The 221,533-nt window shown below is 69.5% G+C and carries 206 protein-coding genes, 3 tRNA genes and 1 riboswitch (1 of these 210 only partly in view); of the genes, 100 read left to right on the plus strand and 109 right to left on the minus strand.

All coding sequences use genetic code 11. From position 1 onward, the window contains the following. The 7 genes from ACFY3V_RS09845 to ACFY3V_RS09875 form a co-directional block, all read right to left on the minus strand. Positions 1–642, minus strand: partial view of a polysaccharide deacetylase family protein gene (locus ACFY3V_RS09845; RefSeq protein ID WP_362899767.1) — the 5' portion only. 162 nt of this gene lie to the left of the window's left edge; the window shows 642 of its 804 coding nt (coding positions 1–642); its start codon is at positions 640–642; its stop codon lies beyond the left edge, outside the window. Next, entirely contained in the window at positions 639–1,589 is a 951-nt protein-coding gene (locus ACFY3V_RS09850) for a glycosyltransferase family 2 protein (protein WP_389771860.1), read from the minus strand. Before ACFY3V_RS09850 ends, ACFY3V_RS09845 begins: the two co-directional genes overlap by 4 nt. Before the next feature lie 2 nt (positions 1,590–1,591). Beyond that, a complete protein-coding gene (locus ACFY3V_RS09855; protein WP_362899771.1) occupies positions 1,592–2,422 on the minus strand; it encodes a glycosyltransferase family 2 protein in 831 nt (276 codons plus the stop codon). A 157-nt stretch (positions 2,423–2,579) separates the two neighbouring features. Beyond that, a complete protein-coding gene (locus ACFY3V_RS09860; RefSeq protein ID WP_362899773.1) occupies positions 2,580–3,707 on the minus strand; it encodes a GNAT family N-acetyltransferase in 1,128 nt (375 codons plus the stop codon). Between the two features lie 522 nt (positions 3,708–4,229). Beyond that, positions 4,230–6,761 (minus strand): sigma factor-like helix-turn-helix DNA-binding protein, encoded by a 2,532-nt coding sequence (locus ACFY3V_RS09865; RefSeq protein ID WP_389771864.1) that lies wholly within the window; start codon positions 6,759–6,761, stop codon positions 4,230–4,232. Between the two features lie 201 nt (positions 6,762–6,962). Next, positions 6,963–8,747, minus strand: coding sequence for a substrate-binding and VWA domain-containing protein (locus ACFY3V_RS09870; protein ID WP_350945263.1), 1,785 nt, complete (start codon positions 8,745–8,747; stop codon positions 6,963–6,965). A gap of 199 nt (positions 8,748–8,946) precedes the next feature. After that, on the minus strand, positions 8,947–9,579 hold the full coding sequence (locus ACFY3V_RS09875; protein WP_389771867.1) for a hypothetical protein: 633 nt from the start codon (positions 9,577–9,579) through the stop codon (positions 8,947–8,949). A gap of 338 nt (positions 9,580–9,917) precedes the next feature. Here ACFY3V_RS09875 and ACFY3V_RS09880 point away from each other — a divergent pair, with 338 nt between their 5' ends. Both ACFY3V_RS09880 and ACFY3V_RS09885 read left to right on the plus strand, forming a co-directional pair. Beyond that, positions 9,918–10,691, plus strand: a complete 774-nt coding sequence (locus ACFY3V_RS09880) for a DUF4184 family protein (RefSeq protein ID WP_350945265.1) — start codon at positions 9,918–9,920, stop codon at positions 10,689–10,691. Then, complete coding sequence (locus ACFY3V_RS09885; protein ID WP_362899778.1) at positions 10,684–11,652, plus strand: RNA methyltransferase; 969 nt, start codon at positions 10,684–10,686, stop codon at positions 11,650–11,652. Before ACFY3V_RS09880 ends, ACFY3V_RS09885 begins: the two co-directional genes overlap by 8 nt. Here the strand turns inward: ACFY3V_RS09885 and ACFY3V_RS09890 are convergent. The 6 genes from ACFY3V_RS09890 to ACFY3V_RS09915 all read right to left on the minus strand — a co-directional run bounded on the left by ACFY3V_RS09890 (position 11,636) and on the right by ACFY3V_RS09915 (position 18,490). Continuing rightward, complete coding sequence (locus ACFY3V_RS09890; protein WP_350945267.1) at positions 11,636–12,040, minus strand: RidA family protein; 405 nt, start codon at positions 12,038–12,040, stop codon at positions 11,636–11,638. The genes ACFY3V_RS09885 and ACFY3V_RS09890 overlap by 17 nt on opposite strands. A gap of 209 nt (positions 12,041–12,249) precedes the next feature. After that, entirely contained in the window at positions 12,250–14,214 is a 1,965-nt protein-coding gene (gene atzF / locus ACFY3V_RS09895) for an allophanate hydrolase (protein ID WP_389771872.1), read from the minus strand. Positions 14,215–14,265: 51 nt separating this feature from the next. Next, positions 14,266–15,882 carry a hypothetical protein gene (locus tag ACFY3V_RS09900; RefSeq protein ID WP_350945269.1) on the minus strand — a complete coding sequence of 539 codons (1,617 nt, stop codon included), beginning with the start codon at positions 15,880–15,882 and terminating at the stop codon, positions 14,266–14,268. 3 nt (positions 15,883–15,885) lie between these two features. Continuing rightward, positions 15,886–16,566: an isochorismatase family cysteine hydrolase gene (locus ACFY3V_RS09905; RefSeq protein ID WP_362899785.1), complete on the minus strand. Its 681-nt coding sequence runs from the start codon at positions 16,564–16,566 to the stop codon at positions 15,886–15,888. 300 nt (positions 16,567–16,866) lie between these two features. Continuing rightward, the gene (locus tag ACFY3V_RS09910; protein ID WP_350945271.1) at positions 16,867–17,514 is read right to left on the minus strand and encodes a GntR family transcriptional regulator; all 648 of its coding nucleotides are present in this window, start codon (positions 17,512–17,514) and stop codon (positions 16,867–16,869) included. 127 nt (positions 17,515–17,641) lie between these two features. Next, complete coding sequence (locus ACFY3V_RS09915; protein WP_362899788.1) at positions 17,642–18,490, minus strand: D-alanyl-D-alanine carboxypeptidase family protein; 849 nt, start codon at positions 18,488–18,490, stop codon at positions 17,642–17,644. A 10-nt stretch (positions 18,491–18,500) separates the two neighbouring features. On the opposite strand from ACFY3V_RS09915, the gene ACFY3V_RS09920 reads away from it, so the two are divergent. Next, a complete protein-coding gene (locus ACFY3V_RS09920; RefSeq protein ID WP_389771878.1) occupies positions 18,501–18,626 on the plus strand; it encodes a hypothetical protein in 126 nt (41 codons plus the stop codon). Positions 18,627–18,698: 72 nt separating this feature from the next. Here the strand turns inward: ACFY3V_RS09920 and ACFY3V_RS09925 are convergent, their stop codons facing one another. Beyond that, entirely contained in the window at positions 18,699–19,244 is a 546-nt protein-coding gene (locus ACFY3V_RS09925) for a VTT domain-containing protein (RefSeq protein WP_350945273.1), read from the minus strand. Positions 19,245–19,433: 189 nt separating this feature from the next. Here ACFY3V_RS09925 and ACFY3V_RS09930 point away from each other — a divergent pair, with 189 nt between their 5' ends. After that, positions 19,434–19,991 (plus strand): hypothetical protein, encoded by a 558-nt coding sequence (locus ACFY3V_RS09930; protein WP_389771881.1) that lies wholly within the window; start codon positions 19,434–19,436, stop codon positions 19,989–19,991. Positions 19,992–20,078: 87 nt separating this feature from the next. On the opposite strand, the gene ACFY3V_RS09935 is transcribed toward ACFY3V_RS09930, so the two are convergent. The 3 genes from ACFY3V_RS09935 to ACFY3V_RS09945 are packed head-to-tail and all read right to left on the minus strand — an operon-like array spanning position 20,079 to position 25,477. Continuing rightward, complete coding sequence (locus ACFY3V_RS09935) at positions 20,079–23,462, minus strand: BTAD domain-containing putative transcriptional regulator (protein WP_362899794.1); 3,384 nt, start codon at positions 23,460–23,462, stop codon at positions 20,079–20,081. 41 nt (positions 23,463–23,503) lie between these two features. Beyond that, positions 23,504–24,565, minus strand: coding sequence for a lysylphosphatidylglycerol synthase transmembrane domain-containing protein (locus ACFY3V_RS09940; RefSeq protein ID WP_362899796.1), 1,062 nt, complete (start codon positions 24,563–24,565; stop codon positions 23,504–23,506). A gap of 54 nt (positions 24,566–24,619) precedes the next feature. Continuing rightward, positions 24,620–25,477 carry a PIG-L family deacetylase gene (locus ACFY3V_RS09945; protein WP_350945277.1) on the minus strand — a complete coding sequence of 286 codons (858 nt, stop codon included), beginning with the start codon at positions 25,475–25,477 and terminating at the stop codon, positions 24,620–24,622. A 35-nt stretch (positions 25,478–25,512) separates the two neighbouring features. Here ACFY3V_RS09945 and ACFY3V_RS09950 point away from each other — a divergent pair, with 35 nt between their 5' ends. Continuing rightward, complete coding sequence (locus tag ACFY3V_RS09950) at positions 25,513–26,700, plus strand: glycosyltransferase family 4 protein (protein ID WP_389771886.1); 1,188 nt, start codon at positions 25,513–25,515, stop codon at positions 26,698–26,700. A gap of 290 nt (positions 26,701–26,990) precedes the next feature. Here the strand turns inward: ACFY3V_RS09950 and ACFY3V_RS09955 are convergent, their stop codons facing one another. Further along, positions 26,991–27,386 (minus strand): hypothetical protein, encoded by a 396-nt coding sequence (locus ACFY3V_RS09955; RefSeq protein ID WP_389771889.1) that lies wholly within the window; start codon positions 27,384–27,386, stop codon positions 26,991–26,993. Positions 27,387–27,519: 133 nt separating this feature from the next. Between ACFY3V_RS09955 and ACFY3V_RS09960 the strand changes: the two genes are divergently transcribed. Then, positions 27,520–28,860 carry an APC family permease gene (locus ACFY3V_RS09960; RefSeq protein WP_362899806.1) on the plus strand — a complete coding sequence of 447 codons (1,341 nt, stop codon included), beginning with the start codon at positions 27,520–27,522 and terminating at the stop codon, positions 28,858–28,860. A 481-nt stretch (positions 28,861–29,341) separates the two neighbouring features. On the opposite strand, the gene ACFY3V_RS09965 is transcribed toward ACFY3V_RS09960, so the two are convergent. Further along, entirely contained in the window at positions 29,342–30,583 is a 1,242-nt protein-coding gene (locus tag ACFY3V_RS09965; protein WP_389771893.1) for a hypothetical protein, read from the minus strand. A gap of 98 nt (positions 30,584–30,681) precedes the next feature. Between ACFY3V_RS09965 and ACFY3V_RS09970 the strand changes: the two genes are divergently transcribed. Further along, on the plus strand, positions 30,682–31,056 hold the full coding sequence (locus ACFY3V_RS09970; protein WP_362899810.1) for an STAS domain-containing protein: 375 nt from the start codon (positions 30,682–30,684) through the stop codon (positions 31,054–31,056). Between the two features lie 88 nt (positions 31,057–31,144). Next, positions 31,145–31,510 (plus strand): STAS domain-containing protein, encoded by a 366-nt coding sequence (locus ACFY3V_RS09975; protein ID WP_350945283.1) that lies wholly within the window; start codon positions 31,145–31,147, stop codon positions 31,508–31,510. 88 nt (positions 31,511–31,598) lie between these two features. Here ACFY3V_RS09975 and ACFY3V_RS09980 read toward each other — a convergent pair whose 3' ends face one another. Together ACFY3V_RS09980 and ACFY3V_RS09985 are read right to left on the minus strand one after the other, a co-directional pair. Then, complete coding sequence (locus ACFY3V_RS09980; protein WP_389771898.1) at positions 31,599–32,333, minus strand: glycosyltransferase family 2 protein; 735 nt, start codon at positions 32,331–32,333, stop codon at positions 31,599–31,601. A gap of 320 nt (positions 32,334–32,653) precedes the next feature. After that, positions 32,654–32,938 carry a hypothetical protein gene (locus ACFY3V_RS09985; protein WP_350945285.1) on the minus strand — a complete coding sequence of 95 codons (285 nt, stop codon included), beginning with the start codon at positions 32,936–32,938 and terminating at the stop codon, positions 32,654–32,656. Between the two features lie 230 nt (positions 32,939–33,168). Here ACFY3V_RS09985 and ACFY3V_RS09990 point away from each other — a divergent pair, with 230 nt between their 5' ends. From ACFY3V_RS09990 to ACFY3V_RS10010, 5 genes are all read left to right on the plus strand, one after another. Next, complete coding sequence (locus ACFY3V_RS09990; protein WP_350945286.1) at positions 33,169–34,617, plus strand: helix-turn-helix transcriptional regulator; 1,449 nt, start codon at positions 33,169–33,171, stop codon at positions 34,615–34,617. Continuing rightward, positions 34,617–35,522: an aminoglycoside phosphotransferase family protein gene (locus ACFY3V_RS09995; protein WP_350945287.1), complete on the plus strand. Its 906-nt coding sequence runs from the start codon at positions 34,617–34,619 to the stop codon at positions 35,520–35,522. Before ACFY3V_RS09990 ends, ACFY3V_RS09995 begins: the two co-directional genes overlap by 1 nt. Before the next feature lie 23 nt (positions 35,523–35,545). Beyond that, complete coding sequence (locus tag ACFY3V_RS10000) at positions 35,546–35,989, plus strand: SRPBCC family protein (RefSeq protein WP_350945288.1); 444 nt, start codon at positions 35,546–35,548, stop codon at positions 35,987–35,989. A 57-nt stretch (positions 35,990–36,046) separates the two neighbouring features. Continuing rightward, on the plus strand, positions 36,047–36,793 hold the full coding sequence (locus ACFY3V_RS10005; RefSeq protein ID WP_389771903.1) for an IclR family transcriptional regulator: 747 nt from the start codon (positions 36,047–36,049) through the stop codon (positions 36,791–36,793). A gap of 139 nt (positions 36,794–36,932) precedes the next feature. Beyond that, a complete protein-coding gene (locus ACFY3V_RS10010; RefSeq protein WP_389771906.1) occupies positions 36,933–38,096 on the plus strand; it encodes a 4-hydroxybenzoate 3-monooxygenase in 1,164 nt (387 codons plus the stop codon). Positions 38,097–38,289: 193 nt separating this feature from the next. On the opposite strand, the gene ACFY3V_RS10015 is transcribed toward ACFY3V_RS10010, so the two are convergent. Together ACFY3V_RS10015 and ACFY3V_RS10020 are read right to left on the minus strand one after the other, a co-directional pair. Then, entirely contained in the window at positions 38,290–38,931 is a 642-nt protein-coding gene (locus ACFY3V_RS10015) for a response regulator transcription factor (RefSeq protein ID WP_362899819.1), read from the minus strand. A 26-nt stretch (positions 38,932–38,957) separates the two neighbouring features. Continuing rightward, positions 38,958–40,124: a sensor histidine kinase gene (locus tag ACFY3V_RS10020; RefSeq protein WP_389771910.1), complete on the minus strand. Its 1,167-nt coding sequence runs from the start codon at positions 40,122–40,124 to the stop codon at positions 38,958–38,960. Between the two features lie 135 nt (positions 40,125–40,259). On the opposite strand from ACFY3V_RS10020, the gene ACFY3V_RS10025 reads away from it, so the two are divergent. The 3 genes from ACFY3V_RS10025 (at position 40,260) to ACFY3V_RS10035 (ending at position 43,331) form a co-directional block, all read left to right on the plus strand. After that, positions 40,260–40,934, plus strand: coding sequence for a hypothetical protein (locus ACFY3V_RS10025; protein ID WP_389771913.1), 675 nt, complete (start codon positions 40,260–40,262; stop codon positions 40,932–40,934). A gap of 228 nt (positions 40,935–41,162) precedes the next feature. Beyond that, a complete protein-coding gene (locus tag ACFY3V_RS10030) occupies positions 41,163–41,819 on the plus strand; it encodes a DUF998 domain-containing protein (RefSeq protein WP_350945291.1) in 657 nt (218 codons plus the stop codon). Between the two features lie 69 nt (positions 41,820–41,888). Next, positions 41,889–43,331, plus strand: a complete 1,443-nt coding sequence (locus ACFY3V_RS10035; RefSeq protein ID WP_362899825.1) for a WGR domain-containing protein — start codon at positions 41,889–41,891, stop codon at positions 43,329–43,331. Positions 43,332–43,577: 246 nt separating this feature from the next. Here the strand turns inward: ACFY3V_RS10035 and ACFY3V_RS10040 are convergent, their stop codons facing one another. From ACFY3V_RS10040 to iscB, 4 genes are all read right to left on the minus strand, one after another. Next, positions 43,578–44,900: an RICIN domain-containing protein gene (locus tag ACFY3V_RS10040; protein WP_362899827.1), complete on the minus strand. Its 1,323-nt coding sequence runs from the start codon at positions 44,898–44,900 to the stop codon at positions 43,578–43,580. Positions 44,901–44,945: 45 nt separating this feature from the next. Then, positions 44,946–46,349, minus strand: coding sequence for a ricin-type beta-trefoil lectin domain protein (locus ACFY3V_RS10045; RefSeq protein WP_389771917.1), 1,404 nt, complete (start codon positions 46,347–46,349; stop codon positions 44,946–44,948). Between the two features lie 914 nt (positions 46,350–47,263). After that, positions 47,264–49,654 (minus strand): Tex family protein, encoded by a 2,391-nt coding sequence (locus ACFY3V_RS10050; RefSeq protein WP_389771920.1) that lies wholly within the window; start codon positions 49,652–49,654, stop codon positions 47,264–47,266. Positions 49,655–49,741: 87 nt separating this feature from the next. Beyond that, positions 49,742–51,049, minus strand: a complete 1,308-nt coding sequence (iscB, locus tag ACFY3V_RS10055; RefSeq protein ID WP_389771923.1) for an RNA-guided endonuclease IscB — start codon at positions 51,047–51,049, stop codon at positions 49,742–49,744. 713 nt (positions 51,050–51,762) lie between these two features. Between iscB and rpmG the strand changes: the two genes are divergently transcribed. Further along, complete coding sequence (gene rpmG / locus ACFY3V_RS10060; RefSeq protein WP_350945296.1) at positions 51,763–51,927, plus strand: 50S ribosomal protein L33; 165 nt, start codon at positions 51,763–51,765, stop codon at positions 51,925–51,927. Between the two features lie 2 nt (positions 51,928–51,929). Beyond that, entirely contained in the window at positions 51,930–52,175 is a 246-nt protein-coding gene (locus ACFY3V_RS10065) for a type B 50S ribosomal protein L31 (RefSeq protein WP_350945297.1), read from the plus strand. Positions 52,176–52,322: 147 nt separating this feature from the next. On the opposite strand, the gene ACFY3V_RS10070 is transcribed toward ACFY3V_RS10065, so the two are convergent. The 3 genes from ACFY3V_RS10070 to ACFY3V_RS10080 all read right to left on the minus strand — a co-directional run bounded on the left by ACFY3V_RS10070 (position 52,323) and on the right by ACFY3V_RS10080 (position 55,034). Next, a complete protein-coding gene (locus ACFY3V_RS10070) occupies positions 52,323–52,883 on the minus strand; it encodes a cellulose binding domain-containing protein (RefSeq protein ID WP_389771928.1) in 561 nt (186 codons plus the stop codon). Positions 52,884–53,071: 188 nt separating this feature from the next. Beyond that, on the minus strand, positions 53,072–54,148 hold the full coding sequence (locus ACFY3V_RS10075) for a lytic polysaccharide monooxygenase (protein ID WP_389771931.1): 1,077 nt from the start codon (positions 54,146–54,148) through the stop codon (positions 53,072–53,074). A 406-nt stretch (positions 54,149–54,554) separates the two neighbouring features. Beyond that, the gene (locus ACFY3V_RS10080; protein ID WP_362899839.1) at positions 54,555–55,034 is read right to left on the minus strand and encodes a GNAT family N-acetyltransferase; all 480 of its coding nucleotides are present in this window, start codon (positions 55,032–55,034) and stop codon (positions 54,555–54,557) included. A 155-nt stretch (positions 55,035–55,189) separates the two neighbouring features. On the opposite strand from ACFY3V_RS10080, the gene ACFY3V_RS10085 reads away from it, so the two are divergent. Continuing rightward, positions 55,190–55,408 carry an EF-hand domain-containing protein gene (locus ACFY3V_RS10085; protein ID WP_362899841.1) on the plus strand — a complete coding sequence of 73 codons (219 nt, stop codon included), beginning with the start codon at positions 55,190–55,192 and terminating at the stop codon, positions 55,406–55,408. Between the two features lie 147 nt (positions 55,409–55,555). Here the strand turns inward: ACFY3V_RS10085 and ACFY3V_RS10090 are convergent, their stop codons facing one another. After that, a complete protein-coding gene (locus ACFY3V_RS10090; protein WP_350945302.1) occupies positions 55,556–55,903 on the minus strand; it encodes an STAS domain-containing protein in 348 nt (115 codons plus the stop codon). A gap of 364 nt (positions 55,904–56,267) precedes the next feature. On the opposite strand from ACFY3V_RS10090, the gene ACFY3V_RS10095 reads away from it, so the two are divergent. Together ACFY3V_RS10095 and ACFY3V_RS10100 are read left to right on the plus strand one after the other, a co-directional pair. Further along, positions 56,268–57,380, plus strand: a complete 1,113-nt coding sequence (locus tag ACFY3V_RS10095) for an acetate/propionate family kinase (RefSeq protein ID WP_362899845.1) — start codon at positions 56,268–56,270, stop codon at positions 57,378–57,380. 88 nt (positions 57,381–57,468) lie between these two features. Next, the gene (locus ACFY3V_RS10100) at positions 57,469–57,912 is read left to right on the plus strand and encodes a DUF6789 family protein (protein WP_362899847.1); all 444 of its coding nucleotides are present in this window, start codon (positions 57,469–57,471) and stop codon (positions 57,910–57,912) included. 131 nt (positions 57,913–58,043) lie between these two features. On the opposite strand, the gene ACFY3V_RS10105 is transcribed toward ACFY3V_RS10100, so the two are convergent. Then, on the minus strand, positions 58,044–58,439 hold the full coding sequence (locus ACFY3V_RS10105; RefSeq protein WP_350945304.1) for an isoamylase early set domain-containing protein: 396 nt from the start codon (positions 58,437–58,439) through the stop codon (positions 58,044–58,046). 289 nt (positions 58,440–58,728) lie between these two features. On the opposite strand from ACFY3V_RS10105, the gene ACFY3V_RS10110 reads away from it, so the two are divergent. After that, positions 58,729–59,355, plus strand: a complete 627-nt coding sequence (locus tag ACFY3V_RS10110; protein ID WP_389771938.1) for a uridine kinase — start codon at positions 58,729–58,731, stop codon at positions 59,353–59,355. Between the two features lie 60 nt (positions 59,356–59,415). Here the strand turns inward: ACFY3V_RS10110 and ACFY3V_RS10115 are convergent, their stop codons facing one another. Then, positions 59,416–59,712, minus strand: coding sequence for a hypothetical protein (locus tag ACFY3V_RS10115; RefSeq protein ID WP_362899851.1), 297 nt, complete (start codon positions 59,710–59,712; stop codon positions 59,416–59,418). Positions 59,713–59,821: 109 nt separating this feature from the next. After that, a complete protein-coding gene (locus ACFY3V_RS10120; RefSeq protein ID WP_350945307.1) occupies positions 59,822–60,070 on the minus strand; it encodes a hypothetical protein in 249 nt (82 codons plus the stop codon). Between the two features lie 134 nt (positions 60,071–60,204). Here ACFY3V_RS10120 and ACFY3V_RS10125 point away from each other — a divergent pair, with 134 nt between their 5' ends. Next, positions 60,205–60,918 carry a hypothetical protein gene (locus tag ACFY3V_RS10125; protein ID WP_389771942.1) on the plus strand — a complete coding sequence of 238 codons (714 nt, stop codon included), beginning with the start codon at positions 60,205–60,207 and terminating at the stop codon, positions 60,916–60,918. A gap of 103 nt (positions 60,919–61,021) precedes the next feature. Here the strand turns inward: ACFY3V_RS10125 and ACFY3V_RS10130 are convergent, their stop codons facing one another. Continuing rightward, on the minus strand, positions 61,022–61,498 hold the full coding sequence (locus tag ACFY3V_RS10130) for a PepSY domain-containing protein (RefSeq protein ID WP_389771945.1): 477 nt from the start codon (positions 61,496–61,498) through the stop codon (positions 61,022–61,024). Positions 61,499–61,776: 278 nt separating this feature from the next. Here ACFY3V_RS10130 and ACFY3V_RS10135 point away from each other — a divergent pair, with 278 nt between their 5' ends. From ACFY3V_RS10135 to ACFY3V_RS10160, 6 genes are all read left to right on the plus strand, one after another. Beyond that, on the plus strand, positions 61,777–62,463 hold the full coding sequence (locus tag ACFY3V_RS10135) for a DUF6907 domain-containing protein (RefSeq protein ID WP_362899857.1): 687 nt from the start codon (positions 61,777–61,779) through the stop codon (positions 62,461–62,463). 190 nt (positions 62,464–62,653) lie between these two features. Further along, on the plus strand, positions 62,654–63,568 hold the full coding sequence (locus ACFY3V_RS10140) for a helix-turn-helix transcriptional regulator (RefSeq protein ID WP_362899859.1): 915 nt from the start codon (positions 62,654–62,656) through the stop codon (positions 63,566–63,568). A gap of 145 nt (positions 63,569–63,713) precedes the next feature. Continuing rightward, a complete protein-coding gene (locus ACFY3V_RS10145; RefSeq protein WP_362899861.1) occupies positions 63,714–64,526 on the plus strand; it encodes an SAM-dependent methyltransferase in 813 nt (270 codons plus the stop codon). A 259-nt stretch (positions 64,527–64,785) separates the two neighbouring features. Beyond that, positions 64,786–65,253 (plus strand): hypothetical protein, encoded by a 468-nt coding sequence (locus ACFY3V_RS10150; RefSeq protein WP_362899863.1) that lies wholly within the window; start codon positions 64,786–64,788, stop codon positions 65,251–65,253. A gap of 134 nt (positions 65,254–65,387) precedes the next feature. Further along, positions 65,388–66,002: a TetR/AcrR family transcriptional regulator gene (locus tag ACFY3V_RS10155; RefSeq protein WP_362899865.1), complete on the plus strand. Its 615-nt coding sequence runs from the start codon at positions 65,388–65,390 to the stop codon at positions 66,000–66,002. A 107-nt stretch (positions 66,003–66,109) separates the two neighbouring features. Beyond that, complete coding sequence (locus ACFY3V_RS10160) at positions 66,110–66,334, plus strand: hypothetical protein (RefSeq protein ID WP_350945315.1); 225 nt, start codon at positions 66,110–66,112, stop codon at positions 66,332–66,334. Between the two features lie 107 nt (positions 66,335–66,441). Here ACFY3V_RS10160 and ACFY3V_RS10165 read toward each other — a convergent pair whose 3' ends face one another. The 4 genes from ACFY3V_RS10165 to ACFY3V_RS10180 all read right to left on the minus strand — a co-directional run bounded on the left by ACFY3V_RS10165 (position 66,442) and on the right by ACFY3V_RS10180 (position 71,020). After that, on the minus strand, positions 66,442–67,605 hold the full coding sequence (locus tag ACFY3V_RS10165) for a helix-turn-helix domain-containing protein (RefSeq protein WP_389771952.1): 1,164 nt from the start codon (positions 67,603–67,605) through the stop codon (positions 66,442–66,444). An 84-nt stretch (positions 67,606–67,689) separates the two neighbouring features. Continuing rightward, positions 67,690–68,139, minus strand: coding sequence for a DUF779 domain-containing protein (locus ACFY3V_RS10170; RefSeq protein ID WP_389771955.1), 450 nt, complete (start codon positions 68,137–68,139; stop codon positions 67,690–67,692). Next, complete coding sequence (gene adh, locus ACFY3V_RS10175) at positions 68,139–69,656, minus strand: aldehyde dehydrogenase (RefSeq protein WP_362899871.1); 1,518 nt, start codon at positions 69,654–69,656, stop codon at positions 68,139–68,141. The genes ACFY3V_RS10170 and adh overlap by 1 nt, the downstream gene beginning before the upstream one ends. Positions 69,657–69,754: 98 nt before the next feature. Continuing rightward, positions 69,755–71,020: a GAF domain-containing protein gene (locus tag ACFY3V_RS10180; protein ID WP_389771959.1), complete on the minus strand. Its 1,266-nt coding sequence runs from the start codon at positions 71,018–71,020 to the stop codon at positions 69,755–69,757. Between the two features lie 143 nt (positions 71,021–71,163). On the opposite strand from ACFY3V_RS10180, the gene ACFY3V_RS10185 reads away from it, so the two are divergent. Together ACFY3V_RS10185 and ACFY3V_RS10190 are read left to right on the plus strand one after the other, a co-directional pair. Continuing rightward, positions 71,164–71,385 carry a hypothetical protein gene (locus ACFY3V_RS10185; protein ID WP_350945322.1) on the plus strand — a complete coding sequence of 74 codons (222 nt, stop codon included), beginning with the start codon at positions 71,164–71,166 and terminating at the stop codon, positions 71,383–71,385. A 142-nt stretch (positions 71,386–71,527) separates the two neighbouring features. Beyond that, a complete protein-coding gene (locus tag ACFY3V_RS10190) occupies positions 71,528–73,765 on the plus strand; it encodes a family 2 encapsulin nanocompartment cargo protein terpene cyclase (protein WP_389771963.1) in 2,238 nt (745 codons plus the stop codon). Here ACFY3V_RS10190 and ACFY3V_RS10195 read toward each other — a convergent pair. The 4 genes from ACFY3V_RS10195 to ACFY3V_RS10210 all read right to left on the minus strand — a co-directional run bounded on the left by ACFY3V_RS10195 (position 73,736) and on the right by ACFY3V_RS10210 (position 77,700). Further along, entirely contained in the window at positions 73,736–75,007 is a 1,272-nt protein-coding gene (locus tag ACFY3V_RS10195; RefSeq protein ID WP_389771966.1) for a YihY/virulence factor BrkB family protein, read from the minus strand. The genes ACFY3V_RS10190 and ACFY3V_RS10195 overlap by 30 nt on opposite strands. A 225-nt stretch (positions 75,008–75,232) precedes the next feature. Then, positions 75,233–75,850: a TetR/AcrR family transcriptional regulator gene (locus ACFY3V_RS10200; RefSeq protein ID WP_362899880.1), complete on the minus strand. Its 618-nt coding sequence runs from the start codon at positions 75,848–75,850 to the stop codon at positions 75,233–75,235. Positions 75,851–75,865: 15 nt separating this feature from the next. Then, positions 75,866–76,576 carry an ABC transporter ATP-binding protein gene (locus tag ACFY3V_RS10205; RefSeq protein WP_389771969.1) on the minus strand — a complete coding sequence of 237 codons (711 nt, stop codon included), beginning with the start codon at positions 76,574–76,576 and terminating at the stop codon, positions 75,866–75,868. Beyond that, a complete protein-coding gene (locus ACFY3V_RS10210) occupies positions 76,573–77,700 on the minus strand; it encodes an FtsX-like permease family protein (protein WP_389771972.1) in 1,128 nt (375 codons plus the stop codon). The genes ACFY3V_RS10205 and ACFY3V_RS10210 overlap by 4 nt, the downstream gene beginning before the upstream one ends. 174 nt (positions 77,701–77,874) lie before the next feature. Between ACFY3V_RS10210 and ACFY3V_RS10215 the strand changes: the two genes are divergently transcribed. The 3 genes from ACFY3V_RS10215 (at position 77,875) to ACFY3V_RS10225 (ending at position 80,229) form a co-directional block, all read left to right on the plus strand. Beyond that, a complete protein-coding gene (locus ACFY3V_RS10215; RefSeq protein ID WP_389771975.1) occupies positions 77,875–78,339 on the plus strand; it encodes a hypothetical protein in 465 nt (154 codons plus the stop codon). Between the two features lie 114 nt (positions 78,340–78,453). Next, complete coding sequence (locus ACFY3V_RS10220; protein WP_389771978.1) at positions 78,454–78,585, plus strand: hypothetical protein; 132 nt, start codon at positions 78,454–78,456, stop codon at positions 78,583–78,585. 129 nt (positions 78,586–78,714) lie between these two features. Next, positions 78,715–80,229, plus strand: coding sequence for a family 43 glycosylhydrolase (locus tag ACFY3V_RS10225; protein WP_389771981.1), 1,515 nt, complete (start codon positions 78,715–78,717; stop codon positions 80,227–80,229). 231 nt (positions 80,230–80,460) lie between these two features. On the opposite strand, the gene ACFY3V_RS10230 is transcribed toward ACFY3V_RS10225, so the two are convergent. Together ACFY3V_RS10230 and ACFY3V_RS10235 are read right to left on the minus strand one after the other, a co-directional pair. After that, positions 80,461–80,772 (minus strand): hypothetical protein, encoded by a 312-nt coding sequence (locus ACFY3V_RS10230; RefSeq protein ID WP_350945327.1) that lies wholly within the window; start codon positions 80,770–80,772, stop codon positions 80,461–80,463. A gap of 261 nt (positions 80,773–81,033) precedes the next feature. Then, positions 81,034–82,104: a hypothetical protein gene (locus tag ACFY3V_RS10235; RefSeq protein ID WP_389771984.1), complete on the minus strand. Its 1,071-nt coding sequence runs from the start codon at positions 82,102–82,104 to the stop codon at positions 81,034–81,036. A gap of 243 nt (positions 82,105–82,347) precedes the next feature. Here ACFY3V_RS10235 and ACFY3V_RS10240 point away from each other — a divergent pair, with 243 nt between their 5' ends. Beyond that, the gene (locus tag ACFY3V_RS10240; protein WP_389771987.1) at positions 82,348–82,644 is read left to right on the plus strand and encodes a hypothetical protein; all 297 of its coding nucleotides are present in this window, start codon (positions 82,348–82,350) and stop codon (positions 82,642–82,644) included. Between the two features lie 131 nt (positions 82,645–82,775). On the opposite strand, the gene ACFY3V_RS10245 is transcribed toward ACFY3V_RS10240, so the two are convergent. Both ACFY3V_RS10245 and ACFY3V_RS10250 read right to left on the minus strand, forming a co-directional pair. Beyond that, positions 82,776–83,366 (minus strand): hypothetical protein, encoded by a 591-nt coding sequence (locus ACFY3V_RS10245; RefSeq protein WP_362899898.1) that lies wholly within the window; start codon positions 83,364–83,366, stop codon positions 82,776–82,778. An 805-nt stretch (positions 83,367–84,171) separates the two neighbouring features. Beyond that, positions 84,172–84,245, minus strand: a tRNA-Arg gene (locus tag ACFY3V_RS10250). A 293-nt stretch (positions 84,246–84,538) separates the two neighbouring features. Between ACFY3V_RS10250 and ACFY3V_RS10255 the strand changes: the two genes are divergently transcribed. The 5 genes from ACFY3V_RS10255 to ACFY3V_RS10275 all read left to right on the plus strand — a co-directional run bounded on the left by ACFY3V_RS10255 (position 84,539) and on the right by ACFY3V_RS10275 (position 88,719). Then, positions 84,539–84,757 (plus strand): hypothetical protein, encoded by a 219-nt coding sequence (locus ACFY3V_RS10255; protein WP_362899900.1) that lies wholly within the window; start codon positions 84,539–84,541, stop codon positions 84,755–84,757. A gap of 162 nt (positions 84,758–84,919) precedes the next feature. Then, a complete protein-coding gene (locus ACFY3V_RS10260) occupies positions 84,920–85,726 on the plus strand; it encodes a phosphotransferase (protein WP_389771990.1) in 807 nt (268 codons plus the stop codon). Positions 85,727–85,781: 55 nt separating this feature from the next. Further along, positions 85,782–86,729, plus strand: a complete 948-nt coding sequence (locus ACFY3V_RS10265; protein ID WP_389772193.1) for a cobalamin biosynthesis protein — start codon at positions 85,782–85,784, stop codon at positions 86,727–86,729. Next, on the plus strand, positions 86,726–88,249 hold the full coding sequence (locus ACFY3V_RS10270) for a cobyric acid synthase (RefSeq protein ID WP_389771993.1): 1,524 nt from the start codon (positions 86,726–86,728) through the stop codon (positions 88,247–88,249). The genes ACFY3V_RS10265 and ACFY3V_RS10270 overlap by 4 nt, the downstream gene beginning before the upstream one ends. A 254-nt stretch (positions 88,250–88,503) precedes the next feature. Beyond that, positions 88,504–88,719 carry an SHOCT domain-containing protein gene (locus ACFY3V_RS10275; RefSeq protein WP_350945335.1) on the plus strand — a complete coding sequence of 72 codons (216 nt, stop codon included), beginning with the start codon at positions 88,504–88,506 and terminating at the stop codon, positions 88,717–88,719. Positions 88,720–88,963: 244 nt separating this feature from the next. Here the strand turns inward: ACFY3V_RS10275 and ACFY3V_RS10280 are convergent, their stop codons facing one another. The 4 genes from ACFY3V_RS10280 to ACFY3V_RS10295 form a co-directional block, all read right to left on the minus strand. Then, positions 88,964–89,494 carry a hypothetical protein gene (locus ACFY3V_RS10280; RefSeq protein ID WP_389771996.1) on the minus strand — a complete coding sequence of 177 codons (531 nt, stop codon included), beginning with the start codon at positions 89,492–89,494 and terminating at the stop codon, positions 88,964–88,966. 100 nt (positions 89,495–89,594) lie between these two features. Next, complete coding sequence (locus tag ACFY3V_RS10285) at positions 89,595–89,846, minus strand: hypothetical protein (protein WP_389771999.1); 252 nt, start codon at positions 89,844–89,846, stop codon at positions 89,595–89,597. A gap of 41 nt (positions 89,847–89,887) precedes the next feature. After that, positions 89,888–90,922 carry a 1-acyl-sn-glycerol-3-phosphate acyltransferase gene (locus ACFY3V_RS10290; RefSeq protein WP_389772002.1) on the minus strand — a complete coding sequence of 345 codons (1,035 nt, stop codon included), beginning with the start codon at positions 90,920–90,922 and terminating at the stop codon, positions 89,888–89,890. Positions 90,923–91,111: 189 nt separating this feature from the next. After that, complete coding sequence (locus ACFY3V_RS10295) at positions 91,112–91,945, minus strand: patatin-like phospholipase family protein (protein WP_362899912.1); 834 nt, start codon at positions 91,943–91,945, stop codon at positions 91,112–91,114. Between the two features lie 176 nt (positions 91,946–92,121). Between ACFY3V_RS10295 and ACFY3V_RS10300 the strand changes: the two genes are divergently transcribed. Genes ACFY3V_RS10300 through ACFY3V_RS10310 form a run of 3 tightly spaced genes read left to right on the plus strand, consistent with a single transcriptional unit; the run spans position 92,122 to position 94,935 of the window. Further along, on the plus strand, positions 92,122–93,054 hold the full coding sequence (locus tag ACFY3V_RS10300) for an ABC transporter ATP-binding protein (RefSeq protein WP_389772005.1): 933 nt from the start codon (positions 92,122–92,124) through the stop codon (positions 93,052–93,054). Then, positions 93,023–93,826, plus strand: coding sequence for an ABC transporter permease (locus ACFY3V_RS10305; protein ID WP_389772008.1), 804 nt, complete (start codon positions 93,023–93,025; stop codon positions 93,824–93,826). The genes ACFY3V_RS10300 and ACFY3V_RS10305 overlap by 32 nt, the downstream gene beginning before the upstream one ends. Beyond that, on the plus strand, positions 93,826–94,935 hold the full coding sequence (locus ACFY3V_RS10310) for a helix-turn-helix domain-containing protein (RefSeq protein ID WP_362899918.1): 1,110 nt from the start codon (positions 93,826–93,828) through the stop codon (positions 94,933–94,935). The genes ACFY3V_RS10305 and ACFY3V_RS10310 overlap by 1 nt, the downstream gene beginning before the upstream one ends. Positions 94,936–94,951: 16 nt before the next feature. On the opposite strand, the gene ACFY3V_RS10315 is transcribed toward ACFY3V_RS10310, so the two are convergent. The 7 genes from ACFY3V_RS10315 to ACFY3V_RS10345 all read right to left on the minus strand — a co-directional run bounded on the left by ACFY3V_RS10315 (position 94,952) and on the right by ACFY3V_RS10345 (position 102,389). Next, on the minus strand, positions 94,952–95,914 hold the full coding sequence (locus tag ACFY3V_RS10315) for a quinone oxidoreductase family protein (protein WP_389772011.1): 963 nt from the start codon (positions 95,912–95,914) through the stop codon (positions 94,952–94,954). Positions 95,915–95,976: 62 nt separating this feature from the next. Beyond that, positions 95,977–97,725 (minus strand): serine/threonine-protein kinase, encoded by a 1,749-nt coding sequence (locus ACFY3V_RS10320; RefSeq protein ID WP_362899922.1) that lies wholly within the window; start codon positions 97,723–97,725, stop codon positions 95,977–95,979. 37 nt (positions 97,726–97,762) lie between these two features. Then, positions 97,763–98,425: an HAD family hydrolase gene (locus tag ACFY3V_RS10325; protein WP_389772015.1), complete on the minus strand. Its 663-nt coding sequence runs from the start codon at positions 98,423–98,425 to the stop codon at positions 97,763–97,765. Beyond that, complete coding sequence (locus ACFY3V_RS10330) at positions 98,415–99,560, minus strand: ABC transporter ATP-binding protein (RefSeq protein ID WP_362899926.1); 1,146 nt, start codon at positions 99,558–99,560, stop codon at positions 98,415–98,417. Before ACFY3V_RS10330 ends, ACFY3V_RS10325 begins: the two co-directional genes overlap by 11 nt. Beyond that, a complete protein-coding gene (locus ACFY3V_RS10335) occupies positions 99,557–100,411 on the minus strand; it encodes an ABC transporter permease subunit (protein ID WP_350945357.1) in 855 nt (284 codons plus the stop codon). The genes ACFY3V_RS10330 and ACFY3V_RS10335 overlap by 4 nt, the downstream gene beginning before the upstream one ends. Then, entirely contained in the window at positions 100,399–101,277 is an 879-nt protein-coding gene (locus ACFY3V_RS10340; RefSeq protein WP_389772020.1) for an ABC transporter permease, read from the minus strand. The genes ACFY3V_RS10335 and ACFY3V_RS10340 overlap by 13 nt, the downstream gene beginning before the upstream one ends. Then, entirely contained in the window at positions 101,274–102,389 is a 1,116-nt protein-coding gene (locus ACFY3V_RS10345; protein WP_389772023.1) for an ABC transporter substrate-binding protein, read from the minus strand. Before ACFY3V_RS10345 ends, ACFY3V_RS10340 begins: the two co-directional genes overlap by 4 nt. Positions 102,390–102,776: 387 nt before the next feature. Between ACFY3V_RS10345 and ACFY3V_RS10350 the strand changes: the two genes are divergently transcribed. Both ACFY3V_RS10350 and ACFY3V_RS10355 read left to right on the plus strand, forming a co-directional pair. Next, positions 102,777–103,532, plus strand: a complete 756-nt coding sequence (locus ACFY3V_RS10350) for a GntR family transcriptional regulator (protein ID WP_350945360.1) — start codon at positions 102,777–102,779, stop codon at positions 103,530–103,532. A 71-nt stretch (positions 103,533–103,603) separates the two neighbouring features. After that, positions 103,604–103,870 (plus strand): DUF6504 family protein, encoded by a 267-nt coding sequence (locus ACFY3V_RS10355; protein WP_350945361.1) that lies wholly within the window; start codon positions 103,604–103,606, stop codon positions 103,868–103,870. A gap of 51 nt (positions 103,871–103,921) precedes the next feature. Here the strand turns inward: ACFY3V_RS10355 and ACFY3V_RS10360 are convergent, their stop codons facing one another. Then, positions 103,922–104,749: a DUF4328 domain-containing protein gene (locus ACFY3V_RS10360; RefSeq protein WP_389772027.1), complete on the minus strand. Its 828-nt coding sequence runs from the start codon at positions 104,747–104,749 to the stop codon at positions 103,922–103,924. 84 nt (positions 104,750–104,833) lie between these two features. Beyond that, positions 104,834–105,484, minus strand: coding sequence for a response regulator transcription factor (locus ACFY3V_RS10365; protein WP_350945363.1), 651 nt, complete (start codon positions 105,482–105,484; stop codon positions 104,834–104,836). 359 nt (positions 105,485–105,843) lie between these two features. Between ACFY3V_RS10365 and ACFY3V_RS10370 the strand changes: the two genes are divergently transcribed. Then, positions 105,844–106,362, plus strand: a complete 519-nt coding sequence (locus ACFY3V_RS10370; RefSeq protein WP_362899934.1) for a sigma-70 family RNA polymerase sigma factor — start codon at positions 105,844–105,846, stop codon at positions 106,360–106,362. Continuing rightward, positions 106,359–107,534, plus strand: a complete 1,176-nt coding sequence (locus ACFY3V_RS10375; RefSeq protein ID WP_389772030.1) for a hypothetical protein — start codon at positions 106,359–106,361, stop codon at positions 107,532–107,534. The genes ACFY3V_RS10370 and ACFY3V_RS10375 overlap by 4 nt, the downstream gene beginning before the upstream one ends. 91 nt (positions 107,535–107,625) lie before the next feature. On the opposite strand, the gene ACFY3V_RS10380 is transcribed toward ACFY3V_RS10375, so the two are convergent. Next, positions 107,626–108,645: an LLM class F420-dependent oxidoreductase gene (locus ACFY3V_RS10380; RefSeq protein WP_389772033.1), complete on the minus strand. Its 1,020-nt coding sequence runs from the start codon at positions 108,643–108,645 to the stop codon at positions 107,626–107,628. 111 nt (positions 108,646–108,756) lie between these two features. On the opposite strand from ACFY3V_RS10380, the gene ACFY3V_RS10385 reads away from it, so the two are divergent. Beyond that, on the plus strand, positions 108,757–110,250 hold the full coding sequence (locus ACFY3V_RS10385) for a sulfatase (RefSeq protein ID WP_362899940.1): 1,494 nt from the start codon (positions 108,757–108,759) through the stop codon (positions 110,248–110,250). Here the strand turns inward: ACFY3V_RS10385 and ACFY3V_RS10390 are convergent. Then, on the minus strand, positions 110,179–110,934 hold the full coding sequence (locus tag ACFY3V_RS10390; RefSeq protein WP_350945368.1) for an FCD domain-containing protein: 756 nt from the start codon (positions 110,932–110,934) through the stop codon (positions 110,179–110,181). The genes ACFY3V_RS10385 and ACFY3V_RS10390 overlap by 72 nt on opposite strands. A 70-nt stretch (positions 110,935–111,004) precedes the next feature. Between ACFY3V_RS10390 and ACFY3V_RS10395 the strand changes: the two genes are divergently transcribed. The 9 genes from ACFY3V_RS10395 to ACFY3V_RS10435 all read left to right on the plus strand — a co-directional run bounded on the left by ACFY3V_RS10395 (position 111,005) and on the right by ACFY3V_RS10435 (position 123,926). Continuing rightward, positions 111,005–111,925 (plus strand): heterodisulfide reductase-related iron-sulfur binding cluster, encoded by a 921-nt coding sequence (locus ACFY3V_RS10395; protein WP_389772038.1) that lies wholly within the window; start codon positions 111,005–111,007, stop codon positions 111,923–111,925. Beyond that, positions 111,922–113,328 (plus strand): lactate utilization protein B, encoded by a 1,407-nt coding sequence (locus ACFY3V_RS10400; protein WP_362899946.1) that lies wholly within the window; start codon positions 111,922–111,924, stop codon positions 113,326–113,328. Before ACFY3V_RS10395 ends, ACFY3V_RS10400 begins: the two co-directional genes overlap by 4 nt. Further along, the gene (locus tag ACFY3V_RS10405) at positions 113,325–114,125 is read left to right on the plus strand and encodes a lactate utilization protein C (protein WP_389772042.1); all 801 of its coding nucleotides are present in this window, start codon (positions 113,325–113,327) and stop codon (positions 114,123–114,125) included. The genes ACFY3V_RS10400 and ACFY3V_RS10405 overlap by 4 nt, the downstream gene beginning before the upstream one ends. Before the next feature lie 232 nt (positions 114,126–114,357). Next, positions 114,358–114,900, plus strand: a complete 543-nt coding sequence (locus tag ACFY3V_RS10410; protein ID WP_362899950.1) for a GNAT family protein — start codon at positions 114,358–114,360, stop codon at positions 114,898–114,900. Between the two features lie 327 nt (positions 114,901–115,227). Then, entirely contained in the window at positions 115,228–116,055 is an 828-nt protein-coding gene (locus tag ACFY3V_RS10415) for a sirohydrochlorin chelatase (RefSeq protein ID WP_350945373.1), read from the plus strand. A 75-nt stretch (positions 116,056–116,130) separates the two neighbouring features. Continuing rightward, positions 116,131–117,213 carry a nicotinate-nucleotide--dimethylbenzimidazole phosphoribosyltransferase gene (gene cobT / locus ACFY3V_RS10420; protein ID WP_362899952.1) on the plus strand — a complete coding sequence of 361 codons (1,083 nt, stop codon included), beginning with the start codon at positions 116,131–116,133 and terminating at the stop codon, positions 117,211–117,213. A gap of 229 nt (positions 117,214–117,442) precedes the next feature. Beyond that, the gene (gene cobA / locus ACFY3V_RS10425) at positions 117,443–118,675 is read left to right on the plus strand and encodes a uroporphyrinogen-III C-methyltransferase (RefSeq protein WP_350945375.1); all 1,233 of its coding nucleotides are present in this window, start codon (positions 117,443–117,445) and stop codon (positions 118,673–118,675) included. A 1,145-nt stretch (positions 118,676–119,820) separates the two neighbouring features. Then, complete coding sequence (locus ACFY3V_RS10430) at positions 119,821–122,292, plus strand: dynamin family protein (RefSeq protein WP_389772049.1); 2,472 nt, start codon at positions 119,821–119,823, stop codon at positions 122,290–122,292. After that, positions 122,289–123,926 (plus strand): GTP-binding protein, encoded by a 1,638-nt coding sequence (locus ACFY3V_RS10435; RefSeq protein WP_362899957.1) that lies wholly within the window; start codon positions 122,289–122,291, stop codon positions 123,924–123,926. Before ACFY3V_RS10430 ends, ACFY3V_RS10435 begins: the two co-directional genes overlap by 4 nt. 26 nt (positions 123,927–123,952) lie before the next feature. Here ACFY3V_RS10435 and ACFY3V_RS10440 read toward each other — a convergent pair whose 3' ends face one another. Beyond that, positions 123,953–125,320 carry an acyltransferase gene (locus tag ACFY3V_RS10440; RefSeq protein WP_389772054.1) on the minus strand — a complete coding sequence of 456 codons (1,368 nt, stop codon included), beginning with the start codon at positions 125,318–125,320 and terminating at the stop codon, positions 123,953–123,955. Between the two features lie 292 nt (positions 125,321–125,612). Between ACFY3V_RS10440 and ssb the strand changes: the two genes are divergently transcribed. Then, the gene (gene ssb, locus ACFY3V_RS10445) at positions 125,613–126,494 is read left to right on the plus strand and encodes a single-stranded DNA-binding protein (protein WP_389772057.1); all 882 of its coding nucleotides are present in this window, start codon (positions 125,613–125,615) and stop codon (positions 126,492–126,494) included. A 127-nt stretch (positions 126,495–126,621) separates the two neighbouring features. On the opposite strand, the gene ACFY3V_RS10450 is transcribed toward ssb, so the two are convergent. Continuing rightward, a complete protein-coding gene (locus ACFY3V_RS10450; protein WP_362899963.1) occupies positions 126,622–127,194 on the minus strand; it encodes a hypothetical protein in 573 nt (190 codons plus the stop codon). A 150-nt stretch (positions 127,195–127,344) separates the two neighbouring features. Here ACFY3V_RS10450 and ACFY3V_RS10455 point away from each other — a divergent pair, with 150 nt between their 5' ends. Beyond that, a complete protein-coding gene (locus tag ACFY3V_RS10455) occupies positions 127,345–127,938 on the plus strand; it encodes a hypothetical protein (protein WP_362899965.1) in 594 nt (197 codons plus the stop codon). Between the two features lie 217 nt (positions 127,939–128,155). Here the strand turns inward: ACFY3V_RS10455 and ACFY3V_RS10460 are convergent, their stop codons facing one another. Continuing rightward, positions 128,156–128,683 (minus strand): ATP-binding protein, encoded by a 528-nt coding sequence (locus ACFY3V_RS10460; RefSeq protein WP_389772062.1) that lies wholly within the window; start codon positions 128,681–128,683, stop codon positions 128,156–128,158. 368 nt (positions 128,684–129,051) lie between these two features. On the opposite strand from ACFY3V_RS10460, the gene ACFY3V_RS10465 reads away from it, so the two are divergent. The 4 genes from ACFY3V_RS10465 to ACFY3V_RS10480 all read left to right on the plus strand — a co-directional run bounded on the left by ACFY3V_RS10465 (position 129,052) and on the right by ACFY3V_RS10480 (position 134,757). Continuing rightward, positions 129,052–130,347 carry a hypothetical protein gene (locus tag ACFY3V_RS10465; protein WP_389772065.1) on the plus strand — a complete coding sequence of 432 codons (1,296 nt, stop codon included), beginning with the start codon at positions 129,052–129,054 and terminating at the stop codon, positions 130,345–130,347. 706 nt (positions 130,348–131,053) lie between these two features. Continuing rightward, positions 131,054–132,310: a GGDEF domain-containing protein gene (locus tag ACFY3V_RS10470; protein WP_362899971.1), complete on the plus strand. Its 1,257-nt coding sequence runs from the start codon at positions 131,054–131,056 to the stop codon at positions 132,308–132,310. Between the two features lie 182 nt (positions 132,311–132,492). Further along, a complete protein-coding gene (gene ettA / locus ACFY3V_RS10475; protein ID WP_362899973.1) occupies positions 132,493–134,157 on the plus strand; it encodes an energy-dependent translational throttle protein EttA in 1,665 nt (554 codons plus the stop codon). A 159-nt stretch (positions 134,158–134,316) separates the two neighbouring features. Then, the gene (locus ACFY3V_RS10480; RefSeq protein WP_362899975.1) at positions 134,317–134,757 is read left to right on the plus strand and encodes a thioesterase family protein; all 441 of its coding nucleotides are present in this window, start codon (positions 134,317–134,319) and stop codon (positions 134,755–134,757) included. Positions 134,758–134,798: 41 nt separating this feature from the next. On the opposite strand, the gene ACFY3V_RS10485 is transcribed toward ACFY3V_RS10480, so the two are convergent. The 4 genes from ACFY3V_RS10485 to ACFY3V_RS10500 form a co-directional block, all read right to left on the minus strand. Next, positions 134,799–136,340 carry a glycoside hydrolase family 13 protein gene (locus ACFY3V_RS10485; RefSeq protein ID WP_362899977.1) on the minus strand — a complete coding sequence of 514 codons (1,542 nt, stop codon included), beginning with the start codon at positions 136,338–136,340 and terminating at the stop codon, positions 134,799–134,801. Between the two features lie 55 nt (positions 136,341–136,395). Continuing rightward, positions 136,396–136,794, minus strand: a complete 399-nt coding sequence (locus ACFY3V_RS10490; protein WP_350949457.1) for a globin — start codon at positions 136,792–136,794, stop codon at positions 136,396–136,398. 20 nt (positions 136,795–136,814) lie between these two features. Beyond that, on the minus strand, positions 136,815–137,882 hold the full coding sequence (locus ACFY3V_RS10495; RefSeq protein WP_362899979.1) for a mechanosensitive ion channel domain-containing protein: 1,068 nt from the start codon (positions 137,880–137,882) through the stop codon (positions 136,815–136,817). Between the two features lie 480 nt (positions 137,883–138,362). Then, entirely contained in the window at positions 138,363–138,647 is a 285-nt protein-coding gene (locus tag ACFY3V_RS10500) for a hypothetical protein (protein WP_362514799.1), read from the minus strand. A 342-nt stretch (positions 138,648–138,989) separates the two neighbouring features. On the opposite strand from ACFY3V_RS10500, the gene ACFY3V_RS10505 reads away from it, so the two are divergent. Beyond that, entirely contained in the window at positions 138,990–140,561 is a 1,572-nt protein-coding gene (locus ACFY3V_RS10505; RefSeq protein WP_389772073.1) for an XRE family transcriptional regulator, read from the plus strand. Continuing rightward, positions 140,558–141,052 carry a GNAT family N-acetyltransferase gene (locus ACFY3V_RS10510; RefSeq protein WP_350949460.1) on the plus strand — a complete coding sequence of 165 codons (495 nt, stop codon included), beginning with the start codon at positions 140,558–140,560 and terminating at the stop codon, positions 141,050–141,052. Before ACFY3V_RS10505 ends, ACFY3V_RS10510 begins: the two co-directional genes overlap by 4 nt. Before the next feature lie 289 nt (positions 141,053–141,341). On the opposite strand, the gene ACFY3V_RS10515 is transcribed toward ACFY3V_RS10510, so the two are convergent. Beyond that, on the minus strand, positions 141,342–141,845 hold the full coding sequence (locus ACFY3V_RS10515) for an NUDIX hydrolase (protein ID WP_389772077.1): 504 nt from the start codon (positions 141,843–141,845) through the stop codon (positions 141,342–141,344). Between the two features lie 294 nt (positions 141,846–142,139). Here ACFY3V_RS10515 and purU point away from each other — a divergent pair, with 294 nt between their 5' ends. Next, complete coding sequence (gene purU, locus ACFY3V_RS10520) at positions 142,140–142,994, plus strand: formyltetrahydrofolate deformylase (RefSeq protein ID WP_350949462.1); 855 nt, start codon at positions 142,140–142,142, stop codon at positions 142,992–142,994. 14 nt (positions 142,995–143,008) lie between these two features. Here the strand turns inward: purU and hypE are convergent, their stop codons facing one another. The 15 genes from hypE to ACFY3V_RS10595 all read right to left on the minus strand — a co-directional run bounded on the left by hypE (position 143,009) and on the right by ACFY3V_RS10595 (position 154,990). Beyond that, complete coding sequence (hypE, locus tag ACFY3V_RS10525; RefSeq protein ID WP_362899986.1) at positions 143,009–144,289, minus strand: hydrogenase expression/formation protein HypE; 1,281 nt, start codon at positions 144,287–144,289, stop codon at positions 143,009–143,011. Beyond that, positions 144,286–145,413 carry a hydrogenase formation protein HypD gene (hypD, locus tag ACFY3V_RS10530; RefSeq protein ID WP_362899988.1) on the minus strand — a complete coding sequence of 376 codons (1,128 nt, stop codon included), beginning with the start codon at positions 145,411–145,413 and terminating at the stop codon, positions 144,286–144,288. The genes hypE and hypD overlap by 4 nt, the downstream gene beginning before the upstream one ends. Positions 145,414–145,419: 6 nt before the next feature. Beyond that, complete coding sequence (locus ACFY3V_RS10535; protein WP_362899990.1) at positions 145,420–145,638, minus strand: HypC/HybG/HupF family hydrogenase formation chaperone; 219 nt, start codon at positions 145,636–145,638, stop codon at positions 145,420–145,422. A gap of 7 nt (positions 145,639–145,645) precedes the next feature. Next, positions 145,646–146,044 (minus strand): hydrogenase maturation nickel metallochaperone HypA, encoded by a 399-nt coding sequence (locus ACFY3V_RS10540; RefSeq protein ID WP_362899992.1) that lies wholly within the window; start codon positions 146,042–146,044, stop codon positions 145,646–145,648. Between the two features lie 139 nt (positions 146,045–146,183). Further along, positions 146,184–146,288, minus strand: a complete 105-nt coding sequence (locus ACFY3V_RS10545; protein WP_389772084.1) for a DUF6893 family small protein — start codon at positions 146,286–146,288, stop codon at positions 146,184–146,186. Continuing rightward, positions 146,282–146,785, minus strand: coding sequence for a hydrogenase maturation protease (locus ACFY3V_RS10550; protein WP_362899994.1), 504 nt, complete (start codon positions 146,783–146,785; stop codon positions 146,282–146,284). Before ACFY3V_RS10550 ends, ACFY3V_RS10545 begins: the two co-directional genes overlap by 7 nt. Then, on the minus strand, positions 146,782–148,221 hold the full coding sequence (locus ACFY3V_RS10555; protein WP_362899996.1) for a hypothetical protein: 1,440 nt from the start codon (positions 148,219–148,221) through the stop codon (positions 146,782–146,784). Before ACFY3V_RS10555 ends, ACFY3V_RS10550 begins: the two co-directional genes overlap by 4 nt. Beyond that, the gene (locus ACFY3V_RS10560; RefSeq protein WP_362899998.1) at positions 148,218–148,850 is read right to left on the minus strand and encodes a DUF6084 family protein; all 633 of its coding nucleotides are present in this window, start codon (positions 148,848–148,850) and stop codon (positions 148,218–148,220) included. The genes ACFY3V_RS10555 and ACFY3V_RS10560 overlap by 4 nt, the downstream gene beginning before the upstream one ends. Further along, positions 148,843–149,550, minus strand: a complete 708-nt coding sequence (locus tag ACFY3V_RS10565; protein WP_362900000.1) for a DUF5947 family protein — start codon at positions 149,548–149,550, stop codon at positions 148,843–148,845. Before ACFY3V_RS10565 ends, ACFY3V_RS10560 begins: the two co-directional genes overlap by 8 nt. Further along, a complete protein-coding gene (locus ACFY3V_RS10570) occupies positions 149,547–150,311 on the minus strand; it encodes a NifU family protein (RefSeq protein WP_362900002.1) in 765 nt (254 codons plus the stop codon). The genes ACFY3V_RS10565 and ACFY3V_RS10570 overlap by 4 nt, the downstream gene beginning before the upstream one ends. 39 nt (positions 150,312–150,350) lie before the next feature. Continuing rightward, positions 150,351–152,132 carry a nickel-dependent hydrogenase large subunit gene (locus ACFY3V_RS10575; protein ID WP_389772090.1) on the minus strand — a complete coding sequence of 594 codons (1,782 nt, stop codon included), beginning with the start codon at positions 152,130–152,132 and terminating at the stop codon, positions 150,351–150,353. A gap of 1 nt (position 152,133) precedes the next feature. Then, positions 152,134–153,210: a hydrogenase expression protein HypE gene (locus tag ACFY3V_RS10580; RefSeq protein WP_389772093.1), complete on the minus strand. Its 1,077-nt coding sequence runs from the start codon at positions 153,208–153,210 to the stop codon at positions 152,134–152,136. A 91-nt stretch (positions 153,211–153,301) separates the two neighbouring features. After that, a complete protein-coding gene (locus ACFY3V_RS10585; protein ID WP_389772096.1) occupies positions 153,302–154,036 on the minus strand; it encodes an SIS domain-containing protein in 735 nt (244 codons plus the stop codon). Next, the gene (locus ACFY3V_RS10590; RefSeq protein WP_362900010.1) at positions 154,023–154,316 is read right to left on the minus strand and encodes a HypC/HybG/HupF family hydrogenase formation chaperone; all 294 of its coding nucleotides are present in this window, start codon (positions 154,314–154,316) and stop codon (positions 154,023–154,025) included. The genes ACFY3V_RS10585 and ACFY3V_RS10590 overlap by 14 nt, the downstream gene beginning before the upstream one ends. Beyond that, positions 154,313–154,990 (minus strand): phosphoheptose isomerase, encoded by a 678-nt coding sequence (locus ACFY3V_RS10595; protein WP_362900012.1) that lies wholly within the window; start codon positions 154,988–154,990, stop codon positions 154,313–154,315. Before ACFY3V_RS10595 ends, ACFY3V_RS10590 begins: the two co-directional genes overlap by 4 nt. 325 nt (positions 154,991–155,315) lie before the next feature. Here ACFY3V_RS10595 and hypF point away from each other — a divergent pair, with 325 nt between their 5' ends. After that, the gene (gene hypF / locus ACFY3V_RS10600) at positions 155,316–157,739 is read left to right on the plus strand and encodes a carbamoyltransferase HypF (protein ID WP_389772100.1); all 2,424 of its coding nucleotides are present in this window, start codon (positions 155,316–155,318) and stop codon (positions 157,737–157,739) included. A gap of 136 nt (positions 157,740–157,875) precedes the next feature. Here hypF and ACFY3V_RS10605 read toward each other — a convergent pair whose 3' ends face one another. The 3 genes from ACFY3V_RS10605 to ACFY3V_RS10615 all read right to left on the minus strand — a co-directional run bounded on the left by ACFY3V_RS10605 (position 157,876) and on the right by ACFY3V_RS10615 (position 161,481). After that, positions 157,876–158,223, minus strand: coding sequence for a VOC family protein (locus tag ACFY3V_RS10605; RefSeq protein WP_362926412.1), 348 nt, complete (start codon positions 158,221–158,223; stop codon positions 157,876–157,878). Between the two features lie 114 nt (positions 158,224–158,337). Further along, positions 158,338–159,144, minus strand: a complete 807-nt coding sequence (locus ACFY3V_RS10610; RefSeq protein WP_389772104.1) for a helix-turn-helix domain-containing protein — start codon at positions 159,142–159,144, stop codon at positions 158,338–158,340. 264 nt (positions 159,145–159,408) lie between these two features. Continuing rightward, positions 159,409–161,481: a prolyl oligopeptidase family serine peptidase gene (locus tag ACFY3V_RS10615; RefSeq protein WP_362900020.1), complete on the minus strand. Its 2,073-nt coding sequence runs from the start codon at positions 161,479–161,481 to the stop codon at positions 159,409–159,411. 318 nt (positions 161,482–161,799) lie between these two features. On the opposite strand from ACFY3V_RS10615, the gene ACFY3V_RS10620 reads away from it, so the two are divergent. The 3 genes from ACFY3V_RS10620 to ACFY3V_RS10630 all read left to right on the plus strand — a co-directional run bounded on the left by ACFY3V_RS10620 (position 161,800) and on the right by ACFY3V_RS10630 (position 163,514). After that, entirely contained in the window at positions 161,800–162,309 is a 510-nt protein-coding gene (locus ACFY3V_RS10620) for an HNH endonuclease (RefSeq protein ID WP_362900022.1), read from the plus strand. Positions 162,310–162,429: 120 nt separating this feature from the next. Further along, positions 162,430–163,251: a GNAT family N-acetyltransferase gene (locus ACFY3V_RS10625; protein WP_389772108.1), complete on the plus strand. Its 822-nt coding sequence runs from the start codon at positions 162,430–162,432 to the stop codon at positions 163,249–163,251. 32 nt (positions 163,252–163,283) lie between these two features. After that, complete coding sequence (locus tag ACFY3V_RS10630) at positions 163,284–163,514, plus strand: zinc ribbon domain-containing protein (protein ID WP_350949482.1); 231 nt, start codon at positions 163,284–163,286, stop codon at positions 163,512–163,514. 144 nt (positions 163,515–163,658) lie between these two features. On the opposite strand, the gene ACFY3V_RS10635 is transcribed toward ACFY3V_RS10630, so the two are convergent. The 3 genes from ACFY3V_RS10635 to ACFY3V_RS10645 all read right to left on the minus strand — a co-directional run bounded on the left by ACFY3V_RS10635 (position 163,659) and on the right by ACFY3V_RS10645 (position 167,439). After that, positions 163,659–164,144 carry a WYL domain-containing protein gene (locus ACFY3V_RS10635; protein ID WP_350949483.1) on the minus strand — a complete coding sequence of 162 codons (486 nt, stop codon included), beginning with the start codon at positions 164,142–164,144 and terminating at the stop codon, positions 163,659–163,661. A gap of 81 nt (positions 164,145–164,225) precedes the next feature. Then, the gene (ilvD, locus tag ACFY3V_RS10640) at positions 164,226–166,064 is read right to left on the minus strand and encodes a dihydroxy-acid dehydratase (RefSeq protein ID WP_362900027.1); all 1,839 of its coding nucleotides are present in this window, start codon (positions 166,062–166,064) and stop codon (positions 164,226–164,228) included. A gap of 550 nt (positions 166,065–166,614) precedes the next feature. Beyond that, positions 166,615–167,439 (minus strand): nuclease-related domain-containing protein, encoded by an 825-nt coding sequence (locus ACFY3V_RS10645; RefSeq protein ID WP_362900029.1) that lies wholly within the window; start codon positions 167,437–167,439, stop codon positions 166,615–166,617. Positions 167,440–167,721: 282 nt separating this feature from the next. Here ACFY3V_RS10645 and ACFY3V_RS10650 point away from each other — a divergent pair, with 282 nt between their 5' ends. The 3 genes from ACFY3V_RS10650 to ACFY3V_RS10660 all read left to right on the plus strand — a co-directional run bounded on the left by ACFY3V_RS10650 (position 167,722) and on the right by ACFY3V_RS10660 (position 169,164). Beyond that, entirely contained in the window at positions 167,722–168,021 is a 300-nt protein-coding gene (locus ACFY3V_RS10650; RefSeq protein WP_350949486.1) for a hypothetical protein, read from the plus strand. Positions 168,022–168,082: 61 nt separating this feature from the next. After that, on the plus strand, positions 168,083–168,445 hold the full coding sequence (locus tag ACFY3V_RS10655) for a DUF5130 family protein (RefSeq protein ID WP_350949487.1): 363 nt from the start codon (positions 168,083–168,085) through the stop codon (positions 168,443–168,445). Between the two features lie 89 nt (positions 168,446–168,534). Then, the gene (locus ACFY3V_RS10660; protein WP_362900031.1) at positions 168,535–169,164 is read left to right on the plus strand and encodes a hypothetical protein; all 630 of its coding nucleotides are present in this window, start codon (positions 168,535–168,537) and stop codon (positions 169,162–169,164) included. Between the two features lie 18 nt (positions 169,165–169,182). Here ACFY3V_RS10660 and ACFY3V_RS10665 read toward each other — a convergent pair whose 3' ends face one another. Then, a complete protein-coding gene (locus tag ACFY3V_RS10665; protein WP_362900033.1) occupies positions 169,183–170,145 on the minus strand; it encodes a hypothetical protein in 963 nt (320 codons plus the stop codon). A 253-nt stretch (positions 170,146–170,398) separates the two neighbouring features. Next, positions 170,399–172,966 carry an aminopeptidase N gene (gene pepN, locus ACFY3V_RS10670; protein WP_350949490.1) on the minus strand — a complete coding sequence of 856 codons (2,568 nt, stop codon included), beginning with the start codon at positions 172,964–172,966 and terminating at the stop codon, positions 170,399–170,401. Between the two features lie 221 nt (positions 172,967–173,187). Between pepN and ACFY3V_RS10675 the strand changes: the two genes are divergently transcribed. Both ACFY3V_RS10675 and ACFY3V_RS10680 read left to right on the plus strand, forming a co-directional pair. Continuing rightward, positions 173,188–173,808 carry a disulfide bond formation protein DsbA gene (locus tag ACFY3V_RS10675; RefSeq protein ID WP_362900035.1) on the plus strand — a complete coding sequence of 207 codons (621 nt, stop codon included), beginning with the start codon at positions 173,188–173,190 and terminating at the stop codon, positions 173,806–173,808. A gap of 153 nt (positions 173,809–173,961) precedes the next feature. Continuing rightward, a complete protein-coding gene (locus tag ACFY3V_RS10680; RefSeq protein ID WP_362900037.1) occupies positions 173,962–175,371 on the plus strand; it encodes an aldehyde dehydrogenase family protein in 1,410 nt (469 codons plus the stop codon). Between the two features lie 72 nt (positions 175,372–175,443). Here the strand turns inward: ACFY3V_RS10680 and def are convergent, their stop codons facing one another. Then, positions 175,444–175,932: a peptide deformylase gene (def, locus tag ACFY3V_RS10685; RefSeq protein WP_362900039.1), complete on the minus strand. Its 489-nt coding sequence runs from the start codon at positions 175,930–175,932 to the stop codon at positions 175,444–175,446. A gap of 99 nt (positions 175,933–176,031) precedes the next feature. Here def and ACFY3V_RS10690 point away from each other — a divergent pair, with 99 nt between their 5' ends. Beyond that, positions 176,032–176,499 (plus strand): ribose-5-phosphate isomerase, encoded by a 468-nt coding sequence (locus tag ACFY3V_RS10690; protein WP_350949494.1) that lies wholly within the window; start codon positions 176,032–176,034, stop codon positions 176,497–176,499. 3 nt (positions 176,500–176,502) lie between these two features. On the opposite strand, the gene ACFY3V_RS10695 is transcribed toward ACFY3V_RS10690, so the two are convergent. Together ACFY3V_RS10695 and ACFY3V_RS10700 are read right to left on the minus strand one after the other, a co-directional pair. Next, complete coding sequence (locus ACFY3V_RS10695) at positions 176,503–176,703, minus strand: hypothetical protein (protein WP_350949495.1); 201 nt, start codon at positions 176,701–176,703, stop codon at positions 176,503–176,505. Positions 176,704–176,758: 55 nt separating this feature from the next. Then, positions 176,759–177,988: a GNAT family N-acetyltransferase gene (locus tag ACFY3V_RS10700; protein ID WP_389772120.1), complete on the minus strand. Its 1,230-nt coding sequence runs from the start codon at positions 177,986–177,988 to the stop codon at positions 176,759–176,761. A gap of 119 nt (positions 177,989–178,107) precedes the next feature. Between ACFY3V_RS10700 and ACFY3V_RS10705 the strand changes: the two genes are divergently transcribed. Then, positions 178,108–179,223: a PP2C family protein-serine/threonine phosphatase gene (locus ACFY3V_RS10705; protein WP_350949497.1), complete on the plus strand. Its 1,116-nt coding sequence runs from the start codon at positions 178,108–178,110 to the stop codon at positions 179,221–179,223. Between the two features lie 53 nt (positions 179,224–179,276). On the opposite strand, the gene ACFY3V_RS10710 is transcribed toward ACFY3V_RS10705, so the two are convergent. After that, positions 179,277–179,882 (minus strand): response regulator transcription factor, encoded by a 606-nt coding sequence (locus tag ACFY3V_RS10710; RefSeq protein WP_389772124.1) that lies wholly within the window; start codon positions 179,880–179,882, stop codon positions 179,277–179,279. Positions 179,883–180,096: 214 nt separating this feature from the next. On the opposite strand from ACFY3V_RS10710, the gene ACFY3V_RS10715 reads away from it, so the two are divergent. The 12 genes from ACFY3V_RS10715 (at position 180,097) to ACFY3V_RS10770 (ending at position 196,203) form a co-directional block, all read left to right on the plus strand. Next, positions 180,097–181,404 (plus strand): M50 family metallopeptidase, encoded by a 1,308-nt coding sequence (locus ACFY3V_RS10715; protein ID WP_389772127.1) that lies wholly within the window; start codon positions 180,097–180,099, stop codon positions 181,402–181,404. Positions 181,405–181,531: 127 nt separating this feature from the next. Further along, the gene (locus ACFY3V_RS10720; RefSeq protein WP_350949500.1) at positions 181,532–182,053 is read left to right on the plus strand and encodes a MarR family transcriptional regulator; all 522 of its coding nucleotides are present in this window, start codon (positions 181,532–181,534) and stop codon (positions 182,051–182,053) included. A 583-nt stretch (positions 182,054–182,636) separates the two neighbouring features. Continuing rightward, positions 182,637–183,755: an FAD-dependent oxidoreductase gene (locus tag ACFY3V_RS10725; protein WP_389772131.1), complete on the plus strand. Its 1,119-nt coding sequence runs from the start codon at positions 182,637–182,639 to the stop codon at positions 183,753–183,755. Positions 183,756–183,788: 33 nt separating this feature from the next. After that, positions 183,789–184,658 carry a L,D-transpeptidase family protein gene (locus ACFY3V_RS10730; RefSeq protein ID WP_389772134.1) on the plus strand — a complete coding sequence of 290 codons (870 nt, stop codon included), beginning with the start codon at positions 183,789–183,791 and terminating at the stop codon, positions 184,656–184,658. A gap of 451 nt (positions 184,659–185,109) precedes the next feature. Continuing rightward, positions 185,110–186,336 (plus strand): hypothetical protein, encoded by a 1,227-nt coding sequence (locus ACFY3V_RS10735; protein WP_362900052.1) that lies wholly within the window; start codon positions 185,110–185,112, stop codon positions 186,334–186,336. Next, entirely contained in the window at positions 186,333–187,694 is a 1,362-nt protein-coding gene (locus tag ACFY3V_RS10740) for an MFS transporter (RefSeq protein WP_362900054.1), read from the plus strand. The genes ACFY3V_RS10735 and ACFY3V_RS10740 overlap by 4 nt, the downstream gene beginning before the upstream one ends. A 69-nt stretch (positions 187,695–187,763) precedes the next feature. Further along, positions 187,764–188,468, plus strand: a complete 705-nt coding sequence (locus ACFY3V_RS10745; RefSeq protein WP_350949505.1) for an SRPBCC domain-containing protein — start codon at positions 187,764–187,766, stop codon at positions 188,466–188,468. 19 nt (positions 188,469–188,487) lie between these two features. Further along, entirely contained in the window at positions 188,488–189,060 is a 573-nt protein-coding gene (locus ACFY3V_RS10750; RefSeq protein ID WP_389772139.1) for a flavin reductase family protein, read from the plus strand. A gap of 129 nt (positions 189,061–189,189) precedes the next feature. After that, positions 189,190–190,227: an aldo/keto reductase family protein gene (locus tag ACFY3V_RS10755; protein WP_389772142.1), complete on the plus strand. Its 1,038-nt coding sequence runs from the start codon at positions 189,190–189,192 to the stop codon at positions 190,225–190,227. A 1,043-nt stretch (positions 190,228–191,270) separates the two neighbouring features. Continuing rightward, positions 191,271–191,984 carry an AfsR/SARP family transcriptional regulator gene (locus tag ACFY3V_RS10760; protein WP_362900060.1) on the plus strand — a complete coding sequence of 238 codons (714 nt, stop codon included), beginning with the start codon at positions 191,271–191,273 and terminating at the stop codon, positions 191,982–191,984. 209 nt (positions 191,985–192,193) lie between these two features. Next, positions 192,194–192,622, plus strand: coding sequence for a nuclear transport factor 2 family protein (locus ACFY3V_RS10765; RefSeq protein ID WP_362900062.1), 429 nt, complete (start codon positions 192,194–192,196; stop codon positions 192,620–192,622). 395 nt (positions 192,623–193,017) lie between these two features. Further along, entirely contained in the window at positions 193,018–196,203 is a 3,186-nt protein-coding gene (locus ACFY3V_RS10770) for a BTAD domain-containing putative transcriptional regulator (RefSeq protein ID WP_389772146.1), read from the plus strand. Between the two features lie 59 nt (positions 196,204–196,262). Here the strand turns inward: ACFY3V_RS10770 and ACFY3V_RS10775 are convergent, their stop codons facing one another. Beyond that, complete coding sequence (locus ACFY3V_RS10775) at positions 196,263–196,445, minus strand: hypothetical protein (RefSeq protein ID WP_389772149.1); 183 nt, start codon at positions 196,443–196,445, stop codon at positions 196,263–196,265. Positions 196,446–196,902: 457 nt separating this feature from the next. Beyond that, positions 196,903–197,421 carry a hypothetical protein gene (locus ACFY3V_RS10780; protein WP_362900066.1) on the minus strand — a complete coding sequence of 173 codons (519 nt, stop codon included), beginning with the start codon at positions 197,419–197,421 and terminating at the stop codon, positions 196,903–196,905. A 524-nt stretch (positions 197,422–197,945) separates the two neighbouring features. On the opposite strand from ACFY3V_RS10780, the gene ACFY3V_RS10785 reads away from it, so the two are divergent. Then, positions 197,946–198,203, plus strand: coding sequence for a hypothetical protein (locus ACFY3V_RS10785; RefSeq protein WP_389772153.1), 258 nt, complete (start codon positions 197,946–197,948; stop codon positions 198,201–198,203). A gap of 568 nt (positions 198,204–198,771) precedes the next feature. Here the strand turns inward: ACFY3V_RS10785 and ACFY3V_RS10790 are convergent. The 4 genes from ACFY3V_RS10790 to ACFY3V_RS10805 all read right to left on the minus strand — a co-directional run bounded on the left by ACFY3V_RS10790 (position 198,772) and on the right by ACFY3V_RS10805 (position 202,516). Beyond that, positions 198,772–199,746 (minus strand): hypothetical protein, encoded by a 975-nt coding sequence (locus ACFY3V_RS10790; protein ID WP_362900070.1) that lies wholly within the window; start codon positions 199,744–199,746, stop codon positions 198,772–198,774. A 3-nt stretch (positions 199,747–199,749) separates the two neighbouring features. After that, a riboswitch (cyclic di-AMP (ydaO/yuaA leader) is annotated at positions 199,750–199,886 on the minus strand. 72 nt (positions 199,887–199,958) lie between these two features. Further along, positions 199,959–201,038, minus strand: coding sequence for a galactose-1-phosphate uridylyltransferase (galT, locus tag ACFY3V_RS10795; RefSeq protein ID WP_389772157.1), 1,080 nt, complete (start codon positions 201,036–201,038; stop codon positions 199,959–199,961). Beyond that, a complete protein-coding gene (locus ACFY3V_RS10800) occupies positions 201,035–201,835 on the minus strand; it encodes a DeoR/GlpR family DNA-binding transcription regulator (RefSeq protein ID WP_362900074.1) in 801 nt (266 codons plus the stop codon). The genes galT and ACFY3V_RS10800 overlap by 4 nt, the downstream gene beginning before the upstream one ends. A gap of 84 nt (positions 201,836–201,919) precedes the next feature. Next, complete coding sequence (locus ACFY3V_RS10805; protein WP_362900076.1) at positions 201,920–202,516, minus strand: metal-dependent phosphohydrolase; 597 nt, start codon at positions 202,514–202,516, stop codon at positions 201,920–201,922. A gap of 198 nt (positions 202,517–202,714) precedes the next feature. Here ACFY3V_RS10805 and ACFY3V_RS10810 point away from each other — a divergent pair, with 198 nt between their 5' ends. Further along, positions 202,715–202,846 (plus strand): hypothetical protein, encoded by a 132-nt coding sequence (locus ACFY3V_RS10810; protein ID WP_350949513.1) that lies wholly within the window; start codon positions 202,715–202,717, stop codon positions 202,844–202,846. An 18-nt stretch (positions 202,847–202,864) separates the two neighbouring features. Here ACFY3V_RS10810 and ACFY3V_RS10815 read toward each other — a convergent pair whose 3' ends face one another. After that, complete coding sequence (locus tag ACFY3V_RS10815; protein ID WP_350949514.1) at positions 202,865–203,434, minus strand: TIGR03086 family metal-binding protein; 570 nt, start codon at positions 203,432–203,434, stop codon at positions 202,865–202,867. 211 nt (positions 203,435–203,645) lie between these two features. On the opposite strand from ACFY3V_RS10815, the gene ACFY3V_RS10820 reads away from it, so the two are divergent. Continuing rightward, positions 203,646–205,184, plus strand: coding sequence for a choice-of-anchor I family protein (locus tag ACFY3V_RS10820; protein WP_389772164.1), 1,539 nt, complete (start codon positions 203,646–203,648; stop codon positions 205,182–205,184). Positions 205,185–205,278: 94 nt separating this feature from the next. Here ACFY3V_RS10820 and ACFY3V_RS10825 read toward each other — a convergent pair whose 3' ends face one another. The 3 genes from ACFY3V_RS10825 to ACFY3V_RS10835 all read right to left on the minus strand — a co-directional run bounded on the left by ACFY3V_RS10825 (position 205,279) and on the right by ACFY3V_RS10835 (position 209,305). Next, on the minus strand, positions 205,279–206,952 hold the full coding sequence (locus ACFY3V_RS10825) for a SpoIIE family protein phosphatase (RefSeq protein WP_350949516.1): 1,674 nt from the start codon (positions 206,950–206,952) through the stop codon (positions 205,279–205,281). Positions 206,953–206,996: 44 nt separating this feature from the next. Further along, positions 206,997–208,583, minus strand: a complete 1,587-nt coding sequence (locus ACFY3V_RS10830) for a phytoene desaturase family protein (protein WP_389772167.1) — start codon at positions 208,581–208,583, stop codon at positions 206,997–206,999. A 104-nt stretch (positions 208,584–208,687) separates the two neighbouring features. Continuing rightward, positions 208,688–209,305: a TetR family transcriptional regulator gene (locus ACFY3V_RS10835; RefSeq protein WP_362514978.1), complete on the minus strand. Its 618-nt coding sequence runs from the start codon at positions 209,303–209,305 to the stop codon at positions 208,688–208,690. 86 nt (positions 209,306–209,391) lie between these two features. Between ACFY3V_RS10835 and ACFY3V_RS10840 the strand changes: the two genes are divergently transcribed. Further along, a complete protein-coding gene (locus ACFY3V_RS10840) occupies positions 209,392–210,681 on the plus strand; it encodes an FAD-dependent oxidoreductase (protein ID WP_389772170.1) in 1,290 nt (429 codons plus the stop codon). 525 nt (positions 210,682–211,206) lie between these two features. Here ACFY3V_RS10840 and ACFY3V_RS10845 read toward each other — a convergent pair. Continuing rightward, a tRNA-Gly gene (locus tag ACFY3V_RS10845) sits at positions 211,207–211,277 on the minus strand. 88 nt (positions 211,278–211,365) lie between these two features. On the opposite strand from ACFY3V_RS10845, the gene ACFY3V_RS10850 reads away from it, so the two are divergent. After that, positions 211,366–211,439 (plus strand) — tRNA-Pro (locus tag ACFY3V_RS10850). Positions 211,440–211,599: 160 nt separating this feature from the next. On the opposite strand, the gene ACFY3V_RS10855 is transcribed toward ACFY3V_RS10850, so the two are convergent. Then, entirely contained in the window at positions 211,600–212,109 is a 510-nt protein-coding gene (locus tag ACFY3V_RS10855; RefSeq protein ID WP_350949519.1) for an ATP-binding protein, read from the minus strand. Positions 212,110–212,352: 243 nt separating this feature from the next. Here ACFY3V_RS10855 and ACFY3V_RS10860 point away from each other — a divergent pair, with 243 nt between their 5' ends. The 6 genes from ACFY3V_RS10860 (at position 212,353) to ACFY3V_RS10885 (ending at position 220,970) form a co-directional block, all read left to right on the plus strand. Further along, complete coding sequence (locus ACFY3V_RS10860; protein ID WP_350949520.1) at positions 212,353–213,219, plus strand: helix-turn-helix transcriptional regulator; 867 nt, start codon at positions 212,353–212,355, stop codon at positions 213,217–213,219. 209 nt (positions 213,220–213,428) lie between these two features. Further along, positions 213,429–214,808, plus strand: a complete 1,380-nt coding sequence (gene tig, locus ACFY3V_RS10865) for a trigger factor (RefSeq protein ID WP_362900085.1) — start codon at positions 213,429–213,431, stop codon at positions 214,806–214,808. Between the two features lie 465 nt (positions 214,809–215,273). After that, positions 215,274–215,918 (plus strand): ClpP family protease, encoded by a 645-nt coding sequence (locus tag ACFY3V_RS10870; protein ID WP_386206743.1) that lies wholly within the window; start codon positions 215,274–215,276, stop codon positions 215,916–215,918. A gap of 11 nt (positions 215,919–215,929) precedes the next feature. Next, on the plus strand, positions 215,930–216,574 hold the full coding sequence (locus ACFY3V_RS10875; protein WP_350949522.1) for an ATP-dependent Clp protease proteolytic subunit: 645 nt from the start codon (positions 215,930–215,932) through the stop codon (positions 216,572–216,574). Positions 216,575–216,766: 192 nt separating this feature from the next. Next, a complete protein-coding gene (gene clpX / locus ACFY3V_RS10880; protein WP_350949523.1) occupies positions 216,767–218,047 on the plus strand; it encodes an ATP-dependent Clp protease ATP-binding subunit ClpX in 1,281 nt (426 codons plus the stop codon). A gap of 337 nt (positions 218,048–218,384) precedes the next feature. Continuing rightward, entirely contained in the window at positions 218,385–220,970 is a 2,586-nt protein-coding gene (locus tag ACFY3V_RS10885) for a valine--tRNA ligase (protein ID WP_389772178.1), read from the plus strand. The last annotated feature ends 563 nt before the right edge of the window (positions 220,971–221,533 follow it).

A 221,533-nucleotide genomic window follows, 5' to 3' on the forward strand; every position in this document is an offset into this window, starting at 1 on the left:
CGGCAGTGCGAGCACGTCGTGCCGGTCGGCGGCGATGGCGTTGTTCACCGCGCAGGCGGCCCAGTATCCGGCCTTCCTCACCTCGCGCCGCACCCGCACGTTGGAGTAGCCGTACGGGTAGGCCATCGTCGAGACCAGCGAGCCGATCTTGTCTTCAAGGAGGGCCTTGTTGCGCCGCAGCTCCTGGCGGAGCTCGTCTTCGGGCAGCTGGTCGAGCTGGGGGTGGCTGTGGCTGTGGCCGCCGATCTCGATGCCGCAGGAGGCGGCCTCGCGGGCCTGGCTCCACGAGAGCATCGTGTCCAGGGGCCTGCCCGCCGCGTCCTTGCCCGCGTCCCTCACCCACCCGCTGGTCAGGAAGACCGTCGCGGGGAAGTCGTAGCGTTCGAGCAGGGGCAGCGCCTCGCTGTGGAAGTCGGCGTACCCGTCGTCGAAGGTCACCACGACCGGACGCTCGGGGATGGAGCGGCCGTTGTTGTTGTGCAGCGAGGCGACCAGGTCGGCCACCGTGAGCGGCGTGAAGCCGTTCTCCTTCAAATAGGCGAGGTGCTCGGCGAAGGCCGAGGGACGCACCGCGAGCGGCTTCGTCTCGGCGTTGGGCCGGTCGGAGACCGAGTGGTACATCAGGATCGGTACGCGGATCATGCCGCACGCACCCGCTTCAGCTTCAGCCGAAGGGAACCGACGATGTAACCCCAGGTCGTCCAGGCCAGACCGACGACGATCGCCCCGGCCCTGCCGAGGCCGCCCAGGTCGCCTCGCAGCGCCTCACCGACTCCGCGCAGCGCGCCCATCGGCAGAGCCTTCAGCGCGTGGGCCCGCTCGCTCGACAATCCGTCGCCCGCGCCCACGCTCTGGGCGACCAGCGCCTTGGACAGCCCCTCGGCGAAACAGCGTGAACGGAAGTAGGCGAACGTCGAACGTACCGGCGGGACCTTGTGACCGATCACCGCCGCGGGCTCGAACAGCATTCCCGACCCCGGCATCCGCTGCGAGAGCCGGATGCAGAACTCGGTCTCCTCACAGCCCAGCGGGCGGGGCTTGCGCCCCTGCACGCTGCGCCCGATGCCGGTGTGGAACCCGCCGACACCGCCGATGACCTCCCTGCGGAAGGCCGCGTTACCACCCATGACGTTGCGGATCCGCGCCCGTTGCGTGGGCATGCCGAGATAGCTGCACCCCACGGTCCAGTCGAACTCGTGGGGATACCAGCCGGGCCGGTGCCCGATGCCCCACAGCGGCCTGGTCAGCCCGCCCACCCCCACGATGGTCGGGTCCTGGAAGCCCTCCTCCAGTGCTTCCAGCCAGCCAGGCTCCGCGACGGCGTCGTCGTCGAGATAGGCCACGATGTCGCCGGAGGCGGTCGCCGCACCGGTGTTCTTGCCACCGGAGAGCCCCTTCTCCTGAGCGTTCTCCACCACGATCGCGCCGGGATACTCCTTTTTGAGCCTCAGGTGGAGATCCGGGTTGTAGTCGACGACCAGGATGATCTCGTGTGGCGCGCGCGTCTGGTTCTGGACCGACTCGACGGCTGCTCGGATGTCCTCCCAGCGGTCCTCGGTGTAAACGCAGATGACGACACTGCTTCTCATGGTTACGCGGCACCCTGATCGGCGGCCGGAGCGGCGGCGGCCGGCTCGTGAACGGCGGGAGCCGGGTTGCTCCGCCACTCGCGGATGATGGTCTTCAGCACCCGGATGCCGTCGCGTACGGCGTGCAGGTTGCTCTCGCCGTGAATGCGGCAGCGCTCGTGGCTGGGCACCTCGTGGACCTTGAGCCCGGCCTTGGCGGCGCGGACGTTCATCAGGGTCTCGATCTCGAAGCCGTCGCAGTCGAGGTTGAGGACGTCCAGATGGCGGGCCCAGAAGGCGTTGTAGCCATAGCACAGGTCGGTGTAGCTGGTGCCGTACATCCTGTTGACCAGCGCGGTCAGCGACTTGTTGCCGAACTTGCGGATGAACGTCAGGTCGTCGCTGCCGCCGCCTGACGCGTAACGCGAACCCTTGACGAAGTCGGCCCCGGTGACCAGGGCGCCCACGAACTGGATGATCTCGCGGCCGTCGGTGGAGCCGTCGGCGTCGATCATCACGATGATGTCGCCGGTGCAGGCGGCGAAGCCGTCCGTCAGCGCGTTGCCCTTGCCCTTGCCCGTCTGGTGGACCACGCGCACGTTGGGACGCAGTCTCTTGGCCACGGCGACGGTGTCGTCCTTGGAGTTGCCGTCGACCAGGACGATCTCGTCGATCCACTGCGGGATCGTCGCGAAGACGTGCGGGAGGTTCTCGGCCTCGTTCATCGCCGGCACGACGACGCTGACGGTCGGGGAGATCGCCATGTTGGGGGTGATGGGAGTGAACCGCTCGATGGGAGGCACCGCCCTCAGCGGTGGCTTGTTGTTGTAGTGCTTGGTGATCTCGGGACTCATTGTGACGGATGTCCTTCCGGGCGGTCGGTCGTCAGGGGCGACTTGGGCGGACGGACCCGGGGCCATGGCCGATCGGGACGATCGGCGAAAACGGCGAATGCGATGAGGGATGCATACGAGGGTCCTGGCGAGTGGGGTGGTGATGAACGGGAGCGGTCTAACCCACTCCCCACGGTTCCTTGACAGCCGGAGTGCCTGATTGGTTCTGCGCGGGGGAGCGCATACGGCCGAAACCTTTCAGCACACGGTCAGCAAGCCTGTATAAATTCGGGCGATCCGTGACGATCGTTCGTGCCTTGTTGACCGGGGTGCGGCCGATCCAGTGGACGGCGGCGGCCGGGGAGGGACGCGACACGCGACCTTCCGCGACGAAGAGATCGCCGCTTTTCAACCAGCTCTTGTACTCGCGTCCGCCCTTGCCCATGTCGACCTGCAGCAGCCCGGAGTTCGCGGCGTGCTCGGCCATGTGCAGGTGGTGCATGATCCCGGGGGAGTAACGCGCGAACTCGGTGTCGTAGGCCGGGAACCAGCCCACCAGCGTCGTCGCCGTCCGAAGGCCGAAGTGACCGGCGACGGGCCTGTCTCCGGCGTAGACCATGGTCAGGACGCCCGCGAAACTCTCGGACCTCTCCGCGTGCATCTCGTCGAGCAACTGGACGATCCACGGCTGGGCGAAACGGTCGACCCGGCCCGTCCTGCGGTACTGGTCGGACTTCCAGTTGGTGAGCGTACGGAGCGTGCCCAGGTCGGTCGAGGCCCACTCGAAGCGGATCTCACCCTGCTCGCGGCCGAGCTTGCGCTCCTTGTAGCGGACCGTCTTGAGATTCTTCGGCGAGTTGGCCTTCACCCGCTCGATGTAGGTCTCGAAGCCCACGCTGAGGTCCATCACCGGAGCCGGCCGCACGTCCGACTCGTACGGCGCGAACGTCGGCTGGCCGGGGACGAGGTGGTCGAAGTCGAAGACGGAGAGCTTACAGGCGCGCAGGAGCGTCCGGACGTCCAGCTTGAGGCCGGAGACCGCGATCAGCCCGTGGCAGGTGGTGAGGAAGCCGCCGAGAGGCTTGCCGATCCCGAAGCTGTGGCGCTCGTAGGGGAAGAACCCCACGATCTTGCCGCCGTCCTGGATGATCGCGACACGAACGTAGTCACGCAGTCGCCCCATGGCCAGGGTGAACTCCACGGAGAGGAAGGGGTTGTCCAGCGACGGGTCCGCCACCTGCAACTCCCGCCATCGCGAGATCTCGGGCTCCCCGAGGTCTCCCGGGCGAACGATGACGATGTTCACCTTGACCTGGCCCCCTGTTCGGTCTGCAAACTCCCGCTCCCCCGATACAACACGCGTAGTACGTATATGAAGCCGCCGAGCACCGCGATGGTCGCGACTCCGGCGCGGGGCGACCATGCGTCAAAGGTAAGCATGGCAGCGGCCAAGAGAACGTTTACGACCAGGCTCGCCGCTGCACCCACTGATAGTGCCGCAAGTGGGTCACGATCACGCAACAGTCCTACCACTGCGGCGCCGGGAACGACCAACAGGAACAGGGGCGTAAGGATCAATCGTAACGGAGTGTCCAGGTCGGCCAAGGCGATCACGGCCCCCGCCACGCACGCGAGGGTGAGTGCCCATCTGAGCACCCTGCGGTTGACCGACATCTTCCGAGCTCCTGGTTGGTAATGAGGTGACTGATCGCGCTCTTCATGTGACCAATCACTCAACATGGACGTCAATGCCGACGCTCGGCACCAGTCCATGGTTTACCGGATCCCTGAGGGAAGTCTCGGTGTTAGGTAAAACGAGATGTGGGAATCAGCCCGTCGCCTCCTCCGAACCCGCCCCGGCGGAGGGGGTCGGAGTCGGCTCCGGGGCAGGGTCTTCAGGGGGTGCGGAGGCATCTGGGTCAGGGCTTTCCCACGAAATCGCGCATCCGGCGTTGCCCCCGGCGGACTTGAACGCGACCCGCCCGGCACCGCTCTCCGACGGGTCCTTGGCAGTGACCCAAATCACGCCGCTCGCGCCCGCCTTCAACTGCCCGCGGACGGGGTGCACGGCGAGCCCGCCGGAGGTGGTCGCCGACCACGAAACAGTGGCGCCGCGAGCCGCGAGCCGGATCTGCCCGGCACCCTCCCCGATGTCGCGCGGGCACGAGACGTTCAGCCGTCCGGTCACGGGCGGTGTGGTGGCGGTGCGGGTGGGGCGGGGCCGTCCCGCGGTGGTGGCGCGGCTCGGAGCCGGTCGCGCCGCGGTGGCGGTGGGAGCGGGGGTGGCGGGTGCCTCGCTCCTGCGGCTTCTCGTCGGCGTGGGCGTCGGCGCCGTCCCCGGGTCCTCCGACAGGGGGTCGGGCTCCGGCGCGGGCTCGGGCTCCAGCGTGATCAGCGCGGGTTCCGGTCCCGGCGCGGCCTGGGGGTCCCTCAATTCCCCGCCGGCCAGGTCGCCTCCGCCCACCACGACCACCGCCCCGGTGGCGGCCAGCACACACACGGCCGCCAGCAGCACCGGACCCCTGCGTCCGCGCCGCCTGCGCCGCTGCGCGGGGAGCGCCTCCGTGCCCCGCTTCCCGCCGCCGGGGAGTGCGGCACGCCGGACCTCGCCGTACTCCGCCGATGACGTACACCGGGCCTCCAGGTCTTCCCGCGACGCCGTACGCCGAGCCTCGGGAGTCCCCGCCGGTGGCGTGTGCCGAGCTTCGGGAGCCCTTACCGGTGGCGTGTGCCGGGCCTCGGCGCCACCGTTCGGCGGGGTGCGCCAGGACTCGTCGTCCACCGGCCACGACGCGTGCCACGCCTGCTCGTTCGCGGATGGTGCCCCCTCCCACGCCTGGTTCTCCGTGGGCGTCGCCTGCCATGCCTGATTGCCGGTGGATGGTGTCGTCTGCCAGGCCTGGTCGTTCGTGGGCGGTGTCGTACGCCACGCCTCGTCGTCCGCCGGAGGTGCCGGCCATGCCTCGGCGTTCTCGGTCGGTGTCGGCCACGCCTTGGCGCTCACGGGCGGTGCCGGCCAGACCTCGATGTTCACGGGTGGCGGTGTGTGCCGCGCCTCGCCGTCCGCCTGCCGTGAGGCCGGCCGCGCCTCCGTGTCCGTCGTGTTCGTCGTGTTCGTCCAGGGGGCCGCACGCCCTGGCTCGCCGGCCGAGGGCGACGGCAGAACGTATCGGGGTGCCGGTCCGCCCTCCGCGCGGTGCGGGCCGCCCTGGTTCTCCGGCCCTCGCCACGTCGTGCCCGACCCACCCTCGGGGGATCGCGTCCCGGCCGCTGTGTGTCCCCCTGTGTGTCCCGCTCGCTCCTCCTCGTACTCGTACCGTGCCTCTGCCCCGGTTGCCCCGGCCTGCGAAGCCCTCGCGCCCGTGGGGGGCGTTCCGGGGTCCGCGGGAGGTGCCGCGTGCCGGGCGCGGGTGCCCGTGGGCGGTGTGGCCGCGCTCTCGGAGGTTTTCTCGTCGCGTGCCCGCCTGCCGCCCGCGCTCCTCCGCCCGCCCCACCGGCGCCCTGCTGAACGTCGTTCGGCCGCCGTGGGGAAACCGGCCTTGTCGAAGCCGTTCTCGGCGGCGATGGCGGCGCGCTCCTCGCGCGACTCCGGGTTCACGCAGGTCTCGATCACCCGGCGGCGCAGGGAGAGCGGCGGGTAGGTCAGGGGGACGAGGTCCAGCAGCCGCCCGGCCGAGACGTGCCGGTCCCTGCGCTCGAGGCAGACCTCGCAGCGGCCGATGTGGGCCGACAGGCGCCTGCGCAGCATCGTGGTGAGGGGCCCCTCCCACGAGTCCACCATCGCCGACAGGTCGGGACAGTGCGCCCGGCCGACCTTGGCGAGCACCACGGCGCCGGCCGCGTTCTCCAGGTGGTCGCGGGCCCGGCCGAGCCTCGCGGTGACCTGGCGGGAGGTGAGCCCCAGCACCGCGCCGACCTCGCCGCTGCCGAGGTCGTGGCGGAGCGACAGTTCGAGCACCTCGCGTTCCTGAACGCTCAGCTCCGCCATCGCCTCATGGACCAGGACCGCGAGTTCCCGCTCGCCGGGATCGTCGTGGATGTCGGGCGGTGGCACCGCTCCCCGAGGTCCGCCGTGCCCGGCGTCCGCGCACCGGATCCGTACGAGCGCGTACAACCACGCGCGCAGGCGGCCGGGCTCGCGCAGGCGGTCCACGCTGCCCCGGGCCGTTACCAGGGCGTCGTGTACGGCGCCGGCGGCCGTCTCACGGTCGCCCAGCAGCGAGTGGGCGTAGTCGTTGAGCCGTTCCGCATAGGAGTCGTAGAGGCTCGCGGGTGCCACAGGGTCGGCTGTGTCGGCACGCCGCAGCGCTTCAACGAGTCGTTGGTCGTCGGTCCGGCCGACGGTCGGCCATCCGGGCACGGATATTCCTCCCCCGTGAGACGGGCTCGTTCACGGGTTTCACCACTCGCCCGTTCCAGCCCACACGCGTAGGACGTCACCTCCCCGCGACTGGTTGACCAAAGGGGTCAATATCATGCCGATACGGTATGACCTGGGAAAACTGCTACGGCTGGTGCCAATGTGACACCAGCCGTACGGGGTGAAAGTGATGCGGGAGGGTCAGCAGTTGGGAGCGCAGAGCCGGCGCTTCATGCCCTCCAGGAAGAACTTTCTGACCTCCAGGACGTCCTTGGCGATGTAGGCGTCACCGCCGGTCGCCTTGGCGAGGGCGTCCATCTGGCGCTTGCCCTTGGGGGCGTCGGGACCGAAGGCGATGATCAGGACGCTGACCGGCTTCTCGGGGTTGAACTGGTCCCTGAGCCGCTTCAGGATCTGCTGGTTGCTGATCCCGCCGTCCGGATCGTCGTTGCCGGCCCCGTCGGTGAGGATGAGCACCGTGTTGATCTTGTCGCTCTGGTACTCGTCGGTCATCTGCTTGTACGCGGCCGCGAGGGTGTCGTTGAGCCCGGTGTCACCGGTCGCCTTGGCCTGGGTCGTGATCAGCTTCTGGTTGATCACGTCCCTGCGCAGGGCGCCGTTCATGTCCTCGGTGAGCGGGCCGACCGGGACCGTCTCGCGGTAGTCGACGCCCTGGCCGTTGAGATGGGTGGAGAACTCCCACAGTCCCAGCTCGCTGTTGGCGGGGAAGAGCTTCATGCCCTCGACGGCGATCCTGCTGATCGCCTGCATCCGGGTCAGGCCCGTACCGGGAACAGGGAGTGCCATGGTGCCCGAGACGTCCAGCAGGGTGAGGAGCCTCGTGCCCAGTTTGATCCGGGACCAGGTCTGGGACATCCTCGCGACGGTCTTGGCGTCGGGCGGTTCGATCGCCTGCGGCGCCTTGGCCTGGAAGCCGTCGGAGCCGGAGATGGCCTTGCCGCCCTTGCCGTCCGGGGTGCGGAACCCCTGGTCCTGCAGTGCCTTCTTCGACGCCTCGCTGCCGAGCTCCTTCTGGAACGCCTCGGCGGCCTTGCGGACGACGGCGTCCTTGGCGGTGATCACCACCGGGTAGTCGAGGTTGATGGTCCCCTCGGCCGGATAGAGCGGCACGGCCGGGACATCGGGCTTCTTGGCCTTGTTGAACGCCCAGACTCCCTGCTCCGAGGAGATGCCGAGCGGGGCCTTGCTGCCCTGGACGCCCAGGCTGGACAGCAGCGCGTCCTGGTCGCGAACCGTCGACGTCGATCCCGACAGGCTCTTGAGCGCGCCGACCAGCTGCTCCTCGCCCGCGCCCGAGGCAGTGGCCACCCCGGCCGCCGCCAGGAGCGCGCCGAGCCCGGCGGAGTTGAGCGCGGGATCCAGCACGAGCACGCGCACCTTGCGGCCGGGACCGTCCACGTTGGCCACGTTGGCGGCGTTGATCATGCCGCCCCAGCTGGCCTCGCCGAAGCTCTTCTTCAGGTTCGGCACCACCGAGCCCGAGGCCACCATGACGATGGGGGACTGGGCGATGGACGCGCCCGCCTCGGGCACCTCCTCCACCCTCGTCCGCAGGTTCGTCACCCACAGCTTCGAGTCGGGGACCCACATGTCCATCGCGACGGCCTTGCCCCCGGTGAAGGAGGAGGCCACGGTCGCCGAGGTGCCCTTGGCCACCGTGACGGCGGCGCATCTGCCGTCGACCTGGTGGGCCGCCTTGTTGAAGCGCTGGGCGATCTGGGACAGGGCGGGCTGGATGTCAGGGGAGGCGGTGATCCGCAACGGGACTGCCTCGCCCGCGCACCCGCCGTCACGGTCGCGGTTGATGACCACGAACGCGGCGACGCCGAGCAGTACCGCGAGGGCGACGGATCCGGCGAGCGGGACCAGCACCTTGCCGCGTCCTCCACGCCTGCGTCTCGTCTGCTGTTCCCTGTACGGGGTGTAGCCGTCCTCGAGTTCATCTGTCCGGTGACGTCCGCCCACGATGTCCTCTTCGGTGTCGATGTCATGGAGCTAGCGGGTCACCCTATCGGGAGGTCGTCCGCAATATTCACGGAACTGTACTTGCAATGATTAGTGGGGCAAAAAACGCATTTCGGTGCGGTTGTTACTGTATGTGTTGATCATTGAACTCTGTGTCCGCGAAGAGCGGTCGACGACCGAGACAGCGAGGATCGCCTGGTCAGTGGCAGCAGGAGTGCCCGTGCCACGCCCTGAACCCCTCACGTACCGCCACCGCGGCGAGCAGGACCGCCATCGCGGGATCGACCCACCACCAGCCGGCGGAGTTCAGCGCGAGCCCGGCCAGGACCCCCGCCGCGAGGGTGGCGCACATGAGGTTCTGCGTCCCCTCTCCCGCGGTCGCCGCCGAGTGCAATCGGACCCCCAGTCGCCGCTTCGCCATCCCCAGGAACGGCATGCCGACCACGCTGACCGCCGTCACCGCGATCCCGAGCAGGGTCGGCACGGCCCGGTGCCCGGCGTCCAGGTCGTGCGCCACGTGCACCACCAGGTAGGGGGCGAGGATCCAGAAGCTGATCGCCACGGCCTTGCGGGCCCGTTCCTCGGCGTACGCGGAACCTGTCCTCGTCCCGGTGAACCGCCAGACCACGATCAGGCCGGCCGCCGCCTCCACCAGGGCCGACGTGCCCCAGCCGATGAGGGCGACCGAATGCGCCTCCAGACCCGCGGCGATGCCGAGCAGGCTCTCGGCGCCCAGCCAGACCAGGGTCACCAGGGAGAGGGTGCGAGCCCTGCGGGCGTCACGCAGCCACTCGGCGCTCGGCGGTGCCACCGGCACGATCTGATCGGTCACGACGGCCTCCGGTACCCGTTCGACGACGCTCGGTAATCTATGCGTCACATGGTGTCGGAGTGTGGAGAAGCGGCGAAGCTCCTCATGGTGACGGCGACATGCCTCCCCCGGTGGCGGACCACGTGCCTCCCCGTGACGAACCGCATGACGGAACCGCATGGCGAACCGCGCGAACGGTGTGGTGGATTGTGTGGCGGGACAGGCCGGTCGACCGGCCTGTCCCGCCGCAGGCGGGGCGTGGGAGGACGGCGGGTTTCGCGGGCCGGTGAAAGTCCGCGGTCCCGGCGCGGGCATGCCGCAAGATGGAGCTGTCCAGCAGATCGTCGGGAGGGAAATCCGTGCCGTTCACGCCCAGCCACGTCGCAGCCGTGCTGCCGCTGATCTCCTCGGAGCGGACGCGCAGGTTTCTCGACCCCTGGGCCCTCGCCCTGGGCGCGATGGTGCCCGATCTGCCGATCTTCTTCCCCTTCCTGCCCGACTACATGTTCTGGCACTCCTCCGAGGGCGTCCTCACGATCGACCTGTTCGCCGTCCTGGTGCTGCTCGCCGTCTTCCACCTGACGCTCCGCGACCCGCTGACCGCGCTCCTGCCCCCCTCCCTCGCCGGACGCGCCGCCGCGCTGACCCCGGGGATGTACGGGCTGCGGCGGCTGCCCGCCGTGGTCGCGGGAGGCATCGTGGGCGCCTTCACCCACAAGCTCTGGGACTCCTTCACCCACTCGTACAGTTCGGCCCTGTGGGGCTGGAGCTGGCTGGACGTCCGGGTGGCGGGAGTGATCTCCCTGTTCCGCCTGCTGCAGTACACCTCCACCGTGGTCGGCCTGGCGGTCGTCCTCTGGTGGGCCTGGCGCGGACTGAGCGCGATGGAGCCGCGGCCGGTGCCCGAACGGCTGCTCCTGCCCGCCGGTGAGCGGGCGGCCGTGCTCCTGGCCACCGCCGTCTCGATCCCGCTGGGCGCGGTCGCCTGGGCGCTTACCTTCCCCCCGGACACCAAGGCCGAGCTCGTGACGAGGCTGGGCGCGGGGGCGGTCGTCGGCTGCTCCGCGATGCTGCTCGTCTACGCGCTGATATGGCAGCTCAGGCGGGTCATGGCAGTATTCGAGGGTGCCTGAAGCCATCGACCCCCACCTGGCCGACTACGCCAACCTGCGCGACGTCGAGCTGCGCAAGAGCATGGAGGCCGAGCACGGCCTCTTCATCGCCGAGGGGGAGAAGGTGATCCGCCGCGCCGTCGCGGCGGGCTACCCCGTGCGTTCCGTACTCCTCACCTCCCGCTGGGCCGGCCCTCTCGCCGATCTCCTCGGCCCGCTCGGCGACCGGGTCCACGTCGTGGACGACGCCGTCATGGAGGAGGTCACCGGATTCCAGGTCCATCGCGGCGCCCTCGCCGCGATGGAACGCCTCCCGCTTCCCGAGGTGGAGGATCTCCTGTCCGGACGCGAGGCGCGAAGGGCTCCCGCCGGGCACACGGCGCGGTCGGACGGCGAGCCAGGATCGGACTCCCCGGCTCCGCGAGGGGCCTCCGCCGAGGACGCGGCGCACTCGGAGGGCGGACCAGGATCGGGTTTCCCGGCTCAGCGAGGGGTTTCCGCCGAGCCCGTGGCGCCCCGGCGCGTCCTGATCCTCGAAGACCTCGTCGACCACGGCAACGTCGGCGCGATCTTCCGCTGCGCCGCCGCCCTGGGCGTGGAGGCGGTGATCCTCTCGCCGCGCTGTGCCGACCCCCTCTACCGGCGCTCGGTGAAGGTCTCCATGGGCGCGGTCTTCGCGATCCCGTACGCGCGGATGACCGACTGGTACGCCGGTCTGGCCGAACTGCGCGAAGCGGGTTTCCAGACGCTCGCCCTCACCCCCGACCAGTCCGCCACCCCCATGGACAAGGTCGCCATGGCCGACCGGGTGGCACTGCTCCTCGGTTCGGAGGGGGACGGGCTCTCCTCCCGCTGGCTGCGCGAGGCCGACGAGGCGGTCTGCATCCCGATGAGCCCGGCCGCGATGGACATGGGCGTCGACTCCCTCAACGTGGTGGCCGCCGCCGCCATCGCCTGCCACGGACTCATGCGCGCCGGTTGAGCGGATCTCCTCGCCGCGCGTCCACCTCGATCTCGATCTTCATACGGGAGTCGGCGAGGCCGCACACGATCATCGTCGCGGCGGGGCGGACCTCGCCGAAGTGACGGCGCAGGGTCGGCCAGCAGGGCTCGAAGTCCTCGCGGTCGGGCAGCATGTATCGCACCCGTACGACGTCGGCGAACGAGCAGCCCGCCTTGGCCAGTGCCTCTCCGATGTTGCGCATGCACTGCTCCGCCTGCTCGACGACGTCGTCGGAGATCGTCATGGTCGCGTAGTCGTAGCCGGTCGTCCCGGACACGTGCACGCGGTCACCGTCGACCACCGCCCGCGCGTATCCGATCTGCTCCTCGAAGGTGGACCCGCTCAGGATCGCGAACCGTTCAGTCATGCGGAAAACCGTAACAATCTTCGCTGGTTCCCCTGATCGGCTCGCACATGGTCGTCCGAAACCCGCGATCACCGGGGCGCGAGCTCCGGACGACCGCGGAGTGACCGTCGCCGGATCGTCGGGACCGTGACAGGGGGCCGGTCTCTCAGGACCGTGGCCGGGCAGGGGGCCGGTCTCTCACGGCCGTGGCCGGGCAGGGAGCCGAATCGTCAGGATCGTGACCGGGAGAGGAGATAGCTCGGCCAGCTGCCGTGCCGGCTGATGTCGGGGGCCTTCTCGGTGGCGTACGGCTCGCAGAGGAAACCGTGCACCGCGCGGCCGTCGGCGAGTTCGATCGTGCCGAGGCCGAGGGGCGAAACGGTCTGCGTCAGGAGGATGCCGAGTGCCGAGGGGGGCAGTTCGTACAGTTCGACCTCCACCGCGACCCCGCCGGAGGTCGAGCGGACCAGCCCCGGCAGTGGCATCTCGCCGCCTTCCAGGGCGTAGAGGCGGTAGAGGGGGGCGGTGAGGGCAACTCCCAGACCGGTGGCGCCGAGGGAGAGGAGCCGGCCGTGCAACGGCTGGCCGGAGCGGTGCGCGCCGACCACGGCGAGCACCGTCCGCGCCTGGGCCTCGGCCCCGGCCCTGGCTGCGGCTTCGACCGCGGCCCCGACCCCGACTGCGGCCTCGGCCCCGGCCTTGGAGGCGTGAACCGTCGCCGGTCCCGCCTTCGGAGCGTGGACGGTGCTCGCCGAGGCCGAGGTGGCCGCCGATCCCGAGTCCGGGACGGGGAGCGCGGGACCGCCGGTCAGGGCGTGGAAGGTGGCACCGAGACCGGCGAGGAGTCCGTCGGAGCCCGCCGGTCCCAGGAAGGTGACGCCGTGCGGGCGGCCGGCGGTCGTCGTCCCCGCGGGTACGGAGATCCCGGCGAGGTCGAGGAGATTGGTGAAGGTCGTGTAGTGGCCGAGGATCGCGTTGCGCTCGATCGGGCTTTCGAGCATCTCCGCGACGGTGAAGGTCGTGGGTACGGTCGGGACGGCGAGCACGTCCATCGACGCCCATGCCTCCCGGGTCTTCGCGTCCAGCGCGCGCAGGCGGTAGAGCCCCTCGAAGGCGTCCACGGCACTGAGCGCGCCGCCGCCGGACAGCACCTTCAGGGTGACGGGGTGGATCTCGCCGGGGTTGCGGGTGACGAAGTCGCCGACCGCCGCGAGCCGTTCCGCGAGCCACGGCCCCTCGTACAACAGCCGCCCGGCGGCGAGGAAGGGGCCGAGGTCCACGGGGACGATCCGGTGGCCGAGGCCGCCGAGCCGGTCCACCGCCCGCGCGAAGGCCGTCTCGGCGGCGGTGTCGCCGAAGAACTCCGGTTCGTGCGGAACCCCGATCCGCAGGGGGGACGCGCGGGTCGGTACGGGGCCGGGGACGGGGAGCACGCGTGACCAGGGGTCGGCGGGTTCGAAGGCGGCGATGGCCGACAGGACGGCCAGGCCGTCGGCGGCCGAGCGGGCGAAGACGCTCGGGCAGTCCAGTGACGCGCACGCGGGCACCATGCCGAGCGTGCTGACGAGCCCCCGGCTCGGCTTGACCCCGACGGTGCCGGTGAGCGCGGCGGGTACCCGGCCGGAACCGGCCGTGTCGGTGCCGACGGCGAACGAGACCAGGTCCGCGGCCACCGCCACCGCGGAGCCCGAGCTGGACCCGCCGGAGATGAGACCGGGTACCAGCGGTGACTCGCACGCGCCGTACGGGCTGCGGGTGCCCGACAGACCGGTGGCGAACTGGTCCAGGTTGGTCTTGCCGACGAGGAGGGCGCCCGCCGCGAGCAGTCGTTCCACCAGCGGCGCACCGCGCTCGGGGACGTAGGAGTAGGCCGGGCAGGCCGCGGTGGTGGGCAGCCCGGCCACGTCCACGTTGTCCTTGACCGCGAAGGGGACCCCGTAGAGCGGTGGGCGGGTGCCGGGGTCCGGCCAGCGGCGGGCCAGCTCGGCCGCGTCGCCGAGCAGGTCCGCCGCCGGGCGCAGGGTGATCCACACGTGGTCGTCACCTCGCGCCGCGATCCGCGCGAGCACCTCCCCGGCGACGTCGGCGGGGAGGGCCGCACCGGAACGGTAGAGACCGGAGAGGCTCTCCAGGTCCAGCCGGACCGGGTTCAGGGGGAGGCGGGGCATGCTGTCCGGATCAGGCGGAGTGTGCATATGCCTTTCCTGTGTACGTGGTTCGCGGGACGGTGTTCGGCGGGACGGTGTTCAGGAGGTGGCGGGTGCCTCGGCGGAGACGGGCCTCGCGGGGGCCGGCTCGGGCTCGCCGGGCTCCTCGGTGGCCTCCGGCGTCTCGCCGGAAGGCTTGGGCTTGAGGAGGGTGAAGGCGAGCAGGATCAGTCCCGCGAAGAGGTAGCCCAGGGAGACCTGGCCGTTGGCGTTCCACTCGACCCGTTCGCCGTGGATGAGGCCGATGAAGGCCAGGGCCGCGCCGACGAAGGCGTACCCGGCGGCCCACAGGAACGACCGGTCGATGATGAAGGCCGTGATCGAGCCGAGCACCAGGCCGGCGAGCACGGCACCGCCGCCGAGCAGGACCGTTCCCTCGTAGACCGTCCCGCTCTGCGCGATCGTGTCGTACCCGACCTCCCGCGCGCTGGTGCCCGCCGCGGCGAGCGCGTTGTCCATGTAGCCCTGCGCCCAGGAGGCGATGTTGGGGATGATCGCGATCACCACGGCCACCGCGTGCGCCTTCGGCACCGACTGGAAGGCCTGGGCGCCGATGAGCAGGCCGATGTAGAGCAGGATCGGCACGATCGCGGGCGCCGGCAGCACCGCGCCGAGCAGCGCGAACATGCCGAGGAAGCAGAAGAGCGCGATGACGACGCCGCTCGCCATCGAGTAGCTCGTACGGCCGCCCGCGGACTTCCACCCCGGGTGGCCGATGTAGACGGCGGGCGGGAACGGCGAGCCCAGCATCGAGCCGACCACCGCGCCCGCGCCGTCGGCCAGGAGCACCGAGCGCAGGTTGTACGAGTCACCCGCGGCGGCGGCGCTCTCCACGTTGCTCATGCCCTCGGTGAAGTTGTAGATGCCCAGGGGGATGGCGGTGGCGAGCAGCGGCGAGACCTGGCCGAGTCCTTCGAGGAGGAGGTCGATGTGCAGCGACGGCAGGCTCACCGCGATGTTCCCGGCGGCGGCGCCCACGTCGGCGGGGTCCATGTAGCCGCCGATCCAGGCGATCGCGGTGCCGGCGAGGAGCGCGGCGAGCCCGACGGGGATGTTGCCCGGCAGCCTCAGGTCGGTGAAGAAGCCGACCATGATGATCACCAGCACCGGCAGCGCGATCCAGGCCGCCTCCCACATCTGCGCGGCGGGCCGCATCGAGATGAAGGCGATCGAGATGCCCGCCAGGGTGCCGAGCATCGCCGCCCTGGGGGTGAAGCGGCGGATGTACGGGCCCACGAAGGCGCCGATCACCACGATGACGCCGATGATGAAGCACCAGGCGAGCCCGGCCACCCAGGCCCGCAGCGGGTCCTTGGTGGCCAGGTAGGTCGGCAGCATGATCACGAAAACGACGATGAACATGTGCGGGACGCTGGGACCGTACGGCATCGCGCACACGTCGGTGCGGTTCTCCCGGCGGGCGAGCCGCCGGGCGAGGTAGGTGTAGTACACGTTGCCGATGAGGAGCTGGATGCCCATCGCGGGGAGGATGACGCCGAAGACGTCGGAGCCCGGCAGGTGGACGACCCCGAGGCAGAGGCCGCTCAGCACCAGCACGTTGACCATCACGTTGAAGCCGAGGCCGAAGAAGGCGTTGGTGTCCCCGCTGACCCACCAGGGGAGCTTGAGGTTGACGGGGTCGGTTGTCGTGGTCATCGGTCAGCTCCGTGTTTCGAGTGCCTTGAGATAGCCGCCGGAGGGGGCGACCCAGCCGAAGATGCCGCCCTGGGCGGCGATCATTTCGAGCCCGTACCGCTGGAACTCGGCGAAGTACGAGCCCACGCAGTCGGACAGGACCAGGCACTCGTAACCCCGGTCGTTCGCCTCGCGAACGGTGGTGTGCACGCACACCTCGGTCGTGACGCCGGTGACGATCAGACTGCGGATGTCCGCCGCCCGCAGGGTCCGGTCCAGGTCGGTGGAGTGGAAGGAGCCCTTGCCCGGCTTGTCGACGACGAGTTCGCCCTCGACGGGGGCGAGCTCGTCGATGATGTCGTGGCCGTACTCGCCGCGGATCAGGATCCGTCCCTTGGGACCCGGATCCCCGATGCGCAGCGAGGGGGTGCCGCGGTTGAGCTTGGCGGGCGGGCAGTCGGACAGGTCGGGCAGGTGCCCCTCACGGGTGTGGATGACGGTCATTCCCGCCGCGCGGGTGGCGGCCAGCACCTCCTGGAGCGGCGGGATGACCCGCCGCAGCATGGACACGTCGTTGCCCAGGGTCTCCCCGAAACCCCCGGGCTCGACGAAGTCCCGTTGCATGTCGATGAGCAGCAGCGCTGTATGTCGGGGATCGAACCCGTATGCGTACGGCTCGGCCTCGACGAGAAGCGGATCGGACACGTTGACTCCGTTCCTCGGATCCTCCTTTTGTCGATTGTCGACAGAATTATGTCGGCGGCTTTCCCGTCCGGTTACGCTTCTGTTAGCGGCCTGTACCAGAGCGTGATCGTGTCCGGTGCGCGCCTCTCCCGCGGTCGAGCGTCCGGCCGATGCGTGACAGCGCCCCCGCGCCCCCGCGGCTCTGCGCCCCCGCGCCCCCGCGGACGGCCGACAGCCGACGGGCGTGAGCGCGGCGGTCGGCCGGCACCCGCGCCCTACGTCGAGAGGAGCCGGACGGGACGGGTGGAACCCGATGCCGTTCTAGCCGATGTAGGTGCGCGCTCCGTGCCGGGAGAGGGCGTCGAGCGCGGTGACGGGATCGCCGGAGGCGATCGCCTCGAAGAGCCGCCTGTGCCGCTCCACCCCCTCGGCCGGAGAGCGCTGCTCGGCCTCCCTGCGCAGGTTCGCGGCCATGTAGAGCTGCAGTTTCAGGATGACGGGCTCGTACGCCATCAGCAGCTGGCGGTGGCCCGCGAGCGCGACCAGCGCGAGGTGGAAGCGCCGGTGCGCCTCGTTCTCGCTGAGCGGGTCGTCCAGGCGCACCGCCGCCGCCATCCCCTCAAGCGCCTCGGCGAGCGCGGTCATGTCGTGCGTGCCGGAGAGAGGCAGCGCGGTCTCGACCGCGTAGCGTTCGAGCACGTCGCGCAGCCCGAACAGCTCGTCCACGTCGTTCCCGGTCAGCTCGGTGACGCGGGCTCCCCGCCGGGGCAGGTGCTCCACCAGCCCCTGCTGCCCGAGCGACCGCAGTGCCTCGCGCAGCGGCGCCCGGCTGATGCCGAACCGCTGGGTGAGCTGCTCCTCGATCAGCCGCTCGCCCGGTGCGAGGGCACCGGAGAGGATCTCGTGACGGAGCCGTCGCATCGAAAGCTCGACCAGGCTGGGGTGTTTCAGCTCCCCATCGGGTTCCACCCGTCCAACTCCTCTCGACGTGTGGAACAAACTCTCTCAGAGAACGGCCGGAATCCCACCCACGGGATGGTGGCGTGGTCGGGTGTTCCGGTCGAGGGCCGGTCGGGAGCGGGCGCTCCAGCCGTCCTCACAGCTCGGGTGGAGTCTGCTCGCCCGCCCAGTCCAGGAGCCGTGCCGCGGTCTGGAAACGCCGGTCGCCGTTGGACTCGCCGAGGATGACGCCGATGAACCGGTGGCCCTCGCGGTCGGCGGCGAAGGACAGGCAGTATCCGGCGGCGCTGGTGTAGCCGGTCTTCAGGCCCGTCACCCCGGGTGTCTTGCCGAGCAGTTTGTTGGAGTTGGTCCAGGTATGCGCCCGGTGCACCTTGGACTTCGCCACGAGGTGGCGCCTGGTGGACGCGATGATCCGCAGCACCGGGTCGCGCAGCGCGAGGTCGGCCAGCTTCGCCTGGTCCAGGGCGGTGGAGTAACCGGGCCCCGGCTTCGGCAGGCCGTCGGGAGTGGCGTAACGGGTGTCGACGAGCCCCATGGAGCGGGCCGTGGCGTTCATCTTCGCCACGAACCTCGTGCTGCCGGGCCCGTAGACGCGGGCCAGGGCGTGTGAGGCGTCCGCCCCCGAGGGGAGCATGACCGCGTACAGCAGGTCCCGCACGGTGAGTCGCTCCCCGGCGCGCAGGGAGGCGTGAGTCGCGCCGTTCGCCGCCGCGTGCCGTACGTCCTCCGCCTGGACCGTGACGGTGTCGGCCAGCCGCGCCTCCCTGAGGACGACGTACGCCGTCATGATCTTGGTCAGGCTCGCCACCGGCATCCGCCTGCCCGCCTGCTTGCTCAGATGGATCGTTCCGGTGCTCGCGTCGTACAGGTACGCGGCCCGCCCCGGCACCGAGGGCACCGACGCGCGCCGGTCCCCTGCGGGCGCGAAAGCGGGTGTGGCGGTGAGGGCGGGCGTACGAAGTGTGGCGAGCGGGGCGGACACCGTGGATCCGGTGACAGAAACGCGCGCCGAAGCCCCGCCGGGCGGCGCGGAGGTCGAGATCCCCCAGGCCGGGGCAGACACCGAAGACGCGGTGCCCAGGATGAGCGCGGTGACCAGCGCGGCGCGGGCCGTGTGACCTGTTCCCCCGTGATGCATGCGAGCCATGCTGGCAGAGGCCACCGTCGATATACGGAAGTTGTCGGTTTGGCTATTGAAAAGTTGACATCTGTGGCGGGTGTTTCTCCAGTTCGCGGCGGGAGGCCCGGCGACGGCGCCACCGCACGAATCCGGCGACGAGCGCGACCGCCACCAGCGCGGCCAGGCCCGCGAGGAGCGGTGAGCGAGCGGCCAGCTCCAGCCACCCCCAGATCACCGAGTACAGGCCGAAGGAGGTCACCGGCACCCAGGTCAGGCAGCCCAGTGCGCTCGCCACGACGTACCAGGGGTAGGAGATCCGCAGCACCCCGGCCACCCAGGGCAGCGTGTGGCGCAGGCCGGGCACCCAGAAGCAGCCGTAGACGGCGAGCGCGCCCCACTTCCTGACGACGTTTTCGACCCGGGTGATGTTCTCCTGACCGATCTTGGCGCCCAGGCGCGAGGCGTAGAGCCTGGAGCCCAGGGCGTGGCCGATCCAGTAGTAGGCCTGGAACGCGCCGAACAGGGCCACGCCACCGATGATCACCCAGAGCCACAGGGGCATGCCCAGGAAGGACGCGGAGGTCGGGTCGGGGATGCCCGCCACAACAGGTCGCATTCCGAACATCACCGCCGCGGTCGTTCCAGCTGCCTTTACTTGATATTAGGGCAGGCTTACCTGAGCCGGCATGGCGGAGCCCTCCTTGGGCGCACCCGCCGGCCTGTGGGCGCACCGGCTGCAAGCGGACGTCAACTCCAAGGCAAGAACCGTGGCGTACACCTTGGGGTAACGAAAGAGGTGTCTGTCATGAGTCCGCGTAGCAGTGTGGCACCGGTGGTGGCGAGTGGAGTCGCGAGCGCACTCAAGCTGCTCGTCGCCACCCTCGCCTTCGCTGGAGCCTACCTGGGGGTGGAGGCCGCGTACGGCACTCCGGGCCAGGTGACGGCCGGTGCGCCGGCGCAGGCGCCGGTGCGGGCGGTGGAGCTGTCGTCGCGATCGATGCCCGCCACGGAGCGGGTCCCGGTCACCGTCGAGCGGGTCTCCGACACGGTCATGACGCCCGGTACGGTCACCGTCGGCGCGATCGACGCGCTCGGCCCCTGTGACCGGCCCTACCAGGCCAAAAGCCTCGTCGAGAACGACGACCCCCGGGCTGCCGTCTCCTACGGCTGGCGCCTGGAGCGCTGGAGCCCCGGCACCCGCCGCTGGCAGGCATACCTGGGCACCGGGTCCGGCTTCACCGGCGAGAGCCAGGTCGTCGAGTGGCAGCCCAGGGTCGTGAACAACCCCGGCTGGTACCGCGTCGTGCTGTCGGTCTCCGGCGAGGCCCCGCTGCGCAGCGAGAGGTTCCTCGTCAGCTGCTGATCCGACCCCGGCCTCCCGGCTGCCGATCCGTCCCGGGCCTCCCGTAGGAGAGCGGGTCTCGGTGAAGATCCCCGCCCTCGTGAGGCGTCAGCTGCCGAGTGAGCGCCGTGCCGCCTCCACCCACCGGTCCACACCGACCCGCTCGGCCACCGCGAGGGCGTTCTCGTAGTGCGGCTTCACCGCGTCGGCGAAGCCCAGCCGCAGTGCCAGGTCACCCAGCGTCAGGGCAACGGGCCAGAGCGCGACCACCCCGGTCCCCGCGCCCGCGATCCGGTCGGCGAACGGCTTCAGCGTGTCGTACGCCTCGATCATCCGCTCCCGGTCGTCCAGCAGCATGCCCGCGAGGGCCCGCCAGATCATCGCCAGCTCGTAGAGGAAGTCGGGGCGCACGGGCGTCTTCACCGCGATGACCGCCCTGGCGTCCCGATGGTGGCCGGCGGAGGCGAGAGCCACCGCGTAGGCGTCCAGGGTCCACTTGGCTCCGCGCTGGTGCGCCTCGGCGAGCGGCTCGACCATCTCGGCGGCCTGCCCGTTCACCAGGCGCAGGCAGAACGTGGTGATCAGCGGCAGGTCCTGGCGGCCCTCCAGCATCCCGGCCTTCGCGGTCAGCCGGGCGGCGTCGCGGTAGGCGCGCTCCGCCCCGGCGAAGTCACCGGCGATCATCAGGCGCTGCCCGGCGTACCAGGCGACCACGGAGGCGGGCGCGGACAGGCCGTACTGCCTGGCGAGCTTCTCGGCGGCGGCCACGTGCGCGTCGGCCTCGGCGAACGCGCCCGAGGCGGCGGCGCACTCCATCAGCACCAGGTGGGCGAGGGCCTGCACCGAGATCTGCCCGGTCGTCTTGCCGACCTCCAGCAGCTCCCTGCCGATGACCTCGCGCTCGCCCACCGGGGTGATGCCGTACGACTGGCGCAGCCGCCCGCTCAGCGCGGTCGCGAGCAGGGCGGGGTCACCGGAGCGGCGGGCCAGCTCCTCGGCCTCCAGCGAAGCCTGCTCGCCCCGGGGGGTCGCCGACCCCTCCAGCTCCAGGGCGAGGGTGGCGAGCAGGCTCGCCCGCAGCGACTGCTCGCCGGCGGGCAGCTCGACGAGCGCCTGCTCGGCGACGTCGACGATCTCCCAGGCCGTACGGGTGAAGTCGCGGGCCATGCCCTTGTGCGGCACCGCGAGCGAGGCGGCCACCCGGGCGGTGAGCTCCAGGTTGCCCAGGGGCAGCGCCGCGTCCATCGCCTCGCGCCGCCGCCTGCGGGCCGCGGCCATGTCGCCGCAGAGCGCGAGGGCCTTGATCAGCCGCAGGGTGAGCAGCAGTCGCTCCCTGGTGCTGTCGGGAGTGTGGGCGACGCCCGACCTGTCGAAGGCGGCGATGGCCTGCTCCCACAGGGTGGCCGCCTCGCGGTGGGCGAAGCGCCGCTCGGCCTGCTCGGCGGCGAGGCCCGCGTAGTGGACCGTCTTGCCGGCGGTCTCGCCGGTGCCCGCGGAGTGGTAGTGGTGGGCGAGCGCGGCCACGTCGCCGGGATTCCTGCGCTCGATCACCGAGGCGACCGCGGCGTGCAGCCGGGAGCGGCGCAGCCGGGAGGCGTCGGAGTACAGGGTGTCGCGGACCAGGTCGTGGTCGAAGCGGAGCCTGCCGGGACCGGGCTCGGTGACCAGGCCGGCGAGCAGCGCCGCCTCCACCGCGTCGACCACGGCGTCCTCGTCGCCCGAGACGTCGACGAGCACGTCCACGTCGACGTCTCGGCCGATCACCGCGGCCTGCAACAGGATCTGCTGGGCGATCGCGGGCAGCCGGGAGACGCGCCTGCGGAGCACGTCGCGGACGCCGGAGGGCACGCCGGAGATCACCTCGGCGGCCGTCGCGCGGTCGCTCACCGCCTCGGCGTCGAGCAGGCGCACCGTCTCGCGGACGAAGAAGGGGTTGCCGCCGGTGCGCTCGACGATGCTGCTGACCGCGTCCTCGTCGACCTCGCGCACGCACGTCGCCCTGACCAGCTCGGCCACCGCCTTGGTGTCGAGTCCGGTGAGGCCGACCCGCACCGGACCGAGCCTGGCCAGCGCGGCCAGCACGTCGGCCTGCTGGTCGCTGAGCTCGCTGTCCCGGCAGGTCACCACGAGCAGTACCCGGCTGGTGGCGAGCAGGCTCGGCAGCGCGCGGAGCAGCGCCAGCGTCTGGTCGTCGGCCCAGTGCAGGTCCTCCAGGGTGAGCAGGATCGGCGTCTCCTTGGCGACGGCGGCGAGATAGCCGCCCACCGCCCGGTGCAGCCGGAACCCGCCGGAGGCCTGGTCGTCGTCGGGCTCGGGGGCCGCGTCGTCGAGGAGCGGCGCCAGCAGCGAGGCGTACTCGCCGGGCCCGGCCGCGTTCACCAGGGTGCGCAGGATCTCCACCCAGGCCCAGCCGGGAGGCGTGGCGCTGCTGTCGGGGCAGGCGCCGGAGGAGATGCCCCACCCGTCGTCGGAGAGCCGCCTCATGAGCTGGCGGACCAGGGTGGTCTTGCCCGCGCCCGCGTCGCCGCTGATCACTGCGACGGTGAAGCGGCCGGTTCTCGCCGCGGCGGTGGTGAGCCTGCCCAGTTCGGCGTCGCGGCCGACGAACGGCTCGGGCTCCAGCGGGGGAAGCTCCACCTGGGCCACCGTCGGCCTGGGCGGCCAGGTCTCCGCGGCCACCTGCTGGCGCTGCCTGGACGGCGCCGAGGGGGCGAGCTGCAGGCCGGGGTCCTGGGACAGGATGTCGGACTCCAGCTTGCGCAGCGCCGGGCCGGGGTCGATGCCCAGCTCGTCGGAGAGGATCGTGCGCGCCCGGCGCAGCGCCGCCAGCGCGTCGCCCTGCCGTCCGCAGCGGTACAGGCCCAGGGCGAGCAGCCGCCAGCCCTCCTCGCGGAGCGGGTGCTCGGTGGTGAGCGCCTCCAGGTCGGGCACGGACTCGGCGGGCAGGCCCAATCGCAGGCCGCTGTCGGCGTGCCGCTCGCGGGCCACCAGGCGCAGCTCGGCGAGCCGGTTGACCTCGGCCTCGGCCCACGGCTGGTCGGCGAAGTCGGCGTAGGGGGTGCCCCGCCACATGCTCAGGGCCTTCTCCAGGCGAGCCCGCGCGGAGGCGGGGTCGTCGCCCTCCAGGTGCTCTCCCGCGGTGCGGACCAGCGTCTCGAAACGCAGCGCGTCGACCTGGTCGGGAGCGGCGCGCAGCGCGTAGCCCGAGGCCACGGTCACCAGCAGCCGGTTCGGCCCTCCACGCGGACGTCCCGGCTCCAGCACCCGGCGCAGCCGGGAGATGTAAACCTGGAGCCCCGACTGGGCGCCCTTGGCCGCATCGTCGTCCCACAGGTCGTACAGCAGTGAGTCGACGGGAACGACCTGCCCGCGCGCGACGAGCAGGCGCGCCAGGACCGCACGTTGACGGAGCCCGCCCAGGTCGAGCTCGTCTTCACCTGAATGCGCCTCGACCGGGCCGAGAACTCGGAACGCCACCATGTCAGCCGCCACGCTATGTGGGCCTTCCAATCGCATACAAGGTATTTCCCAATCTAGCGGCTGATCGACTCCTTTTCGGCGGCCGTCGCGGCGTTCTCACGCCTGCGCAGGAAGGTCCAGGCTCCCAGAGCCAGCCCGCCGAAGGGGATTTCGACAGTGTAGGTCCAGAACCCGAAAAGCAGGGCGGCGGCGGTGGCGGAGTCGAGGGGGGCGCCGAAGAAGACCAGTGCGCCGATGGTTCCGGCCTCCATGATCCCGGTACCGCTGGGAGTCACCAAGGCCGTGGTCAGGACCCTCGACAGGGCGAAGGCGGCGATCGACTGCGCCAGTCCGGGATAGGCGCCGGTCGCCTGCAGGCAGACGACGAGAATCAGCCACTGGAAACCCAGAAAGAAGATCATTCCCAGCGTGAGCCCGGCCCAGCGGTCCCTCACGATCTCGGAGGTGTCGGCCCGCAGCTTGGACAGCGCCTCGGAGGCGGAGTGCTCGCCGGGACGGATCCGGCGGGGGAGCAGACGGGTGAGGGCGTCGAGACCGCGACCCAGGACGTTCGCGGCGCGGTCCCAGTACAGGGCGGCGGTCACCACGGCGACCAGGCCCAGGATGGAGAGCGCACCCACCCAGCCCGCCCTCGTCACCGTGGGGCTGAGCGACTGCCCGCTGAACAGCAGGGCGACGATGCCCGCCGCGGGCAGCAGGAAGCGGAACAGGGTGTTCCAGATGCCGGTGGTCAGCGTGGAGACCACGACCGCCCGCGCGGGAAACCCCCAGCCCCTGGTCATCGCGAACGTCATCGCCACGCCGGCCGCGCCGCCGAAGGGGAGCAGGTTGCTCACCGCGCTGCCGCCCGCGTTCAGCGTGAGGGCCTGCAGGTGGGTCAGCCCGGGAAGGGAGGCGGTGAGCACGAACGTGTAGGCGAGGAGGCTGAGCAGCCAGACGACGGTCATCAGCGCGACCTCTCGCGGACCCAGCGCGGCGAACTGCGCGCCGATCTGCGCCCAGGAGACGTGCTTGCCCGTCAGGAGCGCCACGACCTGGGGCATGAAGAACACGAGCGTGGCGGCGAGTGCCAGCGACACGACCGACAGCCCGACCTGGAACAACCTGCTCTTCATGCGACACGACCGCTCTTCACCCGATATCCCCGACCCAGTCTGCCGCTACCGAACTCATCCTTTGGGAGGAACTTCGAAGGGGTGCCTCAGCCGGGAGCCCAGGGGGGCGTCCCTGCGGACATACCACTCGGTGCCGAAGACGAGGCGGTAAAGAGGCTGAGGGATCTTGAGCATCACCCCGAGGGTGCGGGTGTCGGCGCCGGTGGCCTGGGAGGCGTGGGCGGCCATGCTCGCCCGCTTCTGGCGGGCGAAACGCCGCACGGGGACCCGGTGGGTGATCACCTCACCGGGGGAGTACGCCCGCTCGAAGGCCCGGATGTCGAGCTGCGGATAGAACCTCCTCGCGAGCCGCAGCCCCCGCAGCAGGGGGTCGCGGTTGACGGTCGCCTCCAGCACGATCGGGGTCTTCGCGATCTCGGCCGCCCTGCCGCCGACCCGGTGCACCTGGACGTGGTCGGGGTGGCCGTAGCCGCCCGCGGGGTCGTAGGTCGTCAGTAGGTCGGCCTTCTCCTCGGTGAGGATGGCGGCGAGCCGCCGGGCGGCCTCCTCGGCGTCGGCGTCGATGAAGGCGTCGTCCGGCCGGTCGTCGGCGATCCCGCCGCCGGGGGCGAGCCCGGAGTCGCCGTAGCCGAGGTTCACCACCCGGGCGCAGCCGAGTGCCGCGGCCGACTTGTACAGCTCGGCCATGCGGGCGGCGCCCAGCGCCTCACCGGGTTCGAGGTCGGCCTGGCCTCGCTCACCCGAGGTCGCCACGACGAGGACCACCCGGTGGCCCTCGGCGGCGAGCATCGCCATGGTGCCCGCGGTCAGCAGGGCCTCGTCGTCGGGATGGGCATGAAAGAACACTGCTGTCTTGACGCTGCTGATCAGGCTCACTCCGTTCGCGCGACGCGGATGCGCCCTCAGGGGCACGCAGGCATGATCTCACGCGGGTCTACGCTGGCACGGTGAGGATCCTCCACATCAGTGACTGTTACCTGCCGCGCCTCGGCGGGATCGAGGTGCAGGTCGCCGATCTGATCCGGACGCAGCGGGAGGCGGGCCACGACGTCGAGGTGGCGACCGCCACCCCGGGGGAGAGCCTTCCCGGGGTGCACAGGATCGTCGCGAGACTCCCCTTCGACCTGCCGGTCCACCCGTTCGGTACCGGACACCTGCTCCGCCTGATCGGAGCGCGGCGGCCCGAGGTGGTGCACGTGCACACGGGGGCGGTCTCGCCGTTCGCCTGGATGGGCGTGCGGGCGGCGACCCGCGCGGGCCTGCCCGTGGTCGTCACCGTGCACAGCATGTGGGACCCGGTCACGCGGGCGCTCTACCGGGGGCTGCGGCTGCTGTTCGGGTGGCACCGCTGGGGGCTGGTGGGCACCGCGGTGAGCGAGGCCGCGGCCCTGCCGATCCGCGCGGTGGCCGGGCCCGGCGTGCCGGTGCACGTGGTCTCCAACGGCCTGGACGTCTCCGGCTGGCGCTCGGCGCACCTTCCCCCGGCTCCCCAGGCTTCCCCGCCCCTCTCGGCCCCTCCGGCTTCCCATGCCTCCCCCGCGGGAGACGTGCCGTCAGAGCGGGAAGGCGGCCCGGTACAGCCGGTGCACGTCGTCGCGGTGGGGCGGCTCGCGCCCCGCAAGCAGCCGGTCCGGTTGCTGCGGCTCCTGCGGGAGGCCCGCGCCCAGGTGCCCGCCGAGACGCCGATGCGGGCGACCGTCGTCGGGGACGGCCCGGCCCGGTCGCAGATGGAGCGCTATCTGAGGACGAACGGCATGACCGGCTGGGTCTCGCTCCCCGGCCGCTACAGCCGCGACCAGATCCGCGAGCTGCTCGCCTCGACGGACGTGTTCGTCGCCCCCGCGCCCCGTGAGTCCTTCGGGCTGGCGGCACTGGAGGCGAGAGCCGCGGGGGTGCCCGTGGTGGCGCGTGCGCAGAGCGGGGTGGCCGACTTCGTACGGCCGGGCAAGGAGGGACTCCTCGGGCGGACTTTCGACGATCTGGTCGCGTCGGTGGCGAGGCTGGTCCGCGACCGCGAGTTGCGCGAGTCGATCGCGGCGAACAACCGGGAGACCGAGCCCGTCCACAGTTCCTGGCCCGCGGTGCTCGAAGGCTTCGAACGCTGCTACGAGCAGGCGCGCGTCGGCCGGACCTGAGAGCCGGGCCCCGGATGAGAGGGCCGGTGGACGGGAGACCGAGGCGAGGGGCGGCGGACGGGAGACCGAGGCGGGGGCCGGTGTCCGGCGGGACGTCGTCGCGAGGCCGGGCGGCGGCCGGGTGGAAACGCGCAAGGCCCCTGCCGTGCGGTGGCAGGGGCCTTGCCGGAGATCGTCGGTACGGCCGCCGCGCCGCACTGCCCCCCGCAGGCGGAGCGGCGGCCGTACCCGGAGTGCCTCCTGCCGCCAGGAGGCACCGGTCCCTGGATCGTCCAAGAGGTCCAGGAGGTCTAGGCGCAGGCCTCGATGAGCTTGGTGTTCGCCTCCTGGGCCTTCGTCGCCAGCGACGTCGCGGCCGTCGCGGCCGCGGCCGGGTCGTTCGGGTCGATCTTGACCGCCTCGAACGAGGTGGCGAGGTCGGTGAGGGCGGTGGCCACCTCACCGTCGGCCGTGGCCGCGAGCGCCTTGAGGTCGGCGGCGAGCTTGGCGGTGGCGTCGTTGAACTTGGTGAGATCACCGGCGCTCGACGTGGCGGCGGTGGTGAAGTCCGCGAAGGGCTTCGACCACGCGGCCTCCGTGCAGACCGCGCTGTTTGAGGACGACCCGCCGCAGGCGGCGGTCATCGATATGAGAGCGACTCCCGCTGCGGCGACGGCGAGGTGGCGGGAGGAGAGGGCGCGGAACATTTCTGCCTTTCATTGCATTTCGTGACAGTTGGAACTGTAGGCAGGGTTCCTTGCGGATCACTTTCATGACACTTACAGGAGTGACTCCTGTGACCTGACGTGATTTTGCCCCCGCCGAGGGTAAGTGCGGGGCATGGCTGAGGCGATCGTCGATCCCGGTTCCGGTCAGCACTCGCTCAAGCGGGTCATCGGGCGCAGGGTCCTCCTTCTGTTCGTGGTGGGCGACATCCTCGGTGCCGGGATATACGCCCTGGTGGGGAAGGTCGCCGGCCACGTCGGCGGGGCGTTGTGGGTGCCCTTCCTGGTGGCCTTCGTGCTGGCGGCGCTGACGGCGACCGCCTACGCCGAACTTGTCGGCAAATATCCCCAGGCAGCCGGTGCCGCGCTTTATGCGAACAAAGCGTTCAACATTCCCTTTGTCACGTTCATTGTGGCGTTCGCGGTGTTGATGAGCGGCATCACCTCCGCGAGCGCCGCCGCGCGGGCCTTCGGCGGCGACTACCTCGGGGAGTTCGTCACGCTGCCGGTCGTCGTCGGCGCGTTCATCTTCCTCGGCCTGATCACGCTGGTGAACTTCGCCGGGATCTCCGAGTCCATCAAGGTCAACGTGGTGCTCACGATCATCGAGGCGTTCGGCCTGCTGGTGATCATCGCGATCGGGATCTTCGCCCTGCTGTCCGGCGACGGCGAACCGGCGCGGGCACTGGAGTTCCATCCGGTCAACGGCGCCTTCCTCGGGATCCTGGGCGGCACGGCTCTCGCCTTCTACGCGCTGCTCGGCTTCGAGGACTCGGTCAACCTCGCGGAGGAGGCCAAGGAGCCGCAGCGAGACTTTCCCCGCGCGCTCTTCGGCGGCCTGACCATCGCGGCGGTCATCTACCTGGGGGTCGCGTTCACGGCGACCATGCTGGTCGACACCAAGACGCTGATGGACTCGTCCGGTCCGTTGCTCGAGGTCGTCAAGGTCGCCGGGCTGGCGTTCCCGCCCAAGTTGTTCGCCCTCATCGCGCTGCTCGCGGTGGGCAACACCGCGCTGATCAACATGCTCATGGCCTCGCGCCTGGTCTACGGCATGGCGCGTGAGGGAATCGTGCCCAAGATCTTCGGGACGGTCCATTCGACGAGGTCCACCCCGTGGGTGGCGATCGTCTTCACCGTGGGCGTCGCGGCGGTGCTCGTCGCCACCGGCGACATGAGCGACCTGGCGGACACCACGGTGCTGCTGTTGCTGTGCGTCTTCGCGATAGTGAACGTGGCCGTGCTGATCCTCCGCAAGGACCGTGTCGATCACGATCACTTCCGGGCGCCGAGCTGGATGCCGGTTCTCGGGGCGGTGGTCTGTCTCGTCCTGACGTTGCCGATCACCGGCAGGGACGCGGACGTCTATCTCCGCGCGGGGGTCCTGCTCGCGATCGGTGCGGTCCTCTGGTTCGTCAACCGGTTGTTCCTGTCAGAAGGGCAGGGCCCGTCCTGAGGGGGTGCGGAGGTCCAGAGCGATGGGTTTCCGTGGCGGCCGGGGCTTTTGGAGGATAAGAACCTTTTTCATGTGATACTCCCTCTTTGTTGGAGTTTGAGAGAGACTACGTCAACTGACCGACTTTTTCACGGATTTTTTACCCAGCTCGTGTTGATCTGTACCGGCCGGACGGGGTGCGAGTGTGCCGGGCGGCGTGATCGCGCGGATGTCGGGGCCCGAGAGGGCGGGGGGCAGCGAAAGGGAGGTCTGACCTTCGGTGTCCCGGCTGCGGCGTCGAGGGCTCTGTCGTGGCGTTTGGGAGAAATAGTCCGCCATGTCCGCAGACTAGGAGGCCGATGTTTCCGGCAGGGACACCGTTTGTTCCAAGTCCGCGACCTTGGCGGCGATCTCCGGGGCGATGACGGTCCGGTGGCGGCGGCGATGCCGACGGTGCCGGCGGACTCGGGGAGTCTCAGGAGTCCCGGGAATCCCGGAGGTCTCAGCGGCGGAGCACGAAGGCCTTCTCGTCGTCGCCCACGCCGACCGAGCCCACCGCCCACAGCGTTTCGCTGCCCGGCACCCAGGTCAGGACGGCGCCGCCCACGTCGTCGGTCTCCTCGTACTGCTGGGTGGCGGCGTAGGTGCGAAACAGCGGGCCGTACTCGCGTGACCAGGCGGTGCCGTCGAAGTGGAGGATGAGCGCCTGTCCGGCGTGGTCGGCGTCGACGCCGCTGATCCACACGTCGGAGCCGGAGGCGGTGACCCCGTACAGGCCTCCCCGGGAGACCGGCACCTCGACCCGCGTCCAGCGGGTCCCGTCCCAGCGCATGACGAGCGGCTGCGCCCCCTCGGCACCTCGCGTCTCCGACCCGGTCTCCTGGCCGGTCGAGACCCGTCCGACCGCCCACACCTCCGACGGCGAGACCTGCCAGACCGCGCTGAGACGACCGCCTTGGACCGGCGGCGTCTCCAGGCTCTCCCATGATCCGGCGGTGCCGCGCCAGACCAGCGGGGTGCGGGTCTCGCTCGTTCCCACCGCCCAGACGTGCCCCTGCCCGGAGGTGATCGCCTCGAAGGTGCCCTGCGTGGTCAGCGCGTTGCGGAAACCGCCGTCCGCCCACTCGAGGACGACCGCGCCCGAGGGGCCGTTCGCGGCGAACCACGTGCCGCCGCCTGTCGCGACGTCGGCCAGCCGGTAGTCCTCGGCCACCCCGAAGGGCCGGTGCGGGCTCCACGCCTGCCCGTTCCAGTGCGCGGCGAACGCGCTCGGGCCGTTGCCCACCACCCAGACGTCGTCGGGCCCGGCCGCGCCGACCCCCTCCAGGTGGTGGACGTCGGCCTCGCCGCCCAGGGAGATCTCCCTCCAGCGGCTCCCGTTCCAGCGAAGGACGGCGGGCGTGCCCTCCCGGTCCTCCGCGCCGTCCTGGTATCCGACGGCCCAGGCGTCGCGGGGCCCGGTCGCCGCCACGTCGAGCAACGCCGTCGCGCCCGGCAGGTTCGCGCCGCCCACGGCCGTCCACTCGGCGGACGCGGCGACCGCCCCGGTCGCCGCCGGGGTCGCCTGACTCGCCGACGGGGTCTCCGGCGCCGGGTTCGGAGAACTGGGAGCAGGGGAGGCGGGGGCCGGCGAGGCGGTGCCGCCCGGTGCGACGGTGGGTTCGGGCGTCGCGGGGGCACCTCCGCACGCGGCGATCAGGAGCGTACCGACGACCATGACCGCCATCGGGCGCGCTTTCACCATGTCCCCATTGTTCCGCATGCCTTCGCGATCCGGTCGTGCTCCGCGTGATTAGACCCGCCTGGTCGGGGCACCGGGGACGTAGGCGGGAGAGGATGTCGATGGCGAAGGCTGAAGAGGGCGGCAGACTCCGTGTTCGAGCCGACGAACACCGTGATTTCATCGCCCTGCACGCGGTGGGGGCACTGGACTACGGGTCCTCGCCACTGCTGAAGGAACAGGCCGACGTCGCACTGGGAGCGACCGACCCCCCGCGCCTGGTGATCGATCTCACCGAGGTCACCTTCTGCGACTCCACCGGGTACGGCGTGCTCATGTACGCCCTCAACCGCGTTCGCCGGCTGGCGGGCTCACTCGTTCTCGTCGGCCCCTCCGCCGTGATGAGGCAGCGGCTGAGGCGTCTCGGGGTGGCCGACCTGTTCGACACCCGTCGTACGGTTGAAGAGGCGGTGGAAGCATTTGCCGAGGTGACATGAGTGGTCACGTTTCTCCGCACTAGAGCGATCCGCGCCGTATGAGACAGTTATGGTTGCTTGGGCAAAGGGTCGGTTCAGAAGGTTGGTCATGTTCGTGGGAGATGAGCCGGAGTCGGTTTTCACCGCCACATCCGGGCTGCACGGTACGACACTCGTCGTACGGGCGAGCGGAGAGCTTGATCACTACCACACGTCGGTGCTCCGCGAGGAGATGGGAAGGGCCTGGGGTTCCCTGCCCTCACCGAGGCTCATTCTCGACCTGTCCGCCCTGACCTTCTGCGACTCCTCCGGGATCGGCGAGCTGCTCCAGGTGCGTCACCAGGGCCTGAGCAGAGGGGTGCGGGTGATCCTCACCGGCGTTCAGGGCAACCTGGCCCGGCGTCTCAATCTCGCCGGCCTGACCCAGGTGTTCGAGGTGCTCCCCTCCGTGGCCGACGCGCTCGAGGTGGCCTGAGCCCTCGCGAACGGCCCCGGGGCGACGAGAAGACCGGCGCGGAGGAGCGCCGGAGGATCGGCCCGATCCCCGGCGGATCAGACGGCCGTCAGACGGCCTGGGTGGCGTGCTCCTGCCGCAGCCGGACACCGTCGACGCGTCCCTCGCGCTCGCGGAGGATGGTGCGGAGCACCCGCAGGCCGTCGCGGACGGCGTGCAGGTTGCTGGCGCCGTGAATGCGGCTGCGCTCGTGGCTGGGAACCTCGCGGATGACGAGACCGGCCTGGGCGGCGCGGATGTTCATGAGGGTCTCGATCTCGAAGCCGTCGCAGTCGAGGTCGAGCGCGTCGAGGTGGCGGGCCCAGAAGGCGTTGTAGCCGTAGCACAGGTCGGTGTAGCGGGTGCCGTACAGCAGGTTGGTCACCTTGGTCAGCATCGTGTTGCCGAGCGAGCGGATCGGGCTGATGTCGTCCGAGCCTCCGCCGGGGGCACAGCGAGACCCCTTGGCGAAGTCGGCTCCCTCGACCAGCGCGGTCACGAAGGAGTGGATCTCCCGGCCGTCGGTGGACCCGTCGGCGTCGATCATGACGATGATGTCACCGGTCGCGGCGGCGAACCCCTCGGTGAGAGCGTTGCCCTTGCCCTTGCCCGTCTGGCTGACGACGCGCAGCCCGGGCCGCAGGGTCCTGGCGACGGCGACGGTGTCATCGGTGGAGTTGCCGTCGACCAGGATCACCTCGTCGATCCAGGACGGCAGGGTCGCGAAGACGTGCGGGAGGTTCTCCGCCTCGTTCATGGCGGGGACGACCACGCTGACACTGAAAGGAAAAGGGGCGCTGTTCATGGCCACAGGGTTGAACACACCACCTGCAGAACACTTGAAAGCCTCTTGCAAGCCCTCACGTGACAGAGGATCGTGCCTTTTGACCTCCCCTTGGGGGTAGCGGGAGGGTCTCTTCGCCGACCGTTCCAAGGGGAGGCACGACCCGATGCGGATCGTGAGGGCTGTCAGAAGGGGAGCGTGCGACCCGAAGGGCTGCGCAGGTCGAGTGGCACCGGCTCACGGGGTGGACGCGGACGTTGTACGAGCAGGATCCTTTTCACGGTGCCGCTCCATTCTGGGCTTGATCACCGGGTGTTACCCACGCCAGGCCCAAGAATCACCTATCTCCGTATCACATGAAGAACACTGGCCACACGTTCCGCGGCCGTCGCGACGTCCTCCGCGTGGCCGATGCGCCCCGCCCAGGACAGCCAGAACCACCACTCGCCGTCCTCCTCGTGGGCGGCGAGCACGTCCTCGGTCCTGGCCGGGGCCATGGGGTTGATCACATGAAGTCGTGGATAAAGCCCTGCGGCCGACCTCAGGCGCACCTGAAAGGCGTGCGCCTCCAACTGGGTGGCCAACCGACGCAGGTGGTCGATACCTTCGCCGCGCTCTGTCATCATCCGGATCACTCCTGGCGGACACTGGTGACTTGCCTCTCTGCAGAGTGCGGTTTTGTGGCACTTGAGGCAATCGGTCCCTCCGCAACCCCCTCCGGGAACAGTGGAATAGACCGGAAAGTCATGGATGTTCCGTGGGGAAACCGCGAATAAACGGAATGCCGCGCACAGCTGCGTTTACGTTGAGGTGCGTGCTTGTTAATGTTGTGTAAACAGCAAGTGGGAGGGGCGCCGTGGCCCGAGGTGAGCATTCGCCGGCATGCGCGCGACGCTGGCGCGAGCAGGCGGCGTCCAGGCAGTGGACCCACTGGCAGACCGCGCAGGCCATTCACGGCTGCTGCGGGGTGAGCCTGCTCAAGGCACATCGGCTGGCCAGGGGCTGGTCGGCCAGGCAGTCCGTTCAGGAACTGGAGGAGCTCTGTGAGCGCCAGGACCTGGGCGAGGCGCGGGCCAGCATCGACCTGCTCAACGCCTGGGAGAACAACCGGGCACGGCCGCGCCCGCAGACCATCGATCTACTGGCTCGACTTTACCGTGCGAACGCCGTCAGGCTAGGCCTGGCCGGAGATTACTGCGAGGACGGCGGGGGCGCCAAGGTCGTGGTCGTCTCCGGTGGCGAGGGCCGCACGCCCTACCAGACGGAGGAGCGGGAACGGTCCGAAGACGACATCGAGCGGCGCGCGCTGTTCCACCACGCCCTGCTCGGCTCACGGTCGGTGATGACCGGCCGGCTGCTCGCCGAGGTCGAGCGGACCCGTCAGGACCTGGACCGTACGCTCGCCGTCTCCACCGTCTCCGAGGAGCAGCTCGACCGGCTCGACGAGCAGGTGCTGCGCTACCGGCGCGAATACATCAGCAGCGCGCCGGTGCCGATGCTCTACCGGCTGATGCTGGAGCTGTCGGACGTGCGGACGCTCTCGCTGGCCCGCCAGCCCGCGATGGCCCAGCGCCGCCTGCTCAACGCCACCGTGATGCTGGCGCTGCTCTCGGCCGACGCGCTGATGAAGCTCGGCGACACCCGCCAGGCCCACGCCTGGTACGGCACCGCGCGCAACGCCTCCGACGACATGGGCGACGTGCGGCTGCGCGCCCTCGTCCGGGCACAGCAGGCGATGCTCCCCTACTACTACGGCGACCTCGCCGAGACCGTGCGGCTCGCCCGCGAGGCCAGGATGCTCGCCGGCAGCGCCCCCAGCTCACCGGCGGCGCTCGGCGCGGCGGCGGAGGCGCGGGCGCTGGCACGGATGGGCGAGCACAAGGCCGCGAGGGTCGCGCTGGCCGAGGCGGAGCGCATCTTCGCCAAGATGCCTCCCGAGGGCCACGACCACCTGGCCTTCCGCTTCTCCGAGCGGCGGCTGCAGTTCTACCGGATCGGCACCCTGATCGAGCTCGGCGAGGACGTCGACTGGAACCCGGGACCCGCGGGGCCCTCGGTGCCGTACGCGATCGACCCGGTCCTCCTCCTGCTCGACCAGGCCGCGCACCTGGTCCGCGACGGCAAGGTCGAGGACGCCTGCCACCTGGCCGAGAAGGCCCTGCTCCAGGTTCCGCCGGAACACCGTACCTCCATCGTGCTCAACCGAGCGAAGGCGCTGCTGTCGGAGGTGCCGCAGACCAGAAACAGGGCGGCGGCGGTGCGACGTCTGAACGACCTGGTCACCGGCGCGGCGCCGGTCAGCTGATGAACTCGCTCGCCGAGGAGGCGTTCACCGTCTTGCGGGAGGTCTGCGAGAACCTCGGCATCGACCACAGGGACGCGGAGCTGCTGAGGGTGCGCAGCAACGCCGTCTTCAAGCTGCGCAGTGAGATCGTGGTCAGGATCGCCACCGCTCCCAACGCGCTGACCCGGCTGCCGCTCGTCCTCGCGGTGGCCCGCTGGCTCGCCGAGCAGGGGTTCCCCGCGGTGCGCCCGGCCGACGAGATCTCCGAGCAGCCGGTGGTGCACGAGGGCAGGGTCGTCACCTTCTGGCACTACGTCCCGGCGAGCGGGCGTCCCACCACCACGGAGCTGGGCGAGATCCTGCGCAGCCTGCACCTGCTGCCGGTGCCGCCGGTGGCGTTGCGGCGTTTCGTCGACCCGCTGTGCGAGGTGCGTCGCGCCGTGGACCGCTCCGAAGAGCTCACCGCCTGCCAGCGGGCGTGGCTGCGCGACCGCATCGCGGAGCTGACGGAGCGCTGGTCGGATCTCGGCATGGACGACTCGCCGGTGCTGCTGCACGGCGACGCGTGGATCGACAACCTGCTGCGCTGCACGGACGGGCACGTGGTGCTCTGCGACTGGGACGGCGTCGCGGTCGGGCCTCGCGAGTGGGACCTGGTCCACACCTACCACGGCCAGCGGCGCTTCGGCCTGACCGCCGCCGACGTGGACGCCTTCGCCGACGCGTACGGCAGCGACCTGCGCTCCTGGCCGGGATACTCCACCCTCATGGAGGTGAGGGACATCTACGCGGTGGGAATCCACATCCGCAACGCCGCCGCCGACCCCTTCTCCCGGCGCGAGCTTCCCCGAAGACTGAATTCCCTCACCCGAGGTGAGCAACATGCCCGGTGGTACATGGCCGAACCCGTTAGTGTCTCCCAGTAAAAATCTTCAAACGGGGGCACAAGATGCCAAAGGTCACACTGCGCAACACCTTCCACGTACAGAACACCGCGGCGGCGGTCCGTGCCCACCTGAGCCAGCCGCAGAGCTACGTAGGCCTCTCGCCGATGGTGGTCGCGGTCAAGGACGTCGAGCAGGGGGAGTCGGAGACCCGCTACACCTCGGTGGAGCGGTTCAGGTTCTTCGGTCTCGTCAAGTACGACAACATGATCAAGGTGACGCTGCGGAGCACGCCGCGGACCGTCGAGGGTGAGGTCGACAGTCCCGGAGGGGTGCGCCTGGACTACCGGTTCACCCTCAGCGAGAAGAACGGGGGCACCGAGGTCGAGGACATCCTCGTGGTGCACGCCTGGGCGAGGCCGATGCTGGGTTACGCCGCGAAGAAGGCCCGAGAGGTGCAGCTCGCCCGCGCCGGGATCCTCGCCGCCCGCCTCGCCTCCGCCTCCTAGGCTCGCCTTCACGATCACCGCCGTGGGGGCGGCGGGTGAGGATCTAGGGTGGGAGACGTGAGGGCGCCCACGGTCACCGGGAAGGTCATGGCCATCCTCGGCGCGTTCCTGCCGGGAGACGTGCGGCTGACACTCACCGAGATCTGCCGTCGCGCCGAGCTGCCTCCCGCCACCGGCCACCGGCTGGTCAAGGAGCTGGCGGAGGGCGGGTTCGTGGAACGGCTCCCCGACGGCTCCTACCGGATAGGGATGCTCCTGTGGCAGATCGGTGCCCAGGCCGCGGAGCCGAGGGAGCTGCGCGAGCTCGCCCTGCCGTACATGGCGGACCTCTACGCCGCCACCCGCGAGAACGTGCAGCTCGCGGTGCTCCGCGACGACCGGGCGCTGTACGTCGAGCGACTGCGCGGGCCCACCTCCGTGCCGGTCGTCTCGCGCGTGGCGGGGGAGTTGCCGCTGCACGCGACCGGAGTGGGAAAGGTGCTGCTCGCCTTCGCGGATCCGGAGACGGTGGAGCGGGTGCTCGCCGGAGGGCTCACCTCGCACGCGCCGAACACGGTGGTGGACCCGGCGCGGCTCCGCGGTGAGCTGGAGGAGGTCCGCAGGACCGGGATCGCCTGCACACAGGAGGAGATGTCGGTCGGCACCTGCTCGGTCGCGGTGCCGGTACGGGGCGCGGGCGGCCGGGTGGTGGCGGCGCTGTCGCTGGTGGCCTGGCGGCACACCGCCGATCCGCGACGGCTGGCACCGGTCGTGCTGACCGCGGCCGCCGCGCTCTCCCGCGACCTCGTCGCCGTGCTCCGCTGAGCGTCCGTCCTCGCCTCCCCGGTTCCCCCTCCTTCCGCCGAGTGCGGCGTTCCCCCCGCCGAGCGGAGCTTTTCTCGTCGCTTTCCGCTGAGCGGAAGGGGGCGGTATGCGCGGGCGGACGGTACGCGATGCTCGACGCATGCGAACTCAGGTCGGGATCGTCGGCGCGGGACCCGCCGGGCTGCTCCTCTCCCATCTGCTGCACCTGCGGGGCATCGACTCGGTGGTCCTGGAGGCGCGGAGCAGACAGTACGTCGAGCAGCGCGTGCGGGCCGGGGTGCTGGAGCAGGGCACGGTGGACGTGCTCAACGAGGCGGGGGTCGGCGACCGGATGCGCGCCGAAGGGCTGCCGCACCACGGCATCGAGCTGCGCTACGGCGGAGCCGGGCATCGCATCGCGTTCGAGAAGCTGGTCCCCGGCAGGGCCATCACCGTCTACGGGCAGCAGGAGGTCGTCAAGGACCTCATCGCCCGGCGGCTCGCCGACGGCGGGAAGATCTTCTTCGACGTCCCCGACGTCGCGCTGCACTCGCTGGAGAAGGACCCCTACCTCACCTTCGGGGGCGAGCGTCTCGACTGCGACGTCATCGCCGGGTGCGACGGCTTCCACGGGGTCTCGCGGACGTCGATCCCCGAGGGCGTCCTGTCGGTCTTCCGGCGTGACTACCCGTTCGCCTGGCTCGGCATCCTCGCGAGGGTCCCACCGTCGTCCGAGGAACTGATCTACTCCCGTAACGACCGGGGTTTCGCGCTGCACAGCATGCGCTCCGAGGAGATCAGCCGCTTCTACCTCCAGGTGCCGCCGGACGCCTCGCTCGACGACTGGCCGGACGAGCGGATCTGGGCCGAACTGCGGGCACGCCTGGAGACGGTACCCGGGTTCACGCTCGCCGAGGGGCCGATCATCTCCAGGGACCTGTCGGCGATGCGCTCGTTCGTCGCCGAGCCGATGCGCCACGGCAACCTCTACCTCGCCGGGGACGCCGCCCACATCGTGCCGCCCACCGGGGCGAAGGGGCTCAACCTGGCCGTCGCCGACGTCCGGCTGCTGACCAGGGCACTGGACGAGTTCTACACGAAGGGTTCCACCGGGCTGCTGGACACCTACTCCGCCGACTGTCTCAGGCGCGTCTGGCGTGCCCAGCACTTCTCCTGGTGGATGACGACGCTGCTGCACACCTTCGACGCCGACGACCCCTACGGGGGACGCCTGCAGACCTCCCACCTCGACTACGTCACCTCCTCGGAGGCCGCCGCGACCACGCTCGCGGAGAACTACGTCGGCCTGCCCTTCGACTCCTGAGCCCGTGTCCCCTCGCGAGCCCACGCCACGTCACACGGGCGGGCCGCTCCTCCGTGTCCCCGCCGGTGCGGCCCGTCGCGGCGCCGGAGGGGGAAGCGGTCCCGGCTGTTCGACGTCCGCCTCCGGGGTGACGGCGGGAGGGCGTTCTGCGCCCGCCGGACTCAGTACCTGCCGGACTCCGCGCCCGTCGGAATCAGCGCTCGCCGGGGCGGACGAGGCCGTGCTCGTAGGCGTACCTGACCGCCTCGACACGGTCGCGCAGGGCGAGTTTGGCGAGCAGACGGTTGACGTGGGTGCCGACCGTGGACTCGGCGACGAAGAGGGTCGCGGCGATCTCCGAGTTGTTCAGGCCGCGGCCGATCAGGGTGAGGACCTCCCGCTCCCGAGGGGTGACGGTCGGCGGGAGCGCGGGGGTGCCCACATAGCCCGCCATGACCCGGGCGGTGACGGCAGGGTCCAGGGTGCCCAGGCCACGCGCCGCCGTGCGGATCGCGGTGAACAACTGCTCGGGCGGCGAGGTCTTGAGCAGGAAGCCGCTCACCCCCGCGCGCAGGGCCCCGTCGAGGTTCTCGTCGGTGTCGTACGTCGTCAGGATGAGGACCTTGGGCGGGTCCTGGCCGGCCAGGAGCTCGCGGGCCGCGGCGATGCCGGACAGGCGGGGCATCGAGATGTCGAGCAGTACCAGGTCGGGGCCGAGGCGTCCGGCCGTCTCCACGGCCTCGCGCCCGTCGGCGGCCTCGCCGATCACCTGGATGTCCGGCTGGGTGCCGAGGATGAGCCGGAGCCCGCGGCGTATCACGGCCTGGTCGTCGGCGATTACCACGGTGATGGTCATTCGGCCTCCTGCCCGGATTCTCCCGCTCAACGGGCGAGTTCGTCCCCTGCGGTGGTCCGTACGGCCAGCGGGAACGAGGCGCTGACGCGGTAACCGCCGCCCTTCAGCGGCCCGGTGGCGAGCCGCCCGTGGAAGAGCGCGACCCGCTCCCGCATGCCGATCAGGCCGTGCCCGGCGCCCTGGAGTCCGATGTGGCCGTCTTTGGGGCCGTCGTCGACGACCTCCAGGTTGAGCGTACGCGGCAGGTGGGAGACGGTGACCGCGACGCGTGCCGGGCCCGCGTGCTTGAGCGTGTTGGTCAGCGCCTCCTGGATGATGCGGTAGGCCGACAGCTCCAGTCCCGCCGAGAGCGGCCGGGGCTCGCCCCGCACGGTCAGCCGCACCTCCAGCCCGGCGGCGCGCACCTGTTCCAGCAGATCCTCCAGCCGGGCCAGGCTGGGCTGCGGGGCGAGCCCGTCCTCGCCGGAGTCGGTGCGCAGCAGGCCGAGCATGCGGCGCAGCTCCTCGACCGCCTCGCGGCCGGCCTCCTCCACCACGGTGAGCGTCTCGCGTTCGACCAGCTGGTCGGGGCGGAGCATCAGCCTGGCCGCGGCGGCCTGCATGACCATCACGCTCACGCTGTGGGCGACCACGTCGTGCAACTCGCGGGCGATCCGGGTGCGCTCCTCGGCCACGGCCTCACGGGCGAGCAACTCGCCGTGCTCTCGCGCCTGGACCGCGACCTGCCGGTGCCGCCACACGGCGAAGCCCGTTCCGCCGGCGATGGAGGTCATCACCACGGCCACCGCCATGTCCCCGGGGCCGAAGGGGTGGTCGACGGCGAGCATCATCGACCCGACGAAGAGCCCGGTGACCACGAGCCCGAGCACGGTCCTGAGGTCTCGGAGGGGAACCTCGCTGACCAGGGTGAACAGCAGGATGAGCTGGGTGTAGAACTGCCAGGCGGCGGCGAGGTCGCCGAAGTACGCGAAGCTCACCGCGCTCGCCAGCGAGTAGACGGTCAGGACCGTGAACGGGGCACGGCGCCGTACGAGCACCAGGGCCGCCGCGGCCATCACCGCGACCAGCCACAGCGGGGACCGTTCGTGGTCGAAGGGCGACGCGCGCGCGCCGAGCTCCTCGGCGAGCCCGAACGCGGCCATCACCGCCGCGATCAGCCAGTCGACGGCGGTGGGCGGGAGACGACGGCTCATGAGGCGGCGGGAGGGAGGTGCGGCATGGCGTGAGGGTAAGGGGCGGGGAAGAAGGTTGACATCCGCCTTTGGGGTGATTGCGGGTCAAGGCAGGCATTGACGACGGTGAGCGGTGCGGTACGTAGTTTTCCGGCCATGTTCACACTCACCAATCCTGACGCGTTCCGTCGCGGGGTCGCGGGCGTCAGCCTCGTCCTCGCCCCACTCTGCCTGCTGCTGGGCATGATCGTCGATCCGCTGGAGTTCGGGGTCGAGGACACCCTCGGCTATGCGGAGAACCCCGGGGCCGCCGGGGTGAGCGCGACGCTCCTGCACTACGCCTGGGTGCTCTGGGTGCCCGGAGTGATCGGCATGGTCCACCTCGTCCGGCGCAGAGGGGTCGTCCTCGCCCACCTGGCCGGAGCGGCCGCCGTGATCGGTCTGATCAACTTCTCCTCGCTGATGATCTCCGACTTCTTCGACATCGTGCTCTACCAGCAGCTCCCCGAGGAGACGGCGACGAAGATCCTGCAGGACGCCGCACAGCCCGCGCTGATCTTCGCCTGGCAGATCCCGGGCATGCTCGGCTCCTTCCTCGGCCTGGTCCTGGTGGCCGTGGCGTACACCCGCGCGGGCCGGGCCGGGTGGTGGTTCCCGGCCGGTGTGTTCGCCGGGCTGGTGGTCTGGGTGATCGGCGCGCGGCTGTGGAATCCGCTGCTCGGCTACTCGGGCCCGCTTCTCCTGCTGGTCGTCTTCGGCGCGGTGGGCGTGGCGATGATCCGGATGAGCGACGAGGAGTGGAACCCGTCCCGCGCACCGGCCGTCGTGTGACCGCCTCCCGGCGACCGGCGCCCTCACGGGAGACGGGCCTCCCCCAAGGGGAACCCTGATGAGGACCGCCCTACCATTACGGGTTTTCGCGCAGGTCAGACGGGTGACACCGGGGCCGTCCAGGGAAGGTTGGCACTACCTGGCCCGGATGTCCCTACGGGATCGTTCAGGGATGTCGAGGGGTTCTCTCCGATGTTCCGTCATTCTCCTCGTCGCCATCGTTGAGGCATGGGAAGTCAGGCGTTCACGGGATCGGCGATGGTCTTCGGTGGTTACGCGGCGATCGGCGCCGGGGCCGCCGCGATGCTCGGGCTGCACGTGGTCACCGGCCTCGATCCGGTGCACACCGTGATCAGCGAGTACGCGTTCGAGGCGGACGGCTGGTTGCTGCCCCTGTCGCTCACGCTCTTCGCCGCCGCGGCGACGATCATCGGGGCGGTGCTGGCCCGGCGCGGGGAGGACCGTGCGGTGGCGCTGCTGGTCGGAGTCTGGGGCCTGTGCATGCTGCTGATCGGAGCCTTCCCCACCGACGAGCCCGGCGTGCCGCTCTCGATGTCGGGTGGCATCCACAGGTACGCGGCGTTCGTGGCCTTCCTCACCATGCCGATCGCGGGGCTGCTCCTCGCCAGGCGGTACGCGACCAGCCCGTACGCCCGCGCGGTCCGGTTGCTCAGCCTGGCCGCGATGGGGGTGCTGGTCCTGGTGGTCCTCCCGTACGCGGTGCGGGTGTTCGGCGTGGACCTGACCAACGACGACATCCCCGCGGGGGTGACCCAGCGGCTGGTGGTGGGCTTCGAGGTGGCGGTGCTGGCCATGCTGGGGATGGTGGCCGGTGCCCGGCGCGGCCGCGTCCGCCGTCCGCTCCCGGCGGCCGCCCGAGCCTGACCCTCGTTCCCGGTTTGTCGTACGGCTGCCCTACGCTCCCGGAAAGTCGATCGATCGAGAAGGTGGAGCATGGCCGCGCGGAGCACTTACCTGGAACTGTCCGAGGACGGCGGAAGCTCGCACAAGTTCTACGAGGTCGTGGTCGACGGGACCGAGGTGACGATCAGATACGGCCGCATCGGCGAGTCCGGCCAGTCCAAGGCGTCGGCGTTCGCCAATGAGGCGAAGGCGGAGGCGGCCGCCGCGAAGAAGATCAACGAGAAGGTCCGCAGAGGATACGCCCCCGCGGTCCGGGGGGTGCGCCAGCGCCGCGCGGTCACCCGGCGCAGCGTGGAGAGCACCCGCTCCACCGCCACCCAGGCGCCGGTGCTGTGGCGCTTCGCCAGCGGCGCGGCGGCGTTCGGCATCTTCGTCGACTCCGAGCGCTGCTGGGTCGGCAACCAGCGCGGCGACGTCTACACCGTCACCCACGGCGGCACCGTCACCGGCCGCTTCAAGCTGCCGGACGGGGTCAAGTGCATCGTCGGCGACGACTTCTGGATCTACGCGGGTGCCGACGACGGCAAGGTCTACGACCTCGGCGGCAAGGTTCCCAGGGTCGCGTACGAGATCGCCGAGGACGTCGACATCTACTGGCTGGACATCCACGACGGTGTGCTCGGCGTCTCCGACCGGGCAGGGCGGATCACCACCATCGACCACGAGGACGAGTTCCAGTGGGCACGCAAGGGCAGGGGCGACTCGGCCTGGATGGTCCGCTGCGACGACGAGGCCGTCTACCACGGCCACTCCACCGGGGTGGCCCGCTACGACGCCGCCGACGGAGCGCCGGTCTGGGAGACGCCCCTCACCGGCGCGGTGCTCTTCGGCTGGCAGGAGGCCGACTCGGTCTACGCGGGAACCTCGCGCTCCACCGTGCACCGCCTGCGCAAGTCCGACGGCGCCTCCCAGGCGGTCTACCGCTGCGACGCCACCGTCTTCTCCTGCGCCACCGCCCCCGGCGGCCGGTACGTCTTCGCCGGAGACAACCACTCCTCGATCTACTGCTTCGACCAGAGCGGCGAGCGCCTGTGGAAGCTGGCCACCGGCTGCGGTTCCGCCTTCTCCATGCAGTATCTCGACGACCGCCTCTACATCGTCACCACCGACGGCACCCTGGCCTGCATCGACGCGACCGAGGAGGCGATCAGGGCGGCCCAGGACGGCACCCTCCCCGAGGCGGTCGACGTCAAGGCGTCCGCCGGGCTGGCGGTGGTGGAGCCCACCGCCGTGCTGGAGACCGTGGTGTTCGACGCCGTTCCGGACACCGGCGACGGCGTGGTGCTCGAGTGCTTCCGCGAGGGCGAGCGGCTCCGGGTGCGGGTCGTCAGCGAGGGCTACGACGTGCGGCGGAACGTGCAGTTCCCCAAGGAGGTCAGAGAGGCAGGGGCCCGCTACCTCGTGGAGGGCGTCCGCTTCTCCGAGCGGGGTGGTTTCTACCGCGCGTACGGCGACATCAGGCGCCTGCTCTGATCTCCCGTCGGGCAGGCGTTCACCACGTCGACGAGATCTTGTCATGGTGCCGTGAGGCGCCGGGCCGCCCTGGCGTATCCGGGGAGCTTTTCCCACCCGGGAATGTCGGTACCGAGCATGCCTCCCGAGGCGTCTCAAGCGGATCGGGAGGACGGGGAGGACCTGTCGCGGGCGGCCGGTGACAGCGGGACAGGCCCGGCGCGGGCCGGAACCGAGGGGGACGGTTCCGGCCCGCGCCGGAGCGGGTCAGGACGGGACGTTCCACTTCTGGTTGGCGGTGCCGCCACAGGTCCAGATCTGCAGGCGGGTGCCGTTCGCGCTGGACTGGCCGGTGGCGTCCAGGCACTTGTTGGCGGCCGGGTTCACGAGATCCCGGGCCCCGCTGTAGGTCCACCGCTGTGCCGCGGTGCCGTTGCAGTCGTACAGCTGGATGGGCGTGCCGTCGGCGGTTCCGGCGGCGGTGACGTCCAGGCACTTGCCCAGGGCGCGCACGGTGCCGTCGGTGCCCATGGTCCACTGCTGTGCGCCGGTGCCGTTGCAGTCGTAGAGCTGGATGGGGGTGCCGTTCGCGGTGTTGGCCGCGGCGACGTCGACGCACTTGCCGCCGATGCCGGTGATCTGTCCCGTACGGCCACCGCCGGTGGGCGGGGCGTAGACGCGGACGTAGTCGATGGTGAGCTGCTGGGGGAAGGTGGTCGAGGCGTCGGGCGAGCCCGGCCAGTTCCCGCCGACGGCGAGGTTGAGGATCATGAAGAACGGGTGGTCGTAGACCCAGGGGTTGCCCCGCGTGTCGGCGGGGGTCTTCCTGGAGTACTGGACGCCGTCGACGTACCAGGTCACCGCGCCGGGCTCCCAGTCGACGGTGAAGGTGTGGAAGGCGTCGGCGAAGGCCTGGCCCGCGGGGAGGTTGTAGCTGCCGCTCAGCGGGTTGCCCCCCGAGTAGCCGGGGCCGTGGAGGCTGCCGAGCACCTGCCCGGGGACGCTGCCGACGTTCTCCATGATGTCGATCTCACCGTTGGCGGGCCACTGGGCCCCTCCGGTGCCCAGCATCCAGAACGCGGGCCACATGCCCTTGCCCCTGGGGAGCTTCATCCGCGCCTCGAAGCGGCCGTAGGCGCGCGTGAAGGTCGCGGCGGTGGTCAGCTTGCCCGAGGTGTACTCGCACGAGCCGTACCAGCAGCCGTGTCCCGCGGGGTTGCCCTTGCGCGCGGTGATGACCAGGTTGCCCGCGCCGTCGTGGGCGATGTTCTCGTTGCCGGACGTGTAGTACTGCCGCTCGTTGTTGCCCCAGCCTCCGCCGCCGACGTCCCGGCGCCATTTGGCGTTGTCGGGGCCGGTGCCGGAGGCCGCGTTGAACTCGTCCGACCATACGAGGGGGCCGGGGGCCGGGGCGGCGAGAGCCTGCCGGGTGGCGGTCTGGGCGGCGGTGGCCTGTGCCCCGGCCTGGGAGGGGACGAGTGTGGCGGAGCCGAGGGCGAGGAGTGTCGCGGCGAGGAGGCCGCCGATCCGCGCGAACCGCGTCCGCACGGGGCGAGGGCCGGTGGGGGGTGCCGGGCTGGTGACGATCATCGGCTGTTCCTTTCTAACCGGTGTCCGCTGGAGGGAGGTCACGGTCTAGAAGCCGGCCGTGATACGGGTGAACTCCCAGTTGGGCTGGGAGATGCCGCTGCACTCGGAGGAGGCGTTGCCACCGGGGCAGGGACGGTCGCGGTTGACCGCCCAGTAGGCGAAGCGGGTCAGGCCCTTGGATTTGGCCCAGTCGCGGATCTGGGTCCAGGCCTGGGTGGTGGTCAGCTCACCCTGGTCCGACAGGCCGTTCATGCCGGAGATGCCCATGCGGGCGTACGCCTGCGCGTCGGTCCAGCCGTTGGCGGCCTTGAGTGCGTTCTTCAGGCCCTCGGAGGAGCTGACGGTGGCGTTGTAGATGTTCGAGGCGCCGAAGTTGAACGGCATGATCGTGTAGTTGTCGATCGGCACGGCGAGCGCCTTGGCCTGGTTGATCAGGCGGATGCCGGCCGCGGTGGGACCGTTCACCCCGGTGCCGAAGGTGACGGCGATCTTGACGTTCGGGTTGTTCTGCTTGACGATCTTCAGGCCGTTGAGGATGCGGTCCTGGACGGTGTAGTTCTCGAACTCGTCGGTGTTCTCGATGTCGAAGTCGACGACCGCGGGGCCGACGGCGTTGATCACCTGCTGCACCGCTCCGGCGTAGGCGGCCGGGGTGGAGCAGTTCGGGCCGAGCTTGTTGCCCGACCATCCGCCGAAGGAGACCTGGACGCTGCCGCCCGCGGCCTTGATCTGGTTGATCGCGGCCTGGTCGGCGCCGCCGGTCAGCGGCCTCGCGCCGTCCCAGGCGGGGTTGCAGCCGCCGCTGGACAGGATGAACGCCATGGTGAAGGACTTCACCCCGGTGGTGCTCATGATCGTCGCCGGGCTCGGCGGGTTGCCCCAGCCCATGTAGAGGTATGGGGCTCCGGCCATCTTGCCGGCGGGCGGGGGCGTGGTGCCGCCGTCGCTCGGGGCGTTCCACTTCTGGTTGGCGGTGCCGCCGCAGGTCCAGATCTGCAGGCGGGTGCCGTTCGCGCTGGACTGGCCGGTGGCGTCCAGGCACTTGTTTGCGGCCGGGTTCACCAGGTCGTTCGCGGCGCTGTAGGCCCACTGCTGCGCCGCGGTGCCGTTGCAGTCGTACAGCTGGACGGGGGTGCCGTCGGCGGTTCCGGCGGCGGTGACGTCCAGGCACTTGCCCAGCGCGCGCACCGTGCCGTCGCCGTTGCGGGTCCACTGCTGTGCCGCGGTGCCGTTGCAGTCGTAGAGCTGGATGGGGGTGCCGTTCGCGGTGTTGGCCGCGGCGACGTCGACGCACTTGCCGCCGATGCCGGTGATCTGCCCGGTGGCGGCGGCGGCCGGGGACGCGGTGGTCACGCCGGCGAGGGCGAGAACGACGACGGTGAACATCCCGCCGAGAGTGGCCGGGAGCGACATGCGACGGCGCCGGGGAGGCGGCTGTCCTGTGTCCATGCGCGGATTTCCTTCCGTCTTGGGAGGCGACGTGCGGGTGACGTCACGCCCGGGCGGGGACGTGACGTGCGCGTGACGTCACGACCCGGACGAGCGGGGGGCATGCGGGCGGTGCCGGACGCGGAGAGCGTGCCTTTCGCGGGCGGCCGGACGGTGTCCCCGGAACGGATCGCCATGCGGCGGCACGCGCTGCTCGGCGCGTCCTGGGCCCTGCCGCGACGGATACGGCAGGGAGAACGGGAGCCCTCACGGGCGGGAGACGGTCGGTGTGCCTCCCGCTCATGAGGGGGTGTCGTCAGGGTGGTGGAGCGGGGCGCGGCCACCGCGCCCGCCGCCACACGGCGTCAGGAAAGCGAGTCATGGGAGTCCCTTCACGGCAGGCTTTCGCTTGCCCGGACCTTAGGACAGACTTCGTTCCTTGGTCAATACAAGCAGTAAAAAAAGCATCACAGCACCGGTCTCATGTTCGTGCGGACCGATGTGAGCTCCCGTAAAAAATGGAAAGTTTGTTTACGGTAGAAGCCCTGGGAGGAACGGTCCAGAGCTCGACGTTGTCAGGATGCGCTGTCAGGAAATCTCGGGTCGCTGCCGGAGGGGGTGCGAGAGACCCGATGCGGCGACGCTCTGGACGGGACAGGGCGGCGTGCGTACTCCTCCGGTGCGCTCACGGATACCCGGGGCCGCGCCCCCGCGGGGCAGCCGTCCGTGAGCCGGGCCCGTGCCGGTGAGAGGCCGCGGTCCGCGAACGGAGCCGGGGTGGTGAGGGGCAGCCGTCCGTGAGCCGGGCCCGTGCCGGTGAGAGGCCGCCGTCCGTGAACGGAGTCGCCGTCGCCGGTCGTCGGTCTCGCGCCGGGGACACGGCGTCGCGTGCCGGTCCCCGGCGATGTGCCCCGCGGGTGCGCGGGTGCGGACGTCTAGCGTTTGCCGCCTGAGCCGTCGAGTCCCGCGCGACGCAGGGCGTCGGCCATCGCGCCGCTCGGCGCGTTGCGCTGCCGGTCGCCGCGTCCCTGATCGCGTCCCTGTCCGCCGCCCTGTCCGCCGCGTCCCTGGCCGCCCCCGCGCCTGCCGCCGCCGTCACCCTGGCGCTGCCCGCCGCCACCCTGCTGGTCACGCTGGTCACGCTGGTCACGCGGTCCCCGGGGCCCCGCGGGCTTGACCTCGTCCTCCAGCCGGAGGGTGAGCGAGATGCGCTTGCGCGGGATGTCGACGTCGAGCACCTTCACCCGGACGATGTCGCCGGGCTTGACCACCTCGCGCGGGTCCTTGACGAAGCTGTGCGACAGCGCCGACACGTGGACCAGGCCGTCCTGGTGCACACCGACGTCGACGAACGCGCCGAAGGCGGCGACGTTGGTGACCACGCCCTCCAGCAGCATGCCGGGCTTGAGGTCGGAGAGCTTCTCCACGCCCTCCTTGAAGGTCGCGGTCTTGAAGGCCGGACGCGGGTCGCGACCCGGCTTCTCCAGTTCGGCGAGGATGTCGGTGACGGTCGGCAGGCCGAAGGTGTCGTCCACGAACTCCTGCGGACGCAGGGCACGCAGCGCCGTACCGTTGCCGATCAGGGACGCGAGGTCGCCACCGGTGCTCTTCAGGATGCGCCGCACCACCGGGTACGCCTCCGGGTGCACGCTGGAGGTGTCGAGCGGGTCGTCGCCGTCGCGGATGCGCAGGAAGCCCGCGCACTGCTCGAAGGCCTTCGGACCGAGCCTCGGCACCTCCTTCAACGCCTTGCGGGAACGGAAGGGGCCGTTGGCGTCGCGGTGCTGGACGATGTTCTCCGCGAGCCCGGAGCCGATGCCGGAGACCCGGGTGAGCAGCGGCGCGGAGGCGGTGTTGACGTCGACGCCGACCGCGTTCACACAGTCTTCCACCACGGCGTCGAGAGAGCGGGAGAGCTTGGTCTCGGCGAGGTCGTGCTGGTACTGGCCGACGCCGATCGACTTGGGGTCGATCTTCACCAGCTCGGCGAGGGGGTCCTGCAGCCGCCTGGCGATCGAGACGGCGCCGCGCAGCGACACGTCCATACCGGGCAGCTCCTGGGAGGCGAACGCGGAGGCGGAGTAGACCGAGGCCCCGGCCTCGGACACCACGACCTTGGTCAGGCCGGGGACCAGCTTGACCAGCTCGCCCGCGAGTTTGTCGGTCTCGCGCGAGGCGGTGCCGTTGCCGATCGAGACGAGCTCCACGCCGTGCTTCTTCGCCAGCGTGGCGAGGGTGGCCAGCGACTGGTCCCACTGGCGGCGCGGCTCGTGGGGGTAGACGGTGTCGGTGGCGAGCACCTTGCCCGTCGCGTCGACCACCGCGACCTTCACGCCGGTGCGCAGTCCGGGGTCCAGTCCCATGGTCGCGCGGCTCCCGGCGGGCGCGGCGAGCAGCAGGTCGCGCAGGTTCGCGGCGAACACGCGTACCGCCTCCTCCTCGGCGGCCTGCCACATGCGCGTCCGCAGGTCGATGCCGAGGTGGACGAGGATGCGGGTGCGCCAGGCCCAGCGGACCGTGTCGGCCAGCCACGCGTCGGCCGGCCTTCCCTGGTCGGAGATGCCGAAGCGGTGCGCGACGCGGCCCTCGTAGGTGCCGGTGGGCTCCTGCTCCGGCTCCAGGGTGAGGGTGAGGACCTCCTCCTTCTCGCCGCGGAACATCGCGAGGATCCGGTGCGAGGGCAGCTTGATGAACGGCTCGGCGAAGTCGAAGTAGTCGGAGAACTTGGCGCCCTCCTCCTCCTTGCCCTCGCGGACCGCCGCGACGAGGCGGCCCTTCGTCCACATCCGTTCGCGCAGCTCGCCGACGAGGTCGGCGTCCTCGCCGAACCGCTCGACCAGGATCGCGCGGGCACCGTCCAGCGCGGCGGCGGCGTCGGCCACCCCCTCGCCGACGAACGCCTCGGCCGCGGCCCGCGGATCGACCGACGGGTCCGCGAGCAGACCGTCGGCGAGCGGTTCGAGCCCCGCCTCCCTCGCGATCTGCGCCTTGGTCCGCCGCTTGGGCTTGTACGGGAGGTAGATGTCCTCCAGGCGGGCCTTGGAGTCGGCGAGGAGGATCTGCGCGCGCAGGGCGTCGTCGAGCTTGCCCTGGGCGTCGATCGACTCCAGGATCGCGGTGCGCCGCTCCTCCAGCTCCCGCAGGTAACGCAGCCTCTCCTCCAGCGTGCGCAGCTGCGTGTCGTCGAGCATCTCGGTGGCTTCCTTGCGGTAGCGGGCGATGAACGGCACGGTGGCCCCGCCGTCGAGCAGGTCCACCGCCGCACTCACCTGCCGCTCGCGCACACCCAGCTCTTCGGCGATCCGCTGATGAATAGACGTGGTCACCAAGTTCTCCCGAGGATGCCTCGGTCTTCGGGCCCGGGAGGAATCGGGAGCGGGAGGGCTACCAAGGCCCAAGCGTTCCCTGACCGGTCAGTCATCTCGATCAGCTTCTTTCTGTGTCGTGTAGCCGTAGCCGTCCGCGCGTTGAAGATGACGGACATGGCGGTGGTTGATCCCGGCGACGCGACCATACCGGGTGGTGATGTCGAACTTCCCGCAGGAGCGGACCAGGACCCGTCCGACGTGAACCCCGGCCTTCTTGCCTGTCGTGACGTTCGCGCGGACCAGGTCGCCGGTTTGGAAGCCGTGGTGCAGCTTGATCCGTGGCCGGACAAGACGGAGGAATCCGTATCGGTCTGACGTGGTGCGGGCGTAGGCGCCTCGACCGGTCGCCTTGACCACAAGGACCGTGGAAGGCCATGCGGTGACACTCTCCAGCTCACCGACGTGCAGCGCGTCGAGGGTGTGCGATTTCGGCGCGCCGGTGCGCGACCGGTTCCACTTCGTGCGACCGCCAGAGCCGGTGGACACCGGCAGCCCGGTCGCCTTCAGCGCCCGCCACAGCGCCCATCGGGTGGTGTTGACCGCCGCCGCGTCCCGCAACGGGACTTTCGTCTGCTTGAGGATCTTCGCGAGAAGAGCGGGTTTTCCCTTCAGAAACTCTTCGACCGGGGTGGCGTTCTTGGTCTGATTGCAGCCGATACAGGCCAGGGTGAGGTTGCTGATCCGGTCCGAGCCGCCCCGGGAACGCGGGTGGATGTGGTCGATGTTCACCGGCACGTCCTGCTTACCGCAGTACGCGCACCTGCGCCCCCACGTGGCGAGCAGATACTCACGAACCTCGTATCCGGCGAGGGTGCCCTGCTGGTATTCCACTCCTTCGAGCGGCCGTCCGGCCGACATGGCGTGGGTGTCGAACGCCGTCTTTTCCACATGGACGGCGGTGACGGGTGCCCAGCGGGTGAGCCGACTCACCCACGACATGGTGGTGTCGAGGCGGTGTCGTAGGGACGGTGCGAGCCACCCCTTGGGCCTGGTGCGGTTGGAGAACCGGGGAGCGCGGTAACGCAGGTTCCGGGAACGGCGGCCCCGGCGCGACGCAGCCCGCGAGGCGAGCCTGTCGCGGATCGCTCCGCCTCGGTGGTCGAGTTGGAGTGAGTACCTACCGGCCCGGCTCCCGTCGCGCTCGGTGAACACGGCGACGCCGGTGTGCTTGGAGCCGGGATCGACGCCGACCGCGACGCCGGGAACCGCGGACTCGTCTCGGAGGCGGTCCTTCAGCCGGATGACGAACGGGGTGTGGCGGTGAACCACCGCCCGGCCCGAACGCAGGAGTTTGCGCGCGTAGGCCGGACTCGTGGGCTGTAACGGGTGGCCGTGCTTGTCGAGGACGAACACGGCCGGGTGGGCTTGACTGCCCGCTCCCTTTCCGGCCGAAGCCGGGCCGGGGTGACGTCGAACGGGCCGGGTGCCGGCCCGTTCGATCTCCCCTCGCCCATGTTGAACACCAGGTATCGCCTCGCGGCGGTGTCCGTGAGCCGTTTCGTCCCGACCTTGCGGGGTGTCTGCTCCCACGGATTCCAGAGCAGCGAACTGAGGAAGCATTCGCTGGTGGGTCTGCTGTCTTGCGTTCAACGTAGCCATCAAAATGCACCTCCTTGAGCTGATGGCTGGGGCTGGTCAACGTGGGGCTATCGGTGCGCGATGTGGCACCTCAGGCCCCGGCCTTCAGACCGGGGTCGTTGACGATCTCTCTTCCTCTGTGATGGCAGTCCCAAGTTACCGCCTCACCTCCCTGGTGGCCCGGAGAGTCGGAGGCTCGACGGTGGCGGCCGTGTTTCCGCCAGGGGTTCCGGTCACCCGGTGCGTGAGCCGAGGGGTCTCCCCGCCGTCCTGGACGACCCGGGTCCTCGGTGTCGACATCGCCCCTGAGCGGCCGGGCCGTCCCCGTGCTGTCCACCCGTACCCTCCAGGTCGCCGCCTGGCCGGCGGTGTCCAGCGAGTGGATCTTCTCCCACGCTCGAACCCGGGTGAGCGCGGGGCGGGAATGCCCGGCTAATGAAAACCGTTATCATCGGCGTCGGGTAATCCGCCCTCCGAGAGGAGCAGACGTGGCCAAGAACGAGATGCGACCGGTGATCAGGCTGAGGTCCACGGCGGGCACCGGTTTCACCTACGTGACCCGCAAGAGCCGGCGTAACGACCCCGACCGGCTCACTCTCGTCAAGTACGACCCGATCGTCCGCCAGCACGTCCCGTTCCGAGAGGACAGATAGCCATGAAGAAGGGCATCCACCCCGACTACCGCCCGGTCGTCTTCCGCGATCCGAGCGCGGGTGTCGCCTTCCTGACCCGTTCGACCGTCAGCAGCCGCAAGACCGTCGAGTGGGAGGACGGCGCCGTTTACCCGCTGGTCGACGTCGACGTCTCCTCGGCGAGTCATCCCTTCTACACCGGGCGCGGCCGGGTCGTCGACACGGCGGGGCGCGTCGAGCGCTTCCAGCGGCGCTACGGCAGGAGCTGACCCCAGAACCGATTCCGGCCCCGGCCTCGGCCGGGGCCGTGCCGTTTTCCGGTGGCCGGGACTCGCGTCCCCGCCACGCCGGGACGCGCGGCACCGCTCATCGGGGCGCGGGCCACCGTGCACAGGCCGTGGACAGGCCGGGCCGCGTCAGCCGCAGGTGATCTCGGTGAAGGTCGGGGGTGTGGTGGCGGACCCCACGAAGCCGATGTCGGTGGCGGTCGCCCCCGGCGCCAGCGACGGCTTCTCGGTGGGGGCGTGCAGCATCGCGACGGGGCCACTCTGCATGTGGGTGCCGTTCCACGACTGGGTGAAGGTCGCCTCGCGCGGTTGCATCCACTGGATGTACCAGTCGCGTATCGGCTTGTCGGTGGTGTTGGTGATCGTCGCGGCGCCTCGGTAGCCGCCGGGCCACGACTCCACCAGGGTGACCGTCGCCTGACACCTCTTGGTGTCCGGGGCAGGGGTGTCCGTGTCCTCGTGGAGGGGCGCGGAGGACGATGATGCCGGCGGGTTGCCGTCATCGGACGGGGCCGCCGGGGGGTTCCCCTGGACGGACGGGGACACCTGGGTGACGTGCTGGGAGAGCGGGTGCGCCGCGGTGTGCCCGCTCTCCTGGGTCCGGCCGGCGCAGGCGCCCGCGACCAGGGCCACCGCCGCTCCGAGCGAGACGAGGCCCAGCAGTGGCGCGATCTTCGTGCTGAACGGCACGGGACTCCCTTCCGCCCTTTTCACGAGGGCGCGGCGGCCGTGGGGAGGGGCGGTGATCCGGTGCGGTTGTGGCGGCCCGGCGGTCTGCCGGTCCGCTCATCCGTCGGTCTGTCGGTCTGTGGGGACGAACGGGGTGAGGGGGAGACGGGTCGGTCCCCGCCGGTGGCACCGGCGGGGACCGCGTTACATCAGGGGCTGGAGCAGGTGACGCTCGGAGAGCCGCTGGTGCCCGATCCGGTGAACCCGAAGGTGGTCGAGGCGCCGGGGGCTATCGTGCGGTTCCAGTCGACGTTCTTGGCCGTGACGGTGGATCCGGACGTGGTGTGCGTGGCACTCCACAGACTGTTGATGGCGCTACCGCTGCCGAGTGTCCACGTCGTCGTCCAGCCGTTGATGGTGGCCGATCCCGAGTTGCGCACGGTCACCTCGCCCTGGTAACCGCCCGACCAGGAGCTGACGGTCTTGTAGGTGGCGGTGCACGCTCCGGTGCCGGGGTTCGGCGTCGGCGTCGGGTTCGGGGTCGGGCTCACGGTCGGGGTCGGGGTCGGGGTCGGGGTCGGGTCCGGGTTGTTGCCCGAACGGCCGACTCCGGTCACCTGGCCGTTGCCGCCGTCGAAGACGACGTCGGAGCAGTTGTAGAACGTCTCGGCGCTGTCGGAGCGCTTCCACACCGAGTAGATGATGTGGCGGCCCGACTTGCCGGAGGGGAGCCTGGCGTTCCAGTAGTAGTTGGCGTCGTTGGTCCCCGGGTTTCCGACGCTCTGCGGGTGGTCGGCCGTGTGGAAGGGTTCCGACTCCAGGTCATCCCAGGTCAGAGCCCGGTTGGGGTTCCAGCCGTCCTTGGTGATGTAGAGGTAGAACCAGCCGGGGTGGGCGGCCCACTTGTTGTACTTGAACTGGATGTTCGCGCCCGCGGTCAGGTGCGTCACCGGCCAGTTGGCACTCGGCAGGTCGTACCCGCTGTAGCCCGGGTTGCCGCCGCTGCACGCCTGGCCGTCGGGGATGAACCCGCGGGTTCGCCCGGCTCCGTCGGACCGCAGCAGGCTGAACCAGTTGTACAGCGAGTTCGCCCCGCTCTGGGCAACCGCCGCCGAACACGCCGAGTTGATCGGCACGATGTTCCCCTGCGGGGAGAGGCCGTCCTGCCAGCAGAAATACGTCCGGCTGCCGGGCACCATCATCGCGCCGTGCGCCGAGGCCGGCAGGGGAACGAGAACGACGGCGAGCAGCGCGGTCATGAAAGTGACCACACCGGCGACAGCCATACTTCGCCATTTACTCACAGAATTACCATCCCTTTCGAGGGGGTGACGAGGCATTGATCAATGGCGGTGAGGCGCTCACGCGAGACGGACTCTAGGTCGCAGGTTGCGGGGGTGTAAACGGAGTGCTTCTTTCACCGTGAGGTAGCGGCTTGTTGTACCAGTTCAGGGGGTTACGGGGTGATTTCACCCAATGAAAGGTTCACGGTTGGGGTGCCCTGTGGTGAGTCTTCGCGGGAAGGGTCGCACCAGGTGGAGAGCGAAGGACTTGCGGATCTTCGAGGTGTAGGAGAAAACGGTGGGGAAAAACGAAAGACCGGCCGGAGGATTTCCGGCCGGTCTTCGGTGAAGGGACGGGCCCTGGGCGAGATGCCTTTCCTCGCGGGGCCGCCGCGCCTTTCCTGCGGGGCTACCGCGTTCTTCCCGCCGCGACCTTCTCCAGTGCGGGCCCCGTGAGGCGGTACCTGTCCCACTCGTCGAGCGGTTCCGCGCCGATCGCCCGGTAGAAGTCGATGGCCGGAGTGTTCCAGTCGAGCACCGACCATTCGAAGCGGCCGTAGCCGCGCTCCACGCAGATGCCCGCCAGTTCGGCGAGCAGCCTCCTGCCGTGCCCGCCGCCCCGGTGGGCCGGATGGACGAAGAGGTCTTCGAGATAGATCCCGTGGGTGCCGAGCCAGGTGGAGTAGGAGACGAACCAGATCGCGAACCCCGCGATCCTCTCCCCGTCGACGGCGATGTGGCAGAACACGCTGGGGGAGGGGCAGAAGAGCGTCTCGTGGAGCATGTCGGGGGTGTTCTCGACCTTGTCCAGCGCCTTCTCGTACTCCGCGAGTCCACGGATCATGTCGATGATCGCCGGGACGTCGTCCGGCGTTGCGGGGCGAATCATGCTCGAAGTCTAGGGCGGGGCCGCGGTCGGGGACGAGTTAGAAAAGGATTTTCGGTGATAAAAGGTGTTATATAGGGTCGCATGGCTGTACGGGAGACGCCTCCCGTAAGTTGTCTGCTGATCGAAGTGCGGGTCGTTGAGAAAGGCGGGTCACCATGTCGACAGAACCCCACGGGGAGCGGCTGGCGGAGCTCAGGGAGGCGTTCGCGGCCATCGACATCGATGGCGACGGATTCATCACGGAGCGGGAGTTCGGTGAGCACTTTCCCGCCCTGCCCGCCGAGGCCATCGGATCGCTGAACCAGAACGGCGACTCCGATGGCGACGGCCGGCTCTCGTTCGAGGAGTTCGTCCGCCTGGTTTCCCGAGACTGACCGTTCCCCGTTCTTCGAGGGGGCCACCGGAACCGGTGGCCCCCTCGAAGAACGGGTGCCACCTCGCGCGATCTTCTCTCGGCGTTCTCCCTCGGTGACGTCGGGCGCCACCGCGGGTCTGACCGCGCTCACCGGAGACGGCGAGGGTCAGCGCGGGACCGGAACGTGACTGTCGGAGACCTCGCGCAGTGACTCCTCGACGGTGGAGTCGATGGGGAACGCCTCGCGCAGCCTGGTCAGATCGAGCAGGCGGCCGAGGAATCCGTGCACGCCGACGAGGCGCAGCCAGCCTTTCCGCTCGTAGGCGCGTCGCAGGCTCGTCAGCAGCACCCAGATGCCCGTGGAGTCGCAGAATCCCACCCCCGTCGTGTCGACGACGAGGCAGACGTGACCGCGCCTCATGTACTCCGCGATTTTCTCCTCGAGCAGCGGTGCCGAGGACTTGTCCAGGTCGCCGACCAAGGTCACCACGGAGAAGTGCGGGTGCGCGTCCATGCTTACGGAAAGTCGAGTCATATCGCCCCGCTGTCTACGGCGGTTGGAGACAGCGCCCTGTCGGGAGCCGTACGAAGGACGGGTGCCGTTACCCCCACCGTACGCCCGTCGCTCATGACAGTTCAACAAGTGATTGCGAACCGTCAGCGGTCAAGGAATACGGAGGTAGATCGCCGCGCTCCGGTTTCGTTCTCGGTGCGGGACCTCACAGGACCAGGCCGTCGCGGTGAGACGAGGGGCGGCGTCCTCACCCCGGATACCCGCGGATACCCCCGGGATACCCACGGATTCTCACGCACGGTGACGGACGGCGGGCCGCCGCGGGGCGCCGTTTGTCCCATCCGCCCCCGGGCACGTGAGGAAGATGGGAACCACTGATCCGGCGGTGCTCACCGTCAACGCGGGATCGTCGAGCCTGCAACTCCACCTCGTCCGGGACGGTCAGGTCCTGCGCACCGAGCACAGCGAGCAGAGTCTCGACCCCGGCACGGCCGAGCGGGCGATCACGGACTTCCTCGACGCCGCCCCCGGCACCGACCTCGCCGCTGTCGGCCACCGCCTCGTCCACGGAGGCGAGGCGGTTCGGAAGCCGACGGTCGTCGACGACGGCGTACTGCGAGCGGTGGGGGAGTACGCCGATCTCGCCCCGCTGCACGTACCGCCCGCGCTCGCGCTCGTCGAGGCCGCCCGGAACAGGCTGCCCGACATCCCGCACGTGCTCTGCCCCGACACCGCCTTCCACGCCGAACTTCCCGACAGCGCCGCCACCTACGCGCTGCCCGCGGAGTGGAGGAGCCGCTACGGCCTGCGCCGCTACGGCTTTCACGGCCTGTCGTACGCCTGGACGCTGGAAAGGGCCGCGGAGATGCTCGACCGGCCCGCGGGCACCCTCCAGGTCGTGCTGACCCACCTCGGCGGAGGCTCCTCGGTGTGCGCCGTCCGCGACGGCCGCAGCGTGGACACCTCGATGGGATTCACCCCGCTGGAGGGGGTCCCGATGAGCAAACGGTCCGGGAGCGTCGATCCCGGCATGCTGCTGTGGCTGCTGTCGGACTCCCGGCTCACGCTCGACGAACTGCGTGAAGGACTGGAACACCACTCGGGCCTGCTCGGCCTCTCCGACGGGAAGTCGGGAGACACCCGGGAACTGGTCGCCTCAGGGGATCCGGCCGCCGCGCTGGCCCTGGAGGTGTTCGCGCATCGGGTGAGCCGGGAGATCGCCGCCGCCGCGACGAGCCTGGACCGGCTCGACGCGCTCGTGTTCACCGGGGAGATCGGCTGGGACCAGCCGGAGGTCCGCGAGGCCGTCTGCGGAAGGCTCTCCCTGCTCGGCGTCGAGCCGCCCGCCCGCGGTGACCTCGACACCGACGGGACGGTCAGCGCGCCCGGCGCGTCCGTGCCCGTACTGGTGGTCAGGCCGAGAGAGGAACTGCAACTCGCCAGAGAGACCCTCGGCGCGCTCGGCGGGCATCCGTGAGGGGACCGGCCGCCGTTCGAGGATCTTCGTTTCGAGGAATCCCGCCGACGTTTCGAGGACTTTCACCGGAAAGGCAGGGGTAAGGATCGTGATTCGTGATCTCGTCAGGGGCGCGGGGAGCGGCGTTCTGGCCACGGCGGCGATGAGCGCCGTGATGCTCGCCGGGGAACGCGCGGGGCTCATGAGGGATCAGCCTCCCAAGAGGATCGTCCGCGGCCTCCTGCCTGGCCACAGGCACCGGCCCAAGTCGGGGGAGAGAGCACTGGGCGCGATCGCCCACTTCGGCTTCGGCGCCACGGGCGGGGCCGCGTTCGCCCTGCTCTGCGGGGGACGCCGTGCCCCGGTGACGCTCGGGGTGGCCTACGGGCTGGCCATCTGGTTCGTCAGCTACCAGGGCTGGGTGCCGAAACTGGAGGTCCTGCCGCCGATCGACGAGGATCAGCCGGGACGTCAGGCGGTGATGGCCGCGGGCCACGTGGTGTACGGCGCGATGCTCGCCCTCGCGGTGAACGGCCCCCGGCGCGAGACCTGACGGCCCGCACCCTCCGCGTCCCCGCCGGAAATGGGCCGGGACGGGGAAGGCACGAGCCGCAACGATGATCGCGGAGCCGGTGGAACGGTTCCGTCCGGGGGATCCCGCTCCTGCGAACGGTCACCGAGGTGCTAGGAGGAGGCCACCGAGGCCGTGACCGGCTGCCCGGCCGAGAGCGTCTGCCGTATCGGCTTGCCGACCGCGGTGCGCGCCGCGCCTGGGCTCTCAGGAGCCTCCTGGACGTCGGCGGGGTTGATCCGGCCGCCGTGCTCGTCGTGGTGGTCGGCGTCCGCGTCGTCGAACCACACGCCGCCCTCCGCGAGATAGCGGAAGCGGATGGGCTGGTGAGCGGGAACCATCAGGCTCACCTGATAGGTGCCGTCGTCCCTGCGCCGCATGGGATGGGCGTAGGGGTCCCAGCCGTTGAAGTCACCGACCAGCGAGACCCCTCCGCGGGTCGGGCTCTCCACTATGGTGAAAGTCAGCTTGACCTGGCCGTTCTTGGTCGGCTTACCGCGCTTGATCACTGAAGTCCTCCTGACATCGCTGTCTCCGTGCGTAACGTGCCGTGATCTCGGTTGCGGAAAGACGTGAAGATCACGCCAACTACCGGATCGCGCCGACGTGGACGTGACGCGATCTGGAGGCCGACGCCCGGTCACGGCCGAGCCGTCGATCCATATGGATCGTTACCGCCCGTAGCGGCCGGACAACCCGGACAGACCGATATTTGATCGGCATTACGTTCGACCTTGACCCGACCGGGATGGTTGACCGGTCCCGCCGGAGGCGGCGCGCGTCGGCCAGGATGGTGGGGTGGACATACGGCCTATCTCCCCTTCCTCGCTGGTGGAGGAACTCGCCGACCGGGTGGCCGCGGAGCCCCGCGACTCCTGGGTGCGCGTCGCGCTCGACGGGGCTCCCGCGACGCGGCCGGAGCAACTCGCCGACGCGCTGGTGGGCCCGCTCCGGCTGCGCGGCAGGGAGGTGCTCCGTGTCTCCACCGCCGACTTCCTGCGCCCGGCCTCGCTGCGTTTCGAGTACGGCCGGACCGACCCGGACTCCTTCTACGCCGACTGGTTCGACTACGGAGGGCTGGTCAGAGAGGTGTTGGGACCGCTCGACCCGGGCCGGTCGGGAAAGGTGCTGCCCACGCTGTGGGACAGCGCCGTCGACAGGGCCACCCGTGCGCCGTACGTCACGGTCCCCCCGGGCGGTGTGCTGCTGCTGGCCGGCCCCCTGCTGCTGGGCCGGGGGCTGCCGTTCGAGCTGACCGTGCACCTGAGGCTCTCGCCGGGCGCGCTCTCCCGGCGCACCCCGGAGGAGCTGCACTGGACGCTGCCCGCCTACGCGCGCTACGAGGAGGAGGTCGCCCCGGCGGAGCTCGCCGACGTGGTCGTCCGCGTCGACGACCCGAGACATCCGGCCCTGGTCACCCCGTGACGGGCGAAGGCGGGGCACGTCCCCCTGACGCGTCCCGCCTTCGATCCTCCGGTGACGGTGCTACACGCCCGCGCGGGAGGGCGTCCTGCGCTCGGAGTACGACTCGGCGACCGACCCCTGCTCCAGGGAGGGCCGCATCTCCTCGCGGGTCTCCTCCATGCGCAGCGCGATCCCCATCGCGAAGAAGGTCGGTGCCCACTCGCCGATGAAGATCCCCCAGTGGTCCGCTCGCTCGATCCCCGCCCTCTCCTGCGCGTTCGACGTGAACCACGCCGCGATCGACGCGCCGACCGAGGCGATTCCGGCGGCGTACATCATGTTGGACTTCACGCCCATCTTGTGAAGCATATTGATCATTTCATCCCCCTGATGATGGTTCGTCCTTATGGTTACCCAGCGAGATGGCGGATAACCGAATGTGGCGAACCGCAGGTGGGGCTGCTTCCAGCGGGTTAAGCCCGTCTCGCTACGTCGTGCCGCGCGTTTTCGAGGGGTCTCGCTCGTCGTCCTCGCCCAGGCGTTTGAGAAGGTCGTCGCGCCTGGCTTCGAGCTCGCCGACCAGGATCTCCTGCTCGTCGGCCTGATTGATCAACATTGCCCGTTCGACGGCGTCGGTGGGGCCGATCTCTCCCACCTGCCCACGCAGCTCCGCGACCTCGGCACGCAGTCTCTCCAGGTCCTCTTCGACCTGCCGCAGTTCTTCCTGAAGACTCATTCGCTGTCCATACCCCTGCTTTCGGCCTTGACTCCACGGCCTTGACCTCACGCTCCGGGCCATAGCGGCCCGGTGACCGGGAGACGCATCGCGCGGTGGCGGAACCTGATCGACTCGACCGGTGTATCTCCCGCATGAGAAGAATTCTTTTACTTCTGGCGCTCATCGTCCCCCTGCTGGCCCTGGGCGCCCCGGCGCGGGCGGGAGGCTGGGCACTCACCGTGATGGACCCGGTCCCGGTGACGAGCCCGGACACGACGTACACCCTCGGCTTCTGGCTGCTCCAGCACGGCACCCATCCGTACGAGGGTGACGACCTGGGTGAGGTCGCGCTGGAGTTCACCGACGGGAAGAAGACGCTCCGGTTCCCCGGCGTGGCGCTGAAGGAGCCCGCCCACTACGCCACCGCGGTCTCCCTGCCCAAGGGCACCTGGGAGGTGACCGCGATCCAGGGCTGGTTCCCGTCCTACCGGATCGGCACCCTGGCCGTGCCGGGACGGTTGGAGGTCGCCCCGGTTCCCCCGGACCTCAGGCCGGCGATCACCGGCCAGCAGCCGCCTGAGGAGGATCACTGGGGGGCGATTCGCCCGCCGAGGATTCCCCTCGGTGACGGCACTCCCGGCTTCCTCCCGTACAGGTCCGCCACTCCCACGCCCGTCGCCACCCCGGCGGCACCCGCCGGAGGCTCGCCAGGAGAGACGACCACCGTCGCGGTCGTGGAGCGGGGAACCTGGTGGCGGCGCGGGTACGCGGTGACGGCGCTCGCGGGGGTCGCGGGGGTCACGATCCTCGCCGCGCTCGTCCACCGGATGCGGCGGGGCCGGATCACCGGCGTTCCGCCTCGGTGACCCCCTCCCGTGTCCGGTGACCGCCGTCGCGTTCGGCCGGCATGGACAAGGAGCCCGTGACACGCGAGGTGTCACGGGCTCCTTGTCACTGTTCGTCTTTATGTCAGTCGTCGTCCTGGTCGTCATCGTCATCGTCATCGTCGATGTCGTTGGCGTCATCGGCGGCGTCGGCGGCCCGTTCCGCGGCGGTCTCGGTCTCCTGCTCGTGCTCCAGGATCGCGCCGGTGGTGGCGTCGACGTCGAACTCGTGCTCGACGTCACCCTCATGGAACTCGATCTCCCACTTGGTGGGAGTCTCGTCGCCGTCGAACTCGGTCTTGACGAGCTTGGCGCCGGGAACCTTGTCCTGGGCGATCTTGATGGCCGCGTCCCGGCCGACCTTGGCCTCCGCCTCTCCGGGCGCGGGGGTCGCGGGAGCGGTGCCGGTCCCCGGCGTCTCGTTGACCGGCGCGGGAGTCGTCGCCGTACCGCTGGGGGCCGGAGTGGGCGTCGCGGTTCCGGCGAAGGCTACTGCGCTACCTCCGGTGACGACGGCGAGGAGTCCGGCGGCGGCGATGGTGAGTTTCGTCGTGTTTCGCATGTCCCAAAGCTTGCCGGGGGCGTCGTTAGCGGCACGCTGCGGCAACCCTAAAGGCAGGTTAAGACCGTCGAGCGGTTCCGGGCCTCGGATTTCGCCCCCCGTCGGCCCTTTCCCGATGAACCGGCCATGCCGATGCTGCGTACCTGCCGGTGAAAGCGACCTCGAAATCGACGGCGCGAGCCGGGACCAGTCGCCTGGTCCGGCTCGGGTCCGGGCGCGATCCGCCGTCGTGCCCTCGCGTCGTCGATGACGCGGATCTCCACGCCGGAAGGACTGGGATGGACGACATCACGGCCTGGCGAGGAGTCCCTGCAGGGACTCCTCGCCTCCGCTCGGAGGCTTCGTGCCCCTCGTGGTGCGAGCGCGAGCATTCCACCACGTACGTCACCCACACGGCCGACATCGCCGAGCTGCGCAACCCCGACGGGTCCACGGTGACCGTCACGCTCTCCCAGCACGTCCAGCCGGGGTACGTGGGGGAGCGGGTCGTGCGTGTCTACACCTGCCTCGGTGCGGAGACCGGCATCGCCGACCTGTCACCGGACTCCGCGGAGGCCGTCGGACGTTCGATCGTCGCCTTCTCGCCCGACGGGTCCATGCGCGCGTACGGGCTCGCCCTGCAGCGGGCCGCCGCGCACCTGCTGCTTCCCGGGCTGGAGATGTCCCGCGACGGGCAGGGCGCGACGGGGCCGGTCAAGGTGTCCGCCCCCACCGCCGTGTCGCCCTCGCAGGAGAAGCTGTTCAGGATCGCGTACCTGTCCGGGTACCTCGACGTGACCAGGGCGCCGGCGCCGTTGAGCGGGGGAGTGGTCGAGCGCCGTCTCAGCCGGGTGCTGTCGCCGAGGGAGACGAGCGAGTTGTGCGACATCGTGCGCGGCATGCTGTCGCGCCGTACCGCCGCGAACCGGGGAACCCTCCGCGACGACGCGTACGAGGACTCGGGGGACCTCGCCGCGGGGCTGTAGGGCCGAGCGGCTTTACCGGCGATTCCCTAGGGGTGATGAATTCACCGACATTCGCCTACAAAGGTAGATTTGTAGCTATCTGCAGTCGCAGATGCAAGTGCAAACGCAAGTGCGTGTCCGGCGGAGCTGTGCGAAACACGCTGTATGTGTGAAACTGTGGCACCGTAGGAAGGCGCGACAGGGAGCCCGCATGGCCGGACAGACCGCGAAAGACAGCGGTGAGCAGGGTGGCGTTCTCGCGTACGCGGGTGGTGGCGGTCCCACGATCCTGCGGATTCTGCTCGGCGCCCAGCTGCGGAGGCTGCGCGTCGCCAAGGACATCACCCGCGAGCAGGCCGGTTACGCCATCCGTGCCTCCCACGCCAAGATCAGTCGGCTGGAGCTCGGGAGGGTCGGCTTCAAGGAACGCGACGTCGCGGACCTGCTGACGATGTACGGGGTGACCGACCCCGAGGAAAGGGCCCCGCTGCTCACGCTGGCCCGCCAGGCCAACGCCCCCGGCTGGTGGCACAAGTACGGAGATCTGCTGCCCAACTGGTTCGAGGTCTACGTCGGGCTCGAAGAGGCCGCCTCGATCGTCCGGACCTACGAGGTGCAGTTCGTCCCGGGCCTCCTGCAGAGTCCCGAATACGCGCGGGCCGTCATCATGCTCGTGCACGGCGCCGCCTCCACCGACGAGGTCGACCGCCGCGTCTCGCTGCGGATGGCCCGCCAGAAGCGCCTGACCAGGCCGGACGCCCCGACGCTCTGGGCCGTGATGGACGAGGCCGTGCTGCGGCGGCCCATCGGCGGCCCCCACGTGCTGCGCGCCCAGCTCGACCACCTGCTCGACGTGGTCGAACTGCCCAATGTCAGGCTGCAGATCATGCCGTTCGAGCGGGGCGGCCACGCCGCGGCCGGCGGTCCGTTCTCCATCCTGCGCTTCCCCGAGCGGGACCTGCCCGACGTGGTCTACATGGAGCAGCTCACCAGCGCCCTCTACGTGGACAAGCTCGAAGAGACCGACCACTACATGCAGGTCATGGACCGTCTGTGCATCCAGGCGTACTCCGTCTCCGAGAGCAAGCGGTTCCTGCGCGACCTCCGCGAGGAACTCTCGGTCTGATGCGGTTCGGCGTGGTTTCACGGGACCGGTGAGGTCCGCTGACCTGGGGAAACCGCATTCGGTCATCAGACGAAATGTCGGTTCATGATCTGAAGGCGTCGATCACTCGTCTACCATTCGAGAAAGAGATGGTGAAGGCGAGGACATGACTGAACACGAGCAGGCTCCGCCGGGAATCGACCCTACGGTCCCGAGTGTGGCTCGTATGTACGACTACTACCTGGGAGGCAAGGACAACTTCGCCTCCGACCGGATCGCCGCCGAGAAGATCGTTGAACTCGTCCCCAACGTCAAGGACGTGGCGCGCTCCAACCGCGCCTTCCTCGGGCGTACCGTGCGGCATCTCGCCGCCTCGGGAATCCGCCAGTTCATCGACATCGGCACGGGACTGCCGACCCAGGAGAACGTGCACCAGGTCGTCCTGCGCGAGGCGCCGGACTCCCAGGTCGTCTACGTCGACAACGACCCCATCGTGCTCGTCCACGCCCGCGCACTTCTCGCCGACAACACGCAGACCGTGGTGATCCCCGGTGACCTGCGGGAACCGGGGGCGATCCTCGACCATCCGGAGGTTCGCGAGCGCATCGACTTCGACCAGCCGGTCGCCGTCCTCATGGTGTCCATCCTGCACTTCGTCGCCGAGGACAAGGAGGTCGCCGACATCGCCGCCTCCTTCGGGAAGCGGCTGGTCTCCGGCAGCCACCTGGTGATCTCCCATGTCACTTCCGGCGACCTCACCGAGGAACAGGTCCGGCAGGGCCGCGGCGTCTACGGGACGACCACGGCGGGCGGCATCTTCCCCCGCACCCTCACCCAGATCCGCGGCCTGTTCGACGGGCTGGAGGTGCTCGAACCCGGCCTGGTGCCCGTCTACGACTGGAGGCCCGACGCCGGCGACGTCGTCATCCCGCCGGGAGCCGGCGCCGTCACCGTGGGAGCCGTCGGGCGGGTCCCGTAGAAGTCTCGTCTCCCGTCCGCGTTCCTCCCCGGAGCGCGGACGGGAACCTCGGAAGAGTGTGAAATCCCGGAGCGCGGAACCTTGGCGGGGCCGTGGGACACCCGGAGCGGGGGGCACGACGTCCTTTCCGGTCCCCGGGTCCCTCACGGGACCCTCGGTTCCGTTCGGGCGCCCTCGGCGCGAGACACGGTGACCGCGCTCCCGATCGGCGACGCCCGCGAACGGTGAACCCGCCGGGGCCGGTGAGCGTATCTGAAGGATGTTGACACATTCGCGCCGGACCGGTGTCGCCAGGAACCTCCGGGTGGTCGCCACGGTGATCCTCACCCTGTCCTTCTCCCTCGCCTGCAGCGCGGACCAGCCCGCGAGCGCCCCCGCCGCGGCCGGAAACGCCGTCCCCGCAGTCCCCGCGGGCCCGCCTCCGACCGTCGAGCAGCTCGCGAAGAAGGTCGACTGCAAGCCCAGGATCCAGGTCGACGCGGTCGACATCCGGACGGGAGCCTGCAAGACCTCCGTCGGTCAGTTCTTCATCAGCACCTTCGTCACCCAGTCCGGCAAGGACCAGTGGATGGACCAGGCGCCGGAGTACAACCCCCACCTCGTCGGAGAACTGTGGACCGTACTCGGCGCCAGGAAGGTCCTGGACGAGTTGCGCGTGACGCTCGGAGGAGAGCTGCACCTGACCGACCACCGGGTGACCCCGACCTCCACACCGCCCGCCGGGTGACATGTGCCCCCCTGCTCCGCACCGGGTGAGCGCCCGGTGCGGGCGGGGGCGCCGCTTGTCATAGCGGTGCTAGATGTGCGAGCGGCGTTATTAATAACAAGGGGCGACTTAATAGCGGTGCTAGCATCAGCGTGATGTCCACACAGGAGCGCCGTGAGCGCGAGCGGGCGCGGCGCCGTCGGCTGATCGTGACGGTCGCCCGCGAGCTGGCCGAGGCCGAGGGGTGGGAGGCGGTCACGACGCGCCGTCTCGCCGAACGCATCGAATACAGCCAGCCGGTCCTCTACAGCCACTTCGCGGGCAAGGACGCCATCGTGGCGGCCGTCGCGCTGGAGGGTTTCGCCGAGCTCACCGCGGAGCTGGGAAAGGCCCGACTGAGGGCGGAGGATCCGCGCGAGGCCCTCTCCGCCCTGATCCACGCCTACGCCGACTTCGCCCGGCTGAACCCGTCGCTGTACGACGCCATGCTCACCCTCGCCGTCGACCTGCCCTTCGGCCGTCCCGGCACGCCGGCCCCGCTCCAGGCCGCCTTCGCCGAATTCCGTGAGGCGATCGCAGCCTTCGCCGACGACCGCGACACCGGAGTCCTCGCCGAGATCGCCTGGGGGTCAGTGCACGGACTCGTCACCCTCACCCGCAGCGGACGTCTCCCGGCGGCCCACCACGAGCGGCGGCTGGCGATGCTGATCGACCAGCTCACCGCGCCCGCCGGCGGTGGCCGTCCCGCGCCCGCCGCCGGCGGTGGGTGATCCCGCGTAGGCGTTTCCAGCAGAATTATCGGCGGGGGCGAACTTTATCCCTGAATGAAATAGACGCGGCATTGCCTGCTGATTCGCCGGTCCGTAGCATCCGTCCCATGTCCATCACGCGTGAGTTCGCCTACGCATCATCCTCGCGTCCCGCCGACGGTGAATGTGTCTGGTATCGCTCAAAGGGCGATATTTACGACTTGATTCGCACGGGCAGCGACGGAGATTTCCGATACCACGCCTTCCACGCCCGCGACGGCCGCTATCTCCAGGCCTTCGCCTCCTGGCAGGACGGCCTGGAGTGGATCAGGGAGCGTGTCGAGGGCGAGTGAGCGGGTGGCGGGGCGACGCGGGGTGGTCACGGGGGGAGGCTCCGCGAAGCGGTCGCGACGAGCGTCACCGCACGGCGCGACCGGCGGCAGGTGCCGCGAAGGAGCGGTCAGGGCACCGGACGCAGCGCCGGGCGACGGTCGGGCAGGTCGAGCAGTTCGCGCACCCGTGAGACGGGCCAGGCCAGCTGGGCGGCGAGCAGTTCCGTGGTCAGGCCGGTCTGCGAGACGGCGAGCTCGAAGGCCCGGTGCAGCAGCACGGGCTGCTCGTCGGGGTGGCCGCCGATCGGCTCGGCGGCGAAGCCCGGCTGGTCGCGCAACGTCTTGAGCCGCCGGTGGGCGCGGCTCGCCGCGGAATCGGAGATCAGGCCGGCCTCGCGGCAGCGATGCAGCAGGGAGTCGACCGGCACGCCCCATGTGCGCTTGAGCTCGACCAGCCCGCGCAGGTCGAGGCGGTCCGGCAGCTCCGGCAGGATGCTGTCGCGCGGGGTGAGGAACTCGGCGGCGAAGACGTCGGCCTCCCGCTCCTGCCGGACGTCTCCCGAGGCCGTGTCGCCGTGCAGCACCAGGTGGCCGAGCTCGTGGGCGGCGGTGAACCGGTGGCGGTGAACGTCGTCGCACCGGTTGGCGGTCAGCACCACGATCGGGCGGGGCAGCCGGGAGGTGGAGAAGGCGTCCACCGTGATGGTGTCCTTGTCGTCCTCGTCGTCCTTGCCGGGTGGGAGGAAGACCACGACGATCCCGTGGGCCTCCATGTGCCGGACGAGGTGCGACAGCGGGCCGGCGCCCAGCCCCCAGAGCCTCCGCAGCGCGCGGGCGGCCCGGGCGGGGTCGCCGGGCGGCTCCACGCCGGAGTGGACCTCGCCGCCGGAGGGACCGGGAAGGACGACGGGGGGCAGCCCGACCTGACTCTCCAGCGCGTGGGCCAGCTCCCAGACCTGCTCGACGAAGGCCGCGGCCTTGGCCCGCTGGTACGCGCGGGCGGAGCGCGGGCTCCCGAAGTGCGCGATGGAGCCGTCCAGCCTGCCGTGCGGGCGGCCCAGCAGGAAGAACGCCGGCGGCACGCCGAGTGCGTCGGCCAGGCGGGGAACGAGGTCGGGCCGGGGGCGGCTCATGCCCGTCTCGTACTGTCCCACCGCCGCGGGGGTGACCCCGATCCGCTCGGCGAGGTCCTTCTTCGTCATCCCCGCCAGCTGCCTGGCCTGGGTGAGCCGCCCCTGGTCGAACGCGTCGGCGACGGCCTGCGGGCTCTGTGCGGAGTTCCGCCGGTCCATGGGCGACCTCCGCTCACGCTTCGCCCGGTGTCAGGCGATCACCGCCGACACTTCATTTCCGTGCATCGTACTCCCGCTGTGACCCTATTTGATGTTGTATGTCCCCGTATCACGGTCGGCGCCGCTCGGTGGGTGAGGCTCCGCCAGAATCCGCTCGGCCTCCTCGTCGGTGAACAGCCGGGAGCGGATGAGGAAGCGCACCCCCTCGGGGGCCTCCAGGGAGAATCCGCTGCCACGGCCGGGAACCACGTCCACCGTGAGATGGGTGTGCCGCCAGTAGGCGTACTGGGAGGCGCTGATCCAGAACGGGGTGTCCAGAGCCAGCACGCCCAGCAGCAGGTCCACGCCGCCGACCCGGAACTCGCCCCGGGGATAGCACATGGGCGAGCTGCCGTCGCAGCAACCGCCCGACTGGTGGAACATCAACGGGCCGTGTCGCCGGTGGAGCACGGTCAGCAGTTCCTCGGCCGCGGGGCTGAGCCGCACCCGCTCCACTCGGAGCGGATGCGGCTCACCGGTGGGGCCGGTCGGCATCAGAAGAAGCCCAGTCTCTTGGGCGAGTAGCTGACCAGCATGTTCTTCGTCTGCTGGTAGTGGTCCAGCATCGCCCTGTGGTTCTCGCGGCCGATGCCCGACTGCTTGTAACCGCCGAACGCGGCGTGCGCGGGATAGGCGTGGTAGCAGTTGGTCCACACCCGCCCGGCCTTGATCGCCCGGCCGAACCGGTAGGCGGCGTTCACGTCGCGGGTCCACACCCCGGCGCCCAGGCCGTACAGGGTGTCGTTGGCGATCTTCAGGGCCTCGTCCTCCGAGTCGAAGGTCGTCACCGACACGACCGGCCCGAAGATCTCCTCCTGGAAGACGCGCATGTCGTTACTGCCCTTGAAGACCGTCGGCTCGATGTAGTAGCCGCCGTCCAGACCGGGAACCGTGCGCGGGCCGCCGCCGGTGAGCAGCTCGGCCCCCTCCTTCAGCCCGATGTCGATGTAGGACAGGATCTTCTCGTACTGGTCGTTGCTCGCCTGCGCGCCGATCATGGTGGCCGGGTCCAGCGGGTCGCCGCCGACGATCGCCCTGGTACGGTCGAGCGCCCTGCTCATGAACTCGTCGTAGATGGACGCGTGGATCAGGGCCCGCGAGGGACAGGTGCACACCTCGCCCTGGTTCAGGGCGAACATCACGAAACCCTCGACGGCCTTGTCCAGGAAGTCGTCGTCGGAGGCCGTGACGTCGGGAAGGAAGATGTTCGGGCTCTTACCGCCGAGCTCCAGCGTCACCGGGATGATGTTCTCCGAGGCGTACTGCATGATCAGCCGCCCGGTCGTGGTCTCGCCGGTGAAGGCCACCTTCGCCACGCGCGGGCTGGAGGCGAGAGGCCGGCCCGCCTCCGCGCCGAACCCGTTGACGACGTTGATCACACCGGGCGGGAGCAGATCGGCGATGAGCTCCATCACCAGCAGGATGCTGGCGGGAGTCTGCTCGGCGGGCTTGAGGACGACGCAGTTGCCCGCGGCCAGGGCGGGGGCGAGCTTCCACACCGCCATCAGGATGGGGAAGTTCCACGGGATGATCTGGCCCACCACGCCCAGCGGCTCGTGGAAGTGGTAGGCGACGGTGTCCTCGTCCAGCTGGCTGATCCCGCCCTCCTGGGCGCGGATCACCCCGGCGAAGTAGCGGAAGTGGTCGACGGCGAGCGGCAGGTCCGCGGCGAGCGTCTCGCGCACCGGCTTGCCGTTCTCCCAGGTCTCGGCGACGGCGAGCCGCTCCAGGTTCTCCTCGATACGGTCGGCGATCCGGTTGAGGATGTTCGACCGTTCGGCGGGCGAGGTCCGGCCCCAGGAGTCGGCCGCGCGGTGGGCGGCGTCCAGCGCCAGGTCGACGTCGGCCGCGGTGGAGCGGGCCACGCTGGTGAAGGTCTTCCCGGTGACCGGGCTCGGGTTGTCGAAGTACTCCCCGTTCACCGGGGGCACCCACTCGCCGCCGATGAAGTTGTCGTACCGGGCGGCGTAGGTGACGATGCTTCCTTCGGAACCGGGTGGTGTGTAGACCATGACTCCGCCTTCCTTCACATGGCTGTAACAGAGCCAACGATGGAGGGCCGAGGTTGGTGAAAGGTTGGCGTCCGGCCGATGCCGGGGGAGGGGCGAGGTCAGTCGCTCCGCGCCGTGCGGTGGCGGGCGAGCGCCACGGCCCTGCGCGGGTCATCGGCCCCGAGGACCGCGAGGGTCCGCTCGTGTATCTCCAGGTCGTACGGGTGCAGCTCGCCGAAGCGGAACACCGGACCCGGACCGGGCCAGCGCAGCACCGCCTCACGCAGCGCGACCTCGATGTGCTCGCGCCAGGTCCTGACCCCCGGCGCGTCCGACCACGGCAGCAGAGGACCGCCGTAGAGCCGCGCCGCCGTCTCCACCCGCCCGGCGCCCAGCGCGGCGAGCACCTCGACGGCGTCGCAGTCCAGGGGCGCGGTCAGCTCGTAGCGCCGGGTGGCCAGCGCGCCGGAGAGCGCCCGCCGCAGGTGGGAGACCTCCGCCTTGAGGGTGGTCGCGGCGACGTGCCGCTCGCCGTACAGCTCGTCCATCAGCCGCTCGGGGGACATCCCGGGGCCCTGCGGTCCCGAGAGAGCGAGCAGGGTGAGGATCTCCAGCTGGCGAGGGGGCAGCTTCAGGGGAACGCCGTCACGGGTCAGCTCGGCGCCGCCGAGGGCGCGCAGCCGCAGGCCGCTCTTCTTGCCGGTACCTCCGGCGAAGAAGCCCTGAACGGAGGGTCCGCTCGCGGACGGAGGGCTCATCCGTTCGGCCAGCCGGCTCTCGATGGCGCCGACCAGGGTGTGCAACGCGGGCATGGCGAGGGGATGCGAGCGCTCCCAGGTGCTCGACAGGTCGAGCACGCCGAGAACCCGGCCGCCGGGGGACCGGATCGGGGCGCAGTAACAGACCCACCCGTGCAGGGCACGCACCAGGTGTTCGGCCGAGAACACCTGGGTCGGGCGGCCGGTGCGCAGCGCGAGGGAGAGGGCGTTGGTGCCCATGGCCTGTTCGTCCCAGCGACCTCCCGGGGCGAAGTTCACCGCCTCGGCCCGCCGTCGCATGACCCGGCCGCCGCAGGTCCACATGATGGTGCCCGTCTCGTCGGTGACCGCCGCGATGAAACCGCCGTCCTCGGCGATCCCGCGCAGCTCGTCGGCGACCGTGGCCAGGGGCTCGCGCAACGGCGAGGCTCTCCAGCGCTGCAGGGCTTCGCCCTCCTCGGGGGCGCTGTCCTGCTCGGGTCTCACCGTCGCGATGGACCGGCCCCAGGAGTCGACGATCTCCTTCCTGAGCCGCTCGCGGTCATGCGGACGCCCGCCCTGGACCCAGCGTGCCCACTCCAGCTCCAGGTTGGTGCGATGCCGGCGTAGCGCCTGGCTTCCTTCCATGCCTGCCTCAAACCCGTCGACGCCTACCGTGATGATGCCTCACCGTGCGCCGGGACGCACCCCTTCGGGACGCGCGTTCACATCTCGGGCGAGCGTAAAAGGACCTGCGAATTGTCGGTGGGGCAGGGAAGGATGGCTCCATCATGGTTATCACCCCCTCCCTTCCTTTCGCCGCCACGACCTCCCCGAGCGGGGACATCGTGGTCTTCTACGTCGGCGTCGAGCCCCGCATGACACCGGAGCAGGCGCTCGCGTTCGCCGACCGGCTCCGTGACCTCGCGACCGCCGTGTCGCGCCCGGGTCGCGAGGAGCACCGGTCGGCGGGCGCCGGATGTCCTGATCGTGCCATGGCCTATTCGGGGTAATCCCTTTCACTCTCCGTGGTCGTTGCGTAGCGTTCTGCCTGTCGTGGCTCCCGGGTGAGGGAGCCGCCTCGTCGACTCGTCATGCCCCCTGATGCCCAGGGCGCTCCCGGACGCGTCGATATCGGATACGGAAGGACAGAACATGCAACCCTTCGAGCTTCCTGACTTCTATCTGCCGTATCCGGCCAGGCTGAACCCCCACGTGGAGACCGCGCGAGAGCACACCAGGGCCTGGGCGTACGACATGGGCATCCTCGACCCCGACCTCGGCATCTGGGACGAGCGCAAGCTCGACGCCATGGACTACGGCCTGCTGTGCGCCTACACCCACCCCGACGCCCCCGCCGCCGAGCTCGACCTCATCACCGACTGGTACGTGTGGGTCTTCTTCTTCGACGACCACTTCCTGGAGACCTTCAAGCGCAGTGGCGACCTGACGGGGGCGAAGGAATACCTCGACAGGCTGGCGGCCTTCATGCCGGTGCATCCCACGGGGCCGCCTCCCGAGCCGGAGAACCCGGTGGAGCGCGGCCTGGCCGACCTGTGGGCCCGGACGATCCCGGCGATGTCCGCCGACTGGCGGGCACGCTTCGTCGAGAGCACGAAGAACCTGCTGGACGAGTCCCTGTGGGAGCTCGCCAACATCAACGCGGGACGCGTCGCCAACCCGATCGAATACATCGAGATGCGACGCAAGGTCGGCGGCGCCCCCTGGTCGGCGAACCTGGTCGAGCACGCCGCGGGCGCCGAGGTCCCGGCTGTCATCGCCGCGAGCAGGCCGATGCGCGTGCTGCGAGACACCTTCTCCGACGGGGTGCACCTGCGCAACGACCTCTTCTCCTACGAGCGGGAGGTCGGCGACGAGGGCGAGCTCAGCAACGGCGTCCTGGTCTTCGAGCGGTTCCTGGGCTACGACACCCAGCGGGCCGCCGACGCGGTCAACGACCTGATCACCTCCCGGCTGCACCAGTTCGAGAACACCGCGCTCACCGAGCTGCCCCCGCTCTTCGAGGAGCACGGCCTGGACCTGAAGTCCCGCCTCGACGTCCTCGCCTACGTCAAGGGACTCCAGGACTGGCAGTCGGGCGGCCACGAGTGGCACATGCGCTCCAGCCGCTACATGAACGGGGCCTCATCTGCCGACCCGGTGGCCCCGGCCCTCCTCGGCGGGCCCACGGGCCTGGGCGTCTCGGCGGCGCGCATCCGGCTGGCGCCCGGCATCACGGGCCCGGGGGGCCCGAGAAGCCACACCCACGTCCCGCTCAGGAAGGTGGGGCCGCTGCCGCTGCCCGAGATCTACATGCCGTACACGGCCCGGATGAATCCCAACCTCGACAGCGCCCGCCGCAACACGGTGGAATGGGCGCGCGAGATGGGGATGTTCGAGCAGCTGCCCGGCTTTCCCGGCCTGGCGATCTGGACCGAGCACAAGCTCGACACCTACGACTTCGCCATCTGCGCGGGAGCCATCAATCCGGACGCCCCTGGCCCCGAGCTGGACATCTCGACCTTCTGGCTCACCTGGGGAACCTACGCCGACGACTACTTCCCGGTCGTGTTCGGGTCCCGCCGCGACATGGCGGGCGCGAAGGCGTTCAACGAGCGGCTGTCGGCGTTCATGCCGCTCGACCTCTCCGCCACCCCGCCTCCGGTCAACCCGATCGAGCGCGGCCTCGCCGACCTGTGGTTCCGTACGGCGGCCTCCATGACGGAGAGCGCGCGCGCCAAGTTTCGCCGGGCCGTCCAGGACATGACGGAGAGTTGGCTGTGGGAGCTGGCCAACCACATCCAGAACCGGGTCCCCGACCCGGTCGACTACATCGAGATGCGCCGCAGGACCTTCGGCTCCGACCTCACGATGAGCCTGTCGCGCCTGGCCCACGGCCAGGCGGTGCCGCCCGAGATCTACCGCACCCGGACGATGCGCGGGCTGGACGACTCGGCCGCCGACTACGCCTGCCTGGTCAACGACCTCTGCTCATACCAGAAGGAGATCCAGTTCGAAGGCGAGCTGCACAACTGCGTGCTCGTCGTTCAGGACTTCCTGAACTGCGATCCGCAGAAGGCGGCCGACATCGTCAACGACCTGATGACGTCGAGAATGCGGCAGTTCGAGCACATCGTCGCCACCGAACTCCCCGCCCTCTTCGACGACTTCGACCTCGACGGTGAGGCGAGGAAGACCCTCGACGGATACGTGCGGGAGCTGCAGGACTGGATGGCGGGTGTGCTGCTGTGGCACATGAAGACCCGCCGCTACGACGGGGCCGAGCTGCACCACCCACCCGCGACGACACGTCCTCTCGTCCTCTCCGGGCTCGGCACCGCGGCCGCACGCGTCGGGTCCCCGCTACGGGCGGTGCCGGCCTCGCTCTCCTGACGCGACAGGGGGTTCGGGGCCGGAGCCTTCCCACTGTCTCACCGGAGGTGTCGGCGGGTGAGGGGCGGCCGTCTGGGCTCGACGGTCCTCAGGAAAATCTCGGCTGCCCCTCGCCGAGGAGCGCGCCCGTCGCGTTCTGAAGTCGTACCTGCGTGGCACGGGTCGTGGCCGCACCCACGCCTGCGCTTCCGTCTCCCGTTTTGTTCGCGGGTCCGTCTGTGCCTCCGGGGTCGTCTCCTCGTCGTCCGTCCGCGGCTTCTCCTCCGGGCCCGTCTGTGCCGATGGCCCCGTCCTGATCTCGGGGATCGCCGGTGCGGTGACGACCTCGGTGCGAGGCTCGCCGACGGGCCGCCGGGTGGCCAGGTCGAGGACCGTGCCGTGGCGGCTGGTCGCGGCGTGCGAGGCGGCGAACAGGATGAGCACGTTCACCAGCTTCAGGAAGAGCAACATGCCCACCGCACCCGCGACCACCTTGTACGCGGGATTCGCTGAACTGATGTTGAAATAGACCTGTCCGATCGTCTTCAGCAACTCCAGGCCGATGGTGATGACGAGGGCCGGTCCGACGACCCGCCGTGGCGACAGGCGCAGCCGAGGGGGCAGCGTCATCAACGCCGTCGAGAGCAGGAAGTTCACGCAGATGCCGAGCACGAAGGTGGTCGTGGACAGAGCCCAGCGCGCCGGTAGCGCCTCGACCCCGATCGTATGCTCGGCCAGCCAGATGAGCGCGCTCTGGGTGCCGAAGGAGAGGGTGAGCGAGATCGAGAGCAGCAGCCCGAGTGCGACCATCACGGCCAGGTCGAGCAGCCACCGCAGGAAGAAACCGCCCGGATACTGCTCCAGGCCCCAGACCGCCCGGATGGAGGAGCGCATCGAGTCGATCCAGAACACGCCGGTCAGCGGAAGGCCGAAGAAGGCGATCAGCCCCGCCGTGTCCCGCGCGTCGCGCAGTGCCTGCACGTCCAGTCGCGGGAACGTGTCGCTCAGGTAGTCCTCCACCTGACCGAGCGCGGCGGGGGTGTCCAGCACATGGCCCATGATCACGAAGGACAGCAGCGCGAGCGCGAAGGTGGCGTAGAACGCGTAGTAGGTCATTCCCGCGGACAGGCGGCCCGCGTCGGTGCGGTCGTAGTGGACGGCCGCCCGGACAAGATGGTCGAACCAACCGCACCGGTTCCGTACCGCGGTCCATGCTCCGACGAACCCGCTGGTCCACCGGCTCGCCCCGGAGGTGGCCTTCATGACTGGGCACCCTACCCTCAGGTGGGCGTTTCACCGCTGGTGAGTCGGGGCGACGTCGCGATTCCTGTGACAGCGGAACGTCTTCACCGAGGAGGAGCCGCGGCGACAGACGGAGAGGGGGCGCGAGCGCTTCGACGAGAAATGACCTTGTTAGCGGCCAACGCCGGCCGAGGTACGAAGGCGCCGGAGAACCCCTGGTCCCGCGCTCCTGCCCTGATCGGCAGGTCAGGTGTGGTCGCTCCTCTCCCGCGGACCGGCCGGTGCGGAGGAGGCGGTCAGGTAGGGGGCGAGGAGTTCCCGGGTCCGCGCGCGGATGTCGCGCTCGTCCGATCCGGACTCGATCATCTTGGAGGCCGCGTACACGACGGCGTTGATCAACTCGGCGGTCGTCTCCGGAGCGGGCGCGCCCATCTCGGCGAGCGCCCCGACGAGCGGGTCCAGCATCTGCCGGTGCATGACGCCGCTCTTCTCGTCCAGTTCCCTGCCGGGGGCGACGACGGTCAGGGCACGGGCGATGGCGTGCTCTCCCTCGGAGACCAGGCACAGGTTCGTGTCCACGTAGGCCAGGACCCGCTCGCCGGGGGTGGGGGCGACGCGCATCGCCTCGGTGACGCGCTCGGACCAGCGGGGGAAGACGTCCTGGATCAGGGCGTCGAGCAGGTCCTGCCGCGAACGGAAGTACTGGTAGACCGACGAGCGGGCGAGCCCGGCACGGGCCGCGACCTCGGCCAGGGCCGGGGCCTGCTCCGCCCCCTCGGCGAGGATGGCCCGGGTGGCGTCGAGGAGGGTCCGCAGCTGCGCGGCACGGTGCTCCGCGACCGTGGGAGCACTGATACGTGGCACGGACCCTCCTCGCTTTCAGCCGGACAGCCGCCCGTCGGTCATCTCCACGATCCGGTCGCAGTGCTCAAGCACGTCATGGTCGTGGGTGACCATCACGGTAGCAACCGCGGACTGCTTGGTCTCCTTGGCCAGCAGGGACACCACCTCGTGGCTGCGGGCCCGATCCAGCGCGGCCGTCGGCTCGTCGACCAGCAGCAGGGACGGGGTCGCCATCAGGGCACGGGCGATACCGATTCGCTGGCGCTCGCCACCGGAGAGCTGGTGGGGACGCCGGTTGGCCTTGTGCCCCATGCCGACCTCCTCCAGCAGCTGCCGGGGATCACGGTGGTTCTCGCCGCCCCCCGTCAGATGTGTCACCAGACGCAGCTGGTCGAGCGCGATCAGCGCGGGCAGCAGGTTGCCGCTCTGGAAGACGAACCCGATGTGGTCGCGGCGGTAGGCGGCCCGGTTCGCGGGGCTCATGGTGGCGATGTCGTGACCGTCGATGGTGACGGTTCCCTCGTCGGGGGTGGTCAGCGCCCCGGCGACGGCGAGCAGGCTCGACTTCCCCGCTCCTGAGGGGCCGACGACGGCGACGAACTCGCCCGGTTCGACGCTCAGGTCGACGGTGTCGAGCGCCGTGACGGTGCTGTCGCCGTCCCCGAGACGCAGGGTCACCCCGGCGAGGACGAGCCCGCTTCCGGTGTCGGCGGCAGGACGGTCCTTGGCGCTCTTCGTACGGGTCATCGTTGTCCTCCCAGGGCGGCCAGCGGGTCGACGGCGGCGATGCGGACAATGGCGGCGGCCGCGCCGAGCAGGCCGAGGACGACCAGCAGCACGCTCGCGAGGCCCACCGCGGGGGCTTCGAGAGTGAAGGGGATGCCGCCGCCGATGGCGCTGCCGAGGCCCACTCCGACCGCCACGCCGACGCCGGTGGAGGCCAGCAGGACGACGAAGGCCTGGAACAGGCCGTCGCGCAGCAGGTAGGGCTTGGAGGCCCCCATGGCCCGGAGCACGGCGAGCTCGTGCTTGCGCTGGATGGTCCACACGGTGAAGAACGCGCCGACAACGAGGGCCGAGATGGCGTACAGGAACACCTGGATGAGGCTGAGTGTCGAGGTCTCGGCGGTGTAGCCGGGCGAGGCGCCGAACGATTCGGTCAGGGTGACGCTGGTGGTGCCCGCGGCGCCGTCTCCGGCCGCGAGGTTCAGGGTGGCGCCGCTCTCGGCCCGGATGGCGACGGCCGTCGCCTCGGTCATCGCCTCGGGGCGTACCTCGTCGTCGGGGCCGGCACCGGTGTGCAGCCGCTGCCAGGTGGCCAGCGGCAGGTAGGCGACGTCGACGTGACCGAAGGTGTGCTGGTCGGCCGTCGCGCCGATCACGGTCAGCTTGGTGCCGATCCGGTCGACGGTCACGACGTCCCCGACGCGCAGGCCGTCGTCCAGCGCGCTGGCCGACACGACGATCCCGTCCGCCGCGCCCAGCCCGGTGCCCTCGGCGACCTCGGGGGCGAGGAACGAGTCGGGGTTCACCCCGAACAGGGCGAGGTCGATCGGCAGGTCACGGTCGCTGCGGGTGTTCACCAGGAGGTTGCCGAAGGGCTCGGCCTCGGCGACGCCCGGCTGGGTCCTCCAGGTGTCGACCTGCTTGACGTCGACCACGCTGCGAGAGAACGCCGCGTCCAGCTTGGTGCCCTCGCCGAACGCGAACGCGGTCACCGGGAGGCGCTTCAGTCCGGAGACACCGTCGTTCACCAGGCCGGACGAGAGGCCCGACAGCAGCACCATGAGCACGGCGATGAGCGCGACCACACCTCCCATCAGGATGAAACGGGAACGCGCGAACCGTAGTTCGCGCATGGCAAGAAACATTTTTCCTCTCCTTTCTCGGTGGTCATGCAGTTTCTCGACACAGTGTCGGCAACTATACCGACAGCGTGTCGGGAACATGTCGCGGGCAGTTGGAAGCGGTAGGGACGGCGCCGGGTCGGATCACCCCGAGGTGTGCGAAGCGGCTCGGCTGGTCGCGACGGTGCGGCAGCGCATATGTTTGGGGCGACCGTCGCCGACGAAAGCGCGGAGATCGTGGCAGAAGATGGCGTACCCCCTGTCCCCGGCACCGTGGCCACCGCCCGGATCGGTGCGGCTCTGGCCGTGGCGTCTGCGTTGAACTACCTCCTCTGGCTGGGCTGGGACCGGGAACGGGTTGTCGAGTCGGACGGGAGTCTCAGCGGCCCCTATGAGGCGTGGCAGGTGGTCGGCCTGGTGGCCGGCCTGGGAATCCTCGCCGTGCTGGCCGGCAGGCTCGGCCTCCCCAGGATCGGCACGCTCGGCGTCGCGGGTGTGATGTGGTTGTGCTGGTCGATCGACGCCGCGATGTCGGACGACGGCGGTCTGTGGGTCGTGGGCGCGGTGATGTTGCTGCCCGCCGTCCTGCTCGGTGTCGGTCTGGTCGCGTTCCTCGCGGCTTCCGGTAAAACCGCCGGTCGGAAGGCCCGGCCTGGGGAGTGACCCGCGCGCGGGACTCGCCGACCCCTCTCACCTGCGCGGTGGCGGTGGCCGGTTCTGTCGAGGGTGCGGGTCCGTCGGTGGTGCGGCCGCCGCGTCCTTGTCGTAGGAGCGTCCTTGCGGAACGCGCCCCTTGAGGTCGCGACGGCCGGCGTCTATGACGGCGACCACCGTCCCGCTGCCTCCGAACAACCGGTGTGCCTGCTCGATCCGCGGCGCGCCCAGGTGCCGGAGGCGGCGGGAAATTGACGCTCACTCTTGACGGCAGCAATGTTTGCGTTAACGCTTTGGGCGGAAACCTCCGCGAAATCCCCTCGTGACTTTCGCGGTTCGTCATCCATTTCTTGTTAGCGTTAACATTTGTTGGGAGATACGAGCATGCTGCGCATCACCCCCCGCGCGGCGGTCGAGACCGTGACGATCCGGCGAGCGGGCAGCCGAAAGCTCCTGTGCCGCTCGTCGCGGTCGGCGGTGACGGCCGTCATGGTCGTGCTGAGCCTGATCGCCACCCTGCTGACCGCCCCCGCCGCCCATGCCGCACCGGCCGTCCAGTACACCAACCCCCTGGTCGCGCAACGAGCCGATCCCCACATCTTCCGGCACACCGACGGCTACTACTACTTCACCGCCACCGTTCCCGAGTACGACCGCATCGTGCTGCGCCGGGCCACCACCCTGCAGGGTCTGTCCAGCGCGCCGGAGACGGTGATCTGGCGCAAGCACACGAGCGGTGAGATGGGAGCCCACATCTGGGCGCCGGAGATCCACTTCATCAACGGCAAGTGGTACGTCTACTTCGCCGCCGGCCGCGCCGACGACGTCTGGCGGATCCGGATGTACGTCCTGGAGAGCAGTGCCGCCAACCCCCTGACCGGAAGCTGGACCGAACGCGGCCGGATCGTCACCCCCTGGGACACCTTCGCGCTGGACGCCTCGACGTTCGTCGCGGGCGGCGTCCGGTATCTGACCTGGGCGCAGCAGGAACCCGGCATCGCCACCAACTCGAACCTGTACATCGCCCGGATGGGAACCAACCCGTGGACCATCACCGGGCCGACGACCCGGTTGACCGTACCGACCCTGGCCTGGGAGACGCGCGGATACAAGGTCGCCGAAGGGCCGTCGGTGATCCAGCGCAACGGCCGGATCTTCCTCACCTACTCCGCCAGCGCCACCGACGCCAACTACTGCCTCGGCATGCTGACCGCCTCGGCCTCGGCCGACCTGCTCAACGCCTCCTCCTGGACCAAGAGCCAGAATCCGGTGTTCGCCACCAACGCCGCGACCGGCCAGTACGGGCCGGGGCACAACTCCTTCACCGTCTCCGAGGACGGGCAGAGCGACATCCTCGTCTATCACGACCGCAACTACCGGGACATCTCCGGCGACCCGCTCAACGATCCCAACCGACGTACCAGGCTCCAGAAGGTGTACTGGAAGGCCGACGGCACCCCCGACTTCGGCATCCCGGTACCCGACGGGATCTCGCCGGTGCGGTTGAGGTCCTACGACCAGCCCGACCGTTTCGTCCGGCACTGGGAGTATCGGGCCCGGATCGACGCCAACGTCGCACCGCTGGCCGACTCCCAGTTCAGGATCGTCCCCGGGCTGAACGGTGGGACGACGGTGTCGCTGGAGTCCACCAACTTCCCCGGCTACTACCTGCGGCACCGTAACCACCAGGCGTGGGTGGAACGCAACGACGGCTCGGCGATCTTCCGCGCCGACGCCACCTTCACCCGCAGGACAGGCCTGGCCGACGGTTCGGCGGTGTCGCTGGAGTCCGTCAACTTCCCCGGCTACTACCTGCGCCATCGCGACCTCCAGATGTGGGTGGAGCGCGACGACGGCTCGGCGACCTTCCGCGCCGGTGCCACCTTCACCCTGGAGTGACCCGCACCGTCGTCAGCGTCTGATCACCTACCGGCCGACGGCCGGCATGGTCGCCTTCGAGCACAACCTGTTCCTCGTTGCGGTTCTCTTTCTGTGCCGGTGCGCTGAGAACCTTCACCCGGGTAGGCGGCGCCCATGGACGGCGAAGAGTTCCTGTCACACCTCATCGTGATAGGAGTTCTTCGCAGACGGCACCGCCGGCCACGCCCCGGCGGTGCCGCCATACCCGTGTCAGGAGAGTGGACGCACGTCCACGCCGTAGCTCAGGCGGTCGATCCACGTTGGTCCGCAGCTCGCCATGCTCCACTGACCGCTGTTGGTCGTCACCCATCCGCCGTCCCTGCGGCCGTTGCTGCACTGGACCCACGCGCGGAACTCGTAGGCGGGACCGATCGTCGCGCATCGGGCGGAAAACGAGTTCTGACCGAAGGTGTAGTCACAGCCGTCGGCCCCTGCCGACGCCGGGCTCAGCGCACTCGACCCGACGGTAACGGCTCCCACCGCGAGCACGGTCGCGGCGAGGACACGCAGGATTCTTCTCATACCCTCTCCTAAACACTGATGACAGCTGGCCGTTCAACGTTCCGTACAACCCGGTTCGCGCCTTACTCCGGGGACGTGCAACAGAGGGAGCTCTTAGGAAACTTTCCTAAATAAAAGATACGTCCAAGCCGGAGCGCGTCAACCCCGCGCGTACCGACAACCGCATCCGTCCAGTGAATGCCGGAAGAAGATCACGCCATTCCGTACATGTTCCGGATCTTGGTCTGCCAAGGACTGTGATTGAAAGACCGCATCGGCTGGTTACGCCCCTGCGCCCGGCAAGCTCGCAGGTCGATACTGCCGCCCCGGTGGAGTGCATTCCCCGATCCCGTGGTCGCGATGGCAACGGGGATCCCAGTGAGAACCGCAATGCAGCAGCGAAGCGGCCAGGTCGGGGTGGGCGGCAGCCCAGACGTCATCGAAGACGAACCACTGGCGGTAGCCGAAGTAGTCATCGATATGGATGGCCATCTGAGCCACGTGCTCGCTCTGCCGGATGATCGTACGGTGCGGATCGCGACCCCGGGCAGGCGCGAACCCCTGCAGCAGGCGTAGCCCGATCTCGTGTGCCTGCTGGTGAGCGCCATATGTTTCCGAGATGTCCTGCTCGAAGTCGGGCCAGCGATTGCAACGCTCCAGGGCCGGCCCGATCTCGTCCTCACCGGGTGCGACCAGGGCGCGCAGGACGGCCAGTTCCCCGGACCACTCATCGATCGGGGCGTCCGTCTCCCGCAGGGTCGCCGCGAGCCGGGGTAACCGGGTGCCGGGAAAGCACGCCGGCATGTTCCAGCCCATGCTGTCGAAGGTGCTGTAGAAGGTCAGCACGACCGCGTAGGTCGCCCCTTCACCTCCGGGTGGCGCGGGCGTTGCGGTCCAGGTCGTCACCGGAGAGGTGAAAGAGCGGTCGTCGGAGAAGCCGGGAGGGACGTCGGGGAGTTTCCATCCGTCGTGCAGCAGGTAGGCCCAGCGCTCCGGTTCGGCGGCCACGAGAGCGTCCTCGACGAAGAAATAGGCCAGCATGACCTCGTCGTCATCGGTGAGCACCCGCACGCTGTGCTCGTCGACCCGTAGCTCCTGCTCGACGTCGAGGTGTTCCTCCAGCAGGCGGTGCAGCTCCGCTGTGCTCCGGGGCGCGGGCAGCCCGGTCTCGAAGATGGTGGACAGGCCATAGACGCTCGCCCCGAGTTCGCGCGTGATCCACTCATAAGCGTCACCGCTTCCCGCCTCGTCCCAGACCCTACGGAACCAGTCGAGCACCGTCGCGTCGGGAAAATGCCGCACCAGCTTGCCGGAGGGGCCCTCGTAGACGCTGCGGTAGATGAAAAAGACCATGCCGCAGACCATCTCAGACGGTACTGACAGAACATGATCCGTCAGCTTGCCATGCTTGGTGGTCGTCCCGAATGAGACGCCACTTGGTGGCACCGGTTTTCCAGAGGGCCGAGTTCCGAGCGGCAGTGCCTTCTACCGGGGGGAAATTACGTCCATCGCACTCACGCAATGAAGATCACCATTCATGTATCCCGCACCGGTAGGCCGTTGGCACAATGGCTTGGAGATCGAGAAGGTGACGCCGTGGAGGACCACAAACGCGCTCTCATCAACCAAATGGCTGCGCGGATTGACCTGTACGACTCGGGCGAGATTTCCTTACCCAAGCTGGTCGAAGACCTCCGCGGCCTGTTCGAGGCCGCCGATCCGCGCGAGCTGAGCATCAGGGACTCGGTCGAGGAAACCTGGACCGAACTCGATGCCGAGAGCGAGCTCAGGACGGAGGCATGGGCACCTCCAGGCCTTGCCGATGACGCACACCTGCGCGAGATCCTCCAGCGGCTGCGCTCCTGGATCGAGTGGTGCGGCCTCGCCTTCTGATCCGTACAGTGATCCGCTCGAGAAACCTGCCCCGCATCTGCTTGGTGAGCCGTACGGCAACGCGTCAGGGCACTGGCGCGGCGACGGTGTCCTGATTACCCAACGTACGGACTAGAAGATCAGTCTGACGCCTACTCCACCCACCACCAACCGTCTCCAAGATCGTGTGTGGCGTTGCCGAGATCACCGCTCGCCGTCTGGACCGTCGTGCCTCGACCATCGGAACCCGGTACATGGGCGATGCCCCTGCCGGTCTCCGCCCGCCAATCCTCGAACACCGGCAGGTAGAGCACGTCGCCCTGTGGCCGTACCTGACCGTCTATCGACAGATACCTCATCCACCCGGGCACGGTGAGCGGCCGGTGGTGTTCGTGGTCGGCGGCGAGTTCAGCGAATGCGTCCCGGTGGGACCGGACCAGGTCCTCCGCATACAGGGCTTCCCAGTCAGCGGTTCTGACCACCGCTCCGGCACCGAGGGCAAGCAACAGCGCGGCGATACACCGGCCATAGTCCCTGAAGGACAGATAGGTCATCACCACCGTGATCGACCGACTGATCACCCACAACCAGGCCGCCGTGATTGCAAGCCCGGCGAACAGCTCGGACACCCTGAACACCGGAATCCAGAAGTACTCCAGCGCCACCAGCGCGAGCCACGCGAGTGACACCATCGTGAGCGCCGGCCGGCTCAAGGGCTTCTTCTCACTGGATGCAGTCGACACGGCGTGAAGTTTTCCGGAGCGACCAGCGGCCGAGCTACATCTGAACAGGTAATTTCACACCGTTTGCACGCTTCCCCCACATATCCTCAGTACTGCTGACTGATCCTTGAGCTCGGAGACAGATGGTCGACTCCCCAGGAGATCTGGGAACTGATCTTTCTCATCGACGACTGGGAAGCTCTGCGCGGCGCTCCGCCGACCGACGACGAGCTTCGAGAGCCGGCAGGAAAGATCGTCGATTTCGCGAGGACGGTGCTTGAGGCGGAGGCAGACCCGGGATCGTAGTAGGGGAAGCTGCCGTCAGGCTGGCGATCACCCTGGAGCCGAGTGCCCTCACCGCAGGCACAGCGGGTCTCAGGGGGGCTGCGTCCCGAGCGGAGACAGGGCCTCTGAACAGGGGGGCGGCTTTTTTCGCACCGCGACTGCTGAAGATCATCCCGCATATATCCCGCAACGGCTTTTCATCGACCTTGGGCGTGCCTGACACGCTCTCGCAGCCGGTGTAGGCGGCGGTCGTACTGACCGGCGTAGGACTTCTCGGCCTTAAGGAGATGCGGCCGGTGCCGATCCCGCCGGAACTGGTGGCCATCCTGCGTGACCACATCGACCGTCACGGCGTCGCCGCCGATGGCCGGCTCTTCCGGAACCGCCGGTCCCACCTGGGGAAACGGGGCCGGATCCATTCCGCGTATGTTCCGTGACCGGTGGCATACGGCTGCTTCCGGCTACCTGCGGCTGCCTGAGAGGCGCGGGCCGCGGACAAGCAAAAGACCAGGTCAGCGGCTAGATGACCTGGTCTTGGCAGCGCACCCTGCAGGATTCGAACCTGCGACCGTCGGATTAGAAGTCCGGTGCTCTATCCAGCTGAGCTAAGGGTGCTCCCGCTTAATTGTGCATGATCCGGGGAGTGCTCATGTATCGGTTTCCTGGCTGTGTCGTGAGGATCACCCCGTGAATCCTCCGGATCCTGTAGGGAGCGTCGCGGATGCCGGGTGTGGGCGAGCGGGGCCGGGAGGTCCAAGAGTGCGCCCAGGGGAGGCCCGAGGGCAGGTTTTGCCTGGTTATGCACCTGCTTTGGGGCGGATGCCCCCGCGTGTCGAAGTGATGATCCTCGCTCGGGATTCCACGATTCGCGCCCCTGCCCGGCCGGTCACCAATCTATGCTGGACAGCATGCCGTACCTCGAAGAGCGCGTCGACACCGTTGAGACCGACAGTACCGAGATCAAAAGTCGTCTCGGTGTGCTCGAACGATCCGTCGGCAACATTGAGAAGAACACCGCGGTCATGCGCGACGACATCGCCGAGTTGAAGGCCGGGCAGATCGAGATCCGTGACCTGCTCGCTCGCGTGGTGGCACGCCTCGAAGGCGTGCCAGGCCAGACCGCCTAGATCAGGCGCGAAGCGCGGTCGGCGACCGGGCAGGGGCGCGAACGGCCGACCGGCTCGGCGACGGTCGATCGGTGAGAACGGCTTCCGGCTGTCCCGGCGTGTGAAGATCGGTCTGTCCGAATCGTTCTCCTGAGGAGACGGGGCGGTCTAGGCTCGTATGCCATGTTCGTCGCGACGGCCCAAGAGGAGATTCCCCTTCTGGGCGGTGACGTCACCGACGGGGTGGTGCGGGTCGGGGACACCGTCCGGCGGCCCTGCAGGGCCTCCACGGCTTCGGTGCACGCACTCCTGCGTCATTTGGAGCGTTCTGGGTTCGAAGGGGCTCCCCGGGCGCTGGGGGTGGACGAGCGGGGCAGGGAGATCCTGAGCTATGTCGAGGGGGAGTCCGCGGTCAGGCCGTTGCCTTCGTTCGCACTCACCGAGGAGTCTCTGGCCGGGCTGGCGCGGCTGCTGCGCGCTTTTCACGACGCGGCCGAGGGGTTCGTCCCGCCGCGGGAGGCGGTCTGGGAGGCGGGGTCCAATGACGACGCGGCGCCGCGGCTGGTCGGGCACTGCGACGTCAACCTCGACAACGTGATCTTCCGTGACGGGCTTCCCGCCGCGCTGATCGACTTCGACATGGCCCGGCCGACGACCCGGCTGTTCGACGTGGTGACCACGCTGCGGCACTGGGCGCCGATCGCCGATCCCCTCGATCTGGAGCCGCTCCAGCGTCGTCTCGACGTCGGTCCCCGGCTGCGCCTGTTCTGTGACGCGTACGGCCTGGAGCCCCGTGATCGTCGTCGGCTGCTGGATCTCGCCCGGCTCCGCTTCGACCGCTCCTACCACGCGATGCGGGCCAAGGCCGAGGCGCAGGGGGGGAACGGCGGGTGGGCCCGGATGCGGGCCGGTGGGGCGGGGGAGCGCATCCGGCGGGCCTGTGTGTGGCTGGAGACCCACCAGGATGAACTCCATGAACACCTCGTTTAGCCGACTGATCGCCAAAGTGGGACCGAAGAGACCTGGAGTGGCCGAAGGGGTGGGGATGCTCGCCGGGGTCGCGATCGACGCCGTGCTCGCCGATCCCCGGCGCGGGCATCCGGTCGCGCTGTTCGGCACCGCCGCCGCCGGGGTGGAGGGGCGGGTGTACGGCGACAGCCGGGCGAGAGGTGTGCTCCATGTGGCCCTGTGTGTGGTCCCGGTGGCGCTGCTCGGTCACGTCGCGACCCGGCCGCGCAACCCGGTGGTGCGGGCCGGGCTGAGCGCGGCTGCGACGTGGGCGGTCGTCGGCGGTACGACGCTGGGCCGCGAGGGTGCGGCGATGGCCGGATTCCTGGAGGACGGCGATCTCGCGGGGGCGCGGGGGAGGCTGCCGCACCTGTGCGGGCGTGACCCGTCGGGGCTCGGGGAGTCCGGGCTCGCCAGGGCGACCGTCGAGTCGATCGCGGAGAACACCTCGGACGCGGTGGTGGCGCCGCTGTTCTGGGGTGCGGTGGCCGGAGTGCCCGGTCTGCTCGCGTACCGGGCGGTCAACACGCTGGATGCGATGGTGGGGCACCGGAACGCGCGCTACGAGCGCTTCGGGTGGGCCGCCGCTCGCCTCGACGACCTCGCCAACTTCGTGCCCGCCCGGATCACCGGGCTGCTCGCCGCGCTCGGCGCTCCGCTGGTGGGCGGTTCGGCGCGGCGGGCGGCGGCGGTGCTGCGCAGGGACGGCCACCGCCATCCCAGTCCCAACGCGGGCCGCTGCGAGGCCGCCTTCGCGGGGGCGCTGGACCTCACTCTGGGAGGGGTGAACGTGTACGGCACCAGGGTGGAGCACCGGCCGGAGATGGGCGAGGGGCCCGCGCCCTCGGTCGCGGACATCCGCAGGTCGGTACGGCTGGCGCGGGCGGTCGGCCTGGCGGCGGCGGGGCTCGCCGTCCTGGCCGCCGTTCGGGGCTCGTACGGGCGAGGTTCACGCGGGACGGGCTCGTATGGGAGGAAGGGGTGAAGGGGGCGTTGCTGGTCGCGGGGACGACCTCCGACGCGGGCAAGAGCGTCGTCACCGCCGGGATCTGCCGCTGGCTGGCCAGGCAGGGGGTGAGGGTCGCGCCGTACAAGGCGCAGAACATGTCGCTCAACTCCTTCGTCACCGCGGACGGCGCCGAGATCGGCAGGGCCCAGGCGATGCAGGCCGCCGCGTGCGGGCTGGAACCCAGCGCCGACATGAACCCGATCCTGCTCAAGCCGGGCAGCGATCGGCGCAGCCAGGTCGTGGTGATGGGCAGGCCGATGGCCGAGGTCGACGCGATGGAGTACTGGGACGTCAAGGAGCGGCTCCGCCAGGTCGCGGTCGACGCGCTCGAGCGGTTGCGGGGCGCGTACGACGTGGTGGTCTGCGAGGGGGCGGGCAGTCCGGCGGAGATCAACCTGCGCAGGGGCGACATCGCGAACATGGGCCTGGCCCGTGCCGCGAACCTGCCGGTCGTCGTGGTCGGCGACATCGACAGGGGTGGGGTCTTCGCCGCCATGTACGGGACGGTCGCGCTGCTGGAGCCCGCCGACCAGGCGCTGATCGCCGGGTTCGTGATCAACAAGTTCCGCGGGGCGCCCGAGCTCCTCGAACCGGGGCTGGACATGATCAGGGAGCTGACCGGCCGCGAGGTGTACGGGGTGCTGCCCTGGCTGGACGGCCTCTGGATGGACGTCGAGGACTCCCTCGCCCTGGACAACCGGCCCGCGTCCGGGACGCGTGCCCCGTACGGCCGGCAGACCCTGCGGGTGGCGGTGGTGCGGCTGCCGAGGATCTCCAACTTCACGGACGTGGACGCGCTGGCCTCCGAGCCAGGAGTGGTGGTCCGCTTCGTGACCTCCCCGGGCGAGTTGGAGGACACCGACCTGGTGGTGCTGCCGGGCTCTCGGGCCACGGTCTCCGACCTGGGGTGGCTCCGTGCCACCGGCCTGGCCGCCGCCCTGCCGGGGCGGGCGGTGCTGGGCATCTGCGGCGGTTACCAGATGCTCGCCAGGACCATCCGCGACGAGGTGGAGTCGGGGGCGGGGCTGGTCGAAGGGTTGGGGCTGCTGCCCGCGTCGGTGGAGTTCGCCGAGGACAAGACGCTGGGCCGTCCGGTCGGTGCCGCGTACGGCCACCCGGTCTCCGCGTACGAGATCCACCACGGCGTGGTGACGGCCGACGGCGGCGAGCCCTTCCTGGACGGCTGCCGTGCCGGTTCGGTGTGGGGTACCACCTGGCACGGCGCCCTGGAGAACGACGGTTTCCGCCGGGCCTTCCTCGCCGACGTGGCCGCCGTCTCCGGTCGCGACTTCACCCCGGCGCCGGACGTGTCGTTCGCCGTGCTGAGGGAGGAGAGGCTGGACGCGCTCGGTGACCTGATCGAGCGGAACGTCGACACCGGTGCCCTGCTCCGGTTGCTGGAGGGCGGGGCTCCCGCGGGGCTGCCGTCGCTGCCGCCCGGCGGGGTCTCGCGTGAGGCTCCGGATTTCTCGGCGGGCGCTTCCTCCGTCGGGTGAGGTACGCCGGAGGCGACCGGCGAAGCGATCGGAGCCGGGGGTTCCCTCCGTCGGGTGAGGTGCCGGTCCTTCCGTCGGCTGAGACCGGTGTCCGTTCCAGCGAGGCGACAGGTGATTTATCACCTGTACTGCCTCTTTTGAGGGGCGAAGACGAATAAATCAGTTCAGATGATGAAAAAGGGGAAGGTCTTCCGCCGGGTAAACTCGATGGATCCCCGGCGAATCCGATGGGGAGGTAGTAGGGGAGGCCGACGATGTTCCGCATCCTGGTGTTGCTCGTCGTCATCGCGGTGATCGTGGTGGTGATCCTCGGCGTGACCAGGAGGGTACGTGCCGCCGTGGCAGGCGGGGTGAAACGCGAGCCCGTCGCCGACAGTCCCCGCGAGATCCTCAAGCGCCGCTACGCGGCCGGTGAGATCGACGAGGACGAATACCTCCGCCGGATGTCGGGCCTCTCCCAGGACTGGTAGTTCCACCGGCGTCGCGCGTCGGGCTGCGGTCAGGTTGGTGCCGTTGGACCTCAAGATCCAGTCTCCAAGGTGTCCACATTCAATGGGGAGCGCCGAAGAGCTGCGGTGATGGAGCCGGCGACGAAGCGGAGGTGGGTGGCCCCATGTGGGATTGCCGCTTGGTGGCCTTGGGCTCCGGTGAGGGTACGGCGCAAGGTCGCAGAGTCTGCGGCCGGGATGGTCGCGATGTTGGCGGAAACAGGGGTCAGTGACCGGGAGCCGTCAGGCAACCGCCGTCGTTGATGTAGCCCCCTACCTCCACCTTCGACTCACGCTCGTCGTAGAAGCCGGTGAGGCATCCTCCCGACAATTCGATAGCGAACACCACAGCGGAGCGAGCCCCTCCTGCCCTGATGATGACGTTCGTCCCTGGTGGGGCGACCGCCCGTACCGCTTTCGCGACGTGGGCCTCGCCGTGCAGTGCCCGCTCGCGCAGGTCGGCGAATTTGCCCCGCAGGGCCTCGGCCACCGGCTCAGCCTTCGCAGCCACCTCCGGAGGAACCGCGCCGCGCTGGCGGTATGCCTCGTTGTCCGCGTGCTTTTGCTCCCAGGAGGGCATCGTGATGCAAGGGGCAGGCGTCAGCGACTCAGCGGCTTCCGGGCAAGGAAGTAAGGCTGACGGCGACGCCGACGGCCCGCCTCCCTGTGTCCGCGCCACACCACAGCCATTCAGGATGGTCAACAACAGCATGGCGACAAGGGCAATTAAGATCTTCATGCTCTTCATGCTCTTCATGCCTCAACGATCGGGCACGGCGAACCGGGGGCACAAGTCACGTCGGCGGCAGTGAGGTGATCGCGTGGTGTTCGCCGGCTCACAAGGATCAGGTGGCCCTTCAATCCGGGAGTCTCAGGGTTTCGGGCGTTTCCCAGACTGTCGGCTGCCGCTCGGGGTTGGTTTCCTGGTGCACGAACTGGCTGATCAGCTCGGTGAGGGCTTGCCGGTCCTGCTCGGGAAGGTTCTGTAGGAGGGCGATCGCCGGTTGAAGCACCTCCACCGTGGCCTCGGGTGTGATGGCGTCGTTGTCGCTGTGATCAAGTTTGATGACGATCTCTCTCAGGCCCTTAGGTGGTCGGACCGGCGTCACGAGCCGACGTGGTCGGACGCACATCGTGACGCCGGCGCGTGTCAGGTCGTGGGGGCGGGGGCCGGCTGGTTCTCGGTGATCCAGGCGTCGATCTCCTCCCAGTGCTCGAAGAGCCAGCGGATCTGCTCCTCGCGCTCGCGGGGCACGTCGGCGGCCTGGACCCGCCACCACTTGGCCTTGATCTGGGCGCTGAGCGGCAGACGGGTCCAGATGTCCCCGAAGGTGATCAGGTCGTCGAGGCCGGTGTGCGCGACGAAGATCACGTCCGCCTCGGGGCAGGCGTCGATGGCGGCGATCGCCCCGTTGGGGCGGGGGGCCATCAGGTGCTCCAGCCTGCGGGCCCGTGCGGCCTCCTCGGCCAGGCCCTTCTGCTCCAGCCTCAGGATGGCCCGCCAGCGGCGCTTCGGGGTGAAGTTGCCGCCCTCGGGGAAGATCACCAGGGCGTCGTCGGCGTCCATGCCGGCCGACAGGCGGCGGATCTCGGCGAGGATGCCGCTCTCCGCGGTCTTGCGGTGGACGAAGGCGTTGGGGAGACGGTTGATCACCACGTCCAGCGAGGGGACGAACTGCAGGGCCGCCTTCATCACGATCCTTGGGCGCCTGTGGTATCGGGCGAGAAGGTGGTGCACGAGCAGGAAGGAGTCGCCGGGGCCCGCGTGGCGGGACAGGACGATGACGGGGCGGGTGAGGCGCCGGGAGGTCTCCTCGGAGGTCGGCGGAGGCTCGTCGACCTCGACGCTCAGGCGGAAGATCCGCACCGCGGCCTCGTAGATCTTGGACAGGAACCACTGGATCAGCTCGTAGTGCTGCTCCTGGTACTCGTCACGGCTGAGCCGGCCGCCCAGGCCGTTCGTCACCCACAGCCACAGGCAGGCGCACAGTGCCATCGACTCCAGCGTCAGCCACGCCATCGCGAACCAGACCAGCCGGGTGCCGCGCCGCTGCGGGGGCGGCAGGCGCAGCGAGGCCGCGGTCACCACCAGCAGCCAGATCGGGAGCGTGAGCACCGCGAGGACGGTGAGCACGATGACGAGAGGTGCGAGGACCAGGCGGCGGATGATGCGAGGAGGCAGCACGAGCGGCTCCTGCCTGTGTGGATGTGCGGTGTGTAGGTCGTGCGGGTGCTGGGTGACTCACACCGGTGTGACTCAGGCCGGTGTGACTCGGATGGACGTTGATGCGGACATGTCTCTGTGAGGTACCCCGATGTATACGTACAACGCGATGTGGGGCATATCGATGCCGGGCTGGACGGGTGACGTGGCTCAGGAGGGCGACTGCCGGGCCAGGTAGTCGGCCGAGGCCCGATAGGCGCGATCGATGTATTTAGATATATGCGAAATATCCCGGTATCGCAGCTGGGAGAAGTCCATTCCCGGCCGGGACTCACCCCCCGAAGGCATCACGTGGACCTCGATGTCGTCCGGCAGGGTGGCCATCTCCTCGGTGAAGCGGTGCCGCCGGGCGATCTCGAAGGCGGTCATGCCGACCTCCCACGGGCGCCGGGGCACCGTCAGGGGACGCTCGATCCTGCCCACGTGCAGCACGTAGACCCGCCGGGCGCCGAGCGCGACGGCCCGGCCGACCGGGATGCTGTGCACCAGCCCGCCGTCGAGATAGTGACCCTCGCCGACGCGGACCGGCGGCAGCAGCCCCGGAACGGCGCAGGAGGCGAGGACCGCGTCGACGAGCGGCCCCTCGGTGAACCAGTGCGCGGCGGCGCGCTCGACGGAGGCGGCCACGCACTGGAACGACACGGGAAGATCCTCGATGCGGGAGACCGGGAGCGTCCTGGCCAGCAGGTCGCGCAGTGGCTCGGAGGAGTGCAGGTGGGTGCCGCTTTTGGCGAGGGTGGACAGCCGGGTCACCCAGGACCCGGCGAACGCCGTACGGACGATGTCGGAACTCCACAGCGTGTTCAGACGCTCGACCGCGTCACCGGGGGAGGCGGCGAACACGACGCCGTTCAGCGCGCCCACGGACGTGCCGACGATCAGGTCGGGCTTGATACCCGCCTCGTCGAGCGCGCGCAGCATGCCCACCTCGTGAGCGCCGAGAACGCCCCCGCCACCCAGTACGAAGGCAGTGTCCAGGCTCATGGGCTCACCATATCCCCGCCCCGGAGCGCCGGATTCCCGCCGAGGCCGCGCCGGTTCCGGATCCACGGGAAGAAGCCGAGGAACCGGGCGGTTCCGGATCCCCGCAAAGAAAAGGCGGCCAGTTGTCCGGGTCCTGACATGACCTCAGGCGCCGGCGAGAGGGCACGATCTGACGCATGACAAGTGTGGTGGAGACCGAAGGGCTCACCAAGTTCTACGGCGGACGCCGAGGACTTGAGGATCTCGACCTGGAGATCCGACCGGGGGAGGTGTTCGGGTATCTCGGCCCGAACGGAGCGGGAAAGACGACGACCATCAGGCTGCTCCTGGACGTCATCCGTCCCACCAGGGGCCGGATGACGGTCCTGGGCAGGGATCCCCGCGAGGCGGGTGTGCGGAGCCGGATCGGTTACCTGCCCGGCGAGCTGGCTCTGGAGGGCAGGGAGAAGGCGGGGGAGTTCCTCGCCTTCCTCGGCATGATGCGCGACGGCGTGCCCAAGGGGCGGATCGAGGAGCTGGCCGAGAGGCTGGAGGCCGACCTGTCGGTGCCGATGGGCAAACTCTCCAAGGGCAACAGGCAGAAGGTCGGGCTCATCCAGGCATTCATGCACGAGCCGGAGTTCCTGATCCTCGACGAGCCGACCAGCGGCCTGGATCCGCTGATGCAGCAGGAGTTCCTCGCGATGGTCCGCGAGGTCCGCGCCTCGGGCCGCACCGTGCTGATGTCCTCCCACGTGCTGGCCGAGGTCGAGGACGTCTCCGACCGGGTCGGTATCGTGCGCGGCGGCAGGCTGGTCGCGGTGGAGGACGTCTCCGCGCTCAGGGAGAAGGCGGTGCGCCGGGTGGAGTTCCACTTCGACGCCCCGGTGCCCCGGGAGGCGTTCGAGAACCTGCCCGGCGTACGGGACCTGCGGGTGGAGGGGGCCGGGGTGCGCTGCACCATCGACGGCCGCCCGGACGCGCTGATCAAGGCGGCGGCGAGGTTCACGGTGGTGCACATGGTCAGCGCCCAGCCCGACCTGGAGGAGATCTTCCTCACCTACTACAGCCGGCACGAAGAGGAAGAGGAGGCGCGCGATGCCCGCACTGGTGTCGAAGAGCCTGCGTGACTACCGCAGGCCGCTGCTCGGCTGGACCATCGGGATCAGCGCCTTCTTCGCGCTGTACCTGGCCTTCTACCCGAACATCCAGAGCAACCCCGACCTTTACGGGGAAGTGGCGCTGACCAAGTTCCCCGGGGCGATGCGCGACCTCATGGGCGGCCTGGAGGAGGGATTCACCAGCGGCTCCGGCTACCTGCAGACCCTGGTCTACCAGCTGTTCGGGCCGCTGCTGTTCATCATGTGCGCCGCCGTGATCGGCAACCGGGCGATCGCCCAGCCCGAGGAGTCGGGCACGCTGGAGCTCGTCCTCACCCTCCCGGTCGACCGCAGGCGACTGGTCCTGGAGCGCTTCGCCGCCCTCGCCCTCGCACTGTTCGGCGTGGCAGCGGCCACCTTCCTCGCCGTGCTCGGCCTGGCGGTCGCCGTCGACATGGGCGTACCCGCCGGCAGGATCCTCGCCGGTCACGTCGGCGTCTTTCTGCTCGCCCTCTTCTTCGGCACGCTGTGCCTGACGGTCGGCGCCGCGACGGGTCGCAGGAGGGTCGCCCTCGCGGTGGTCGGGGTGGTCGCCGTGGCCGGATACGTGGTCGAGACCATGGGCAAGGACGTGGCCGGTGTGTCCTGGCTGCGCTGGATCTCGCCGTTCCACTACTACCTCGACGGTCGGCCGATCCAGCTGGGGCTCCCGGTAGGGGACTATCTCGTGCTGGCCGGGGCGACCGTCGTGCTGCTCCTGATCGCGATGCCGGCCTTCGACAGGCGTGACGTGGGAGTCTGATGGACGAGCTGCTCGGCGGCCATCTCCGGATGTTGCGGGAGGCGGCCGCCACCGGCAGGCTGCCAGGGCGGGCCGAGCTCGACGACTGCCGCGCCGTCGGCGCGCTGGCCGCCGAGCGGGGCGTGTCCGTGCGGGCACTGGTCGAGGCCGCGCTGGCGACGGCCGAGTCGGTGACCCCCACCCCGCTCCCGGCCCTGCGGCGTACGGTCTCCGCCCTGATGGAGGGGTACGAGAACGCCCAGCGGGCGGCGTTGCGCCGGGAGGAGACGGCGCGCAGGAAGTTCGTCGACGACCTGCTCCAGGGCCGTGCCGACAGGCTCGCCGAACGGGCCGAGCACTTCGGGCTCCGCATGGCCGAGACGTACGTGGTCGCCGTCGCCCGCCCTGTCACCGGAGCCGCCGCGGCCGTCGCTTCGGGGGACGGCGGGTTCGAGGGGCACGGCGGGTTCGAGGGGCACGGAGGGGAAGAGGAGGTCCGCGGGCTCGCGGGCGAGGCGGAGGGGACGGCCAGGAGGATCGAGGAGGCGCTGGTCGCCCGGTTCGGCTCGCACAACGTGCTGGTCACGGTGCGCGACGGGATGCTCGTGTGCGTGGCGCCGGGCAGCCTCGACGTCGTGACCGGAGAGTTCACCCATCACGTGCGTCAGTTGTTGGCGCCCGGCTGGCGGGTCGGGCTCGGCAGGGCGCACCGGGGCCCAGGCGGGGTGGTCACCTCCTATCGGGAGGGTGTCAACGCCATCGGGTTCGGCGACAGGCTGGGATTGCGCGCCTCGGTGCTCAAAGCCGCCGACCTGTTGGTCTTCCCGGTGCTGCTGCGGGACCGTACGGCGATCGAGGACCTGGTGACGAGCGTCCTCAGCCCGCTGCTCGAGGCGCGGGGCGGCCCCGAGCCGCTGCTCGCCACGCTGGAGGCCGTCTTCGCCTCCCAGGGCAACCAGACCGCCGCCGCGCGCAGGCTCGACATCAGCACCCGGGCGGTGACCTACCGGCTGGAGCGGATCCGCCGCCTCACCGGGTTCTCGCCGGACGATCCCACCCAGCGTTTCACCCTGGAGACGGCGGTCCTGGGCGCCCGGCTCCTGGACTGGCCCGCCCAGCCGACGCACTGACCGGACCTCCGCGCCGTTACGGGATCAGGAGCAGCTTGCCGGTCGTCCGGCGGGCTTCGAGGTCCTCGTGGGCACGGGCGGCCTCGGCGAGCGGGTAGCGCTCGGAGACGTGCACCCGCAGTTGCCCGGAGGCGACCCAGCGGTAGAGGTCGGAGGCGCGCCAGGCGAGCTCGTCGCGGGTGGCGATGTAGGAGCCCAGCGTCGGACGGGTGAGGAAGAGGGAGCCGTTCTTGGCGAGGATCTGCGGGTCGAACGGCGGGACCGGGCCGCTGGCCTGGCCGTACAGCGCCATCATGCCGCGCGGTCGCAGCGAGGCGATGCTCTCGTCGAAGGTGGCCGCGCCCACGCCGTCGTAGACGACGTGCACGCCGGAGCCGGTCAGCTCGCGGACCGCGTCGGCGAAGCCCTTGTAGCGGAACACCTCGTCGGCGCCCGCCTGGCGGGCCAGGGTCTCCTTCTCGTCGGTGGAGACCGTGCCGATGACCCGGGCGCCGCGCAGCTTGGCGATCTGGGTGAGCAGCAGGCCCATTCCCCCGGCGGCGGCGTGCACCAGGACGTCGTCGCCCTCCTTCACCTCGTACGTGGAGTGCGTCAGGTAGTGGGCGGTGAGTCCCTGGAGGGTGACGGCCGCCGCGGCCTCGGCCGTCACCCCCTCGGGTACGGCGAGCACCTTGGTGGCGGGCACCACGTTCCTGGAGGCGTAGCTGCCCGGCACGTTCGCCCATGCCACGGTGTCGCCGACGGCGACGTCGCGCACGTCCTCGCCGACCGCGACGACGGTGCCCCCGCCCTCCTCGCCGGGAACGAAGGGCAGGGAGAGCGGGTAGCGGCCCATCCGGTGGTAGACGTCGATGAAGTTCACCCCGGAGGCGGCGACGTCAACCAGGACGTCACCGGGGTTCATCTCGGGGTCCGGGTGATCGTCGGTGTAGGTGAGAACCTCGGGTCCACCGGTGGCGGAGACGACTATGGCGCGCATCGTGCTGAACTCCTTCGGTCGGTCGGATGCCCCGTTCCCCGCAGGGTGCGGATCACTCGCCGTCAGGGCTGTGTGGTGGGGGCGGGGCCGTGCAGGGTGAAGTTGTCGAACGCGGTCCGCAGGACGGCGTCGCTGTTCTCGCCCACCCGGGCGATCACGCCGACGAGCCCGTTGGGCAGCGGGTTGGTGTCGAGGAACGACTGGGTCTGCTCGTCGTTGACCCACATGGTGAGCCGCACACCGCCCTCGACTCCGGCGCACTCCGCCGTGAGCCGGACGGCCTCGCCCTTGGGCAGGTCGATCTTGACGGGCTTGGTGAGCTCGCCCCCGGCGCTCTTGACGGTCTTGCGGATGCGGGCGTTGCCCGAGGTGTCGAGCAGAAACTCGTACCGCGTCGCCTTGTTGTCGTCCTCGCCCCGACAGAACAGCCCGTACTCGCCCATACCGACGGTGCCGGAGCGGATCGTGATGTCGGAGCCGAGCAGGATACGGCTCGGGGTGATCGGCATGGGACTGGCCGTGGGGTCGGGGGTGGCCGGGGGAGCGGAGACGAAGGGGATCGGGGCCTGCTCCCGCCTGATGGGGGAGTAACCGCTGACGTCGACGGCGTAGTAGCCGTTGGGGGAGTAGCCGTATGTGCCGGTCAACGGGCTGTAGGTGCCGCCGCTCCAGCCGGTGCCGCTCTGGGTGAAGTCGTCCTGGTAGAGCAGGGGGAGGTCCTCCGGAGGGCCGCCGGGAGCGAGGGCGAGGCGCAGCCCGATCCCCGCTGCCGCCACCAGCAGGGCCGCCACCGCCGCCCCGACGGCGAGGTTTCGCCGCCCGCCCGCGAGGCCGCGCGGGAAGGGACCGGTGCCGCCCTCCGGTGGCCCGGTGAGGGTGTGGCCGGGGCTGGAAGGCGTACCCGAGGGTCCACCGGGACCGGTTCCGCTCCAGGGGACGCCGTCAGGCGTCTCCCCGAGTTCCTGCCAGGAGGCCTGGACCGAGTGGGCGGCCTGTTCCGGCGCGGCGGAGCGGCCAACCAGGTGGTCGAGGAGCTGCTGCGAGGTGGGCCGGTTGTGCGGGTCCTTGGTCAGGGCGTAGGTGACGAGCTCGCGCAGCGCGGGCTCCATGCCCTCCAGGGAGGGTTCGGTGTTGAGCACCTGGTACAGCACGGCGGGCAGCGCCTCGCCGCCGAACGGCGCCCGCCCGCTCGCGGCGAAGGCCATCAGGCAGCCCCACGAGAACACGTCGCAGGCGGCGGAGACCGGCTCACCGCGCAGCACCTCGGGCGCCATGTATCGCGGGGTGCCGAGGATCTCGCCGGTCCCGGTCATCCCACCGAGGGTGTCCAGCGCGCGGGCGATACCGAAGTCGATCACGCGGGGGCCGACGGGGGAGAGCAGCACGTTGGAAGGCTTGAGGTCGCGGTGCACGACTCCGGCGCCGTGGATGGCGGTCAGCGCGGTCGCCACCCCGACGGCGAGCGCGTCGAGGCTGGAGCCGCGGAGCGGCCCGTCCGTGTCGACGGCCTCCTCAAGGCTGGGGCCGGCGACGTACTCGGTGACGACGTAGAGCTGGTCGCCGTCGAGCGCGGCCTCGACGACCGCGGCCGTGCAGAACCTGCGGACCCGCTGCGCAGCGTCGGCCTCCCTGCGGAAGCGCATCCGGAACCGTTCGTGCCGGCTGTACTCCGGATTGATGACCTTGATGGCGACCTGCTGCCCCTCAGGGGACTCGCCGAGATAGACCGTGCCCATCCCGCCCCTGCCCAGCCGACTGAGCACGCGGTATCGGCCTATCTGCAGGGGTTCGTCGGGACTGAGGTCGCTCACCTTTGTGCCTAACCGCCTACGCCGTCACATGGGTGTTTCAGCCTATCGATCTTCTGCCGCTCACCAGCAGACGCAACAGCGGCACGCCGACTTTTTCCAGGCCGTCCACGGTCAGCACGTCCTCGGGCGCCGGACCGCCGGAGACCGACACCACCCGGCACCCCGCCGCGCGGGCCGCGGCGAGCCCGGTCGGGCTGTCCTCCACGGCCACGCAGTCGGCGGGGTCGAGGCCCAGCACGGAGGCCGCCCGCAGGTACGGGTCGGGCAGCGGCTTGCCGCGAACGGTGTCCTCGGCGGCCACGACCAGGGCGAAGCGCTCCGCCCCGACGGTGCGCAGCACCATCTCCACGATGAGTCGCGGTGAGGCGCTGACCAGTGCCGCGGGTACGCCTTCCGCCCTCAGCTCGTCCAGCAGCCGGATCGCGCCGGGCAGCGGTGTCACCCCGCCGGAGATCCGTCCGGCGAAGGCCTCGGTGAGTCGCGCCCCGATCCGTTCCACGCCGGGCGGGGACGGTGCGCGCCGTGCGAGGTAGCCGGCCACGTCCTCGACCATGCGGCCCAGGACGTGGCCGGCATCGGCCTCCGTCAGCTCCAGGTCCAGCTCGGCGGCGACCGCCAGGCACGCCTGCCACCACATCCCCTCGGTGTCGACGAGCGTGCCGTCCATGTCGAACAGAACGGCCTTGAGCTCACCCGACACCCGCGACGTCCTCGGACTCGGACGCTCCGGATGCCCCGGACGCCCTCGACGACGCGGCGGGCGTCGCGGAGTCCGGGGAGCCCTCAGGGGTGAGGACGGGGGCGGGGGCGGTGCGCGCGGCGACGAGCACGGGCCGCTGCACGAGGGAGACGTCCACCCGTGTGCCCGGCGCCAGGCGTACCGCGTCGTGTCCCGGCACGTCGCTGAGGACCTCCAGCTCGCCCACCCGCACCCGCAGCCGGGCGGTGGAGCCGCGGAAGGACGACGCCACGACCGTGGCGTTCCCTTCCGGGGAGGGTGTGACCAGCACGGCCTCCGGGCGTACCAGCACGTCGACGTCGGGCGAGGACGGCACGGAGCCGTCCACCGGCATGAGTTTCCCCATCACGGTCACCTCCCGGCCGGACAGCCGGCCGGGGACGTGGTTCATCGCGCCGACGAACTCCGCCACGAACGGGGTGGCGGGCCGGTCGTAGACCTCGGCCGGTGGGCCGCACTGCTCCAGCCGTCCGGCACGCAGCACCGCGACCTTGTCGGCGACCGAGAGGGCCTCCTCCTGGTCGTGGGTGACGAAGATGGTGGTGATACCCAGTTCGAGCTGGAGGCGCCGGATCTCCTCGCGCAGCGAGACGCGGACCTTGGCGTCCAGCGCGGACAGCGGCTCGTCGAGCAGCAGTACGCGTGGTTCCAGCGCGAGTGCTCTGGCCAGGGCGACACGCTGTTGCTGGCCGCCCGACAGCTCGTGCGGGTAGCGCTGGGCGTGCGTCGGCAGGCCGACCAGCTCCAGCAGCTCGTCCGCCCGCGCGTGCCGTTTCGCGGTCGGCACCTTGCGCACCCGCAGCCCGAAGGCCACGTTGTCCCGCGCGTTGAGGTTGGGGAACAGGCTGTAGGACTGGAAGACCATGCCCGCGTCCCGCCGGTTGGCGGGCACCCGGGTGATGTCCTTGCCGTCCACGAGCACCGCTCCGGCGTCGGGGTGCTCGAAACCGGCGACGCAGCGCAGCGCGGTGGTCTTCCCGCAGCCGGAGGGGCCGAGCAGGGCCATCAGTTCGCCCTGTTCGACGATGAGGTCCAGGCCGTCCAGGGCCACCGTGCGGCCGAACGCGCGACGCAGCCCCCGGAACTCGACGGTCATCGGCGTTTCCTTCCCGCACCCGAGAGGGTGAGCAGCAGCAGCCAGATGAGGAGCAGGCTGATGATCGACAGGGCGACGGAGAGCTGTCCGTCGTTCCCGGAGATGGTGACGATCCAGACGGGGAACGTCTGGTAGCCGAGCAGGGCGGCGACGGTGTACTCGCCGAGCACCAGCGCGAGGGCGAGGAACGAGGCGCTCGCGATGGAGGAGCGGATGTTGGGGATGATCACGCGGAACAACACGTACGGCCACGAGGCGCCCAGGTTGCGTGCCGCCTCCACCAGCGTCCGCACGTCGATCGCGCGTAGCCCGGCGTCCAGCGACCGGTAGACGAACGGCAGCGTCAGCATCACGTACGCGAGCACGAGGACGAAGGGGAACCTCTCGTTCTGGATGGCGATGAGCGTCGCCCAGAACGGTGTGGCGGCCAGCGCCTCGACGCCGTCACGCAGCGCCGTGCTGATGCCGACCACGTAGGTGATCGGCGGTACGACCAGCGGGAGCGTGGAGAGCACCTCCAGCACGGGCCGCAGCCGGGGCGCGCCGAGCCGTACGGCGAGCATGGCGGGAAGGGTGAGCAGCAGCACCGCGACGATGGTCGCCGCGGCCAGTGCCAGGGAGAGCAGCAGGCTGGGAACGAAGCCGGGCGCCGACAGGATCCGCCCGTAGGCGGCGAGCGAGAAGCCCTGGCCCTCGGAGTAGACGGTGAACCAGAAGGACACTGCCATCGGCACGACGAAGTAGACCGCCGCGACGACCAGCACGATCCCGCGCCAGGCCCGCCGCGCTCCGGGGCGGGCGGTGGCGGCGGGACCCGGGGTGACGTCGGGCAGGGTCGCTACCGCAACCATCGGGAGCTCCTCTTCTGCAGCGGCAGGTAGACCGCCATCACCAGCAGCGCGACGACGATCATGTCGAGGCTCAGGGCAAGCGCGACGTTCTCGTACCCGATGAGGACGTCCCCGGTGAGTGCCTCGGCGATCTGCAGGGTGACCAGGGGGACCGTGCTGCCGACCATGGCGTAGGCGGTGGCGTAGGCGGCGAAGGCGCCGCCGAACAGCAGGACGACGCCGCCGAGCAGGGCCGGGGTGAGCACCGGGACGCCGACGTAGCGCCAGAACTGCCAGGTGGTGGCGCCGTTGTTCTGCGCCGCCTCCCGCCACTGCGGGCGCAGGCCGTCCAGCGCCGGGGTCACGACGAGCACCATCAGCGGCACCGAGAAGTACATGTAGACCAGGGTGAGGCCCCAGAAGTTGTACAGCACGCCGGGGCCGAGGCCCAGCGCGGTGGTGATCACCCCCGAGTTGCCCAGGGTGGCGATCCAGATGAAGGCGAGTGGCACGCCGCCGAAGTTGGCCAGCACCCCGGAGAAGGTGAGCACGGCCTCGCGCAGGGCGGTGAACCGGGAGGTGACGACGGCCTGGGCGAGGAACGTCCCGGCGACCGCGGCGGCGACCGCCACCACGGCCGACAGCTGAACGCTGCTGATCAGGGCGTTCAGGTAGGCGCCCTGCAGGCTTCTGGACAGGTTGGCGGTGCCGAGGGAGGAGACCTTGGTCACCGGGTCCTTGACGGTGAACGCGCCGACCAGCAGCGTGAGCGCCGGGATCCCGAAGGCCACCGCCGTCACGACGAGCAGCGGCAGGGCTCCCACCCAGTTCTTGGAGCGAGGACGGCCGCCGCGCGGGGCGGCGGCCGTGACGGCCGGGACCGTCATCCCGAGACCGCGGCGCCCCAGCCGTCGGCCAGGACCTCCTTGGCCTTGTTGACCTGGGCCTCCGTCGGGAAGGTGGGGTCACCCTCGACCGGCGGGAGGTTGGCCTCGGCCGTCGCGTCGACCGTGCCGTCGGCCTTCATCGCGGGCAGCAGCACCGGGCGGGCGAAGCCGCCGAGGTAGAGGTTCTGGCCCTCGGGGCTGTAGAGGAACTCCTGCCACAGGCGCGCGGCGGCCGGGTGCGGGGCGTCCTTGTTGATGGCCTGGGCGTAGAGCTGGAAGTACTTGCCGTCGTCGGGGATGACGGTCTTCCAGTCGATGCCCTTCTCGGCCATCTTGGGGGCGTAGGCGGCGTTGTTGTAGTCCCAGTCGATGCTGATCTGGGTCTCGCCCTTCTCGATGGTGGCCGGGGTGGTCTCCACCGGGTTGAAGTTCCCGGTCTCCTTCAGCTTCTTGAAGAAGTCGAGGCCGGGCTGGATGTCGTCGAAGGAGCCGCCGTTGGCGAGGGCCGCCGCGTACACGCCCGCGAACGCCGAGCCCGACTTGGTGGGGTTGCCGTTCAGCGCGACCTTGCCCTTGTACTCGGGCTTGAGCAGGTCGGCGTAGGTCTCCGGGCACTTGTCGATCTTCTTGGCGTCGCAGCCGATGGAGATGTAGCCGCCGTAGTCGTTGAACCAGAGGCCGCTCGGCTCCTTCTGGTTGTCGGGGATCTTGTCCCAGCTCTCGACCTTGTACGGCGCGAACAGGCCCTCGGCGGCGCCGCTGATCGCGAAGGACTGGCCGATGTCGAGCACGTCGGGGGCGCGGTCCTGGCCCTTGCGGGTCTTCACCGCGTTGATCTCGTCGGCGCTGGAGGCGTCGGGGGTCTCGCTCTCGATCTCGATGCCGTACTTCGCCGTGAAGGCCTCGATGATCTTTCCGTAGTTGGCCCAGTCGGGCGGGAGGGCGATGACGTGGAGCTTGCCCTCCTTCTTGGCGGCCTCGACGAGCTTGTCCAGCCCGCCGAAGTCGGCGGCGGAGGTGGCGGTTCTGGCGTCCACTCCGGCCGCGGAGCCGTCGGCGCCCGCCGTGGGGGCCGCTGTGGTGGGGGCGGCTCCGCACGCTGTGGCGCTCATCAGGAGGAAGGCGGCCAGGCCTGCAAAGCGAACTCGGGATGCGATCACTGTGTCTCCCAAGGGGGTGTCGCGCAATATTTCACGAAAGTAGACGAACTTGTACAAACAAGCTAGACCCCCTATGTCGTGAATCAGTTGCTGTTTGGTGAACGGGCGAAGTACAAGGGTGAAATGCGGAAACTAGGGCTATGTGCGGCGATAATGCTTGTTTAGGGTGGGGTTCATCCGGACATATGGTGCGCGCAGCGAGGGATTCCGTTGACGCCTGCCGGGCCGGACGCGAGTGGGCGGCTTGAGAGGCGAGGCGAGATTGCACGGTCACCGGGTGTGCGGGGGTGCGTGGGAGAGAGCCGTGGGGTTCGCGGGTACGCCGGAAGGGGGGCGGAGGTGACGGCCCGGTACATGGGCATCGCGGAGGAGTTGCGCGACGCGATCATGCGAGGCGAGCACCCCGTGGGTGCCCAGCTCCCCTCGGAGGCCGAGCTGGCCGCCCGCTTCGCGGCCTCGCGCGGCACGATCCGCCAGGCGGTCGCCGTACTCGCCACCGAGGGCCTGGTCGGGTCCCGCCAGGGCGCCAGACGCATCGTGCTCGGCCGTGAGCGCAGCCAGAGCTTCGCCGAGCTGCACAGCTTCGCCCAGTGGGCGCGGGCGATGGGCTACCGGGTGAGCGGGCGGATGCTGGAGCAGCGCCGCAGGGGCGCCGACGTCACCGAGGCCGCCAGGCTCGCCCTCCAGCCGGGCGATCCGGTGCTTTTCGTGCTGCGGCTGCGCTCCCTGGAGGGTGAGCCGGTGATGCTGGAACGCACGGTCTACGCCGGGTGGATCGCCCCGGCCGTCGAGCGCATCGAACCCGGCTGCGAGTCGGTCACCCAGGCCCTCTACGAGAGCGTCGGCCTCGTCTTCGCCTACGGCGAGCACCTCATCGACGCGGTCGCCGCGGGCGTCGAGGACTCCAGGCTGCTCGCCGTGCGCAGGGGCAGCCCGCTGCTGCGCCAGCGCCGGGTCACCACCACCCACGAGGGGCGGCCCGTCGAGTGGTCCGACGACCGCTACCGCGCGGGCAGCGTCACCTTCAGCATCCGCAACTCGGTGGACGCCAATCCGCTCGTGCGGCAGATGGGGGACTTGCGCCCGGCCCCGTGAGAACGTATGTTCGATACGCCAGACCCGTCTTCCCCCGGGTGCTCATCGGAAAGCCGTGGGAGAAGAGCGTCTTGAGCAGACTTTACGGCGACCCCGTCGAAGTGTGGATCCGCGACGGGCAGCCCGTCCAGTTCGTCTGGGGCGATCGCCTCCACGCCGTCGGCAGGGTTCTCGACCACTGGGTCGTCGCACGCGAGTGGTGGAAGACCTCCGCCGGTGATCCCGGCGAGCGCCGGTTCTGGCGGGTCGAGGCCGCCTCGGGAGGCCGGGCCGGCACCTACGAGCTCAGGTTCGACACCGCGGGCGAGGGCTGGCTGCTGATCAGGGCCTGGGAGTGACGCCCCGCCCCGGCACGCCTCCCGCGTGCCTTCCATCGGGCGGGGCGGTGCTCACTGCCCGGCGGGATGGACCTCCTGGGGCTGCTCCTGCCCGGAGACCTCCGGTGAGAGTGCCTCGGAAAGTGTGGGGTCCTTCGCGGGCGAGGTCGGGACCGATCTCACCGGGTTTCGCTTCACCCGGTCCTGCTGCACCGAGGTCGGTTTCACCGGGACCGTCTCCGTCGCCTTCGCCGGGAGGCGGCGCTCCGGCCTGGTCCGCCGCCGGTGCCCGGCGCCCGCGGCCTGGATCCCGGTGATCTGCCGCACGGTCGTCGCGCACAGCAGGGAGGCGGTCGCGACGGCGATCAGCTCGGTCAGGCCGAACCCGGTCAGGCTCGTGCCGCCCTGGGGCGCCCCCGGCCACAACCGTGCAAACACCAGCGCGGAGGCGACGAGCCAGCTCAGCCACCAGGCGGTGAGCAGCGCCTTCCAGCGCAGGCGGCGATCCAGCGGCGGCCGGGAGGCTCGCCACAGCCGGTCGACCAGCACGGGGGGCGCGGCCAGGTTGACCACCGGCACGAACCAGCTCACCAGCACCGGCGCCACCGCGGGCCGGTCGGCGCCCTGCCGGGCGCGGAGCAGCCAGTTCAGGTACGCGGCGACGGCGGCGATCGCGGATGCGGCGAAGAACATGATCAGAATGGCGAAGACGGTGACCGCGCCGAAGACCGCGTCGGCTCCGGGGGCGTGGGGGTCGCCGTTGAGCTCGGATATCTCCAGGACGAGGCGCCGGCCGCGGACCTGTTCGAACACCGCCAGGGCGGCGACCGCGACCACCAGTGCGGTGAGCGTGACATAGACGGCCGAGGCCGATTTTTGTAGAGATGGGATAGAGCGCATGTATATCTCCCCCCGCCATGCGCTGAGGACCTGCCCCTTTTCCTATCCCGTCAGCGCTCCCGCTAATCAGCGCGGATGCCCTGCTCAGCCGACGATGCCGGACTCCCACGCCCAGGCGGCGATCTCCACCCGATTCCTCGCGCCCAGCTTCGCCTGGATGCTCCCCAGGTGGGTCTTCACGGTCGACAGCGAGACGAACAACTCGGCGGCGACCTCCTGGTTGGTCCGCCCCCTGGCGACCAGTCGCACGACGTCCAGTTCGCGCTCGGTGAGGGGCTCGCTGGGCGGGCGTACGCCACCGGCCCGAGGGTGGGAGAGGTGTTCGAGCAGGCGCACGGTCACCGAGGGCGACACCAGCGCGTCCCCGGCCGCCGCGGCCCGGATCGCCTCGATGAGCAGCGTCGGCCCGCTGTCCTTGAGCAGGAAACCGGTCGCCCCCGCGCGCAGCGCGCCGTAGACGTACTCGTCGAGGTCGAAGGTGGTGACGATCACCACTCTCATCGGGTCCGCCACCCCCGGCCCCGCGAGGATGCGGGTGGCCTCCAGACCGTCCAGCTTGGGCATGCGGATGTCGAGCAGGCACACGTCCGGTCGTAACCGTCGTGCCAGCTCGACGGCCTCGGCCCCGTTGGCGGCCGTCGCCACGACCTCCATGTCCTGCTGGGCGTCCAGAATCATCTGGAACCCGGTCCGCACCAGTTCCTGGTCATCGGCGATGAGCACCCGAATCGTCACCTGTTGGATTGTGCCAGCCCACGGGCGGTTCCGGATCGGGCATCCGGCCGATGTGCCGGTAAGCGACGGCGAATCGCCCTTTCGGCCGATCCCGTCCGGGGGCGTGGAGACGATCGGTCGATCTGCCGCCGTCCTCCGCGCGGGAAAGTGCTCGCGTGAACGTTGTCCTTGAGGGAGCCGGGCTGGTCAAGCGCTTAGGAACGACCATGGCGCCGGACGGTGTCAGACCGGCGATCCACGCGGGCGAGGGCGTGGAGAAGGCAGGGGCGGGCCGAGGCGGGTGGGTGGGGAAACAGGGTGCCGGATAACTTTTCTCTTCCCGGCCGGTGATCGGGGGGCCGGGAAAGGCACTCCTTGGTGTGGATGATCCAGAAGCGCGATTCACCGCGCTGTACGACCAGCACTATCGCAGCGTGCTCGGCTACACGCTGCTGCGCGCGGAGCGGCAGGCGGCCGAGGACATCGCGAGCGAGACGTTCCTGATCGCCTGGCGGCAGCTGGAGGAGCTGCCGGAGCCGCCGCTGCCCTGGCTGCTCGGCGTCGCCCGGAACCTGCTGCGCGGGCAGCGGCGTTCCGGGCTGCGACGGCGGGCACTGGTGGAACGGCTGGCGGAGCTGTCCTCGGAGGGCGACGTGACCGAGCGGGTGGCCGAGCAGGTCGCCGAGCGCGAGGCGGCCCTCGCGGCGCTCGCCGGGCTGTCCGAGCTGGACGCCGAGGCGGTGATCCTGGCCAGCTGGTACGGGCTGGCTCCGGCCGACGCCGCCAAGCTCGCCGGCTGTTCCGCCCGGGCCTTCACCGTCCGCCTGTATCGCGCCCGCCGCCGCCTGTCCCAGGCACTCGACCTCACCCCGGCCACTACCCTGCAGGAGCAGCCTTGAACGACGTCGACGAACGTGTCCGCGCGTTGCGCCCGGACGCACTCACCGAGGACGCCCACCGGCGGCGCCGCGAGGCCGATCTCGCCCGCGCCTTCGCGACGGCCGTGTCCGAACCCGGTCGCGCGTCCGATCATGCGTCCGGTCGCGCTTCCGATTCCGTGTCCTCCCGCGTGCCCCTCGACGCCTCCCGCCCCCTGTCCCGTCTCCGCCTCACCCCCGGGATCGTGCTGACCGGCGCCCTCGTCGGGCTGGCCGCCGCCGTGACGGTGCCCGCCGTCATGACGGGGACGGTCGGGCTGCGGGGGCCGGGCGGGGGCCGGACCGCGGCGATCGCCTCCCCGGACCCGGCCTCGGGCACCTCCCCGGTACGGCACCCCGAGACCTCCGGCTCGCTCCCGGCCGCTACCCCCGGCACACCGGTGGTCACGCTCGACGCCCGGTCGTTCCTGCTGACGGGTGCGGAGACGGCGGCGCGCACGACCTCCCCGGAAGGCCGGTACTGGTTCGAGCGCACCAGGACCTTCGAACCCGTCGGGTCCGGCGCGACCGTCGCCCACACCGACGAGTCCTGGTATGACGGCCGGGCCGGGCGGGTCGTGTCCAACCAGGATGTGGACATCACTTTCGCCACCGATGCCGCGAAGGCGGCATGGAGGGCGAAGGGAGCCCCGGCACTGTGGCCCGGGCCGCGTACCGAGGACTTCTCCCGGCTCTCGCTGCGGTGGCGGGTCGGGAGCGAGACGCTGACCATGGACGAGGTGCGGGACCTGCCCGGTGACGCCGGAGAGCTGGAGCGGTGGCTCCGCTCGGCCCACCGGGACGGGCCGTTCCCGGACTTCGTCTTCGACGCCGCGCGGTACCTGCTCGCCTCACCCGCGAGCCCGGCCACGCGTGCCGCGACGTTGCGCGTTCTCGCGGCCCAGCCCGGAATCGTCCTGGAGAAGGACGTCCTCGACCCGCTCGGGCGCACCGGCTTCGCCGTCACCACGGCCGAAGGCCACCACACCCTGGTCGTCGACGAGTCGGGGTCGCGCCTGCTGGCCTTCGTCTACACGGGCCCGGACGAGAGCCCCCGTACCGGTGACCGTTCCGCGCACCTCCCCTTCCGCAAGGGCCTCAGGATCGCCTATGAGGAGTCCGGCTGGGTGGGGAAGGTCGGCGTCCGGAGGTGACGTCCGCCCCGCCGCGCGGCGAGACCGGCGGGCGGCGGGGCGGTCCTCGCGCGAGGAGGATGCGAGGAGGAGCGGCGCCGCCCGGGACGGTTCAGCCCAGGACGAGGTCCCTGACGGTCTTCAGGGAGGCCTCGTCGCGAGGGCCCATCACCAGGAGGTTGCTCACCGGGCTGTCACGCCACAGCTCAAGGCGTTCGCGGATGCGGCCCGCGGGGCCGACCAGGGAGATGCCGTCGGCCAGCTCGTCGGGGATCGCGTTGAACGCCTCGTCCCTGCGTCCGGCCAGGTAGAGGGCCTGAATCTCCTCGGCGGCCTCGGCGTAGCCCATCCTGCCGATGATGTCGGCATGGAAGTTGCGGCTCTTGGCCCCCATACCGCCGATGTAGAGGGTGAGCATCATCTTCACCCCGTCCAGCGCCGCTCGGACGTCGTCGGTGATGAGGGTCATGACCATGGCGGCGATGTCGAAGCCGGGGTCGGCGCCGGCGAGCGAGGGGCCGTACATCCGCTCGATCTTCTCGGGGAACACGAACAGCGGCAGCCAGCCGTCGGCGATCTCGGCGGCGAGCGCGACGTTCTTCGGCCCCTCCGCGCCCAGGTAGAGGGGGATCTCGGCGCGCAGCGGGTGCGTGATCAGCTTCAGCGGCTTGCCGAGGTTCGCGCCTCCCGGGTAGGGGAGGGGGTAGTGCTCGCCGTCGCTGGTCACCGGCTCCTCACGGCGCCACACCTTGCGCATGATCTCGACGTACTCGCGGGTGCGGGCGAGCGGCCTGGGGAACGGGTTCCCGTACCAGCCCTCGACGACCTGGGGCCCCGACGCGCCGATACCGAGCAGCAGCCGCCCGCCGGTGAGATGATCCAGGGTCATCGCGGTCATCGCGGTCGCCGCCGGGGTTCTGGCGGAGATCTGCACCACGGATGTGCCGAGTTTGATGCGGGATGTCCGCGCGCCGTACCAGGCCAGGGGAGTGAAGGCGTCGCTACCGTAGGCTTCCGCGGTCCAGACGGACTCATAGCCCAATCGCTCCGCGGTCTGGACGAGTTCGGTGGCGTCGTCGGCGTTCCGTTGCCAGTAGCCGAGGTTCAGGCCGAGCTTCAGGTCGGTGCTCACGGGGTTCTCCTCGCGACGCGGCGCCGGACGGATCCCGCAATTAGAACACGTTCTATATTGGTCGGTCGAGTGTGAGGTGTCGAGATTCTGTCTTCCGGGAAGCGTGCTTCTGTGCTCAACGCCGCTCGCAAACTCCTCTCCCTGGTGTCGCTCCTCGCCCTCGCCGCCATGGGAACGATCCCGGCCGTGGCGCACGCGCAGGGACGGCCCAACATCCTGTTCGTCCTCGTCGACGACCTGGAGGCGGGTGATCTACGGAGATTTCCCAACATCTGGAACCTCCTCGCGCAGGGCGGCACCGGCTTCGACAGGTTCTTCGTGCCGAACTCCTGGTGCTGCCCCTCCCGCGCGTCGATCATGCGCTGCCAGTACGTGCACAGCCACGGCGTGCTGACCAACACCGCCCCCGAAGGGGGGTTCACCAAGTACTACACATCCGGCCTGGAACGCTCCAACATCGGGACCTGGATGAAGTCGGCCGGATACCGCACCGGGCTGATGGGCAAATACCTCAACCACTATCCCGGCGGCGCCACCTCCGCCACCCACGTGCCTCCCGGCTGGGACGAGTGGGACGTGCCGGTGCGCAGGCTGTACGAGGAGTACGGCTACACGCTCAACGAGAACGGCATGCTGCGGAAATACGGCTTCGCGCCGCAGGACTACCTGACCGACGTGCTCAGCGCGAAGGCGAGGGCGTTCGTCTCCCAGCCGAGCCGGGATCCGTTCTTCCTGTATCTCGCCCCGGTCGCCCCGCACAACCCGGCCAACTACGCCCCCCGGCACGAGGCCGCCTTCTCCGGGGTGGTGGCTCCGCGCACCCCGTCCTTCGACCAGGCGGATGTCAGCGCCGAGCCACTCTGGCTCAGGTCGCTCCCGCCGTTCGACGCCGCGAGGGTCCGCAAGATCGACCGGCACTACCGGGACCGGCTCCGGGCGATGCTCGGCGTGGACGACATGGTCGGCGCCCTCGTCGAATCGCTCAGGGCCTCCGGCAAGCTCGACGAAACGTATATCTTTTTCTCCTCCGATAACGGGTTCCACCTGGGCCAGCACCGGCTCGCCCAGGGCAAGACCACACCCTTCGACGAGTCGATCAAGGTGCCGCTGCTGGTGAGGGGACCCGGCGTGCAGGCGGGCCGCGTCGTCGGCGACATGGCCGCGAGCATTGACCTCGCCCCGACGTTCGCGCAGCTCGCCGGGGTCACCCTCCCCGACTTCGCCGAGGGACGCTCCCTGCTGCCGCTCCTGCGGGGCGAGACGCCGCCCTCGTGGCGGCAGAACGTGCTGCTGGAGTTCTACCGCCCGACCAGCCCGGATTCGGCCCGCCAGACCCCGGTCCCCGCCTACCAGGGGATGCGGACCGCCCAGAGCACCTTCGTCCGCTACTCCACCGGCGAGTACCAGATCTACGACGTCGTCAGGGACCCCTACCAGCTCCACAACCTCGCCGCGGAGATCCCGCTCCCGGTGATCGCCGAGTTCAACCGGCAACTCGACGCCCTGGTCTCCTGCTCGGGCGCCTCCTGCCGCTCAGCCGACTCGGTCAGACCGCCCCTGCTGCCCTTCAAGCCCCTCGTCATTCTCAGCCCGTGGGGGACGTGAGATGCCGGGGTAGGCCCGTCGCAGGTGGTCCTCGACGGCGGAGGCGGCCTCCGCCGCGTCCCCGGCGGCGATGGCCCGGTGGATCCGGCGGTGGTCGGCCATGAGCCCCGCGGTGTCGCCCAGGCGCTCGACCGCCTCGACCGCGTAGCGGCGGAGCGAGTCGCGCAGGGAGAGCATCATCGCGGTGGTCAGCCTGTTGCCCGAGGCCTCGGCGATGGCGACGTGGAAGGCCGTGTCGTGCTCGACGAACTCCTCGGCCGTCGTGGTGGCGTCCATACGCTCCAGCGCGGCGGTCAGGGCGGACAGGTCGGCCCCGTGGACGGCGGCGTGCGAGACCGACCACTTCTCGATCATCAACCGGGCGTCGACGACCTCCTCCAGTGACAGGTTCGCCAGCCCGAGGTGCAGCCTGAGCAGGTCGCTCAGGGCCTCGGCGGGCCTGGAGATGAGGAGGGCCCCCGCATCGGGACCCCGCCCGACCTGCGAGGAGACCACTCCCAGCGTCTCCAGCACCCGCATCGCCTCACGTACCGACGACCGGCTCACCCGTAGCTGCTCGGCGAGTTGCCGCTCGCCGGGCAGGCGATCCCCGACCCTGAGGCCGTCGTCCGCGATACGACGCTCGATCTGGGCGATCACCTCCTCGAACGTCCGGGTGCGCCGGACCGGCTGCCAACCGCTCAAGAGGACCTCCTCTTGTGGAGAAATATGGTCAGACCATACTGTGGTCAGGCCATTGAAAGGAAGGAGCGCCGTGCGCGTCGCCCTCTTCGTCACCTGCGTGAACGACACGCTGTTTCCCGGCACCGGGCGGGCGGTCGTCACGCTGCTGCGCCGCCTCGGATGCGACGTCGACTTCCCCAGCGCCCAGACCTGCTGCGGCCAGATGCACGTCAACACGGGATATCCCGAGGAGGGCCGGCGGCTCGCGCGGCACTTCGTGGACGTCTTCGCCCCCTACGACGCGGTCGTCGCGCCGTCGGGATCGTGCGCCGCGATGGTCCGCGAGCAGTATCCCCGGCTCGCCCGCACCACCGTCGCCCCCGCCCAGGTCAGGACCGGGGGCCCCGGAGGGCTGATCACCGGGACCGTCGTGACCTCGGCGCCCCGGGCGGTTCCGCCGAGAGGCGCGGGTCCCGCTCCGGCGCCTCTCGCGGGCGAGTCGGAGTCGCCTGCTCCGCCGAAGGACCCGCGCCCCGGCCCGGCGCCCGGCGAGGGCGAGTCAGGGTCCTTCGCCGCCGAGGTGGCCGAGCTGGTGCCCAGGGTCTACGACCTCTCCGAGTTCCTCGTCGACGTCCTTGGCGTCACCGACGTGGGCGCCTACTTCCCGCACCGGGTGACCTACCACCCGACCTGCCACTCGATGCGGATCCTGCGTGTGGGAGACCGGCCCACCCGGCTGCTGGAGCAGGTCAGGGGGCTGGAGCTGGTCCCGCTCCCCGGTGCCGACGAGTGCTGCGGCTTCGGCGGCACCTTCGCGGTGAAGAACCCGGCGATCTCCGCGGCGATGTGCGCCGACAAGGTGCACAACGTCGCGACCACCGGCGCCGAGGTGCTGTGCGCCGCCGACAACTCCTGCCTGATGCACATCGGCGGCACCCTGAAACGCCAGCGCACCGGTGTGCGGATCATGCATCTCGCCGAGATCCTCGCCGCCACGGAGACCACCCGATGAGCGGCACTTTCCTGGGCATGCCCGCCTTCCCGGCGAACGCCGCGGTCGCCGTGCGGGACTCGCAGCTCAGATACAACCTCCGCAGGGCCACCCGCACGATCCGCGGCAAGCGGGCCTTCATGGTCGACGAGCTGCCCGACTGGGCCGAGCTCCGCCGGGCGGGCAAGGAGATCAAGGACCACACCCTGCGCAACCTGGAGCACTACCTGCTCCGCATGGAGGAGGCCGTCACCGCCGCGGGCGGTCACGTCCACTGGGCGGCCGACGCCGAGGAGGCGAACAGGATCGTCGCCGACCTGGTCAAGGCCACCGGCGAGACCACCGTGGTCAAGGTCAAGTCGATGGCCACCCAGGAGATCGGCCTCAACGAGGCACTCCAGGCGGAGGGCATCACCGCCTACGAGACCGACCTGGCCGAGCTGATCGTCCAGCTCGGTGACGACTGGCCCTCGCACATCCTGGTCCCGGCGATCCACCGCAACCGTTCGGAGATCCGCGAGATCTTCCAGGAGAAGATGGCCGACTGGGGCCGTGCGGCGCCCGAGGACCTGACCGACGAGCCCCGCGCCCTCGCCGAGGCCGCCAGGCTCCACCTGCGCGAACGTTTCCTGTCGACCAAGGTCGCCGTCTCCGGCGCCAACTTCATGATCGCCGAGACCGGCACGCTGGTGGTGCTGGAGTCCGAGGGCAACGGGCGGATGTGTCTCACCCTGCCCGAGACGCTGATCAGCGTGGTCGGCATCGAGAAACTGCTGCCGAGCTGGCGGGACCTGGAGGTCTTCCTCCAGCTGCTGCCCAGGAGCTCCACCGGCGAGCGGATGAACCCCTACACCTCCACCTGGACGGGCGCGACCGAGGGCCAGGAGTTCCACCTGGTGCTGCTCGACAACGGCCGCACGAACGTGCTCGCCGACGAGGTGGGCCGCCAGGCGTTGCGTTGCATCCGCTGCTCCGCCTGCCTCAACGTCTGCCCGGTCTACGAGCGCGCCGGAGGCCACGCGTACGGGTCGGTCTATCCGGGACCGATCGGCGCGATCCTCACCCCGCAGCTGCGCGGGACCGCCTCGGAGCTGGACGCGTCGCTGCCGTACGCCTCGACCCTCTGCGGCGCCTGCTTCGACGCCTGCCCGGTCGCGATCGACATCCCCGAGGTCCTGGTCCACCTGCGCGGCAAGGTCCGCCACGCGCGCGCCGAGCGCCTGGGCATGCGCGCCGCCGGGTGGGTGTTCGACCGCCCCACGCGGCTGGCGCGCGCCCAGCGGTTCGGCGGGCGCCTGCGCAGGTTCGTCCCCGGCCGCCTGCCGGGGCCGCTCTCCGGCTGGACCGACACCCGCGACATTCCCGACATCCCTGCCGAGTCCTTCCGCGACTGGTGGAACCGTACCGACGGAGGTGCCCGATGACCGCCGGAGCAGCGTCCCCCGCGCCCGGTCCCGGGCGGCCGTCCGGTGCCTCCTCGGGGGCGGGTGCCCTCTCCGGCAAGAGCGGTTCCTCGGCCACGGGTGGTCTTTCCGCTACGGGTGGCTCCTCGGCTACGGGTGGTTTCTCCGGTACGGGTGGCTCCTCGGGTTCGGGTGGTTTCTCCGGTACGGGGGCCAAGGAGCGGATTCTGGCGAGGATCCGCTCCGCCGTGGCCGGAGCGCCCGACGTCGAGATCACCCGCGCCTACCGCACGTCACCGGAGTCGGTGGCCCCGGAGGGCGTGGTGGAGTTGTTCGCCGAGCGTGTGGCCGACTACCGGGCCGTCGTGCACGTGGTGGACGAGGCGGAGGTCGCCGCGACGGTCGCGGCGGCGCTGGCCCGGCGGGGCGCCGACCGACTGGTCGTCCCCGAAGGGCTGCCGCCGGAGTGGGCGCCCGACGATCCGGTCACCGACGACCCTCCGCTGAGCGCGGTGGAACTGGACGGGGTGGACGGGGTCGTCACCGGATGCGCGGTCGCGATCGCGGTGACCGGCACCATCGTGCTGGACGCCGGACCCGGCCAGGGGCGGCGAGCACTCACCCTGGTCCCCGACTACCACCTGTGCGTGGTGCGGGCCGGGCAGATCGTGGCGGGGGTCCCCGAGGCCGTCGGCAGGCTCGACCCCACCAGGCCGCTGACCTGGATCAGCGGCCCCTCCGCGACCAGCGACATCGAGCTGAACCGGGTGGAGGGCGTGCACGGCCCACGCACGCTGGAGGTCGTCATCGTCCGCTGAGCCGTCGTACCCCCGGCCGGTTCGGCGGGGGCGATCCTCGCCGACGGGAGGTCGTCGTCCGCTGAGCCGTACCCCGAGCCGGCTCAGTCCGGATGATCGCCACCGGCTCGTCGTCCGTCGAGGCGTTCCCTTCGGATCCCGGTCCGGCCCGTCCGGGCCGGATCGGGATCTTGCGCGGGCGGGGTTCGCCGGGGTGAGGTTGGGACCACACATCTCCCGGCAAGGAGGGCGCGTGACCGCCTTCGTCCCCGATCCGCCGATCCTGACCGGCCGGCTCGTGATCCGGCCTTTTCGCCCGGGTGACGCCCCCCGCGTCCGCTCGGTGATCAGGGCGCGTGACAGGTTCCTGCCGCCAGGCGCCCCTGGGCACCCGTCGGGCATCTCCCAGTGGCTCTCCCACGGCGTGCACGAACTGCGTCGCTCCGGCCAGGGCGTGCACCTGGCGGCGGAGGCCGACGGTCTGATCGTGGGCGCGATCAGCCTCTTCAGGACTCTCTGGGGTGCGGGGACCACCGAGGTCGGGTACGGGGTGCATCCGCTGCACCGGGACCGGGGCTACGCCACCGAGGCCCTGCTCGGTGTGGCGCGCTGGGTGTTCGAGACCACGGAGATACGCAGGATCGAGCTTCGCGCCGGCCTGGACAACACGGCCTCCCTCCGGGTCGCGGAGAAGGCCGGTTTCGTCAGGGAGGGCGTACTTCGCGCCGCCGAGCTGGGGGAGGACGGTCCGCGCGACATCGTGGTGTTCGGAATGCTCAGAAGTGATCTGTCCTGATCCACGCGGGATTCTCGTGTCGCGGGTGGCGCGATGGACGTCATGCCTGGCCGGGAAGGGGGGAGGGGTGCGCGGGGTGTGGAACGACGGCGTGGCCGTGCTGGACGTCTCCCGCGAGCCGGACTAGCGTGCCAGGGCGTGTGATCCAGATGGCCCGGCGGGTGAGGGAGTGTCGCCACCACCGGTCCAATCCGCACCACCCGTCACACCCGTGTGAGAAAAGACGTATTTACCGATCCGTTACCTGTCCATGGAGTGGCTTTATCGGATATTGTCGCGAGTCGCCACTGCGTAACCCCAGGTCAAGGTCATTGGAGTCCCCGTTCCATGAAACCGCCGCTGCTGCTCATCGGGCAGGGCTCGCACGACGACAATGGATCTGCTGAATTCGGTAGGTTCGTCCATCGGCTGCGCTGCCGCCTGGATCAGAAGGCCGTGGACGTCTCCGGTGGCTACATCGCCAGGGCCAGGCCGCGCCTCAGCGACTCCGTCGCCTCGCTGGTCGCTCGCGGGCACCACCGGATGGTGGCCCAGCCGATGAGCCTGGCCGGAGACGTGTGGCTCGGCGCGGACATCCCCTCGGCGATGGCCCGCGAGCAGGAGAGGCACCCCATGCTGACCTGCGACTACGGCCGTCCCCTCGGCTCGGACCCGCGCATTCTCGCGCTGCTCGCCGAGCGTCTGGCCGACGCGGCCGCCGAGGTCGCCAGCCTCCGGCTCGTCCCGGCCGCCGCCGGGGTGTTCGACGACGAGCCCGAGCACATCGAGATCGGCGAGACCGCCGTGGTCCTGGTCGGCGACGGCTCCACCAGTCCCGAGACGAACGCCGACGTGCACCGGGTCTCCCGCCTCTTCTGGGAGACCCACGCCCACGAGTACATGACCGTGGAGACGGCCTTCGTCTCCCTCACCCCGCCCGGCGTGCCCGGCGGCATCGAGCGCTGCCGCCGCCTCGGCGCCAAGCGCGTGATCGTCGTCCCCTACCTGCTGTTCGCCGGTGGCCTGCTCGACCGCGTCTGGGCGCAGGCGATGGCCTACGCGGCAGGGCACCCGAATCTGGACGTTCGCTGCGCCGACGTCATCGGCGACTGCGAGGGCCTGGCCGACGTGGTCATCGAGCGCTACGAGGAGGCGCTCAGCGGCATCGCCTGGTGATCCGTCGATCCCCGACGGGTCGATATGACTTTTCAGTATTTTCCCGGAAATCCGGATTCAAGGGAGAATGATCACATGACCACCCTTGAGGAGACCATCGCGGCGATCCGTCCCGCGGACCCGGCGGCCGTCGCGGAGGCCCGCGCCCACCAGGACCGCCTGACCAAGCCCCGTGGCGCGCTGGGCGCCCTGGAGGACGTGGCGGTACGGCTGGCGGGAGCCGCGGCGGTGAGTCCTCCGCCCCTTCCCGCTCCCGCGGCTCTGGCGATCTTCGCGGCCGACCACGGCGTCCACGCCAGAGGCGTGAGCCCGTGGCCGAGGGAGGTCACCCTGCAGATGGTCGGCAACTTCCTCGCGGGCGGCGCCGTGGCCAACGCCTTCGCCGTCCAGGCCGGGGTCTCGGTGACGGTCGTCGACGTCGGCGTGGCGGCCGACCTCGACCCCGCGCCCGGTCTGACGATCAGCAAGGTCGCGTACGGCACCGCAGACCTGTCCGCCGGGCCCGCGATGACCCCCGAGCAGGCGGTCGCGGCACTGGAGGCCGGGATCGCGGTGGCCCGCGACCTCGTCGAGGGAGGCGCCCGCTGCCTGATCACCGGCGACATGGGCATCGCCAACACCACCGCTTCGGCAGCGCTGATCTGCGCGTTCACCGGGCACGACGCGGCCGTGGTGACCGGCAGGGGCACCGGTGTCGACGACGAGACCCTCGCGCGCAAGGTCGAGGTGGTCCGCGAGGCCCTGCGGGCGAACGGCCTGGAGCACGGACGGGACAGTGCCTCGGAGATGTCCGCGCTGCGGACGCTGGCCGCGGTCGGCGGCCTGGAGCACGCGGCGATCGCCGGATTCGTCCTCGCCGGGGCCGCCCTTCGCGTACCGGTCATCCTGGACGGTGTCATCGCCGGGGCGGCGGCGCTGGCGGCGGCGGCCCTCGCCCCCGACGTCGTCGACCACTGTGTGGCGGGGCACCGTTCGGCCGAGCCCGGACACGCCGTCGCGCTGGATCACCTCGGACTGCGGCCCCTGGTCGAGCTGGAACTCCGGCTCGGCGAGGGTACGGGTGGCCTGCTCGCCCACCCCATCGTCTGCGCAGCCGTCAGGGTGATGCACGAGGTCGCGACCTTCGACTCCGCCGGTGTGACGGACAAGGAAACCTGATCCAACCGTCACGGTCGCGGCTTGTCCGCAGATCAGCCGCGCGAATCCTCCTGCTTCGGTCGCGGGGAGGAAGCCAAGTACGGAAGGCTTGGAGGGACAGGTTGACAGCGGTCAGCCCAGTCTTGACAGCTGTTAACACGGGCGCAGTGAAGCGGGCGCCATTAGCCGGTAGGTTTACCTCCTAGCACGCCATGCTTCGCAATTCCTCGTGAATGGGAGATCGGTCGCCATGTCGCCCTACCTGCTTGGCTTGCGCCTTTCCGGGCGGCGAGTGCTCGTCGTGGGTGGAGGACGCGTCGCCCAGCGGCGGGTGCCGGCGCTGCTCGACGCGGGCGCCCTGGTCACCGTCGTCTCGACGAGCGTCACGCACGCCCTCGACGACCTCATCGCCACGGGTCGCGTGACCTGGGAGGCGAGGCGCTACCAGGTCGGCGACGTCGACGGGGCCTGGCTGGTGCAGGCCTGCACCAACGACCGCGCGGTGAACGCCGCGGTGGCCGCGGAGGCGGAGGCCAAGCGCATCTGGTGCGTACGCGCCGACGACAAGGACGCCTCGGCGGCCTGGACCCCGGCCAGCGGCAAGGTGGACGAGATCAGCGTGGCGATCACCGCCGGAGGCGACCCCCGCCGCGCCGCCGGGATCAGGGACGCCGTCGTCGGAGCCCTCAGGGACGGCACGGTCGACGCCAGGCGCAACCGTACCAAGCCGGTGGGCGTCGCCCTGGTCGGCGGAGGACCCGGCGACCCCGGCCTGATCACGGTCCGCGGGCGGCAGTTGCTGGCCCAGGCCGACGTGGTCGTCGCCGACCGCCTCGCCCCGCAGCCCCTGCTCGACGAGCTCTCGCCGGACGTCGAGCTGATCGACGCGGCCAAGATCCCCTATGGTCGTTACATGGCCCAGGAGCGGATCAACGAACTGCTGATCGAGCACGCCAAACAGGGCAAATTCGTGGTCAGGCTCAAGGGCGGCGACCCGTTCGTCTTCGGTCGCGGTGGCGAGGAGATGCTCGCCTGCGCCCGCGAGGGCATCCCGGTCATCGTGGTTCCCGGTATCACCAGTCCGATCGCGGTGCCCGCCGCGGCGAACGTCCCCGTGACCCATCGCGGAGTGAGCCAGGAATTTCACGTGATTTCCGTACATGTTCCGCCCGGCGATGAGAGATCCACCGTCGACTGGCCTAATCTGGCAAGATCCGGCGGAACACTGGTGCTTATGATGGCGGTCGAACGAATCGGCGCGATAACCGAAGCGCTGATTCGTGACGGCCGTTCGCCGGAAACTCCCGTAATGGTGGTACAGGACGGTACCCTTCCCACCCAACGCGCTCTTTACGCCACGCTGTCCACCGTGGCGGAGCGTGTGAGCGCGGCTGGGATTCGACCACCTGCGATCGTGATCGTCGGGGATGTCGTGAAGGTCGGCCAGGAGGTCGAGATGGTTCGAGCGGAGCGAGTACCGTGAAATCGGCGTCCAACAGGCCCCCCCAACCAGGTGGTGGCCGTGACCCTCGCCTCGCCGGCACCCCCCAGGAGCCGCCTGACGACACCTCGTCGGACGACAGGGAATCCCCCGGCGAGCAGACGGTGACCTTCGGCGCCATCCGTGCCGACGACGACGCGGCCTCCATCCGCGCCCGCACCCGGCCTCCGGGTGCCCAGCCACCGGGGACAGCCGTTCCCAGGGCGGCCGGCGGCCCCGCCGTGCCCCGGGGAAGGACACCGGGTCCCGCGACCCCGGCCGGAGGAGGCGGCGCCGCCGCGCCCTCGGGCAGGACGGCGGGTCCGGCGGGAGGCGGTCCCGCGACCTCCGCCGAGGCGAGCGACCCCGCGGCCCCACCCGCCTCCAAGGAGACGATGGAGGCATTCCACGCCGCGGCCGCCGCCGCACAGGCCAAGATCGAAGCCATCACCGCCTCCCGCGCCCGCGAAGCGGCCGCCAAGCCCGCCTCCCAGGGCACCCAGGGCAACCGCCCGACGAGTCCCTCCCGAGGCGGCCCCACCACGGCCCCCGGTCAGGGCGGAGGTCAGGGCGGCCCCGCTTCCCCCGGTGCCTCTCGCGGAGGCTATCCCTCCGCGCCCGCTGCGACTCCTGGTCAGGGGGTTCGTCCTTCCGCGGGTGCCCCCCGTGGAGGTGCTCCCGCCTTGCCCGGCGCGGCCCCTCGCCCCGGGACCCCCGCTCCCCGTGGCGTCCCCGCCTCGCCGGGTGCTCCTGCTTCTCCGGTTGCTCCTCGTGGGGGCACGCCCACGACTCCTCAGGGCACTCCCCGAGGGCAGGGCGCCCCCGGTGGCCCTCCGGGCGTCTCTCGCGGAGGCGCCGCAGCCGGTTCTCCCGGCGCCGCCTTCCGTCCAGGTGCTCCTGTCCCCTCGAGCGGTGCCGAAGCCGATCCCGGTGCGGCCTTCCGTCCGGGTGCTCCGGTGCCTCCGAGCGCACCTGCTGGTGGGGATGCCGCTCCCGGTGCGCTTTTCCGTCCCGGTGCATCCGTTCCTCCGAACGTCCCCCGCACCGGTGGCCCCGCCAGGCCCTCATCCGGTGCTCCCGCACCCCAGACCTCCGGTGCTCCCGCACCCCCGGCCGAACCCGGCGCGATCTTCCGTCCGGGTGCTCCGGTGCCTCCGTCCGCACCTGCTGGTGGGGATGCCGCTCCCGGTGCGCTTTTCCGTCCCGGTGCACCCGTTCCTCCGACGAACGTCCCTCGCACCGCCGACCCCGCCACCTCCCCGTCCGAAACCGGCGCAGAGGCTCCCGCCTCCCAGGAAGTCCCGGACCCCGCGCGGGAGACAGGGGTCTCCGCCTCCGGCGCCGCTGTTGAGGAAGCCCTCTCCCGGTCCGAGGGCGGCGCCCCCGGCAGCGACTCCGGCACCGGAGGCGCTCCGCCTCTTCGCGCGAGCAGGGCGGAGGAGAAGCAGGAACGATCCGACAAGGACGCGGAGCCGGACGAGGTCGTTCCCGGCACGACCTCGCAGGAACGTCGGAACGACTCCGAGGACGACGCGGAGAGTGACGGCGGCACACCGGGCACCACCGGCCTCGTCGAGGACGACAAGGCCGAGAGCGGCGAGGTTCGGCGCGACGCCACGGTCGCCACCGCCGACACCGGCATCGCCGACGAAACCGCGAGTGACGCCGAGCCCTCCGCCATCGCCGACGAGACGCCGGGCGAGAACGAGGACGGGAGCGACGACGCGGCCGGTGACGATGTCCGGGACGAGGCCGGAACCGTCGACGGCGGCGAGGAGATCAAGAACGAAGAGGTCCAGGGCGAGGAAACCCAGGGCGAGACCGACGAACTCCGAAGTGAGGACGGCGAACGTCGAGGCGAGGGTGAGGAAACCCGGGGCGAGGACGAAGAGCGCCGAGGCGAGGGCGAGGAGGCGGCGCCGGACGGGACGCGGGAGACCCCGCTTCCCGAGGCCGTCTCCGAGGCGCTGAGCAACGCGCTCACCGCCGTACGCGCCGGCGTCACCGATCTCACCTTCGGCCTGGACCTCCCCGGCGCGGAGGAGGCGAGGCGGGTCCAGGGCGAGATACTCGCCCAGCTCGACGACTACGTGATCCCGCGCGTCCACACGAGCACCGCGCCCGCGCTCGTCGTGGTGGCGGGTTCCACCGGCGCGGGCAAGTCCACGCTTCTCAACACCCTGGCCAAAGCCAAGATCAGCGCGACCGGAGTACGCCGCCCGACGACCGGCACGCCCATCCTGGCCTGCCACCCCGACGACCACGAGTGGTTCACCGAGAGCGACCTGCTCGGCAGCCTGCGGCGGCTCAGCGAGCCCGACCCCGAGGCCGCCTCGGGGAGCCTCGTGCTCGTCTCCACCGAGCACCTCCCCTCCGGTGTCGCCCTGCTCGACACCCCCGACATCGACTCGGTCGTCGAGGAGCACCACGAGATCGCCCACCGCATGCTCGACGCGGCCGACCTGTGGATCTTCGTCACCACCGCCGCCCGGTACGCCGACGCTCCGGCCTGGCGGCTGCTGCGCCTGGCCAAGGAGCGTGGAGCCCGCCTGGCCATCGTGCTCTCCCGGGTGCCGCCCAGGTCCCGAGAAGTGATCACCAAGCACTTCGTCAGGATGCTCACCGAGTACGGCCTCGGCGAGGTCGAGCGGTTCGTCATCAACGAGAGCAGGGTCACCGACGGGATGCTCCCCGACGCAGAGGTGAGCGAGCTGCGCCAGTGGCTCACGGATCTCTCGGTCGACGACCGGCGTCGCGCGCAGGCCGTACGGGCGACCCTGGACGGGGTGCTGAACAGCTTCCGCACCCGTGTCCCCGCCCTGGCCAAGCACCTGGAGATCCAGGTCGCCTTCCGGAGGGACCTTCGCGGCGACGTGGACGGCGCCTACGCCCGTGCGATGGCCGACGTCGACAAGAGCACCGAGGACGGTTCGCTGCTCCGGGGTGAGGTGCTCGCCCGCTGGCAGGACTTCGCCGGGTCCGGCGACCTCATGCGTACCCTCCACCTGCGCAGGCCGAGTCGCTTCGGCGGCAAGGCGAACCAGCAGGCGCCCGAGCGGATCAGCGCGCTGAAGTCCGCGCTGCGCGCGGGGCTGGAGTCGGTGGTCGTCTCTGCGGCGCAGCGGGCCGCGGAGGAGGCCGCGTCGCGCTGGCTGAACCGCCCCGGCGCGCAGGAGGCCCTGGCCGCGACCCCCGATCTCGGCCGCCCGTCCGACGACTTCGCGCGCAGGACCGGCCGGGCCGTCGCGGCCTGGCAGGAGCACATCATCGAGCTGATACGCACCGAGGGGGTGACCAAACGGGCGGTGGCGAGGGTGATCTCGTTCGACGACGAGTCCCTCTCGCTGATCCTGACCATCGGGCTGCTCGGTTACGGTTCCTCGGACGAGCGGAACGGCGCCGGGGCACTGCCGCAACGGCTGGTGCACGCGCTGCTCGGCGCGGAGTCGCTGCGCAACCTCGGCGTGAAGGCCCGGAGCGATCTCCGAGCCCGGATCGGCATGCTCTTCGACGACGAGATGGCGCGTTACGCCCAGGCTCTCGACGGTGCGGGCATACCTGACGAATCCGCCGCCACCCGCCTTTACCAGGCAACGTACAACCTTGAGGTCGCCCGATGAGTGTTGGCACCACCCAGTCAGGCCAGGGTCTCGGCAGCCGGCTCGCCGCGCTGGCTCGGATCGTGGAGCTGGGGCCGGGCAAGGTCGAGCCCAAGCTCCTCACCGAGTCGGGTCAGCTGCTGCTGCGCGCCGGTGACAGGCTGAAGCTCTCCTCCGAGCACACCGTGGTCGCGCTCGCGGGAGGTACGGGCAGCGGCAAGTCGACGCTCTTCAACTCGATCTCCGGCCTGGAACTGTCGCCGACGGGGGTGCGCCGCCCGACCACAGCCCGTACGCACGCCTGCGTCTGGGGCCTGGACGGGGCGGGTCCGCTGCTCGACTGGCTGCAGATCCAGTGGCGGCACCGCTTCGCGCGGGCCAGCGCCCTGGACAAGGACGAGGGCCAGCTTCACGGGCTGATCCTGCTCGACCTGCCCGACCACGACTCCATCCGGGCGCTGACCGACACCGAGGCGGACCGGCTCATCCAGATCGCCGACCTCGTCGTCTGGGTGCTCGACCCGCAGAAGTACGCCGACGCCTCCACGCACCGGCGCTACGTGACCGATCTGGCCGGGCACGAGGCCGTGACGATCTTCGTACTCAACCAGGCCGACAAGCTCGACCAGGAAGAACTCGCCGAGTGCGTCGAGGACCTGGACGGTCTGCTCCGCCGCGAGGGGGTCGAGAACCCCGTGATCGTCACCACCTCGGCGATCATGGGCAGGGGCGTCGACGAGCTCAAGGCCGTCCTCGCCGAGACCGTCTCCAAGCGCAGGGCCGCGACCCAGCGGCTGGAGGCCGATCTCGACCGGCTGACGCTCCGTCTCGCGAAGGTCATGCCCGCCGACGGTGCCTCCCCGCCCTCCTCCATCGACGACGCCCGCAGAATCGGTCTCACCGACGCCCTCTGCGACGCCGTCGGCGTCCCCGCGGTCGGCGAGGCGATGGAGAACGTGTACGCGGCGCGGTCCGGTGAGTGGGTCGGCTGGCCCTACACCCGCTGGGCCGCCAAGCTCCGTCCCGACCCGCTGAAAAGCCTGCGCCTGGGCAAACTGCGAGACGAGATCCGCGGCCTGAGCGGCGGCTCGGTCAGCGCGCAGCCCGCCGAGGTGGACACCGCCGTCCAGGCGCTCACCGACGGCCTGACCTCGGGCATGCACGAGGCGTGGCAGAACGGGATCAGGGACGCCGCGCGCTCCCGCTCCGCGCAGCTGCCCGAGGTGCTCTCCGAGGAGCTGTCGGAGGTCGCGCCGAGACTGGACAGGGTTCCCGGCTGGTGGCGGTTGCTGCTGGCCTGGCAGTACTTCCTGGTCCTGCTCTTCGTCGCGGGCCTGGCCTGGGTCGGTACGGCCCTCGCCTACGGCGTCTTCGGGCTGGGAACCCTGCCGGATGGGCTGGAGGTGTTCGCCGACGCGGCCTCACTGCCATGGGTCGGGTTGATGATCTTGTCCGTGCTGGGGCTCGGGGCGCTCACCGCGACGGCGAGCCGCAACTTCGTCGTGCTCGGCGCGGGCAACGAGCGTGACACGCTGGAGCGCGAGATGCGCCGCAGGGTCGCCGGGATCGCCGAGAACATGGTGATCGAGCCGGTGGAGCGGGAGCTGACCCGTTACAACGAGTTCAACTCGGCGATGCGGAGCCTGCGGGACTGATTTCTCCCTCGATGCCCTGGTCTCGATCACTCCCGCATGGGGTGCGAATATCTCCAACGGACGAACCCCAGGACGGCGACGCCACCGAAGTAGGCGATCAACACTCCCGCGGGCATTCCCATCGGCTCCTGCTCTTCCCCCGGGCCGACCAGAGCGATGGACAGAAGCGCGGCGACCACGGCACCGACCCCGACGATCGTGAGTGCCGTTGGCCACCCGCCCTTCACCGTGTTCCCGGACGAGGCCCATCGCCCCGCGCGCCGCTCGAAACCCCCGAACAGTACGACAAAGAACGTGAGAACCAGAGCCAGGCAGGCGAGCCAGGGAACGCGCAGGAGCAACCAGAATGCCGACCCGGGCGCGGCGTCGGGCATCACCCCCGTTCCGTAGAGCGCGAGGACACCGACGACGGCGGCGGTCATGTGCCAGAGGAAGAGCGTCATGATCACCGAGTTGATCGCCACGACGACGGTCCACGGTCTCAATCGCCGCAGCCACCGGTTTCCCGGGCCACGTGCGCACAGGGCGACTCCCGTCTGCGTGACGGCCAGCGCCAGGAGGGCGAGCGTAGGGGGAGAGGTGTTCTGTACGCCCTCCCCTCCGAATCCCACCATGCTGACCGGATAGGGGCCGACCACCGTGAGAAGCACGAGGGCGATGAACCCGGCCGCCGCCATCGACAGAGCCACGCTCTGCCGACCCGGCAGGCGCCCGTCCTGCCAGGCGAAGCCGAGCTGATGCACGGCCAGCCAGGCGAACAGGAAGTTCGCCTGGCCCCCATGGGGAACGTCCAGCACCAGACCTGCCAGGTCGCCCGCACCGACGAGTGCCGCCAGGATGATCGGCACGACCAGGCCCACACGCCGATGCACGGCGTGCATCGGCGGGGTGAGGGCCGTCACGGCGATGTAGATGACCAGGAACCACAACGGGATCGAGGCCAGCCAGACCGCCATACCGATCAGAGCGGGCTCGACACCCAGACCCCTGGCCGTCAGAGCCACCACCGCCAGTCCGCCCAGCAGTATCGTCGTCGGGCCCAGAAGCCGAGCCGTCCGACCCAGCATCCAGCTCACGGCGTTGCCGCCCCGCTTGAGGTGGGAGGTGAGGGACGCGGCGTTCGCGAAGCCGCCGACCAGGAAGAACAGGGGCATCACCTGGAACAGCCACGTCAGCGGATGGGTCCACGGGACGACCTGGAGGATGCTGCCACCTTGGAACTTCCCGCCGTCGTGGGTCACATAGATCGCCAGCCAGTGTCCGATCACAACCGCGGTGATCGCGACGGCGCGCAGCAGGTCGACGTAGCGCTCCCGATGCGGCGGTGTCCGCTCGGCCATCAGTCGCACCTGCCGCCCCATCCTCTGGACGACCAGGAAGGGGCGCGCTGCCATGTCACCGATGTTTGGCACGACGGAAGCATTCCTCCATCCACGCATATCAAGCGATTTTTCTTCTCCGCCCTTGCCGTCTGATCGGCTCCCGCAGATTTACGGCGGAGTGGAACCGATGGGAAACGCGGGACCGACGCACGCTGCTCGGGGTCGGTAAGACCGGGTCGTCCACAGCTTTCTCGCGCGTCCCGGGTTTTCCCCAGAGCGTGATTCGGTAACCCGTGCGGGGGGCGGGCGAGGCGATCGTGTCCTTCATGCCGCCGGCGCTCGGCCGGCTCTCATGGGAGGCACGATGAACGACATCTACGTCACGCTGACCGGTAACGTCGCGGCCCCGCCGCGCCAGCACACCTTCCCCGACGGCTCCCGGGTGACCTCACTCAAGATCGCCTCAACGAGCCGCTACTTCGATCGGGAGAACCAGCAGTGGCGCAACGGCGAGACGACCTACTTCGGCGTCCGCTGCTTCCGCGGGCTCGCCGACAACGTCGCCCAGTCGGTCCAGATGGGCCAGCCGGTCGTGGTTCAGGGGCGGCTGCGGATCCGCGAGTTCGCCCATGAGGGAGAGCGCCGGTTCATGCCCGAGGTGGAGGCCAACTCGCTCGGTCATGACCTGCGCTGGGGCCTCGGGAGCTTCACCAAGCCGCAGCGCGGCGGTCCGCTCCCCGCTCTCGGCAGCGCGGAGCGGATCGAGCTTGACCGCGAGACCTCCGACTGGGCCATGAGCGGCGGCGCCCCGGTCGCGGCCGGGGCTTTCGGCGCCCCGTCTCCGCTGAAGACCGGCTCCGACACCGAGCCCTCCGCGCCGCACGAGGTGGAGATCACGCCGGACGGTGAGGCGACCCACGACGCGATCTCCGCAGGCTCCACCGCTCACCCGGAGCAGGCCACCACTCATGTCTGGGAGGCCGTCGAGGTCCCGCCGCGTCCGGCCGACCCCGGGCTCACCGGACAGGGCCACGGTCCCGCCAGGGAGGAAGCGGCGGAGGGACAGGCCGTGGCCGGAAGGGCGAAGGCGGCGAGAAGCACGACGACGAAGCGGCGAGGCACGACGGGGACGCGAGGCCCGAACGCCGGCGAGGCACCCGTCGGGAGCGGACCGGGCGCGCTGAAGACCCACCCGGATACGAGCGACGAGACGCCCTGGCCGACCCGGGCACCCATCGCGGCCTGAGCCGCTTCAGGCGGGGAGGTCTGGACCGCGGACCTCCCCGCCGACCGGGAGCTCAAAGCCGGAGTGCGGGGTGGTGGGCGATGGTCGCGGTCCGCGCTTCTTCAGTGACGCGAGAGGGCAGGTTCGCTCAGCGTGGCCAGGCGTCGCGGGGTACGCGGTAAAGGACGCGTGAGGTCGCGAACCAGTCCCGGTCGAGGAATCTGCCGGTGATCCGCCCCGCCAGGATGAGGTAATACTCCACCTGCTCCCGGAACCCGGCATCATCCGGATCCAGGTCCAGCGCGTAACCCTGGAACGCCTCCTCGCCCACCCTGCCCACATACTCTCCGTCGTGGTAGTAGACCATCCCTTCGTCGGCAAGTTCATACAGGCCGGCCATGTGCCAATGGGCGAGGATGCCCCTTCCTCCGGTGCTCGCTTCTTCGGACAGCGTGAAACCCCTGTTCATGGTGACCGAGACAGACCAGCCCGGGGAATGCGTCCCGATCCAGACCAGAGTCTCCTGCTCGTCATTCTCAATCAGGTCGAACGCGGTATCGAGATCGCAGAGAACCCCAGAGCCCGAATCCGCCCGGAAACGCTCCGCGGCTTCATCGATCTCATCCGTGTCGATCCAGGCCACATCGAAGCGGCTGTTCAGGAGATGCTCCTCCAGGAGATCCCACTGATTCTCCGCGGGCATCGCTCGTAACAGGTTCAACGGACAGCTCCTTGCGAGGTTCGAGCAAGTCCGTGAGTGGAGGCGAATCGCTCTCTGCCTGGGCGTGACCCGATATTCCAGCTACGCGAAGAACGCCATTAACATCCACTGAACTTGGTCAGGATCTTCTTCAGGGTAAGCGGAGGGGACATGCGTGTCGGTGACAGTGCCCAGGTCCACCAGGCGTGCGGGTTGCTCGCGCAGGTGCAGGCCATTCAGCGGTTCAACGCCGAAGCCGGACTGTGCTTCGCTCGCATCGGCCTCACCGGCGAGCGCGCGTCGCTGGTCGTGGAACACCCCGACTATCCGCCGCTGCACTTGAAAGTGGACTACGACATCTCCCGGCCGGCGCTGCGCGCGCTCCTGACCGCGCGGGGTCGGCCGGTCCGTCCCGAACCAGCTGACTATGACCACACTGTGGCGACACCCCACCCGCACGGTCCCGGCCTGATCCGGCACGGGTACGTTCTCTATGAACTCTGCGACACCGGCGCGTGGACCGACTACTACGAGGGTCGCTCCTGGCAGGGCGAGCTGGCCGACATCGTCTATGAACCCGTCGGCACCGATCTGTTCGTACGCCTTGATGGTGTGGCCTGGCGAGTGACGGTGAAACTCTCCATCCGGGAGCTAGGCGACCTGATCGGTGCCGCCTACAGCGTGGTCGATCGCATCAGCAGCGCGGTGGAGACGCCTTCGGCGGCGCAGCGTGAGCAGATGCGCCACGGCGAGGTGCTCGTATAAGGGATGTTTCCTTCACGGAGAACTGCGCACCGATCTAGGTTCCCGTCCTGCGGGGAAGCTCAGAGAGGCCGGCGTCACGGACGGGGGTGGGATCGGGTCCGTGGACGCCGGCCTCTGGGTACGGCCCACGCCCGGTACGGGGGAGTGGTGGGCGTGGGCCGGCTCCGGGGTCAGGGGGATCGGGGGACGATCCTGGCTGCCCGGAGGTTGGGGGAGGTCAAGGGTGGTGTCGTTGGGGGGTGAGGTCGAGCCGGTATCGCTCGGTCGGTAGGTCGAACCAGACGACGGTGCCGAGTTGGCCGGTGCCGCACAGGCGGGTCCATTGGGTGCCGCAGTGGCCGTGGGTGAGTTCGGTGACGATGCGCAGGCCCCGGCCGCCGAGTTCGAGGTCGTCGAGGTGTTCGGGGACGGCCGGTGGGCGGCGTAGGAGGTGGTTGATGAGGGTGGTGCCTGCTCCGGCGTCGACGACCTCTGCGCGGACGGGCAGGTTGTGGTCGTGCAGGAGGCGTAGTTCGTAGGGGGCGGGGGCGTAGCGGGTGGCGTTGGTGACGAGTTCGGAGACGACGATCTCCAGGTCGTCGAGCACGTCGGGGTCCGGGAGCTGTTTGGTCAGCTGGTCGCGGAACAGCTCCCGGGCGCGGCGGGCGGCGTTGCCGGGGGGTAGGCACCAGGCGGTCATCCGGAAGCGGTTGGGGAGTCTGCCGTGCCCGTCGGGGTCCGGGACGGGCACGTGCTCGATGAGCATCGTCGCTCCTATCGGGTGGGAAATGGAGACGTTTCACCGGCGGACGGAAACCGGTTTTGGGAAAGTCGCCCATCGCGGGACGGGCACTGCTTATTAGGGCTTTCGTGAAATTCTTGCCCTGATTATCCGTTGTAATGAGACGACTGCGGAGCGTAGTGTTGTGAGAGCGGAACGAACCAGATGGGCTCCAGAAAACCTGCTCGCACCCCTCTCGAACAGGCAGATCTCGTCGTCCGGGGTTGTCCCCTCTTCAGGAAAGCCTCTCGTGGCCTGTCCGGGTGGATTAATCAGATTTACAGTCGGAGAAAGGGGAGTGGCGAATGTCCGGACCAGTCTCTATGCAGCCCGGAGAGGTCTTCGTTCATCCGTTGAGTTATGTCCGCGCCGAGCGCGGCTGGACCTACCAGGACCTGGTGACCGTCATCGCCCGACGTGTCGGGAACATGGCGCGAAGGAGGGAGAAGGCGTGGCGCTGGGAGCACTGGGGGGTCGTGCCCGACCGGGATACCCAACTCGCTCTCGCCGCCGAGCTCGGCGTCTCCCCGGAGACCGTCCACGCCCGGCCCTGGCCCGGCTGGCTACCGGTCGGCGATCCCATTCGAGTCGACTTCTCCTGGGACCAGACGGGCAGTCGGCTCGCTCTCAACCACGCATTGGAGAAGGCGATGATGGACCGGCGAGGTTTCGTACGGCTGACCGGGATGAGCCTGACCGCGTTCGCGACCGACTGGCTCAACGTCGAACCGGCCCGGCTCACCTCAGTGCTGGGTGGGGGCCAGATCGGTGAGGAGTTCGTGGAGCAGATCGAGGCGAGCCTGCCTCGCCTGCATACGCTGCAGGGCAGCCACGGTGGGCAGTACGTCCGCAAGCTGCTCGACGCCGAGCTCGGCATGGTCACCGGGGTGCTGGAGAAGTCCTCCTACAGCGAGGGCATCGCTCGGCGTCTTCACACACTGGCCGCGGAACTCGGGCAACTGGCGGGTTTCGCCTCCTTCGACACGGGACTGCATTCCGCGGCTCAGCGATACTGGGTCGCCGCCGTCCATTCCGCGCACGCGGCCGGTGACCGTGCCGTGGGGGCGGACATCCTCAAGTCGATGGCTCTGCAATGCAAGGACGTGGGGGACTTTCCCGGTTCCTTGACTCTCGCTCGTGCCGCTTACGAGGGGGCCGGAGAGGTCACGCCACGCACCGCCAGCGTGCTGGCCATGCGCTTGGCGTGGGCTCACGCGAGTGTCGGTGACAAGGCTGAGGCTCATCGCTTTCTGGGCATCGCCGACACCCAGTTCGGGCGCGGCCCCCGGCCGGACGACCCCCGATGGGTCCGATGGTTCGATGAGGGGGAATTCCACAACCATGTCGCCACCTGCCAGATCGACCTGGGCGACCTGCGACGCGCGGACCTCTACCTGGAGAAGGCCAGGAACGGGTACGCCCCGACCCGGCGCCGAGACTATGCCACCTATCTGATCAGGTGTGCTCGCGTCCAGAACGACCTCGGCAACGCCGACCAGGCCGCCGACCTGCTCCATCAGGCGGTTCCGTTGATCGAGCAGGCCCCCTCCAAGCGCAACGTCGGCAAGCTGCTCGCCGTTCGCGATCGCCTGCCCGACGACACCCGCAGGAGCGACCTCGACCAGCGGCTGTCCCCCCTGACAGGGTGACCGTTCCCGAACCTCGACGCGCCGCCGTCGTCACCGGAGCCGACCTCCGCGGCCCTGACTGAGTCATCGCCGCGGAACCGGCCGAACGTGGCCTTGGAGATGACTTTCTCGGCGGCTCTTCGATGTTGAGGGGAAGTGCCCTCGTGGCATCTTCCCCCTACCCGGTTCGTTTTCGATCCTGCGACCTGTGGGTTCGGGCGTCGGATGACGGCGCCGGACGTCGACCGGCCGTAATCGGGCAACGAGGTCCTGAAGGGCGGGGGAAGCGCTGGAGGATTCGATGAGGGGAGAGGGGATCAAGTGAGCAGGGTGTCTGGTGGGGGGTAGCAGGCTCACATGGGTACGGAGAGGGAGCCTGGGTGCGGGCGAGTTGAGGGGGCACCGGCCGGGCGCGGTCGGGGTCTCGCCGTGACTGCGCGGTGACGCCGAGATAACCGGCCGATGGTCTTGCCCGTGTCAGATGCCGAGACACCTGTTAGGTCCAGGTCACGCCCCGCAGCATGGCTTGCTCCTTTCCCACCACGGCCCGCTCGCGAGCGAGCGGTTTCCAAGTCGTGAGCCGGCCGGTGGGCTGACTCACTCCGCCAAAGGTAGCGGTTGCCATCGCGCGTCGCACACTCCGCAACTATTGTGTTACACATCGTTAGTCGGAGAGGGGGACGACATGGTGGCTCCCAGTCACTCACCGGTCAAACCACGCGACGGCATGACACCTTTGGTCGATCGATGGCCCCTGCTGGGGCAGCGTCGTCCGCTGGTCGGCTACCTGTGCGGGATAGTAGCGCTGGATCTCGTCGCGATCGTGTTCTTCTCGATTTCCGGTGTTTTCCGCTGGTCCGACGTGCTGACGTTCACGGCGTTGATGATGTGCGGAGCCGTGTGCATCGAGGCGACCCGGAGACTCGGCATGCCCGCGGGCGTCTACCGCGATCTGCTGTCCGCCTGGTGGTTACCCGCAGCCCTGCTCCTCCCGCCGATCTACGCGCTTCTGGCGCCCATCCCGCTCCAGTTCCTGCTGCAGAAGCGGGTGCGCGCGACGGTGGTCTACCGGCGGGTCGTGAGCTCGGCGGCGATCGGACTGGCCGGATGCGCGGCCTCGCTGCTCTTCCACGCCGTGGTCGGCGACCTGGGGGCGCTGACCAGGGGGGAAGGATGGCCGATCCTCGTTGCCATCGGCTGCGCGATCTTATTCACAGTGATCAACACCGCGCTGATCGCCATCGCCGCGCACACCGCCGACCCCGAGAGCCGCTGGCGGGAGGTCCTGTGGAACCGGGAGAACCTGCTCCTCGACTTCGTCGAGCTCTGTCTCGGCGTCCTCGTCTCCATCACCTGCGGGCTCAACCTGGCCCTGCTGGTCCTGGCGCTGCCCCCGGTCGTGCTGCTCCAGCGCAGCCTGCTCCACGCCCAGCTCCAGGCGGCGGCCCGCACCGATCTCAAGACCGGCCTGCTGAACGCCGCGGCCTGGCAGCGGGAGGCCGACACCGAGATCGTCAGGGCGCGGCGCACTGGGGAGACGCTCGCGTTGCTGATCGTCGACATCGACCACTTCAAGAAGGTGAACGACACCTACGGTCACCTGATCGGCGATCAGGTCCTCGTCGGGGTGGCCGACACCATCCGCAGCCAGCTGCGTGACTACGACGTGGTGGGCCGGTTCGGCGGTGAGGAGTTCGTCGTCCTGCTGCCCAGGGCCGACGTGACCGAGGCGCGCAGGGTGGCGGAGCGGCTGCGCTCACGGGTGGGGCGGATGGCCGTCCCGGCCGACGACAACATGATCACTGTGACCATCTCGGTCGGTGTCGCGATCATGAGTGTGCACGGGGACGACCTGATCGAGCTGCTCGCGGCGGCCGACCTCGCTCTTTACCGGGCCAAGGAGCTCGGCCGCGACCAGATCTGCCTGTCGGCCACCATCGTGCCCCCGGCCCGCAGGCCCGGATCCGAGGCCGCTCCCGGCTGAACTTCTCGGGCCCCATCCGGAGCCGCTCCCGGCTGAACCGGTCTTCGTCCGGGCCGCCCTCGGTTGAACGAGCCTTCCTCCGGGGCCGTCCTCGCCGAATCGGTCTTCGTTCAGGGCGGAACCCTCGACGGCCCTATCCAGGGCCGCCCATAGCTGAACTCCCCAGGCCCTAAACTAAGGGCATGCCGGAGTACATCTACACGCTGCAGCGCGTGCGCAAGGCGCACGGTGACAAGGTCGTCCTCGACGACGTGACGCTGTCGTTCCTGCCGGGCGCCAAGATCGGTGTCCTGGGCCCCAACGGCACCGGGAAGTCGACGCTGCTGAAGATGATGGCGGGCCTGGAGCAGCCGTCCAACGGCGACGCCCGGCTCATGCCCGGCTTCACCGTCGGCATGCTTCAGCAGGAGCCCCCCCTCAACGAATCCAAGACCGTCCTCGGCAACGTCGAAGAGGGTGTCGCCGAGACCAAGGCGATGCTCGACCGCTTCAACGAGATCGCCGAGCTGATGGCCACCGACTACAGCGACGATCTGCTCAACGAGATGGGCAAGCTTCAGGACGCCCTCGACCACCGCAACGGCTGGGATCTCGACAGCCAGTTGGAGCAGGCGATGGACGCCCTGCGCTGTCCTCCGCCGGACGCCGAGGTCACCCAGCTCTCTGGTGGAGAGCGCCGCAGGGTCGCCCTGTGCAAGCTGCTTCTGGAGCAGCCCGACCTGCTGCTGCTCGACGAGCCCACCAACCACCTCGACGCCGAGAGTGTCCAGTGGCTCGAATCCCACCTGGAGAAATACCCGGGCACCGTCTTGGCCGTCACCCACGACCGCTACTTCCTGGACAACGTGGCCACCTGGATCCTGGAGCTCGACCGGGGCCGCTGCCACCCCTACGAGGGCAACTACTCCACCTACCTGGAGGCGAAGGCGGCGCGGCTCAAGCTTGAGGGCCAAAAAGACGCCAAGCGCAAGAAGCGCCTGGAGGAGGAGCTGGAGTGGGTCCGCTCCAACGCCAGGGCCCGCCAGACCAAGAGCCGGGCGCGTCTGCAGCGCTACGAGGAGATGGCCGCCGAGGCCGACAAGCACCGCAAGCTCGACTTCGAGGAGATCCAGATCCCGCCGGGCCCGCGCCTGGGGACCACGGTCATCCGGGCCGAGAAGCTCACCAAGGGCTTCGAGGAGCGGGTCCTGATGGAGAGCCTCTCCTTCGACCTCCCGCGTAACGGCATCGTCGGTGTGATCGGCCCGAACGGTGTGGGAAAGACCACCCTGTTCCGGATGATCACCGGCAGCGAGACGCCCGACAGCGGCGAGATCGTGATCGGCGACACGGTCAAGATCTCCTACGCCGACCAGAGCAGGGGCGGGATCGACCCCGCCAAGAACGTCTGGGAGGTCGTCTCCGACGGGCTCGACTACATCAAGGTCGGCCAGGTCGAGATGCCGTCCCGCGCCTACATCGCCGCGTTCGGGTTCAAGGGCCCTGACCAGCAGAAGAAGTCGGGCATCCTGTCCGGCGGAGAGCGCAACCGGCTCAACCTGGCGCTCACCCTCAAGCAGGGCGGCAACGTGCTGCTGCTCGACGAGCCCACCAACGACCTCGACACCGAGACGCTCTCCAGCCTGGAGAACGCGTTGCTGGAATTCCCCGGTTGCGCGGTCATCACCTCGCACGACCGGTGGTTCCTCGACCGCATCGCGACCCACATCCTCGCCTGGGAAGAGGGTTCGAACTGGTTCTGGTTCGAGGGCAACTTCGCCGACTACGAGAAGAACAAGATCGAGCGCCTGGGTGCCGACGCGGCCAGGCCGCACCGGGTCACCTACCGCAAGCTCACCCGCGACTGATCCCCTTCCCCGGAGGCCGGTCTGCAGACCGGCCGGTCTCCGGGAAGGGGTGTCGCACCTGGCGCGGGCCCGCCCGCGACGGATGCGGTGTCGCCGTGCCGACGGGCTTCCGACGTACCGCCGTAAGCCGGTGCGTCGGGGCCCGCTACGGTTTTGGGTGTGTTTGGACAGAGCATCGTGGACGGCGTCGGCCGTGGCCACCGGCATGTGTTCCCCAGGGCCGTGAGGTTCGCCGACATCGACTCGCTGGGACACGTCAACAACGTACGGTTTCTCGACTACCTGGAGGACGCGCGGCTCGCGCTGTTCCATGTCGATCCCCGGCGTGAGGGCCGCGAGCCCTTCAATGGGCTCGTGATCGCCAGACACGAGGTCGACTATGTGCGGCCCCTTACCTTCCGCCCCGATCCGGTCCGGGTGGAGTCATGGGTGACGGAGATCCGGCCGGTGCGGTTCACCCTCGTGTACGAGATCCTCGACGACGAGGAGATCTTCGTCAGGGCCCGCTCGGTGATCGTGGCCTACGACGTGGAGAAGGCCTCCCCCCGACGGCTGAACCAGGACGAGCTCGCCTACCTGGACAGGTTCGTCACGGGCTGAGGGCGCCTGCCACCGGGCGTCCGCCGGTGGCAGGCGGTCTGTCAGGCCTCAGGAGTGTGCAGCCAGGCCGCGGTGTCCGGCAGGAGAAGGTGACCTTCCACCGGGGCGCTGCCGATCAGGACACGGTCGTGCGGAGGCAGTTGCACCGGCTCGGAACCGCAGTTGATGACGCAGGTGAGCGGACCCCGGCTGAAGATGAGGGCGTCCTCGGGGGAGTCCAGCCAGGTGATCTCGTCCGGCAGCGTGCCGCGCAGCTCGCGGCGGGCGCGCAGGGCCTCCTGATAGAAGTGGAGCGTCGAGCCCGGGTCGTTCGACTGGCGCTCGGCGGAGAGTGCGGCCCACTCGACCGGCTGTGGCAGCCAGGGCCGTGTTCCGTCTGGGGAGAAGCCGTAGGGCTCGGCCGCACCGGACCAGGGGATGGGGACTCGGCAGCCGTCGCGGCCGGCCAGCTCGCCCTTGGAGCGGGCGAAGATCGGGTCCTGGCGGGCCTCCGGGGGAAGATCCTTCACCTCGGGGAGGCCGAGTTCCTCCCCCTGGTAGAGATATGCCGATCCCGGCAGGGCGAGCATCGCGAGCAGGGCCGCGCGGGCACGGGCGAGGCCCGTCGTGGAGTTGGTGAGGCCGTCGCCGTACCGGGTCACGTGGCGGATCACGTCGTGGTTCGAAAGGACCCAGGTGGGGGCGGTCACCGCGGCGAGCGTGTCATCGATGATCTTCTTGAACGCCGGTCCTGACCAGGGCGCTTCCAGCCAGGCGAAGTTGAAGCTCTGGTGCAGCTCGTCGGGGCGGACGTACAGGGCGAGATCCTCGGCGGAGTCGGTCCAGACCTCGCCGATCGCCATCCGCTCGCCCTCGTAGGAGTCGAGGACCTTGCGCCAGTCGCGGTAGACCTCGTGCACCTCGGGCCGCCCCCAGATCGGCGACTCGGCCTTGAACGCCTGGTCCTCCGGCGGGGTGTCCGGCAGCCCTTCGGCCTTGTAGAGGCCCATCGCGACGTCGATCCTGAATCCGTCCACCCCGCGGTCGAGCCAGAACCGCAGCACGTCGAGGAACTCGGAGTGGACCTCGGGATTGCGCCAGTTGAAGTCAGGCTGTTCGGGGGCGAAGAGGTGGAGATACCACTGTCCGTCGGGAGACTTGCTCCAGGCGGGGCCGCTGAAGGTCGACTGCCAGTTGTTGGGAGGGGACTCCCCGCCGTCCTGGAAGATGTAGCGGTCGCGCCCCTCGCCTCGCAGGGCGGCCTGGAACCACTCGTGGGCGGAGGAGCTGTGGTTCGGGACGATGTCGACGATCACCCGCAGCCCGAGCCGGTGCGCCTCGGAGACGAGTTCGTCGAAGTCGGAGAGCGTGCCGAAGAGCGGGTCGACGTCGCGGTAGTCGGCCACGTCGTAACCGCCGTCGGCCATCGGGGAGCGGTAGAAGGGGGTCAACCAGATCGCGTCCACGCCGAGCTCGGCGAGATACGGCAGGCGCTGCCGGATGCCGGGCAGATCGCCGACGCCGTCTCCGGAGGCGTCGGCGAAGCTGCGAACGTAGATCTCGTAGACGACGGCATCACGCCACCAGGGGGTTTCCATGTGCATGGGTTGCCCCAGGCCGGTGGGGTTTATGCGTGGCAGACCCCGACCTTACGGTGGTTTATACGTCGGGGGTGTTTACCATGCTGTGCGCCGCGTACACGAGATAGTCCCAGAGGCGTTTCTCCAGCTCGTCGGGGAGCTGGAGGGAGACCACCGCGTCGTGCATGTGGCGGAGCCAGGCGTCGCGCTCGGCCGAGCGGATGACGAACGGGTTGTGCCGCATCCGCAGCCGGGGGTGGCCCCGCTGCATGCCGTACGTGTTGGGACCGCCCCAGTATTGGATGAGGAAGAGCCTGAGCCGCTCCTCGGCGCCTTCGAGGTCTTCCTCGGGATACAGCGGCAGGAGGATCGGGTCGGTGACCACTCCCTGGTAGAAGCGGTGCACCAGACGCCTGAAGGCCTCCTCGCCGCCAACGGCGTCGTAGAAGGACTGGGATTCCTCGGGGGTAGCGGACACGTCATCCAGCCTAATTGACGTCAGGAGGCGATCGTGATGCCGGCGCGGTCGAGGGCGAACTTGATCCGCAGGCGGAGCTCGCGGGCGACCTCGCCCTGCCGGGAGGGGAGGGTCTTGGCGCTGACCCGGAAGATGACCGCGGTGTCGGAGATCTGCTCGATGCCCCAGACCTGGGGCTCCTCGACGATGACGCTGTCGCGGAAGGCGGGCTCGTTCCACATCTCGTCGACGACCTCCTTGAGCAGGTCGCGGACCACGGGGATCTCCGAGGCGTACGCCACCGGCACGTCGACCGTGGCGCGGGCCCAGCCCTGGGACTCGTTGCCGACGCGGGTGATCGTGCCGTTGCGGATGTACCAGACGCGGCCGTCGCTGTCGCGCAGGCGGGTGATGCGCAGGGTGACCGCCTCGACGGTGCCGACCGCGGTGCCCGTGTCGATCACGTCACCCACGCCGTACTGGTCCTCCAGGAGCATGAACATGCCGGCGATGAAGTCCTTGACGAGCTCCTGGGCGCCGAAGCCGATCGCGACGCCCAGGATGCCGACGCTGGTCAGCAAGGGGGCGATGGGGATGGAGAGGCGGTCGAGAACGGTGAGCGCGGCGGTGCCCAGGATGATGATCGAGGCGACGTGCCTGAGCACCGAGCCGATGGTCTCGGCCCGCTGCCTGCGCCGTTCGGCCACGATCGCGTCGAGGCCCTCGGGGGCGACCGTCTCCCTGCCGCGCAGCCGCCCCGCCAGGGAGGTGCGCTCGGCGGACGCCCGGCGCACGATCCGGCCGATCAGCCGGTGCGACAGGTTGCGCAGGATGAGCGCGATGGCCACGACCAGGACGATGGCCACCAGCCACGCGATCACGGGGGCCACCCAGTCGACGGACGCGGGGATGAGCATCTTCACAAAGTCGCAGATTACTCCCCCACCGTCTCCGCACCCTTTTGTAAATCCCGCACTCACGTCGAGGAGGTCCTCGACGACGGCTTCCGGACCCGAGGTCGGGGTGACGCTGGGTGTCGGGGTGAAGCTGGGAGTGGGGGTGAAGCTGGGGGTGGGAGTAGGAACGGGCGTGGGGGACAGCAGGAACACGGAGTGGATCCCTTTCGGATCGGATCGACAGGCTGACCGAGTGAGTCATGCAACCCACCCATCTTGCCGATCGAACCGGTCTCCGTCACATCACGCCGGGGAAGACGGGGACATCCTGGTCTGGAGCCGCGGAGGCGGACCAGGATGCCCCTGGTGACGGGGTGACCCGGCACGGGGCACGCACCCGGAAGCGTGTCCCGTGCCGTTCCCGAAAGGGATCCCTCCGGTCACCGTCCGGACGAGAGACCGGACGGCAGCCTGTGCTTTGCAGCGGTTCGTGGGCTTCGGCTCACGGGGAGCCTCCGCGTTTTTCGTGGAAGTTCTCGTGGAACGGCGGCCCGCGGGTGCGGGCCTGACGATTCGGAGCCGGCGGGGTGTCCAGCGTCCGAAGACGCTCCGCACCGGATCACCCCGCCGGCTCCGTCGGGCCGCGGTAGGCGCGGCACACCGGGCGGATGAACGCCCGTTGTGCCGCTCACCTCACTCTCCTACCGCGGCTAGCACGCGTGCGACCTTGGTCGCGGCACCGGCGGGGTCCTCCACCGTGTGCATTCGTTCGCCCCAGGACCACCAGTAGTACCAGTCCCGATGGCTGGGGGTGGCCTGCGCCCTGCAGGTGACGTTCTCCGCCAGGCTGGTCGCCTTCGGATTGATCACACGCACGAACGCACGGCCCGAGTGGGTCCGCACCACGCGGGCGTGCAGCCCGCGACAGTCAAGCTCCGTCACCAGCCGCTCAAGGTGCTGGAAATCGTCTTCACCCACCTCGTCCCTCCTCGTGCTCTCGGATGGCCGGCACCGAATCGTGTTCGTCCGATCACGCTTCCGGTGCTGCCCGCCAAAGATGACTCACAGCGGCCCTACGGGTCAATTCAGGGAAAACCCTGTTCAGGGTGGGCGATGTGCCAAGTGGGTTGAAAGAAACAGTCCTTCGGAGGACGATTCTTAGCCAGCGGCTTTATTAGCGTGTTCCGGATGAGTCAAACGTGGTCCATCATTCTCGGTAGGCGCAGTGCGACCGGAAGATCACACTGCGTCAAGGGAGATGGGGATCCGGTCGGGACCAGTGTGCCAGCCAGCCCAGCTGGTCACGAGAGAGGGGCCGGTATGTCCGGCAGGCAGCACAGGGAGACAGAGTTGGCGAGGCAGGTCCGGGCCCGTGGCCTGGCGGCCGGGAAGTCCTCGGCGCAGATAGCCGAGGAAATATATGAAAAGTGTAGTTCGCAATTCGGGACCACTCGGATAAAAGGTCACCGCCTCGCGCACGGCGTCGCTCTCGCGGACGTCATCGAACAGATACGGGCGCTGTTCGAACGCGACGGTAAGGCGGCTCCCGGCATCGGTGAGACGCTCCTGTCCGCGTACGAGAGCGGGTTGAAGCGACCCGGTCCCGAATACCTGCACTACCTGTGCTCCGCCTACCGGGTCGAGCCCCCCTCCCTCGGGTACGACGGCCCGTGCATCTGTGGCCACGGCCACAAGATGCCCGGTGTCGTGCGAGGTGATCTCCAGGATGGAAGACCCGACACTTCCCCTGGTCCGCGTGAGCTGCTGATCCAGCCGATCGGCGCCGACCCTCCCGCGGACGGGGGTGAGGAGGACGAGAACGTGCTACGGAGGACGCTCTTACAGCTTCTGGCCGGCAGCGGTATCGCGCTGGACGGGCAGGTGCTCGGATCGGTGGAAAGCATGCGTCGGCGGATGGACGACACGCTGGTTTCGGCCACCGTCTCGCCCGCGATGCTCGATCAGTGGGAGGAATCCACCATCGGCTTCGGCCGCCAGTACATGAACACCCCCCCGCTCAGGCTGCTGTGCGACGTGATGCTCGAATTCGCCGCGGTGCGCAAGGCGATGGAGCGGCACCAGCCGGTCGACCTGCAAGAACGGCTGTGCCGCATGGCGGCGAAACTCGCCGGTCTGAGCGGCATGATCATGATCAATCTTGGCGACCACCGGCTCGCGCGGTCCTTCTTCAGGACCGGCAGGACCGCGGCGGACGAGACCGGCGACCGGGCGCTGAGGGCGTGGGTCACGGCGAGGGAGGCTCTGGTCCCCCTCTACTACGGCGACCCGCGCGAGGCCCTCAACCTCGCCAAGAAGAGCAGGGACCTGGCCGGGCAGACGCCCTGTGCGGCCCAGGTCATGGCCCCGGTGGTCGAGGCCCGCGCGCTGGCGATGATGTCGGGCTCGGGCAAGAAGGACGTGGTCGACCAGGCGAAGCGGGCGCTGTCGAGGGCGAGGGCCGCCTTCTCCCAGATGTCCGCCACGGAGCAGGACGACTCGACCTTCGGCTACACCGAGCGCCAGCTCTACTTCCACCAGGGAGACGCGCTCGTCAAGCTCGGGCAGGCGATGGAGGCCGATCTCATCCTGGAGCAGGCGCTCACCAAGTACGGCCCGACCGACTGGCTCGACCCGACCTTCATCAAGTTCGACCGGGCCCAGTGCAAGATCCTTGAGGGTGACGTGGACGAGGCGCTGGAGATCGCCCACCGTACGGTCCTGAGCCTCGACGAGAGTTGCCGGCCCGACATCCTCATGCAACGCGCCCACGAGGTGGGCAAGCAGGTCGAGGTGAAGGTCCCTGGCCATCCCAAGCTCAAGACCTACATGGAGTCGCTGCGCAGCCGCGGCACGTCGACGGAGGATCCGGTGACCGACAGGAGTGGCACTTGAAGCCGAGGCTTCGGCGTTATCGCTGGTCCGACCTGGAGTCCGTATGGGCGCTTCACCAGATCTGCCTCGCGCAGGTCGGTCTCGCGCCGGGGGACGGCGTCTACTACGAGGACGACTTCCCGAGGATCCACGAGATCTATCTCGCCGACCGGGGTGAGTTCCTCGTGGGCGAGACGCCCGAGGGGCGCGTCATCACGATGGGCGGTCTGCGTCGTGTCGACGACCAGACCGCCGAGATGTGCCGCATGCGGGTCCATCCGGAGTTCCAGCGTCGCGGATTCGGCGCCCAGATGGTGCTCGCGCTGGAGACGCGAGCCACCGAACTCGGTTATGTGCGTCTTCGCGGTGACACCACCATGAATCAACTCGCGGCGATGGAGCTCTATCGCAAGTTCGGCTGGCGCGAGGTCCGCCGGGAAGAACGAGGGGGGTGTGTGGTGATTTACGGAGAAAAAGACCTAATAGCCGCTATGTCCTCTTTAACTAAGTGATCTATATTTAGGGATATCTTTCGGTTTGGTATTGCCTATTTCGGAAATATCCGAATAATTATTTTCGTACCTAACACCATTCCCTGGTGAGTGCGATGAAAAAGATCATTGTCCACAAAGCCGGCGTGTCGCGACTGGGTGGCGCTGCCGGCACCATCCACAAGGGATGAGATTCTTCCCCACCGAGAGAATCATCCTCCAACGGTCGCGGCCCCCGGTCCGAGAGATCGAGGGCCGCGCGGGCTTTTCTTGTCCGGCTGTTCGTTCCCTTTTCCGGCTGATGACCGGTTCACCCCAGCAGTGTGAGGCGGGAGACGACCTCCGGCAGGTCAGGGGGCTCCAGGGAGCCGGGGAGATCGACCATCTCCGCCGGTGAGAACCAGTCGCAGCCGAGGTAGGTGATGTGCTCCTCGGCGGTGAACGCCCCGGCGCTCACCTCGGGGGTGCCCTCGAACCTCGCCAGATAGAACCGCTCCGTCTTGGCGTAGTCGACCCCGATCCAGCGGAACTCCCTGCGTACCGGCACCCACAGGTTCAGCACCGCCTCGCCCGGCAGCCCCGTCTCCTCGGTGAGTTCGCGCCGCGCGGCCTGCAGAGGGGTCTCGCCCGGGTCGATCCCGCCGCCCGGCGGTTCCCAGAGGGTCTGGCCGCCGACGGGGTCGCGCCAGTGCATGAGAAGCACCCGGCCTGCCCCGTCCACACAGATCACCCGGGTCGCGGGCCTGCCGCTCGGCTGAGGGGTGTCCGCGATGTCCGTGGTATCCGGGGTGTCCGCGGGGTCTGGGGTCTCCATAGGGTGGGGGTCCATAGGGTGGGGACGATAGCACCCCGTTCGCCCAGCGGATCAGCGCCTCGGACGGTTCCGGATGGCTTTCTTGACTCCGGGCGATGTCGGCCGATCCCGGGTGCTCCGACGACCAGAGCGAGATCGCGTGGTTGTGGTGGTTCCGGGGGTCTGTGGTGGCCTTGGGGTCTCGTGGCCCGCCACGTGCCGGACGGCCGGATGCGGCGGTGGGATTCGCTGTACCCTGCCCAGGTCAGGTGGAAGCACCGTACGATCCGACCTCTCAAGCTCAAAGGTGAAGGCATGAGTTCCAGGGCCGAGTTTGTGTTGACGCTGTCCTGCCCGGACCGTCCGGGAGTGGTGGCCGCGGTCTCCGGCCTCCTCGCCGGGCGGGGATGCAACATCATCGAGAGCCAGCAGTTCGGTGACGCCGTGGCCGAGCGGTTCTTCATGCGGGTGCAGTTCGCCTCTCCGCTGTCCGACGGGGAGCTGCGCGAGGCCTTCGCCGCGCTCGCCCCCGAGTTCGGCATGGATTTCAAGCTGCGCGACGTCTCCGTCAAGCCGCGCGTGCTGGTGATGGTGAGCAAGTTCGGCCACTGCCTGAACGATCTTCTGTACCGGACGCGCTCGGGCCTGCTCGACATCGAGATCGTCGCGGTCGTCTCCAACCACCCGGACCTGCGGCCGCTGACCCAGTCGTACGGCATCGACTACCACCACCTGCCGGTCACCCCCGAGACCAAGCCCAGGCAGGAGGCGGAGGTCCTCACCCTGGTCGACCACTACCGGGCCGACCTGGTGGTGCTCGCCCGCTACATGCAGGTGCTGTCGGAAGACCTCTGCGTCAAGCTCGCGGGCAATGTGATCAACATTCACCACTCGTTCCTGCCGTCGTTCAAGGGCGCCAAGCCCTACCACCAGGCGCACTCCCGCGGCGTGAAGCTGATCGGCGCGACCGCGCACTACGTGACCGCCGACCTTGACGAGGGCCCGATCATCGAGCAGGAGGTCGCCCGGGTCAACCACACCCACTCCGCGGACGACCTCGCCGCCATCGGCCGTGACGTCGAGTGCCAGGCCCTGGCGCGGGCCGTCCGCTGGCACACCCAGCAGCGTGTCCTGCTCGACGGTCACAAGACGATCGTCTTTCCCCGCTAGCCAACCGCTCCCGGTCAGCAGATTCTCGGTAGCGGGTCGCCGACCAGCAGGTCGACGATGCGGGTGCCGCCGAAGGCGGTCCTGAGCAGGACCAGCCCCGGCGGATCGTCGGCGATCCGCCCGATGATCGCCGCGTCGGAGCCGAGCGGGTGGGAACGAAGGGCGGCCAGGGCCGTCTCCGCGGAATCCCCGGCCACCACCGCGACCATCCGGCCCTCGCAGGCGACGTAGAGCGGGTCGATCCCCAGCAGTTCGCACGCCCCCCGTACGGCGGGGCGGACCGGCACCGCGTCCTCGTCGAGGACGACGGCGACCCGCGAGGACTCCGCTATCTCGTTGACGATCGTCGCGACCCCGCCCCTGGTCGCGTCGCGCAGGCAGCGCACCGCGCCGCCCCCGTCGCTGTCGCAGGCGTCCAGCAGCAGGTCGACGAGGGCGTTGAGCGGAGCGGTGTCGGAACACAGGTCGGCCTCGATGTCGAGTTCTCCCCGGGCGAGCATGATGGTGATCCCGTGCTCGCCGATCGGCCCGGACACGATGACCGCGTCTCCCGGCCGCGCGGAGGCGGCACTCAGCCGGACGGGCCGCTCAAGCGTCCCGATGCCGGAGGTGGTGATGTAGCAGCCGTCCGCCTTGCCCCTCTCCACGACCTTGGTGTCACCGGTGACGATCCACACGCCCGCCGCCCGCGCCGCCTCGGCCATCGAGGCGGTGACGCGCCGCAGGTCGGCCACCGGAAATCCCTCTTCCAGGATGAATCCGGCCGACAGGTAGCGGGGGCGGGCACCGCACATGGCCAGGTCGTTGACGGTGCCGTTGACCGCGAGGTCGCCGATGTCGCCGCCGGGGAAGAACAGCGGCGTGACCACGAACGCGTCGGTGGTGAGGGCGAGCCCGTCGGTGACCGCGCCGTCCTCCAGGGTCTCCAGCATCGGGTTGCGGAACGACTCCAGGAACACCGCCTCGATCAGGGTCCTGGTGGCCTTGCCGCCCGCGCCGTGCGCCAGGGTGACGCGGTCCTCCCGGACGCGCGCCCCGCGTCGCCGTACCCGCTCGATCCGGTCCAGCACCCGCTGCTCCCGGACGCGCGCCTCCTCCCTCGGGTCACTCAGGTCCGGTACGTGTCCGCGGACGCGCGTCTCCTTCTTCGGGTCCTTCAGGTCCGGTACGTGTTCGCGGCCGGGTGTCTCCTCCCGCAGGCCCGGCGCCTGCAACCCGTCGAGTGATCCCGGGGGATCCATCTCCCGCACGGTGTGCTCCTCGGCCCGTCCGGTGCCGCCTTTTCCGTCGTTCACGTCCGGGTCGCCTCCCTGACGCGCTCGCGCGAGAACCGGCCGAAGTTGTAGTACGCCGCGCAGGCGCCCTCGGACGACACCATGCACGTGCCGATCGGCGTCTCCGGAGTGCACGCGGTGCCGAAGACCTTGCACTCCCAGGGCTTGAGCACTCCCTTGAGCACCTCGCCGCACTGGCACGCCTTCGGATCGGCCACCCTCCCGCCCGGAATCCGGAAGATCCGCTCGGCGTCGAAGGCGGCGTACCGCTCGGTGACCCTGAGCGCCGACTGCGAGATGAAGCCGAGCCCGCGCCATTCGAAGTACGGTCGCAGCTCCATCACCTGGCCGATGACGCGCAGGGCCTTGAGGTTGCCCTCCCACGGGACCACCCGGGAGTACTGGTTCTCCACCTCAAAGCGGCCTTCCGACAGTTGCAGAAGGATGCGGTAGACCGTGTGCAGTACGTCCAACGGCTCGAAACCGGCGACCACCATGGGCTTTCCGTAGGCACGCGCGACGAACTCGTACGGCCGGCAGCCGATCACGGTCGAGACGTGGCCCGGCCCGATGAACCCGTCAAGGCGCAGGTCGGGAGAGTCCAGGATCGCCTTGATGGCGGGGATGATCGTCACGTGGTTGCAGAAGATCGAGAAGTTCTCGATCCCCTCGGCCTCGGCACGCAGGACCGTCATCGCCGTCGAGGGCGCGGTGGTCTCGAACCCGATGGCCATGAAGACCACGCGCCGTTCCGGGTTCTGCCGGGCGATCTTCAGGGCGTCCAGCGGGGAGTACACCATCCGGATGTCGGCCCCCCGCGCCTTGGCGTCGAGGAACGAGCCGTTCCCGCCCGGCACCCGCATCATGTCGCCGAACGACGTCATGATCACGTCCGGCTGTCCGGCGATGTGGACGGCGTCGTCCACCCTTCCCATCGGGATGACGCAGACCGGGCAGCCGGGACCGTGCACCAGGGTGACGGCCTCGGGCAGGTAGTCCTCCAGGCCGTGCTTGTAGATCGTGTGGGTGTGCCCGCCGCACACCTCCATGAACTTGTAGTCGCGGCCGGGCTCGCACAGCGCGGCGATCCGCGCGGCGAGCATCCGGGCCTTCTCGGCGTCGCGGTACTCGTCGACGAAACGCATCAGCCCTCACCCCTCTTCGATCGTGGATTCTCGGAGGGCCGCGATCTCGTCCTCGTACGCCTGGCCGATGCTTTCGAGGAAGTCGAGCGCGGCCCTCGCCTCCACCTCGTCGATCTTCGACAGCGCGAACCCGACGTGGATGAGGATCCAGTCGCCGGGTGCGACGCACTCGTCCTCAAGCAGGCCGATGTTGATCGCGCGCTTGACGCCGCAGACGTCGACCATGGCCAGATCAGGACGATCCGACAGGATTTCCACGATCTCGCCGGGAATTCCCAGGCACATGAGAGACCTCCGCCAGCTGGATGGACTCGAGAACGAGGTCTTCGCCGCCCTCGGTGTCGATATCGGTGTCGCCGCACCCCGCGCAGAGGGCGAAGGGCTCGACGGAGGTGGACGTGCTCCCGCAGGAACGGCAGGTCATCCTCACCGGGACGATGACCAGTTCCACATGGGCGCCCTCGGCCACGGAACCCTCGGAGATCGAGGAGAACGCCAGGTTGACGGCCGGTTCCGTGAGGCGGAGCAGGGCGCCCGCGCGGACTCGCGCCCGTCGCACCCGCCTGCCGTCCGCCCGGTTCTCCACCGCCGTGAGGATCGCCTCGGCGATCCCGAATTCATGCATCGTCATCCCTTCTCATTGCATCGGTAGGTTTTTCCGTTCCGGCGGGCCGTGACCTCGATGTGTTCCGCCCGCCGCCCGAATGGCGCGGACGGTCGTACGGGACGGCCCGTCCCGCGTCCACGGCTCTCCGGAGTGCGCGGGCCCGCTACATGTTCCGCATCCGCAGGTAGCGCTTGATGTCGGGGAGCGACTGATAGACCAGTATGGCCACCCCCACCAGCACCGCTCCGGCCAGCAGGCGTTTCAGCATGTCCGTTCCTCCTCGTGAACCGCGGTGGCGAGCGCCATCGCGATCTGTTGCCCCGCGAGCTCGACGACCAGGTCCGCCGCCCTGGCGACGGCGTCCGCGACCGGAGGGCTGAGCCGCATGCCAGGCGAGGTGTCGGCGGGCTGGCAGCCGACGAGCAGGACGCGACCGGCCTCGCCGCCGAGCACGCCCACCAGCGAGAGCACGGTCTCCGGCGTCATCGAGTGCGCGTCGGCGAAGGATCGCGGTACGTCGCCCGCCGACGGTTCGAGGACGTACAGGGTGCCGGGCGGCCCGTCGCGGGAGACCGCGTCGACCAGGATCGTGACGTCGTATCCGCCGCCGGTCAGCTCGTACGCCAGGTGGACGCCTCGGATGCCGAAGTCCCTGACCTCGACCTCATCGGGCAGGTCGGTGCGGGCCAGGTGTCCGGCCACCGCCACCCCGAAGCCGTCGTCGCCGAGGAAGACGTTTCCCACACCGGCCACCAGGATCCTCACGCGCCCACCTCTCCCACAGGTGAGTCGTCCGTGAGCGGCTCGACCTCGTCGGGGGCGAAGTAGAGGAAGCGGCCGTGCGATCGGTGCAGGTCAGCGCCCGGATCCTCCTCCAGGGTGACGGCCAGGTGGTGGGCGCCGTCGAGATCGAGGAGCACGGCCTCGACGTGCGCGGTCCTGCCGGCGAGGAACATGTCGTGGGCGTCGGCGCGTCGCCGGCCGGGAACCAGCCTGACCCTGCTGCCCCTGGAGACGGCCACCCCGGAAATCGTCACGCTGTCGGCCTCCGGGGAGACCGCAGCCTCAGCCCACTGGGGGGCGGACCTCTCCCCCAGGGCCCAGGACGACTCCTCACTCGCCGGAGACATCGGTGAGGACGTGCACGAGGACATCTCCGGAGACGTCCGAGAGCGCGGGTCGGTGTTCTCCTCCACCGAACGGATCGCGCCGTGGAGTCGTTCCAGCAGCTCCGGTGGCATGTTGCCGACCATGTCGATGAGCTCGGCCACCCGGGGGTCGGTCTCCCGGGCCTCCCGAGCCTCCGAGTCGGTGAGGGTGAGGGTGCGCAGGTGGAGCATCTCGTCGATCTCCGTGGAGTCGAACAGCGGCCCGGGGCTCTCCGGCGCGATGTCCGGGTGGTCGTAGAGGATGATCGGAGAGGACAGCACCACGTCCCGATGGCCCGGCTCGCCCACGAGTACCGGCCAGGTGTGCTCGTTGCGGCAGGTCTCCACGGCGGGCCGGGCCCAGTTCGGCGGGTCGAGCAGGGAGACGAAGGCTCCGGCGGTCACCGCGATGAGCAGGTGCGCCGAGATCAGCGAGTGCCGCAGCGCCTGCTCGCGCGGCGCGCCCAGCGGTTTCCAGGGGTCGGTGTTCTCCACCCGGACGCGCAGCTTGACCAGGTCGTAGGGGCCCGGTACCAACTCGGCGGAGACCCTGAGCGCCGCGTTCAGCGGCAGGTGCTCGGAGACGAGGCGCCCTATCACCTCTCCGGACGGCGCCACGATCGGCTCGACCACGCGGTCTCCGGGAATCCGTACCTCGATGACCCGCTCTGGGGCGTCGAGCAGACCGGCGATGGGGAGTGTCACCTCCGTCTCCCGCTCGGTCGCCTCGTCGAAGGCGAGGTAGGTCCGGTGGCCGTTCCGCAACTGCTGGACCGGCCAGTAGCCGTCGTCCTCGGCGCGCTCGACGCCGCGTGTCCTCAGGTGCAGGAAGCGCAGGTTCAGGTGCGCGACGGCGTACGCGGCCCCTTCGAGGAGGCATTCGGTCACGTTGTACGGATACTCGGCGGTCGCGGTGAACCCCGGAGGGACGAGCACCCCGAACTGCCAGCGCACCTGGTTCTTGGGCGCCGAGGCGCGATAGGGGTAGAGAAGGTAGCCCTCGTACAGCACCGCGTCCGCCACCCGCCGCGCGATGTCCATCGGAACGCTCATCGCCGCGTCTCCTTGAGCAGTAGTTCCAGGGTCTCGTCCCAGGTCGCCAGGGCGCGCCCGGACTTGAACCTGCTGAGTTCCCGTAGCGTGCCGCGACGCAACCGCAGCCACCCCGAGTCCGGGAAGTAGCGGTCCATCAGCTCCCGCCACACCGCCACCGGCAACCGGCAGCGGGCCTCGCGATGCCACGGCACCTGGCTCACCGAGAAGCCGTCTCGTGCCCTGGCGAACACCGTGCCGTGGAAGAGCATGAGCATCGGGATCTCGCCGTCCTCCAGGGCGGCGAAATACCGGCCCGCCGACACCTCAAGGTCGTAGCCGCACGGCACCGGCACGTCGATCTCGGTGCTCCCGGTGAACGCCGGGACCATGACGGAGACGTCGGCGAACCGCAGGGGCTTCAGCGTGTCGCCCCAGCGCGCCGGGTCACCGAACAGGTCGCCGAGCAGCTCCGCCTCGCCGGCGCCGTGGCGCCGCAGGTGGGGCTCCACCCGGATCTGGCAGCCCAGCGCGACGGTGTGCACCCCCGAGGGAGCGGGGGCGGTGACGCGCAACCGGAAGACGAGCGTCGGGAAGGCCGCGTACGCCTCCGCCCGCACGCCCACGCAGTCGAACGTGAGCTCATCCACCGCCCTCACCACCTCGGAGGGGCGGTACGGTGCGGCCGCGTCCGCGCAGGTCGGCGAAGAAACCGTTGATCGCCTCCCGCGCCTCCTCGCCGCCGTCGAAGCCCTTCCAGTGCATCCGCACCAGGCCGACCAACGCGTAGCAGGTGTCGATCGGCACCAGATGGCAGGCGAAACCGCCGTCGGGACGGCGGTCCACCAGGAGTGCCTCCACGTCGGGCCGGACGTCGGCCATCTCCGGGTTGTTCGCCAGGACGCGCCGCCACGTCTCCAACGGCAGCAGCGACTCGGTGGCTCCGGCCGGGCTCGGATAGAACGCCACGGTCCGGTCCATCGCGGAGTTGTGGAAGAAGAAGGCCGTGCGGACCGGGATCTGCATCTCGTCCCAGTCGGCCGCGCTCAACAGGAAACGCGGGGCGTGGAGGTAGCGTCGCGGGACGGCCCGGTAGCGTGCCCGGCCGTCCGTGTCGCGGGTGAACAGCAGGTAGCAGGCCCGGCAGGCGCACAGCAGCGCTCGGCTCTCGACATTCACGAGGTGGCCGTGCTCCTCGCCCGCGGGGGTCGCGCACAACTCGCACAGCGTCGTCGGTGTCGGTGTCGTCGGCGTTGCTGGTGTGGCCGGTGTCGCGGGTGTCGTCGGCGACCAGGCGGACCGGTCCGTCCGGGGCGGCTCGCGGAACCTGCGCAGCCCGGTGGCCGTCACGACACCGGCTCCGGCTTCGCCGTCTGCGGTGACCCTGGTCCTGGCTCCCGCCCCGGATCAGCGGCCGGTCCCGGCCCTGACCTCGGCGCCGCTCCCGGTCCTCGCGCTGCTCCTGGCCCTAGCGTCGCTCCTGGCCCTAGCGTCGCTCCTGGCCCTAGCGTCGCTCCTGGTCCTCGCGCCGCTCCCGGGGCCGGCGCGGAGTCCGGAGCCCGCTCCGGAACCGGGCACGGGCCGGGCGCGCGGCGCTGGATCTGCAGCAGCCCCTGCCGCCCGTCGCTCACCCCCTCGACCTCCACCCCCGACACCTCGGGCGCCGCCTGGGCGATTGCTCGTTCGATGGCGTCGGTCACGGTGAGCAGCGAGGACGGGCAGCCGCGACAGGCGCCCTCCAGACGGAGCCGCACGATCCCGTCCTCGCCCACGCCGAGCAGTTCCACACCACCCTCGTGCGACCCCAGGTGGGGCCGTACGCGCTCCAGCGCGTCGCGGACGCGTTCGGCCGTGCTCAGCGGGTGCAGGTCGTGCAGCACCAGCAGCCCGGACACGAGCGGGTCGCCGACCATGCGGCCCAGCACCTCGGCGGCCCCGGTCTCGGTGACGATCTCGACGACGCGTTCCAGACCGGCGCCGTACAGCTCGACGAGGGCACGTACGAGGTCCTCGGCCTTGGCGCGCGTCACGGCGTCGCTCAGCGCGCCGAGGTCGGCGATGAGCGCCTCGACACGATCGCCCGTCGCCTGGACGTCATGGGTTCGCGGCATCGGCTCGGGTCCCCTCTCCTGTGCCGGGAAGCGGTCGGTTCACGAGGCGCCGAAGGCGTGGGGAGTGTGCACCCTGCGCAGCTCCTCGCCGCCGCCGAGGTACATGTGCACCCCGCACGGCAGGCACGGATCGAAGCTCCGCACGGTACGCATGATGTCGATGCCCTTGAAGTCCGCGGGCGGGTTCTCCTCGAAGATCGGAGTGTTCTGCACCGCGTCCTCGTACGGCCCCGGCGTGCCGTGCACGTCGCGGACGCTCGCGTTCCAGGGCGTCGGCGGGTACGGATGGTAGTTGGCGATCTTCCCGTCTCTGATCACCATGTGGTGGGAGAGCACGCCCCGCACGGCCTCGGTGAAACCGCAGCTGATCGCCTCGTCGGGAACCGTGAACGGCTCCCAGGTCTGGGTACGGCCCGCCCGCACCTCGGCCAGGCCCCGCTCGACGAAGTAGAGCGCGCACGCCGCCGCGTAGGCCTGGAAGTAGGTGCGGGCCCGGTTGCGTTCCAGGGCGTTGGACAGCGGCTGCCCCTTGAACTCGGGGATCTTCCACTCGAACGTCTTCTCCGGCCTCAGCGCCGTCCGCGGCAGGTTGATCAGCACGCTGTGGCCGGTCGCTCTGACGTAGCCGATGTCGACCCTGCCGGACAGCGCCGTCGACCAGAGCCTGGCGATGGGCCCGCCGCCGGTGTCGAGCGCGAGCGCGTCCTCCCCGTCGAACCAGCGGGGCGACATGACCCAGCTGTACCTGTCGCTGAAGTCGCGTTTCTGCGGGTGTGGGATGGTGTGCTGGTTCCACGGGTGCCGGATGTCGACCGGGTTGCCCAGCGGGTCGTGGGTGACGAACGGCTCCCGGTCCTGCCAGTCGTCGTAGTAGGAGCTGCCCAGCAGGATCCGGATGCCGAGGTTGATGTCGACCAGGTCGTCGGTGACCAGCTTGCCGTCGACGATCACCCCCGGCGTGACGTACATCTCGCGGCCCCAGTCGCTCATGTTGCGGTAGGTGAAGTCGCAGTGCTCGGGGTTCTGGAAGCTTCCCCAGCAACCGAGCAGCACCCGCCTGCGGCCGACCTCCTCGTAGCCGGGCAGCGCCTGGTAGAAGAAGTCGAACAGGTCGTCGTGCATGGGTACGACCCGTTTCATGAACTCGACGTAGCGCATCAGCCGGGACAGGTAGTCGGTGAACAGCTGCACCGTCGCGACCGTGCCCACCCCGCCCGGATAGAGCGTCGAGGGGTGTACGTGCCTGCCCTCCATGAGGCAGAACATCTCGCGGGTGAGGCGGCTCACCGCGAGCGCCTCGCGGTAGAACTCGCCCTCCAGCGGGTTCAGCGACCGCATGATGTCGGCGATGGTGCGGTAACCGTGGTCGCCCGCGTGCGGGGCCTCGGTGCGCTCGGCCATCGCCAGCACCCCGGGATTGGTCTCGCGGACCATCTTCTCGCAGTAGTCGACCCCCACCAGGTTCTCCTGGTAGAGGTTGTGGTCGAACATGTACTCGGCTGCCTCGCCCAGGTTGACGATCCACTCGGCCAGGGCGGGAGGCCGCACCCCGTACGCCATGTTCTGCGCGTAGACCGAGCAGGTGGCGTGGTTGTCGCCGCAGATCCCGCAGATGCGGCTGGTGATGAAGTGGGCGTCGCGCGGATCCTTGCCCTTCATGAAGATGCTGTAGCCACGGAAGATCGACGAGGTGCTGTGACACTCGGCGATCCGCCGGCCCTTGAAATCGATCTTGCAGTAGATGCCGAGACTCCCGACGATCCTGGTGATGGGATCCCAGGCCATCTCCACGAGGTCGGGGTTCTGCTCCGAGGTCGTCATGTCAGCTCCAGGGCGCCTTGTAGCCGGTCAGCAACTCGCGCCCCTTGCGGCGCCATTTGGGTTCCTTGTCGACGGTTCGCAGGGTGACGCCGCGCAGCGCGCGGACGACGGTCCCGTACGCGCCGCTCACCGTCGAGGAGATGTGCGCGCCGGGCGGTTCGTCCATGAAGGGCATGAACTTGTCGGGGAAACCCGGCATCGTGCAGGCGATACAGATGCCCCCGACGTTCGGGCAGCCGCCGATCCCGTTCATCCAGCCGCGCTTGGGGACGTTGCACCGGACGACCGGCCCCCAGCAGCCGATCTTGACCAGGCACCTCGGGGAGCCGTACTCGGTGGTGAACTGCCCCTGTTCGTAGTAGCCGGCCCGGTCGCACCCCTCGTGGACGGTCTGGGTGAACAGCCACGTCGGGCGCAGCGCCTCGTCGAGCGGGATCATCGGTGCCTGCCCGGCGACCTGGTAGAGCAGGTAGAGGAGCGTCTCGGAGAGGTTGTCCGGCTGCACCGGGCAGCCCGGCACGTTGACGATCGGCAGCCCCGCCTTGGACCTCCAGTCCCAGCCCAGATAGTCGGCGACGCCCATGGCCCCGGTCGGGTTCCCCGCCATGGCGTGGATGCCGCCGTACGCCGAGCAGGTGCCCGCGCAGACGATCGCGGTCGCCTTGGGCGCGAGCATGTCCAGCCACTCGCTGGTCGTGATGGGCTGGCCGGTCTCGGGGTCGTTGCCGAACCCGGACCAGTAGCCCTCCTGCTTGATCGTCTCGTTCGGGATCGAGCCCTCGACGACCAGGACGAACGGGTCCAGCTCACCACGCTTGGCCTTGAAGAACCAGTCGATGAAGGCGTCGGCGCCCTGCGTCGGCCCGGACTCGAAGTCGATGAGCGGCCAGTGCACGGCCACCTTGGGAAGCCCGGGAAGCGCGCCGAGCACGATCTCCTCGATGCTCGGCTGGGTCGCCGCGGTGAGCGAGACCGAGTCGCCGTCGCAGCTCAGCCCGGCGTTGATCCACAGTATGTGGACGACGGGCTCCTCTTGCTCCCGAGCTCTGCCGCTCGCTGTGTCCGTCGGCGCTGCCATGACGCCTCCCACTCCTCGTGATGTCTGCGGAACGTGAAGGGGGAGGGGGCGGGGTTCTCCTCACCCGGGTTGTGCGCCCGGGCTGCCGGGCTCACCCCGGGCTGTGCGCTCGCGGTATCGGCGCCGATCCGAGCGCGTGCCAGGTCAGTTCCCGAAGGACGTGGTAGAGGGTGGTCTGCGCCTCCTGGATCCGGTGCACCGAGGAGGAGGGGACGACGAACAGGTGGTCCAGGACGCCCCGCTCGGACAGTTCGGCCAGCCTGCCGCCCCCGCCTCCGGCCAGCCCGACGGTGAGCATGCCCCGGTGGGCCGCCTCCTCGAACGCCCGGACGACGTTGGCCGACCCGCCGCTCGTGGACAGTCCGACGACGATGTCCCCCGGACGGCCCAGCGCCGCGAGCTGCCTGGCGAAGACCACCTCGAAGCCGACGTCGTTGGAGAGCGCGGTGACCACGGCGACGTCGGCGGTCAGGCAGAGGGCGGGCAGGGCCGGGCCGCGGCAGGGCCGCAGGAAGGCGGTGGCGACCTCCTGGGCGTCGGTGCTGCTCCCGCCGTTGCCGAAGCTGAACAGCCGCCCGCCCGCGACGAACCGCGCGGCCATCTCCTCGGCGCACGCCGCGAGCTCCGCCGCCGACTCCGCGCCCATCCGCTCGCGCAGCCGTACGATCTCGCCGGTCTTCTCCACGGCCGATCGCATCGCCTCCGCCTGCACCTCCGTCGTGCCGAGATCGGCCCGGCCGAGATGCTCGTCGTGCTCGGGGTGGTCGTAAAGGAAGGGGTACAGCTCGCGCACGCCCTCCGCGGGCGTTTCGTCAAGCGCGCTCATCGCCGTCCTCCTCCTCGGCGCCGTCGTCGCCTTCCTCGGAGATCTCCTCGTCGCTCTTCCTGGCGCTTCCGCGCGCGACGACGGCGATGGCCTCCCTGGCGTGGACGAGGACGGTGTCGCCCACCGCGGGGTCGACCAGCGCCACGCTCACCTCTTCGAGGACTCCGCCCGCGTCGACGATCGCCAGGTCCCCCTCAAGCAGCCTGACCACGCTCATCGGCAGTGCCTGGTCGGAACAGGTGACGCAGACACCGTCGGTGCAGTCCTCGGGCCCGTTCACCGGTCCGCCCCTCGCGCGGGCGGACCGAGCCGGTCGAGGAACACATGAACCAGCTCCCACAGCAGGTGGTAGGTGGTGACGTGGACCTCCTTGACCACGGCCGGCTCGTCGGACGCGGCGACCAGGATGTGGTCGGCCGGAAGGCGACCGGTCGTGGCGCGCCCGCCCGGGGTGTGCTCGCCCGTGATGGGCCCGGTCGGGAAGTGGCCCGTCGCCCCGCGACCCGGAGTGTCGCCCTCACCGCCGCCGGCCAGGGCTCCGGCCAGGGCGATGGTCAGCAGGCCGAGCTCCCCGGCGGCCTCCAGACCTCGCAGAACGCTCGGACATCGGCCGTCGCGGAAGATCCCCAGGGCTGTGTCGGCGGGGTCCGCCCAGTGGCGCACCTGGTGGGCGAAGACCTCGTCGCCGCCCCCGCCTTTCCGGCCGTCCCCGCTCTGTCGGTGGTCTCCGTTCTCCCCGCCTCCGGCCACGCCTTTCCCACGATCTCCGTCGTTCTCGCGGCCCGCGTCGTTCGTCGGGTCGGCCGTCGCGATGTCGCCGCTCAGTGCCACGGCGGGGAGTGCCCTCTTGCCCACGATGACCGGGTGCATGAACTCGACCGCGATGTGCGCGGCGTCCGCGCTCGCGTCGCCGAACACGATCAGCTTGCCGCCGAGACGAAACCTCGAGGCCATGGCGCGAGCGGCGCACGCGACACGTTCCACCTCACCCGTCAGAGCGCGCCCGGCGTGACCCCGTCGCGCGAAGGCGGCGATCACCGTCGACTCCGTAACCGGTATGACCACCGGTGGTGAGAGAGGCGTTGTTCGCGTACTCGGTGTGCCAGGCATGTCGACGCTCCGTATTTCTCACGGTAGTCGCCACATTACGATTGGCCGTTTCAGCCCCGACACCCCCGGCTCGACAACCAACGGCAAAGCTCTGATCATCTACGTAACCTTCCCGTCCAGATCATGCGAGCCCCGGAGGCATTCCCGTGGGGACGGGAAGGATGGCGGGATGGGCGTGGGGCGGGGAACACGGGTCAGGGTCAGGATCAGGATCGAGGGAATCGTGCAGGGGGTGGGATTTCGCCCCCACGTCCACCTACTCGCCCGGCGCCTGAACCTGTCCGGGTGGGTGGGCAACGACGACCGGGGTGTGTTCGTCGAGGTCGAGGGGGAGCCCGGTGACCTCGAGCGCTTCCGGAAGGGCCTGCGGGACCAGGCCCCGCCGCTGGCGGCGATCGACCGTCTGACGGCCACCGAGATACCGGTACGCGGGGACCGGGGGTTTCGCATCGTGGCCAGCCGAGAGGGGAACCACCGGTTCACCCTTGTCTCACCTGATGTCGCGACATGTGATGACTGCCTGTCCGAACTGTTCGACCCCGCCGACCGGCGTCACCGCCACCCCTTCGTCAACTGCACCAACTGCGGGCCGAGGTTCACCATCATCCGGGATGTCCCCTACGACCGAGCCGCCACCACGATGGCCGGGTTCGCCATGTGCGGGGAGTGCGAGAGGGAGTACCTCGACCCGTCGGACCGCCGGTTCCACGCCCAGCCGATCTGCTGCCCGGCCTGCGGCCCGGTCCTCCGCCTCCTGGACGGTGGTCTTCGCGGCGCCTCGCACGCTCGTGATCCGGGCGGCGGTGATTCCGGTGACGGCCCGGATCCCCCTGGTCCGAACGGCGGCTCGCATGCCCACGGACCGGGTACCGGGCATCCCGGTAAGAGGCCGGACGACGGCGTCGATCCGATCGTGGCGGCGGTGCGGGTGCTGCGAGCGGGAGGCGTCCTGGCCGTCAAAGGACTCGGCGGGTATCACCTGGCGGTCGACGCCACCGACGAGGAGGCCACCCGGACCCTGCGCTCCCGTAAGCGCCGCGAGGAGAGGCCGTTCGCGGTCATGGTCCCCGACCTGCGCACCGCGCGGGCGCTGTGCGAGCTGGACGCCGAGGGCGAGCGGCTGCTCACCGGCTCCCGGCGTCCGATCGTGCTGCTGCCCCGCCGCCCAGGAGGCGCGGTGGCCGAAGCGGTCGCGCCGGGCGACCGCCGCCTCGGTCTCATGCTGCCGTACACGCCGGTACACCACCTGCTCGCCGCCGAACTCGCCCGCCCGTACGTTCTCACCAGCGGAAACCTCTCCGACGAGCCCATCGCCTACCGCGACGACGACGCGCTCACCCGGCTCGCCGGGGTCGCGGACGCCTTCCTCACCCACGACCGGCCGATCCACGCCCGCGCCGACGACTCGGTGCTCCTCGCCGTAGGAGGGGGCGCGGTGCCGCTGCGTAGGTCCCGGGGGTACGCCCCGGAGCCCCTGCGGCTCTCACCGCCCGCCCGCCGGGCGGTACTCGCCTGTGGCGCCGAGCTGAAAAGCACGTTCTGCCTCGCGCGGCAGGAGCACGCCTTCGTCTCCCACCACATCGGCGACCTGGAGAACCACGAGACGCTGTGCTCCTTCACCGAGGGGATCGAGCACCTCCGGCGCCTGCTCGGCATCACCCCGGCGCTCGTCGCCCACGACCTGCATCCCGAGTACCTGTCCACGAAGTACGCCCTCGACCTGGAGGTGCCCGGGTCGGTGGACCTGACCGGCGTGCAGCACCACCACGCGCACATCGCCTCCTGCCTGGCCGACAACGGGGAGCGCGGCCCGGTCATCGGGGTGGCCTTCGACGGTCTCGGCTACGGCACCGACGGCACCATCTGGGGCGGTGAGTTCCTGGTGGCCGACCTGGCGGGCTTCACCCGTGCCGGGCGCCTGGCGCCGGTGCCGATGCCCGGTGGCACCGCGGCGATCAGGCAGCCCTGGCGGATGGCGGCCGCGCACCTGCGCGCGGCCTACGGCGACGCGCTCCCCGAGGACCTGCCGGTCAGGGCCCGCTACGGCCCGCGCTGGGACGAGGTGGTCGCGGTGGCCGAGTCCGGGACGAACTCCCCCCTCACCTCCAGCGCCGGACGCCTGTTCGACGCGGTGGCGGCGATCCTCGGGCTCCGCGACACCGCCGGATACGAGGGGCAGGCCGCGATCGCCCTGGAGCAGTGTGCCGACCCCGTGGAGAAGGGCGCCTATTGGGCCAGGATCGTCGACGACGGGCCGCTTCTGACGATCCTGGCCGCGGACCTCGTCCGCGCGGTCGTGGAGGACACGCGCGCCGGGGCGGTTCCGGCGCTCGTCGCGGCCCGTTTCCACAACGGCCTCGCCGCCGCTGCCGCACGGGTGTGCGCGCGGCTGCGCGAGGACACGGGCATCGGTACGGTCGCCCTGTCGGGTGGGGTCTTCCAGAACCGGCTGCTGCTGGACGGTCTCGTCACCGCCCTCCGGCTACGCGGGCTGCGGGTCCTGACCCACCGAACCGTCCCTCCGAACGACGGCGGCATCAGCTTCGGCCAGGCCGCCGTGGCCGCGGCCCGCGACACCCTCGGCCTTTTTTGAGCGGGCACGCCGCCACCGGGCCCGGACCACCGGGCGCGCCGTCACCGGGCCTGGACAGCCGGGGCACGCTGCTACCGGGCCCGGACCGCCGGGCGCGCGGTCGTGGGGCATGGACCGCCGCGCCGGGATCGTCGTATCAGGGCCGGTACGTGCCGAAGTACCAGATGTTGCCCTCCAGATCCTTGCAGGCGTAATCGCGGGAGCCGTAGTCCTTGTCGGCCAGTTCCATGGTGACCTCCGCCCCGGCCGCGACGGCCCTGGCGTGGTGGGCGTCGGGGTCGTCCACGGCGACGTAGACTCCCGGCCCTCCCGGCTCGCCCGGACTCGTCATGATCATTCCGGTGCCGGCGATCAGCTCCCCGTGACCGACGCCCCCGTCGGCGGTTGTGTGGAGCTCGTGGACCTCGAAACCGAACGCCTGGACCAGCCACTCGACGGCCTTGCCCGCGTCGCGGTAACGGACCAGTGGATACACCGTTCGCATGTTCTCTCCTCCCATGTAGTGATCACCACGATGTCACCGGCGGGAGCGTCAGGGCTTGGAAAAATCTGACCTGTGGACCTCCTCCCCGAGGGAGGTCGCGCCCAAGGTTCTTGATCACCCGATGGCGCGAGGGGGAGACGCCAGACCGCGGGGAGTGACGCCCGCCATGGCCCTGAACTCGCGGTTCATGTGAGCCTGGTCGTAGTAGCCGCAGACGGCGGCGGTGTCGGCCGGCGACATGCCGGACCTCAGGCGGCCGGAGGCGTGCTCGAAGCGCAGCACCCTGGCCGCGGCCTTCGGCGCCAGCCCGATCTGGTCGTGGAAGCGGGAGACGAGGTGGCGGTGGCTCCATCCCAGCTCGGCGGCTATCGAGGCCACGGACATGGTGCCCCGGGTGGCGACCAGCCGCTGCCACGCCCAGCCGACACGGCGGTCGGGCAGCGGTGCGTCGCCGATGCGCGTGCTGAGCGCCTCGTCCAGCAGAGCGATCCTGACGGCCCCGTCGGGAGCCTCCGCCAGTCGCTCGACCGTGGCCGTGGCCCACCCCCCGAGAACCTCCTCCAGCGGAACCACCCGGTTGGCCAGCTCCCGCAGGGGCATCCCGAGCAGCCGCCTGGCCCCGAGCGGTGTGAGGTTGACCTGCACCCCCTCGGAGATCCCGGTCGTGGTGGTGTCGACGTAGGTGTCATGCAGGCCGCCGGCGAACGAGGCCAGCCGCTGGGCGCCCTCCGGGCCGTCCAGCGTCAGCGGCGCACCGAACCCGAAGATCATGACGACCCCGGCGAACGGCGGCTGCCGCCGGGGCATGGGATCGGCGTAACGCTCGGTGTAGGCCGACAGGTGCGTGACGTAGGGCCGCAGGAAGGCTCCCGGCTCACTCTCGGTGAAGGTCAGGCCCTCGGTCACCGCCGCGTCGTTCACGCCCCGACCATAACCGCCGCCCCCGACAGTCCGGCAGCCCCGATCATGGCCGCCGCCCCGACGGTTCAGCCGCGCCGTCCATACGGCCCCATCCGTGCGGCCCTGACCGCACGGCCCTGACTGTGCGGTCCCCGGCCGTGCGGCCCTGACCGTGCCCCGACCATGGCCACAGCCCTCGACGGTCCGGCCCTCGCGGACGTGGAGAGGGCGCGCCCGGACTCCCGGACGCGCCCTTTTCTGCCGACGGCTCTCAGGCCCGCACCCTCAGGAGGTCAGGCCGGTGTGGTAGGCGAGGAAGCTGAGCTGGTCGGAGGCGAGCTCGACGGTCTTGCTCACCGCGCGGGCCCCGTGACCGGCCTCCGCCTCGTTGCGGAGCAGGATCGGCCGCTCCGAGGCCTGTGCGTGCTGCAGGGCGGCGCACATCTTCCAGGCGTGCAGCGGATGGACCCGGGTGTCGGACTGGAAGACGGTGAACAGCGTCGCCGGGTAGGACACGCCCTCCCGAACGTGGTGATAGGGGGAGTAGGAGTGCAGCCAGGCGAACTCGTCGGGCTTCTCGGCGGAGCCGTACTCGACGTTCCACGTCGCGCCCAGGCCGAACAGCTCGTAGCGGATCATGTCGAGCAGCGGCGCCGAGCAGACCACCGCGGCGTAAAGCTCCGGGCGCTGGGTCAGGGCCGCGCCGACCAGCAGGCCGCCGTTCGAACCACCGGAGATGGCCAGCTGCGAGGACGTGGTCACTCCGGTGTCGATGAGGTGCTCGGCCGCCGCGTGCAGGTCGTCGAACACGTTCTGCTTGTTGGCGAGCATCCCGGCCCTGTGCCACTCCTCGCCCTGCTCGCCGCCGCCGCGCAACTGGGCGATGGCGTACGTGCCCCCCGCCTCGACCCAGCTCAGGACGGACGCCGAGTAGCCGGGGGTCATCGAGATGCCGAAGCCGCCGTAGCCGTACAGGACGGTGGGGCGCGGCCCCTCGACACCGGGAGGGGAGATCACCAGCATGTGGACCTCGCTGCCGTCCGCCGAGAGGTAGGTCACCTGCTCGGTGGTGATGGCGGGCACCTCGATCGCGCCGGGGGAGGATGCCCAGAGCGTCGTCTCACCGGTGCGGGCGTCGTAGCGCTGGATGCTCGGCGGCGTGGTGTTGTCGGTGTAGCCGAACCAGGCCTCGTGGCCACCCTCGGGGCGCTCGCTGATGCCGCCGATGGTGCCGAGACCCGGGGTCGGCACCTCGCCGACGCGCTCGCCGGTGACCAGGTCGTGGACCGAGATCTCGCTGATCGCGTGACGGGTCCAGCCCACGAGCATCACCGGCCGGTCGAGATCGTCGAGGATCGCGAAGTCGGTGAGCACGGCCTCGGGATCCTGCGGGATCAGGTCACGCCAGTTCTCGAACCGGGGATCGGACGGATCGGTCACGCAGACGCGGGCGCGCGGGGCCTCCCGGTCGGTGAAGACGTACAGGCGGCCGTCGCGGCCGAAGTGCAGGGCGCTCTGGGCGTCGACCCCCTCCTGGACGACGACCAGCTCGGGTGAGGAGGGGGAGGACGCCTGGAGGTCGGCCACCCACAGGTCGTTGCGCGGCGCCGTGCCCCTGGAGGCGGAGATCTGCAGCCAGCGGCCGTCGCGGGAGACCGCCACCCCGTAGTAGTTGGTCTTCTCCAGGCCCTCACCGAAGATCAGGACGTCCTTCTCGGTGGAGGTGCCGACCCTGTGCAGGTAGACCCGGCGGTGGAACTGCTCCTCGCCATCGGGTACCTCGGTGGAGGGCAACCTGCGCACGTAGTAGAAGGCCTCGCCGCCCGGCAGCCACGCCACGGGGGAGTAGCGGCACCGGTCGATCGGCCCCTCGATCCGGTCGCCGTACGCGATGTCCATCAGGTAGAGGCTCGATTCCTCGTCACCGCCCACCGAGACCTGGTAGGCGAGCAGGCGGCCCTCCTTGTCGGGCTGCCAGGAGTCGAGGGTCGTCAGCCCGGTCGGGTCGAGCGCCATCGGATCGAGCAGCGCCCGCTCGGAGCCATCGGGGTCCACGGTGTAGAGGACGGCGTGCTCCTGCCCGGGGGCGCGCCGCATGAAGAACCGCCGCTCCCCGCGCCACGTCGGTGCGCCGATCGACCCGGAGCCGAGCAACTCGGCGATCCGGGTCTTGAAGCCCTCACGTCCGGGAAGGGCGTCCAGCTCGGTCTTCAGCAGTCTCTCCTGCCCCACCAGCCAGTCCTTCGTCGCCGGATCGTCCGGGTCCTCAAGCCACCGGTAGGGGTCGGGAACAGGAACACCGTGGAGCTCGTCGACGAGCTCAAGACGGCTGGCTGGAGGATACGGCTGTCTCGTCATGGCTGGAACCCTACGACCTAAAGGCCGCGAGACGCGGCCATTGCGCGGGCGGCGTATCTGATCTGCGGCAGGAGGAGTTAAGAACTGGTAATGCGGGCATAAAACGTATCAGGTGTCTCTCCAGTCATTTATGGGTGGCGAGAACCAGGTAGCAGCAGCCAAACTTGGTGAAGGACGGTGCCGTGGTGAGCATCCGCTGGGCCGTCCGGCGGAGGTCCTCGTGACGGAAGCGCCCGGGCCCCAGGAGGGGCCGCCAGCCGGGGCACGCAGTGGCGTGCCCCCTCATGTGACACGTCGTGCGGCGGGAGAGGCCCGCTGATGCGCCAGGTCCTGCTCTTGAACGCCACCTACGAACCCCTGACCACCCTCTCCCTGCACCGGGCCGTCGTGCTCGTGCTCAGGGAGAAGGCCGATGTCGTGCACCGTGACGGGCGGGGCGCCGTGTTCCGCTCGGCGAGCCGTACGCTCGACGTCCCCTCGGTGATCAGGCTTCGGAGATATGTCCGGATCCCATATCGGTCACGGATCCCGCTGACCCGGACCGCGCTGATGCGCCGGGACGACTACCGGTGCGCCTACTGCGGTCAGCGGGCCGAGACCATCGACCATGTCATCCCGCGTTCGCGAGGCGGCCCCCACACCTGGGAGAACTGTGTCGCCTCGTGCACGACGTGCAACCACCGCAAGGCCGATCGCATGCTGGAGGAACTGGGGTGGACGCTCAACGTCGCCCCGGTGGTGCCACGCGGCGTCCACTGGCGGTTGATCGGCGCGCACGTCGTCGGCGATCCCCAGTGGGCGCCCTATCTCGCGGAGAGCGCGGCCTGAGGGCCGGCACCCGATGACGAGGCCGCCGCGCCACCCGATGGAGCGCGGCGGCCCTCGTCATGCCCGTGAGCCGGGCTTTATCCGCTGGCACGGAAGATCCCCGATGGGCACAATCACCTCATGACGTGGATCTTCACCTCCGATGTCGAGGCGTACACGGGCGTGGCGGAGCCGTGGCTGCTGCGGGATCCGGTTCGCAACACCCTCCTCCTCACGGTCCTGCGTGCCATACGCAACGGCCTGTGGGGTGACGACCCGCTGCTGGGACGGCTGGAGCGTGACGGCCGGGTCGTGGCCACGGCGATCCAGACGTCGCCCTACGCCCTCATGCTCCCCGCGATGCCCGCCGACACCGTGCCCGAGCTCGCCACCCGCCTGATCGAGACCGAGAGGGCGATCTCCGGTGTGAGCGGTCCGCTCTCACCGGCCGAGACGTTCGCCGCCTCCTGGTGGCGGCCCGAGGCGAGTCGCCGTGCCGAGCGCCTCTACCGGCTCGACGCGCTCGTCCCCCCGAAATCCCACGTGGCAGGGGCCTCCCGGGTCGCCGTCGCGGCCGATCTCCGCCTCCTGGTCCGGTGGAGCGAGGAGTTTCAGGCCGAGGCGAAAGGTGTCGGCGACATCGACCTGACCGCGCTGGTGGCGAGCAGGATCGCGAGACGGGAGCTGGTCGTGTGGGAGGCGGGCGGGAGGCCCGTCGCGTTCGCCGGGGTCTCCGCGCCCATCGGCGGGATGAGCCGGGTCGGCCCGGTCTACACGCCCCCCGAGTCTCGCGGGAAGGGTTACGGCACCGCGGTCTCCCACGCGGCGAGTGCCAAGGTGCGGGCCGAGGGCGCCACGGAGGTGCTGCTCTTCACCGACCTGTCCAACCCCACGTCCAACTCGATCTATCAGGCGATCGGCTATCGGCCGGTGAGCGATTATGTCTCCATCACCTTCACGTGAGCGAGCCCGGCGAGCTGGGTAACCTTGGTGCCATGCCCAGATACGACTTCCGCTGCCGCGCCTGCGGGTCCACCTTCGAGATCTCCCGCCCGATGGCCCGCTCCGACGATCCGGCGCCCTGCCCCGAGGGACATGACGACACCGTCAAGCTGCTCTCCACGGTCGCCGTGACCGGTGGCTCCGCGAGCTCCGCGGGTTCCGCCGCCGCGCCCCGCCCTTCCGGAGGCGGCGGCGGGTGTTGCGGAGGCGGCTGCTGCGGTTAGGAGCCGAGGTCCGCGCGGTGGGGAGCCGGAGCCGTCACGGCGGCAGGGCTCCCGTCGCGGACTGTCACCCGGATCGGCTCGCGCCTCCGGGTGACAGCTCGAATCGAAACGGTCGGTCCGCAGCCGACAGCGTGCGACCGTGGGCTATGCGGCGGCGCGCTTGCCCTGGAAGGGCAGGAACGCCTCGGCCCGGTGCGGGCGGGCCGGCACGAAGGTGGGCTCGGTGGCGATGATCCGGTCGAACCTGAACGCCCGGATCGCGCCGCGCAGGCGGCACATCCCGACGAGATACCAGTGTTCGCGGTGAACCATGCAGGTCACCGGGTCGACGTCGCGGACGGTGACCCGCCCGGAGACGTCCTGGTAGTGGAGACGGATGACGAGGTTTGAGGTGATGGCGTTGGCGATCGTCCGGGCGCGGTCGGCGGTCTCGGCGGGCATCGGCTCGGTGAGGGTCGCCAGGGTGGTGGCGACGATGTCGTCGTCGAGCTCCATCTGCTCGAAGGCGTGACGCAGGCCGCTGCGGGCGGCGTTGGCCTGCGGACCCGACCCCAGATGCGCCATCGACAGGGCGAGGGCGGCGATCTCGGCAGTCGTGAGCGGGGCGGTGAGCTTCATGACGTTAGTCATACCCAGATAATACGTCCGAGCACTGACATTTTTTCGAACTTCCTGTCGGGTAAGGCATCTCTACCCGACAGGAAGCCCAGGTCAGCGGGACAGCTGTGACAGGTCGCGCGAGGCACCGGTGGAGGCCGAGGTGGTGAGCGCGGCGTACGCCTGCAGGGCGGCGCTCACCTGGCGCCGGCGGTCGCGCGGCCGGTAACCGCCCAGGTCGGCGAGGAGCTTCTCGCGGCGGGCGGCCAGCTCCTCCTCGGGGACCTTCAGGTCGATCGAACGGGCGGGGATGTCGATCGCGACGAGATCGCCGTCCTCGACGAGGGCGATGGTGCCGCCCTCGGCGGCCTCGGGGGAGGCGTGGCCGATGGACAGCCCGCTCGTGCCGCCGGAGAAGCGGCCGTCGGTGACCAGCGCGCAGTCCTTGCCCAGCCCCTTGCCCTTGAGGAACGAGGTGGGGTAGAGCATCTCCTGCATGCCGGGCCCGCCCTTGGGGCCCTCGTAGCGGATCACCACGACGTCGCCGGCCTTGACCTTGTTGTTGAGGATGCCCTCGACCGCGTCGTCCTGCGACTCGAAGACGACGGCCGGACCCTCGAACCGCCAGATCGACTCGTCGACCCCGGCGGTCTTGACGATGCAGCCCTCGGTGGCGATGTTGCCGTACAGGACGGCGAGGCCGCCGTCGCGGGTGTAGGCGTGCTCGGCGTCGCGGACGCAGCCCTCGGAGCGGTCGAGGTCCAGCTCCTCCCAGCGGGCGCCCTGGGAGAAGGGCTTGACGGTGCGGGCGTTGCCGGGGGCCGCGTGCCACAGCTCCAGCGCCTCGGGCAGCACCTGCGGTGACTTCGGGTCCCAGCGGTCGAGGTAGTCGCCCAGGGTGCCGCCGTTGACGGTGTAGGCGTCGCGGTGGAGCAGTCCGGCCCGGTCGAGCTCGCCCAGGATCGCCGGGATGCCCCCCGCGCGGTGGACGTCCTCGACGTGGTACTTCGCCGTGGCGGGGGCGACCTTGCACAGGCAGGGCACCCGCAGCGAGATCTCGTTGATCTCCTTCAGCCCGAAGTCGACCTGGGCCTCGCGGGCCGCGGCGAGGATGTGCAGGATCGTGTTGGTCGAGCCGCCCATCGCCACGTCCAGCGCCATGGCGTTCTCGAACGCGTTCTTGGTCGCGACGGCGCGCGGCAGGACCGTCTCGTCGTCCTGCTCGTAGTAGCGGCGGGTGATCTCCACCAGTTGGCGCCCGGCGTCCTCGAACAGCTTCCTGCGCGCCTTGTGGGTGGCGAGGATCGTGCCGTTGCCGGGGAGCGCGAGCCCGATGGCCTCGGCGAGGCAGTTCATCGAGTTGGCGGTGAACATCCCGCTGCACGAACCGCAGGTGGGGCAGGCGTTCTCCTCCATCTCCAGCAGTTCGGCGTCGGAGACGGCGTCGTTGGCGGCGGCGATCATCGGGTCGATCAGGTCGAGCTTGCCGTTGGGGGTCTTGCCCGCCTCCATCGGCCCGCCCGAGACGAAGACGGTGGGGATGTTGAGCCTGAAGGCGGCGAGCAGCATGCCCGGGGTGATCTTGTCGCAGTTGGAGACGCAGATCAGCGCGTCGGCGCAGTGCGCGTTGACCATGTACTCGACCGCGTCCGCGATCAGCTCCCGGCTGGGCAGCGAGTAGAGCATGCCGCCGTGGCCCATCGCGATGCCGTCGTCGACCGCGATCGTGTTGAACTCGCGCGGGATCGCGCCCGCCTCGCGGATCGCGCCGGCGACGACGTCGCCGACCTCGCGGAGGTGGACGTGCCCGGGGACGAACTGGGTGAAGCTGTTGGCCACGGCGATGATCGGTTTCCCGAAGTCCTCGCCGGCTACGCCCGTCGCCCGGAGAAGGGCCCGGGCCCCGGCCATGTTCCTGCCGTGCGTGACCGTACGAGACCTGAGGGCGGGCATGAGGCTTCTCCCATCATCGAAACCGTGTCTACAAATGGTACGGCTACCGCCCGGTGCGTGAGACGCCTGTCCAGGCCACGAGACATCCGGCTTCTCGCCACATGTTCTGTGAACACCGTACGAGCGTGATCGACGTACGGGGCCGGGGCGGCGAGGCGGGCGCGTCGGTCGCCGGGAGGGTTCCGGGACGACGACGGGGCACGGGGTGGGCACCGGGGCGACGGCCGGCGGGCCCGATACGGGCCCAGGGTGTTCTTCGACACTACCGAAGGTCTCCGCGCCCGGCGAACCCGGGGCGAACGGCAGCCGCGGAGAGCCCTCGATCACCTGCCGCGACGTCCACACGAAGACGTCCACACGAAGACGTCCACACGAAAGGGAACGCGCGCTGGAGCGCGACCGGGCCCGCACTCGCGGGAACCGGGAGGGGAGGAGGACGGGAGCCGCCTGGCCGGGGCGTCGTGGCGGGGCGGGCTCCCGTCGGTCCCCGAAGGGAGAGACACGGCGGAGGTACGGGCGTGCCGGAAAGGGCTCGCGGGACAACCCGAAATCAGTTCTCCGGGTAGCGTGCGGGCAGGACCCGCTCGGCGGCCTCGAAGATCCTGTCGATCTCGGCGTCGGTGAGTGAGCGTTCCCGCTTGGTGATCCATTTACGGACACGACTGCCGTCGAATACGTCCACCTCGCGGACGTTGAGGACCTTCCAGGGGATGGCCGGGCCGTAGATCGCGAGGGACGGCACGATCGTGACATCGTGCCCCAGCTCGGCGCCGATCAGTTCGCCGGCCTGGGATGCCTCCCAGCGGGCTTCGTCGAGGCGGGGTTTCTGGTTGAACGGGCCGTGGAACAGCTTGCGGTGGGACTGGACGCGGACCGGCAGGCGCTTGTCCCACTTCTCGGAGTCGACCGCGTAGACGCCGGTGGGGCCCACGACCAGGTGGTCGATCTGCGCCTCGCTGCCGGGGATCGCGCGGGCGTGCAGGGTGCGGTAACCCCCGCGCTCCAGCCGTTTGAGCTGCATCTCCGTGCGCCGTTCCGCGACCGAGGCGCGCCGCCAGGCGGGCACGGAGGAGTTGGAGCGGGCGCGGAGCACCGTGTCGACGATCGCGGCCACCACGGCGGCGGTGAAGCCCAGCGGCCAGCTGGCCAGCAGGACGCCCGCGAGCACGCCGACGCCGACCGCGATGATGGCGCGGCGGCGCAGGTGGCGGTATTTGGGGTCGTCGAGCAGGTTGCGTAGCGAGGCGCGCTCAACAGGTGCGTACGTAGACGCTGGCGCGGCGGGTCGAGACGTCGGCCGATCTTCGGCCTGTCGGTCACTGACCCAAATCGGTGACGTAGTGTTACCGTCTTCTGGTACCTGACCGGAATCCACGTAACTCACGGTAGCTGACGTCCTCGGGGGTGCCTAGTATTGCGTATCTCATACTTTTGTGACCGCCGTCACCCGCTTGGCACTGCTATGAACCGGGTACCTTAGGGACTTTTCGCTCTGGATCACTGGGTGTCGCGCGGGGTGTGGCTCACGTTCACGATCTTAACGTCCCGGGCGGCCGGCGGTCGCGGATCGAGGCCGCCACGGGGGTCTCCCCAGCCGGCGCGCCCCGCCACCCGGTGGCCCTCGACGGGTGATTCCGCGCCGGGTTACTTTTGAGGTGTGGACAGTGCGATCGAGGTCTTCGGCTTTCTCGTCGCAGTCTCCGGCGGTCTGTTCCTGCTCATCGCCCTGCTCGTGACGATGCCGGGCAGGATGCGCGACAGGGCCGCGAGGAGCACCTCGGCGGGCGCGGTCTGGCTGGGAGGCCCGCACGGCAGTGAGCGGGGGATCACCGACTCGGTCCTCGTGCTCACCGAACGGCGTCCGGCGAGGGCTCCGGCGCCAGAGATCGACTGGGTCTCGCTCGCGGTGACCTCCGAGCCGGGACGGCACACCGGCGGGGCGTCGGCGGCCTGGTGAACCCGGTGGTCCGGCGGATCGCCGGACCACCGCCAAACCGACAAAGGCGAGGTGACGAAGGATGCTCACCCTGACCTCGACACAGGGCGACGACGTCCGCGGGGCACTGCGCACCGCGGAACGGCGCACCGGGCTGCGTTTCGCCGCCTACCTCGGTCCGGCGATCGGACCGCGCCGCCACTTCTCCGAGCGGCTGCACGCCGCGCTGGGAGCCGACGCCGACAGGGCCGTGCTCGTCTTCGTGGACCAGCGGGGCAGGGCCCTGGAGATCGTCACGGGCTCCCTGGCCAGGGAGCGGCTGCCCGACGCGGAATGCCGCGCGGTCGCGACGTCGATGGCCGCGGTGCTCGGCCTGGGCGACCTGGTGGGCGGGCTGGTCACCGGGGTCCTGCTGCTCGCGGACCAGGCGTCGCGGCGCAGGTGATCCCGCCGGCCGGTCACGCCGGGGTGGAAGTGATCTTCCCGAAGGTCCGTCCGGGCGGAACGAGGTCGGTTTTCCCGGATAATCGGCTCGTGCTGAGGATCACGAGGGACGCGCCGCCGGGTCACTTCGTGCTGAGGATCACGCGGGACGCGTCGCCGGGTCACTCTCGCAGGCGCCCCACGGCGGAACGGGAGTCGGACGGGATCCTCGACTACGTCCAGGCGACGCTCGCGGACGCCCGCAGGAAGGTCCGGGGGGAGGACGAGACGGCGGCCGCCCTGCTGTTCACGACGGGCGCCGCCGCCGGTGCCGTCGTCGTCGGGCTGCTGAACGGCCACTGGAGGCCCGGCGAGCTGTCCGGCAAGGTCGAGTGGCTCTGGTGGACGAGCGTGTTCTTCTGGCTGATGGGGATCCTCGTGCTTACCGGAGCCCTCTGCGGCCGTACCTCCGGGCTCGCGGGCAGGGTCCTGGAGCGGCGCCGTTTCTACCCCGGCACCTTCGCCCGGGACGCGCCGCCGGAGCCGGACCCCCGGCTGGGGTACGGCGTGGGGCGGCAGGGCCGTGGCGCCGAGGTCAGGGTCGACCTGCTCGTCCTGGAGATCAGGAGGCTCAACGCCGTCGGGGACGCCAAGCGGCGCTTCATCCGCCGCGGCGTCCTGCTCATGATGGTCTCCATCGCCTGCTGCGCGCTGGCGGTGTTCGTCGACGGCGGGCTCTGAGCTCCTCGGGCCGCACGATCAGTGCCGTAGAAGCCTCACCAGGTGCGCGCTGGTGTCCTCCAGCAGTGTCGAGGGCTTCAGCGCCGCGCCCGCGACGGCGGAGAACAGGGAGGGCAACCCCGGCAGCGGGAAGCCGTCGTCGCTGGAGGCCTCCCCGCCCACACCGTTCTTGGCCAGGGTGGTCCGGCTGCGCTCCCATGCCTCGATGACCTCCTCGGGGGAGGGCACGCCGAATCCGTGGCCCACCGGGGCGGCGTGGCGCAACCGCACCAGCGGGGTCTCGGCGAAGGCGAGAGCCACCTGGGAACGCAGCGCGAGGTCCTCACGGAGGTCCGGATCGACCCAGTTCATCGCGGTGCAGGGGTTGCGGCAGTCGGCCACGCAGGTGGCCAGAGCCCCGGCCACCTGGCTGTGCTGGCGGTCGAAGTAGGCGCGCCATCCCTCGGGCGGCTCCCCGGCCACGCGCAGGGTCCGGTTCGCGGCCGACTGCTCGGCCCTGGTGTGGTCGCAGTCGCGGTCGCCGATCACCCCGAACCTGCTGTCCGGCGCGGTGAGCCCCTCCGGCCAGCGCGCCGGGTCTCCGGCGTTGCCGAGCACCGGTTCGAAGGCGAGCAGCGGGAGATACTCGCTGGCGATGTGGAGGGCGGCGACCATGGGGCTCAGCTCGCGGCGGTGCCACCTGACCGCGATGACCTCCAGCAGCAGCCCGTACGCGGGCCGCAACGACTCCAGCGCGCCGCGCGGCTGCTCGCGGGGCGTCTGCGGCATCGTGCAGGCCCGCGCTCGCCGCCGAAGGTCGCTCGGCACGGACCGTGCCTCGACGGCGAAGTCCTCCGCGTCGAGGGAGAGCAGCCGCTGGCCGAACTCGCAGACCGCCTCGATCTCGTCCGCGTCGCGTACGACACCCGAGGCGAGGGCTCCGATGTCACCGAAGGCGTATCTCCGGGCCAGGGAGATGAGCAGGTCACGTGCTGATTCCACGTGATTTACCCTCTCATGACCCAGAGACGACGGGACAGGTGTCCACACACGGCAAGACGTGGGGTATCTCTCGCGCTTACCGGCATTCCTTCCAGTGTCCGTCAGGAACCACTTAAAACTTCAGCTGTGGTCGACCCGGGCGGTGCGGGACGGCCCCGCCCGGGTCTCGCGGCCGGGTCAGGCCGCCGAGGCGTCCTTGGCGCGGGTTGTCCCGGGCGGTGTGTGATGGCTCCGCCCGGGTCTCGCGGCCGGGTCAGGCTGCCGAGGCGTCCTTGGCCTGGGCGCGCAGGGCGCGGCCGATGCCGTCGGCGCCCTCGAGCAGCAGGCGCTTGAGGGCGTGCGGCGGCTGGGTGGACGAGATGAGGTCCTGGGTCCTGGCGACCGTCTCGGGAGAGATGCTCAGCGCCGGGTAGCAGCCGTTCGCGAAGTTCTGGGCGCTGTCGGAACTCCAGGACGCCCAGATCCCGCCGATCTCCTCGAAGTACTTCGCCCCGTACGGCTCCAGCAGCTCCGGGTGGCGCGGGTCCATGAAACCGGCGATCGTCGAACGGAGCAGCGCCCCGCTCAGCTTGCCCTCGGTGATCGCGGTCCAGGCGTTCGCCTTGCCCTCGGCGGTCGGGATCGCGGCGCCGCAGAGCGCGGCGGAACGCTCGCCCGTCGCGGTGGCGTCGCGCAGCAGTTCCTGGGCGATGTCCTCCTCGCCGAGCAGGCCACCGGAGACCAGGGCGCCGGTCAGCGTCCAGCGCAGGTCGGCGTCGACGGTGAGGCCGTCGAGCACCGTCTCCCCGTCCAGCAGCCCCTTCAGGAACGCCAGGTCCTCGGTGGAGGTGGCCACGGCCGACAGCGCGTTCAGGTAGGCGAGCTGGTGGTCGGAGCCGGGCGCGGCCTCGCCGACCAGGCGGCGCAGCGCGGAGGCGAGCCTGGCCAGGCCCTCGGGGCGCCAGGCGGGGTCGCCGTACTGCTGGACGGCGAGGCGGGCCTGGCGGAGCAGGGTCTGGGCGACGGTGATGTCGGTGACCGACTCGATGTTGGAGACGACCAGGGTGAGGTAGTCGCGGGTGGCCATCTCCGCGTCGCGGGTCATGTCCCAGGCGGCCGACCAGCACAGTGCGCGGGGCAGCGACTCGGTGAACCTGGCGATGCCGCCCTCCGTCAGGGTCCGCAGCGACCGCTCGTCGAGCCTGACCTTGGCGTACGTCAGGTCGTCGTCGTTGATCAGGATCAGGTCCGGCTGGACCTCGCCGACCAGCTCGGCCACGGCCGTGCGCGCGCCGACGACGTCCAGCTCGACCCGCCTGACGCGGACCAGCTCGCCGTCTCGCAGGGAGTACAGGCCGATGGCGACGCGGTGCGAGCGCAGCGTCGGGTAGTCGGCCGGGGCCTCCTGGAGGACGTCGAACTCCAGGAAACGGCCCTCGGGGTCGACGGTGAACGAGGGGCGCAGTGTGTTGACCCAGGAGGTCTCCAGCCACTCCTTCGACCAGGAGGACAGGTCGCGTCCCGAGGTGCGCTCCAGCGCACCGAGCAGGTCCGCGAGCGTGGTGTTCTCCCAGGCGTGCTCGTTGAAGTAGTCACGGACCCCGGCGAGGAAGTTGTCCAGGCCCACGTAGGCGACGAGCTGCTTGAGGACCGAGGCGCCCTTGGCGTACGTGATCCCGTCGAAGTTGACCTCGACCGCGTGCATGTCGACGATGTCGGCGGCGATCGGGTGGGTCGAGGGCAGCTGGTCCTGGCGGTAGGCCCAGGCCTTCTCGACGTTGGCGAAGGTCGTCCAGGCACCCTGGCCCCAGCGGGTGGCCTCGGCCTGGCAGAGCACCGAGGCGTAGGTGGCGAACGACTCGTTCAGCCACAGGTCGTCCCACCAGCGCATGGTGACCAGGTCACCGAACCACATGTGCGCCATCTCGTGCAGGATCGTCTCCGCGCGGCGCTCGATCACCGCGTCCGTGACGCGCGAGCGGAAGACGTAGTCCTCCAGGAAGGTCACGCAGCCCGCGTTCTCCATCGCCCCGGCGTTGAACTCGGGGACGAAGAGCTGGTCGTACTTCCCGAACGGGTAGCGGACGCCGAAGATCCGGTGGAAGAAGTCGAAGCCCTGCCTGGTGACCTCGAAGATGTTCTCCGGGTCGAGGTGCTCGGCGAGCGAGGCCCGGCAGTACAGGCCCAGCGGGATGCCGTCGTGCTCGGAGGTCACCTTGTGGTAGGGCCCGGCGCACAGCGCGGTGATGTAGGTCGACATCACCGGTGAGGGCGGGAAGTGCCAGCGCTTGGCGGCCTGGAGCGCGCCGTGTCTGCCGTGGTGCTCCGGCAGCTCGTCGGCCGCGTCGGGCGCCGTGTTGGAGATGACCTCCCAGTGGGAGGGCGCGAGCACGGTCAGCTCGAAGGAGGCCTTGAGGTCGGGCTGGTCGAAGCACGCGTACATCCGGTGCGCGTCGGCCGTCTCGAACTGGCTGTACAGATAGACGCTCTTGTCCACCGGGTCGACGAAGCGGTGCAGGCCCTCGCCGGTGCGGCTGTAGGAACAGTCGGCGTCCACCCGCAGCTCGTTGGTCTCGGCCAGGCCAGGCAGCGGAAGCCGTCCGGTCTCCAGGTCGTAGCCGCTCACGTCCAGCTCGACGCCGTTCAACACCGCCGTGCGCACCTTGGCGCCGGCCAGGTCGACGAACGTCTCGGCACCCGGCCGGGTGCTGGTGAAGCGGACCGTGGTGACGCTCTCGAAGCGCTCCTCACCCTCGGTCAGGTCGAGCTCCACCGCATAGGACTGCACACTGAGCAGCCGTGCGCGCTCGCGCGCCTCGTCACGGGTCAGATTGCCTGCCACTACCGCTCCCTCTTCACAACTTCCCCCGCTCCATTGCTAAGGGGTGACTGAATCCTGCCACGTAAGGCTGCGGGCCGCCGCTTCACCTCGGACTGCGGACTGGTACCCCAGATCCGAGAATAAAGAGCCATGTCAAGGTATTAATCCACCTGTGGAATAGGGGACTCCGCTCTCCGGGTTGTCGCTACCGAAGAAGCCTCACGACCAGGAAGCCGGAAAAGATGACTGAGCGAACCCCTGTCGATCTCTGGTTCGATCCCTTCTGCCCGTTCGCGTGGATGACCTCCCGCTGGTTGCTGGAGGTTGAGAAGGTACGGCCGATCGAGCCGCGCTGGCACATCATGAGCCTCAACGTGCTGAACGAGGACAAGGACGTCCCGGACAGCTACCGTGAGTTGATCGCCAAGGCCATCGGCCCGGTCCGGGTGGTCACCGCCGTGCAGGAGAAGTACGACTCCGAGACGGTCGGCCGCCTCTACACCGAGCTCGGCACCCGTCTGCACAACCAGGGCAGGGCCAGGCAGCTCGACACGCTCCGTGAGACGGTCGAGGAGGCGCTGGAGGCCGCGGGGCTCGACCGCGCCTTCGCCGACGCGATGGACTCGACGGAGTTCGACGAGGCACTGCGCGCCTCGCACAACGACGGCATCGACCGGGTCGGCCAGGAGGTCGGCACTCCGGTGATCTCCGTCGAGGGCGTCGCCTTCTTCGGCCCGGTCATCTCGCCCGCTCCCAAGGGCGAGGAGGCGGGCAGGCTCTGGGACGGCGTGCGCCTGGTGGCGGGCACCGACGGCTTCTTCGAGCTCAAGCGCTCCAGGACCCGGGAACCGATCTTCGACTGATCCGCCTCTCCGATGTTTCCGCCCGCCGTGCGCGACCGCGGCGGGCGGACTCGCCCGCGTGGGACGCCCTGCTCCCATACCAAGGTCGTCTTTGTGTGAGGGCGCGTTTCGGGTGCCCTCGCGTAACAACGGGACGCACGCCAGGATGAGGGCATGCGTCACCTTTATCTGAATGGAGCCTGGCAGGCGTCCGCGTCGGGCGAGAGCATCGATGTGATCAACCCCGCCACCGAGGAGCGGATCGACAGGGTTCCCGCAGGGGCGCCCGCCGACGTCGAGGCCGCGGTGGCCGCCGCCCGCGCAGCCTTCCCCTCCTGGTCCGCGACGCCTCCCGCCGAGCGGGGCAGGATCCTCGCCTCGGCCGCGGACCTGGTACGAGAACGCTCCGACCAGATAGCCAGGATCATCGCCACGGACATGGGCGCGCCGTACGGCGTGGCGATGAGGGTGCACACGCTGATGCCGGCCGGTGTGCTGGCCTCGTACGCCCAGCTGGCCGAGACCTACGACTTCGAGGGCGGGCAGGTCGGCAACTCCCGCGTCTTCAGGGAGCCGGTCGGGGTGGTCGCCGCGATCACCCCCTGGAACTACCCGCTCCACCAGGTCGTCTGCAAGGTGGGCGCCGCGCTCGCCGCGGGGTGCACGGTCGTGCTGAAGCCCAGCGAGGTGGCACCGCTGGCGGCCTTCGCGCTCGCCGGGATCCTCGACGAGGTCGGACTGCCCGCCGGGGTCTTCAACATGGTCAGCGGTCACGGCCCGGTGGTGGGTGAGGCGCTGGCCGCGCATCCCGAGGTGGACATGGTGTCGTTCACCGGCTCCACCCGGGCCGGACGCCGGGTCGCCGCGCTCGCGGCCGAGACGATCAAGCGGGTGGCCCTGGAACTCGGCGGCAAGTCCGCCAGCCTGATCCTGCCGGACGCCGACCTGGCGGCGGCGGCGAAGGCGACGGTGGCCAACGCCTTCGTCAACTCCGGCCAGACCTGTTCGGCATGGACCCGCATGATCGTCCATCGCGACCGGTACGACGAGGCCGTCCGTCTCGCCGTCGAGGCCGCGGGGAGATACACCGTCGGCGACCCCTTCGACGAGGCGACCAGGCTCGGCCCCCTGGTGTCGGCGGCCCAGCGTGACCGGGTCGTCCGTTACATCAACCGGGGCGAGGAGGAAGGGGCCCGGCTGGTCGCGGGAGGCACCGACCGGCCCCTGGAGCGCGGCTTCTACGTCGAGCCGACGGTGTTCGCCGGGGTGGAGCCGGGGATGGTGATCGAGCAGGAGGAGATCTTCGGCCCGGTCCTCACGATCATCCCCTACACCCGGGGGGAGGACGAGGCGGTCGCGATCGCGAACGGCACGCCGTACGGCCTGGCGGGCGCGGTGTGGGCGGGCAGTGAGCAGCGTGCGGTCGAGGTCGCCAGGCGGCTGCGCACCGGCCAGGTGGCGGTCAACGGCGGCCGGTTCAACCCGCGGGCGCCCTTCGGCGGCTACAAGCAGTCGGGTATCGGCCGCGAGCTGGGAGAGTTCGGGCTCGAGGAGTATCTGGAGATCAAGGCCGTCCAGCTCTGACGGCCGCCCGGCGACCACCGGGGATCGGCCCGAGGTCGCCCGCACGTGACGGCCGCCCGGCGACCACGGAGGTCAGGGGGCCTGGAGCAGGACCTTCCTGGCGGCGTCCCTGGCGAGCCTGTCCACGTACAGCCTGCCGTCGAGGTGGTCGGTCTCGTGCTGGAAGCAACGCGCCAGCATGCCGCGGGCCCTGATCCGGATCGGCCGCCCCAGCCGGTCCAGGCCGCTCACGGTGACTCCCGCGGCCCGGGGCGTCCTGGCGTAGATCGGGGTGCCGGTCTCGCGGCCGGGAACGGACAGGCAGCCCTCCTCGTCGAGGACCTCGGCGTCGTCGTCCACGGCCAGTTCCGGGTTGATCACATGGCCCTTGCGGTTGCTGCAGTCGTAGACGAAGATCCGCTTCGACACGCCGATCTGCGGACCGGCCAGGCCGACACCCTGAGCGGCGTACATCACGGCGAACATCTCGTCGATCATGCGCCGCAGGTCGCGGTCGAATTCGGTGATCGGTTCGGCGGGTGTGCGCAGGACAGGGTCACCGACCACTCGGATGTCACGCATGTGGGAACTCTCTCTTGTAAGGGGCGAGGAAGTGCTGCGGCCATTACTCTAGTCGGGGGCCGGGTGGAGTCGCCCGCGCACACCTGCGAAACTGTGCGGGTGCGCGTCTACATCGGTGCCGACCATGCCGGCTATGAGCTCAAGAACCACGTCGTCTCCTGGCTGAAGGAGAACGGCCACGAGGTCGAGGACTGCGGTCCCTTCGTCTACGACGCGGAGGACGACTACCCGCCGTTCGTGCTGCGCGCGGCCGAGGGCGTCGTGGGCGACCCGGGCAGCCTGGGTGTCGTCATCGGTGGCTCGGGGAACGGCGAGCAGATCGCGGCCAACAAGGTGCGCGGCGTCCGGGCCGCCCTGGCCTGGAGCGAGGAGACCGCGAGGCTCGCCCGCGAACACAACAACGCCAACGTCGTCAGCGTCGGCGCGCGGATGCACGAGCCGGAGGAGGCGATCCGGTTCGTCGAGACCTTCCTCGGCACCGCCTACTCAGGGGCCGAGCGGCACAACCGGAGGATCGCGCAGCTCGACTCGTACGAGACCATCGGCCAGCTCCCGCCGCTGCCGTAGTTCTCACCGGTGGCGCTCGCGGGGCGGTGACTCCCCGCGCGGCGCCTCCCGGCGCGGCCCGCTCCGCGCGGGCTCCTTGCGGGGTGGCGTCTCGTCGCGCAGGGGGCGGCGATCCGCGGCCTCCTGCTGCTCGCGCGACGGGCGTGAGACGTCTCGCGCCCGCATCGCGGTGATCGCGGTGATCTGCAAACTCTGCAGTGCCATGCCGGTCACCATAACTCGCTCGGGCACCCCCTCAGAAGGGCCCCCGGAAGAGCCGTCAGAAGACCAGGCCGGCCCAGGGAGCGGGGCCCCACGACATGGCGGTGGACAGCTCTCGCAGGGCACCCGCACGCGACTCCCGCACCACGCCCGCCGCGAGCAGCGCCGCCAGCGGACGCCCGCCCAGGTAGGCGGCACCCAGTACGGAGACGGGCAGGGTCAGGTCGGCGGGGTCTTCTGAGGGGGCACAGCGGGCGCCGGAGGGGTCGGCCGTGAGCCGCCAGCGGCGCGCGTTCCACGGGCACACGGTGTCCTCGACCTCGATCACCACATCCACCGGCGCGCTGTATCGGCGGGCGGGAAGGGCACGCTCGACGTCCACGACCCGGATCCACAGGTCGTCCAGCCAGAGAGCGTGAAGTGCGCGCGGCTCGGCGAGCAGGTGGATCAGCGGGTCGTCCGCGGGTCGGCTCGGGGCGAAGACGTGAGAGACCAGGTCGCGGTCCAGGACGTGCCGCCAGAGCAACGCGTAGGCGGCGGGATCGAGGCCGAACAGCTCCTTGAGCCGCAACTCGCCCGCGGGAAGGTCGTGGTCGTCGAAGGAGGCCTTGATCCGGAAGAGCGCGTAGCCGCGCGGGCCGCCGTCGTCCTCGGCGACCACGGCGCGCAGCGGACCGGCACCGCCCTGGTCGGACTCGTGGTCGCTCAGCACCGCGTCCCAGCGCGCGGCCGGGCGGTCGTACAGCCCGGGGCGCTCCTCGAACGCGGAGTCGTAGATCTTCTCGAAGACGGACCTGGCGTCCGCCGGTTTGACGATGCGCAACCGCAGGGTGGGATCGACCGGGGCGTTCCGGGTGAAGGCCGCTTTCGCCGTGGGGATACGGAAGAGCAGGTTGTCGGCGGCCCTGCCGTAGCCGTAACGACCGTAGATCGCGGCCTCGGCCGCGTAGAGCGCGGCGACGGCCTCACCTCGCTCGTAAAGATCCGACAGCTGGCGGGTCATCAGCGAGGAGAGGATGCCCCGGCGCCGGTGCGAGGGCAGCACGCCGACCGCGGTGACGCCGCCGACGGGGATCGGGCCGCCGGGCACGTTCATGCTGAAGCTGAGCGCCGCGGCCGTGCCCACGAGCAGGTCGCCGTCGAACACGCCGAGCGAGCGGTCGAACTCGACGATGCGCCTGAAGAGCTCCTGCCGGTGTTCGGGGACGGCGATGCCGAACGCCTCCTCGTCCAGGGTGTTCCAGGAGGACCATTCGGCTTTGCCGATCGGACGCATGCTGAGAGTCATCTGTCAAACGGTAGTAGGGGACAAACGGGTCTGGCCATCTAATATCCCTGCTTAATGATCAAGGCGTTGGTCAAGTGGGCTGCCCAAAGGGGGGATAGCCCGATACAGTCGAGCGCATCATGAGTTCCCGTCCGGTGCCGCTGCTCCCTCCGGCGCTCCGCGCGTTCCTGGTCCGCATCCCGCTTCTCGTCCCCATCGTGCGATTTCTGCGGCGCGGCCCTCTGGCACGCGACCGGAACCTGCTCATCACCCTGATTCTGCTCACCCTGCTGATCGGCGGACTGGCCGCCAGGGTCTCCATGGAGTGGTTCTCGCCGGCGTTGATGATCCCGATCACCCTCGTGGCAGGGCTCCAGCTCCGGCTGAACAGTCTCGTCAAGCTGCTGTGCGCGGTCGCGGTCTCCCTGATCTACGTGGCCGTGGTGCGGGGAGTGGGACACATCGGCCCCGGACTGCTGGTCACCTTCGGCTTCACCGCGGTGCTGGCCGCGCTGATGGCCCGCACCCGCGGCAAGCTCGGTGTGCAGGGCCTGCGCGGCGACGCGATGCTGCTGGAGTTGCGCGACCGTCTCAAGAGCCAGAGCGACCTGCCCCCGCTGCCCAAGGAGTGGGGCTCCAAGGTCGTTCTCAAGCAGGCCGGAGGCTCCTCCTTCGGAGGCGACTTCCTGGTCTCCATGCGCGAGGGCGACATGATGGATCTCGCCCTGGTCGACGTGTCGGGCAAGGGCGTCGACGCGGGCACCCGCGCACTGCTGCTGTCGGGCACCTTCGGCGGGCTGCTCGGCTCGGCCACCGACTTCCTGCCCGCCTGCAACACCTATCTGCACCGCCAGCGCGAGGCCGAGGGTTTCGTCACCGCGGTCCACCTCCGGCTCAACCTCGTGACGGGCGAGTACGTCATCACCTCGGCCGGCCACCCCCCGGTGGTCAAGTTCGAGTCGGGGACCGGGACGTGGCGGGTCTCCACGGCCAAGGGGGTCGTCCTCGGTGTCGTGCCCGACCTGCACTGCGAGGTCGACCGGGGGATGCTGCGCAAGGGTGACGCGCTCATGCTCTACACCGACGGCCTGATCGAGCAGCCGGGACGCGACATCGACGCCGGTCTCGACCGCCTGCTCGGAGAGGCCGAGCGCCTGATGCCCTCGGGGTTCCGCGACGGTGCCCGCAACCTGGTCGCCTCCATGTCGTCGGGCCACAACGACGACTGCGCCCTCATCCTCATCTGGCGCCCCTGAATCATCTGGCGCCTCTGAATCCGGCGTCGCCGGGTAAGGCCGTCGGGGGAAGGTCAGAGCCACCCCGAGTCGTCGGCGATGCGTACGGCGTCGAGGCGGTTGCGCGCCTGTGTCTTGCACATGATCCGCGACAGGTGGTTGCGGACCGTTCCCACGGAGAGGAACAGCTGGTCGGCGATCTCGCCGGACCTGGCCCCCTGCGCGACCAGCCTGAGCACGTCGAGCTCCCGGCGGGTCAGGGGGTTCTCCGCCGATCTGAGGGCGGCGACCGCGAGCTCGGAGTCGACCGCGCGGCGGCCGGCCGCGACCTGGCGGACGCCGTCGGCCAGCTGCTCGGGGCCGACCTCCAGGCTCATGAACCCGAGCGCGTGGGCGGCGAAGGCCCGGCGGACCTGGACCGGACTGGGAGTGCGCGACAACAGGAGGACCCGGCAGCCGGGAGCCCTCTCGTGCAGCCGGAGCGCGACGGTGAAACCGCAGACGTCCGGCAGTTCGAGATCGATGACCGCCGTCTCCGGGGCGTGCCGCAGGACGGCGGGGAGCACGTCCTCCCCGGTGGAGACGTCGGCCACCACTTTCATGTCGTTCTCGTTCTCCAGCGTCGCCACCAGTCCGCGCCGGACCAGGGGAAGATGCTCGGCCACCAGGATCCCGATCAAAACGCCCCTCTCTCCCGCCCTCACCCTCATCAAAGAGTGTTCGTGCGATCGCTGAATGTCAACGGAGTGTGTCCGATCGGCGAAGGATGGGCAACGGCCCGGACCGGCCAGGAGTGGCCGGTGACGCCGCGCTCCGCGTCGGCGTGGGAGACGGATACTTGGGCTAACCTCTTATGGGGCATTGTCGGTGAAACCGCGATGGGAGTACGAACCTGTGAGCTGGCTCTCCGTGGTCGGGGTCATTGTCTTTCTCGTGGGGCTGATGGTGTCCATCGGGCTGCACGAGATCGGTCACCTGGTGCCGGCCAAGCTGTTCGGTGTCAAGGTCACCCAGTACATGGTCGGGTTCGGTCCGACCATGTGGTCGCGTCACAAGGGCGAGACCGAGTACGGCATCAAGTGGCTCCCGCTCGGCGGATACATCCGCATGATCGGCATGCTGCCGCCCCGGCCCACCGACGCCCCCGGCAAGGTGCGCTCGGTCTCCACGGGGCCCTGGCAGGGCCTGATCGAGAACGCCCGCGACGTCGCCCTCGAGGACGTACGACCGGGCGACGAGGACCGGGTGTTCTACCGCAAGCCCTGGTGGCAGAAGGTCATCATCATGTCCGGCGGCCCGGCGATGAACTTCGTGCTGGCGTTCATCCTGTTCGGCGTCGTGCTCATGGGGTTCGGCATTCCCACGCAGAAGACCGAGATCGCCTCGATCCCGCAGTGCGTGAAGACCGCCGCCGACTACGCCAAGAACCCCGAGTGCACCGCGGCCGACATGCCCAGCCCGGCCAGCGTGGCGGGGTTGCGGCCGGGGGACGTCATCGTGTCCGTGGCGGGTATGCCCGCCACGAGCTGGGACGCCGCGACGCGGGCCATCCGCGACCACGGCGCGGGCCCGGTCGAGATCGGTATCAGGCGGGCCGGTCAGGAGCTGACCGTCACCGCCGGCCTCATCGCGCAGGACCGTGAGTCGCTGGACGAGCCCGGCAAGATCGAAAAGGGTGTCGGCTATCTCGGGGTGAGCCCGAAGATCGTCATCGAGCAGCAGAGCTTCGGTGCAGTCGCCGAGCACATGGGGGATCTCACCTCGGCCACCGCCGCCGCGCTGCTCAGGTTCCCCGAGAAGATGGTCGGCGTCTGGCACGCGGCCTTCTCCGGCGACGAACGTGACAAGAACGGCCCGATCGGTGTCATCGGTGTGAGCCGCATCGGCGGTGAGATCGCCGCGGCCGCGATCCCGCTGGAAAACAAGATCGTCGTCTTCATCAACCTGCTGGCGGGCTTCAACCTGGCGATCGGTCTGTTCAACCTGATCCCGCTGCTTCCCTTGGACGGCGGCCACATCGCCGGCGGCCTGTGGGAGGGTCTCAAGCGCGGTTTCGCCCGTGTGGCGCGCCGTCCCGTGCCCGGCCACGTCGACATCGCCAAGGCGCTTCCCCTCACCTACGCGATCGCCTTCCTGATGATCATCATGGCGGGCCTGCTGATGTACGCCGACCTGGTCAATCCGGTCCGTCTGTCCGGCTGAGCGTCTTCCGCCCAGGCGTCCCGTGCGCGCCGATCTTCCCGATCGCGGCCCGAGGCGGCGTCGTGCGCGCCGTCGCCGCGGGGCCGGGACACGCGGCACATCCGTCCGCAGCGGCTAGGGTGGCGCCGTGAACGAGGGGACGCCTGGAGCGGTGATCGACGTGGCCCTGTTCCGGCTTCGCCGAATCTGGTCGCGGCCGTTACGGCCGCGCAACGCCGGGGAGCCGCAGCGGCCGGTGCACATGTCGAACGTGATGGTCGTGCACGCCGTGCACAAGCTGAGCCTGGACGTGCCCGAGGTGACCGTGGGCGCCGTCGCCGAGCAACTGGGCGTCGATCCGTCGACCGCCAGCAGGCTGGTCAACGACGCGGTCGGTGCGGGGTTCGTGGAGCGTGAGGAGTCGGCCGTGGACGCCAGGCGGGCCAGGCTCGTGCTGAGCGAGCGGGGCCGCCGCGTGCTGGAGGTGGTGGTCCGTCACCGGCGCACCTACCTGGACGGCCTGATGGCCGACTGGGACGAGCCGGACCGCGAGGCCTTCGCCCGGCTGCTCGGCCGTTTCGCCGAGGCCGCCGTGGCCCGTCCGGCGAACCTGGCCAACCTCGACCGGCTGATCGCCGAGACCCTCGCGGAGACCTCCGCCCCGGGCTGAACCGCACCCTCTCGGGTCCGGTGTCTTCGCGGGGCCTGTGCGGCCTCCTGGCCGCGCACGCCCCCGCCGGGCGGCGTCGGAGGTGAGCGGACGAGGGCACGCCTCTCAATATATGTGTTTAGTCATCACGTTCTACAACAAGTGAGACTTGGCCCGCTACCCGCCCCTTAACAATCCCACCGAGGGCATATAGGCGAGTCCACGAGTAAAGTCGGCAATTCGCCCTGTGATCGCTTCGATCGGCCCTTCGCGACAACCGGGACCGGATCAAGGAGTGTCAATATTCGCCCGGGTCGACCGGTGGATCGGTGATGAAAATCCGGCACGCGGCCAAAGGTTTGTCATCGGATCATTCGGGCCGAGTGCGGCTTTTCGCCGCTCGATCCAGATTCTTTCTTCAAGCGGTCATGCTTTCCCATCGCCCGAGGCCGGTGTTCTCCGGTGCCGGGTTCGCCGCCATTCGGGGATTCGCCGGTGCTCGAATTACTGTGGAGGGGTTTCGGTGTTCGTCGTGACGGCCCCCCGCGCCGGTCGTGCCGAAAAGTGATCGAGCTGGATGGATCAGGAAAGAAGGCGTTTCCAGGTGCGCGCGAATTCAGAGGGAATACTTGTCGTCGGGGCCGGGGTAAGCGGGTTGACCAGCGCGCTGTGCCTGGCCAGGGAGGGGTTCCGCGTCACCGTCGTCGCGGAGCGATTCGCCCCCGACATCGTCTCGGTTGTCGCGGGCGCGCTGTGGGAGTGGCCACCCGCGGTGTGCGGCTACCACCACGACCAGATCTCGCTCGCCCGCTCCAAGGACTGGTGCGTCACCTCGTACGAGATGTTCGAGAGGCTGGCCAGGGCGAAGGTTCCCGGGGTGGCGATGCGAAGGTCCAACTTCTATTTCAAGCACCCCGTCGAGGAGAATCCGCACGACCTCCACAAGATGCGGGAACTCGCGGGGAAGGTGCGCGGCTTCGTCCGCGACCGGACACTCGCCGAACGCAACGGCGTCAGCCCCGACTACGGCGTGGTCGACGCGTACTCGCACCTGGCGCCCATGATCGACACCGATCAGTACATGGCGTGGCTGATGCGGCAGGTCAAGATCCACGGTGTGCGGGTCGAACGGTACCGGGTCGAGGGCCTGCTGGCCGAGCGGAGGGAGGAACTCCTCGACCGCTTCGACGCCGAGGTGATCGTCTGCTGCGCGGGCCTGGGCACCGCCGCACTCCGCGGCATCGGCATGTATCCGCTGCGCGGCGCGCTGGTGCGGGTACGCAACGACGGGCTTCGCGGACGCCGGATCCGCGAGGCCCACTGCGTCTCCCACGACGAGGAGAACAAGGACGAGCAGGACATCGTCTTCATCGTGCCGCGCAATCCGAGACTTCTCGTTCTCGGCGGGCTGGCGGAAAAGGACGAGTGGGACACCGGAATCAATCTGGAGAACCACGCTCCGGTACGGGAGATGTACGAGCGATGCCTTGCCTTCATGCCCGCGCTGCGACACGCCAGGCTGGATCCCGACGAGCCGGTACGGGCGGGACTGCGGCCGTTCCGGGCCGAGAACGTCTGCCTTGAGTGGGACGACGAGGAAAAGGTCGTCTACAACTTCGCGCACGGCGGGGCCGGATTCAGTTTTTCCTGGGGCTGCGCCCAGGAGGCCGTCGGTCTGGTGCGCGCGGCGATAGAGGACCGCAAGTACTCGTATTCCTTCTAGTGGACCTCGCCAGAGAGCGGATAGGCGTCAAAAATGCGGAGAACCGTCAAGTGCTTCCTGGCCGCGAACTCGGCCCTCGCGCTCACCGCGTGCCTGCCATTCGGTGTCGTGAACACCGGTGTCATGTCGTCGCGGCATTCAGGACCGCCCGTTCCCCGTGAAAGCCCTTCGCCCATGCCTCGTTCCGAGCACACCCCGCCGGCCCGGTTCCCCCTCCTTCGCGTCGGCGACAGGGGAGCCCAGGTCCAGCAGATCCACCGGCGCCTCGACCGGCTGGGGTTCGGGCCGGGAGATGTCGACGACGAGTACCGTCCCGCGCTGCGCGCGGCCGTGTGGGCCTTTCAGAAGGCGAACGGACTGCCTGCCACCGACCAGATCGACCCGCGGACCTGGCGAGCGCTCTCCCGCCCGGCGCGCCTCAAGCCGCTGGTGCCGTACGGGGAGCCCACGAGGGTGGAGATCGACCTGCGCCGCCAGTTGCTCACCGCGTGGAAGGACGGCAGGCCCGCGCTGGTCTCCCACATCTCAACCGGAAACGGCGAACACTACTGCAAGAAAGGCCACTGCGGGGTCGCGGTCACGCCCACCGGTGACTTCCGCGCCTGGTACCGGACGCCCGGATGGACGAGCGGGCCGCTGGGCGACCAGTTCTACACCATCTATTTCAACCAGGGCATCGGCTTCCACGGCTCGGAGCGGGTCCCGCGGCACCCCGCGTCCCACGGATGCATCCGGGTGCCGCTGCACAACGCCAAGGCGCTCTACGACATGACCCCGATCGGCACTCCCGTCCACGTCCGCCGTCCCGAGGCTCCCGAGCGCTCGAAGTCCTCCGAGCGCCCTGTGTCTCCGGCGTCTCCGGCCTCTCCCGGGCGGGACACGGACCGGCCGAAGACGCTTTGAGAACGCCGTCGCACAGCCCGCCCCCGGCCCGAACGGCCGGGGGCGGACTCATGTCCGGCACCTCGGGCCCTCCCGGTCCGAACGACCCCCGGCACCGGGTCGAACCACCGGGGCCGGTGGGGCGCGGGAAAAGATTCGAACCCCGGCCACCAGGCAGGACAACCATATTCAAGAACTGTCAAGGGTGCCGTGAAACCGACGCGAAACCATCGTGAAACTGCACTCGGAAAAGCTGACTCCGCCAGCAAGGAACAACCCCGAAAGGAGGTGTTTCAGATGCGGAGTGAGGTCTACGCCCCGAGCGAGGTGTACGCGCCCAGCGAGGTCTACTAATTCGGTGAATTGAACGCCGATATCTGGCGGGAGAGGATTTCATAAGTCTTCTCCCGCCTTTTAACCATACTTGACCATGTGATCGGCTGATCTGGAAAAGAGTGGGGCATTGGCGGGCTTGCACACGTATACGCGCGCGGACGACGTCGCGTGGGGGGATCTGGAGTTCCCGCCCGTGGTCGAGTTGGACACCGTCGGACTGCGGCGCAACTGGAGCGCCTGGTTCACGCTGACCTCCACGGTGGACGGGCCGCTCTGCGCCGAGAGCACCCCCCTGTTGCTCGCCCTGCTGCGCGACGAGAACCAGGACGAACTGCTTCCGCACTGCTCCCTCATCCTGCAGGGAGACTCGCGGTCCTGGCTGGCGAGGCAGGCGAGGCAGGACGTGTTCCTGGGGGACTCACCGGCGGACGTGGCGGCGAACACCGGCCTGGAACCGTGGCTGTTCCTCAGCCGCCAGATCGCCGAGTGGCCGCATCAGTCCGTACCACGGCGCGCGGTGCTCGTCAGGATCCTCACGCAGCTCGGGTTCTACCGGCTCGCGGCGGAGCTGACCGCCGGCGGCGCCGAGGGCACCCACCCCGCGGGCGACCACCTCGCCTACGAGACCGCGCGGGCGCTGCGCCAGCATCTGCGCGACTCCGCGGTGACGGACGCCTTCGCCAGGCTCGCCACAGAGGGAGAACTGCCGGTACCGCGCGTGCTCTCGTGCACCCAGCTGATCTCGATCCTGTTGCGGGACAGGGGAGGCGAGCGCGGGAGCGACTACTGGATGGCGTACGGCCAGGAGCTGTTGCCCACCCTGAACGAGGTCGAGCCCTGGTCGCGCGCGCTCACGGTGAGCAGGTTCTGGCGGGCCGCGGCCTTTCACCGGATCACGGAGAAGGACGAGTACGGGGCGCGGGAGGCGATGGACGCGGCGTACGAGGCGGGTGCCGAGGCCGAGAGCCTCGCCGCCGACTCGCAGCAGTGGCACAGCGCCCGGGAGAACACCAGGCTGCTCCTGGACGTGACCGTGAAGGCGGGCACCATGCTCCACCCCGCAGAACACGTGGAACGGGCGGCCGAGCAGCTGTTGCGGCTGGACGGCAACGAGCCCTCCGCACGCTACTTCGCCGGCGCCTGGTTCCAGCGCGAAGGCGACCTCAAGCGGGCGGCGGTGGAGTTCGAGCTCGGTGCCCAGGCGGGTGGTCTTCGAGGAGCCGGCGCGGCGTACAAGGCGGTGCTCTGCCGGCGGCGGCTGGGAGACGCGGACGGAGTCGCGCGCACCACTCGCCTGCTCTTCGAACTCGACCCCGCCGCGCTGCTCCCCGAGGACTCCGTCCCGGAGGGCGTGAGCGCATGACGACGAGGGAGGTCCCGGGCGCCGGAGACCTGCGGACCACGGCGGAACCGAAGGTCTCCGGCGCGCCACCGGGCGGGCACGGAGGGCGGCGCCTGGGCTCGAAGATCTCCAGCGGCCTCGGCCGCAACTTCTGGCTGCTCTGGGGAGGCTGGTCGGTCTCGAGCGTGGGAAACGGCCTGACCGTCACCGCGCTGCCGCTGCTGGCCGCCGACCTCACCAGCGATCCGGCGACGCTCTCCCTCGTCGGGATGGCGGACAAGCTTCCCTGGCTGCTGCTCGCCCTGATGGGAGGCGCGCTCGCCGACCGCTGGGACCGGCGCCGGGCGATGTGGGTGTCGGACGCCGTCCGGTGCGCGATCCTCATCGTCCTGTTCGTCGCGGTGCTCGGCGGCTGGGCCTCGATCCCGCTCCTCATGGTGATCGCCTTCAGTATCACGTCGATCGAGACCGTCTACGACAGCTCGCGCTCGGCGATCCTGCCGATGGCCGTCTCGCAGGACCGGGAGGCGCTTGAGCGAGCCAACAGCAGGCTGATGACCGCGAACACGGTCGCGCTGAAGTTCCTGGGACCGGCGCTCGGCGGTGTGCTCTACACCGTGGGCCGGGCCGTACCTGTGGGCGTGGACGCCGTCAGCTTCGCCCTGAGCTCCCTCTTCTCGTTCCTCATGCGCGGCGATTTCCGCACCGACGGTGTCCGGGCGGCTACGGCGCCCGGCGCGAAACCCCGGCGCGCGATGCGCGAGGAGATCGGCGAGGGGGTGCGCTGGCTGGCCCGCCATCGCGTGCTCCGGGTGTTCACCCTGGTCGCGGGTCTCACCAACATGTGCACGGTCGGCCAGTTGGCGATGCTGGTGCTGTACGCCCGTCAGGTCATGCTGATCAGCGACGTGGCGTACGGTCTGCTGCTCGCCTCGGTCGCGGTCGGCAGCGTGACGGCGGGCTTCACGTGCCGGATGTTCACCCGCCGGCTGGGACCGGCGAGGTCCGCGCTCGGCGGGGCGATGCTGGGCGCGCTGGGCTTCACGATCCTGGGGTTCACCGGTGAGGTCGCCTTCGTCGCCCTCGGCCTCGCCATCACCGGCTACACCGCGATGACCTGGAACGTCACGACCGTTTCGATCCGGCAGGCGATCGTCCCCAAGGAGCTGACCGGACGGGTGAGCAGCGTGAACAGGCTCGTGGCCTTCGGGCTGATGCCGGTCGGCATATTCCTGGCCGGTCAGATCGCGACCCACGCCGACCTGGAGACCGTTTACCGGGTGGGTGGCCTGTTCGGGGCGGCCGTGTCGCTCATCGGACTATTGACGCTTTCCAACGCCGCAGTCGAGAGGGCCCTGCACGAGGCGGGGGCCAAGTAGGCGATCGACCGGTGTACGGCTGAGCCCGTGCCCTCGTCGGCGCGAATCCCAAGAATGGAGAACGGTGGCATGGCACTCGAAACATCGACGGCACGCGAGATCAAGGTGAGCCGGGAGCGCGTCTGGCAGGCCTGGACCGACCCCAAGGAGGTCCGCGCCTGGCTGAACCTGCACGACGCGAGCGTCCCGGTCGAGCCGGGTGATCCGCTTCGCTGGCACTTCAACCGGGGAGGGAGGGTCGACCTCGTCTTCACGGCGACGCTGCGCGAGGTCGACCCCGGTTTCTCGTGCTCCTACGACTGGGACGTGCCGGGGAACGACGAGCCGACCTCCGTGGAGGTGGAGTTCGTCCAGGTCGACGAGGACAGCACCGAGGTGAAGGTACGCCACTCGGGTTTCAGCGACTCGGTCCGCTCCCGGGTGGAGTTCGACGCCTACGACCACCACTGGTGGCACTACCTGGAGCGGCTCGCGGCCTACCTGGAGCACCGCCCGTTCCAGTTCCACAAGACGCTGACGCCGCCCAAGACGGGCATCATCCCGCTGGGGGTCACCCCGGAGACCGGGATGGTCGTGCAGGATGTGGCGATCAACTCCGCCGCCGAGTTCGTCGGGATCCAGCCCGGCGACGAGATCCACGCCATCGACGGCGTCACGCTCAAGGAGATGGAGGACTTCCACCGTTGGCTCGACGACGCGGTACCCGGGCAGAAGGCGACGTTCACCCTCCAGGACCGCACGGTCGAACTGGTGCTGCGTCCGTTCACGGCATGACGTCCCGACGATGATCAGCGTGGACGGCTTCCGGGCCGCACTCGCCCGGTTTCCCAGCGGCGTCACGGTCGTCACGGCCCGGGGGGAGCGGGAAGGCTCGCACGGTCTGACCGTGAGCGCCTTCTGCTCCGTCTCCGCCGAACCTCCGCTCGTCCTGGTCTGCCTGGCGCGGTCCGCACGCACGCTGCCCGCCATACGGGAGTCGGGACGCTTCGCGGTGAGCATGCTCCGCCAGCACCACGACGACGTGGCGCGCCTGTTCGCGACGACGGCCCTGGACAAGGTCAAGGGTGGATGGGGAGCACTCACCCCGGACGGCCCGCCTGTCGTCCCCGACGCGCTCTTCTCACTGGAGTGCACCGTGCACAGTGTGCTCACCGCGGGTGACCACGAGGTCGTCATCGGCGCGGTACAGGCGTACAGCGTGCGTGACGGTGCTCCGCTGATCTACTACAGGAGGGCCTTTCACCCTCTCGCCACCGTCTTCCCCGGAGGTCGCCCAGGCGACCCGTCCCTCCCTCGGGACGACGCGCGTCCGGGCGAGGCGGGCGAGTTCAGAGGTGGGAACGCACACCGGAGCCGCGCGTCCTGACACGTCGGCGGATCGGCGCCCGCGCGACCGATCCGCCGTGCCGCGCGCGGAGCAGTATCGTGACCTTCATCTGAAAGGAGGATCGGGAAGACGGGCTCCTCGAAGGAGGGCGCCGCATCCTGACGACCAATGGAATATCGCCACCTCGGGCAGAGCGGCCTGATGATCAGTGAAGTCACCTTCGGAAACTGGCTCACCCACGGCGAACTGGTGGATCGGGACCAGGCGGTCGCGTGCATCCGGGCGGCACTCGACGCGGGCATCACCACCTTCGACACCGCCGACGTCTACGCGCGGGGAGCGGCCGAGGAGGTGCTGGGCGCCGCGCTCGACGGGGTGAGACGATCGTCGCTGGTCCTCGCCTCGAAGGTCTGCCTGCCCACCGGCGAGGGACCGAACGATCGTGGCCTGAGCCGCAAGCACGTCGTGGAATCCTGCGAGGCGTCCCTGCGCCGGCTGCGTACCGACTACCTCGACCTGTACCAGGCGCACCGTTTCGACGAGACGACCCCGTTGGAGGAGACGCTGATCGCCTTCGACGACCTGGTACGCCAGGGCAAGGTCCTCTACCTCGGCGTCTCCGAGTGGACGGCCCCGCAGATCGCGTCGGCGCTGGCCATCGCCGGCGAGCTCGGGCTGCGCAGCCGCATCGTCTCCAACCAGCCGCAGTACAACATGTTGTGGCGGGTCGTCGAACCGGAGATCGTCCCGCTGTGCCTGCGCGAGGGCATCGGCCAGCTGGCCTTCCAGCCGCTCGCGCAGGGGGTGCTGACCGGCAAGTACCGGCCGGGCCAGGAGCCGCCGGACGGGTCGCGGGGAACGGCCGGCGGGCGGGCTCCCACCTTCATCAGGAGGGTTCTGGGCACGACGCTCCTCGAACGTGTGCAGGCCCTGCTCCCGCTCGCGGGGGAGTGTGGCCTCTCGGCGGCCCAGCTCGCGATCGCCTGGGTGCTTCGGCAGCCGGGGGTCTCCTCGGTGGTCGCCGGTGCCACCAGGCCCGAACAGGTGACCGAGAACGCCTCGGCGTCCGGCAGGACGATCGACGACGCCGTCCTGAAGCGGGTGGACGAGGTGCTCGGGGACCTCGTCGACCGGGACCCCGCCAAGACCGCGAAAATGATGGCGGTGAAGCCGAGCTGGATGAAGGCCGATGCGGAGAACGACTAACCGCGGGCGTCCGCGTGACCTCACCTCGTGACCTCACCGCGGTTCGCCGAGCCGGGGCGCGGGGGCAGTTCGGAGGCAGCTCGGGGGCAGCTCGGTGTTCGCCGGAAACGCCGGTTACGGACATGACGTTATGAAGACATAACGTCATGTCCGTAACTCATGCGAGATATATCCGCTTATGACAACTTTTCAGCTTGAGGTAAAAGCCACAACTGTGTCCGGCATTTACGTATAATGGCCGGAAGCAGACAAGAGGTATGGGGGCTACCGGATGGCTGTGCGTTTTCATGTTCTCAGGCACGTTGAAATCACCGTGGACAGGCACATGGTCGGCTTGGGGCGCCGCCGGTGCGAGCGGTTCACGTTCATGTCGCCGCGCGTCCAGGAAGGGCACGCCACAGGGCGGCCGCGCGCGATCAATCGGGAGGATCGCCGCTCGAAGGGCGGTCACATCCCGCTCGTACGGACCTTGACCGGGAGCACAGGGCGGGATCCGGCCTTCGGCTGAAGCGGCCGCGCTCGCCGGAGTGGTGTGACCTGAGCCGCGCCGGAGCGCGCCCGCGATGGTCTCCCCGGGACCGTACGCGCTGTCAGAGGGCTCGCAGCGGGTCCCGTCCCGTCGCCCATGGGGCGAAGGCGGTTCACGACCTCTTTCTGGTCCCCTTTCCGGGCCTTCCCATCGGGTGCGAGACCGGTGAGATCCGCGATTCACGTTTCCGGCCGAGCTACCGGCCACCCGTTCCGAGCGCGGCGGCACAGTTCCGCCCTGATCGAGGTGGCGCTTCGTCGAGACGTCGTACGCGCCTGTCATCGACCGACACCTCACGTTCCCGATCCGTGCGCGACCGTCTTCCGTGACGGCATGCACGGCGGAGAAGACGACATTCCCATGAAGAGGCTGACGTCCCTTTCCCACCCGCGAAGGAAAACACATGTCGCCTAACACCCTCCCGGAGGGCGAGGTACAGTTCCACGTTCTCGGGGATCTGGCGGTTACCGTGAACGGCGTCGAAGTGCCGATGCCGGCCCAGAAACCGCGAAAGTTGTTGAGCATACTGCTCAGCAGAGCGGGGCAGTCGGTGCCCGTCGGGATCCTGTCGGATATTTTGTGGACCGAACAGCCCAAGAATCCGCGGAAGGCGATGCAGGTCTACGTGTTCCGCCTCCGGCATGTTCTCGGCCACGACCGGATCCAGCAGCGGGGTGAGGGCTACGCGCTGGTCACGCATCCCGACGAACTCGATGTCCACAGGTTCGAGGCGCTCGCCAAACAGGCGCTGAACGCCATGCTCTCCTCCGACATAAAGGATTTGGCGCGCTGTTCGGCGGAGGCGCTCGACATGTGGCGCGGCAGGCCGTACGCGGACCTGGCGGAGAGCGCCGTCGCGGACCACGAGGTCAGCCGGCTGGAGGAACTGCGAACCTCACTGCTGGAGCTTCGTATCGGCGCGGACATCGGCCTCGGGAACCACTTCGAGACCATACCCGAGCTGCGCGGCCTGATCATGCGTTTCCCGTTCCACGAACGATTCCGCACCCTGCTGATGCTCGCCCTCTACCGGACCGGTCGCCAAGGGGAGGCGCTGGAGGTGTTCCAGGAGACCATCGTGCTGCTCGACCGGGAGCTGGGAATCCTGCCGGGTCAGGAAATGAGCACGATGCACACGCGAATTCTGCAGTCCGACCCGTTCCTGATGTCCGTCGACGCCGTACTGGAATGTCTGGGAGAGGTCGGCCTGAAGGCCGCGCATCGGTGAACCAGGGGCCGGTGCCGTTGACAAGGGGTGCGGAGGGCTGGACGCGCCGCGATCCGGCGCGGTGCGCCGACCTGGCCGTCGCGCCCCGGTTCCGCAGACCTTCGGTGTGCCTTCGGGCGACGGGACACCTACCCCGGCGATAGTTGTGCCTCGTCCCTCGCCCCGTATCGTCCCCACCAGTGATCCCGACGGTGTGAGGAAGGATCGGCATGAGCGACGACGCGGTGCGACGCGTTTTCCGGACGGTCGACTCGTTCGACCCCGACGAGTTCGTGCGGTTGCTGGCCGAGGACGCCACGTTGGTGTTCGGCAACGCCGAGCCGATGGCGGGACGCGAGGCCATCGCCGCCGGGTTGCGGGACTTCTTCTCCACCATCGGCGGCCTGCGGCACAGGATCGTGCGGAACTGGCAGGTGGACGCCGACATCATCGCCGAGACCGAGGTGACCTACCGGCGGCTCGACGGCACGGACGTCGGCGTCGTGGCCGTATCGATCTGGCGCACCCGCGACGACGGCCTGATCTCCGACTACCGCATATTCGTCGACCTCGCCCCCCTCCAGGCGGGCGGGGGCGCCGTCGAGCCCGCGTCCACGGGCGCGGCGCCCACCTTCGCCCACGGGGGCGCCCAGGGGTGAGCCGCCGCTTACGCGACCGGACGCCGCCCCCGGAGATCAGTACATCGAGATCTGATCCACCATGACGACCGACCTGCGGTGATCTTCTAGAAGGTGTTCCGAGCCGGGCTTTCGGCGTTCACTGGTTCCCATCGTTTCGTGCTGCTTCTCGTGCCCATGTGCCCTGGGCGTGCCCGATGCTCCTGGACCTGTAGGGCCTCCACCGGCGAGTCCGGCCGTGGGCGAAACCCACTCGCTTTCCCCGGCGTCCGATGCCTTCGTACGCCGGTCCGGCAGTCGGCTGGTCATGTCCTGGAATCCGGCCCGGGCAAGAAGAGTTCGCAATCGTTTCGTCACCCAGTGGATCACTGAAACAGGCCGTCCAGGTTTACAGTGCGTCCAGTCAAGGGGGCACAATGAAGTTCGGGATACTAGGTCCGCTGACGGTGTGGCGAGAGGGTGAGCAGCTCGATCTCGGCACGCCTAAGGCGCGGGTGCTGTTAGCGGTTCTGCTGTGCCAAGCGGGTAATCCTGTTTCGGAAGATCAACTGGCCGCGGCACTGTGGGGGAACACCCCTCCGAAGAGCGCCACCAAGAACATGCAGACCTACGTTCACCGGCTCCGGCGGCACCTGGGCGACCCGGCTCGCGTCGTGCGGCACAGCTCCGGATATCTGGTGCCGGTGGTCCGGGACGAGCTGGATGCGGCGAGGTTCGAGAACCTGGCCGGCTCAGGGCAGGCTGTGGAGGCCGCCGGTGAGCCGGAGGAAGCGACCCGCCACCTGCACGAGGCGCTGAATCTCTGGCGCGGGCCCGCGTTCGTCGGCATGACCGATGTCCCGATGCTGGCCGCGGAGGCCGCGCGGCTGGACGAGGTCCGCCTGTCGGTCCTGCAGTCGCGGATCGCCGTGGACCTGAGGCTGGGACGCCACGCCGGGCTGTTGGGCGAGCTGACCGCACTCACCAACGAGTACCCACTGCGGGAGCGGCTGCGCGCGCAGCTGATGTTGGCGCTGTACCGCTGTGGCCGGCGGGCGGACGCGCTCGCCGAATACACGCGCGCCCGCAAGACCCTGATCGAGGAGACCGGTCTGGACCCGGCCGAAGAGCTGCACGACATGCATCAGCGAATCCTCACTCAGGACCCCTCGCTCGACCTTGTTCCTCGCGTCATGGCGACGATCACGGGCTCCCCTGTGGGGCCGGGCCCGTACAGGCCGGCCTACCGTGACACTGCTGCGCGCCTGTCGGATGAACTGGGTATCGAGCCGAGCGAGCACATGCGTGCCCTGTCCGCCGACCGTCCCGTCCATGCCACGGCCCCGACGCCTGAACCTCGGGCGGCCCCCACCCCCGCCGAGTTGCCGCTGGACATCGCGGATTTCACGGGCAGGGATGGCGAGGTGGCAGACCTCACCGAGGTCCTCACCAAGCCGCGGCCGGGTACCGTCGCCATGGCCAGCATCGCGGGTCTGGGGGGCCTGGGCAAGACCACGCTCGCCGTGCACGTCGCGCACCGGATCGCGGGTCGCTTTCCCGACGGCCAGCTCTATGCGGACCTGCGTGGTGCCTCCGCCGACCCCGCCCGCCCAGAGGACGTGCTCAGCCGGTTCCTGTTCGCACTGGGCATCAGCGCCACCGGCATACCCGAATCCCTGGAGGAACGCGTGGCGTTCTACCGGAGCTGCCTGGCCGGACGCAGAATTCTCATCCTGCTCGACGATGTCGCCGGAGAGGAGCAGGTGCGGCCGCTCCTGCCCGGGGCCCCCGGCACGGCCGTGCTCCTTACCGGACGTGTCCGGCTGGTCGGTCTCGAGGGCACGAGCCTGCTGGAACTCGATGTCCTGCCGTCGGCCCAGGCCTTGGACCTACTGAGAAGAATCGTCGGCGACGAACGCGTCCAGGACGACCCGGACGCGGCTCTGGAGATCACCCGGCTGTGCGGCCGGGTCCCGCTGGCGGTCCGCATCTCGGCGGCCAGGCTTCTCGGTAGAAGGCAGTGGAGTCTGTCCCACCTCGCCGGTGTCCTCGGGGAGGAACGGCACCGGCTGGACGAACTTGTGGCGGGCGACCTCGACATCCGCGTGGGATTCGAGATGAGCTACCGGATGCTTCCCGCGGGTGCGCAGCGGGCCTTCCGGTTAGCCGGACTGCTCGACGCGCCCGATTTCGCTCCCTGGGTGGTGGCGGCCCTCTTGGACGTGCCGGTACGGCAGGCGGAACACGAGATCGAAACCCTGATCGACGCTCATCTGCTGAACCCCACCGGGACGGACGAGACGGGCATGCTCAGGTATCGGTTCCACGACCTGATCCGGTTGTACGCGCGTGAGCGGGCGCAGCGAGAGGATTCCGAACCCGAGCGCCAGGCCGCGCTCGGGCGGGCCCTGGGCGCGTGGCTGGCGCTGGCGGAGGTCGCGGCGGAACACGTCCAGGGCCCCTGCTACGCACCCATGCACAGCTGTGCGCCGCGCTGGCGGCTGCCTGCGGCGGTCTCCGGTCCGCTGCTGGCCGACCCGATGGCCTGGTTCGGCGCGGAGCACGCCGCGCTGATGGCGGGGGTCGCCCAAGCGTGCGAGGCGCGCCTGACCCGACTCGCATGGGACCTCGCGGGGTCCACCGAGACGTACCTCAACGTGCGCGGCTTGTATGACGGCTGGCAGCGCATGCACGAGCAGGCGCTCGCCCTCTGCCGCGAGACCGGCGACAAGCGCGGCGAGGCCGTGCTGATGCGCGGCCTCCTGGAGGTCACCACCTGGAGCTCACCGGCGGGCCCCGGACCGGCGATGACACGGATGCGGGCCGGCGCTTCACAGCTCCTCGACCTGTTCACCATGCTGGACGATCCGGTCGGAACGGCCGATGCCTTGGCGACCCTGGCCTGGAGCATGACGGCCGATGGGAACGGTGGTGCACAAGCGCTCGCCCTGGCGGAGCGCGCTCTGCGGACGGCCGCCGACGCGGACTACCTCGGCGGCCAGGCGCGGGCCTATCACGTGATGGCGATCATCCATGGCGAGGACGACCCTCAAGGGGCGCTCACGGTCTTGGAGCAGGCGACGAAGGTCGCCGAGGCGCTCGGCAACGCTCACTACACCACGACGATCACCCAGTTCCTCGGCGCGGCGAAATCGTTCTGCGGTGACATCACGGGCGGCCAGGAACTGCTGGAAAGCTCCTTGAGAATGGCACGGCGGTTGCACTACCGCTATCTGGAGACGTTCTCGCTGCTCTACCTCTCGAAGCTGTTCGCCGCGGTCGGGGACGAGCGGGCCAGGGCGACCGCCGAACTGACGCTGGCCCACAGCGAGGACGGCAACTTCGGCCATTATCTCGCCGACGCGCTCAGCGTTCTTGGACAGTTGAACCTGGCCGAAGGAGACCTGCCCGCCGCCATCGCCACTCTCGAACGCTCGGTCCGGGTGTGGCGAACCCGCGGCTCGATCCCCTACCTGGCGCGGACGCTCCGTGCCCTCGGCGACGCCCACGGTGCCGCCGGCGACCATCACACGGCCAGGGCCGTCTGGGAGGAGGCCCGTGAACTATTCCACGGGATCTCGCACGAGAATGGCGTGAGAACGCTGGACTCCCGGCTCGTGTGAAGGGCGGCCAGGCTCTCGGCGACATGTCGCCGTGGATGACCGCCATCAGACGGCGGCGGTCATAGAGGGCCAGGTGCCGCCTGCCGGTTCTTGGGATTGCTTCGTATCGATCGTCCCGCCGTCGTCCCCTTTTTACGGGCTCCGGCGGCGTACTGGTGGGCGCGGGCGATGGTGGAATCGATGCTGACGGTCCACTCGACCTGACCGATCGAGTCGTCCTTGACCTGCGTCTCCTCCAGCAACCGGGCCCCCGTGCCGTCTCATGCTCGTCGTGCGGCCATTGGGCGATCAGATGGCTGAGGAACCGCGCGCCTGTCTCCCCCCGCGCGTGAGGCGGTCGCGCCGGCCCGCCACATCAACTATCCGCTGCACCTGGCGGATGCACTGGAGCATCCGGCAAGCCTTCAGGGCGTGACCGACGCGCACACCGAAGGCAGGCCGTTCGATAAGGAGCCTCCAAGGTCCGCAGCGTCATCAGGTGAGGACGCTGCACCCGTTCAGCCAAGCAAAGCCGGGTGGCCAGGCGCATGAGGAGCAGCAGGTCGTCGCGCTCTGGACGACCGGCTCGACGCCGGCCGCGGGCGGGCCGCTGATCGAGCCGGCCGGGAGCACCGGAGGGCCGGCGCTCTCCGGTGCTCTGACCATGCTGCTCCCGATCGCGGCTCTCGCCGTACTCGGAAAAGGTCGGGCTGAGGAGGCTCAGCGCTTCGCGAGGTTGTACTGGATGGTGTACTGCCGCGCTCCGCAGCAGCCAGGGTGGCTCGGGTTGGGAGTCCGGATCCAGAGCTGCCCGAAGTTGCTGCCGCCGCGCACTTTGACCGTTCTCATGACCGAATACGCCTTGGAGCCGCCGTCGCAGATTTTGCCGTATCTACCCCGCTGGGCCTCCCAGTTGTTCGCGTTCGCGAAGTAAAGGTCCGGAAAGATGCACCCGCCCTTGGGGAAGCCGTTCTCGCGGATCACGATGGACCGCAGCTGCGCGGACTTGGAGGACTTGTAGGCCCAGGTGGTGGTCACCTTGATCGGGTAATTCCGGCCACGGTGGTCCTTGATCGCGACATAGGTGATCACGGACTGGACCGGCTTGACTCGCTTGACGTAGCTGATTTTTTGGTTGGGTGCGGCGTGTGCGGCGGGTGCCACGAGCAGCCCGGCTCCGAGGGCGGCGGTGAGAGCCACTCCGATCGTGGGAAGCCGGAATCGCGTAAGGGGTCGCACTGGTTCTCCTTCACCATGCAAGGCGTTTCTGGACAAACGATCATCTGACCGGTCGGCAGGTACTTTCGAGAAGCGTGGTCAGGCCGAAGGGTGAGCGTCGAGCCGGGTGAAGATGGAGCCGGCTGGCTGCGCGGGCGCTGAGCACGTGGCCCTCGCACATCCGCATTTCGGCGCTGCCCCGATAACGACGTCAGCCGAAACGCCGAGAACGGACACGACGCCTGCGATCCTCTTCTGCTTGCTGGTCGCTACAATTCCCTTCCCTTCAAGCGTTTTTCGAGTTTTGCGCCGACCGAAATCTATACGACCTTGGTATATTCAGAGAATATGGTCGGCATACGGGCGCTGGATCCTGCCGGGTCCTGCGCGCCAGGTGATGACGGTGCGGACATGGTCGGGCCCGTGCCTGGATCGACCAGTGGAACCTGATCTCGGCTGAACCCGCGCCCGGTCCTGCAACAGGCTCAAGCGGGCCACTGCGAGCCGGCGACCTGGAAGGTGACCGATCGTTTCTTTCCGAACCCGTGACGGTCGTGCCTCCCGACGTCAAGATGGTTCGGATCAAGACCCATGCTCACACCGGCACCGGATTTCATGAATGCTCCAACACGTATGCGTTCCGACACCCGGCAGACGTGCGGGCGGTGGGCTACTTCAGGAACCACGCTCGGACGAGGGTAACGCTAATCAAGATCAAAGCGTTCTATACGAATGGCTTCGACGGGAATGCGCTGATCGCCCCGGCCATCAATAACAGCAATGGCTCTTTCCGTAAGGATTGAATAACCAATGGTTATGCGCCTCGATGATGAGGTGATTTCAGAGAAATAATTCGGGCAGTTGCGGATATCCGGTACGCCGCCCGTGGCGTTTCGGGCCTTTCGGGAGAACTCGCCGAAGGCCGGAGAGAAAGACGCGGAGCCTCCGGTGGATGAGTTCTCATCACAAGAAGCCGCAGCGGTGCGGCTTTGGACGAGGGAAGGATCGCCTGCCGCAAGTGCCTGGGCCCGGGACCGATGGATCCGGCGAGGGCGTCGTCCGGCTCGGGAACCGCTGGGTGACCGGGTGGTGCCGGATGCGAAAAGCCGGCCTCCAATCTGTCTTCGTTGGTCGCCCCCCTGCCGCGCCGGGTGACCTACGGGCGCAACCGGGCCACCTCCCATCCGTCACTCGATCAACTGGTCGGACTCAGGACCTGCTCGTCCAGGGGAACCCGTCCTGCGCGTCCGTGCAGGACTCCGCCGCCCTACGCTCTATCGCGCGCCAACCGAAGATCATGAAGCGGGAAGTCCGCGAAGTGTCCTGAGAGGACCTTGCGACAAGATCACCGCAGGGCAGAAGTCTGGTGGTTCAGTACATCGAGATGTGCGGATGGTCGAAGTGGTTGGCCGTGATGCCGCCTCGGTTCGACATGAACCTCCAGCCGGAGCCGTGGTTGATGCGCTGGCGCCAGATCACGTACTTCACGCCGAGTTTGGCCTTGTTCTTGATGGCCCAGGCGGCGATCTCGTCGCCGAGCGCGAGGTTGGCGGCCGTGGGCATCGCGCCACCGGCGCTCATCATGAAGTCGCAGGCGCGGCCCAGAGGATGCTCGCCGCCGTCGTTGACGGCCCGGTAGCAGCCGACCGAGTACGGCAGGTTGAAGCGCCTCATGACGGCGTCGCGCATGATCCGGGTGCGGTCGGTGATGTTGTCGGGGCCGGTGGGCAGTTGCGGCGCCCAGCTGCCGTCGGCGCGACGGCCGGAACCGGTGGGGGCGAGCCGGTCGAGCTTGTTCTTCATGTCGCGGATCAGCTTCTCGGCCTTCTCTCGCTGCGCCTGCACCTCCTTGGCCTCGTCGCCGATCTCGTCGGTGAGCCTGGCGGCCGTCTCGGCCGCCCGCTTCCTGCGGTCGATGCTGTTGACGAAGCCCTCCAGGTGGGCGGCCTGCTGGGCGGTGAGCTGCTCCATCACCGCGGCGGCGCCCATGTCGCCGGAGAACATCAGCGCGGGCAGCCCTCCGCCGCTGCTCTGGTAGCGCAACTGGACGATGGAGTCGACCTCCCGCTTGGCCTCGACGTAGGTCTTCTCGGCCTTTTCCAGGTTCTGCTTGGCGACGATCTCGGCCTTCTGCGCCATCTTGAGCGACTCGCGGGTGGCCGCGTAGGTCTCGATCAGCTTGTCGACCTGCTTGCCGAGCTTGGCCAGCTCGGCGCGGAGCTTGGCCTCGGTGGGCTTGGGGTCCGCGCTTCCGGCGGTGGGGGCGCCGATGGTGAACACGACGATCGAGCTCAGGCAGAGGGCCAGAGACGCACGCCGACGGAACGTGGGGGACGGGGCCGCCACGCACTCTCCTCTCCTTACGCCTACCGGGTTAGCTGACGGGTTCGGGCTGGAGGAAGCCCTTCCACCGAAGTGGTTTCACCCCAGGTGCGGTGGTTCCCCGGCTCCCGGGCAAGGTGCCCGGGATTAGGCAAATCAGCGTTTACAGCCGATGTGGGAAGGATAGTAGTGGTAAACAGCAGGTCATGCGACCTCAAGACGAGACCAAGTGGTAATCAGTTCGTGACAACAGAGCGCAGCAGTTGTGCTGTCGCCTCGGGCGACACGTCGTTCACGAAGGCGCCCATCGCCGACTCCGACCCGGCGAGGTATTTCAGCTTGTCCGGCGCGCGGCGGATGCTGAACAGCTCCATGTGCGCGTACGACAGATCGCGGCCGGTGGAGACCGGTGCCTGGTGCCAGGCCGCGACGTACGGCATGGGCACGCCGAAGATCCCGTCGAGGCGGCGGAGCACGTCGGTGTAGAGGGGGCCGAACGCCGCGCGTTCCCCGGCGTCCAGCGCGACCAGGTCGGGGACCCTGCGGTGCGGGTAGAGGTGGACCTCCACGGGCCAGCGCGCCGCGGCGGGGACGAAGGCCGTCCAGTGCTCGTTCGAGCCCACCACCCGGATCTCGGCCGCACGCTCCGCGGCCAGGACGTCGGCGAACAGGTTGCCGCCCGTCCGCTCCCTGTGGCGCTCGGCCGCCCCGAGGGTGAGCCTGGTGCGCGGGGTCACGTAGGGGTACGCGTAGATCTGGCCGTGCGGGTGGGCCAGGGTGATGCCGATCTCCGCCCCCCGGTTCTCGAAGCAGAAGACCTGCTCCACGCCGGGCGTCGCCGACAGCTCCGCCGTACGGTCGACCCAGGCCTCCATGACCAGTTCGACCCGCTCGGGGGAGAGCCGCGAGAACGCGGAGTCGTGCTCGGAGGTGAAGCAGACCACCTCGCACCTGCCGACCCCCGGACGGACCTCGCTCAACCCTCCGATCGGCCGGTGGTCGCCCGGCTGGGCGGAGAACGAGGGGAACCGGTTCTCGAAGACCACCACCTCGTAGTCGGAGGAGGGGACCTCGGTGAGATTGCCCGGAGTCGAGGGACAGAGCGGGCACTCGTTAACGGGGGGAAGGAAGGTGCGGCCCTGGCGGTGCCCGGCCACCGCGATCCACTCCTCGGTGAGCGGGTCGTAGCGCAGCTCGGAGGCGGCGGGACGGGGCGGCAGGTCGCGCCGGTCGGGTGCCGTGCGGTCGGCGTCGTCGCGCCGGTCGAAGTAGAAAAGCTCCCGGCCGTCGGCCAGGTGGGTGATCGTACGCTTCATCGGCCGGCGATCTCGCTCTCGCGCTGGGGGTCGGTGATGATCATCTCGCCCACCGAGGCGGCGAGCTCCTCGCGGGCCTTCTCGGTCATGCCGGAGTCGGTGACCACGATGTGGGCCTCGGCCAGCTCGGCGATCGTGCTGATGCCGACCGTGCCCCACTTGGTGTGGTCGGCGAGCACCACCAGGCGGTGCGCGGAGGCGACCAGTTCGCGGTTGGTCTCGGCCTCGAGCAGGTTGGGGGTGGTGAACCCGGCGCGGGTGCTCATACCGTGCACGCCGAGGAAGAGGGTGTCGACGTGCAGGCCGCGGATCGCCGAGACCGCGACCGGACCGACCAGCGCGTCGGAGGGGGTGCGGACCCCGCCGGTCAGCACGACCGTCTGGTCGGCCCTGGGGGAGCGGTGGAAGACGTCGGCGACCCGGATCGAGTTGGTGATCACGGTCAGCTCGGGCACGTCGACGAGATGGTGGGCGAGCGTCCAGGTCGTGGTGCCCGCGGAGAGCGCGACGGCGGTGGCCGGCCGGACGAGCCGGGCGGCGTGCCGGGCGATCGTCTCCTTCTCCGCCTGCTGGCGCACCGACTTGGCGGCGAAACCCGGCTCTTCGGTCGAGCCCGGCCCGGCGGCGGTGGCGCCACCGTGGACCTTCTCCACCAGGCCGCGCTCGGAGAGCACCTCGAGGTCGCGCCGGATCGTCATGTCGGACACGCCGAGCTCCCGGACGAGATCGGCGACCCTGACCCCGCCGCTGCCGCGCACCCTTTCCAGGATCGCCTGCTGTCGCTGCTGGGCGAGCATCGCCTCACTCCCCTTAATCCATCAGATTCCACCAAAATACCACGACCAGGTGGGGGAGGTTGTTGGATTGTGGTGGCCGGCCGCTCACAGTCGATCAAGCTCCGCCGCGATGTTCGCCCTTGCCGCCCCCTCCAGATCGGCGACATGGAAGATCACCGGAAGATCGAGCAGCGAGCGCAGCACCGCGGCCCTTCCCGCCCTGAACACGTCGTCGGGGACGAAGCCGTACTCCTCGCGCACGGCCGCCGCGTAGGCGGCGTAGACGTCGGGGGAGGAGCCCAGGATCGCCAGGTCCGCGTCGGACAGCACGGCCCCGTCCGCGTCGCCGGACGCGGGTGCGTGCGTGACGGTCATCCTGACCAGCCGGGCGACCGTCGCCACATCCTCCGCGGGCACCCCCAGCTCCGGCAGCGCGCGCTCGGCCAGCCTCGCGCTCCGCTCCTCGTTGTCCGCGCGCCGCGGGTCGTAGACGGCGTCGTGGAACCAGGCCGCCATCCGTACCAGGTCCGGGCGCCCCGCGTGGTCGGCGAGGGCGTCGACATGGGTGAGCACCGCCTCCAGATGGGCGGTCGTGTGATACCTGCGGTGCGGCTCGTCGTACCGGGTGATCAGTTCGCGGCCGAGGGGGTCGGCCCCCGCGCCGGCGAGGGATCGCCAGCGGGCCATCAGCTTCTCGCTCATGTGACGGAGCCTAGAGTCCGGTGACGGAGCCAGGAGTCCGGCCTGACGGGTGAGGAGCCCGGTCACGCGTCCATCCAACGGGTGGGGAACGTCAAGACGGGGGAAACGCCGGGGAAATACGGTCCGCCGGAGCCGGACGGATCGCCGTCCAGGCCTTGTGCGACGGACATTCCAGGAGGAATGTGAAGGTCTGGGCGAGTGAGATCGAGTCCCGTACGGATACGGAGGAACCTCGGCGAAGGGGTGGTCGGCATGGGCAGACGAGCACGCAAGGCCAGGGCGCGCAAGAAGCGCAGGGCCAACCACGGCCGGCGGCCGGCGGCGGGCTGACGGCACGCGCTCCGATGGTCAGGCGCGGCGGCCCCAGGAGGCGAGCAGCAGGGTCTGCGGGTCGGTGCCCGAGTGAGGCTGCGGGTGCTCCCCGGTGGCCGCGGCCTGCCGGTAGCCGGGCTCGGCGTCGCTGAACCAGGTGGCGCAGGCCTCGACCAACTCGGGATCGAGACGCTCGTCGGCACCGATGGCGCGGGCCAGGTCCCACGTGTGGATGAGCGCGTCGGCGAACAGTTCGGTGATGTACTCCCGGCCGGACACGTCGCCGAACGGCAGGTGGACGAGGCGGCCGAGGGCGTGAACGCCTGTCGCCGCCTGGATGGCGGGTACGGCCGAGGTGTCGAAGGCCTTGATGGGATCGTCGCCCAGCAGGTCTCCGTCGAAGGCGTCGCCGACGTCCGCGGAGGTCCCCCCGGCCAGCAGCACGGGAGCCCACAGGTTCTCGCCGACCACGTGGTTGACGAGAGCACGCACGTCCCAGTCGACGCACGGGGTCGGGTTCTCCCACTGCTCGGGGCCGATCCGGTGGACAAGAGCGCCGAAGTCGTCCAGTGCGCGGTGGTAAGCCTCGGGTACGTCGATGGTCATCATGCCCCTCCCGATGCCCTCCCGGGTCTCCTCCCGGCTCTCATCTTGACCGTAACCCCTGAACAGCCAGTAGTCATCGCGTCAACGGACATGACCGGCATGCCGGAGGTGCCCAAGGAATTCCGTAGGGTGCACACCTGACCGGGGGACTTCATTCCACGGTCAGATCGACGTCAGCAGTAAGTCACGATATTTTGCGAAACTTCATCTCATGCGCACCATGACTTTCACCAGGGCGACCGCCGCGGCGGTCACCGGCCTGCTCCTCCTGCCCCTCTCCGCGGTTTCGGCCACCGCCGAATCCGGCCACCGGGGCATCACGCTGACCTTCCTCGGCCGTCACACCGCCGGAACCGCCGGGGCCTCGGAGATCACCGCGTACGATGCCTCCACCCGCAGGGTCTTCGTGGTGAACGCGCAGGCCGGTACCGTCGACGTGCTCGACATCCGCGACCCGCGCAAGCCGCGCAAGGTCGCCACCCTGGCCACCCCCGGAGCCAACAGCGTCGCGGTGCGCCGCGGCCTGGTCGCCGTGGCCCAGCAGGCCGCGGTCAAGACCGACCCGGGCACCGTCGCCTTCTTCGACGCCGCGAGCGGGAAGAAGCTCAGGCAGGTGACCGTGGGTGCGCTGCCCGACATGCTGACCTTCACTCCGGACGGGACCCGGGTGGTCGTGGCCAACGAGGGCGAGCCGTCCTCCTACTGCGAGGGCGAGGCGGCCGACCCCGAAGGTTCGGTGAGCGTCGTCGACCTGCGCCGCTGGACGGTGCGGACCGCGGGGTTCGCGAAGTTCGACGCCGAGCGGCTGCGGGCCCGGGGAGTGCGGATCACCGGCCCCGGCGCCACCGCGGCCCAGGATCTGGAGCCGGAGTACGTCACCGTCGACGGCGACACCGCTTATGTGACCCTTCAGGAGAACAACGCGCTCGCGATCGTCGACCTGAACCGGGTCGTGGTTCGCGACGTCGTCCCGCTGGGGCTGAAGGACTGGTCGAAGAGCGGGTTCGACGCGTCGGACAGGGACGGGAAGATCGACGTCAGGCCCCGGCCGGTGAAGGGCATGTACCAGCCCGACGCGATCGCGCACTTCCGCGACCGTGGGCGGACCTACCTGGTCACCGCCAACGAGGGCGACGGGCGCGAGTGGGGCTGCCACGCCGACGAGGTCAGGGTCAAGTCGCTGAACCTCGCGCTGCCCGACGCGGAGAACCTCAAGAAGGACGCCGAGCTCGGCCGCCTGAACGTGGCCGTCGACTCGCCCAGGGACGCGAACGGCGCCTACACCGAACTGCACGCGTTCGGCGCCCGCTCGATCTCGGTCAGGTCCACCTCGGGAGCGCTCGTCTGGGACTCCGGCGACCAGTTGGAGCGGCTCGTCGCCAGGGAACTGCCCGGCGCCTTCAACGCCGACAACGAGGAGAACGACTCCTTCGACAGCCGCAGCGACAACAAGGGCCCCGAGCCCGAGGGGATCACGGTCGGTGAGGTGCGTGGCCGGACCTACGCCTTCGCCGGGCTGGAGCGGGTCGGTGGGATCGTCGCCTACGACCTGGGCGACCCGCGCGCCCCGCGTCTGGCGGGCTACGTCAACACCCGTGACTTCACCGGCTCGGTCGAGGACGGCACCGCCGGGGACGTCGGTCCCGAGGGCGTGCTGTTCATCCCCGCCTCCGACAGTCCCACCCGCCACCCGCTCCTGGTGGTCGGCAACGAGGTCAGCGGCACCACCGCCCTCTACGAGATCCGCTGAGGGCTCGCCGGGCCCCGTTCCGGCACCGCGAGGCCCCGTCCGTCGCAGGATCATTCGATCGTGTCGCCGTCACCGGCGTCCGTGGTCAAGACGGCTATGGCAGCCTCTGCTCGATCCAGACGATCTTGCCCTTCGGGGTGAGGCGTGATCCCCAGCGGTGGGCGAGCCAGTTGATGAGGTGCAGGCCGCGGCCGGTGTCGCTGGTGGTGGACGCCTCCCGCATGACCGGCTCGGACACCGATCCGTCGGACACCTCGCAGACCAGGGTGGGCCCGCGCAGCAGACGCAGCTCGACCTCGCCCCGGCCGTGCTCGACCGCGTTGGCGACCAGCTCGCTCACCATGAGCTCGGTGTTGTCACTGAGCGAGGACAGTCCCCACTCGTCGAGCGTGGCCCGGACGAAACGGCGGGCCTGGGAGGCGGAGCGGGGGTCGGAGGGCAGTGACCTCTCCGCGAAGTCCTTCTCCGTCAGCTCCGACACCCTGGCGAGCAGGAGGGCGATGTCGTCCCGCTCGTGTCCGGGCCGCTGTGCCCTGATCGTGAGGTCGCAGACCTCCTCCAGGTCGTGGTCGGGGCCGGAGAGCAGACCGCGCAACGCGTTGATGCCCTCCTCGATGTCCCGGTTGCGGCTCTCCACCAGGCCGTCGGTGTAGAAGGCGAGCACGGTCCCGCCGGGAAGCGTGAACTCCCGCATCTCGGCGGGCTCGTTGCCGATGCCCAGGGGGAGCCCCGGCGGCAGCTCCAGCAGTTCGGTCTCGCCGTCGGGCTGTACCAGGATCGGCGGCACGTGTCCCGCACAGGCGATCGCGCACCGCCGCGTGACGGGATCGTAGGTGGCGTACACACACGTGGCGATCTGGCTGGCGTCCAGGTCCTGGCTCATCAGGTTGAGCCGGAACAGCACGTCGGCCGGGCTCAGGTCCAGGCTGGCCAGCGTGCGCGCGGCCGTGCGGAGCTGGCCCATGGTGGCGGCCGCCCTGATGCCGTGCCCCATCACGTCGCCGACGACGAGGGCGACCCGGCAGCCGGGCAGCGGGATCACGTCGTACCAGTCGCCGCCCACCCCGACCAGGTCGCTGGCCGGCAGATAACGGGAGGCGATCGTCAGGCCCAGAGGCTGGGAGAGGTCGACGGGCAGCAGGCTGCTCTGCAGGGTCAGCGCGGTGCGGCGCTCGCGGTTGTAGAGGCGCGCGTTGTCGAGGCAGACCCCGGTCCTGGCCGCCAGTTCCTCGGCCAGGTTGACGTCCTGCTCGTCGAAGGGCTGGCTGGTGGGCCTGCGGGTGAAGATGACGAAACCCAGCACCCGGCCACGCGCCTTCAGCGGCACCACCAGGAACGAGCTGTCCTCCAGCACCTTCGACACCGAGTCACGCTTCCAGAACCGCCCGATCTCCTCGGCGGTCCTACGCCCCAGGCGCGGATAGAGGATCGGGTTGCCGGTCGCCATGCACCGGGCGTAGGGGGTCCAGGCCTCGTAGACGGCGACCTCGTCCACGGGAAACGCCCTGGCGTACTCGCCGGGAGAGGGGTCGGCCACGCCGACCGCGATCCGCCGCACCAGCGCCGAGCCGTCGGTGGTCTCCTGGGGAAACTCTCCCTCGGTCACCAGCCGGTCCTGTACGAGGATGCCCGCCGCGTCCGCGAAGCGCGGCACGGCGACGTCCATCAACTCCCTGCCGGTCTCGAACACGTCCAGTGTGCTGCCGATGCGTTTGCTGGCGGCGTTGAGCAGGGACAGCTGCTCGTGCATGGACGCGGGACTGCCCATCCTGAACCCTGGCGTGGCTGGATTTTTTGTGACAAAACGGGACTTCACTCGCTCCACCGGGGTGCGGGAACCGGCGTCCACCAGGTTTCCAGTTCGAGGTCTTCTGCGATGGCGTTGGCGCCGTTGTATCCGGGGGCCGCGGAGACCGAGCCGCCCGGGTGACTGCTGGCGCCGCAGAGGTAGAGGCCGTCGACGGGGGTGCGATACTGGCCCATCTCGGGGACGGGGCGGTTGCCGCCCAGCTGGGACGGCTCGTAGGCCCCCACGTGATGACTGCCGCGCACCATGTTGACGCAGTGCCGCTCGATATCGAGTGGTGAGAAGACCCGTTTGCCCAGGACGGCGCCCCCCGCGAGGTTGGGAGCGTATTCGGCCCACTCGGTGAGCAGTCGCTCCCCGACCTCCTCGCGCCGCAGGTCCCAGTTGGCCGGGTCGCCGCCGAGGTCGTACGGGGCCCACGGCCACCAGAACGCCACGTGCTTGCCGGCGGGAGCGTACGAGGGATCGAACAGCGAGGGGCACGCGCCGTTGCCTGCCAGCCGCTCGGGCAATTCCCCCCGGTGGATCTGGTCGAAGGTACGGCCGAGTTGCTCGCTGTCGTCGGCGCCGAGCACCACGAGGAAGGCCCGGTCCACGTCGGGCTCGAACTCGGCGGCCCGGTAGCGCGGCGCCTCGTCGAGCGCGAGGTGAAGGGTGACGAGGCTGTGCGCGGCCCACTTGTAGCCCTCGACCCTGGCCGTGATCTCCGCGCCGAAGTTCTCCGGACCGGCGAGCCGCACGGTCTGGGGGGCGTCCACCGCGCTGGCCACGAACCTGCGGGCGGTGAGCACGTCGCCGGTGGCGAGCCGCACCCCGGTGGCCCGCCCGTCGTCGACCAGGATCCGCTCGGCGTGGGCGCCGGTCACCACGGTACCGCCGTGCTCCTCGATGACGGCGCGCAGCGCGCTCGCGACGTTGGCCGCGCCTCCCACCGGCACCCCGAGCCTGGCGATGCGCGACAGCAGCCGGGGGAAGAAGCCGCCGGTGCCGGGAACGTTCTCGATGGAGATCGCGTGCAGGAAGGATTTGAACAGCACCCTGACCTGGTCGCTCTCGAAGTTTCTGTCGACGGCCTCGTACAGCGAGAGCGGCATGTAGCTCATCATGTCGCGTCCCAGGTCGCCCTTGATCCGCTCGGCGAGCACCGGCGGCGGCAGTGGCCTGGAGTACAGGAAGCCGTTCATCAGCTCCCTGGCCGCCTCGGCGTAGCGCTCGTACAACTCCAGCCAGCGCGCGGCGTCGGCCGTGGAGAAGCGGGCGAAGGACTCGGCGGTGCGCTTGGGGTCGGTGTAGACCGTGATCGCCCGGCCGTCCCTGAAGACCGTGGCGTGCTGGGTCTCGGGGTAGATGTAACGCAGGCCGTAGCGCTGAAGCTCCAGGTCCGCGGGGACCGGGCCCTCCTCCAGGAAGTGGTAGCTGCTGTGAGTGTTGTGCCGGAACCCCGGGAGGGTGAGCTCCTGGGTGCTGCAACCGCCACCCGCGACGTCGTTGCGCTCGACGACCGCGACCGACAACCCCGCCTTCGCGAGGTAGGCGGCGCACGTGAGGCCGTTGTGACCTCCGCCCACGATGACGCCGTCGAACTCCGACACTTTCCCTCCAGGGGCAGTCTGACTTCTGGTTATGGAGGATTGTAAAGAATGATCTACATGCGAACCTCGTGTTTAACAGAGATTCATAGATATTTCCATACGAACTAGGACTTGTCGGTGTTGAGGTGGCGGAGCAGGCGTGCCAGTTGCTCCCCGTAGCGCTCCCCGAACTCCTCCGACGCCGGATCGTCCCCGCAGATCGCGCGGACCAGCTGCGGGAATATCGCTCCGGCGTCGGCCGCGGCGAAGAGCATCAGGAGCAGGTACGCGGGGTCCAGGTCGGCGGGGAACTCCCCCTCCGCCTGCCGCCTGCGCAGGTCCTCGACGTTGTCCCGCATGTCCCTGAGCAGCGCGGAGTCCTCCTCGCCGTCGTCCTGCAGTCCACCCCAGATGAGGATCCTGGCGAGGTCGCGGTCACGCACGGTCGCGGTGACGTAGCCGCGTACCAGTTCGGGCAGCGTCGGCGGCGGCGACGTCCCGGCGAAGGTGCTCTCCTTGCCCTGCCAATCCGCCGTGAGCGCCTTGAGTAACCCTTCCTTCCCGCCGAAATAGTAAGAGATGAGCTGTTTGTTCACTCCGGCTCTGGCAGCTATCTCACTCACCCTCGTTCCGGCGAATCCCTTGGCGGAGAACTCGGCCTTGGCCGCCTCGACGATGCGCCTCTTGGTGCGCTCGGGATCACGCCTGCGCTCCACGGGGGCGCGGCGAGAGGGCTTGTCCATGCCTCACGGTAACACCGGCCAACCATCGGGATGAATCTATCAACCTTTTGGTTGATAGATTCATCCCGATGGTTGATAGTGATGCCATGACGAACATGAGAGTCGCCGTCGTCGGAGGCGGGATCGGCGGTCTCTGCCTGGCGCAGGGGCTGCACGGCGCGGGGATCGACGTGACGGTCTACGAGCGCGACCGCACCCCCTCCGACCGGCTCCAGGGCTACCGTGTCCACATCGACCCCGATGGCTCCCGGGCCCTGCGCGACTGCCTGCCCCCCGAGTTGTGGGAGGCGTTCCTGGCCACCTCCGGTCGCGGTGCACAGGACTTCCGCTTTCTCAGCCACCGGATGAGACCGCTGCTGACCCTGGAAAGTCCGTCCGTGACCGATCCGGTGGACGCCCACCACTCGGTCAGCAGGATCACCCTGCGGCAGATCCTGCTCTCCGGCCTCGAAGGGCCCAGCGGTGTCGTCCGGTTCGGCAAGACCTTCGAGAGCTACACCCGTGACCCCGAAGGCACCGTCACCCTGCGCTTCGCCGACGGCACCGCCGAGACCGCCGACATCGTGATCGCCGCCGACGGCGGAAACTCCCGCGTCAGACGCCAGTACCTGCCGCACGCCCGCCGCGTCGACACCGGCATCGTCACGATCGCGGGCAAGTTCCCGCTCACCGCCGCCACGCGCCCTCTGATCGACCCGGGCCTGTACGAGGCCATCAACATGGTCATTCCACCGAGGGGCCTCGGCATGTTCGCCGCGCCGCACGACCTCGCGGGCGCCGGGAACGCCGGGAACGCCGGAAGTACGGTCCTACCGCCGGGGATCGGCAGGACCGAACGGGAGGGTGCCCTGTTCGACAACACCGGCGGCTACGTCATGTGGGCCTTCGGCGCCGCGACCGGTCGCTTCCCCCGCGACCTCGCCACGATGGACGGTGGGCGGCTGAGGGACATCGTGACCCGGATGACCGAGGGCTGGCACCCGGACCTCCGCACACTGGTCACCGCCTCCGACCCCGACACCGTCTCGCTGCTGCCGATCCGCACCTCGGTGCCGATCGGCCCCTGGCCCGCCACGAACATCACCCTGCTCGGAGACGCGATCCACAGCATGACCCCGATGCGGGGGATCGGCGCCAACATCGCCTTACGCGACGCCCGGTCGCTTCGCGACGCTCTCACCGGTGGCGGCGACCCCGTCGCGGCCATCGCCGTCTACGAGGCGAGGATGCGCGAGTACGGCTTCGCCGCCGTGCGCGACTCCCTCAAGGCGGCCCATCGGTTCGTGGACGAGAACCCGGTGGCCCGGGCCGGCCTGAGGACCTTCCTGCGCGCCGCCGGGCACCTCACGGCCCTGAGACGCAAAGCCTCCCTGTGAGATCTGGCGCCTTACCCGTCACGTCGGACTCAGAGCTTCGACCATGTCGCGGGCCGGTCGGCGAACGGTCTCCATTCCTCCGGAGATCATTCCCGTTCTGCGAGCACACTTCGACGAGTTCGCGGAGCCGGGGAGGGCGGCCTTGTCTCCGTCGGTCCCAAGGGGGCGCTCCCGCTCCCGCGGGATCCGGAGGAAGGTACAGACCGAGGTGGGTCTTCCGGCGTTCCACTTCCATGATCTCCGGCACGTCGGTAACACCTTGGCATCGGACAGCGGGGGGGAGCCGCGAAGAGCTGATGACCGGAATGGGACACTTCTCCACTCGGGCGGCGCTCGTCTACCAGCACGCGAGCAAGGACCTGACCAGGCCATCGCTCGGGCGCCGGGGAAGGAATTCAAGAAAGCCCGCGAAAACGGGTCCAGAAAACCATCGGGCACGCAGCGGGCACGGAAGTTCCTGAAGTTTTGGCGAAACGTGAAAGGCCAGGTCGCCGCGTATGGGCTGACCTGGCCTTTCATCATCTGAGCGGACGACGGGAATCGAACCCGCGTAGCCAGTTTGGAAGACTGGGGCTCTACCATTGAGCTACGTCCGCGCGAGCCGGCGTCAGTCTGGTCTAGACTTCATCCGTTCGTCAGGGCGTAAGCGTACCGGAGTTCCGGAGCGTGCGCGCACTCGACCTACGGGGTGTGGCGCAGTTTGGTAGCGCACCTGCTTTGGGAGCAGGGGGCCGCAGGTTCAAATCCTGTCACCCCGACACGTGCCGGGCATCGGTTTCGACCGGTGCCCGGTTCTTCGTTCCGGAGGGCGAGTGGCTCTTCGCGGCGCGCGTGGGACGGACGGGTCACGCGCGTGGGACGGGCGGGTCAAGGGTGCCCGCGGAGAAACGTGGAAATGATCCCGCTGTGGGGAGAATGTCAGGAGTGAGGGCTGAAGAAGGCCCAGACGGCCTTGCCGCCGCAGTTGAGGTGATCCCAGCCCCAGCCCTGGCTGTAGGTCTCCACGATGTAGAGGCCCCGGCCGTTCTCCGAGACGAAGTCGGGCTCCTTGGGCGTCGGCACCTCGTTGCTCGGGTCCGTCACGGCCAGGAGCACGTGGGGAGAGAGGTGCACCAGGACGAGCGTGATCGGGTTGATCTCGGTCCGGCCGGGCGGGCACAGCGCGTAACGGACCGCGTTGGTGACGAGTTCCGAAACCACTAGCGCTGCGTCATCGCTGAGTTCCGCCAGCCCCCAGTCGTGGAATGTGGAACGTGTCACGTCCCTGGCGGTCTTCACCGAGTCGGCCTGATTGGGCAGGGGACACGCGGTGGCGCCGGAGTGGTTGGCCTCCAGTAGCTCGTCAAAGCCCACCTGGCGGGTCGCCTGCAGGTAGTCGGCAGCCGATTTTGGCTCCTCCACCATCCTGCCGGTACCTCCCGCTGTCATCGTGAGTCTCCGTACTACTTGAGAGTTTTCAGAGCTTGTGCACCATAAGCCCAATATGCACTAGGCCATCATGGGTCACCGACACGTCCGCTGCAAGACCCAAATGCACGTGCAGTTGCAATGTGCAGCCGCATGGGCGGTTAGGACGTCGACTTGGCGAATTGGGCAGGGAGTTGAGACCTTGTCATAGCGGCCGGAAGTAGTGACACTGTGTGCGCTGGCCCAAGTACAGAGGGAGGCGAAGTGACGCAGGTTCAACCGGGATCGGGTCCCACAGCTCTGCGTATCCTTTTAGGCTCCCAACTGCGTCGCCTGCGTGAGGCCAAGGGGCTGTCGCGCGAGGAGGCGGGCCATCTGATCCGCGGATCCGAGTCCAAGATCAGCAGGATGGAACTCGGCAGGGTCGGCCTGAGGGAACGCGACGTGGCGGACCTGCTCACCTTCTACGGGGTGGAGGACGAGCAAGCCCGGTCGGCGGTGATGGATCTGCTGCTCAGAGCCAACGAGCCCGGCTGGTGGCACCGGTTCAACGACCTGCTGCCCTCATGGTTCCAGACGTACGTCGGCCTTGAGGAGGCGGCCTCCCGGATCCGTACCTACGAGGTGCAGTTCGTGCCGGGCCTGCTGCAGACGAAGGAGTACGCCAGGGCGGTCATCACCGCGGGGAGCGCCGGCATCGCGCCCGAGGAGATCGCCCGCCGCATCGATCTGCGCATGCAACGCCAGCAGGTGCTCGGCCGACCCGACGGACCCTTCTTCTGGGCCGTGATCGACGAGGCCGCCCTGCGGCGTCCGATCGGCGGCGCGGACGTCATGCGGGCCCAGCTGGAGCATCTGCTCGACCTCATGCGGCAGCCGAACATCACGATCCAGGTCATGCCCTTCAGCTTCGGAGGTCACAGCGCGGAGGGCGGTGCCTTCAGCGTGCTCCGCTTCAACGACAGCGAACTCCCCGACGTCGTCTACGTCGAACAGCTGGCCAGCGCCCTTTACCTGGACAAGCGTGAGGACGTCGACCGCTACAGCGAGGTCATGGAGCGGTTGTGCGCGGTCAGCACCACGCCCGGTGAGACGAACGACATCCTGCGGCGGATCATCAAGGAGGACTGAGCGGCCATTGGTCGCTCCCTGGTGCCGCTCTGCCCTAGACTGGCCAGCGGCGCTGAACACCCGCCGCTGTGGAGCATGCCCTAATCTCGCGTGTCTCGACGGCTGTGCCAGGTGCCGCTCATGTGGGCGCGGCGCGCGAGCTTGCCGCGGTAGCCGTTAAGTCCTGACGCGCCCGCGATCACTCGAAGCTTGATCAAGGAGACGACCCCGTGAAGACCGCTGTGGAGGAGCTCAGCCCGACCCGGGTAAGGCTTACCGTCGAGGTGCCGTTCGAGGAGCTCGGCGAGAGCCTGCAGGCGGCGTACAAGAAGGTCGCGCAGCAGGTGCGCGTCCCCGGGTTCCGCCCCGGCAAGGTTCCGGCTCGCATCATCGAGCAGCGGTTCGGCCGCGCCGTGGTGCTGGAGGAGACCCTCAACGACGCGGTGCCCAAGCTGTACGGCCAGGCCGTCGACGAGAGCGACATCTTCCCGGTCAGCCAGCCGGAGATCGAGGTCACCAAGATCGAGGACGGCCAGCAGGTCGAGTTCACCGCCGAGGTGGATGTTCGTCCCGGCTTCGAGGTCCCCGACTACCAGGGCATCGAGGTGACCGTCCCGGTCTCCGAGGTCTCCGAGAAGGACATCGAGGAGCAGCTGAACGGCCTGCGTCAGCGTTTCGCCACGCTGACCGGCGTCGAGCGCCCCGCGGCCTCCGGTGACTTCGTCGTCATGGACCTGGCCGCCGCGATCGACGGCGTCAACATCGAGGAGCAGCAGGCCAACGACGTCTCCTACGAGGTCGGCGCCGGCTCGGTGCTGCAGGGGCTGGACGACGCACTGGTCGGCCTGTCCGCGGGTGAGACCAAGGAGTTCACGACCAACCTGGTCGGCGGCGAGAACGCCGGCGAGGAGGCAGTGGTCACCATCACCGTCAAGAGCGTCAAGGAGAAGGTCCTCCCCGAGCTCGACGACGAGTTCGCCCAGCTCGCCAGCGAGTTCGACACTCTCGACGAGCTCAAGGCGAGCATCAGCGAGACGGCCCGCCGCAACAAGCTGATCGACCAGGTCGTCCAGGCTCGCGAGAACGCCCTCGCCGCCCTGCTCGACAAGATTGACATTCCGCTGCCCGAGAGCGCGCTCAAGGCCGAGGTCGACAACCGCAAGCACAACCTTGAGCACCAGATCGCCGAGAGTGGCCTGAGCAGGGAGGCATATTTCCGCCTCTACCAGACCACCGAGGAGGAGCGCTTCGCGGAGTTCGACGAGAGCGCCGCCAAGGCGCTCAAGACGGGCTTCGTCCTCGACAAGATCGTCAAGAGCGAGGACCTCGGTGTCAGCGAGCAGGAGCTGACCAACTTCGTGGTGCGCCGCGCCATGCAGATGAACGTCGCGCCCAACACGCTGGCCCAGCACCTGGCCGACAACGACCAGCTCACGCTGGCCATGGTCGAGATCGTCCGCGACAAGGCCAAGAGCGTCATCGGCGACGCTGCCAAGGTGACCGACGAGGCCGGCAACGAGGTCGACCTCAAGGCCATCTACACCGAGATCAACGGTGAGGAGGTCTCCGAGGAGGCCGACGACACCGAGGTCGAGACCGCCGCCAAGTAGTCTTCGGCCGAGCGGGAGACCGGATTCGTCCGCTGCCTCCGCCGCCCGACGCCCCCGCCGCGCTCCGCGTGGCGGGGGCGTCTTCGTCCCCGGGTGAGGGTGCGCGTGCCGCAGGGCGACGCCTGGAGGTCTCCGGAATCTCCCCGGCCCTTCTCTCTGCCCCCAGAGCTTCGAGGGCTCCTGGGCCCTCTGAGAGCCGTTGAGGGATCTCGTGGCCCCAACCTGTCGCACGCCTTCCTGCGCGTGCCCACCTTCGCCTCTCCGGCGAGCGGCGACACGCCGGGGAGGCTCCGGCCTCTCAGCCCTCGCAGGGATGCACAACAGGGGAGCCGCGGACGTGGTGGGGAGGCGGCGGGCAGCATGCGCCGTCAGCGAACAGTGCGTTGAGGAGGCATGTCCGGTAGGTGGCGCGCGTTAAGGTCACAAGCAAAGCCAATCGATTACGACGCATCGGAAGGTGACGCTGTGACCAGCCCGCCGACCTTCTACCAGCCGACCGGCTCCGGGCCCGAGTCGATGAGCCAGCCAACCGGCTCGTTCAGGCTCGAAGACCAGCTCTACCAGCGGCTGCTGCGTGAGCGCATCATCGTGCTGGGCACCCAGGTCAACGACGAGATCGCCAACCGGATCTGCGCCGAGCTGCTCCTGCTCGCCGCGGACGACTCAGAGCGCGATATCTGGCTCTACATCAACTCGCCAGGCGGTTCCGTGACCGCTGGTATGGCGATTTACGACATGATGGAATATGTGCCTAACGATGTGTGCACGGTCGCGATGGGTCTGGCCGCCTCCATGGGCCAGTTCCTTCTGTGCGCCGGCGAGCGGGGCAAGCGATACGCCCTGCCGCACGCCCGCATCATGATGCACCAGCCTTCCGGCGGCATCGGCGGCACCGCCGCCGACATCGCCATCCAGGCGGAGCAGATGCTCTACGTCAAGAAGACCCTCGCCGAGCGCATCGCGTTCCACACCGGCCAGAATCTCGAGCAGATCGAGGCCGACTCCGACCGCGACCGCTGGTTCACGGCCGAGGAGGCCAAGGACTACGGCTTCATCGACCAGGTCGTGCGCAGCGCTCGGCAGGTGCCCTCCACGGGCGCCGTCTCCTGAAGGGGCACAAGGTGAGTGAGTTGATCCGGCCGGGAGACATCAACGGCCGCTACGTTCTTCCGTCCTTCACCGAGCGCACGTCCTACGGCATGCGGGAGATGAACCCGTACGCCAAGCTCTTCGAGGACCGCATCATCTTCCTCGGCGTGCAGGTGGACGACGCGTCAGCCAACGACGTCATGGCGCAGTTGCTGACCCTGGAGTCGCTCGACCCCGACCGCGACATCAGCATCTACATCAACTCGCCGGGCGGTTCGTTCACCGCCATGACGGCGATCTACGACACGATGCAGTTCGTCCGGCCGGAGATCCAGACGGTCTGCCTGGGCCAGGCGGCCTCGGCGGCGGCGGTCCTGCTGGCCGGCGGCACGCCGGGCAAGCGCTTCGCCCTGCCGAACGCCCGCATGCTGATCCACCAGCCGTCCACCGAGGGCGGCGGCCAGGGAAGCGACATCGAGATCCAGGCGCGCGAGATCCTCAGGATGCGCTCGCAGATGGAGATGATCATCGCTCAGCACTCGGGCAGGGCACCGGAGGCGGTCCGCAAGGACATCGAGCGGGACAAGATCCTCGACGCCGTCGAGGCGAAGGAGTACGGGCTGATCGACGACATCATCCCGTCCCGCAAGAAACTCGCGAAGGCCGTAGCCTCCTAACGAGGCATATCGCACCGGAACCGTGCCGAATCAGGCACGTTCCGGTGCGACTCGCCGCTAGGGGGCTCACTGAGGGCTCAGAAGACGGTAACGTCGAAACCTAAGCGGGATGACTTTTCGATCGGGTATCGGGCCGGTCGGAAGAAACGGACCGCGGTAGCCAGGGCGGTCCCACGCAAAGGAGTATCTGGGGTGGCACGCATCGGCGACGGGGGAGACCTGCTGAAGTGCTCTTTCTGTGGAAAGAGTCAGAAGCAAGTCAAGAAGCTCATCGCCGGACCCGGCGTATACATCTGCGACGAGTGCATCGACCTCTGCAACGAGATCATCGAGGAGGAGCTCAGCGAGTCCTCTGAGCTCAAGTGGGACAGCCTTCCCAAGCCGAGGGAGATCTACGAATTCCTCGACGCCTACGTCATCGGTCAGGACCAGGCGAAGAAGGCTCTCTCCGTGGCGGTCTACAACCACTACAAGCGGGTGCAGTCCGGCGAGCGCGGGCGTGACGACGGCATTGAGCTGTCCAAGTCCAACATCCTGCTCCTGGGCCCCACCGGTTCCGGCAAGACACTGCTCGCCCAGACGTTGGCGAAGATGCTGAACGTTCCGTTCGCCATCGCCGACGCCACCGCCCTGACGGAGGCGGGCTACGTGGGCGAGGACGTCGAGAACATACTGCTCAAGCTGATCCAGGCCGCCGACTACGACGTCAAGAAGGCCGAGACCGGCATCATCTACATCGACGAGGTCGACAAGATCGCTCGTAAGAGCGAAAATCCGTCGATCACCAGGGACGTCTCCGGCGAGGGCGTGCAGCAGGCCCTGCTGAAGATCCTGGAGGGCACGACCGCGAGCGTGCCGCCACAGGGCGGACGTAAGCATCCGCACCAGGAGTTCATCCAGATCGACACCACCAATGTGCTGTTCATCTGTGGTGGGGCCTTCGCCGGTCTTGAAAAGATCATCGAGTCCCGGGTCGGCCGCAAGGGGATCGGTTTCAACGCGATCATCCGCTCCAAGGAGGACATCGACAGCGCCGACATCTTCGAGAACGTCATGCCCGAGGACCTGCTGAAGTTCGGCATGATCCCCGAGTTCGTCGGCCGGCTTCCGGTGATCACGAGTGTCCACAACCTCGACCGTGAGGCGCTCATCCAGATCCTCACCGAGCCGCGTAACGCCCTCGTCAAGCAGTACCGTCGGCTGTTCGAGCTGGACAACGTCGAGCTCGAATTCACCGACGACGCGCTGGAGGCCATCGCCGATCAGGCGATCCTCCGAGGCACCGGCGCCCGCGGCCTGCGGGCGATCCTGGAGGAGGTTCTCCTCTCGGTGATGTACGAGGTGCCCTCGCGGCAGGACGTGGCGCGAGTGGTGATCACCCGCGAGTCGGTTCTGGAGCACGTCAATCCCACGCTCGTCCCGCGCGACCAGCTCAACAAGCAGCAGCGGCCGCCGCGGGAGAAGTCGGCGTAGAAGTCCGCGCGAGCCGCTCCAGGCTCGCACGAGTGGTGCCCCCCGTGGATTCTCCCGCGAGGGGCACCGCCTGTTTCCGGCTGACCGACTCCCGCGACGTATCCAGTTGAGGCCGCCGATGTCCCTCTCCGCCCCTGCTTCGTATCTGCGGGTATCCGCCGATTCTGGTCACCTGTTCGCCGGAGCCCGCGGGTGCCTGCTTCGTATCCGCCGGTGTCCGCTCGGTGTTCGTCGGCCTGCAACGGGGAGGGGAGCATCTCGTTCGCCGGAAGAAGTCACAGGAGAAGCGATCCATAGGACGGTCCGTGGGACGGGGGACACGCGGACATCCCTAGACTTGGGCATCGTGACGACGCCAGAGCTGCCCACCCAGTACGCACCCGCCGACGTGGAGACCCGGAGCTACGAGCGCTGGGTATCGGAGGGACACTTCACCGCCGACCCGAGCAGCGAGCGCGAGCCGTACAGCATCGTCCTGCCTCCGCCGAACGTGACCGGTGTCCTGCACATCGGCCACGCCCTCGACCACTCCATCCAGGACGCGCTGACCCGCCGCGCTCGCATGCGCGGCCAGGAGACGCTCTGGCTGCCCGGCATGGACCACGCGGGCATCGCGACCCAGAACGTCGTCGAGCGCGAGATCGCGAAGAACGGTCTGTCCCGGCACGACCTCGGCCGTGAGGCGTTCGTCGAGCGCGTCTGGCAGTGGAAGGAGGAGTCCGGTGGCCGGATCCTCGGCCAGATGAAGAAGCTCGGCGACGGTGTCGACTGGTCGCGCGAGCGCTTCACCATGGACCCCGGTCTCTCCCGAGCAGTGCAGACGATCTTCAAGAAGCTTTTCGACGACGGGCTCATCTACCGTGCCGAGCGCATCATCAACTGGTGCCCGCGCTGCCTGACCGCGCTGTCGGACATCGAGGTCGAGCACAGCGAGGACGAGGGCGAGCTCGTCTCGATCCGCTACGGCGACGGCGACGACTCCATCGTGGTCGCCACCACCCGGGCCGAGACGATGCTCGGCGACACCGCTGTGGCGGTGCACCCCTCCGACGAGCGCTACGCGCACCTGATCGGCCGCGAGGTGGGGCTGCCGCTCACCGGTCGCCGCATCCCGATCGTCGCCGACGAGCACGTCGACCCGGCCTTCGGTACGGGAGCGGTCAAGGTCACCCCGGCGCACGACCCGAATGACTTCGAGATCGGGCGACGCCACTCGCTGCCGTCCTTGGCGGTGATGGACGAGCGCGGGGTGGTCACCGCACACGGCCCGTTCCAGGGGCTCGATCGCTTCGAGGCCAGGCCCGCGGTGGTGGCCGCGCTCCGTGCGGATGGAAGGATCGTCGCGGAGAAGCGCCCCTACCTCCACTCGGTCGGGCACTGCTCTCGCTGCAAGACCGTGATCGAGCCCCGGCTCTCGCTCCAGTGGTTCGTCAACGTCTCGCCCCTGGCCAAGGCGGCCGGCGACGCGGTCCGTGACGGCCGGACGAAGATCCACCCGCCGGAGCTGGCCAAGCGCTACTTCGACTGGGTCGACGACATGCACGACTGGTGCATCTCCCGGCAGTTGTGGTGGGGGCACCGCATCCCGGTCTGGTACGGCCCGGACGGCGAGGTCGTCTGTGTCGGCCCTGACGAGCAGGCGCCCGAGGGTTACGTCCAGGACCCCGATGTCCTCGACACCTGGTTCTCCTCGGGGCTCTGGCCGTTCTCCACTCTCGGCTGGCCGGACAAGACGCCGGAACTGGCGAAGTTCTACCCGACCTCCGTCCTGGTGACCGGCTACGACATCCTGTTCTTCTGGGTGGCCCGGATGATGATGTTCGGCATCTACGCCATGGACGGCGAGCCGCCGTTCCGGACCGTGGCACTGCACGGCATGGTCCGTGACCAGTACGGAAAGAAGATGTCGAAGTCGTTCGGCAACGTCGTCGACCCGCTCGACTGGGTCGAGCGCTTCGGTGCCGACGCCACCCGCTTCACGCTGCTGCGCGGTGCCAACCCCGGCTCCGACGTGGCGATCAGCGAGGAATGGGCCGGGGGTTCGCGCAACTTCTGCAACAAGATCTGGAACGCCACCCGCTTCGCGTTGATGAACGGCGCCGTGACGGGTGAGCTCCCGATCGAGAAGCTGACGGCCGCCGACCGCTGGATCCTTTCCAGGCTCCAGGAGGTCGTCGCGTCGGTGGACACCGCGTTCGAAAACTTCGAGTTCGCCAAGATCTCAGACCTGCTGTACCACTTCGCGTGGGACGAGGTCTGTGACTGGTACGTGGAGCTCGCCAAGATCCAGATCGCTTCCGGCCAGGAGCACACCCGGCTCGTGCTGGGTCATGTCTTCGACGCGCTGCTCCGGTTGCTCCACCCTCTGGTGCCGTTCGTCACCGAGGAACTGTGGCGTGCGGTCACCGGGCGTGAGTCGATCGTCGTCGCACCCTGGCCGACGGTTCAGGACTCGTTGCGCGACCCCTCGGCGGAGGAAGAGATCCTCGCCGTGCAGGGATTGATCACCGAGGTGCGCAGATTCCGTTCCGACCAGGGGCTCAAGCCTGGCCAGAGGGTCGCTGCGAGGCTCTCTCTCGCGGGTACGGCACTCGTGCCTCACGAAGGGGCGATCAGGTCTCTGCTCCGGCTCGACCAGCCGTCCGAGTCGTTCGCCGCGACCGCCAGTCTCGATGTGGCCGGAATCGCCGTGGAGATCGACACGGCGGGGACGATCGACGTGGCCGCCGAGCGTAAGCGGCTGGAGAAGGACCTCGCGGCAGCGCGCAAGGAGGCGGCCCAGGTCGCCGCCAAGCTCGGCAACGAGCAGTTCATGGCCAAGGCACCCGACGACGTGGTGACCAAGGTGCGCTCCCGTGCCGCGCAGGCGGATCAGGACATCGAACGACTGCTCGCCCAGCTGGCGGCGCTTCCGGCCGGCTGACCGGCTGAGGGGAGTTCGTGGCAGGGACTCGGGTCGACCTGGTGATCGGGAACTCGACCTGATGAGTGTCCAGGACAGGCAGCTGTCTTGACGAGAACCCGGGGTCTCTTGACCCCGGGTTCTCGTGTTTGGGAGTTGGTGTCCCAGGGAAGACCTAGTTCTTACCGGAAAGTTGGTCATCGCAGCCCTAGGGGGCTGCTAGAGTTCTTCATGCAGGGCAGCGTCCTGCACTCCCTCTCTGAAAATCTCGACAAACCGGATGTGTCCGAGTGATTGGACAACGATCGGATGTTGGAGTAAGTTAGAGGGGTTGCCCTGGAAACGGGGTGGTCGCAATCCTAGCGGGTTCGGCGGGTTCGAGTCGAGGGTTGGGAAATCCGACAGTTTGACACGAAACCGACACTCCCGATAAGATAGTGATACGAAATGGAACGCCCCGGAGTTCTGCCGGACCGGTTGGTCGGGTGTGGGTGATGGTGTACGCGTCCGTTTCTTGAGAACTCAACAGTGTGTTAAAAGCCAGTGCATGAAGCACAACCCCGTCCTACCCGCTTCGGTGGGGG

The organism is Streptosporangium sp. NPDC000095, from assembly GCF_042899335.1.
In the GTDB taxonomy this organism is placed as follows: domain Bacteria; phylum Actinomycetota; class Actinomycetes; order Streptosporangiales; family Streptosporangiaceae; genus Streptosporangium.

Excerpts from the sequence above, each read along its gene's own strand:
- def (WP_362900039.1), bottom strand. The coding sequence starts at position 175,932 with ATGCGTGACATCCGAGTGGTCGGTGACCCTGTCCTGCGCACACCCGCC.
- ACFY3V_RS10020 (WP_389771910.1), bottom strand. The coding sequence starts at position 40,124 with ATGAGCCGTCGTCTCCCGCCCACCGCCGTCGACTGGCTGATCGCGGCG.
- ACFY3V_RS09985 (WP_350945285.1), bottom strand. The coding sequence starts at position 32,938 with ATGATGACAGAGCGCGGCGAAGGTATCGACCACCTGCGTCGGTTGGCC.
- ACFY3V_RS09995 (WP_350945287.1), top strand. The coding sequence starts at position 34,617 with ATGAACTCGCTCGCCGAGGAGGCGTTCACCGTCTTGCGGGAGGTCTGC.
- ACFY3V_RS10300 (WP_389772005.1), top strand. The coding sequence starts at position 92,122 with ATGACAAGTGTGGTGGAGACCGAAGGGCTCACCAAGTTCTACGGCGGA.
- ACFY3V_RS10035 (WP_362899825.1), top strand. The coding sequence starts at position 41,889 with ATGGCCGCGCGGAGCACTTACCTGGAACTGTCCGAGGACGGCGGAAGC.
- ACFY3V_RS10575 (WP_389772090.1), bottom strand. The coding sequence starts at position 152,132 with ATGACGACCTCGGAGCAGAACCCCGACCTCGTGGAGATGGCCTGGGAT.
- ACFY3V_RS10080 (WP_362899839.1), bottom strand. The coding sequence starts at position 55,034 with ATGATTCGCCCCGCAACGCCGGACGACGTCCCGGCGATCATCGACATG.
- ACFY3V_RS10215 (WP_389771975.1), top strand. The coding sequence starts at position 77,875 with ATGTTTGGGGCGACCGTCGCCGACGAAAGCGCGGAGATCGTGGCAGAA.
- galT (WP_389772157.1), bottom strand. The coding sequence starts at position 201,038 with ATGAAGCGTACGATCACCCACCTGGCCGACGGCCGGGAGCTTTTCTAC.
- ACFY3V_RS10540 (WP_362899992.1), bottom strand. The coding sequence starts at position 146,044 with ATGACGATGCATGAATTCGGGATCGCCGAGGCGATCCTCACGGCGGTG.
- ACFY3V_RS09960 (WP_362899806.1), top strand. The coding sequence starts at position 27,520 with ATGGCTGAGGCGATCGTCGATCCCGGTTCCGGTCAGCACTCGCTCAAG.
- ACFY3V_RS10315 (WP_389772011.1), bottom strand. The coding sequence starts at position 95,914 with ATGCGCGCCATAGTCGTCTCCGCCACCGGTGGACCCGAGGTTCTCACC.
- ACFY3V_RS10545 (WP_389772084.1), bottom strand. The coding sequence starts at position 146,288 with ATGCTGAAACGCCTGCTGGCCGGAGCGGTGCTGGTGGGGGTGGCCATA.
- ACFY3V_RS10360 (WP_389772027.1), bottom strand. The coding sequence starts at position 104,749 with ATGCGCTCTATCCCATCTCTACAAAAATCGGCCTCGGCCGTCTATGTC.
- ACFY3V_RS10095 (WP_362899845.1), top strand. The coding sequence starts at position 56,268 with ATGGGAACCACTGATCCGGCGGTGCTCACCGTCAACGCGGGATCGTCG.
- ACFY3V_RS10485 (WP_362899977.1), bottom strand. The coding sequence starts at position 136,340 with ATGCACATGGAAACCCCCTGGTGGCGTGATGCCGTCGTCTACGAGATC.
- ACFY3V_RS10695 (WP_350949495.1), bottom strand. The coding sequence starts at position 176,703 with ATGGCACTGCAGAGTTTGCAGATCACCGCGATCACCGCGATGCGGGCG.
- ACFY3V_RS10625 (WP_389772108.1), top strand. The coding sequence starts at position 162,430 with ATGACGTGGATCTTCACCTCCGATGTCGAGGCGTACACGGGCGTGGCG.
- ACFY3V_RS10170 (WP_389771955.1), bottom strand. The coding sequence starts at position 68,139 with ATGCCGACCGGCCCCACCGGTGAGCCGCATCCGCTCCGAGTGGAGCGG.
- ACFY3V_RS10815 (WP_350949514.1), bottom strand. The coding sequence starts at position 203,434 with ATGACCATCGACGTACCCGAGGCTTACCACCGCGCACTGGACGACTTC.
- ACFY3V_RS10700 (WP_389772120.1), bottom strand. The coding sequence starts at position 177,988 with ATGACTCTCAGCATGCGTCCGATCGGCAAAGCCGAATGGTCCTCCTGG.
- ACFY3V_RS10595 (WP_362900012.1), bottom strand. The coding sequence starts at position 154,990 with ATGGCCTCGAGGTTTCGTCTCGGCGGCAAGCTGATCGTGTTCGGCGAC.
- ACFY3V_RS10150 (WP_362899863.1), top strand. The coding sequence starts at position 64,786 with ATGTTGACACATTCGCGCCGGACCGGTGTCGCCAGGAACCTCCGGGTG.
- ACFY3V_RS10040 (WP_362899827.1), bottom strand. The coding sequence starts at position 44,900 with ATGATCGTCACCAGCCCGGCACCCCCCACCGGCCCTCGCCCCGTGCGG.
- hypF (WP_389772100.1), top strand. The coding sequence starts at position 155,316 with ATGGGCGTGGGGCGGGGAACACGGGTCAGGGTCAGGATCAGGATCGAG.
- ACFY3V_RS10075 (WP_389771931.1), bottom strand. The coding sequence starts at position 54,148 with ATGGCTGTCGCCGGTGTGGTCACTTTCATGACCGCGCTGCTCGCCGTC.
- ACFY3V_RS10745 (WP_350949505.1), top strand. The coding sequence starts at position 187,764 with ATGGCACTCGAAACATCGACGGCACGCGAGATCAAGGTGAGCCGGGAG.
- ACFY3V_RS10770 (WP_389772146.1), top strand. The coding sequence starts at position 193,018 with ATGAAGTTCGGGATACTAGGTCCGCTGACGGTGTGGCGAGAGGGTGAG.
- ACFY3V_RS09930 (WP_389771881.1), top strand. The coding sequence starts at position 19,434 with ATGAGTCCGCGTAGCAGTGTGGCACCGGTGGTGGCGAGTGGAGTCGCG.
- ACFY3V_RS10515 (WP_389772077.1), bottom strand. The coding sequence starts at position 141,845 with ATGGAGACCCCAGACCCCGCGGACACCCCGGATACCACGGACATCGCG.
- ACFY3V_RS10125 (WP_389771942.1), top strand. The coding sequence starts at position 60,205 with ATGAGAAGAATTCTTTTACTTCTGGCGCTCATCGTCCCCCTGCTGGCC.
- ACFY3V_RS09855 (WP_362899771.1), bottom strand. The coding sequence starts at position 2,422 with ATGAGTCCCGAGATCACCAAGCACTACAACAACAAGCCACCGCTGAGG.
- ACFY3V_RS10260 (WP_389771990.1), top strand. The coding sequence starts at position 84,920 with ATGTTCGTCGCGACGGCCCAAGAGGAGATTCCCCTTCTGGGCGGTGAC.
- ACFY3V_RS09900 (WP_350945269.1), bottom strand. The coding sequence starts at position 15,882 with ATGACCACGACAACCGACCCCGTCAACCTCAAGCTCCCCTGGTGGGTC.
- ACFY3V_RS10190 (WP_389771963.1), top strand. The coding sequence starts at position 71,528 with ATGCAACCCTTCGAGCTTCCTGACTTCTATCTGCCGTATCCGGCCAGG.
- ACFY3V_RS10090 (WP_350945302.1), bottom strand. The coding sequence starts at position 55,903 with ATGGACGCGCACCCGCACTTCTCCGTGGTGACCTTGGTCGGCGACCTG.
- ACFY3V_RS10620 (WP_362900022.1), top strand. The coding sequence starts at position 161,800 with ATGCGCCAGGTCCTGCTCTTGAACGCCACCTACGAACCCCTGACCACC.
- ACFY3V_RS10295 (WP_362899912.1), bottom strand. The coding sequence starts at position 91,945 with ATGAGCCTGGACACTGCCTTCGTACTGGGTGGCGGGGGCGTTCTCGGC.
- ACFY3V_RS10330 (WP_362899926.1), bottom strand. The coding sequence starts at position 99,560 with ATGACCGTCGAGTTCCGGGGGCTGCGTCGCGCGTTCGGCCGCACGGTG.
- ACFY3V_RS10535 (WP_362899990.1), bottom strand. The coding sequence starts at position 145,638 with ATGGTCGACGTCTGCGGCGTCAAGCGCGCGATCAACATCGGCCTGCTT.
- ACFY3V_RS10580 (WP_389772093.1), bottom strand. The coding sequence starts at position 153,210 with ATGGCAGCGCCGACGGACACAGCGAGCGGCAGAGCTCGGGAGCAAGAG.
- ACFY3V_RS10120 (WP_350945307.1), bottom strand. The coding sequence starts at position 60,070 with ATGAGTCTTCAGGAAGAACTGCGGCAGGTCGAAGAGGACCTGGAGAGA.
- ACFY3V_RS10655 (WP_350949487.1), top strand. The coding sequence starts at position 168,083 with ATGCTCACCCTGACCTCGACACAGGGCGACGACGTCCGCGGGGCACTG.
- ACFY3V_RS10265 (WP_389772193.1), top strand. The coding sequence starts at position 85,782 with ATGCTCGCCGGGGTCGCGATCGACGCCGTGCTCGCCGATCCCCGGCGC.
- ACFY3V_RS10555 (WP_362899996.1), bottom strand. The coding sequence starts at position 148,221 with ATGAGCGTTCCGATGGACATCGCGCGGCGGGTGGCGGACGCGGTGCTG.
- ACFY3V_RS10160 (WP_350945315.1), top strand. The coding sequence starts at position 66,110 with ATGTCCATCACGCGTGAGTTCGCCTACGCATCATCCTCGCGTCCCGCC.
- ACFY3V_RS10000 (WP_350945288.1), top strand. The coding sequence starts at position 35,546 with ATGCCAAAGGTCACACTGCGCAACACCTTCCACGTACAGAACACCGCG.
- ACFY3V_RS09970 (WP_362899810.1), top strand. The coding sequence starts at position 30,682 with ATGGCGAAGGCTGAAGAGGGCGGCAGACTCCGTGTTCGAGCCGACGAA.
- ACFY3V_RS10705 (WP_350949497.1), top strand. The coding sequence starts at position 178,108 with ATGAGTTCCCGTCCGGTGCCGCTGCTCCCTCCGGCGCTCCGCGCGTTC.
- ACFY3V_RS10460 (WP_389772062.1), bottom strand. The coding sequence starts at position 128,683 with ATGCTCATCGAGCACGTGCCCGTCCCGGACCCCGACGGGCACGGCAGA.
- ACFY3V_RS10675 (WP_362900035.1), top strand. The coding sequence starts at position 173,188 with ATGACTGAGCGAACCCCTGTCGATCTCTGGTTCGATCCCTTCTGCCCG.
- ACFY3V_RS10455 (WP_362899965.1), top strand. The coding sequence starts at position 127,345 with ATGCGTGTCGGTGACAGTGCCCAGGTCCACCAGGCGTGCGGGTTGCTC.
- ACFY3V_RS10130 (WP_389771945.1), bottom strand. The coding sequence starts at position 61,498 with ATGCGAAACACGACGAAACTCACCATCGCCGCCGCCGGACTCCTCGCC.
- ACFY3V_RS10680 (WP_362900037.1), top strand. The coding sequence starts at position 173,962 with ATGCGTCACCTTTATCTGAATGGAGCCTGGCAGGCGTCCGCGTCGGGC.
- ACFY3V_RS10030 (WP_350945291.1), top strand. The coding sequence starts at position 41,163 with ATGGGAAGTCAGGCGTTCACGGGATCGGCGATGGTCTTCGGTGGTTAC.
- ACFY3V_RS10840 (WP_389772170.1), top strand. The coding sequence starts at position 209,392 with ATGACGAACATGAGAGTCGCCGTCGTCGGAGGCGGGATCGGCGGTCTC.
- ACFY3V_RS10135 (WP_362899857.1), top strand. The coding sequence starts at position 61,777 with ATGGACGACATCACGGCCTGGCGAGGAGTCCCTGCAGGGACTCCTCGC.
- atzF (WP_389771872.1), bottom strand. The coding sequence starts at position 14,214 with ATGCACACTCCGCCTGATCCGGACAGCATGCCCCGCCTCCCCCTGAAC.
- ACFY3V_RS09980 (WP_389771898.1), bottom strand. The coding sequence starts at position 32,333 with ATGAACAGCGCCCCTTTTCCTTTCAGTGTCAGCGTGGTCGTCCCCGCC.
- ACFY3V_RS09965 (WP_389771893.1), bottom strand. The coding sequence starts at position 30,583 with ATGGTGAAAGCGCGCCCGATGGCGGTCATGGTCGTCGGTACGCTCCTG.
- ACFY3V_RS10310 (WP_362899918.1), top strand. The coding sequence starts at position 93,826 with ATGGACGAGCTGCTCGGCGGCCATCTCCGGATGTTGCGGGAGGCGGCC.
- ACFY3V_RS10835 (WP_362514978.1), bottom strand. The coding sequence starts at position 209,305 with ATGGACAAGCCCTCTCGCCGCGCCCCCGTGGAGCGCAGGCGTGATCCC.
- ACFY3V_RS10740 (WP_362900054.1), top strand. The coding sequence starts at position 186,333 with ATGACGACGAGGGAGGTCCCGGGCGCCGGAGACCTGCGGACCACGGCG.
- ACFY3V_RS09940 (WP_362899796.1), bottom strand. The coding sequence starts at position 24,565 with ATGAAGAGCAGGTTGTTCCAGGTCGGGCTGTCGGTCGTGTCGCTGGCA.
- ACFY3V_RS10045 (WP_389771917.1), bottom strand. The coding sequence starts at position 46,349 with ATGGACACAGGACAGCCGCCTCCCCGGCGCCGTCGCATGTCGCTCCCG.
- ACFY3V_RS10140 (WP_362899859.1), top strand. The coding sequence starts at position 62,654 with ATGGCCGGACAGACCGCGAAAGACAGCGGTGAGCAGGGTGGCGTTCTC.
- ACFY3V_RS10085 (WP_362899841.1), top strand. The coding sequence starts at position 55,190 with ATGTCGACAGAACCCCACGGGGAGCGGCTGGCGGAGCTCAGGGAGGCG.
- ACFY3V_RS10615 (WP_362900020.1), bottom strand. The coding sequence starts at position 161,481 with ATGACGAGACAGCCGTATCCTCCAGCCAGCCGTCTTGAGCTCGTCGAC.
- ACFY3V_RS09925 (WP_350945273.1), bottom strand. The coding sequence starts at position 19,244 with ATGCGACCTGTTGTGGCGGGCATCCCCGACCCGACCTCCGCGTCCTTC.
- ACFY3V_RS10805 (WP_362900076.1), bottom strand. The coding sequence starts at position 202,516 with ATGAGCGAGAAGCTGATGGCCCGCTGGCGATCCCTCGCCGGCGCGGGG.
- ACFY3V_RS10400 (WP_362899946.1), top strand. The coding sequence starts at position 111,922 with ATGAGCGGCACTTTCCTGGGCATGCCCGCCTTCCCGGCGAACGCCGCG.
- ACFY3V_RS10405 (WP_389772042.1), top strand. The coding sequence starts at position 113,325 with ATGACCGCCGGAGCAGCGTCCCCCGCGCCCGGTCCCGGGCGGCCGTCC.
- ACFY3V_RS10345 (WP_389772023.1), bottom strand. The coding sequence starts at position 102,389 with ATGAGCGCCACAGCGTGCGGAGCCGCCCCCACCACAGCGGCCCCCACG.
- ACFY3V_RS10115 (WP_362899851.1), bottom strand. The coding sequence starts at position 59,712 with ATGATCAATATGCTTCACAAGATGGGCGTGAAGTCCAACATGATGTAC.
- ACFY3V_RS10025 (WP_389771913.1), top strand. The coding sequence starts at position 40,260 with ATGTTCACACTCACCAATCCTGACGCGTTCCGTCGCGGGGTCGCGGGC.
- ACFY3V_RS10280 (WP_389771996.1), bottom strand. The coding sequence starts at position 89,494 with ATGAAGAGCATGAAGAGCATGAAGATCTTAATTGCCCTTGTCGCCATG.
- cobT (WP_362899952.1), top strand. The coding sequence starts at position 116,131 with ATGACCACCCTTGAGGAGACCATCGCGGCGATCCGTCCCGCGGACCCG.
- adh (WP_362899871.1), bottom strand. The coding sequence starts at position 69,656 with ATGGTCTACACACCACCCGGTTCCGAAGGAAGCATCGTCACCTACGCC.
- ACFY3V_RS10800 (WP_362900074.1), bottom strand. The coding sequence starts at position 201,835 with ATGCTCGCCCAGCAGCGACAGCAGGCGATCCTGGAAAGGGTGCGCGGC.
- ACFY3V_RS10335 (WP_350945357.1), bottom strand. The coding sequence starts at position 100,411 with ATGGTTGCGGTAGCGACCCTGCCCGACGTCACCCCGGGTCCCGCCGCC.
- ACFY3V_RS10065 (WP_350945297.1), top strand. The coding sequence starts at position 51,930 with ATGAAGAAGGGCATCCACCCCGACTACCGCCCGGTCGTCTTCCGCGAT.
- hypD (WP_362899988.1), bottom strand. The coding sequence starts at position 145,413 with ATGCGTTTCGTCGACGAGTACCGCGACGCCGAGAAGGCCCGGATGCTC.
- purU (WP_350949462.1), top strand. The coding sequence starts at position 142,140 with ATGAGTTCCAGGGCCGAGTTTGTGTTGACGCTGTCCTGCCCGGACCGT.
- ACFY3V_RS10585 (WP_389772096.1), bottom strand. The coding sequence starts at position 154,036 with ATGAGCGCGCTTGACGAAACGCCCGCGGAGGGCGTGCGCGAGCTGTAC.
- cobA (WP_350945375.1), top strand. The coding sequence starts at position 117,443 with ATGTCGCCCTACCTGCTTGGCTTGCGCCTTTCCGGGCGGCGAGTGCTC.
- ACFY3V_RS10235 (WP_389771984.1), bottom strand. The coding sequence starts at position 82,104 with ATGGTCTTTTTCATCTACCGCAGCGTCTACGAGGGCCCCTCCGGCAAG.
- ACFY3V_RS10185 (WP_350945322.1), top strand. The coding sequence starts at position 71,164 with ATGGTTATCACCCCCTCCCTTCCTTTCGCCGCCACGACCTCCCCGAGC.
- ACFY3V_RS09955 (WP_389771889.1), bottom strand. The coding sequence starts at position 27,386 with ATGTTCCGCGCCCTCTCCTCCCGCCACCTCGCCGTCGCCGCAGCGGGA.
- ACFY3V_RS09850 (WP_389771860.1), bottom strand. The coding sequence starts at position 1,589 with ATGAGAAGCAGTGTCGTCATCTGCGTTTACACCGAGGACCGCTGGGAG.
- ACFY3V_RS10165 (WP_389771952.1), bottom strand. The coding sequence starts at position 67,605 with ATGGACCGGCGGAACTCCGCACAGAGCCCGCAGGCCGTCGCCGACGCG.
- ACFY3V_RS10015 (WP_362899819.1), bottom strand. The coding sequence starts at position 38,931 with ATGACCATCACCGTGGTAATCGCCGACGACCAGGCCGTGATACGCCGC.
- ACFY3V_RS10180 (WP_389771959.1), bottom strand. The coding sequence starts at position 71,020 with ATGGAAGGAAGCCAGGCGCTACGCCGGCATCGCACCAACCTGGAGCTG.
- ACFY3V_RS10210 (WP_389771972.1), bottom strand. The coding sequence starts at position 77,700 with ATGTTTCTTGCCATGCGCGAACTACGGTTCGCGCGTTCCCGTTTCATC.
- ACFY3V_RS10275 (WP_350945335.1), top strand. The coding sequence starts at position 88,504 with ATGTTCCGCATCCTGGTGTTGCTCGTCGTCATCGCGGTGATCGTGGTG.
- ACFY3V_RS10570 (WP_362900002.1), bottom strand. The coding sequence starts at position 150,311 with ATGCCGCGAACCCATGACGTCCAGGCGACGGGCGATCGTGTCGAGGCG.
- ACFY3V_RS10340 (WP_389772020.1), bottom strand. The coding sequence starts at position 101,277 with ATGACGGTCCCGGCCGTCACGGCCGCCGCCCCGCGCGGCGGCCGTCCT.
- ssb (WP_389772057.1), top strand. The coding sequence starts at position 125,613 with ATGAACGACATCTACGTCACGCTGACCGGTAACGTCGCGGCCCCGCCG.
- ACFY3V_RS10470 (WP_362899971.1), top strand. The coding sequence starts at position 131,054 with ATGACACCTTTGGTCGATCGATGGCCCCTGCTGGGGCAGCGTCGTCCG.
- ACFY3V_RS10635 (WP_350949483.1), bottom strand. The coding sequence starts at position 164,144 with ATGACTAACGTCATGAAGCTCACCGCCCCGCTCACGACTGCCGAGATC.
- ACFY3V_RS10765 (WP_362900062.1), top strand. The coding sequence starts at position 192,194 with ATGAGCGACGACGCGGTGCGACGCGTTTTCCGGACGGTCGACTCGTTC.
- ACFY3V_RS10415 (WP_350945373.1), top strand. The coding sequence starts at position 115,228 with ATGAAACCGCCGCTGCTGCTCATCGGGCAGGGCTCGCACGACGACAAT.
- ACFY3V_RS10755 (WP_389772142.1), top strand. The coding sequence starts at position 189,190 with ATGGAATATCGCCACCTCGGGCAGAGCGGCCTGATGATCAGTGAAGTC.
- ACFY3V_RS10155 (WP_362899865.1), top strand. The coding sequence starts at position 65,388 with ATGTCCACACAGGAGCGCCGTGAGCGCGAGCGGGCGCGGCGCCGTCGG.
- ACFY3V_RS09975 (WP_350945283.1), top strand. The coding sequence starts at position 31,145 with ATGTTCGTGGGAGATGAGCCGGAGTCGGTTTTCACCGCCACATCCGGG.
- ACFY3V_RS10605 (WP_362926412.1), bottom strand. The coding sequence starts at position 158,223 with ATGCGAACGGTGTATCCACTGGTCCGTTACCGCGACGCGGGCAAGGCC.
- ACFY3V_RS10820 (WP_389772164.1), top strand. The coding sequence starts at position 203,646 with ATGCGCACCATGACTTTCACCAGGGCGACCGCCGCGGCGGTCACCGGC.
- ACFY3V_RS10225 (WP_389771981.1), top strand. The coding sequence starts at position 78,715 with ATGCTGCGCATCACCCCCCGCGCGGCGGTCGAGACCGTGACGATCCGG.
- ACFY3V_RS09890 (WP_350945267.1), bottom strand. The coding sequence starts at position 12,040 with ATGACTGAACGGTTCGCGATCCTGAGCGGGTCCACCTTCGAGGAGCAG.
- ACFY3V_RS10825 (WP_350949516.1), bottom strand. The coding sequence starts at position 206,952 with ATGGGCAGTCCCGCGTCCATGCACGAGCAGCTGTCCCTGCTCAACGCC.
- ACFY3V_RS10230 (WP_350945327.1), bottom strand. The coding sequence starts at position 80,772 with ATGAGAAGAATCCTGCGTGTCCTCGCCGCGACCGTGCTCGCGGTGGGA.
- ACFY3V_RS10145 (WP_362899861.1), top strand. The coding sequence starts at position 63,714 with ATGACTGAACACGAGCAGGCTCCGCCGGGAATCGACCCTACGGTCCCG.
- ettA (WP_362899973.1), top strand. The coding sequence starts at position 132,493 with ATGCCGGAGTACATCTACACGCTGCAGCGCGTGCGCAAGGCGCACGGT.
- ACFY3V_RS10205 (WP_389771969.1), bottom strand. The coding sequence starts at position 76,576 with ATGACCCGTACGAAGAGCGCCAAGGACCGTCCTGCCGCCGACACCGGA.
- ACFY3V_RS10255 (WP_362899900.1), top strand. The coding sequence starts at position 84,539 with ATGCCGTACCTCGAAGAGCGCGTCGACACCGTTGAGACCGACAGTACC.
- ilvD (WP_362900027.1), bottom strand. The coding sequence starts at position 166,064 with ATGCCCGCCCTCAGGTCTCGTACGGTCACGCACGGCAGGAACATGGCC.
- ACFY3V_RS10630 (WP_350949482.1), top strand. The coding sequence starts at position 163,284 with ATGCCCAGATACGACTTCCGCTGCCGCGCCTGCGGGTCCACCTTCGAG.
- ACFY3V_RS10195 (WP_389771966.1), bottom strand. The coding sequence starts at position 75,007 with ATGAAGGCCACCTCCGGGGCGAGCCGGTGGACCAGCGGGTTCGTCGGA.
- ACFY3V_RS10435 (WP_362899957.1), top strand. The coding sequence starts at position 122,289 with ATGAGTGTTGGCACCACCCAGTCAGGCCAGGGTCTCGGCAGCCGGCTC.
- ACFY3V_RS10305 (WP_389772008.1), top strand. The coding sequence starts at position 93,023 with ATGCCCGCACTGGTGTCGAAGAGCCTGCGTGACTACCGCAGGCCGCTG.
- ACFY3V_RS10505 (WP_389772073.1), top strand. The coding sequence starts at position 138,990 with ATGTCCGGCAGGCAGCACAGGGAGACAGAGTTGGCGAGGCAGGTCCGG.
- ACFY3V_RS10855 (WP_350949519.1), bottom strand. The coding sequence starts at position 212,109 with ATGACAGCGGGAGGTACCGGCAGGATGGTGGAGGAGCCAAAATCGGCT.
- ACFY3V_RS10730 (WP_389772134.1), top strand. The coding sequence starts at position 183,789 with ATGCGGAGAACCGTCAAGTGCTTCCTGGCCGCGAACTCGGCCCTCGCG.
- ACFY3V_RS10440 (WP_389772054.1), bottom strand. The coding sequence starts at position 125,320 with ATGGCAGCGCGCCCCTTCCTGGTCGTCCAGAGGATGGGGCGGCAGGTG.
- ACFY3V_RS10010 (WP_389771906.1), top strand. The coding sequence starts at position 36,933 with ATGCGAACTCAGGTCGGGATCGTCGGCGCGGGACCCGCCGGGCTGCTC.